Source organism: Deinococcus actinosclerus, from assembly GCF_001507665.1.
Classification (GTDB): domain Bacteria; phylum Deinococcota; class Deinococci; order Deinococcales; family Deinococcaceae; genus Deinococcus; species Deinococcus actinosclerus.
The window spans coordinates 3,087,501-3,264,334 of the sequence record NZ_CP013910.1; the positions used below are offsets into that span (position 1 = coordinate 3,087,501).

The 176,834-nt window shown below is 71.3% G+C and carries 180 protein-coding genes, 4 tRNA genes and 2 pseudogenes (1 of these 186 only partly in view); 105 read left to right on the forward strand and 81 right to left on the reverse strand.

Features of this window, described 5'->3' with window-relative positions; genetic code table 11:
• The 5 genes from AUC44_RS17335 to AUC44_RS15125 form a co-directional block, all read left to right on the forward strand.
• On the forward strand, positions 1 to 35 hold the 3' portion of the coding sequence (locus tag AUC44_RS17335) for a hypothetical protein (RefSeq protein ID WP_335338674.1). Its footprint begins 280 nt before the window's first position; only the last 35 of its 315 coding nucleotides appear in the window; its start codon lies beyond the left edge, outside the window; the stop codon is at positions 33 to 35.
• A complete protein-coding gene (locus AUC44_RS17340; protein ID WP_335338675.1) occupies positions 26 to 448 on the forward strand; it encodes a phosphodiester glycosidase family protein in 423 nt (140 codons plus the stop codon). Before AUC44_RS17335 ends, AUC44_RS17340 begins: the two co-directional genes overlap by 10 nt.
• Before the next feature lie 55 nt (positions 449 to 503).
• Entirely contained in the window at positions 504 to 1,286 is a 783-nt protein-coding gene (locus AUC44_RS15115) for an AIM24 family protein (RefSeq protein WP_062159453.1), read from the forward strand.
• Positions 1,287 to 1,338: 52 nt separating this feature from the next.
• Positions 1,339 to 2,265: an AEC family transporter gene (locus AUC44_RS15120; protein WP_231724473.1), complete on the forward strand. Its 927-nt coding sequence runs from the start codon at positions 1,339 to 1,341 to the stop codon at positions 2,263 to 2,265.
• A 282-nt stretch (positions 2,266 to 2,547) separates the two neighbouring features.
• A complete protein-coding gene (locus AUC44_RS15125; protein WP_062159454.1) occupies positions 2,548 to 2,940 on the forward strand; it encodes a bleomycin resistance protein in 393 nt (130 codons plus the stop codon).
• Between the two features lie 187 nt (positions 2,941 to 3,127).
• Here AUC44_RS15125 and AUC44_RS15130 read toward each other — a convergent pair whose 3' ends face one another.
• Together AUC44_RS15130 and AUC44_RS15135 are read right to left on the reverse strand one after the other, a co-directional pair.
• Positions 3,128 to 3,733 (reverse strand): hypothetical protein, encoded by a 606-nt coding sequence (locus AUC44_RS15130; RefSeq protein WP_157445403.1) that lies wholly within the window; start codon positions 3,731 to 3,733, stop codon positions 3,128 to 3,130.
• 65 nt (positions 3,734 to 3,798) lie between these two features.
• A complete protein-coding gene (locus AUC44_RS15135) occupies positions 3,799 to 4,260 on the reverse strand; it encodes a hypothetical protein (RefSeq protein WP_062159456.1) in 462 nt (153 codons plus the stop codon).
• Between the two features lie 61 nt (positions 4,261 to 4,321).
• On the opposite strand from AUC44_RS15135, the gene AUC44_RS15140 reads away from it, so the two are divergent.
• Entirely contained in the window at positions 4,322 to 4,810 is a 489-nt protein-coding gene (locus AUC44_RS15140) for a hypothetical protein (protein ID WP_062159457.1), read from the forward strand.
• A 170-nt stretch (positions 4,811 to 4,980) separates the two neighbouring features.
• Here AUC44_RS15140 and AUC44_RS15145 read toward each other — a convergent pair whose 3' ends face one another.
• Complete coding sequence (locus tag AUC44_RS15145; RefSeq protein ID WP_062159458.1) at positions 4,981 to 5,481, reverse strand: PaaI family thioesterase; 501 nt, start codon at positions 5,479 to 5,481, stop codon at positions 4,981 to 4,983.
• A 118-nt stretch (positions 5,482 to 5,599) separates the two neighbouring features.
• Here AUC44_RS15145 and hemW point away from each other — a divergent pair, with 118 nt between their 5' ends.
• A complete protein-coding gene (gene hemW, locus AUC44_RS15150; protein ID WP_062159459.1) occupies positions 5,600 to 6,754 on the forward strand; it encodes a radical SAM family heme chaperone HemW in 1,155 nt (384 codons plus the stop codon).
• 122 nt (positions 6,755 to 6,876) lie between these two features.
• On the forward strand, positions 6,877 to 8,280 hold the full coding sequence (gene lpdA / locus AUC44_RS15155) for a dihydrolipoyl dehydrogenase (RefSeq protein WP_058974594.1): 1,404 nt from the start codon (positions 6,877 to 6,879) through the stop codon (positions 8,278 to 8,280).
• Positions 8,281 to 8,393: 113 nt separating this feature from the next.
• Here the strand turns inward: lpdA and AUC44_RS15160 are convergent, their stop codons facing one another.
• The gene (locus AUC44_RS15160; RefSeq protein ID WP_062159460.1) at positions 8,394 to 11,030 is read right to left on the reverse strand and encodes an ATP-binding protein; all 2,637 of its coding nucleotides are present in this window, start codon (positions 11,028 to 11,030) and stop codon (positions 8,394 to 8,396) included.
• A gap of 100 nt (positions 11,031 to 11,130) precedes the next feature.
• On the opposite strand from AUC44_RS15160, the gene AUC44_RS15165 reads away from it, so the two are divergent.
• The 5 genes from AUC44_RS15165 (at position 11,131) to AUC44_RS15185 (ending at position 15,533) form a co-directional block, all read left to right on the forward strand.
• A complete protein-coding gene (locus tag AUC44_RS15165) occupies positions 11,131 to 12,318 on the forward strand; it encodes a BioF/Kbl family PLP-dependent acyltransferase (protein WP_062159461.1) in 1,188 nt (395 codons plus the stop codon).
• A gap of 452 nt (positions 12,319 to 12,770) precedes the next feature.
• Positions 12,771 to 13,202: a hypothetical protein gene (locus AUC44_RS15170; RefSeq protein ID WP_062159462.1), complete on the forward strand. Its 432-nt coding sequence runs from the start codon at positions 12,771 to 12,773 to the stop codon at positions 13,200 to 13,202.
• A gap of 101 nt (positions 13,203 to 13,303) precedes the next feature.
• Entirely contained in the window at positions 13,304 to 14,011 is a 708-nt protein-coding gene (gmk, locus tag AUC44_RS15175) for a guanylate kinase (protein WP_062159463.1), read from the forward strand.
• A 50-nt stretch (positions 14,012 to 14,061) separates the two neighbouring features.
• Entirely contained in the window at positions 14,062 to 14,580 is a 519-nt protein-coding gene (locus AUC44_RS15180) for a macro domain-containing protein (RefSeq protein ID WP_062159464.1), read from the forward strand.
• A gap of 86 nt (positions 14,581 to 14,666) precedes the next feature.
• Complete coding sequence (locus AUC44_RS15185) at positions 14,667 to 15,533, forward strand: sulfurtransferase (protein WP_082689095.1); 867 nt, start codon at positions 14,667 to 14,669, stop codon at positions 15,531 to 15,533.
• A gap of 3 nt (positions 15,534 to 15,536) precedes the next feature.
• Here AUC44_RS15185 and xseA read toward each other — a convergent pair whose 3' ends face one another.
• Positions 15,537 to 16,760 (reverse strand): exodeoxyribonuclease VII large subunit, encoded by a 1,224-nt coding sequence (gene xseA, locus AUC44_RS15190; protein WP_062159465.1) that lies wholly within the window; start codon positions 16,758 to 16,760, stop codon positions 15,537 to 15,539.
• Positions 16,757 to 17,131: a fluoride efflux transporter CrcB gene (gene crcB / locus AUC44_RS15195; protein WP_062159466.1), complete on the reverse strand. Its 375-nt coding sequence runs from the start codon at positions 17,129 to 17,131 to the stop codon at positions 16,757 to 16,759. Before crcB ends, xseA begins: the two co-directional genes overlap by 4 nt.
• A 44-nt stretch (positions 17,132 to 17,175) precedes the next feature.
• Between crcB and AUC44_RS15200 the strand changes: the two genes are divergently transcribed.
• On the forward strand, positions 17,176 to 18,093 hold the full coding sequence (locus tag AUC44_RS15200; protein ID WP_062159467.1) for a magnesium transporter CorA family protein: 918 nt from the start codon (positions 17,176 to 17,178) through the stop codon (positions 18,091 to 18,093).
• Between the two features lie 31 nt (positions 18,094 to 18,124).
• On the opposite strand, the gene AUC44_RS15205 is transcribed toward AUC44_RS15200, so the two are convergent.
• Positions 18,125 to 18,201: transfer RNA gene (locus tag AUC44_RS15205), tRNA-Arg, on the reverse strand.
• 134 nt (positions 18,202 to 18,335) lie between these two features.
• Here AUC44_RS15205 and AUC44_RS15210 point away from each other — a divergent pair.
• The 6 genes from AUC44_RS15210 to AUC44_RS15235 all read left to right on the forward strand — a co-directional run bounded on the left by AUC44_RS15210 (position 18,336) and on the right by AUC44_RS15235 (position 27,028).
• Positions 18,336 to 19,055: a roadblock/LC7 domain-containing protein gene (locus tag AUC44_RS15210; protein WP_062159468.1), complete on the forward strand. Its 720-nt coding sequence runs from the start codon at positions 18,336 to 18,338 to the stop codon at positions 19,053 to 19,055.
• Entirely contained in the window at positions 19,052 to 20,695 is a 1,644-nt protein-coding gene (locus AUC44_RS15215; protein WP_062159469.1) for a hypothetical protein, read from the forward strand. Before AUC44_RS15210 ends, AUC44_RS15215 begins: the two co-directional genes overlap by 4 nt.
• On the forward strand, positions 20,695 to 22,773 hold the full coding sequence (locus AUC44_RS15220) for a coiled-coil domain-containing protein (protein ID WP_062159470.1): 2,079 nt from the start codon (positions 20,695 to 20,697) through the stop codon (positions 22,771 to 22,773). The genes AUC44_RS15215 and AUC44_RS15220 overlap by 1 nt, the downstream gene beginning before the upstream one ends.
• Positions 22,774 to 22,864: 91 nt before the next feature.
• Positions 22,865 to 24,064 (forward strand): acetate kinase, encoded by a 1,200-nt coding sequence (locus AUC44_RS15225; RefSeq protein ID WP_062159471.1) that lies wholly within the window; start codon positions 22,865 to 22,867, stop codon positions 24,062 to 24,064.
• Complete coding sequence (pta, locus tag AUC44_RS15230; RefSeq protein WP_062159472.1) at positions 24,061 to 26,169, forward strand: phosphate acetyltransferase; 2,109 nt, start codon at positions 24,061 to 24,063, stop codon at positions 26,167 to 26,169. Before AUC44_RS15225 ends, pta begins: the two co-directional genes overlap by 4 nt.
• A gap of 61 nt (positions 26,170 to 26,230) precedes the next feature.
• Positions 26,231 to 27,028 carry a hypothetical protein gene (locus AUC44_RS15235; RefSeq protein WP_197408554.1) on the forward strand — a complete coding sequence of 266 codons (798 nt, stop codon included), beginning with the start codon at positions 26,231 to 26,233 and terminating at the stop codon, positions 27,026 to 27,028.
• Positions 27,029 to 27,085: 57 nt separating this feature from the next.
• Here AUC44_RS15235 and AUC44_RS15240 read toward each other — a convergent pair whose 3' ends face one another.
• From AUC44_RS15240 to ddrC, 3 genes are all read right to left on the reverse strand, one after another.
• Positions 27,086 to 28,174 (reverse strand): LptF/LptG family permease, encoded by a 1,089-nt coding sequence (locus AUC44_RS15240; protein ID WP_062159894.1) that lies wholly within the window; start codon positions 28,172 to 28,174, stop codon positions 27,086 to 27,088.
• Between the two features lie 44 nt (positions 28,175 to 28,218).
• Positions 28,219 to 29,265 carry an LptF/LptG family permease gene (locus AUC44_RS15245; protein ID WP_062159474.1) on the reverse strand — a complete coding sequence of 349 codons (1,047 nt, stop codon included), beginning with the start codon at positions 29,263 to 29,265 and terminating at the stop codon, positions 28,219 to 28,221.
• Between the two features lie 72 nt (positions 29,266 to 29,337).
• Positions 29,338 to 30,033: a DNA damage response protein DdrC gene (gene ddrC / locus AUC44_RS15250; RefSeq protein ID WP_062159475.1), complete on the reverse strand. Its 696-nt coding sequence runs from the start codon at positions 30,031 to 30,033 to the stop codon at positions 29,338 to 29,340.
• Positions 30,034 to 30,243: 210 nt separating this feature from the next.
• Between ddrC and AUC44_RS15255 the strand changes: the two genes are divergently transcribed.
• Entirely contained in the window at positions 30,244 to 32,133 is a 1,890-nt protein-coding gene (locus AUC44_RS15255) for an acetate--CoA ligase (RefSeq protein ID WP_062159476.1), read from the forward strand.
• Positions 32,134 to 32,242: 109 nt separating this feature from the next.
• Here AUC44_RS15255 and AUC44_RS15260 read toward each other — a convergent pair whose 3' ends face one another.
• A complete protein-coding gene (locus AUC44_RS15260) occupies positions 32,243 to 32,572 on the reverse strand; it encodes a hypothetical protein (RefSeq protein ID WP_062159477.1) in 330 nt (109 codons plus the stop codon).
• 485 nt (positions 32,573 to 33,057) lie between these two features.
• On the opposite strand from AUC44_RS15260, the gene der reads away from it, so the two are divergent.
• Together der and AUC44_RS16710 are read left to right on the forward strand one after the other, a co-directional pair.
• A complete protein-coding gene (gene der / locus AUC44_RS15265; protein ID WP_062159478.1) occupies positions 33,058 to 34,383 on the forward strand; it encodes a ribosome biogenesis GTPase Der in 1,326 nt (441 codons plus the stop codon).
• 166 nt (positions 34,384 to 34,549) lie between these two features.
• On the forward strand, positions 34,550 to 34,840 hold the full coding sequence (locus AUC44_RS16710; RefSeq protein WP_157445406.1) for a hypothetical protein: 291 nt from the start codon (positions 34,550 to 34,552) through the stop codon (positions 34,838 to 34,840).
• Positions 34,841 to 34,847: 7 nt separating this feature from the next.
• Here AUC44_RS16710 and AUC44_RS15270 read toward each other — a convergent pair whose 3' ends face one another.
• The 3 genes from AUC44_RS15270 to AUC44_RS15280 form a co-directional block, all read right to left on the reverse strand.
• Entirely contained in the window at positions 34,848 to 35,528 is a 681-nt protein-coding gene (locus AUC44_RS15270) for a winged helix-turn-helix domain-containing protein (RefSeq protein ID WP_062159479.1), read from the reverse strand.
• Between the two features lie 25 nt (positions 35,529 to 35,553).
• Positions 35,554 to 36,264, reverse strand: coding sequence for a GIY-YIG domain-containing protein (locus AUC44_RS15275; RefSeq protein WP_157445407.1), 711 nt, complete (start codon positions 36,262 to 36,264; stop codon positions 35,554 to 35,556).
• A 24-nt stretch (positions 36,265 to 36,288) separates the two neighbouring features.
• Positions 36,289 to 36,364 (reverse strand) — tRNA-Ala (locus AUC44_RS15280).
• Positions 36,365 to 36,473: 109 nt separating this feature from the next.
• Here AUC44_RS15280 and AUC44_RS15285 point away from each other — a divergent pair.
• Both AUC44_RS15285 and AUC44_RS15290 read left to right on the forward strand, forming a co-directional pair.
• Complete coding sequence (locus tag AUC44_RS15285; protein WP_062159481.1) at positions 36,474 to 37,706, forward strand: class I SAM-dependent RNA methyltransferase; 1,233 nt, start codon at positions 36,474 to 36,476, stop codon at positions 37,704 to 37,706.
• Positions 37,707 to 37,828: 122 nt separating this feature from the next.
• The gene (locus AUC44_RS15290; RefSeq protein WP_082689096.1) at positions 37,829 to 38,254 is read left to right on the forward strand and encodes a hypothetical protein; all 426 of its coding nucleotides are present in this window, start codon (positions 37,829 to 37,831) and stop codon (positions 38,252 to 38,254) included.
• On the opposite strand, the gene AUC44_RS15295 is transcribed toward AUC44_RS15290, so the two are convergent.
• Together AUC44_RS15295 and AUC44_RS15300 are read right to left on the reverse strand one after the other, a co-directional pair.
• A complete protein-coding gene (locus tag AUC44_RS15295; RefSeq protein WP_062159483.1) occupies positions 38,226 to 38,765 on the reverse strand; it encodes a hypothetical protein in 540 nt (179 codons plus the stop codon). The genes AUC44_RS15290 and AUC44_RS15295 overlap by 29 nt on opposite strands.
• 81 nt (positions 38,766 to 38,846) lie before the next feature.
• The gene (locus AUC44_RS15300; protein ID WP_062159484.1) at positions 38,847 to 39,242 is read right to left on the reverse strand and encodes a 4'-phosphopantetheinyl transferase superfamily protein; all 396 of its coding nucleotides are present in this window, start codon (positions 39,240 to 39,242) and stop codon (positions 38,847 to 38,849) included.
• Positions 39,243 to 39,292: 50 nt separating this feature from the next.
• On the opposite strand from AUC44_RS15300, the gene AUC44_RS15305 reads away from it, so the two are divergent.
• Positions 39,293 to 40,000: a HepT-like ribonuclease domain-containing protein gene (locus AUC44_RS15305; protein ID WP_062159485.1), complete on the forward strand. Its 708-nt coding sequence runs from the start codon at positions 39,293 to 39,295 to the stop codon at positions 39,998 to 40,000.
• A gap of 153 nt (positions 40,001 to 40,153) precedes the next feature.
• Here AUC44_RS15305 and cax read toward each other — a convergent pair whose 3' ends face one another.
• From cax to AUC44_RS15330, 5 genes are all read right to left on the reverse strand, one after another.
• Positions 40,154 to 41,296, reverse strand: a complete 1,143-nt coding sequence (gene cax, locus AUC44_RS15310) for a calcium/proton exchanger (RefSeq protein WP_062159486.1) — start codon at positions 41,294 to 41,296, stop codon at positions 40,154 to 40,156.
• Between the two features lie 72 nt (positions 41,297 to 41,368).
• Positions 41,369 to 42,337: an aldo/keto reductase gene (locus AUC44_RS15315; RefSeq protein WP_062159487.1), complete on the reverse strand. Its 969-nt coding sequence runs from the start codon at positions 42,335 to 42,337 to the stop codon at positions 41,369 to 41,371.
• Between the two features lie 23 nt (positions 42,338 to 42,360).
• Positions 42,361 to 42,546, reverse strand: coding sequence for a hypothetical protein (locus AUC44_RS15320; protein ID WP_062159488.1), 186 nt, complete (start codon positions 42,544 to 42,546; stop codon positions 42,361 to 42,363).
• A 49-nt stretch (positions 42,547 to 42,595) separates the two neighbouring features.
• Positions 42,596 to 42,976 (reverse strand): RidA family protein, encoded by a 381-nt coding sequence (locus AUC44_RS15325; protein ID WP_062159489.1) that lies wholly within the window; start codon positions 42,974 to 42,976, stop codon positions 42,596 to 42,598.
• Positions 42,977 to 43,068: 92 nt separating this feature from the next.
• A complete protein-coding gene (locus AUC44_RS15330; protein ID WP_062159490.1) occupies positions 43,069 to 44,763 on the reverse strand; it encodes a dynamin family protein in 1,695 nt (564 codons plus the stop codon).
• A gap of 166 nt (positions 44,764 to 44,929) precedes the next feature.
• On the opposite strand from AUC44_RS15330, the gene AUC44_RS16330 reads away from it, so the two are divergent.
• The 6 genes and pseudogenes from AUC44_RS16330 to AUC44_RS15340 all read left to right on the forward strand — a co-directional run bounded on the left by AUC44_RS16330 (position 44,930) and on the right by AUC44_RS15340 (position 50,035).
• Positions 44,930 to 45,436 carry a pilus assembly FimT family protein gene (locus AUC44_RS16330; RefSeq protein WP_157445408.1) on the forward strand — a complete coding sequence of 169 codons (507 nt, stop codon included), beginning with the start codon at positions 44,930 to 44,932 and terminating at the stop codon, positions 45,434 to 45,436.
• A pseudogene (locus AUC44_RS17385) lies at positions 45,426 to 45,479 on the forward strand (prepilin-type N-terminal cleavage/methylation domain-containing protein); the annotation flags it as partial. The gene AUC44_RS16330 and the pseudogene AUC44_RS17385, both read left to right, overlap by 11 nt.
• Positions 45,480 to 45,509: 30 nt before the next feature.
• The gene (locus AUC44_RS15335; RefSeq protein WP_231724474.1) at positions 45,510 to 45,836 is read left to right on the forward strand and encodes a hypothetical protein; all 327 of its coding nucleotides are present in this window, start codon (positions 45,510 to 45,512) and stop codon (positions 45,834 to 45,836) included.
• Entirely contained in the window at positions 45,829 to 46,806 is a 978-nt protein-coding gene (locus AUC44_RS16335; RefSeq protein WP_197408555.1) for a PilW family protein, read from the forward strand. Before AUC44_RS15335 ends, AUC44_RS16335 begins: the two co-directional genes overlap by 8 nt.
• Positions 46,806 to 49,031 (forward strand): hypothetical protein, encoded by a 2,226-nt coding sequence (locus tag AUC44_RS16715; protein ID WP_157445409.1) that lies wholly within the window; start codon positions 46,806 to 46,808, stop codon positions 49,029 to 49,031. The genes AUC44_RS16335 and AUC44_RS16715 overlap by 1 nt, the downstream gene beginning before the upstream one ends.
• 101 nt (positions 49,032 to 49,132) lie before the next feature.
• Positions 49,133 to 50,035, forward strand: a complete 903-nt coding sequence (locus tag AUC44_RS15340; RefSeq protein ID WP_062159492.1) for an acyltransferase — start codon at positions 49,133 to 49,135, stop codon at positions 50,033 to 50,035.
• A gap of 63 nt (positions 50,036 to 50,098) precedes the next feature.
• Here AUC44_RS15340 and AUC44_RS15345 read toward each other — a convergent pair whose 3' ends face one another.
• Complete coding sequence (locus AUC44_RS15345; RefSeq protein ID WP_062159493.1) at positions 50,099 to 50,779, reverse strand: metal-dependent hydrolase; 681 nt, start codon at positions 50,777 to 50,779, stop codon at positions 50,099 to 50,101.
• Positions 50,780 to 50,984: 205 nt separating this feature from the next.
• Here AUC44_RS15345 and cdaA point away from each other — a divergent pair, with 205 nt between their 5' ends.
• The 5 genes from cdaA (at position 50,985) to rsfS (ending at position 55,266) form a co-directional block, all read left to right on the forward strand.
• On the forward strand, positions 50,985 to 51,773 hold the full coding sequence (gene cdaA, locus AUC44_RS15350) for a diadenylate cyclase CdaA (protein WP_062159494.1): 789 nt from the start codon (positions 50,985 to 50,987) through the stop codon (positions 51,771 to 51,773).
• Entirely contained in the window at positions 51,770 to 52,741 is a 972-nt protein-coding gene (locus AUC44_RS15355) for a CdaR family protein (protein WP_231724475.1), read from the forward strand. The genes cdaA and AUC44_RS15355 overlap by 4 nt, the downstream gene beginning before the upstream one ends.
• 223 nt (positions 52,742 to 52,964) lie before the next feature.
• Positions 52,965 to 53,489 carry a bis(5'-nucleosyl)-tetraphosphatase (symmetrical) YqeK gene (gene yqeK / locus AUC44_RS15360; protein WP_082689215.1) on the forward strand — a complete coding sequence of 175 codons (525 nt, stop codon included), beginning with the start codon at positions 52,965 to 52,967 and terminating at the stop codon, positions 53,487 to 53,489.
• 2 nt (positions 53,490 to 53,491) lie between these two features.
• Entirely contained in the window at positions 53,492 to 54,730 is a 1,239-nt protein-coding gene (locus tag AUC44_RS15365; protein ID WP_335338676.1) for an LCP family protein, read from the forward strand.
• 170 nt (positions 54,731 to 54,900) lie between these two features.
• Positions 54,901 to 55,266 carry a ribosome silencing factor gene (rsfS, locus tag AUC44_RS15370; protein WP_062159495.1) on the forward strand — a complete coding sequence of 122 codons (366 nt, stop codon included), beginning with the start codon at positions 54,901 to 54,903 and terminating at the stop codon, positions 55,264 to 55,266.
• 54 nt (positions 55,267 to 55,320) lie between these two features.
• Here the strand turns inward: rsfS and AUC44_RS15375 are convergent, their stop codons facing one another.
• Together AUC44_RS15375 and AUC44_RS15380 are read right to left on the reverse strand one after the other, a co-directional pair.
• On the reverse strand, positions 55,321 to 55,788 hold the full coding sequence (locus AUC44_RS15375; RefSeq protein WP_062159496.1) for a DUF3809 domain-containing protein: 468 nt from the start codon (positions 55,786 to 55,788) through the stop codon (positions 55,321 to 55,323).
• Between the two features lie 13 nt (positions 55,789 to 55,801).
• Positions 55,802 to 56,074, reverse strand: a complete 273-nt coding sequence (locus AUC44_RS15380) for a DUF3248 domain-containing protein (RefSeq protein WP_046843642.1) — start codon at positions 56,072 to 56,074, stop codon at positions 55,802 to 55,804.
• A 45-nt stretch (positions 56,075 to 56,119) separates the two neighbouring features.
• Here AUC44_RS15380 and AUC44_RS15385 point away from each other — a divergent pair, with 45 nt between their 5' ends.
• From AUC44_RS15385 to coaD, 3 genes are all read left to right on the forward strand, one after another.
• Positions 56,120 to 56,374, forward strand: a complete 255-nt coding sequence (locus tag AUC44_RS15385; protein WP_062159497.1) for a hypothetical protein — start codon at positions 56,120 to 56,122, stop codon at positions 56,372 to 56,374.
• Positions 56,375 to 56,450: 76 nt separating this feature from the next.
• The gene (locus AUC44_RS15390; RefSeq protein ID WP_062159498.1) at positions 56,451 to 57,029 is read left to right on the forward strand and encodes an RsmD family RNA methyltransferase; all 579 of its coding nucleotides are present in this window, start codon (positions 56,451 to 56,453) and stop codon (positions 57,027 to 57,029) included.
• Positions 57,030 to 57,041: 12 nt separating this feature from the next.
• Entirely contained in the window at positions 57,042 to 57,572 is a 531-nt protein-coding gene (gene coaD / locus AUC44_RS15395) for a pantetheine-phosphate adenylyltransferase (RefSeq protein ID WP_062159499.1), read from the forward strand.
• A gap of 58 nt (positions 57,573 to 57,630) precedes the next feature.
• Here coaD and metK read toward each other — a convergent pair whose 3' ends face one another.
• Positions 57,631 to 58,845: a methionine adenosyltransferase gene (gene metK, locus AUC44_RS15400; RefSeq protein WP_062159500.1), complete on the reverse strand. Its 1,215-nt coding sequence runs from the start codon at positions 58,843 to 58,845 to the stop codon at positions 57,631 to 57,633.
• A gap of 263 nt (positions 58,846 to 59,108) precedes the next feature.
• Here metK and AUC44_RS15405 point away from each other — a divergent pair, with 263 nt between their 5' ends.
• The 6 genes from AUC44_RS15405 to AUC44_RS15430 all read left to right on the forward strand — a co-directional run bounded on the left by AUC44_RS15405 (position 59,109) and on the right by AUC44_RS15430 (position 64,164).
• Positions 59,109 to 59,798, forward strand: coding sequence for a winged helix-turn-helix domain-containing protein (locus AUC44_RS15405; protein ID WP_046843647.1), 690 nt, complete (start codon positions 59,109 to 59,111; stop codon positions 59,796 to 59,798).
• On the forward strand, positions 59,795 to 60,763 hold the full coding sequence (locus tag AUC44_RS15410; protein WP_231724477.1) for a sensor histidine kinase: 969 nt from the start codon (positions 59,795 to 59,797) through the stop codon (positions 60,761 to 60,763). Before AUC44_RS15405 ends, AUC44_RS15410 begins: the two co-directional genes overlap by 4 nt.
• 207 nt (positions 60,764 to 60,970) lie before the next feature.
• Positions 60,971 to 61,615, forward strand: a complete 645-nt coding sequence (phoU, locus tag AUC44_RS15415) for a phosphate signaling complex protein PhoU (protein ID WP_046843648.1) — start codon at positions 60,971 to 60,973, stop codon at positions 61,613 to 61,615.
• Between the two features lie 117 nt (positions 61,616 to 61,732).
• Entirely contained in the window at positions 61,733 to 62,914 is a 1,182-nt protein-coding gene (coaBC, locus tag AUC44_RS15420; protein WP_062159899.1) for a bifunctional phosphopantothenoylcysteine decarboxylase/phosphopantothenate--cysteine ligase CoaBC, read from the forward strand.
• A gap of 66 nt (positions 62,915 to 62,980) precedes the next feature.
• Positions 62,981 to 63,451, forward strand: a complete 471-nt coding sequence (argR, locus tag AUC44_RS15425) for an arginine repressor (protein ID WP_062159501.1) — start codon at positions 62,981 to 62,983, stop codon at positions 63,449 to 63,451.
• Positions 63,452 to 63,597: 146 nt separating this feature from the next.
• On the forward strand, positions 63,598 to 64,164 hold the full coding sequence (locus tag AUC44_RS15430; protein WP_062159900.1) for an HD domain-containing protein: 567 nt from the start codon (positions 63,598 to 63,600) through the stop codon (positions 64,162 to 64,164).
• Here AUC44_RS15430 and AUC44_RS15435 read toward each other — a convergent pair.
• Positions 64,130 to 65,335, reverse strand: coding sequence for a CaiB/BaiF CoA transferase family protein (locus tag AUC44_RS15435; RefSeq protein WP_062159502.1), 1,206 nt, complete (start codon positions 65,333 to 65,335; stop codon positions 64,130 to 64,132). The genes AUC44_RS15430 and AUC44_RS15435 overlap by 35 nt on opposite strands.
• Positions 65,336 to 65,414: 79 nt before the next feature.
• On the opposite strand from AUC44_RS15435, the gene AUC44_RS15440 reads away from it, so the two are divergent.
• Together AUC44_RS15440 and AUC44_RS15445 are read left to right on the forward strand one after the other, a co-directional pair.
• The gene (locus AUC44_RS15440; protein WP_062159503.1) at positions 65,415 to 67,691 is read left to right on the forward strand and encodes a xanthine dehydrogenase family protein molybdopterin-binding subunit; all 2,277 of its coding nucleotides are present in this window, start codon (positions 65,415 to 65,417) and stop codon (positions 67,689 to 67,691) included.
• Positions 67,692 to 67,832: 141 nt separating this feature from the next.
• A complete protein-coding gene (locus AUC44_RS15445) occupies positions 67,833 to 69,053 on the forward strand; it encodes an MFS transporter (protein ID WP_062159504.1) in 1,221 nt (406 codons plus the stop codon).
• Positions 69,054 to 69,110: 57 nt separating this feature from the next.
• Here AUC44_RS15445 and AUC44_RS15450 read toward each other — a convergent pair whose 3' ends face one another.
• From AUC44_RS15450 to AUC44_RS15530, 17 genes are all read right to left on the reverse strand, one after another.
• Positions 69,111 to 69,785: a V-type ATP synthase subunit D gene (locus AUC44_RS15450; protein ID WP_046843652.1), complete on the reverse strand. Its 675-nt coding sequence runs from the start codon at positions 69,783 to 69,785 to the stop codon at positions 69,111 to 69,113.
• A gap of 92 nt (positions 69,786 to 69,877) precedes the next feature.
• Positions 69,878 to 71,293, reverse strand: a complete 1,416-nt coding sequence (locus tag AUC44_RS15455) for a V-type ATP synthase subunit B (RefSeq protein WP_062159505.1) — start codon at positions 71,291 to 71,293, stop codon at positions 69,878 to 69,880.
• A complete protein-coding gene (locus AUC44_RS15460; protein WP_062159506.1) occupies positions 71,290 to 73,038 on the reverse strand; it encodes a V-type ATP synthase subunit A in 1,749 nt (582 codons plus the stop codon). The genes AUC44_RS15455 and AUC44_RS15460 overlap by 4 nt, the downstream gene beginning before the upstream one ends.
• A 122-nt stretch (positions 73,039 to 73,160) precedes the next feature.
• Positions 73,161 to 73,502 carry a V-type ATP synthase subunit F gene (locus tag AUC44_RS15465; protein ID WP_062159507.1) on the reverse strand — a complete coding sequence of 114 codons (342 nt, stop codon included), beginning with the start codon at positions 73,500 to 73,502 and terminating at the stop codon, positions 73,161 to 73,163.
• Positions 73,499 to 74,476 carry a V0D/AC39 family V-type ATPase subunit gene (locus tag AUC44_RS15470; RefSeq protein WP_062159508.1) on the reverse strand — a complete coding sequence of 326 codons (978 nt, stop codon included), beginning with the start codon at positions 74,474 to 74,476 and terminating at the stop codon, positions 73,499 to 73,501. Before AUC44_RS15470 ends, AUC44_RS15465 begins: the two co-directional genes overlap by 4 nt.
• An 8-nt stretch (positions 74,477 to 74,484) precedes the next feature.
• Entirely contained in the window at positions 74,485 to 75,054 is a 570-nt protein-coding gene (locus AUC44_RS15475; RefSeq protein WP_062159509.1) for a V-type ATP synthase subunit E, read from the reverse strand.
• A gap of 1 nt (position 75,055) precedes the next feature.
• The gene (locus AUC44_RS15480; protein ID WP_062159901.1) at positions 75,056 to 75,358 is read right to left on the reverse strand and encodes an ATP synthase subunit K; all 303 of its coding nucleotides are present in this window, start codon (positions 75,356 to 75,358) and stop codon (positions 75,056 to 75,058) included.
• A gap of 16 nt (positions 75,359 to 75,374) precedes the next feature.
• Positions 75,375 to 77,432 carry a V-type ATP synthase subunit I gene (locus AUC44_RS15485; protein ID WP_062159510.1) on the reverse strand — a complete coding sequence of 686 codons (2,058 nt, stop codon included), beginning with the start codon at positions 77,430 to 77,432 and terminating at the stop codon, positions 75,375 to 75,377.
• A complete protein-coding gene (locus AUC44_RS15490; protein ID WP_062159511.1) occupies positions 77,429 to 77,746 on the reverse strand; it encodes a V-type ATPase subunit subunit G family protein in 318 nt (105 codons plus the stop codon). The genes AUC44_RS15485 and AUC44_RS15490 overlap by 4 nt, the downstream gene beginning before the upstream one ends.
• A 255-nt stretch (positions 77,747 to 78,001) precedes the next feature.
• Positions 78,002 to 79,318: an ammonium transporter gene (locus AUC44_RS15495; protein ID WP_231724596.1), complete on the reverse strand. Its 1,317-nt coding sequence runs from the start codon at positions 79,316 to 79,318 to the stop codon at positions 78,002 to 78,004.
• A gap of 5 nt (positions 79,319 to 79,323) precedes the next feature.
• Positions 79,324 to 79,701 (reverse strand): P-II family nitrogen regulator, encoded by a 378-nt coding sequence (locus AUC44_RS15500; protein ID WP_062159512.1) that lies wholly within the window; start codon positions 79,699 to 79,701, stop codon positions 79,324 to 79,326.
• A 242-nt stretch (positions 79,702 to 79,943) separates the two neighbouring features.
• Complete coding sequence (locus tag AUC44_RS15505; protein WP_062159513.1) at positions 79,944 to 81,251, reverse strand: ammonium transporter; 1,308 nt, start codon at positions 81,249 to 81,251, stop codon at positions 79,944 to 79,946.
• A 24-nt stretch (positions 81,252 to 81,275) separates the two neighbouring features.
• The gene (locus tag AUC44_RS15510) at positions 81,276 to 81,647 is read right to left on the reverse strand and encodes a P-II family nitrogen regulator (RefSeq protein WP_062159514.1); all 372 of its coding nucleotides are present in this window, start codon (positions 81,645 to 81,647) and stop codon (positions 81,276 to 81,278) included.
• A gap of 278 nt (positions 81,648 to 81,925) precedes the next feature.
• Positions 81,926 to 82,483, reverse strand: a complete 558-nt coding sequence (locus tag AUC44_RS15515; protein ID WP_062159515.1) for a DUF4126 domain-containing protein — start codon at positions 82,481 to 82,483, stop codon at positions 81,926 to 81,928.
• A gap of 139 nt (positions 82,484 to 82,622) precedes the next feature.
• Positions 82,623 to 83,717, reverse strand: a complete 1,095-nt coding sequence (locus AUC44_RS15520) for a M42 family metallopeptidase (protein ID WP_231724478.1) — start codon at positions 83,715 to 83,717, stop codon at positions 82,623 to 82,625.
• On the reverse strand, positions 83,692 to 84,408 hold the full coding sequence (pth, locus tag AUC44_RS15525; protein ID WP_082689217.1) for an aminoacyl-tRNA hydrolase: 717 nt from the start codon (positions 84,406 to 84,408) through the stop codon (positions 83,692 to 83,694). The genes AUC44_RS15520 and pth overlap by 26 nt, the downstream gene beginning before the upstream one ends.
• Before the next feature lie 14 nt (positions 84,409 to 84,422).
• The gene (locus AUC44_RS15530; protein WP_062159516.1) at positions 84,423 to 84,836 is read right to left on the reverse strand and encodes a hypothetical protein; all 414 of its coding nucleotides are present in this window, start codon (positions 84,834 to 84,836) and stop codon (positions 84,423 to 84,425) included.
• Positions 84,837 to 85,003: 167 nt separating this feature from the next.
• Here AUC44_RS15530 and AUC44_RS15535 point away from each other — a divergent pair, with 167 nt between their 5' ends.
• Positions 85,004 to 85,579: a hypothetical protein gene (locus AUC44_RS15535; protein WP_062159517.1), complete on the forward strand. Its 576-nt coding sequence runs from the start codon at positions 85,004 to 85,006 to the stop codon at positions 85,577 to 85,579.
• Positions 85,580 to 85,630: 51 nt separating this feature from the next.
• Here AUC44_RS15535 and AUC44_RS15540 read toward each other — a convergent pair whose 3' ends face one another.
• Complete coding sequence (locus AUC44_RS15540) at positions 85,631 to 87,796, reverse strand: putative bifunctional diguanylate cyclase/phosphodiesterase (protein WP_062159518.1); 2,166 nt, start codon at positions 87,794 to 87,796, stop codon at positions 85,631 to 85,633.
• Between the two features lie 61 nt (positions 87,797 to 87,857).
• Positions 87,858 to 88,298 carry a DoxX family protein gene (locus tag AUC44_RS15545; protein ID WP_062159519.1) on the reverse strand — a complete coding sequence of 147 codons (441 nt, stop codon included), beginning with the start codon at positions 88,296 to 88,298 and terminating at the stop codon, positions 87,858 to 87,860.
• Between the two features lie 104 nt (positions 88,299 to 88,402).
• Here AUC44_RS15545 and AUC44_RS15550 point away from each other — a divergent pair, with 104 nt between their 5' ends.
• Both AUC44_RS15550 and AUC44_RS15555 read left to right on the forward strand, forming a co-directional pair.
• Positions 88,403 to 88,633: an indolepyruvate ferredoxin oxidoreductase subunit alpha gene (locus tag AUC44_RS15550; RefSeq protein WP_062159520.1), complete on the forward strand. Its 231-nt coding sequence runs from the start codon at positions 88,403 to 88,405 to the stop codon at positions 88,631 to 88,633.
• 30 nt (positions 88,634 to 88,663) lie between these two features.
• Positions 88,664 to 89,314 carry a Crp/Fnr family transcriptional regulator gene (locus AUC44_RS15555; protein ID WP_062159521.1) on the forward strand — a complete coding sequence of 217 codons (651 nt, stop codon included), beginning with the start codon at positions 88,664 to 88,666 and terminating at the stop codon, positions 89,312 to 89,314.
• A 60-nt stretch (positions 89,315 to 89,374) separates the two neighbouring features.
• On the opposite strand, the gene AUC44_RS15560 is transcribed toward AUC44_RS15555, so the two are convergent.
• Together AUC44_RS15560 and AUC44_RS15565 are read right to left on the reverse strand one after the other, a co-directional pair.
• On the reverse strand, positions 89,375 to 89,734 hold the full coding sequence (locus AUC44_RS15560; protein ID WP_062159522.1) for an HU family DNA-binding protein: 360 nt from the start codon (positions 89,732 to 89,734) through the stop codon (positions 89,375 to 89,377).
• 211 nt (positions 89,735 to 89,945) lie between these two features.
• Positions 89,946 to 90,683, reverse strand: coding sequence for a HesA/MoeB/ThiF family protein (locus tag AUC44_RS15565; protein WP_062159523.1), 738 nt, complete (start codon positions 90,681 to 90,683; stop codon positions 89,946 to 89,948).
• Between the two features lie 92 nt (positions 90,684 to 90,775).
• Between AUC44_RS15565 and AUC44_RS15570 the strand changes: the two genes are divergently transcribed.
• The 16 genes from AUC44_RS15570 (at position 90,776) to queC (ending at position 103,536) form a co-directional block, all read left to right on the forward strand.
• Complete coding sequence (locus tag AUC44_RS15570) at positions 90,776 to 91,381, forward strand: glycerol-3-phosphate acyltransferase (protein WP_062159524.1); 606 nt, start codon at positions 90,776 to 90,778, stop codon at positions 91,379 to 91,381.
• The gene (locus AUC44_RS15575) at positions 91,378 to 93,474 is read left to right on the forward strand and encodes a tetratricopeptide repeat protein (RefSeq protein ID WP_062159525.1); all 2,097 of its coding nucleotides are present in this window, start codon (positions 91,378 to 91,380) and stop codon (positions 93,472 to 93,474) included. Before AUC44_RS15570 ends, AUC44_RS15575 begins: the two co-directional genes overlap by 4 nt.
• 85 nt (positions 93,475 to 93,559) lie before the next feature.
• Positions 93,560 to 94,126: a UbiX family flavin prenyltransferase gene (locus tag AUC44_RS15580; RefSeq protein WP_062159526.1), complete on the forward strand. Its 567-nt coding sequence runs from the start codon at positions 93,560 to 93,562 to the stop codon at positions 94,124 to 94,126.
• A 10-nt stretch (positions 94,127 to 94,136) separates the two neighbouring features.
• Positions 94,137 to 94,793, forward strand: a complete 657-nt coding sequence (ispD, locus tag AUC44_RS15585) for a 2-C-methyl-D-erythritol 4-phosphate cytidylyltransferase (RefSeq protein WP_062159527.1) — start codon at positions 94,137 to 94,139, stop codon at positions 94,791 to 94,793.
• 14 nt (positions 94,794 to 94,807) lie between these two features.
• The gene (locus AUC44_RS15590; protein WP_062159528.1) at positions 94,808 to 95,659 is read left to right on the forward strand and encodes a 4-(cytidine 5'-diphospho)-2-C-methyl-D-erythritol kinase; all 852 of its coding nucleotides are present in this window, start codon (positions 94,808 to 94,810) and stop codon (positions 95,657 to 95,659) included.
• A 106-nt stretch (positions 95,660 to 95,765) separates the two neighbouring features.
• Complete coding sequence (locus tag AUC44_RS15595) at positions 95,766 to 96,143, forward strand: hypothetical protein (protein ID WP_062159529.1); 378 nt, start codon at positions 95,766 to 95,768, stop codon at positions 96,141 to 96,143.
• A gap of 115 nt (positions 96,144 to 96,258) precedes the next feature.
• Positions 96,259 to 98,667 carry a penicillin acylase family protein gene (locus AUC44_RS15600; RefSeq protein WP_062159530.1) on the forward strand — a complete coding sequence of 803 codons (2,409 nt, stop codon included), beginning with the start codon at positions 96,259 to 96,261 and terminating at the stop codon, positions 98,665 to 98,667.
• A 12-nt stretch (positions 98,668 to 98,679) separates the two neighbouring features.
• Positions 98,680 to 99,279: a hypothetical protein gene (locus tag AUC44_RS15605; RefSeq protein ID WP_062159531.1), complete on the forward strand. Its 600-nt coding sequence runs from the start codon at positions 98,680 to 98,682 to the stop codon at positions 99,277 to 99,279.
• Between the two features lie 4 nt (positions 99,280 to 99,283).
• Positions 99,284 to 100,045, forward strand: coding sequence for a metallophosphoesterase (locus AUC44_RS15610; RefSeq protein ID WP_062159532.1), 762 nt, complete (start codon positions 99,284 to 99,286; stop codon positions 100,043 to 100,045).
• Between the two features lie 94 nt (positions 100,046 to 100,139).
• Positions 100,140 to 100,215: transfer RNA gene (locus AUC44_RS15615), tRNA-Asp, on the forward strand.
• Positions 100,216 to 100,220: 5 nt separating this feature from the next.
• Positions 100,221 to 100,296: transfer RNA gene (locus tag AUC44_RS15620), tRNA-Phe, on the forward strand.
• Between the two features lie 72 nt (positions 100,297 to 100,368).
• Entirely contained in the window at positions 100,369 to 100,818 is a 450-nt protein-coding gene (locus AUC44_RS15625) for a DUF6508 domain-containing protein (protein ID WP_062159904.1), read from the forward strand.
• Between the two features lie 187 nt (positions 100,819 to 101,005).
• Positions 101,006 to 101,479: a preQ(1) synthase gene (gene queF / locus AUC44_RS15630; RefSeq protein ID WP_046843676.1), complete on the forward strand. Its 474-nt coding sequence runs from the start codon at positions 101,006 to 101,008 to the stop codon at positions 101,477 to 101,479.
• 4 nt (positions 101,480 to 101,483) lie between these two features.
• Positions 101,484 to 101,894, forward strand: coding sequence for a 6-pyruvoyl trahydropterin synthase family protein (locus AUC44_RS15635; RefSeq protein WP_062159533.1), 411 nt, complete (start codon positions 101,484 to 101,486; stop codon positions 101,892 to 101,894).
• Between the two features lie 141 nt (positions 101,895 to 102,035).
• A complete protein-coding gene (locus AUC44_RS15640; RefSeq protein WP_062159534.1) occupies positions 102,036 to 102,728 on the forward strand; it encodes a 7-carboxy-7-deazaguanine synthase QueE in 693 nt (230 codons plus the stop codon).
• Between the two features lie 115 nt (positions 102,729 to 102,843).
• Positions 102,844 to 103,536 (forward strand): 7-cyano-7-deazaguanine synthase QueC, encoded by a 693-nt coding sequence (gene queC, locus AUC44_RS15645; protein ID WP_062159535.1) that lies wholly within the window; start codon positions 102,844 to 102,846, stop codon positions 103,534 to 103,536.
• A gap of 69 nt (positions 103,537 to 103,605) precedes the next feature.
• Here queC and tkt read toward each other — a convergent pair whose 3' ends face one another.
• A complete protein-coding gene (tkt, locus tag AUC44_RS15650) occupies positions 103,606 to 105,573 on the reverse strand; it encodes a transketolase (RefSeq protein WP_062159536.1) in 1,968 nt (655 codons plus the stop codon).
• Positions 105,574 to 105,934: 361 nt separating this feature from the next.
• Between tkt and AUC44_RS15655 the strand changes: the two genes are divergently transcribed.
• Together AUC44_RS15655 and AUC44_RS15660 are read left to right on the forward strand one after the other, a co-directional pair.
• Positions 105,935 to 106,825 (forward strand): GNAT family N-acetyltransferase, encoded by an 891-nt coding sequence (locus AUC44_RS15655; RefSeq protein WP_062159537.1) that lies wholly within the window; start codon positions 105,935 to 105,937, stop codon positions 106,823 to 106,825.
• Positions 106,819 to 107,727: a GNAT family N-acetyltransferase gene (locus AUC44_RS15660; RefSeq protein WP_062159538.1), complete on the forward strand. Its 909-nt coding sequence runs from the start codon at positions 106,819 to 106,821 to the stop codon at positions 107,725 to 107,727. The genes AUC44_RS15655 and AUC44_RS15660 overlap by 7 nt, the downstream gene beginning before the upstream one ends.
• A gap of 19 nt (positions 107,728 to 107,746) precedes the next feature.
• On the opposite strand, the gene AUC44_RS15665 is transcribed toward AUC44_RS15660, so the two are convergent.
• Both AUC44_RS15665 and AUC44_RS15670 read right to left on the reverse strand, forming a co-directional pair.
• Entirely contained in the window at positions 107,747 to 108,919 is a 1,173-nt protein-coding gene (locus AUC44_RS15665) for a YbfB/YjiJ family MFS transporter (protein WP_231724479.1), read from the reverse strand.
• A gap of 146 nt (positions 108,920 to 109,065) precedes the next feature.
• On the reverse strand, positions 109,066 to 110,490 hold the full coding sequence (locus tag AUC44_RS15670) for a tetratricopeptide repeat protein (RefSeq protein ID WP_062159540.1): 1,425 nt from the start codon (positions 110,488 to 110,490) through the stop codon (positions 109,066 to 109,068).
• Between the two features lie 121 nt (positions 110,491 to 110,611).
• Between AUC44_RS15670 and AUC44_RS15675 the strand changes: the two genes are divergently transcribed.
• Together AUC44_RS15675 and ftsH are read left to right on the forward strand one after the other, a co-directional pair.
• Positions 110,612 to 111,091 (forward strand): ATP-dependent metallopeptidase FtsH/Yme1/Tma family protein, encoded by a 480-nt coding sequence (locus tag AUC44_RS15675; RefSeq protein ID WP_157445411.1) that lies wholly within the window; start codon positions 110,612 to 110,614, stop codon positions 111,089 to 111,091.
• Positions 111,092 to 111,211: 120 nt separating this feature from the next.
• Positions 111,212 to 113,077: an ATP-dependent zinc metalloprotease FtsH gene (gene ftsH, locus AUC44_RS15680; protein ID WP_062159542.1), complete on the forward strand. Its 1,866-nt coding sequence runs from the start codon at positions 111,212 to 111,214 to the stop codon at positions 113,075 to 113,077.
• A gap of 292 nt (positions 113,078 to 113,369) precedes the next feature.
• On the opposite strand, the gene AUC44_RS15685 is transcribed toward ftsH, so the two are convergent.
• From AUC44_RS15685 to AUC44_RS15695, 3 genes are read right to left on the reverse strand one after another with little or no spacing between them, the layout of a single operon-like run.
• Positions 113,370 to 114,032 carry an SHOCT-like domain-containing protein gene (locus AUC44_RS15685; RefSeq protein WP_062159543.1) on the reverse strand — a complete coding sequence of 221 codons (663 nt, stop codon included), beginning with the start codon at positions 114,030 to 114,032 and terminating at the stop codon, positions 113,370 to 113,372.
• Complete coding sequence (locus tag AUC44_RS15690) at positions 114,029 to 114,220, reverse strand: hypothetical protein (RefSeq protein WP_062159544.1); 192 nt, start codon at positions 114,218 to 114,220, stop codon at positions 114,029 to 114,031. The genes AUC44_RS15685 and AUC44_RS15690 overlap by 4 nt, the downstream gene beginning before the upstream one ends.
• Entirely contained in the window at positions 114,217 to 115,092 is an 876-nt protein-coding gene (locus AUC44_RS15695; protein WP_062159545.1) for a DUF4097 family beta strand repeat-containing protein, read from the reverse strand. The genes AUC44_RS15690 and AUC44_RS15695 overlap by 4 nt, the downstream gene beginning before the upstream one ends.
• Before the next feature lie 249 nt (positions 115,093 to 115,341).
• Here AUC44_RS15695 and AUC44_RS15700 point away from each other — a divergent pair, with 249 nt between their 5' ends.
• The 4 genes from AUC44_RS15700 to AUC44_RS15715 all read left to right on the forward strand — a co-directional run bounded on the left by AUC44_RS15700 (position 115,342) and on the right by AUC44_RS15715 (position 119,490).
• Entirely contained in the window at positions 115,342 to 116,730 is a 1,389-nt protein-coding gene (locus tag AUC44_RS15700) for an RNB domain-containing ribonuclease (protein ID WP_062159546.1), read from the forward strand.
• A gap of 183 nt (positions 116,731 to 116,913) precedes the next feature.
• Complete coding sequence (locus AUC44_RS15705) at positions 116,914 to 117,183, forward strand: hypothetical protein (protein WP_062159547.1); 270 nt, start codon at positions 116,914 to 116,916, stop codon at positions 117,181 to 117,183.
• A 94-nt stretch (positions 117,184 to 117,277) separates the two neighbouring features.
• A complete protein-coding gene (locus tag AUC44_RS15710; RefSeq protein WP_062159548.1) occupies positions 117,278 to 117,631 on the forward strand; it encodes a hypothetical protein in 354 nt (117 codons plus the stop codon).
• Between the two features lie 71 nt (positions 117,632 to 117,702).
• A complete protein-coding gene (locus AUC44_RS15715) occupies positions 117,703 to 119,490 on the forward strand; it encodes a WD40 repeat domain-containing protein (protein ID WP_062159549.1) in 1,788 nt (595 codons plus the stop codon).
• Positions 119,491 to 119,630: 140 nt separating this feature from the next.
• On the opposite strand, the gene AUC44_RS15720 is transcribed toward AUC44_RS15715, so the two are convergent.
• Genes AUC44_RS15720 through AUC44_RS15745 form a run of 6 tightly spaced genes read right to left on the reverse strand, consistent with a single transcriptional unit; the run spans position 119,631 to position 124,253 of the window.
• Positions 119,631 to 120,143 carry a hypothetical protein gene (locus tag AUC44_RS15720; RefSeq protein WP_231724480.1) on the reverse strand — a complete coding sequence of 171 codons (513 nt, stop codon included), beginning with the start codon at positions 120,141 to 120,143 and terminating at the stop codon, positions 119,631 to 119,633.
• Entirely contained in the window at positions 120,140 to 121,312 is a 1,173-nt protein-coding gene (locus AUC44_RS15725; protein WP_062159550.1) for a DUF1501 domain-containing protein, read from the reverse strand. The genes AUC44_RS15720 and AUC44_RS15725 overlap by 4 nt, the downstream gene beginning before the upstream one ends.
• A gap of 30 nt (positions 121,313 to 121,342) precedes the next feature.
• A complete protein-coding gene (locus tag AUC44_RS15730) occupies positions 121,343 to 122,608 on the reverse strand; it encodes a DUF1800 domain-containing protein (RefSeq protein ID WP_062159551.1) in 1,266 nt (421 codons plus the stop codon).
• Between the two features lie 45 nt (positions 122,609 to 122,653).
• A complete protein-coding gene (locus AUC44_RS15735) occupies positions 122,654 to 123,421 on the reverse strand; it encodes a sigma-E factor regulatory protein RseB domain-containing protein (protein ID WP_231724481.1) in 768 nt (255 codons plus the stop codon).
• On the reverse strand, positions 123,418 to 123,708 hold the full coding sequence (locus AUC44_RS15740; protein ID WP_062159552.1) for a hypothetical protein: 291 nt from the start codon (positions 123,706 to 123,708) through the stop codon (positions 123,418 to 123,420). Before AUC44_RS15740 ends, AUC44_RS15735 begins: the two co-directional genes overlap by 4 nt.
• Positions 123,705 to 124,253, reverse strand: coding sequence for an RNA polymerase sigma factor (locus AUC44_RS15745; protein WP_231724482.1), 549 nt, complete (start codon positions 124,251 to 124,253; stop codon positions 123,705 to 123,707). The genes AUC44_RS15740 and AUC44_RS15745 overlap by 4 nt, the downstream gene beginning before the upstream one ends.
• Before the next feature lie 71 nt (positions 124,254 to 124,324).
• On the opposite strand from AUC44_RS15745, the gene AUC44_RS15750 reads away from it, so the two are divergent.
• The 5 genes from AUC44_RS15750 to AUC44_RS15770 all read left to right on the forward strand — a co-directional run bounded on the left by AUC44_RS15750 (position 124,325) and on the right by AUC44_RS15770 (position 129,582).
• Positions 124,325 to 124,987: a metal-dependent transcriptional regulator gene (locus AUC44_RS15750; RefSeq protein WP_058974392.1), complete on the forward strand. Its 663-nt coding sequence runs from the start codon at positions 124,325 to 124,327 to the stop codon at positions 124,985 to 124,987.
• A gap of 136 nt (positions 124,988 to 125,123) precedes the next feature.
• Positions 125,124 to 125,840, forward strand: a complete 717-nt coding sequence (locus tag AUC44_RS15755) for an adenosylcobinamide-GDP ribazoletransferase (protein ID WP_062159910.1) — start codon at positions 125,124 to 125,126, stop codon at positions 125,838 to 125,840.
• Positions 125,841 to 126,025: 185 nt separating this feature from the next.
• A complete protein-coding gene (locus tag AUC44_RS15760) occupies positions 126,026 to 126,571 on the forward strand; it encodes a histidine phosphatase family protein (RefSeq protein WP_231724483.1) in 546 nt (181 codons plus the stop codon).
• 19 nt (positions 126,572 to 126,590) lie between these two features.
• Positions 126,591 to 127,658 (forward strand): nicotinate-nucleotide--dimethylbenzimidazole phosphoribosyltransferase, encoded by a 1,068-nt coding sequence (cobT, locus tag AUC44_RS15765; protein ID WP_062159554.1) that lies wholly within the window; start codon positions 126,591 to 126,593, stop codon positions 127,656 to 127,658.
• 52 nt (positions 127,659 to 127,710) lie between these two features.
• Positions 127,711 to 129,582, forward strand: coding sequence for a S1 family peptidase (locus tag AUC44_RS15770; RefSeq protein ID WP_062159555.1), 1,872 nt, complete (start codon positions 127,711 to 127,713; stop codon positions 129,580 to 129,582).
• On the opposite strand, the gene AUC44_RS15775 is transcribed toward AUC44_RS15770, so the two are convergent.
• Positions 129,569 to 130,822: an aminoglycoside phosphotransferase family protein gene (locus AUC44_RS15775; RefSeq protein ID WP_062159556.1), complete on the reverse strand. Its 1,254-nt coding sequence runs from the start codon at positions 130,820 to 130,822 to the stop codon at positions 129,569 to 129,571. The two genes, AUC44_RS15770 and AUC44_RS15775, sit on opposite strands and share 14 nt — an antisense overlap.
• A 224-nt stretch (positions 130,823 to 131,046) precedes the next feature.
• On the opposite strand from AUC44_RS15775, the gene AUC44_RS15780 reads away from it, so the two are divergent.
• The gene (locus AUC44_RS15780) at positions 131,047 to 131,292 is read left to right on the forward strand and encodes a hypothetical protein (RefSeq protein ID WP_062159557.1); all 246 of its coding nucleotides are present in this window, start codon (positions 131,047 to 131,049) and stop codon (positions 131,290 to 131,292) included.
• Between the two features lie 2 nt (positions 131,293 to 131,294).
• Positions 131,295 to 131,915 (forward strand): phosphoribosylanthranilate isomerase, encoded by a 621-nt coding sequence (locus AUC44_RS15785; protein ID WP_062159912.1) that lies wholly within the window; start codon positions 131,295 to 131,297, stop codon positions 131,913 to 131,915.
• 262 nt (positions 131,916 to 132,177) lie between these two features.
• On the opposite strand, the gene AUC44_RS15790 is transcribed toward AUC44_RS15785, so the two are convergent.
• The gene (locus tag AUC44_RS15790; protein ID WP_062159558.1) at positions 132,178 to 133,059 is read right to left on the reverse strand and encodes a hypothetical protein; all 882 of its coding nucleotides are present in this window, start codon (positions 133,057 to 133,059) and stop codon (positions 132,178 to 132,180) included.
• A gap of 164 nt (positions 133,060 to 133,223) precedes the next feature.
• Here AUC44_RS15790 and AUC44_RS15795 point away from each other — a divergent pair, with 164 nt between their 5' ends.
• The 4 genes from AUC44_RS15795 to AUC44_RS15810 all read left to right on the forward strand — a co-directional run bounded on the left by AUC44_RS15795 (position 133,224) and on the right by AUC44_RS15810 (position 136,893).
• Entirely contained in the window at positions 133,224 to 134,099 is an 876-nt protein-coding gene (locus AUC44_RS15795; protein WP_062159559.1) for a nucleotidyltransferase domain-containing protein, read from the forward strand.
• Positions 134,100 to 134,288: 189 nt separating this feature from the next.
• Positions 134,289 to 134,831: an RNA ligase family protein gene (locus AUC44_RS15800; RefSeq protein ID WP_231724484.1), complete on the forward strand. Its 543-nt coding sequence runs from the start codon at positions 134,289 to 134,291 to the stop codon at positions 134,829 to 134,831.
• 14 nt (positions 134,832 to 134,845) lie between these two features.
• Positions 134,846 to 136,129 carry an AAA family ATPase gene (locus AUC44_RS15805; RefSeq protein WP_062159561.1) on the forward strand — a complete coding sequence of 428 codons (1,284 nt, stop codon included), beginning with the start codon at positions 134,846 to 134,848 and terminating at the stop codon, positions 136,127 to 136,129.
• Positions 136,096 to 136,893, forward strand: coding sequence for a nucleotidyltransferase domain-containing protein (locus AUC44_RS15810; protein WP_062159562.1), 798 nt, complete (start codon positions 136,096 to 136,098; stop codon positions 136,891 to 136,893). The genes AUC44_RS15805 and AUC44_RS15810 overlap by 34 nt, the downstream gene beginning before the upstream one ends.
• Here AUC44_RS15810 and AUC44_RS15815 read toward each other — a convergent pair.
• Positions 136,880 to 138,454, reverse strand: coding sequence for a glycoside hydrolase family 26 protein (locus AUC44_RS15815; protein ID WP_062159563.1), 1,575 nt, complete (start codon positions 138,452 to 138,454; stop codon positions 136,880 to 136,882). The genes AUC44_RS15810 and AUC44_RS15815 overlap by 14 nt on opposite strands.
• A gap of 146 nt (positions 138,455 to 138,600) precedes the next feature.
• Here AUC44_RS15815 and AUC44_RS15820 point away from each other — a divergent pair, with 146 nt between their 5' ends.
• Positions 138,601 to 139,839, forward strand: coding sequence for a metallophosphoesterase (locus AUC44_RS15820; RefSeq protein ID WP_231724485.1), 1,239 nt, complete (start codon positions 138,601 to 138,603; stop codon positions 139,837 to 139,839).
• Here AUC44_RS15820 and AUC44_RS15825 read toward each other — a convergent pair.
• Positions 139,769 to 140,701: a DMT family transporter gene (locus AUC44_RS15825; protein ID WP_082689102.1), complete on the reverse strand. Its 933-nt coding sequence runs from the start codon at positions 140,699 to 140,701 to the stop codon at positions 139,769 to 139,771. The two genes, AUC44_RS15820 and AUC44_RS15825, sit on opposite strands and share 71 nt — an antisense overlap.
• 58 nt (positions 140,702 to 140,759) lie before the next feature.
• On the opposite strand from AUC44_RS15825, the gene priA reads away from it, so the two are divergent.
• Entirely contained in the window at positions 140,760 to 143,276 is a 2,517-nt protein-coding gene (gene priA / locus AUC44_RS15830; RefSeq protein ID WP_062159565.1) for a replication restart helicase PriA, read from the forward strand.
• Positions 143,277 to 143,279: 3 nt separating this feature from the next.
• Here the strand turns inward: priA and AUC44_RS15835 are convergent, their stop codons facing one another.
• Positions 143,280 to 145,019, reverse strand: coding sequence for an ABC transporter ATP-binding protein (locus tag AUC44_RS15835; RefSeq protein ID WP_231724486.1), 1,740 nt, complete (start codon positions 145,017 to 145,019; stop codon positions 143,280 to 143,282).
• 117 nt (positions 145,020 to 145,136) lie between these two features.
• On the opposite strand from AUC44_RS15835, the gene AUC44_RS15840 reads away from it, so the two are divergent.
• The gene (locus AUC44_RS15840; protein ID WP_082689104.1) at positions 145,137 to 146,102 is read left to right on the forward strand and encodes a CobW family GTP-binding protein; all 966 of its coding nucleotides are present in this window, start codon (positions 145,137 to 145,139) and stop codon (positions 146,100 to 146,102) included.
• Between the two features lie 46 nt (positions 146,103 to 146,148).
• Here AUC44_RS15840 and AUC44_RS15845 read toward each other — a convergent pair whose 3' ends face one another.
• Positions 146,149 to 147,303, reverse strand: a complete 1,155-nt coding sequence (locus AUC44_RS15845; protein WP_062159568.1) for a tetratricopeptide repeat protein — start codon at positions 147,301 to 147,303, stop codon at positions 146,149 to 146,151.
• 215 nt (positions 147,304 to 147,518) lie between these two features.
• Between AUC44_RS15845 and def the strand changes: the two genes are divergently transcribed.
• From def to AUC44_RS15865, 4 genes are read left to right on the forward strand one after another with little or no spacing between them, the layout of a single operon-like run.
• Positions 147,519 to 148,139, forward strand: a complete 621-nt coding sequence (def, locus tag AUC44_RS15850; RefSeq protein ID WP_062159569.1) for a peptide deformylase — start codon at positions 147,519 to 147,521, stop codon at positions 148,137 to 148,139.
• Complete coding sequence (fmt, locus tag AUC44_RS15855) at positions 148,136 to 149,089, forward strand: methionyl-tRNA formyltransferase (protein WP_062159570.1); 954 nt, start codon at positions 148,136 to 148,138, stop codon at positions 149,087 to 149,089. Before def ends, fmt begins: the two co-directional genes overlap by 4 nt.
• 16 nt (positions 149,090 to 149,105) lie before the next feature.
• Entirely contained in the window at positions 149,106 to 149,720 is a 615-nt protein-coding gene (locus tag AUC44_RS15860) for an LURP-one-related/scramblase family protein (RefSeq protein WP_062159571.1), read from the forward strand.
• Between the two features lie 2 nt (positions 149,721 to 149,722).
• On the forward strand, positions 149,723 to 149,917 hold the full coding sequence (locus AUC44_RS15865; protein ID WP_062159572.1) for a hypothetical protein: 195 nt from the start codon (positions 149,723 to 149,725) through the stop codon (positions 149,915 to 149,917).
• A 13-nt stretch (positions 149,918 to 149,930) separates the two neighbouring features.
• Here the strand turns inward: AUC44_RS15865 and AUC44_RS15870 are convergent, their stop codons facing one another.
• The 8 genes from AUC44_RS15870 to AUC44_RS15905 all read right to left on the reverse strand — a co-directional run bounded on the left by AUC44_RS15870 (position 149,931) and on the right by AUC44_RS15905 (position 157,522).
• Positions 149,931 to 150,704, reverse strand: a complete 774-nt coding sequence (locus AUC44_RS15870; protein ID WP_062159573.1) for an SMI1/KNR4 family protein — start codon at positions 150,702 to 150,704, stop codon at positions 149,931 to 149,933.
• Between the two features lie 37 nt (positions 150,705 to 150,741).
• Positions 150,742 to 151,467, reverse strand: a complete 726-nt coding sequence (locus AUC44_RS15875; protein WP_062159574.1) for a monofunctional DNA glycosylase — start codon at positions 151,465 to 151,467, stop codon at positions 150,742 to 150,744.
• Positions 151,468 to 151,471: 4 nt separating this feature from the next.
• Positions 151,472 to 151,654: a hypothetical protein gene (locus AUC44_RS15880; RefSeq protein ID WP_058974351.1), complete on the reverse strand. Its 183-nt coding sequence runs from the start codon at positions 151,652 to 151,654 to the stop codon at positions 151,472 to 151,474.
• A gap of 113 nt (positions 151,655 to 151,767) precedes the next feature.
• Positions 151,768 to 153,273: a dihydrolipoamide acetyltransferase family protein gene (locus AUC44_RS15885; RefSeq protein ID WP_062159575.1), complete on the reverse strand. Its 1,506-nt coding sequence runs from the start codon at positions 153,271 to 153,273 to the stop codon at positions 151,768 to 151,770.
• Positions 153,274 to 153,306: 33 nt separating this feature from the next.
• A complete protein-coding gene (locus AUC44_RS15890; protein ID WP_062159576.1) occupies positions 153,307 to 153,540 on the reverse strand; it encodes a hypothetical protein in 234 nt (77 codons plus the stop codon).
• A 29-nt stretch (positions 153,541 to 153,569) separates the two neighbouring features.
• The gene (locus AUC44_RS15895) at positions 153,570 to 154,589 is read right to left on the reverse strand and encodes an alpha-ketoacid dehydrogenase subunit beta (RefSeq protein ID WP_058974344.1); all 1,020 of its coding nucleotides are present in this window, start codon (positions 154,587 to 154,589) and stop codon (positions 153,570 to 153,572) included.
• On the reverse strand, positions 154,586 to 155,695 hold the full coding sequence (locus AUC44_RS15900) for a thiamine pyrophosphate-dependent dehydrogenase E1 component subunit alpha (protein ID WP_058974342.1): 1,110 nt from the start codon (positions 155,693 to 155,695) through the stop codon (positions 154,586 to 154,588). The genes AUC44_RS15895 and AUC44_RS15900 overlap by 4 nt, the downstream gene beginning before the upstream one ends.
• Positions 155,696 to 155,920: 225 nt before the next feature.
• A complete protein-coding gene (locus tag AUC44_RS15905) occupies positions 155,921 to 157,522 on the reverse strand; it encodes an aminotransferase class V-fold PLP-dependent enzyme (protein WP_062159577.1) in 1,602 nt (533 codons plus the stop codon).
• Between the two features lie 146 nt (positions 157,523 to 157,668).
• On the opposite strand from AUC44_RS15905, the pseudogene mnmG reads away from it, so the two are divergent.
• The 5 genes and pseudogenes from mnmG (at position 157,669) to parB (ending at position 162,270) form a co-directional block, all read left to right on the forward strand.
• Positions 157,669 to 159,479, forward strand: a pseudogene (gene mnmG, locus AUC44_RS15910) (tRNA uridine-5-carboxymethylaminomethyl(34) synthesis enzyme MnmG).
• Positions 159,480 to 159,584: 105 nt separating this feature from the next.
• Positions 159,585 to 159,929 carry a hypothetical protein gene (locus tag AUC44_RS15915; RefSeq protein ID WP_062159578.1) on the forward strand — a complete coding sequence of 115 codons (345 nt, stop codon included), beginning with the start codon at positions 159,585 to 159,587 and terminating at the stop codon, positions 159,927 to 159,929.
• A complete protein-coding gene (rsmG, locus tag AUC44_RS15920; protein ID WP_062159579.1) occupies positions 159,926 to 160,663 on the forward strand; it encodes a 16S rRNA (guanine(527)-N(7))-methyltransferase RsmG in 738 nt (245 codons plus the stop codon). Before AUC44_RS15915 ends, rsmG begins: the two co-directional genes overlap by 4 nt.
• A 34-nt stretch (positions 160,664 to 160,697) precedes the next feature.
• Complete coding sequence (locus tag AUC44_RS15925; protein WP_062159580.1) at positions 160,698 to 161,447, forward strand: ParA family protein; 750 nt, start codon at positions 160,698 to 160,700, stop codon at positions 161,445 to 161,447.
• On the forward strand, positions 161,431 to 162,270 hold the full coding sequence (gene parB / locus AUC44_RS15930; protein WP_062159581.1) for a ParB/RepB/Spo0J family partition protein ParB: 840 nt from the start codon (positions 161,431 to 161,433) through the stop codon (positions 162,268 to 162,270). Before AUC44_RS15925 ends, parB begins: the two co-directional genes overlap by 17 nt.
• Positions 162,271 to 162,336: 66 nt before the next feature.
• Here parB and AUC44_RS15935 read toward each other — a convergent pair whose 3' ends face one another.
• The 7 genes from AUC44_RS15935 to AUC44_RS15965 all read right to left on the reverse strand — a co-directional run bounded on the left by AUC44_RS15935 (position 162,337) and on the right by AUC44_RS15965 (position 168,763).
• Positions 162,337 to 163,722, reverse strand: coding sequence for a VanW family protein (locus AUC44_RS15935; protein ID WP_062159582.1), 1,386 nt, complete (start codon positions 163,720 to 163,722; stop codon positions 162,337 to 162,339).
• 99 nt (positions 163,723 to 163,821) lie between these two features.
• Positions 163,822 to 164,820, reverse strand: coding sequence for a YpdA family putative bacillithiol disulfide reductase (locus AUC44_RS15940; protein ID WP_062159583.1), 999 nt, complete (start codon positions 164,818 to 164,820; stop codon positions 163,822 to 163,824).
• A 59-nt stretch (positions 164,821 to 164,879) separates the two neighbouring features.
• A complete protein-coding gene (locus tag AUC44_RS15945) occupies positions 164,880 to 165,380 on the reverse strand; it encodes a dihydrofolate reductase (RefSeq protein ID WP_062159584.1) in 501 nt (166 codons plus the stop codon).
• Positions 165,364 to 165,798, reverse strand: coding sequence for a deaminase (locus AUC44_RS15950; RefSeq protein ID WP_062159585.1), 435 nt, complete (start codon positions 165,796 to 165,798; stop codon positions 165,364 to 165,366). Before AUC44_RS15950 ends, AUC44_RS15945 begins: the two co-directional genes overlap by 17 nt.
• Positions 165,795 to 166,589, reverse strand: coding sequence for a thymidylate synthase (locus AUC44_RS15955; protein WP_062159586.1), 795 nt, complete (start codon positions 166,587 to 166,589; stop codon positions 165,795 to 165,797). Before AUC44_RS15955 ends, AUC44_RS15950 begins: the two co-directional genes overlap by 4 nt.
• Positions 166,590 to 166,643: 54 nt before the next feature.
• Entirely contained in the window at positions 166,644 to 167,867 is a 1,224-nt protein-coding gene (locus tag AUC44_RS15960; RefSeq protein ID WP_062159587.1) for an MFS transporter, read from the reverse strand.
• 53 nt (positions 167,868 to 167,920) lie between these two features.
• Entirely contained in the window at positions 167,921 to 168,763 is an 843-nt protein-coding gene (locus tag AUC44_RS15965) for an AraC family transcriptional regulator (protein WP_082689107.1), read from the reverse strand.
• Between the two features lie 138 nt (positions 168,764 to 168,901).
• Between AUC44_RS15965 and AUC44_RS15970 the strand changes: the two genes are divergently transcribed.
• From AUC44_RS15970 to dprA, 6 genes are all read left to right on the forward strand, one after another.
• Positions 168,902 to 170,014, forward strand: a complete 1,113-nt coding sequence (locus tag AUC44_RS15970; RefSeq protein WP_062159588.1) for a GGDEF domain-containing protein — start codon at positions 168,902 to 168,904, stop codon at positions 170,012 to 170,014.
• Between the two features lie 29 nt (positions 170,015 to 170,043).
• On the forward strand, positions 170,044 to 171,438 hold the full coding sequence (gene fumC, locus AUC44_RS15975; RefSeq protein ID WP_062159589.1) for a class II fumarate hydratase: 1,395 nt from the start codon (positions 170,044 to 170,046) through the stop codon (positions 171,436 to 171,438).
• Positions 171,439 to 171,694: 256 nt separating this feature from the next.
• On the forward strand, positions 171,695 to 172,105 hold the full coding sequence (locus AUC44_RS15980; protein ID WP_062159590.1) for a hypothetical protein: 411 nt from the start codon (positions 171,695 to 171,697) through the stop codon (positions 172,103 to 172,105).
• Between the two features lie 129 nt (positions 172,106 to 172,234).
• The gene (locus AUC44_RS15985; RefSeq protein WP_062159591.1) at positions 172,235 to 172,894 is read left to right on the forward strand and encodes a response regulator transcription factor; all 660 of its coding nucleotides are present in this window, start codon (positions 172,235 to 172,237) and stop codon (positions 172,892 to 172,894) included.
• Positions 172,894 to 174,327 carry a sensor histidine kinase gene (locus AUC44_RS15990; RefSeq protein ID WP_062159592.1) on the forward strand — a complete coding sequence of 478 codons (1,434 nt, stop codon included), beginning with the start codon at positions 172,894 to 172,896 and terminating at the stop codon, positions 174,325 to 174,327. The genes AUC44_RS15985 and AUC44_RS15990 overlap by 1 nt, the downstream gene beginning before the upstream one ends.
• Before the next feature lie 101 nt (positions 174,328 to 174,428).
• Entirely contained in the window at positions 174,429 to 175,469 is a 1,041-nt protein-coding gene (gene dprA / locus AUC44_RS15995; RefSeq protein WP_062159593.1) for a DNA-processing protein DprA, read from the forward strand.
• 6 nt (positions 175,470 to 175,475) lie between these two features.
• On the opposite strand, the gene AUC44_RS16000 is transcribed toward dprA, so the two are convergent.
• Entirely contained in the window at positions 175,476 to 175,763 is a 288-nt protein-coding gene (locus AUC44_RS16000; RefSeq protein WP_062159594.1) for a hypothetical protein, read from the reverse strand.
• Between the two features lie 18 nt (positions 175,764 to 175,781).
• Here AUC44_RS16000 and AUC44_RS16005 point away from each other — a divergent pair, with 18 nt between their 5' ends.
• Positions 175,782 to 176,738, forward strand: a complete 957-nt coding sequence (locus AUC44_RS16005) for an NAD-dependent epimerase/dehydratase family protein (RefSeq protein ID WP_062159595.1) — start codon at positions 175,782 to 175,784, stop codon at positions 176,736 to 176,738.
• Positions 176,739 to 176,834 lie beyond the last annotated feature (96 nt).

A 176,834-nucleotide genomic window follows, 5' to 3' on the forward strand; every position in this document is an offset into this window, starting at 1 on the left:
TCCATATAGAGGGGGGCGGACACTGGTGCCCCTGAACCTCGCGCGGTCCGGCGGGAACTTCGCGCTGCGGCCCAACGGCGTGTTCTGGATCAGCGGCAGCCGGGCCGGCGTGCTGGAGACCGGCGCGTTCCGCCGCGCCGGCCTGAGCCCCACGTACGCCACCCAGTCTGGGCCGCTGCTCGTGCAGCGCGGGCAGCTGCATCCCGCCTTCAACAAGGGGGGCACCTCGTTCAAGCTGCGCAGCGGCGTCGGCGTCTGCAAAGGCGGACAGGTGCGCTTCGCGGTCAGTGCTGGCCCCGTCAACTTCCATACCTTCGCCACCTTCTTCCGCGACACGCTGAAGTGCCCTGACGCCCTGTATCTGGACGGCAGTATCAGCGCGTACGCCACCCCTGACCGCAACACCCAGCTGGCAGGCTTCGCCGGGATCTGGAGCGTGAGCCGCTGAACACCGCTCGACCCGACCCGGGAACCCCGCCGCGCCGCCCCCCGTACTGCTCTGCATGGACTTCACCTGGAAAGGCACGACCGAACGCGACCTGAGCAGCGCCTCTCACCGCCTGGAAGTCATCGAATACAGCGCCGAACCCATGGAGGCCGCGCTGAGCGGCTACCACCAGAGCGTCAGCCGCCCCGCCCGCTGGCGGCAGCTGGCCGTGCACGTCGCCGGGGACGGCAGCGCCGGGAACGCCGTGCTGGAAACCGGCGCGCTCCAGTACCTGCGCGGCAGTCTGGAGATGCAGGCCGTGAACGCCGCCGGGGGCAGCGGTCTGGGCGGCTTCCTGCGTGGCGCCGTCACCGCCGCTGCCAGCGGCGAGGGCCTGTACAAGACCGCCTTCCGGGGCAGCGGCACCCTGTACACCGAACCCACCCGCCTGCACCTGCTGCTGGGCGAACTGCGCGGCGAGAGCCTGATCGTGGACGACGGCGCGTTCGTGGCATGCGTGGGCGACATCACGGTGGGCCGCCACGTGAACCACGGCTTCGCGCAGGCGGTCGGCAGCGGCGAGGGCCGCGTGCAGCCCAAACTGACCGGCAGCGGCCTGTTCGCCCTCCAGAGCCCCGTGCCGCCCGAGGAATTCCAGGTGCTCGACCTGCGCGGCGACACCCTGAAAGTCGACGGGAACCTGGTCGTGGCGTACACCGACGGGCTGGAGTTCAAGGTGGAGAAGAGCGCGCGCGGCCTGCTCGGCAGCGGCAAGACCGGCGAGGGCTTCGTGCAGGCCTACCGGGGCACCGGCCGCGTGTGGCTGGCCCCGACCCTCCCCCTGCACCTCACCCACTGACCCGTCTGCACCTGCGCGCCGCCCACCCCGCCACGCGTGACAGCATGGCGGGGTGCTTCAGGCCCTGAGTAACGTCATGCTGCCCGTCATGCTCGTCGCGGGGCTGGGCGCGCTCGTCTCAGCGCGCTTCCCCATTGATCAGGCGACCATCGCGCGGGTCACGCTGTACCTGCTGTCCCCGGCACTCGTGCTGAACGTCCTGCTGACCACCCGCGTGCAGGCGGGCGAGGTCCTGACGCTGGGCGCCGCGTACGCCCTGACCGTCGCGGGCAGCCTGCTGCTGGGCTGGCTGACTGGCCTGCGCGCCCCGCAGGCGCAGCGGCGCAGCCTCACCGCGAGCGTCGGCATCTGGAACAGCGGCAACATGGGCCTCCCGATTGCGCTGTTCGCCTTCGGACAGGCGGGCTTCACGCACGCCACGCTGCTGTTCCTGATGTCCTTCGTGGGCATGTACGTCATCGCACCCGTCGTGTACACCGCCCGCGTGCGCCGCCCCGACCAGCCGCCCCCCAGCGCGGGCCGGATGCTGCTGAACATGGTGCGCCTGCCCGCCGTGTGGATGGTCGCGCTGGGCGTCACCCTCCGCGCCCTGCACCTCCAGCCCCCGGAGGGCCTGATGCGCGGCGTGGACCTGCTCGCGCAGGCGACCCTGCCGATGGTGCTGCTCTCACTGGGCCTGCAACTCGGCTCGGGCGGCTGGCCCCGCCTGGACACCCGCGTGTGGCTCGCGACCGCCGCGCGCCTGATCGGCGGTCCCCTGCTGGGCCTCGCCGCCGGACTCGCCTGCGGGCTGCGGGGCGAGGTGCTGGCCCTCCTCGTGCTGTCCGCCAGCATGCCCACCGCCGTGAACGCCCTGCTGATCGCCCGCGAGTACGGCGGGGACGCCGACACCGTCGCCCGCACCGCGTTCCTGAGCACCGTGCTGAGCGTCCCGACCATCGCGGCGGTCGTGGCGCTGCTGCCCCGCCTGACCGGCTGACGCGACCGCATACGCCGCATACGGCCCCACCGGAAGACACGTCCAGCACGCGGTTGCCGGAATCCATGCACCAGGGTTGACACGTGCTGCATACCACGCTATCTTTTCCTTATCACCGTCCGCGAAGGACGGATTTTTCGTTTTAGACCTCCGGACGCGGCAACGGAGACTGCACCGAACGCATCAGGATCAGGATTCCTGAACCCACCCGCGGAGAGCACTGCGGAGAGCATAGGCCACCACACCGATCCGCACGCTGCCGGAGGCTGCTCCGCTGCGCCCATGACCGAGAACCTCTCGCTGGTGCCTGAGTTGACGGTCAGCGACCTGCCGCGCAGCCTTGAGGTCTACACCCGCGTGTTCGGCTTCACGCTGCACGATACCCGCCCCGGGTTCGCGTACCTGAGCCTGGGCCGGGCGCAGTGGATGCTGGAGCAGGCGCAGCCGGCGGGGGTGTGGCCGACCGGGCCACTGGAGGTGCCGTTCGGGCGTGGGATCAACTTCCAGATCGTGCACCCGGAGCTGGACGCCCTGCACGCGCGGCTGGTCGCGGAAGGCTACCCGCTGTTCCAGCCGCTGCGCACCGAAAGGTACACGGAGGGCGAGGTGGCGCACACGCAGCGGCAGCTGGTCGTGCAGGACCCCGACGGGTACCTGCTGCGCTTCACGACTTGATTCCAGCTGGGGTCAGAACGACTTGCGGAACGTGGAGACCCAGCGGTCCTGGAAGCTCTGGATATTCAGCCGCGACTCCAGCTGATAATGCCCTGGCGGCAGGTGCGCGATCTCTGGCCTCACAGGATCGACAGCGAGGGCCTCTCCCGGTCGCAGGACCAGCTCGGTCTCGCCCGTACAGACGACGTTATCGGGAATGGGCGCGACCTCCCTCCCGTCCCGTCATGTCCAGCACCCTGAGGATCACGGTAAAACAGTGTCCGGGCACGCGGACGGGCCAGCGCCCGACGTTCGCGACCCTCACGTCCAGCGCAAGGTGCGAGCCTACCGGCGTCCTGACGCGCGTGAGGACGCCCAGACGGCTCTCACGGCGCACCGTCTGTTCAGACACGACCAGCCCGGTCGGTCCGCTGAGCGGCGCGTCCCCTGGGATCACAACACGGTTCAATGCGGGGTCATACGCGGCCCGGTCACCCCGGGCAGCCAGCGCCTGCGCAACCTGGCGCAGCGAGAACCGTGCGGGGAGCACGCGCACAGCCCCTTGCCGAGCCGCAGTCTGCTCTTCCTCATTCAGCAGGGAGCGGGGAACCGGAGTACTCCCAGGGCTGACCAGCAGGTTGAGGCGGGGCTGACGGTCCTTCACGTCGATATATGCCCCTGCGAAACCGGGGACCTGCCGGGCGATCGCCAGCCAGTGAGGCGGGAGCCTGGTGAACCCTGCGAACTGCGCCTGGGCAGACAGCATGACGCCGGTAAGGAGCAGACACAGCGTGAGGCGGCGAGATGAGGTCACGGTTCACTCCTCCGAGGTTCGGGCAGCTTTCTGGCCCTCTGCACCGACAAGGCTGATGACGGGGCTCAGTTCCCCACGCGCTCCTCAGCGATGAAGCCGTCCAGGCGGGCGAGGCGGCCCCGCAGCGCCAGGATGTACACCGCCGGGGGGACCTCCTCGCCCATCGTCCAGGCGCGCAGGTCGTGCGTCTCTCCGACGGTCAGGAGCCGGTCGAGGACGCGCAGGAGCATACGGCGGCCCTCGGCGTGCTCGGCGAGCAGCTCCGGGAGGGTCATGTCCGCCAGCGGCGCGGTGCGGCGCAGCGGCAGGCCGTCCAGGTGGCCTTCGAGCCCGATGCGCATCTCCATCTGGATCTTGCGTTCCATGCCGGTGCAGTCTCGCAGGGTTTCCTCGGCGGCGGCCGTCCACTCCCCGGGTTCCAGCGTGGGGAGGGGGCGGGCGTTCAGTTCGCGCTGCACGGCGCGTGGGTCGGCGTGGCGGGCCTCCTCGCGCAGCAGGTTCAGCGGGTGGGGATCGCGGGTGGTCATGCCGGACAGTCTGCCGCACGCGACCGGGACCGGGTGCCGCACCTCGCCTATGCTGGCAGGCATGCAACACACCCGCACCTGGTCTGACGTGTATGGCAGTGCCCGCGCCCTGTTCGAGGGTCGCGCCGGGGGGCACGCGTGGCTGATCGCCGCGCCGCCGGAACTGGCAGGCGAACTCGCGGCGGCCCTCTCGGACGTGGACGGAAAGGGCCGCGCCGCGCTGGTCGTGCACGAGGGACTGACGCCGCTGCTGGCCGCCGTGCAGGAGGAGCGTCCGCGCGGGGTGATCGTGATCGCGGACACCGCGCTGGCGGGCGGCCCGGCGGTGAGCGTGCCCGACACGCTGGTCGAGGATGCGGGCGGCCTTCCCTACCGCGAGGGCGGCGAGTTCCCCGCCTGGACGGGTGAGGACGCCGGTGCGGGCGCGCAGGGCGAGTGCCCGGCCGCCTCCGCCGTGGCGGGGCTGGGCGTGCCCGTGACCGTCACCACGCCCGCCGCACTGGCCGCCACCCTGACCGCCTGGATGGACCGCACCCCGCACGGCCGCTGACAGGGTCGGAGTCAGGGTTCGGCGCGGGGCGCACGCAACCTCCGCATGGCGGGTCTGAGTGTCCAAGGGTCTGAGAGGTCAAGAGGAAAAGGCGTGTCACACGCTGTTCTTAGCCTCTTAGACCCTCTGGCGTTTCGATCCGAACGCGCCTGTCGTCGCCCGCCCGGAGTTCAGCGCAGCAGGAGGCAGGTCGTCGTGGCGTGCGCGTACAGCTTCCCGGCGTCGTCCACGATGCGGCCCTCGGCGATGGCCGTCTGACGGGTCACGGCGACGACCTGCCCGATGGCCTGCACCTCCGGGCCACCCGCGAACAGGGGGCGGATGCAGTTGAATTTCAGTTCCAGCGTGGTGTAGCCCACCCCGGCGGGCAGCGTGGAGTGCACGGCGCAGCCCACGGCGGAATCGAGCAGCGTGGCAAACACGCCGCCATGCACGCTGCCGATGGGGTTGTGGTGGAATTCCTGCGGTTTCAGGCGGAAGACGGCGCGGCCTTCGGTGAAGTCCTCGGCGCGCAGGGGTTCCATGCCGAGCGTCATGCCGATGGGCGCGGGGGGCAGCTCGCCGCGGGCGATGGCGTGCAGGTACTCCAGGCCGCTCAGGCGGCGGGCTGTTTCCAGGGTGGGGGTCATGTCGGCCCAGGTGTAGGTGCGCTGTCGGGGCTGGTCGGTCATGCGCGGAGGATACGCGCGGGCCGCAGCAGGTTGCTGGACTGCCCCCCTCGGACTTCCCCTCGCCGGGCGTGGAAGGCGGGTCACGGTTCGCGCGGGGGTGGGCGGTACACTGCCGCGCGTGAGCCTGCCTGCCCCCTCCCCCGCGCTGGATCCGGTGGTGCGGCACCTGTACGTGCACGTGCCGTTCTGCCCGACGATCTGTCCGTACTGCGATTTTCACGTCCTGACGCGCCGCGCGGGACTGGTGGAACGTTACCTGGAGCAGATAGAGGTCGAGGCGGCGGCGCTGGCGGCCAGCTATCAGGTCGAGCTGGACACCGTGTACCTGGGGGGCGGCACGCCCAGTTTCCTGCGGGACGAGGAACTCGCGGCGCTGGTGGGCAGCGTGCGGCGGCACCTGGGCTGGGGCCGCGTGGAGAACACGCTGGAGGTCAACCCGGGCACGGTAAGTGGGGCGCGCGCGGCGCACTGGCGGGCGCTGGGCTTCGACCGGGCCAGCGTGGGCGTGCAGAGCCTCGACGACGCCACCTTGAGATTCCTGGGCCGTCAGCATGACGCGGCGCAGGCGCGCGACGCCGTGACGATCCTGATCGGCGAGGGGTTCCGCGTGAGTGGTGACCTGATCACGGCCGTGCCGGGGCAGCCGCTCCTGAGTGACATCCAGGGGCTGGTGGATCTGGGGGTGGGGCACGTCAGTGCGTACACGCTGACGATCGAGCCCGGCACCGAGTTCGCCCGGCGCGGCGTGACCGTGCAGGAGGACGACGAGCGGCGCGGCTTCGAGGACACCGAGGCGGCCCTGGGGGCGCTGGGCTTCACGCGGTACGAGGTGAGCAACTACGCGCGGCCCGGGCAGGAATCCCGGCACAACCTCGCGTACTGGCAGGGCCGCACGTACCTGGGCCTGGGACCGGGCGCGGCAGGACACTACCCGGCGGAAGGCGGAGTGCAGGGAACAGAGGCCGTCCTGACGGTGCGCCGGACGAATCCGCACCTGCACGAGTGGCTGACGGGTGAGGCGGGCGAGACGGAGGCGATTGACGCGCGGGAGTTCGTGACGGACGCGCTGTTTATGGGCCTGCGCCTGCGCGCGGGGGTGGATCTGGCGGACCTGTCGCGCCGCAGCGGCCTGGACGTGGCGGGGGTGTACGCCGCTCCCATCGCGCAGAACGTCGCGCGCGGCCTCCTGAGCCTGGACGGCGACCGGCTGCGCGCCACGCCGGACGGCTGGTGGGTCCTCAACCGCGTGGTGACTGACTTCCTTGAGATCTGAGTCTTTTCTCCATCACCGATCAACCATCACCCGTGTTTGACCAGTGGGAGTTGTGAATGGCGCCTGTCCAGCTATGGCGGCAGGTCAGTGACGGCTCACGGGGGGCGCGTTAGACTGCCAGCATGACGAAATCCTATGACTACGACGTGCTCGTGATCGGCGCGGGACCCGGCGGGTATCACGCGGCGATCCGCGCGGCGCAGCTGGGCCTGAAGGTTGCGTGCGCCGAGCGGGAGAAGGTGGGCGGCGTGTGCCTGAACGTGGGCTGCATTCCCACCAAGGCGCTGCTGCACGCCGGCGAGCAGATCGCCGCGGCGCGGCACGCGGCGGACTTCGGCCTGACCTTCGGCGAGCAGCGGATGGACATCGCCAAGCTGAACGGCTGGAAGGACGGCATCGTGAAGAAGCTGACGGGCGGCGTGGGCGCGCTGTTCAAGGCGAACAAGGTCACGCACCTGACCGGGCAGGCCAGCTTCGTGGACGACCACACCGTCAAGGTCGGCGAGCAGACGGTCACGGCGGCCAGCATCATCATCGCGACGGGCAGCGAGCCCGCCAAACTGCCGGGCCTGGACGTGGATCAGGAGAGCATCGTGGACTCCACGGGCGCGCTGGTCATGCCTGATCCGGTGCCCGCCCGGATGCTGTGCATCGGCGGCGGCGTGATCGGCTTCGAGTTCGCGCACGTGTACAACAACATGGGCAGCAAGGTCAAGGTCATCGAGTTCATGCCGAACGTGGTGCCCGGCGCGGACGCCGACGCCGTCAAGGAATTCACGAAGGCCATGAAGAAGCAGGGCATCGAGATCGCCGTGCAGACCAAGGCCAACAAGGCCGAGAAGAAAGCCGACGGCGTCCACGTGGAACTGGAGGACGTGAAGACCGGCGCCAAGACCGTGGAGGTCTTCGACCGCGTGCTGGTGGCCGTGGGCCGCCGCCCCCGCACCGACGGCCTGAACGCCCAGGCGGCGGGCGTGACCGTCACGGACCGGGGCTTCATCCCGGCGGACAAGCAGCAGCGCACGAACGTCCCGCACATCTACTCCATCGGGGACGTCGCCAGTAACCCCATGCTGGCCCACAAGGCCATGAAGGAAGGTCTGGTCGCGGCCGAGGTCATCGCCGGGAAACCCGCCGAGCAGGACGCCGTCGCCATTCCCGGCGTGGTGTACACCAGCCCCGAACTGGCCTGGGTGGGCCTGACCGAGCAGGAGGCCAAGGACAAGGGCTACAGCGTCAAGACCGGCGTGTTCCCCCTGTCCGCCTCGGGCCGCGCCATGACCCTCCAGCAGACCGACGGCTTCGTGAAGATGGTCGTCGAGAAGGACACCGACCTGCTGCTGGGCGTACACATCGTCGGCCCCCACGCCAGCGACCTGCTCGGCGAGGCCGGACTGGCGCTGGAGATGGCCGCGACTGCCAGCGACATCGCCCTGACCATCCACGCGCACCCCACCCTGGGCGAGAGCGTGCTCGAAGCCGCCGAGGCGGTGCACAAGCAGGCGATTCACATCATGAACAGGTAATCGCCTCGCCGCCCGAAGGGCCGAGCAGAGCGAGGAGCGATAGACCCCCCAGGCCGCCCTGGGGGGTTTGCTCTGCCAGCAGGGCGGGCAGACTGGACGGGGACGGTCGGTGTTCAGTCCCCTGGGGTGGGATCGGTCGGTGCGGCGGGGAGGGTGAACCAGAAGGCGGTGCCTTGACCGGGGGCGGAGGTGAGGCCCATGCGGCCGCCGTGGCCTTCGACGATGCGGCGGGCGACGGACAGGCCGATGCCGGTGCCGGGGTATTCGTCGCGGCCGTGGAGGCGCTGGAAGACCGTGAAGATCCGCTCGTGGTATTCGGGGGCGATGCCGATGCCGTTGTCCTGCACGGTGAAGCGGACCTGTTCTCCTTCGTGCTGCGCGCTGATGTGCACGTGGGGGGGCACGCCGGGGGCGTGGAATTTCAGGGCGTTCCCGATGAGGTTCTGCAGGAGGCGGCGCAGCTGCGTGCCGGACGCCAGCACGTGGGGCAGGGGGTCGGCGCTGAGCGTGGCCCCGGCCTGCGTCAGCGGCGCGGCCAGATCGGCCCGCAGCTGGGAGAGGACCTGATCGGGGTCGGTGGGCCGCAGGGGTTCACGCTGGGAGGTGACGCGCGCGAAGCTCAGGAGGTCCTGGATGAGCTGCTGCATGCGGGCGGTGCCGCTGCTGATGTGCGTGACGTACTGCGCCACGCGGGGGTCCTGATGGTCGTCGAAGCGCCGGGCGAGCAGTTCGGTGAAGCTGGTGATGGTCCGCAGGGGTTCTTGCAGGTCGTGGCTGGCGACGTACGCGAACTGTTCGAGTTCGGCGTTGCTGCGTTCGAGTTCCTGGGTGCGGCGGTGCAGGGCCTGGGCGTGCTCGGCGCGTTCGATGGCGAGTTGCAGGCTGGAGAGGACCGTGTCGAGGAGGCGGCGGTTCACGCTCGTCCAGGGTTCGGGCGTGTGGCGGCCCACGACGAGCACGCCGCGCACGCGCTGGCCGCTCTGGACGGGGAAGGACGCGGTGGCCTGGATGTCAGTGATGTCCTCGCGGGCGGCGGCGACGGTGCCTGGGTCGAAGCGGTCCTGGTAGTGGGGGGCGCGGGTGGCGTAGGGCCGGTCGACGTTGACGGTCTGGCCGCGGGGCAGGCCGCGCTGGAGGACAGGCAGCAGGTTGGGGTTGCGGAAGTGCCCGCGGTGGCTGCGCAGCTGCCAGCGGTCGCCCTGCGGTTCGTAGTAGGTGGTGACGGCGTGCGGCAGGAGGTTCACGATGATCTCCTGGGCGCGCCCGACGAGGCTGACCGGGTCGGGTTCCAGTGTGAGGTCGCGCGAGAGTTCCGCGAAGGCTTCCAGGGCGCGGGTGCGGATCTCGAGTTCGGCGGCGTGTTCGCGCAGCGTGCGGGCCTGTTCGGCGCGTTCGATGGCCAGCCCGAGACTCTGGGCGACGCTTTCCAGGACGGCCTTGTCGGCGCGGCGCCAGGGCTGGGCGTGGTTCAGGCCGAACGCGAAGATGCCGCGCGGCGCGCCGTTCACGCTGACGGGCAGCGTGGCGGTCGTCCGGAGCTGCGCGGTGACGGCGGCCAGGCCGTCGGCGGCGTGGTCGTAGTGCTCCTGGTAGTGGGGCTGGCGGGTGCGCCAGGGAATCAGAAGGTTCGGTGTGCCCTCGAAGGAGATCCCGGCGTCCAGCGTGGCCTGCAACTCCGGGTTGCCCAGGTCGCCCACCTGGGATTTCAGGCGCCACAGGTCCCCTTCGGGTTCGTAGTACACGGCGAAACCGCTGGGCAGGAGCTGCTGGGCGAACTGCTGGGCGCGGCGGATCAGGGCGTACAGGTCGCCTTCCACGGTGAGGTCGCGCGTGAGGCCCGCGAAGCCTTCGAGGACGGCGGTGCGGCCCTCGAGTTCGGTGTTCTGGCCGTGCAGCTGCGCAGCCAGCCGCGCCAGGTCGGATTCGGTGCGGCCGAGCTGCGCCTGGGTGTCGGCGGCGCGGGCCTGCCGCTCGAGTTCCAGGGCGCGGCGTTCGCGCAGGTCGCGGACGTACCCGATGACCAGATCGTCCGTCTGGTCGTGGTAGCGCAGGAGCTGCACCTCGACCGGGATGGCCTGACCGTGGCGGTCGAGCATGGTCTTCTCGTACCAGCCGCTGGCGCCGTGCGTGAACGCGCGGACGAAGGCGGCCTCGTCCCCGGCGCGTTCGCTGTCGGGCGTGAGGGCCACCCAGTTGATGCGCCCGGCGTCGAAGTCGGCGCGGGTGTAGCCCAGCAGGTGCAGGTACGCGTCGTTGACCTCGACAAGCCGGCCGTCCAGGGTGCCCGCCGCGATCCCGATGGGGCTGAGGGTGGCGAAGGTCTGCGCGCGGCTCAGGGCGACCTGCCCGGCCTGGGCTGACCCGAGCAGCGCGGCGTGCCGCAGGGCCAGCGCGGCGACCCGCAGCGCACAGAGCAGTTCGCCGCGCTCCTGCGCGCCGGGCAGGGGCCCGGTCAGCAGGGCCGCGTCGTCCGGCGTAACCCGCAGCAGCAGCCCGTGCGGGGTGACGCTCACGGTGGGGAGCGGCTCGTCGCCACTGCCTGCGGGGGCGGGCGCCCCGGTGGGCGCGGCCCCGCAGGCAGTGGCGACCGTCCAGGGCTGCCCCGCGCGGCGGGTCCAGCGCAGCCACGCCACGTCCAGCAGGGTTTCCAGTGGGCGCAGCAGGTGACTGTCCAGGTCGGCGGGGGCCGCGATGGCCGTGGCCGCGCCGGTCAGGGCGGGCAGGTGGTCACGCAGGCGCGAAGGGGTCACGCCGGCACGATAGTGCACCCGGGGGCACCTCACGGTGCGCCGGGCGGGGGTGTCTGGCGTGGCGGGTCGGCCGCTGGGGGGGTGATCTAGACTCGGAGGTATGGCCACTTCCCTGTCCGACCGTCTGACTGCCGAGCTGTCCGGCCTGCGTGAAAGCGGGCTGCTGATTCACCCGCGCGTGCTGGACAGCGCCAACCGCGCCCGGACGCGCGTGGATGGGCGCGAGGTGGTGAACCTCGCCAGCAACAACTACCTGGGCTTCGCGGACCACCCGGCCCTGAAGGCCCGCGCCGCCGAGTACCTGGACCGCTGGGGGGTGGGCGCGGGCGCGGTGCGCACGATCGCCGGGACGCTGCGCATCCACGAGGAGTTCGAGGCGCAGCTCGCGGCGTTCAAGCACACCGGGAGCGCGCTGGTGCTGCACAGCGGCTTCACCACGAACCAGGGCGTGCTGGGGGCCCTGCTGCGCGAGGGCGATCTGGTCGTCAGCGACGAGCTGAACCACGCGAGCATCATCGACGGGCTGCGCCTGACGAAGGCCACGAAGAAGGTGTTCAGGCATGCCGACCCGGACGACCTGGAGCGCCTGCTGAAGGAGCACGACACGGACGGCCTGAAACTGGTCGTGACGGACGGGGTGTTCAGCATGGACGGCGACGTGGCGCCGCTGGACCGGCTGGTGGCCGTCGCCCGGAAGTACGGCGCGGTGACGTACGTGGACGACGCGCACGGCAGCGGCGTGATGGGCGAGGCGGGGCGCGGCACCGTGCATCACTTCGGATTCGAGTACGCCGACGACGTGATCCAGGTCGGCACGCTCAGCAAGGCGTGGGGCGGCGTGGGCGGGTACGCCGCCGGGCACGGGGACCTGCGGCAGCTGCTCATCAACCGCGCCCGCCCGTACCTGTTCAGCACCGCGCAGGCGCCCGCCACGGTGGGCGCGCTGGCCGCCGCGCTGATTGAAGTGCAGCGCGATCCCACTCTGATGGAGCGCCTGTGGGCGAACACCCGCTACTTCAAGGCGGAGTTGCAGGGCCTGGGCTTCGACATCTTCGGTAGCACCACGCCCATCACGCCGGTCATCTTCGGCGAGGCGCCCGCCGCGTTCGAGGCGAGCCGCCTGCTGTTCGACCGGGGCGTGTTCGCCGTGGGCCTGGGCTTCCCGACCGTGCCGCGCGGGCTGGCGCGCATCCGCAACATCGTGACCGCCGAACACACCCGCGACGACCTGGATCACGCCCTGCAGGCCTACGCCGAGGTGGGCCGCGCGCTGGGCATCATCTCCTGATCCTCCGCCCAGGCCGTCTGTAACCGGACCGGCCCACGCCGGGTAAGGTCCGGCGCACCGGGAAGTGTCGCCGGGTCGAACTGGGCGAGGGGCCACCTGAGCTCTCAGTGGATGCATGGGCCGCAGACCTCTGCGGCCCTCCATCTGAACCGCCCCGGGCCACCGAAGCCCGGGGTCTACCTGTGGAACCCCGGGCGCCGACCAGAAAAGCGGCACTCGTCCTCTGCCCACGCTGTTTTGTCCGGCTGTTGAGCTTTGCGACTCATGGATCACAGGCTGTGACCCCTTCAAGCGCTTCATCCATGAAACGTTCACATGACCTGGGGTCTGTTTCCTGCGAACTGCATGATTGCTCGCCGTTGCCGAAACGGTTCGCCGTCCAACGAATGAACCGGCCTCTTTACTTCACTTCCCCGCGTCATTCATACTCTGAATTCAGGAGGACTCTATTTATGGCTTACAAGAAACTCAGTGAACAGGTGATGGAACTCAGCAACCCACAGCGCAGCGATACCTTCGTGAAACTGTTCCAGGAAGCGGTGCGTTCCGGCAAGATCGAAGGCGCGTATCTCCCGGAGCGGTTCACGATGCCCAAGCAGTTCACGCGCCGTGGCAGCACCGACACCTACCAGCGCGACACCCGCGAGATGATCTTCGACCACACGCCGGACTTCGACGCGTGGTTTGAAGAGACCAACCGTGAACTGGCCGCCGCGCGCCGCGGTGGGAACATCAAACCCAGCCTCGAGGCCGTCGAGTCGGGTCTGGTGGACTTCCAGAGCATGGTGGAAGAAACCCGCCGCAAGATGCAGGCCAGCTTCGAGAAGGGGCAGGCGCTCGGCAAGGGCCGTGCGAAGGCCACCTCCACCAAGAAGAAGAAGTAAGCCGGCTTCCGGCGGGCGCGCGGTCTGTTCCCCGATGGAGCGGGCCGCGCGCCTGCCGGCGCGGGTTTCCAGTCCTGGGGGGCCCCAGGTATGGTGGGGGGATGACGGTTTCCGAGACTCCACTTTCCACCTCCGCGCGGCGCGGGCTGCTGCTGGTCATGACCGGCGCGTCCGGCGTGGGCAAGGGCACGCTGCGTGAACGCTGGCTGGCCGGGCAGGACGTGTTCTTCAGTACCTCCTGGACCACCCGCGAGGCCCGCCCGGGCGAGCAGGACGGCGTGCACTACGTGTTCGTGACCCCCGAGGCGTTCGAGGAGAAGGCGCAGGCGAACGGCTTCCTGGAACACGCGGCGTTCGTGGGCAACCGCTACGGCACGCCGATCGAGCCGATCGAGGCGGCGCTGAGTCGCGGGCAGGACGTGGTGCTGGAGATCGAGGTGGAGGGCGCCATGCAGGTCAAGGCGCGCGTGGGCGAGGAGGCCATCCTGATCTTCATCATGCCGCCCAGCCTGACGGAGCTGCGCCGCCGCCTGGAGGGCCGCGCGACCGAGACACCCGAACGGATCGAGAAGCGCCTCGCGCGCGCCCGTGAGGAGATCCGCGAGGCGCACGAGTTCCGGTACGTGGTCGTGAACGACGACCTGGACCGCGCGGTGGAGGAACTCCTAGCGATCCAGCGGGCCGAGCGGGCGCGGCAGCTGCCGGAACCCGAGTGGACCGAAGCCGACCGGGAGGCGCGGGTGCGGGCCGATCACCTGCGCAGCTACACGTTCACGGACGCGCGGCTGGCCCAGGTCACCGGGCAGTAAGGCGCAGGCAGGGGGCAGTCAGGCGGGATGACTCGCCCGGAGGAGGGGATATGCCACTGGAACTCGTGCAGGGCGATATCGCCGCGCAGCAGGTCTGTGCGGTGGTCACGGCGGCGAACAAGGAACTGGCGGGTGGGGGTGGCGTGGACGGCGTCATCCACCGCGCGGCGGGCCCGGATCTGCTTCGCGCCATCCGCGCCATCGGCGGGACGCCCACGGGCACGGCGGTGATCACCCCCGCGTTCGGGCTGTCGGCGCGGGGCGTGCAACACGTGATTCACGCGGTCGGGCCGATCTGGCGCGGCGGGACCCAGGGCGAGCCGGAGCTGCTGGCCGGGGCGTACCGGCGCAGCCTGGAACTGGCGGTGCAGGCCGGGTGCCGCAGCGTGGCGTTCCCGGCGATCAGCACCGGCGTGTACGGCTACCCGCTGGAACAGGCGGCGGAGGTGACGCTGCGGACGATCACCGCGTTCCTGGCCGATCACCCGGACCTGCACGTGCGGGTGGTGCTGCTGGGCGGGGGCACGCTGAACGTGTTCCGCCGGGCGTGGCAGCGGCTGGAGGCCTGACAGGGGTTGTCAGTTCCAGTGAGGGGCCAACAGCCCCCCTCGGCAGCCCTGAAAACCACTGCGAGCGGCGGGTGTAGCCTGCGGACATGGCTGCCCCGACCCTGCCGACCCCGCTGGTTTCCGTGTCCTGGCTGCGCGCGCACCTGCGTGACCCGCGCGTACGGGTGCTGGACGCCCGCTACGCCCTGAATGACCCGCTGACCGGGCGGATCGCGTACCTGGGCGGGCACGTGCCGGGGGCCGTCTACGCCGATCTGGAGACGGACCTGAGCGGCCCGGTACAACCGGATGGGTCGGGGGGGCGTCACCCGCTGCCGGATCCGGCGGCGCTGGCCGCGTGGCTGGGAAGCGTGGGGGTCGGGAACGACAGTCTGGTCGTGTGCTACGACGACCCGGGGACCGGGCAGGGCTTCTACGCGGCGCGGGCGTGGTGGCTGCTGCGCTGGCTGGGGCACGCGGGGGTGGCGGTGCTCGACGGCGGCTGGCCCGCCTGGGTCGCGGCAGGCGGGGACGTCAGCACGGAGGACCCCTCCCCCACCCCGGTCACGTTCGTGCCGGACGTGCAGGCGGACCTCGTGGCTACTGCCGCCGATGTGCAGGCACGCGGGGCGGGAACCCTCCTGATCGATTCGCGCGCGCCGGGCCGCTACCGGGGCGAGGTGGAACCCATCGACCGCAGGGCCGGGCACATCCCGGGCGCCGTGAACCGCGACTGGACGGGCGCGCTGGACGGATCGGGCCACTGGCGGGACGCGGGGGCGCAGGCGGCGCGGCTGGACGCGGGCGGCGCCCCCACGGTCACGTACTGCGGCAGTGGCGTGAGTGCCACGCCGAACCTGCTGGCACGCGAACTGGCGGGCGTGCCGCTGGGCCCGGACAACCGCCTGTACGCCGGGTCGTGGAGCGACTGGATCAGCGACGACGCGCGCCCCGTGGCAACCGGCGAGGAATGAGGGTCACTCCTCGGCCTGCACGGGCACGCTCCCGTCGGTCCATTCCAGCGTGAGGGGCTGGCCGGGCGTGACCTGCGCGGCGCGGGTGACGGGTTGCCCGTTCGCGCCGCGCACGAGGGCGTAGCCGCGCGCCAGGGTGCGCTGCGGGGTGAGACCCAGCGCCTGCCGCATCAGGGCGTCCACGTCCTGTGCGGCGCGGTCCACGTGCCGTCCGGCCGCGCTGCGGGCGCGGTCCAGCGCCCAGTCCGCGCCCGCCTGTGCGTCCACGAGGAGCTGCGTGGCGTGCGCGCGGATCGTGCGGGCGTCCTCCTGCGCCTGCGCGGCGGCCCCTGCGACGGTGCGGACGATCAGCGTGGCGGCCTTGCTGGGCGTGTCCACGCGGGTGTGCGCCACCTCGTCCGGGAGGGTGTCGTCCCGCGCGTGCCCCAGGCCGGTGATGACCGGCGCGGGGAAGGTCGCCAGCGCGCGCGCGAACGCGAGGTCGTTCAGCCACGCGAGGTCCGTGACGGCCCCGCCACCGCGCAGGACGACCAGCGCGTCCAGCGGCTCCTGCTCGTGCAGCGCGCGGGCCTCCTCGGCGGCGCGCAGGAGGCTGGGCGCGGCGTCGCGGCCCTGGAAGGTCGCCTCCAGGTACACCGGGCGAAGCACCCCGGCGGCCTCCAGCGGGTCGATCTCGCGGCGGAAGTCGCCGAGGCCCGCCGCCTCGCGCGGGGCGATCACGGCGAAACGCCCGAAGTCCTCGGGGGCCGCCAGCAGGCGGTTCAGGCCGTATGCGCCCTCGCGGACCAGGGTCTCGCGGTGCTCGGCCAGGCGCAGCGCGGCGTCCCCCAGCGTGAATTCCGGCGCGACATCCAGCACGTTCAGCGAGAACCCGTACTGCTCGTGGAAGGTCGCCTCCGCGAACAGCAGCACCTTCAGGCCCGCCGTGAGGGTCCCGCCGGTCGCGCGGCGGAACTTGCCTTCCAGACTGAAGCGTTCGCGGGCCCACACGGTCGCGCGGCACTTGGCGACCTCGCCGTCCTCGCCGGCCTGCACGAGATCCAGGTAGAGGTGACGGCGGTCCGTGACGCTGGCGATCTCGGCGCGGACCCACACCGCGCCCGGCAGGCCCCGCGCGACGACCTGCCCCACGTACGCGAGGAGTTCCGACAGTTCCAGGAACTGCTCCGGGGGGCGGGTCGCCCCGCCGCTCCCCCCCTCCCCGGTCTTCTTCCTGCGGCGGGTCACAGGCGACCCCCCAGCGTGCGGCCCGCCACGGCGGCCAGGACGCCCAGCGTGACGCTCAGGCCCGCGTACAGCAGCGCCGCGCCGCCCCGCCCGTGCGCGAGCAGGTCGTCGAGTTCCACACTGAAGGTGGAAAACGTGGTGAAGGCGCCCAGCACCCCGGTGCCGAACGCCAGTCGCGCCGCGTCGGGCCACACGCCCCGGCCCACCAGCGTCAGCGTCAGGCCCAGCAGGAACGAACCCAGCACGTTGATCAGCAGCACCGGCACGGGAAACGCGGCGCGCAGCGCCAGCGGCGCCAGCAGCAGCTGCGCGCCGTACCGCGTGGCCGCACCCACGGCGCCGCCCGCCATCACCCACAGCCACGCGTTCATGCAGACAGCATAGAGGCCGGGCGGGAGTCTGCCATCCTGCGGGCATGATCAGGGCGCGGCGACTCAGCGACGGGCAGGACTTTCCCTGGAACGGGGAGCACGAGAACGTCTGGGTGGACACCCAGGACCCCACTCCGGACGAACTGGCCGCGCTGCGCGCCGCGTTTCCCCTGAACCGCCTCGCGCTGGAGGACGCCCTGGAACGCGGGCACTGGAGCCGCGCGGAGGTGTACCCCGAGCACGCGTTCATCACAGTGCGCTCGTACGTGAATCCGGATCAGGTGGATGAGTTCACGGAGCGGCTGAGTATCTTCACCTTCGATCACGCCGTACTGACCCACAGCCCCGGCGGCACCCGCGCGCTGGGCAGCGTGTGGCCGCTGACCGGGCGGGACAGCGTGAACACCGCGCAGGAGGTCACGTACGAGCTGCTGGACCACACCGCCGACACCTTCTTCACGGCCGCCGACGCACTGGAAGCCCGCGTGGACGACCTGGAGGAACGCGTGTTCCAGCGGGTGCGGGAGAACCCGGTGCCGCACGTGTTCGAACTCAAGCACCTCGTGTCGCAGGCGCGGCGGCTGGCGACCGATGCGCGTGAGGCGACCGCACTGATGGGCCGCCACGCCAACTGCACCCCAGCCGATCTGGTGCGCTACCGCGACGTGCAGGACTCCTTCACGCGCGCCGCCGGTCGCTTCGACACCCTGCGCGACCTCCTGACCAACCTGCTTGACCTGCACCTGAACCTCCAGAGCCAGCGCATGAACGAGGTCATGCGCACCCTGACCGCCGTGAGCGTGATCTTCCTGCCCCTGACCTTCCTGGCGGGCGTGTGGGGCATGAATTTCGAGTTCATGCCCGAGCTCAGGAGTCCGCACGGGTACGCGCTGGCCTGGGGCACCTTCCTGCTGATCGGCGCGGCCCTGAGCGTGTACTTCAAACGGCGCGGCTGGTGGTGACGAAAGCGCCCCGCCACAGGGGCGGGGCGGGTGGTGCACTCGCCGCGATTCGAACGCGGGGCCTGCCCCTTAGGAGGGGGCCGCTCTATCCAGCTGAGCTACGAGTGCGGGGCTGAGGTCAGGCCCCGCGTGGAACGCAGCGGGCCGCCGGGAGTATAGCAGGGGCCGCTTGCGGCGTTCACACGCGCGCGGATGAGATAATCATGTAAGTCCGGTGTACCTATACTGCCTTGAGGTCCCTCATGACGAACGCTGTGTACACCATGACCGTCCGCGCCCTGGCAGGCGTGGTCTCCGAGCGGGCGGCTGAAACAATGGTGCGGTCGGTGCTGCGCGAGCAGAACCTGCTGCCGGAAACCGTGAGTGCCCAGGACATGCAGCGGCTGCTGTCCGGGCCGCTGCTCTCACGCCTGAGCGCCGTGATGCCCGCCGCCCGCGCCCGTCAGGAACTGCGGACGCTGTCCGGGCAGATGGCGGAACGCTACCCCAAGGCCCCCACCCTGTTCGTCGAGAGCGGGCCGCAGGCCACCTGGGACGACCCCCAGGAGACCGACCTGTGGACCGACCTGGGGCTGGGCGCCGACGATTTCGAGTTCGATGATCCGGAGTACGCGGCGGGCCTGTCGGGCCGCTCGTACGACCTGAACTCCACGCTGGACCAGGACACCCTCATTCAGACGCTGGGGCGCCTCACCGGCGTGCAGGGCGTGATGGTCTGCCGCGCCAGTGGCGAGGTGCTGCGCGTACGCGCCGTGCGCGACGCCAACGGGCTGGCGGGCGTGGTGGCGGCCAGCGCGATGCTGTTCCAGAAGCGGTCGCTGCGGCTGCTCTCGGCCGACCTGGGGGGGCAGACGGTCTGCGTGTGCCCGCTGGGTGAGCACTGCGTGGCGGTCATCGCCAACTCGCAGGCGAACGTGGGCCGACTACTTGTGGAACTCCAGCAGATCCGGGTGGCCGCGTGACGGCGCGCCGCACAGGACTGGCGTGGCTCCTCACCGCTGGCCTGAGCGTCGCGGGCGCGCAGAACCTCTCGGCGTACGGGGCGCTGGCCACCCAGCTCGACGGGGCCGTGCAGGCCCGGGCGCAGTCGGCCGAGGCGGCGCTCAACCGCCTGGACGCCGCGGGGGCGGCCCTCGATCAGCTCGCGCCCACGCTGCGCAACCAGCAGATCGTCAGTGGCCTGCGCGACGCGCTGGACCGCAGCCGGGGCGCCCTGGCCCGCACCCCGGCGGAACTGCAGGCGCAGGTGCTGCTGGCGCGCGGCCTGATGCGCAAGGCGCTGTACGACCAGAGCCTCGCCGCGCTGGGCGGGCAGCCGGCCGACGAGGACGCGCAGCTGCGGGTCCTGGCGCGGGAATTCGGCCTGACGGGCGCGGCCGCGCAGGCCCTCTCGGCGGACGTGAAGGCCGGGCAGCTCGAACGCGCCGCGTGGCGCCTGCAACGCTCGGCGGTGCAGAAGGTCAGCGCGGCCCTGCAGGCCACCCAGGCGCAGCAGACCACCGCGGCCTACGTGAATCTGGCCCGCGCCACCGGCTGGTTCACGGTGGTGCAGGATTCCAGCAGTGCGGGCAGCCTGAAGCTCTCGCAGTTCGGTGACGCGCTGCGGCAGCTCACGGGTGGGGACACCGCGGCGCTGACGACCTCGCTGACGACGCTGCGGCAGGGCGCGCAGGCCTTCTCCCGGGCGCTGGCCACGCCGCCCGCGCCGTCCGGTACGGCGGGCGCGGCCCCCACGCCCAGGCCGGGCCCGGCCACCGACGCGGCCGGATCGGCCAGCGGGCAGACCGGTGCGGAGACCGGGTCGGCCCAGACCGGCGGGGCGAAGACCGGCGCGCAGGAAGCCGCGGGCGCGGCCCCGGTGACCCCGTCGCCCGCCACACCGGCCACGGGCGGCGCGGACGCGGCGTACGCCGCGCTCGGGCGCGCGCTGGGCGCCAGCAGCCACGGCGACCCCCAGACGACCCGCGCGGCACTCCAGGAGGCCGCCACGCAGCTCGGCCGCGCGACGACCCCGCTGCGCGACACCGCCGAGTACGCCGCGCTCCAGCGGGCCCTGGACGCCGCGCAGACCCGCGCGGCCCCGCGTCCCAGCGACGTGCAGGCCCTGATCGGGGGGCTGGCGAACGCCGAGCAGGCCGCGCGCGGCGAGGGAAGCAGCGCCCTGAACCGGGCGGCCCTGGGCACCGCCGGCTGGTTCAGCGGCTGGCTGCGGGCGCTGGTGTTCCTGCTGCTGGGCCTGGGTGCCCTGGCGCCGCTGTACCTGCTGAATCTGGCCTTCGGCGGACGGAACATGTACTGGCGGGCCATCACGGCCGGGCTGGTGCTGCTGCTGCTCCCCCTGTTCCTGGAAGGAATCTTCGGCTTCCTGGGCGCGCTGGGAGACACGCTGGGCGGCGGCGCCCTGGCGGCCCTGAGCAACGTCACGCTCTCCCAGGGGGCGTACGCCCTGCCGATCTGGGCACTGGTGGCCCTGGCGGCCCTGGGCCTGCTCACGTACGGGTTCCGCGGACTGTGCGTGCAGTTCGGCTTGATGGGTGATCAGGGCGGCGCAGCCCAGGCCACCGTGCACCACACTGCGATCGATTGGGATGAGGACGTCTGATGGCGAGTCTGCACCGTTTACCCGTTCAGATGCTGGGCGATCTGGTATCGCCCCGCGCCCTGGAACGCATTCTTCAGGAGGCGGCGCAGTCGCGCGGCTCCACCCTCGAACTGCTGGACATCGCCACGCTGGAGGACATCCTGAAAAGGGAGGTCTTCAAGCGGCTGCAGCTCAGCGTGCCCGCCCCGCTGGCCAAGAAACGCGTGTCCGAGGTGCTGGCTGAGCTGCTCAAGGCCACCCAGGAGCGCCTGCTGCCGGCCCAGGGCAGCCAGCTGCCGGCGCTGGAGGAGGCCGCGCGGCGCTTCTCGCTGTACTTCGACTGGCCGGAAACGCAGCGCCTGCGTGGCGTGCTGACCGTCGCCCGCCAGGAGGAGAAAGACGGCCGGGACATCGAGGATCTGGTCCGCGAGGCCCAGAACCTGATCGACGCGATGGACCGCCGACTGCAGGAGGGCCTGATCGAACAGGGCCAGGACCTGGCCGAACTCAAGGCCGCCTTCGAGCGCGTGCAGGGCATGGGCGGCAAGGACGTCCGGCGTCTGGACACCCTGATCGGTCAGATCGACGAGGCGCAGAAGCAGGGCACGCTGCTGCCCGGCGAGGTCGAGCGCGCCCGCACCATCACCTTCAACCTCCGCAAGCTGCTCGAATCGTCGGTGGTGCAGTCGGTCACGCCCGATCAGGCGGTCATTCCGACGTCCGCGACGATCCTGGACCCGCAGGCGCAGGCGCGCGTGCTGGCGCTGGAGCAGGAACACGCCGCGCAGCAGCTGAGCCTCGCCGAGCGCGAGTTCGCGCCGCTGCTCCAGGGCCGCCCCGACCTGCGCGAGGCGTACGACCGCCTGCGTGCCCTGCAGGGCGGGGGGCAGCTCACGGCCGATCTGGTCGAGGGCTGGCGCTCGGACCTGAAGGTGGAGCGCGAGCGGACCCTCAGCGAGCAGCGCGCCCAGCTGGCCCGCCTGGAGGGCGCGCTGGTGCAGGCCACCGCCACCGCCGACATGCGCATCGCGCTGGACTCCGCGCGGCACCTGCTCGACAGCGGCAGTCTCGCCACCGACGAGCTCCAGGAACTGATGGACATGCAGGCGGCGCTCGCCTCCGGCGTGAACGCCAGCGCGCAGCTCGAAACGCAGCGTGAACTGCTGGAGATCGAGCGCTCGGCGCGCAACGTGGCCGGCGCCAGCGAGGAACTCGCCCCGCTGCTGGCCCAGGCCCGCGCGGGCCTGGGGCAGGGCCAGCCGGTGAACGTCACGGAGCTGTGGACCCTGCTGGAACGCCGCATGGGCGCCGCCGCGCAGGAACGCGCGGACTTCGACACCCGCGCCGACCGCGTGATCCGCGAGTACGACATGGTGCGCCAGCTGGCCGGCGAGACCACGCAGCGCCTGGGCCGCCTGGCCGACACGCTGCGCGCCCAGCGCCGCCTGGGCCGCATGAGCGCGCAGGCCCGCGAACGCTACGAGCAGACCCTGCACGACGCCGAGGCGCTCCTCGCCGAGGCGCACGCCGAGTACCGCGCCGCGCAGGAGGTCACCTCCACCTTCGGTCAGGACGCCCTGAGCGGCCTGCTGGACGTGTTCGACTTCCAGGAGAGCACCATCCTGGACCCCGATCCGGGCGTGCCGCCCGCCGCGGCCCCGGCGTCCTCCGGCTTCAGCGCGGCAGTCCCTGCCGCCGCACCGGCCGCGAGCGCCGCGTCCCTGTTCGACACGCTGCTGTCTGGCGCGTCCGTCACGCCCTCACCCGTCCCGGCGACACCGGCACCGGCGGCGGCTGCACCGGCGGCGGCTGCGCCCTTCTCCTTCAGTTCGGCTGCGGCCCCCACCGAACCGGCAGAGACGTGGCTGTTCGTGCAGGGACAGATCCAGCACGGCGCGCACACCCTCGCCGCGCAGGGCATGGGCACGCTGCTGCACCAGGCCAGCGCCCTGGGCCTGCAACGCCTGGACATGGGGGACAGCACGCACGTCTGGTCGGCGCGCAGCACCACGCCCGGCGAGTGGCGCCTGGGGCGCGCCCTGAACTGGACGGATCTGGACGAGCAGGTCGGCCCCTGGCTGGATACCGGCCAGAGCTGAGCCGCCCCCGCTTCCTGGCCTTCACTCGACGTGAAGGCCAGTCTTCATGAGCGGGGCCGCGCGTCCCCGCGCCCACTGTCAGAATGGGGGCATGTGGACTCTGGTGCTGAATTGCGGGTCGAGCAGCGTGAAGTTCGCGCTGCTGGACGTGCAGGGTGGGCAGGTGCGGCTGTCGGGGCTGGCGGAGCGGCTGGGGTCGGCGGGCGCGTCGGCGCGCGTGGAGGTGGACGGCGCGCGGCGCGCGGTGGATCTGGCAGGCGGAAGTTACGCCGAGGCCTTCGCGGTAATCGCGGGCGCGCTGGACGAGCTGGGGGTGCGCGCCCAGGTGGGCGCGGTGGGGCACCGGGTGGTGCACGGCGGGGAGCGCTTCAGTGCGCCGGCACTGATCACGCCGGAGGTGCTCGCGGGCATCCGGGCGTGCGTGCCGCTGGCGCCGCTGCACAACCCGGCGAACATCGCGGGGATCGAGGCGGCGCAGGCGGCGTTCCCGGAGGCGGCGCACGTGGCGGTGTTCGACACGGCGTTCCATCAGAGCATGCCGGAGGTCGCATTCCGGTACGCGGTGCCGGGGGACTGGTACCGGCAGCATGGGGTGCGGCGCTACGGGTTTCACGGGACGAGTCACGCCTTCGTGGCGGCGCGCGCCGCCGACGCGCTGGGGCGGCCGCTGTCGGAGCTGAATCTGGTGACGGCGCACCTGGGCAACGGGTGCAGCGTGTGCGCGGTGCAGGGGGGGCGCAGCGTGGATACCAGCATGGGCCTGACGCCGCTGGAGGGGCTGGTCATGGGCACCCGCAGCGGCGACGTGGACCCTGGGCTGCATGATTACATCGCGCGGCAGGCGGGCCTGAGCCTGTCGGAGGTGACGGCCGCGCTGAACCGCGAGAGCGGCCTGCTGGGCCTGTCGGGGCTGAGCAACGACATGCGCGAGCTGGAGGAAGCCGCCGGGCGTGGGCATCCGGGGGCGCGGCTGGCGCTGGACGTGTTCGTGCACCGCCTCGCCAAGCAGATGGCGGGGATGGCGGCGGCGATGGGCCGGGTGGACGGGCTGGTGTTCACGGGCGGCATCGGGGAGAACAGCGCCTTCGTGCGCGGCGCGGTGCTCTCAAAGCTGGCGGTGCTGGGGGCGCAAGTGGACGAGGCGGCCAACGCGGCGGCGGTGCGTGGGCAGTCGGGCGTGATCAGCGCGCCGGGCGCCCTGGCGGCGCTGGTCGTGAACACGAACGAGGAACTCATGATCGCGCAGCAGACCCAGGCGTTGCTGGCCGAGCAGCAGGGAGTCCAGGCATGAAGACCCTCTTCGTCGCCCCGACCCGCAACGGCGTGGGCCTGAGCAGCACCGCGCTGGGCCTCACCCGGGCGCTGGAACGGCAGGGCCTGAAGGTCGCGTTCCTGAAACCCATCGCGCAGACGCACGAGCTGAGCACCGACGACAGCGTGCACTTCGCGCGGGCGCTGGCGCACCTGAGCGTCCCCGACCCCATCCCGCTGGCGCTGGCCGAGGAGCAGCTCAGCCACGGCGGCGAGGAGGACCTGATGGAGAGCGTCGTGGCGCTCGCGCAGGAGGTCACGCAGGGCGGCGCGGACGTCCTGATCGCCGAGGGGCTGGCGCTGAACGAACGGAACACCTACGCCGGGGCGCTGAACGCCAGCCTCGCGCGGAACCTCCAGGCGGACACCGTCCTGGTGTCCAGTCTGGCGGGCGTCACGCCGGGCGAACTGGCCGACGAGCTGGAGATCGCCGCGCAGGCGTACCGGCGCAGCGACGGCTCGGGCCTTAGCGGGTACGTGCTGAACTTCGCCCCGCCGGGCCTGGACTACGGCACGCTGATGGCCGAACTGCGCTCGCGCAGCCGCGTGCTCGCCAGCGGGGAACTGCCGCTTCTGGGCGTGGTGTCGCAGTCGGCGGGCCTGAACGCGCCGCGCACGCTGGACATCGCGCGGCACCTGCGCGCCGACGTGGTGAACGAGGGCGAGGCCGCCGTGCGCCGCGTGACGAGCACCGTCGTGACGGCCCGGACCGTGCCGCGCATGGCGCACCTGTTCGTGCCGGGCGCGCTGGTCGTCACGCCCGGCGACCGCGAGGACGTCATCATGGCGGCCGCGCTGTCGCACCTCAGCGGCGTGCCGCTGGCGGGGCTGATGTTCACGTCCGGCAGCGGCCCCGAGGAGAGCATCGAGCGGCTGTGCCGCGCCGCGCTGGGCAGCACCCTGCCCGTGCTGCGGGTGAACACGAACTCCTTCGAGACCGCCTCGCGCCTCTCGCGGCTGGACGCGCGCGTACCGCACGACGACCCGCAGCGGATGGACCGCATGCTGGACTTCATCGCCGACCGCCTGGACACCGTGCCGCTCGGCACGCGCCTGCGCGCCCCGCTGGACGGCGAGCGCCGCCTGCCGCCCAGCGCGTTCCGCTACGAGCTGATCCAGAAGGCCCGCGCGGCCGCCAAACGCATCGTGCTGCCCGAGGGGGACGAGCCGCGCACCGTGAAGGCTGCGATCCGCTGCGTCGAGAAGGGCATCGCGCGCCCCGTGCTGCTCGCCAGGCCCGAGCGGGTGCGGCAGGTCGCCGAGGGGCAGGGCCTCACGCTGCCCGAGGGGCTGGAAGTCCTCGATCCGGACACCATCCGCGCGCTGTACGTCGCGCCGATGGTCGAGCTGCGCAGGAGTAAGGGCCTGACCGCCCCGCAGGCCGAGGCGCAGCTGGAGGACACCGTCGTGCTGGGCACCATGATGCTCGCGCTGGGCGAGGTGGACGGCCTCGTGTCGGGCGCCATCCACACGACCGCGAACACCGTGCGGCCCGCGCTGCAGCTCATCAAGACCGCGCCCGGCTCGAAACTGGTCAGTTCCGTGTTCTTCATGCTGATGCCCGAACAGGTGCTCGTGTACGGCGACGCCGCCATCAACCCCAACCCGAACGCCGAGGAACTCGCCGACATCGCCATCCAGAGTGCCGACAGCGCCCGCGCGTTCGGCATCACCCCCAGGGTCGCCATGCTGTCCTACTCCACCGGGGAGTCCGGCAGCGGCGAGGACGTCGAGAAGGTCAAGGCCGCCACCGCCCTGGTGCGCGAACGCCGCCCGGACCTGCTGGTCGACGGCCCCATGCAGTACGACGCCGCCAGCGTCCTCTCGGTCGGGCAGCAGAAAGCCCCCGGCAGTCCCGTCGCGGGCCGCGCCACCGTGTTCATCTTCCCCGACCTGAACACCGGCAACACCACCTACAAGGCCGTGCAGCGCGCTGCCGGGGTGGTCGCCGTGGGGCCCATGCTCCAGGGCCTGCGCAAACCCGTCAACGACCTCTCCCGCGGCGCGCTCGTGGACGACATCGTGTACACCATCGCCCTGACCGCCATCCAGGCCACGCAGGTGGAAGCCACCCCCTCGCCTTGACGGGGTCGCTCACTCGCCGACGCTCTACCCGCCCCCGGGCTGATCAGGCTGGGGGGCGACCGTGGTGAGCCCTGCACCGGCGCGGCATCAGCGGGCCTCGCTGCTCCTCGCGCCCGGTGGGCTGCCTGGGTACGTGCTGGACGGCGTGCCGTATGGCCTGCCCCGCTCTCGTGACGTGGCGGCGCTGGCCGCGCGGCATGCCGGGGCGCTGGGGTTCCTGGAGTGGCATGACGTCGACGATTCAGCCGCCCGGGCTGTGCAGGCGGGCCGTGCGGTGCGGGCGGCGCTGGTGGCCCGCGCGCTGACCGATCTGGCCGCCGGGGTGCAGCCCGACGCGCATGGGCTGGCGGCACTGCGTGCCGATCTGCCGGGGGCGGGGGTGGTGCGCGTCCGAACAGACGGCAGCGCCGACAAGACCGACGGGCACCTGAGCCTGGGGTACCTGCTGGGTGACCGCCCGTACGCGCTGAACCTGCCGGGCGCGGCGGGGCACGAGGGACTGGCGGAACGCGAGGCCATCCGGGTGGCGCTCTCGCACGCGCGGGCGCTGGGCTTCACGGGGTTTCACGTGCAGAGTGACCACAAGTTCCACGTGCGGCGGTACGGCGAGGACCTGATCCACCGGGGCCGCCGCAAGTCCGATTCGCTGGAACGGCTGGACGCGCTGGTGGACGATCTGGGGGGCGCGGTGACGTTCGAGTACGTGGGCACGCTGGATACCGACGCGCCGCACCGCATGGCGCTGCATGCGCGGGCCCTCTGGCGGCTGGACGGCGGGGTGCCGCTGTCGCGCGCGCAGGGGGTGGCGCTGCGCCGCGTGCACTTCGCGCTGAAGGCGGGCGGATCGGTGCTGTACTGATCCCGACTGGCAGAGGGGCGCGTGATCTGCACGCACGCGCCCCTCTCCGCTGTCCGGTTACCGCCGGGCGCTGAGCCAGAGCAGCAGGCTGCCGGCGAGGACGGCGACGAGGTCGGGGGCGTACGCGGCGACCGCGCCGGGCAGGGCGCCCTTCTCGCCCATGACGTTGAAGACGCTGTACGTGGCGTAGTACGCGAAGGTCAGCATGAGCGCCCAGACGAAGCCGACGTTGCGGCCACTGCGGAAGCTGAACACGGCGAGGCTGACCCCGAAGAACGCCAGGGCCAGCGCGGCGAGGGGCGCAGCGAATTTCTGGTGCAGCGCGGTGAACTCGGCGGGCGCCTGGATGCCCTGCGCGCGGTAGGTGCTCAGGCGCGCCCACAGGACGGGCAGGGGATCGTTGACGGGCCGGACCTGCGCGGCGCTGCTGAGGTCCGTGCCGGTGTCCTGGAGGGGCAGGGTGCCGGTCTCGAAGCTGAGGATGGTGACGGGCCGGGCGTCCTGGTACGTGACGCGCTGCCCGCCTTTCAGGGTGAGGGTGGCGCTGCCGGGGATGAGGCGGCCCTGGCGGGCGGTGATGACCTCGCGGGGGGGCAGGCCGTCTTGCATGGTGACGATGCGCAGGTCGCGCAGTTCCCCGCCGGGGAGGATCTGCCCGATGCTGATGGCGCGGCCCAGCGCGTCGCGCAGGACGACGTTCTGCTCGCCGAGGCCCAGGACGCGGGGGTTGGCGAGCACGATCTGCTGCTGCACTTCCCTGATCTGGGTCTGCGCGCGGGGGACGAGGCCCTCGCCGAGCGCGAAGGCGAGGGCGGTGACGACCGCCCCGAGGATCAGCACGGGCCGGTAGAGGCGCGTGGCGGGAATCCCGGCGGCCAGGGCGCTCTTGATCTCGCTGTCGGCCGCGAGACGCGACAGGCCCAGCAGCACGGCGAACATCAGCGCGATGGGCAGGGCGCGGGCGGTGGCTTCCGGGACGTACAGCGCCAGGAGCCGCGCGACGAGCAGCGGGGGCGCGCCCTTGGCGAGCAGCGGCGCCAGGATCTTTTCCAGGCTGGCGACGACCAGCAGGGCGATCACGGCGGCCAGCGCGCCGAACAGCAGCGGCGCGATCTCGGACAGCACGTAGCGTTCGAAGGTCTTCAGGCGGGGCGCCGGGCGCGGGGTCGTGGGTTGAGCGAGGGAGCGGGTCACCGGAGCCTCCAGGCGAGCGCGGCCGCCAGGATCAGGAACACGAGGTTGGGGGTCCAGGCGGCCAGATCGGGCTGCACCGCCCCGGCGCGGGCCAGGCCGGGCATGGTCGTCCACACGGCGTAGAAGCCCACCAGGAACACCAGGACCGCGCCGAACGCGGCGGCGCGGTTACGCAGCAGCAGGCCCAGCGCCCCGGCCGCCAGCGCGAACACGATGGGCGTGACGGGGTCGGCGGTGCGCTGCGCGACGGTGAAGGTGGCCTCGCGGCGGTCGGTGTCGGGCAGGCCGGGGTCGGCGGCGCGCGCCTTCAGGACGGTCGTGGTCGCCTGCTCCACCTCGACGATGGCGGGGCGCAGCCGGTCGGTCTGCGGCACAGTGACCGGTCCGGTCAGGGCGCGCGGGGCCTGGCCGGGCCGGGTCTCCCAGGGGTTCAGGAGCGTCCAGGTGCGCCGCTGGGTGTTCCAGGTGCCGGTGCTGGCGGTCAGGGTGGTCTGCCCGCGCTGCACCATGACGCCCTGGAGCTGGGCCTCGGCGCTGCCCCTGGGCGTGACGACCTTGCCGGCGTAGTACAGCGCGCCGGGGGGGGCGTAGGTGTATCGCAGCTGTTCGGGGGGCGGGGGGGTCATGTTGTAGATGCCGTACCAGGTGTTCCACCAGCGGGCCATGCCCTGCGGCGCGAACTGGTTGGCGTTGCCGTACGTGAAGGCCGCGACGAGCAGGAAGGGCAGCGCGATGGGCCACACCAGCCGCAGCGGCGGGACGCCCCCGGCGCTGATGGCCTTGAGTTCGTTGTCGCTCTGCATGCGCGAGAGCGCCAAGAGGATCGCGAACGGAACGGCCAGCACGAGGCTGCGGTTCAGGAAGCTGGGCGCGAGGCTCAGGAAGGCTCCGGCGGCGGTGCTCAGGGCGGGTTTGTACGTGATGAGGTTGGCGACGGTGCTGCTCAGGGCGTCCGTGAGTTGCAGCGCGAGGAACAGCGCGACGCCCGCCGCGTACCAGCGCGTGACCTCGGCCAGAACGAGGCGGATCAGGAGTGACGGCACGTGCCGGATTCTAGCGGCCCAGCATGAGGGCGGCGGGGGACTGGCGTGCCCACCCGCCGCCCCCGGATGAAATCAGCCTGCCTGGGGGGGCTGCGCGCCGTGCCAGCCCTGCCGCTCATGCCGCGCGAGGTGCTCGTGCACCCGGAGGATGGCGGCGTTGCCGTGCGCGCCGCGGTCCTGGATGGCGCGGGCGGTGGCGGCGTCGAGGTACGCGAGGCGCAGCAGTTCGGTGCTGCTCAGGCCGTCGCGGGTGTGTTTCACGCCGCGTTCGCGGCGGATGGTGGCGCTGTCGGTGCCCAGGACGCTGCGGTTGCTGATGCTGCCCAGCTGCCCGTAGACGTTCCCGGCGCCGCCATGCCGCGCGACGGTGCTCATGAGTTCGCGGCGGGCGTGGGTGCTGTCCAGGCGCGCGGCCAGCCAGCGCCGCGCTTCGGGGTCGGGGTTGCGTTCGGCGATGCTGGCGGCGAGGCGCACGTCGCCCTGCAGCGCGCCGGTCAGCAGGTCCTGGGCGCGCTTGCGCCAGCGGCGGGCCTGGGTGGTGTCCAGCGCGAAGCACAGCGCGGTGAACGCGGGGACGCTCAGGGCGCCTTCCGGGCCGGCGCCGAAGTCGGCGGTGTCGGTGGTCAGGTCGTGGGCGGCGAGGGTGGCCGTGTGCGCGTCCTCGGAGACGCCCAGCTGCGTCAGGGCCGCCGCCGCGTGGAGGAGGCCGTCCGCGCTGACAGGCAGCCGGACGGTGCCGAAATCGAGGGTCAGGGGCACGTTCTTCACAAGAAAAGTATAGCATAAATTATGCTAAAAGCATAATGACCGGCGGGTGATCAGGCCCATCGCCGGGACTGATCCTGCGGGCTCCATCACCCTCCGGGAGCAGGAATTCTGCCTAATACCGGTCCGGTACACCCCTCAGCCCACCACCCCCGCTACACTGAGCGGCACGCACAACCCGAACCCCGCTTCCCGACCCCGGAGGTTTCACCCATGACGGATGCCCATCGCCCTGACCGCTGGTCTGTTCCCGAGTCCGTGCTGCGCCGCCTGAACAGCGACCCCGAGGGCGACATCGAGGCCGCCCGCCGCGACCCGGACGCGTTCTGGCTGGCGCAGGCCCGCGCCTTCGAGTGGACGAAGGCGCCCACGACGGGGCTGACCTGGGACCGCCCGCACATGCAGTGGTTCGCGGACGGAGAGACAAACATCACCCTCAGCGCGCTGGACCGCCACGCGCGGGGTGAGGCGAGGACCCGCGCGGCGCTGATCTGGTTCTCGGAGACCGAGGAGGCGCAGGTCATCACGTACGGCATGCTGCACGAACGGGTCGAGCGGGCCGCCGCCGGGCTGCGCGCGCTGGGCGTGAATACGGGCGACCGCGTGGTGATCTACATGCCCCTGACGCCCGAGGGCGTGATCGCCATGCTGGCCTGCGCCCGTCTGGGCGCGGTGCACTCGGTCGTATACGCGGGCCTGGGGGTGGGTGCGCTGCGCGACCGTATCACGGATGCCGGGGCGCGCGTGGTCATCACGGCCGATGTCGGGTACCGGCGCGGGAAACTCGTGGACCTGTACGCCATCGCCTCCGAGGCCATCGCGGATCTGGGCGGCGTGGAGCACCTCGTGCTGTGGGAACGCATCAAGACCTACCAGCGCGAACACGACGCCCGCACCGTCCCCTGGGAGAGCCTCTTCACGCACGGCCGCGCCGGGGCGGTGCCCGTGAACGCCGAGCACCCCCTGTACGTGCTGTACACGTCCGGCAGCACCGGGAAACCCAAGGGCGTCATTCACACGCACGGCGGGTACATGGTCGCCAGCACCTACCACCTCGGGCAGCTGTTCGACGTGCGGGCGGGCGACGTGTTCTTCTGCACCAGCGACATCGGCTGGATCGTGGGCCACAGCTACATCGTGTACTCGCCGCTGGCCGCCGGGGCGACCGTCCTCTTCCGCGAGGGCGCCCCGGACTTCCCGGATCCTGGCGTGTTCTGGCGCACCGTCGAACGCTACGGCGTGAACGTGCTGTTCACCGCGCCCACCGCGCTGCGCCTGTTCATGAAGCTCGGCCCGGACGTGCTGAAAGGGCACGACCTGAGCAGCCTGCGCGTGATCGCCTGCGCGGGCGAGGCCCTGAACCCGGGGGCGTGGCGCTGGGCGCAGGAGCACCTCGCCGGGGGGCTGGAGGAGGGGGCGCACGCCGTCGTCATCGACCACTGGTGGCAGACGGAACTGGGCGCGCCCATCCTGGGGACCCACCCGCGCTGGCCCGCCCGGCCCGGCTTCGTGGGCCGCCCCCTGGCGGGCGTGGACGCCGACGTGGTCGACGAGCAGGGCCGCAGCCTCCCGGACGGCGTGCAGGGGCACCTCGTGCTGCGCCGCCCCACGCCCGGCATGATGCGCGGCATTCACGGCAACCCCGAGAAGTACGCGCAGGTCTGGACCGAGAACCCCGCCGGGTACCTGTCCGGCGACCTGGCCGTGCGCGACGAGCACGGGTACATCAGCATCCTGGGCCGCGCGGACGACGTGCTGAACGTCGCCGGGTACCGCATCGGCAGCGCCGACGTGGAAGACGCCCTGGTCGCCCACCCCGCCGTCGCAGAGGCCGCCGTGATCGGCGTGCCCGACGACCTGAAAGGCGAGAGCATCGTCGCGCACGTGATCCTGCGCCAGGGCTTCGAGGATCAGGTGGGCCAGGGCCTGCGCGCCAGCATCAGCGAACACGTCCGGCGCGAACTGGGCCCGATCGCCACGCCCGGCGAGATCCGCGTGGTGACTGCGCTGCCCAAGACCCGCAGTGGGAAGATCATGCGCCGCGTCCTGCGCGCACAGGCGCTCGGGCAGGATCCCGGCGACCTCACTACCCTGGAAGGCTGACCGGCCACAGGCAATAAAAAAGCCGCCTCGTGGGCGGTGATGTCCAAAACTATAGCGCGGTATGCAGGGGTGGTCAAGGGTATCCACTCGGAACCGCCCCTGCCCCGGTTCAGGTGCGCGGCCCGTCGAGGCGCAGGATCTCCAGCCAGTTCCCGGCGACCAGCCACGGCAGGAACGCGACAAGCACCCCGACGATGTTCACGATGGTGAGGAGAAGCAGGCTGGTGAGGCTACGGGAATCGGAGCTGAACAGCACGGGGGCGAACTGGATCAGCAGGAACGGCAGCACGCCGCCCAGCACCACGGCGGCCAGGACGCCCCGCGCGGCCCGCCAGCCAGTGTCACGGCGGCCCAGCCACACGCCGTACAGGAAGATCAGGCCTGCCGCGAGAATGCCACTGCTGACCGCCAGACTGCCCAGACTCAGGGTGGTATTCATACCTGCACGCTACGCGCCCCGAATCGCCTCAGGTGCCTCACTTGCCGCAGGCCAATCGAGATCAAAACGAAAAATCCGCCCTTCTCGGACGGTGATAGAAGTAGGATAACGCAGTATGCGGCCTGTGTCAACTCATGCGTATAGGCCTGAAAAATGCGTGCAGCACGACCTCTGCCAATCCGCTGTCCAGCGGTATGCAGCCTCATCTCCCCTCTCCCGGCTGGAACCGTTCCTTGCGCACGGACGCGCACACGGCCCCATGCGGTAGACTCGCCTGTCGCAGGCCCCCTCACCGTGAGGCGCAGGCCGTTTCGGCGGAACCCCCCAGACGCCCGGGGTGGAACCGACACCGTACAAGGAGCGTCACCATGCACCCAGACTGCACTCCTCCGGCCCGAGCCTGCCGGCCGTGCCTCCGGACTTCCGTCCGGGCGCAATAACTCCCACTCGCTTCGCTCGTCGCCCAGACGGGCGCGGAGGACACCATGCATAAAGTCGCCATCGTCGGCCGACCCAACGTCGGCAAGTCCAGCCTGTTCAACCGCCTCATCGGCCGCCGCGAGGCCGTCGTCGCCGACTTCCCCGGCGTGACCCGCGACGCGAAAGAAGGCCTGATGCTGTACCACAACCACCGCATCACCCTGATCGACACCGGGGGCCTCTGGAGCGGGGACGAGTGGGAAGACGCCATCCGCCAGAAGGCCGAGTGGGCCATGGAAGGCGCGCAGGCCATCATCTTCGTCCTCGACCCCCGCGAGGGCCTGTCCGCTGCCGACTACGAGGTTACCGACTGGCTGCGCCGCCTGAACAAGCCCGTGATCATCGCCGCGAACAAGATCGACAGCCCCAAGCACGAGGTCTACATGGCCGAGCTGTGGGGCCTGGGCTTCGGCGAACCCGTCGCCATCAGCGCCGAGCACGCCCGTGGCCTTGACGACCTCATGGACCGCGTCCTGACGCACATGCCCGAGGACACCGAGGACGTCCCGGAAGTCGCGCCCATCCGCATCAGCCTGATCGGCCGCCCCAACGTCGGCAAGAGTAGCCTCCTGAACGCCATCACCCAGACCGACCGCGCCATCGTCGCCGACCAGCCCGGCACCACCCGCGACAGCCTGGACGTCGAATGGGACTACGGCGGGCAGCGCTTCGTGCTCGTGGACACCGCCGGGATCCGCAAGAAACCCGACACCGCCATCGAGGACTACGCCATCCAGCGCTCCCAGGCCGCCATCGAACGCAGCGACCTGATCTGGCTGGTGCTGAACGCCGGGGAACTCGGCGATCACGAACTGAAACTCGCGAACCTCGCGTACGACAGCGGCAAACCCGTCATCGTCGTCGTGAACAAGTGGGACCTCGTGCCCGACGAGGACCTCAAACGCGTCGAGAAGGAACTCAACCAGAAACTCAACCACATCTCCTACGCGCCGCGCGTGTACACCAGCGCCATCAACGAGTACGGCATTCACGACATGCTCGCCGAGGCCATGAAACTCCACGAGAAATGGCAGAGCCGCATCCCCACCAGCGAACTCAACCGCTGGCTGGAAGTCTGGCAGATGCGTCAGGCCGTCCCGAACTTCCACGGGAAGAAACTCAAGATGTACTTCATGACCCAGGTGGAAACCGCGCCCCCGACGTTTGCGATCTTCTGCAACCGCGCCGACTTCGTCACCCGCGCGTACGAAGGCTTCCTGCAAAACCGCATCCGCGAGGACCTGCAACTCGCCGGGATTCCCGTCCGCCTGAAATGGAAGGAAAAAGGCCCCTACAAGAAAGGCAAGAAGGGCGAAACCGACGAGGAGTGACCCCAGGAGAACAAGCCCCCGCCACGCGCGGGGGTTTCTGCTGACCTGCGGTGTCAGCCACACAGGGCAGGCGGTAGGCTCGGCGGGTGCGTTCCGTGTCCTCCTGGCTGCGGCTGGCCTGCGTCCTGTGTCTCGCGGGCGCGGCCCTCAACCACGCGGCGGACGTGTGGCGCGGCGGCTGGCTGCCGTACGGTACGGGTACGCGCCACTGTGGCTGAACACCTTCTGGACGTCCCTGACCCTCCTTGACCCATTGGCCGCCGCGATGCTGTGGCGACGATCCTCCGGTGGCGTGTGGCTGCCGCTGGGCATCATGCTGACCGACGTGACCGTGAATCTGAAGTTCAGCCTGCATCTGGGCAGCACGATCGAGGATTCGGCGGCGCTTCTGGCCCAGATCCTGTTTCTGGGGTTCGTGCTGGGAGCCGCGCCCACGCTGCTGCGCGACCGGACGTGACGGGTGCTCAGACCGGGTTCGGGCCCAGGAAGCTGTTGAGGTTGCGAGACAGGGCGCGGGGGTCCGCGCTGGGGTCGGTGAAGGTCAAGACGGCCAGCGTGCAGGGCTCGCCGCTGTCGCTGTGACCTTCCGCGAACGCGTGGGTCAGCACGTCACTCAGGGCGCGGGCCAGCCGCGCGTAGCGTTCCGGGGTGAGGCGCAGCGTCAGGTGGTCGAGGTGTGCGGGGAAGGGCGCCCCCAGCGGTTCCGTGATCTCCTCCAGTGGCTCGGCAGGATGCTCTTCGTTCCCGAAACTGCACACGTCTTCCTCGCCGTTGCGCATGAACGCCCAGCAGCGCTCGTACGCCGCCAGGAACCGGTCCGTGAGGTCACGCAGGTCGCCCCGCCCGTTGCCGTCCGGGTCCTGCGGCGGCAGCAGGTCGCTGGGCACGCGGAAGGTGCGGGCGCGCAGTTGGTAGTACACGCGTCCGGCTTCGCGCCGCTGCTCGAACAGCAGGCCCAGGCCCGCCAGTCGCCGCGCGTGGTGATGCGCGAGATTTGCGGGCATCCCGGCGCGGGCCGCCACGTCGCTGGGCGAGGCGGGACTCAGGAACAGGCCGAGCAGGTGGGTGTCCTGCCGCAGGGCGCGGGCGGCGGGTTCGTCGGTGACGCGCAGGCTCTCCAGCTGGGCGGGGGTCGGGTCAGGCATGGGCGCAGCATGCCCCGAGAGGCTTTCAGTGCGCGACGGGCCCGGCTGAAACGAGGCGTTCCAGTGTGTCCAGCAGGTTCGGGGGCGGGGTGGTGTGGACGTGTCGGACGTTCCACAGACCGCTGCGGGCAATTTCGGGTGTGGAGGCGTGACGACCCAGCCAGTCGCCGGAGGCCGGCTCGCCGTGCTGACTGAGCAGGCCAATGACGCCACGTTCGATCAGAGCGCGTTCGCTGTCCGGGCCGGGCGGGTCGGGGATGGGCAGCAGGAGCACCTGCATGGCCCCGACCCGGCGGCTGACTTCCTCTTCCAGCGGGCGTTCGTGAGCGCGGCCTTCGGGAGTGCCGCGTGGGCTGCCCCAGCTGGGGACCGAGAAGTCCCCCCGGGCGATCAGGGCCTCGCCCACGTGGCGGCGCAGGATGGACGCGCGGTGGTTACCGCTGCCTGCGCGGCTGCCCCGGTGCTGCGCGAGCCGCGTCCAGAGGCTGGCGCGTGAGCCCCGGCTGACGGCGTGCGTGCCGATCCGCACGACGCGCGGTCCGCTGCCCGTGATGGTGCGGTCCTCGCCGGATTCGTACATGAAATACACGCCGCGCGGCGGGCAGTCCTCGCGCCGCAGGTCACTCAGCACCCGCAGCCCGCCCTGGCGCCGGGCAAGATCGTCCAGAAGGGCGTAGACACCCAGTACATCGGTGGCCTGGGCAGAAAGAGCATCAAGTGAAGAGGGACACTGCATCGCTACAGTGTCCCTCTTCGTTTCTGGTGGAGCTGAGGGGATTCGAACCCCTGACCTTCTGAATGCCATTCAGACGCGCTCCCAACTGCGCCACAGCCCCTGATGCCTCAGGGCTCAGGGAATGTATCACTCCGTGCGGCGCGTGTCCAGTGGGGGCGTGTGTGGGGCCGGTCCTGCGCGGTGGGGGCTGTCCGCGCTACGCTGTGGGGATGTCGGACGCACTGCTTACGCTGGAAATCGAGAAACTTGTAGCCGGGGGGCTGGGGCTGGCCCGGGACGAGTCCGGCGTGGTGCTGGTCCGGGGGGCGCTGCCGGGCGAGCAGGTCACGGCGCGGGTGCGCAGCGGGAAGGGCGTGCGCCAGGGCGTGACGGTGGAGGTGCTGCGCCGCAGCCCGGACCGCGTGGACGGCCCGGACCTGCCCACGGCGGATCTGGCGCACGCGAGTTACGAGGCGCAGCTGGGCTTCAAGCGGGCGTTCGTGGAGGAGGCCCTGAGCCGCATCGCGAAGGTGCGGCATGGGGTGGCGGCGACGGTGCCCAGCCCGCAGGAGTGGGGCTACCGGAACACCGCGCAGTACCTCGTGACCCCGCAGGGCCTCGCGTACCGCGAGCGGCGCGGCAGTGATCCGCTGGTGGTGCGCGCAGACCCGCTGGTGATGCCGGAGATTCAGGCGGTGCTGGACCGCATCGATCCCGAGCGGCTGGACCCGGCGACCGAGGTGGCGTTCCGTGCGAGTCGCCTGACCGGGGAGGTCGTGGCGGCCGTGATCGGTGCGGGGGAACCGAAGGCGTTCCTGCGGGCCAGTGATCACCTGATGGAGGCCGGGGTGGTGGGCGTGAGTCTGGCGCAGCCGGCGGGTCGGCGGTTCAGTGCGGGCGTGCGGTTGATCGCGGGTGAGGGGGAGATCACCGAGCAGTTCGGGGAGGTGCAGGTGCGGGTGTCCGCGACGGGCTTCGCGCAGGTGAACCCGGAGGCGGCGGGTCTCGCATACCGCCGGGCGACGCAGCTGGCCGGTGAGGGCGAGCACGCGGTGGACCTGTACGGGGGCGCGGGGGCGATTGGTCGTCACCTCGCCAAGCACTTCCGGCGGGTGACGGTGCTGGACTCGTCCGCCGAGGCGCTGGCGCGCGGGCGGCAGGACGTGGCGAACACCGGTGAGGGGAACGTGACGTTCCGCAACGGGGACGCGGCGCGCTTCAGCGAGCTGGGCACGGACGTGATCGTGGTGGACCCGCCGCGCGCGGGGCTGGAGGAGGCGGCGCGGGATCACATTCACGCGAGCACCGCCGACCGGCTGGTGTACGTGTCGTGCGACCCGGCGACCTGGGCGCGGGACGTCGGCGATCTGGTGCGGCGCGGCTGGAAGCTGGGCGAGGTGGTCCCGCATGACTTCTACCCGCAGACGAGTCACGTGGAGATCGTGAGCGTCCTGAACCGCTGACGCGCCCTTACCTGTGCGCCCTGCCCAGCTGCTCCGGTGGCCTGGACGGAGCGACCTTCATGAAGGTGTCCGTGAGGGGGTTCTGACCCCTGGCGGGGCGGGCAGGCGCTAGGCTGCCGCGCGTGAAGGCGCTTCCCCTCCTGCTGTGTTCCGTCCTGCTGTGCGGCTGCCAGGACCGCGAGGCCCGCGCCGAGAACGCGGCGCTCCAGGCGCGCGTGACCGAGCTGGAGGCGCAGGTCAGGGCCATGCAGGGTGAGCAGGCGACCGCCCTGCCGGCCGACGCGCAGAACGTCACCGAGCGGGCGGCGGGGCAGAACTGCGCGAACGCCCTGACGCGCACGCTGGAGGTCTTCCGGGAGGACAGCCTGGATGACCGCTACCCGTCGGCGGCGCAGACGCAGCTGCCGGCAGAGTGCGTGGACTTCCGCGTGAACTGGGTGGCGCGCAGCGAGCGGGCCTACACCTTCACGGTGACGGACGGCTCGGGGCGTGAACTGGCCCGCCAGAGCGGCGGCGCGCCTACGGCCGCTCCGGCCAGCGGGGGCTGAGGCCCGCGACCGGGTCGTTGCCGGTCTCTCCTTCCCGCAGGATCACGAAGGTACTGACGCGGGGGCCGGTGAAACCGATGACAATTGCCCAGACGGTCGTCGGGTCGCGCTGGAAGATGGCGCTGCGGACGTAGAAGGTCTCGCCGTCCCGGGTCAGGGTGCGTTCGCCGATCTGCTGCCGCTGCGCGCCGAAGGTCTGCACGCCCGCCTCGCGGTACGCGCGGAAGTCGGCCAGGGTGCCCCACTGGGCGCGCACCTCGGGCGTGAAGGCCTGCCACAGGGCGTCGAGTTTCACGGCGTAGAACTCCGCGAGCAGGGCGCGGCCTCGGGTCAGGGCGGTCTGCTCGGCGGCGGCCTGCGTCGTCGGCCCGGCGGGGCGGGTCTGCGCTGCGGAGTTCTGGGTCTGCGCCACCCCGGTCTGCGCCGCGGCGGTCGGCGCGGCGAGCAGGCAGAGACTCAGGCCGACTCCCCGGCCCACGGTGCGGCGCACGTCCCGGATGCTGGCGTCCATGAGCCAGCGTACGCCCGCTCCGTCGGGGGCGCTGTCAGCGGGCGGACAGTTCCGGCCGCGTGCCGCCCAGCTCGGTAGCGCTCAGGCGGGACCTCGACGCGCCTCCAGGATCACGACCGCCGAGGCGTGTTCCTTGGTGTGCGTCAGGGTCAGGTGCGCCACCCAGCCGCGTTCGCTCAGTTCGTCGGCGATGTCGGGCGCGAAGCCCAGCACGGGCGGCGCGAACGGGAAGGGGCCGCCCGGGGTGCGGTCGCGCTGCACCCACACGTCCCGCCAGCCGTGCGGGCGCGGCCAGACCTTCTGGAAGGCTTCCTTGGCGGCGAAGCGCGCGGCGAGGCTGGGGGCGGGGTCCGTCAGGCGCGCGCAGTACTCGAGTTCGGTGGGCGCGAAGAGCTTCTCGGCGCGTCTGCCCTCGCGCTCGAGCATGCGCCGGATGCGGCTGATCTCGATCAGGTCATGCCCCACGGCGACGATCATGAGGGTCAGCATAGCGGCTGGCCCGCCCCGCGCCCCCTATCCTGGGGCGCATGCCCGCCGCCGAGCCGCTGTTCCCGGACCTCCGCCTGCCGACCATCGCGGGGGCGCTGCGGGAGGCGCGGCCGCTGTGGGAGGCGCTGGGCGTGGCGCAGGTGCGGGTGTTCGGGTCCGTCGCGCGCGGCGAGGCCGGGCCGAACAGCGACATCGACGTGCTGATCGAGTTCCAGCCCGGTCCGGCGCGGGGCCTGCTGGACCTGATGCGGGTGCGGGACGTGTTCGAGGGGGTGCTGAACCGCCGGGTGGACGTCATGACCCCCGGGGCGCTGCGCCCACCGCTGCGTGGGGAGATCCTCGCGGACGCGGTGGACGTCATGGCGGTGCCGGAGCCCGCGCCGCGCTCGCACCGGCCCAAACGCTGGCGCTGGCGGGTGTTCGACCTGCTGGCGGCCATAGACCGGATCGTGGCGTTCACGGACCGGCACTCGCTGACGACCTTCGAGCGGGACGAGGTGGTGCGCGACGCCGTGCTGCACAATCTGGCGCGGCTGGGCGAGACCACGAAGTTCATTCCCCAGAGCGTGCAGGACCGCCATCCGGAGGTGCCGTGGGTGCTGCTGCGCGACATCCGGAACACGGTCGCGCACGACTACTTCGGGATCGAGCCGGGCCTGATCTGGCACACGGCGCGCGTGGACCTCCCGGCGCTGCGGCCCGCGCTCCAGGCCCTGGCGGACGGCCACGATACGGACTCCGGTTGAACGGTTCGCAAAGCCGTTCAACCCGAGCAGGAGCGAAACGGGTTCCGGGCGTGGAGTGGGCAACCCGGTGTTCTTCCGGGTTGTCAACGGAACAGACGGAATCCGTATGAGGAAACGCCCGGCGCTTGACCGGGCGTGTGACGGCGGAGGCGGTTACGCGCCCAGGGCCCGCAGGATCAGTCCGGCCTCCTCCGCGCCGCGCGGCGTGACGAAGTAGAACGCCAGCGCCAGGGCGATGTACACCGCGATGAGCAGCACGCCCTCGAACCAGGTGGTCTCCCCGTCCTTGGTCACGCTCGTGACGATCAGGGCCACGGCGATGATCGCGATGAGTTCCAGCGGGGAGCTGAACACGAGGTTCATGGGGTGCCCGAGCAGCGCGCCGATGATGACCAGCAGCGGCGCGGTGAGCAGCGCGACCTGGATGGTGGCGCCCAGGCCGATGTTCACGGCGAGGTCCATCTGGCCCTTGCGGGCAAAGTACACGGCGGCGAGGTATTCGGCGAAGTTCCCGACGATGGCCAGCACGATGATCCCCAGGAAGAACTCGCTGAGGCCCAGGGTGCTCGCGGTGGCTTCCAGCGCGCCGGAGAGCATCTCGGATTCCAGGGCGATCAGGGCGGTGCCGCCCAACAGGACGCCCAGCGCGACCGGCAGCGACCAGGGGTTCTCCGGGCCGTGCCCATGCCCGGCCTCGCCCTCGGGGGCGGCGAACACGTCCTTGTGGGTGACCAGGGTGTACACGAGGTTCAGGAGGTACACGACGATGAGCAGGATGGCCACGCCGATGCTCAGGCGCTCGTCGAGGTTCGCCCGGGTGCCCGCCTCGGCGGCGAAGGCGGGCAGCTGCTCGGTGTAGTCGAAGATTGCCGGGAGGGTCAGGGTGATGACCGTCAGGAACAGCATGGCGGACAGCTGCCCGGCGTTCGCGGCGTTGAACTTCTGCCGCCCGCCGCCCTTGACGAAGCCCGCCGCGACGATCGCGAGGCCCAGCCCCAGCAGCGCGTTCCCGATGATCGACCCGGTGATCTGCGCCTTCACGACCTGCGTGTTCCCGCTGATCAGGATGAAGATCGCGATGATCAGTTCCGCCATGTTCCCGAAGGTGACGTTCAGCAGCCCGCCGATGGTGGGTCCGGCGTGCACGGCGACGTGCTCGGTGGCCTTGCGCAGCCAGTCGGCCAGCGGCACGATCGCCAGCACGGCCGTGAAGAAGATCCACATGGGCGGGGCGTGCACGCCGTACTTCAGCACGAGGCTGATCGGGATGAACGCCAGCAGGGCTTTCATGAACATGAGCGCAGTGTAAGCGGGCGCCGCGGGGCCGGGCACCCACGCAACCTTGAGGTCCCGGGCTGAGGTTCGGTCCTACTGCCAGGGCAGCGCGGCGCGGGCCGCCCAGTACCCGGCCGGCGGCTGGGCCAGTGCCCGCAGCGTGTCTGCCGGGAGGGTCAGGCGCAGCGCGGCGAGGTTCTGCGCCAGCTGCCCGGTCGTGCTGGCCCCGCTGAGCACCACGTCCGCCCAGGGTTGCGCCAGCACCGCCGCCAGGGCGATGGCGTCCGGTGTGACGCCGTGCTCGTGGGCCAGCCGGGCCAGGGGCGCGGGCACGTCCCCCCGACCGGTCAGGCCGTGGGCGGTCAGGCGGCCATTCGCCACGCCCTCCTTCACCACGACCGTCCAGCCGGCCGCGTGCGCCTCGGCCAGCGCCGCGCCCGCCGAGGGGTCCAGCACGTTCCAGGTGGCCTGCACCACGCTGAAGGGGCTCACGCCGTCCACCCCCACCGCCAGCGCGCAGTGCAGCGTGTCGGCCTGCGCAGGGCCACTGGTGGACAGGCCCACCCGCACGCCCGACGCGGCCAGTTCCGCCAGTCGCCCCAGCACCCTCCGGTTCTCCAGCACGCCGGAGTCCAGCGTCGCCGAGTGGATCAGGTACGCGTCCGGGGTGCGCCCCAGTGCCGCCAGGGTCTCCGGCCACTGCCGCGTCAGCGTGGGCAGATCGTGGGTCTTCACCTCGTGCGTCAGCGCGTCCGGGCGCCAGTCCGCGACGTACGTGTACCCCCACTTGCTGCCCACCCGCACGCCCGACCCCGGCCCGAGCCCGCGCGCGGCCAGCCAGCCACCCAGGAACGCCTCGCCCAGCCCGTAACTGCGCGCCGCGTCGAAGTACCGCACGCCCGCCGCCCACGCGGCGTCCAGCACTGCCCACGCCTGCGCACGCAGCCCGTCCACGCTGCGGTCCGCGAGGTCCGCGCCGTGGCCGAGATTGATGTACCCGGGGCGCCCCAGCGCCGCCAGTCCCAGCCCCAGTCGGGGCGCCTCAGCAGGAAGGAAGGTCATGACTCCAGTCTGCCGCGCGGTGGTCAGCGGCGGACGTGACTCAGGGCCAGCCACAGGCCGAGCAGCAGCAGGAGGCACCCGAGGCCGCTGAGCAGGAACAGGGCAACCGGACGGTGGCCTACCCCGCCCAGCGCGAAGCCCATGACGTTCAGGGCGCAGCCCAGGGCGAATAATCCGCCCATCCGGGCGCGGGGGGAGACGGTGGTCATGCGTCCCAGCCTGCCACGCGCCACGCTGCCTGCCAAGCGGGGATGCCCTTCAGGGAAGGATCGCCTCGGCCTCGATTTCCACGAGGTGCAGCGGGTCGATCAGCGCGGCGACCTGCACCATGGTGGTGGCGGGGCGGATGTCGCCGAAGACCTCGCCGTGCGCGAGGCCGATCTCCTCCCACTGGCGGATGTCGGTCACGTAGATGCGGGTGCGCACCACGTCTTCCAGACGCGCCCCGGCGGTTTCCAGGGCGCGGCGGATGATGCCGAGGACCGCGCGGGTCTGCTCGGCGGGGTCGCCCTCGCCGACGACCTCGCCGTTCACGGTGGCGGTCGTGCCGCTGACGTGCACCACGTTCCCGACCTTGACGGCGCGGGCGTATCCGATCTTCGCTTCCCAGGGGCTGCCGCTGCTGATGTTCTGCCGCATGCCCCAGCCTAGGCGGCCCCCGCCGGCGGGGGCGGGGGCGTCGTCTGCACGGGCGCTGTCACCCCGCGCGGCACAGCCGGGGGCCGGGGCAGTTACCCCAGCGCCTTGACCTCGGCCTGCAGGGCGTCCAGTTCGGCCCGCAGCTCACCGGAGCGGGTGCGGGCGGCGTCCAGCCGCGCCTGCTCCTGCCGGGTGAAGCGCGTGAAGGGACTGATCGCGTCGTGCAGGCGCGTGTCGGCGCGGTCCTGCTCGCGTTCGAACTCGCGCCGCACGATGCGCTCCAGCGCCTCGCGCAGTTCCGCCACGCGGGCGCGCAGCTGCCGGTGCGCCTGGATGCGCTTGTTCGGCAGGACGAACAGGCCCAGGCTGCCCAGTGTCAGGCCCGCCAGAATACCCCCGGTGAAGTCCAGCGCGCTGGCCCCCACGAGCGCGCCGATGCCCGCGCCGATCCCGACGCCGCCCGCCAGACCGCCGATCACGCCCTTCATGGCGTCCTCCGCGTCCCGCGAGAGGTTCCGCGCGAGTTCCTGCTCAGTCGTCGTCGCGAGGTGCTCGCGGGCCGACCCGGCGATGCCGTCCAGCAGCGCGGCGCGGTCGTACGAGAAGCGGGTGCGGGCCACCTCCTGGCTGGGCTGGCGGCGGATGAGGAACGCCTGCACGTCCTCCCAGAAGTGCAGGTTCGCCTCCACGAAGCGGTCGATCATCGTGCCGAACTGCCGGTCGATCGCCTCGGGCAGGTCCGCGACCGCCTCACGCCGGAAGTCCTCCTCCAGCTCGCGGCTGTTCAGCAGACCCCGCAGGTTCGAGAAGCGCAGCCGCGCGTCGATGAAGCGGTCCGCGCGGACCTCAAACTCGCTCAGGAGGCGCGCGACACGGTTCAGTTGCCCGTCCAGTTCGCCCAGCATCGTCTCGCCGTGCGTGGCCCGCTGCGCTTCCAGGTCGCCCAGCACGCGCAGGTCGTCGCCCAGCGTGGCGCGGGCCGCGTCGGCGCGGGTGACCTCACCACTCAGGAGCTGCGAGGCGGTATTCAGCGGACTCAGGAGTTTCAGGCGGGTGCGTTCCGTCTCCGACAGGCGCGCCTGCAACAGCGACCGCAGCGCCGCGAAGCCCGCGTCCCCGCCGCGCTGCTCGCCGCGCGCACTGATCAGCAGCACTGGCGGGGTCAGGCCCAGCACGCCCCGCGCGCCCGTCTCCACGAATGCGCGCACCTGCTCGCGCTGCTCGGCGGTTTCCAGCAGGTCGGCCTTGTTCACGACCATGATCACGCCGCGCCCCCAGCGGGCCGCGAGCTCGAGGAACTGCCGTTCGGACTCCGTGAACGGCCGGTCCGCCGACGTCAGGAACAGCACGAGGTCCGCGCGCGGCAGGAACCCCTCCGTCAGCGTCTGATGCTGCCGCACGATCGCGTTCGTGCCCGGCGTGTCTACCAGCGCCACGCCCTCCAGACTGGGTAAGGGATAGGTCAGACGACTGACGAACGGATCGGCAGTGGGTTCCATCTGCCCCGGCTGCTCGCCATGCACCAGCACGTAGATACGGTCCGTGGTGGGCGTCACACCCTCCGGCAGCACCGCCGCGCCCAGCAAAGCGTTCACGAACGAACTCTTGCCCGCATTGAACTCACCCACCACGACCAGCAGGAAGGCCTCATCCAGATTGCGCAGCGCCTGCCGGGCGTGGCCGATCACCTCGGGCGGCGCACCCTGGGCCTCCAGAAACGCCTGTACGTCCCCCAGCAGCCCCCGCTCACGCGACAGCAGCCCCTGCACCCGATCCGATACCAACATAAAAGACAGCCTACGCGGCCCACCCTGATCACACCTTCAGGAAATCTGGACCCCGCCCCCCGCACATGAGCCCCCCTGAACAGGGGCGCCCCATACACCATCCGGAGCCTTCACTGTGCCTCATTTGTCAGACCCTGAACAGCAGACTGAGTACAGAGAGGTCACGATGATCAGCCCGAAGACTTCAAACTGGAAAATCAACCAGGGGTTCACCCTCTTGGAAGTACTGCTAATTCTGTCCATATTCGGCATTCTGTCCAGTGTTGGCGTGTACAGCCTGCTGAACCTGCGTAGCCCTGCCCGTGATACAGCCCGCACCGTCCACTCTGCACTGATGCAGTTGCGCTCCAGCGCGGCCACCAACACCCAGGCGCGCCGCATGGTCCTGAACAGCGATCAGACTCTTAGTCTGCAAAGCTCCCTTTCTTGCAGCGAAGCCGATCAATCGAAATGGACCACTTACGAGACAGCCGTGCAGTTACCAGACAGGATCAGGGGGCGCCCTGTGACGTTCACCAACAATGCAGTGCCTCTTTCTGGTCCTAACGTCATCGTATGTTTCACGCCGCGCGGGCAGGCCAATTCGGCCGCCAACCTGACAGTCGCCGATTCACGCTCCAGCTACACCGTGCAGGTCGCGTTGGCGGGGGGTGTGAAGACCAGTGCACCGTGATGGCACCCAGGCGTTCACACTCATCGAGGTACTGGTCGCCTTGGCAATCCTGGGCATTGTCATGAGTACTGTCATGAGTGCTCTGTTGGCCAATACCAGCGCGAATGCTCGAGTGAATCGCAAGGCCGAGGCTGTGCGCATCTCCGAGGAGTACATGGAACGCTACCGGCAGCAGAGCGACTACAAGACACTCCAGGCCACAGATCTGGAGAACACCGTGGTGCGCGGCGGGCAGACATACAAGGTCATGACAGATTTCTGTCCTTTGGATTTGGCGAACGACATTAAGACCGCAATGCCCTGTACAGCCAGCTCGGTTTACATCCGCGTCGAGGTAAGTAATGACGGCAAACTCCTCCAACGTACGGAAACGTACTACACCGCCTTCGGCAGTGAATAAATCCGGCTTCACCCTGGTCGAACTGCTGGTTGGCATGGCGCTGCTGGCTGCCGTGCTTCTGGTTGCTTCCACAGTCCTAAGCAGCTCCAATCAAATCACAGAAGATGACACGGCGCGTATCATGGCCAGCCAGAACGTACAGGCCGCCGCAGACATGATTGCGAACGATCTGCGTCAGGCTGGGGAGAACCTGGAACTAGACCTGGGCATCTCCGGAGTGGAGTTTGACAATGCCAGCCAGCGCCTGACCATTCGGCGCAGCATCCCGCCCTTTACCGCCTCTCAAGTCGGCAGTGCCACCAGTTACATAGGTCAGAAACCTGCTCGTCTCCCCGTGTGTGCGGTTTCCGGCACCAGTATTCAAGTGGTGGGCCCACCCCCTGGAAGCACGACATCTACTGCCAATTGCGCTTACAACACTGTATCGAGCAGCGACCCGGACGACGCGCGTGTCAAGACGTGGCGACTGTATTTCGCCTCTCAGGGCCCGCAGACCGCCTTGCTGTACACGCCGCAGAGCGGCTCGGCGCCACGGCTGGCCACCGTCTTCGTCCGGAGTGTGGGGGCTATACCCTCAAGTAGTACGCCCTCTGCTGAACGCCGCATCTCCGTGACGATTGATGGTGGCGTGCCGTCCGGCTATACCGTCAGCAGCAACACACTGCTGATCTTGATTGACGAGAGGCGCTACATGCGCACTGCCAACGAACTGAGACTGGCTGGCAACGGTCAGACGGATGCCGAAGCTCAGCCGGTGGCTTTCGACGTATCGCAGTTCGATATCAGCGCCAACCTGGTGAAACCCGACGAGACCGTGACTGCCGTGAGCAGCACTGGCCCCTGGAGTCGCCTGAAGTCCATTCGGCTCACGCTGAGCGGTGCGACGGGGGGACTCACTCGCAATAAGACGCGTACGTTCCAGGCCACTGTGTTTCCCCGCAACGTCGAAACGGCCCGAGGAGGCAATTGATGTTCCATTCCCGTTCACATCAGCAGGGGTTTTCCATGGTGCTCGTGCTGAGCCTAGTCGCCCTGATGAGCTTCATGCTGATCACCTACTCGATCATCACAGTCAACAATGCCCGCACAGCGGGAAACACGTCGGCATCCAGCAGCGGCTTCTACGTGGCCGAAGCCGTCTTGAACGCCCGTGCAGACCGTATTCGCCGGCAATTCAAGGGTTTTCTCACGCCGTCCGGCACATCGCCATCAAGCAGCCAGCCCTGCACCGGCAGTGACGTTGGCTCCGGTGACATGGCCTGCGAAAACCTGACTGTCAACGGACGCGCGGCCCGCAGCTACGTTACGAGAAGCGGCACGCCAGCCTCGATCACCATTCCAGTCGGTGAGCGGTTTGCGAACCTGACAGCTCAGGAAACGCCATTTACCGTGTACGGTCAGGCACTGAATAGCAGTGGCAATCCGGAGGCAATCGCCAATCTGGTCTTCCGCAGCCGCGTGGTACCGCTGTTTCAGTTCGCCGTGTTCTTCGACAAGGACATGGAGTTCGACAACACGGCGCAGCTGAGCTTTACCGGCCCGATTCACAGCAACGGCAACATCTTTCTGGACGCTGGGTCGGACGTGTCCCTGAGTATCAGTGGACAGCTGACGGGCGCACACGACATCTACCGCCGTCAGAAGCGTTCCAACGTCTGCACCGGCACCGTCAATATTGCTGACAATGCCGGCACCATGAAGAGCCTTGCTTGCAATAGTGGCACGGCGTTGACGAACACCAATCTGAAAACTCAGTACGGCGGCACGGTCGAAAGTCAGATCGGGGAACTGGAGGTGCCCAGTATTGCGGCCCTGCAACCGAGTGCGAGCGCCGAGTACTGGCAGAAAGCGGATCTCCGCGTCGTGCTCAAGAGGCGTGGTGGACTCCTGGGTACAACGTGGGAAGCTCAGATGGTCACGGTCAATGGAACGGTGATCACTGTTCCATCCAGCAGCGCCTGTAACTACAGCAAGGCGGCGTCAGGAAGCTACACGTTCCGCGACAACCGCGAGGCGCAGTACTGGGAAGATATTGCAAATCAACCAGAGCGGGCTACCAAACGCCTGCTGGAAATTGACGTGCGGGAGCTCCTCACCTGCATTCAGAAGGCCACAAACATCGGGGTCTCTGGTGGCCTCAGCAACTCCACGGACGGTGGCTTGGTGATCTTCCTCACAGTTGATGATTCAGCCAGCGACACTGTCACGAGCGGCCTGCTGGGCGTCCTGGGCAGCGGCAGTAACGGAGCTATCTCTCAGACAGATCCAGCGTTGCCGAACAACTATGGGGTGCGCCTTCGTAACGGCGCGGTACTTCGTAGCAACGATGGGACCAAACCCATGGGCGTGACCTTCGTGACCGATCAAGCGGCCTACATTGTCGGAGACTTCAACAAGGCGTCCTCCGGCAGCAGTGACTGGGTCCCCAGTGCAATTCTGGCTGACAGCATGAATATCCTCTCGAACTCCTGGGATGATGCAACTCCTGATCCTTCTACTTGTGCAGCACGGGATGGCAGCTTCCCGTCGCCCAATTCTTGGGTTAGATTAACTTATTATCCCAGCTACAAATACAACACTCTTATTCAAACACCGCCAGCAGGCTATCAGATTACTAATATGTACCGAATGAAGAGCGCAACCGAGCCCCTTAGAACCCGAATTCTGAATAGAGACTATTTCACCTACGCCAATAAGTCAGATGCACAATACTTGCCCTCGGGGGGGCTGGATTGGAAAATCCCATTGCCGAGCATAGCTGAGACTCCTTTTCCAAGTGGCGACATGCGCTCTCATTACAATTTGAACTGTCGTTACGTGAATGGCGAGACTATTGTCAACACCGCGATTCTAGCTGGTACTGCAACCACCGGCGACGAAGGCGCCCTCTACAGTGGCATCGGCAAGACAAGCGGGGGCGTCCATAACATGATGCGTTTCCACGAAGACTGGGGGGCCAACGGCGGGAACCCCAACGGCGCTCAAAGATATAGCTACCGTGGTTCGCTGGTCAGTCTGGATAAACCTCAGCACGCGGTCGGGGACTTTGTGTTGGGCAATCCCATCTATAACCCTCCTGTACGTAACTGGGCCTTCGAGACTAATTTCCGGGATTCCGCAAATCTGCCTCCGCTCACTCCACGCTTCGTGTACATCAAGCAGGACAACTTCGTACGCAACTTCAGTCAGCAGTAACCGTACCTGCATTTGGCGAGGAGAGCTGCGGCATGGAGCAATGAGGACGCGGCTCTCCTCAAGTCCACTTTGTTTTTCACTGTAGGTGGTAGCCTGTGGGCGTGACGTGGCTCAAGCCGGTGGAGATTGGTCAGGACGCGCAGGCGACCTACAACGAGTTCCTGCGTGATCTGGACGCGCGCCTGTCGGATCCGGGCACGGACCGGTTCGAGCTGGCGGCCGGGGTGCTCTCGGAGATCATGTATGGGCGCTCCGTGGCGCAGCTCCGGGCGGACGCGCCGCTGGCGGCGCTGAATGTGGACGCGCGGAACGTGACGTTCGAGGCGGAGTACTACATGGCGACGGACACGGAGGCGTTCACGCGGGTCAAGCCGCTGCTGTGGCTGTGGAAGAACGCGGATCTGACGCCGGTGGGGCAGAATCCGGTGCTGGGCATTCCGCTGCGGCGGGTGCTGGCGGGGCACGTGTTCCGGCGGGTGGGGCGGGACTTCAAGTGCTGGCAGAACGTGGAGTTCAGCGTCGGGTACAACATGGAAGTCGGGGACGACGTGGTCGTGCACCGGCACGTGCTGCTGGACGATATCGGCGGGATCGAACTGCACGACAACGCCAGCATCAGCGATTACGTGAACGTGTACAGTCATACGCACAGCGTGCTGGACGGCCCGGACGTGACGCTGCGGCGCACGGTGATCGGCCGGGGCGCGCGGGTCACGTACCACTCGACGGTGCTGGCGGGCAGCGTGATCAGTGACGACGCGATGCTCGCGACGCACGCGCTGCTGCGCGGGGATATCCCGCCGCATGGGATCGCGATGGGCGTTCCGGCGCGAACCACACGCTTCAAGGTGCGTGAGCCGCAGGAGGTGCACGTGGATTCCCGGTCGTTCGTGCGGGCGGCGGACCGCAAGGCCAACCCGGAGTTCCCGGACCCCACGCCGAACCAGACGCGACTGCCGGAGGAGCAGGAGCAGCCGCGCCCACTGGTAACCGGGCAGGGCTGACGCCGATCAGGAGAGGGGGCGACCGGGCATCAACCCCGGTCGCCCCCTCTCCCCTGTCCGGCGTTACAGCGTGGTGTGCTCGCCGGGCTTCAGGATGCGCACGTCCACGCCCCGCGCCTCGCCCTCACGCCGGAAGACGGCGGGGTCGCCGGTCAGCGGGGGGAAGGTGCCGTAGTGCATGGGGATCGCCACCTTCGGCTTCAGGAGGTCGAGGGTGCGGGCCGCTTCCTCGGGGCCCATGGTGTAGTGGTCGCCGATGGGCAGCAGGGCGGCGTCCAGGCCGCGCTGGCCGATCAGGCTCATGTCGCTGAAGAGGTTGGTGTCGCCCGCGAAGTACACGCGTTTTTCCCCCAGTTCAATGATCAGGCCGGTGGGCATGCCGCCGTAGGTGCCGTCCGGGAAGGACGACGAATGCCACGCGGGCGTGAGCGTGACGCTGCCCCACTCGGCGCGGTAGGTGCCGCCGATGTTCATGCCGACCGGCTGGGTCGCGCCGTTCTTCCCGGCGTACCCGGCGATCTCGGCGGTGGCGATCAGGGGCACGCCGGCCCGGGCGAAGTCCAGGGCGTTGCCCCAGTGGTCGCCGTGCGCGTGACTGATCAGCACGGCGCTGAGCTTCCACTCGCGCGCCTCTGCCAGCGTGACGGTGGCCTGCGGGTTGCCCTCGATGAACGGATCGATGAGCAGGCGGTGCTCGCCGCTCTCGAGGAGGAAGGTGCTGTGGCCGATGAAGTGAATGTTCATGTGGAACCTCCGGTCGGGTCAGCTTCACGCGCGGGGCCGGCGCGCGACTGTGGGCGTTCCCGCGTTCCCGCCCACGTGTCCATCTTCCGGTGGACGCGCGGGCCGTGAGGCTGCCGTTCTCATAGGGCGCAGACCGTATAGTGGGCGCGACTTCGCTTGCCCCGCCCCTCCGCCCCCGCGCCCGTGAAAGGAGTACGCCGCCCTGATGCCCCCGCTTGGACAGGTCAGTGTCCGGGACGTTCTGGACATCCTGCTGGTCGCGTTTCTGGTGTACCAGGGCTACCTGCTGGTCGCGGGCACGCGGGCCGTGAACGTGGTGCGCGGCATCCTGGTGTTCGCGGGGGTGTGGGTGGCCGCGCAGCTGCTGAACCTCACCACCCTGTCGTACCTGCTTGGCCGGGCGGGGACGGTGGGGATCTTCGCGCTGATCGTGCTGTTCCAGCCGGAACTGCGGGCTGTCCTGGAGCGGGTGGGTCGCCCGCGCGGGCGGGACACCGGCGCCAGCGGCGCGGCGCTGCAGGACCTGGCGCGCGCCATGGAACGCCTCGCGGAACGCAAGACGGGCGCGCTGATTGCCATCGAGCGCCGCACGCCGCTGGGCGAGTACGCCGCGACCGGCGTGTCGCTGGACGCGCTGGTCAGCGTGCCGTTCCTGGAGGCCCTGTTCGCCCGCAACGCGCCGCTGCATGACGGCGGCGTGATCATCCAGGGCTCGCGGGTCATCGCGGCCGGGTGTCTGTTTCCGCTGCAGTCCAGTGACGGCACGTACCGCCGCTACGGCACGCGGCACCGCGCGGCGATCGGCCTGTCGGAACTGACCGACGCGGTGGTACTGGTCGTCAGCGAGGAGCGCGGCAGCATGCGCGTGGCGCTGGGCGGGCGGCTGGGGCCGGATCTGACGGGCGCGGAGCTGCGCGAGCACCTGCGGACGCTGGTGTACGACCCGGCCGGGTACAGCCCCCTGCCGGACCCGGCGCCGGAGGTGAAGGCGTGAGTGTGGGTGACCGCATGCAGGGGCGGCTGCACTGGCTGCGGCGCTGGCTGAGTCCCCGCTACGCCTGGGCGCGCACGACGCACAACCTGCTGCCGAAGCTGCTGGCCCTGGCGGTGTCGGTCACGCTGTGGTTCGTGGCCACCGCCGACCGGCGCGCGAACGTGGAGCAGGGCTTCGACGTGCCGGTCACCGTGCGCGACACCACCGGCAACGGCCAGGAGAAGCGCGCCACGAGCAGCCTGAACCCGGCCTCCGTGCGGGTGATTCTCGCCGGGCGCCCCGAGCGGCTGCGCGACCTGCAACCTGACAGTATCGAGGCGGTCGTGGACGTCACCGACGCGCCGGAGGGCAGTTTCACGCGCACGGTGACCGTCACCGCGCCGGGCGGCACGACCCTGCAGCGCGTGACCCCCACCCGGGTCCAGGGCTTCGTGGATACCCAGGTGGCCCGCACCCTGCCCGTGACGCTCAGCGTGACCAGCCCGCCGGAGTCGAGCCTGCCGCGCTACCAGGTCACGCCTGCCGAGGCGACCGTCTCCGGCGCGGGCCGGGTGGTGGTGAACGTGGCCCGGCTGGTGACCAGCCCCGTGGGCCTGGGGGCGAACGCCGAGCGGGAGGTGCCGCTGGTCGCGCTGGACTCGGCGGGCCTGCCGGTCACCGGGGTCACCATGCGGCCCAGCACGGTCACGGTGCGCCGCGTGGATACCGGGGAGCTGCCGGTGAAGACCCTGCGCGTGACCCTGAACGACCCGCCCGCCACGCTGCAGGTGACGGCGGTCAGCGTGCAGCCGGGCACGGTGCGCGTGGTGGCCGCACCTGAACTGCTCTCACGCCTGCGGGAGATCTCGGGGGAAGTCACCTACCGGGAGGGGACCTACACCGCGCCGGTGCGCCTGAATGTTCCCGCAGGCGCCCAGGCGCTGGAGTCGGTCAGCGTCCGCCTGACCGTGACCCGCCGCACCCCCTGATCCGGCCGGACCCCGGCACCCCCGCAGGCCGCGCCCTGGACGGCCCAGACGCCCGTCAGCCGGGCGTCAGAAAGTGACCCGGGTGTCAGCTGACAGCGGGCGAGGGGCGTATAGTCGGAGGTATGATGTGGAGAAACGGCCACATACTCGCGTGATCGCCCAGGTGCTGCCCCCGCCCCCCGGCGTGGCCGCCTGGACCGGCTGGGAGGAACGGGTGCGGCTGATGGTCAAGCCGCGCCGCTACGAGCATGTGCTGCGCGTGGCTGAACTCGCCGCGCAGATCGCCCGCGCCAACGGCCTGGACGACATGCGCGCCTACGCGGCCGGCGTCCTGCACGACATCGCCCGGGACCTGCCGGACCACGAACTGCTGCGCCTCGCGCCGCCCGAGTGTGAGATCGACGCCGCGCACCCGCTGGCCCTGCACGGCCGCGCCGCCCGCACCCTGCTCGAACGGTGGGGCTATCAGGATCAGGTCGTGCTCGACGCCGTCGAGGATCACACCACCGGTCCGCGCGGCGGGAACCCCGTCTCGTCGTGCGTATACATCGCCGACGTGTCCGAACCCGGCCGTGGCGTGAACGCCGACATCCGCGAACTGGCCCTGACCGACCTGACCGCCGCCCTGGAACGCGCCATCGTCTCCAAGGTCACGTACCTTCAGGGCCGCGGCATTCAGGTGCACCCCCGCACCCTGAAGGCCTACCACGCCCTGCCCTGCAACGCCCACCTCCCCTGCCCCAAGTGAACGTGACCAACCCCCCTCCCCCCCGCATCGCCGGGCTGCGCGCCCTGCAGGCGTTCGGCCTGTCCCTCTCCGCCCTGTCCCTGGGGGGGTTTGCGCTGCTCAGCGGCGCGGGCCCCACCGCTGCCGCCGCCACCGTCCCCGGGCAGGCGCCCAGCTTCACGGTGCTGATCGCCGGGCGGGACATCGTGTACTGCTACTACCAGCAGCCCTGCAAGAACCAGGATCAGCGCACCGGGCTGGCCCAGCCGCCCAACACGGACACGGTCATGCTCGTCAAGATCCAGGGCACGACCGCGCACGTCCTGAACATCCCGCGCGACACGAACGTCGGGCCCTTCGACCGCTACAGGTCCGTGGCCCTGCAGAAGATCAACAGCCAGTACTTCTCGGGGGGCGGCCCGCAGTCGCTGGTGAAGGCGGCCGAGACCATCACGGGCGAACATATCGACTCGTACGTCGTGGTCCGCACCGACTACGTCGAGCGGGTCATTGACGCGCTGGGCGGCCTGGACGTCACGGTGCCCGAACCCGGCATCGAGTGGGTGGACAACGCGGCGGGCGTCAACCTGAAACTCGCGCCCGGCGCGCACCACCTCGAAGGCAAGGAGGGCGTGCTGTTCCTGCGGGTCCGTAAGGGCTTCGGGGACGACTACGGCCGCATCGACCACCAGAAACAGGCCCTGACGCAGCTCGCCGGCAAGCTCCGGACCCCGCAGGGTCTCGCGGCGCTGCCCACCATCCTGGGCGGCATCGGCAACGGCGTGGAGACCGACGTGAACCCCGCCACCATCGCCGCCCTGCGCCCCTACCTGGGGCAGCTGAAACTCAGCTTCGCCACCCTGCCCACCGACCCGATCCCCGGCACCTTCAACCTCGCCGTGAACCGCGAGCGGCTCGCGCAGGTGTGGGGCGACGTGCCCGCCACCCCACCCAACCCGGAACTGAAGATCACGGTCGTGGACGCCAGCGGCGAGAACCTCGGCCCGGCCCTGACCCGCGCCCTGACCGCCCTGGGCTACCGCAACGTGCAGGTCACCCCGGCCCCGCGCAGCGGCGAGGCCAGTCAGGTGTTCACGCAGCAGGACGTCTCGGACGCCGCGCAGCTGGCCGACACCCTGAACCTCCCGAGGCTCCAGGGCGAACGCTTCCCGGTCAGCGCGGGCGAGGTCGGCATCCTGCTCAGCGCGGACGCCGCCGACAGCCTCGCGGCCCTCAAAGGCCCGGGCACCGCTGCACCCTGACCCCACACGGCCGCTCCCCTGAAATGAATTCACGGTAGGGGCGTGTCCCGCCCCGCGCCCTGTAGACTGATCCATTGCAGCGCGCCCCGGCCCGCTCAGGCCACCACAGGCCCCCGCGCCGCGCGCCGATCCCGCACCCCACCCGCCCCCACTCAACACCCGGAGCCCCCATGACCCCCGACACCACCACCATGAACCAGCTGCGCGCCATCGTGGACGCCGCCCGCGAACGCCGCGCCGAAGACGTCACCGTCCTCGACCTGACCGACGTCAGCAGCACCCTCGAATACTTCGTGATCTGCACCGCCACCGCCGGCCTCCAGCTGAACGCCGTGCAGGAGAACATCCGCGAGAAGGCCCAGGCGACCGGCCTGCCCCGCCCCAGCGTGGAGGGCCCCAGCGAACGCTGGCTGCTCCTCGCGTTCGGCGGCAGCGTCGTCGTGCACATCATGACCAAGGACGCCCGCGAGTACTACGACCTCGAGGGCCTCTGGAGCGACGCGCGCGTCCTCGACTTCCCCGAAGTCAAAGCCTGAGCGAACCAGCGCAGCGTCCCAGCCCCAAGTGAGCTGGGACGCTCCCGTTTTGCGTTACTCCTGCGCGGCCTGCGCGATCCCGGCGGGCAGTTCGCGCGCCACGCGCTCCAGGGTGCGGGCAGCGGCGGCGCGGATCATCTTCTCGAACGCCGCGCCGCCCCAGCCCTGCGCGTCCGGCGTGGCGAGGTGCGCGCGGAACTGGAACGCGAAGTGCAGCGCACCCCCGTCCAGGCGGGCCTGACCGGCGACCTCCACCCAGGCGCGCTCGCCGCTGATGGCCTGCGGGGTGAGCGCCCCCCCGTCCGGCGTGGCGGTCAGGGCGCTGTGGAAGGGCAGGTCCACCTCGCCCAGGCCGGGGAGCGGCACGAGCAGTTCGCCGCGCACGCCCTCACCATCGGCACGCAGGTCCCGCAGGAAGCGCACGCGGGCCAGTGCGCGGGCCGGGTCGCGCACGAACGCCAGCGCCGCCGCGTCGTCCCCCGTCCAGGGCAGCGTGAAGTCCTGCGTCGCCTCGACGATCACGCGAGCACCGGACTCAATCGACCCACTCGATCACGACTCGCTTCTCGGCCAGCGCCGCCTGCAACTCGGCGTCCCCGGCGCTGCGCAGCCGGGGCAGGTGCGCGAAGCGGGGCGTGGCGGACGCGAATCCCAGCCGCACCACGACGTCGTCGCTGGCCTCGTCCTTCCCGATGCGCCACACGAGCTGCCCGCCCAGTGCGTCCAGGGCGCGCGCCAGTTCCGGCGAGGCGGCCTCCAGGGCGCTGGAGTCCGGCAGCTCGGCAGGGTCGCCCGGCAGATCGGTCATGCCCGCCATTGTACGCGGCCCGCCGCGCGGCGTAGAACGGGTGGCATGACGAGCATCAGCTGGCGCGCCCTGGAAACCCACGTGGGCCTGAATGACCTGCCCGCCTTTCACCGCGCGTTTCTCACGTGGCGAGGGGTGGAGGGTGCGGACGACATGCCGCTGCGGCGCGTGCAGCAGCGGGTGGAGGCCGAACTGAACCGCCTCGTGCAGGCGGGGCAGGCCACGCGCGACGGCGAGGACTGGCAGCTCCAGCCCGGCGCGCTGGACGGCTTCGACGCTGCCGCGCCCCACCTGGGCTGAGCCGGGCCAAGTGCACCGTGCTCTATCCTGAAGGGATGACGTTCCCCTCCCCCACCCACACTCCCAGGAGCCTGAAATGAGTCTCCGAATTCTGGGCGGTACGGCGAAGGGCCGTAGCCTGCAGGTGCCCGACAGTGCCCGGCCCAGCGGCGCGCGCGTCCGCAAGAGCCTGTTCGACCTGCTGGCCGCCCGCGCGCCCGCCGGGCGATACCCGGAGTTCATCGACCTGCACGGCGGGAGCGGCGCGATCGGGCTGGAGGCCGCGAGTCGCGGGTACCGCGTGACGCTGGTTGAGAAGGACGCGCGGGCCGTGCGGGCGCTAGAAACGAACGCCCGCGCCCTGGACCTGCGGGTGCGGATCGTCAAGGGGGACGCCGGGGCGCTGCTGAAACGCCTGGGGCAGTTCGACGTGGTGTTCAGCGACCCGCCGTACGAGGCGGACATCCCGAAGCTGACTGCGCAGATTCTCGCCAGCGGCGTCCTCGCGCCCGGCGGGCTGCTGGTGTGCCAGCACCCGGACCGGCTGCACCTGCCCGGGCACGCGGGCTTCACGCGCGAGGAACGCGAGTACGGCAGCAACACCCTCACGCTGTACTGGCACCCGGACGCCCCGGAGCCGGACGCGGACGGCGCCGACGAGGACGAAATCGGGTAAGGTGGCGGGGTTATGAACGCCGTTTTCCCGGGCTCGTTCGACCCGATCACCAGCGGGCACATGGACGTACTGACGCGCGCCGCGCGGATCTTCGACCACGTGACCGTGACGGTCATGCACAACGCCCGCAAGCAGGGCCGCCACCTCTTCACGCTGGACGAGCGCCTGGAGATCCTGCGCGAGGCGACGGCGCACTTCCCCAACGTCAGCGTGGACTCCTTCGGCGGGCTGCTGGTGGACTACATGGCCCGCCAGGAGACCGGCAGCGTGATCGTGCGCGGCCTGCGCGCCGTGTCCGACTACGAGTACGAGTTGCAGATCGCGCACCTGAACCGCCAGATCGGCGACGCGGAGACGGTGTTCATCATGGCCGCCACCCGCTGGAGCTTCGTGAGCAGTTCCATGGTGCGCGAGATCGCCAGTTACGGCGGGAACGTCAGCGAGATGGTCCCCCGCGCCAGCGCCAGCGCCCTGCGCCGCAAGCACGCGGACGTGTACGAGGAACGCGAGGCGGAATTGCAGGCCCAGACCGCAGGCAGCTGAAGCCAGAAAACGCGCCGCCCCCGGTTCAGGCTGGGGGCGGCGCGTTCCTGATTGGGGCTCAGTCCTGCTGGGCGGCGGCCTTAAGGGCCCCGGCCTTGTGGGTCTGCTCCCAGGGGAATTCGGGGCGGCCGAAGTGGCCGTACGCGGCGGTCTGCGCGTAGATGGGGCGGCGCAGGTCGAGTTCCGCGATGATCGCCTGGGGGCGCGCGTCGAAGTGCTCGGCCACAATCTGCGCGAGGCGGTCGTCGCTGACGGTGCCGGTGCCGTACGTGTCGACGCGCAGGCTGACGGGCTGGGCGCGGCCGATGGCGTACGCGACCTCGACCAGCGCGCGCCGGGCCAGGCCCGCAGCGACGATGTTCTTGGCGATGAAGCGGGCGTAGTACGCCGCGCTGCGGTCCACCTTGGTGGGGTCCTTGCCGCTGAACGCGCCGCCGCCGTGGGGCACGGCGCCGCCGTAGGTGTCCACGATGATCTTGCGCCCGGTCAGGCCGGTGTCGCCGTGGGGGCCGCCGATGACGAAGCGCCCCGACGGGTTGATGAAGTACTTCGTGTCAGCGGTGAGGTACTCGGCGGGGATCACGGCCCTGATCACGTGCTCGATCATGTCGGCGCGGATCTGTTCCTGGCTCACGTCCTCGCTGTGCTGGGTGCTGATGACGACGGTGTCCACCAGGGTCTCGGTGGCCTCGTGGGGTTCGCCGTCGCGGACGACCGTGACCTGCGCCTTCGCGTCGGGGCGCAGGTAGGGCAGCGTGCCGTCCTTGCGCAGCGCCGCGATGCGCCGCGTGAGCTTGTGCGCGAGGCTGATGGGCAGCGGCATGAGTTCCGGGGTCTCGTCGGTGGCGTAGCCGAACATCAGGCCCTGGTCGCCCGCGCCGACCATGGAGTGCGCGTTCTGCGCAAGTTCACGCTGCTCGCCCGACATGCCGCGCCACTCCTCGCTGTGGTTCACGCCGCCCGCGATCTCGGGGCTCTGCTCGTGCAGGCTGACCAGCACGGCGCTGTATTCGGCGTCGAAGCCGTAGTTCGCGCGGGTGTAGCCGACCTGCTTGACGGCGTCACGGACGGTCTTCTGGACGTCCACGTGGGCGGTCTCGGCGGTGACCTCGCCCGCCACGACGGCCATGCCGGTGGTGAGCAGCGTCTCCACCGCGACGCGACTGCCGGGTTCCTGGCGCAGGAACTCGTCGAGAATGCTGTCCGAGATGAAGTCGGCCAGCTTGTCGGGGTGCCCTTCGGACACCGATTCCGAGGTGTAGTACTTCCGCATGTTCGCTCCTTGCGTGCGGGGGGGCGTCTCACAGAACCACCTGGAGAGGGATGTCGCTGCGGTCCCTGCACGGCTCCCAGCGCCGGGACTGGCGCGCGGTTGCACCCAGCAGCGTACCGCAGGGCACAGGAGGGCGACAGGGGCGAACGCCACCGATGTCCAGCTCTGCCACCCATTGGCTGTGGTCGAGAGAATCTGCGGGTCGGGTCAACTGTGGGCGCGGGCTGACACTCGCCTGACCTGAGCCTCAAGAATGAAGGGACATGAGCCACGTCGTTGTCATCGAGGATGAGGGGACCGTCCGGGACGTCCTGCGCTTTCACCTGGAGCGGGCGGGGCTGCGGGTCACCGCCCTGGAGTCCGTGACCGGCGCGTTCGACGTGCTGCCCGGCGCGGACGCGCTGGTGCTGGACTGGATGCTGCCCGGCGAGAGCGGCCTGAGCTTCCTGCGCCGCCTGCGGGCCGACGCGGAACTGCGCCGCATGCCGGTGCTGATGCTGACCGCCCGCGCCGCCGAGGCCGAGCGGGTCGAGGGTCTGGAGTCCGGCGCGGACGACTACCTGACCAAGCCGTTCAGTGCAGCGGAACTCGTGGCGCGGGTGCGGGCGCTGCTGCGCCGCACGCAGCCGGACGTGCCCGCCGTCCTGAGCAACGGCCCCCTGAGCGTGGACGTGAGTGCCGCCGAGGCGCGGGTGGGGAGCCGCCGCATGAACCTCACGCGGCGCGAGTTCGACCTGCTGGCGTTCATGACGCAGCACGTGGGGCGCGTGTATTCCCGCACGGAACTGCTCGACCGGGTGTGGGGCGCGGACTTCCTGGGGGGCGAGCGGACCGTGGATCAGCACGTCACGCAGTTGCGCGCGCATCTGGGCGACGACCCGGGTAAACCCGGTTTCCTGGAAACGGTGCGCGGCAAGGGCTACCGCATGCGCCCCTGGACGGACGGCGCGTGACGGCCCCGGACGCCACCGGCCGCGCGGTGGGCACGCCCGATCACTGGATCGACGCGCTGCCGCAGGCGGTCCTGCTGACGGACGCTGGGCTGGTCACGCGCGTGAACGCGGCCGCCGCGCGGCTGTGGGGCGTGCCGCAGGAGCGCGCCGCGGGCCGCCCGGTGCTGGAGGTCGTGCGCCGCCACACCCTGGAGACCCTGCTCGAACGCGGCGGGGAGCTGGAACTGGAGGTCACGGGCCGCACGCTGCGCTGCACCGCCACCCGCGACGGCACGCTGGGCGCGTTGATCGTGGAGGACGTCACCGAGCACCGCCGCCGCGAGGCGGAACTGCGCGAGGCGACCGCAGTGCTCTCGCACGAGTTCCGCACGCCGGTCGCGGCGCTGCGCGGCGTGCTGGAGGCGCTGGAGTACGACATGCCCCGCGACCTCGCGCAGAACTTCGTGCGGCAGGGCCTCCAGGAGACCGAGCGCCTCGCGCGGCTGGCCGAGGACCTCGCCGTGGGCTTCCGGCCCACCCGCGCCCGCACCCTGCCGCTGGCCGAGGCCTTCGCCCGCGCCGAGCGCCTCCTCTCGGGCGACCTGAACGCCCGCCGCGCCAGCGTCACGTTCGGGCAGGATCACCTCGTGCGGGCCGATCCGGACAAGCTGCTGCAGGTACTGCTGAACCTCATCGAGAACGCCCTGAAGTACGGCCCGCCTGCCGGGCAGGTCGAGGTGCAGACCCATGAACGCGGCACCTGGATCGAGGTGAGCGTCCTCGACCGGGGTACGCCCATTCCCGACACCGAGAGCCTGTTCAAGGCGCACACGCGGGGCCGCGCCGCGACCGGGCAGGGCAGCGGCATGGGCCTGTACATCGTCCGCAGCATCGTGCACGGCTGGGGCGGGCAGGCCTGGGCCGAGCGGCGCGGCGACGCGAACGCCTTCTGCTTCACCCTGCCCGGCGTGGGCGGCATCGGCTGACGGTGGTCCGGGGGCGTGAAGGTGCCGTACCTGAAAGCCCCCCGGACCCGAGCGGAGCGAGAAACCGACCAGAACAGGCGCGTGAAGTGGAGGTGATGGGCGTGCCGTCCGCCCGTCACCGCAGCGCAGAGCGCCTGCCCCCGCCAGCTGACCATTTCCTGACACTCCCCCGCCGTGCGGGGTGCTACGTTCAACACAGGAGTCCCCATGCGTGAAGCCCTCGAAAACGACCTGCGTGCCGTCCTGAACGGCGCACTGAACATGCTCGGCACCGTCGAGCGCATGCTCCCCGTCGCCGGGGACGTCCTGCTGCGCGAGAACGTCGAACGCCTCGCGGAGGTCAAGGCCCTCGACCGCGAGGTGGACGCCCAGGAAGCGCAGATCGAGGCCGAGTGCCTGCGGATCATCGCGCTGCACCAGCCGGTCGCGCGGGACCTGCGGATGGTCGCCCTGATCCTCAAGAGCCTCAGCGACATCGAGCGCATGGGCGACTACGTCGTGCACGTCGCGGAGGACGGCGCGGAGCTCGCGCAGGCCCCGGCCCTGAAACGCTACGTGAACCTCGCGCGGATGCTCGACCGGCTGGGCGAGATGAGCCAGAACCTCCGCACTGCCATCGCCGACCGCGACGTGGCGCGCGCCGAGGCGACCGTGCAGATGGACGACGAGGTGGACGACCTGTACGAGCAGATCCAGCGTGAACTCGTGACGTACATGCTCGAGGACCCCCGCAACATCAGCAAGGCGCTGATGCTCATGCGGGTGGGCCGCAGCCTGGAACGCGTCGGGGATCACATGGAGAACATTTCCGAACGCGTCCGCTACTGGGTGACCGGCCAGCGCGAAGGCTGACGCCGCACCCACGCACGCCGCCCCTTCCGGAACCGGGGGGCGGTGTTTTATGCCTATCCTGTACCCGTGAGAACGGCTGATGAGCGTCCGTGCGTGCTGGTGATCGTGGGGGGGAGCATGGCGGCGGTGAAGGCCCCGTCGGTGCTGCGCCGGTTGCGCGAGCGTGGGGCGGAGGTGCGGGTGATCGCGACCCGAGCGGCGCTGGCGTTCATCACGGAGCTGAGCCTGAGCACGGCGGCGGACGGGCCGGTGGGCACGGACGCGCACTGGTTCGAGGCGCGGCCGGACGCACTGCACCTGACGCTCGCGCGGGTGGACGCGGCGGTGGTGGTGGGCGCGTCGGCGGAGTTGCTGGCCGGGGCGGCGCACGGGCACGCGGGGGATCTGGCGCTGGCGACGCTCCTGAGCGTGCGCGGCCCCGTGCTGTGGGTGCCCGCGATGAACGAGCTGATGTGGACGCACCCGGCGGTGCAGGCGAACGCGGCTACGCTGCGCGGCTGGGGGCATGGGTTCCTGGGGCCGGAGGTGGGGGCGTTCGGCACACGCGGCGAGGGGCGCGGCGTGGGCCGCATGAGCGAACCGGATGACATCGCGGACGCGACGCTGGCCCTGTTGAAGGGGGACGCCTCCCCTGCCCCGGTGCGGGATCTGGCGGGCGTGCGTGTGGTCGTGTCGGCCGGGCCGACGCGGGAGTACCTGGACCCGGTGCGGTTCATCAGCAACCCGTCGAGCGGCAAGATGGGCTTCGCGGTCGCGGAGGCCGCGCGGGACCGGGGCGCGGACGTGACGCTGGTGACCGGCCCGGTGACGCTGCCGGACCCGGCGGGCGTGCGCGTGGTGCGGATCGAGTCGGCGCTGGAGTTGCGGGACGCCGTGGTGGACGCCGCGCGGGAGGCGGGCATCGTGGTGATGACGGCGGCGGTCGCGGACTACCGCGCGGCCACCCAGAGCGGCGAGAAGCAGGCAAAGGTGGCGGGCGACGTGACGATTCACCTGACGCCGAACCCGGACATCCTGGCGGAACTGGGCCGCGAGAAGGGGGACCGCGTGCTCGTGGGCTTCGCGATGGAGACGCACGCGGGCGTGGAACGCGCGGCGGGCAAGGCGCAACGGAAGAACGCGGATTTTATCCTCCTGAACTACCCGACGCGGGAGGGCACGGCGTTCGGCGGGGACGACAATCAGGTGACGCTGGTGCGCGCGGACGGCTCGCATGAGGACTGGCCGCGCGTGAGCAAGCGCGAGGTGGCCGAGCGGCTGCTGACCGAGGCGGCGCGGCTGCTGCCCCGTCAGGGCTGAGCGGGGTTCTGCCCGGCGGGACGCCCATCATTGAATTATGCAGTGCATATGCATATGCTGTGTGGAATGGCGGGTACGCTCAGCAAGGAACAACGTCAGAAACGCATTCAGGACATCATCGCCCGCGACAGTGTCAGCACCCAGGGAGAACTCGTCAAGCGCCTCCAGGCCGAGGGCATCCGGGTCACGCAGGCCACCGTCAGCCGCGACATCAACGAGTTGCGGCTGGTGCGCCTCCCGGTCGGGAAGGGCCGCCACCGCTACGCCCTGGCGCAGACCGCCGGGCACGTGGGCGCGCAGGAGGAACTCGCGCGGCTCTTCCAGAACTTCGTGCACGACATCGACCGGGGCGAGAACATGCTCGTGATCCGCACGACCGACGGACACGCGACCGGCGTGGCGCTCGTGCTCGACCGGGTGCGGCGGGACGACATCATCGGGACGCTGGCCGGCGAGGACACGATCTTCGTGGTGGCGCGCACCACGGCAGATGCGGAGAACATCATGGAGGAGTTCCACGCCATGATGCTGGGGTAAACATTGCGGTGAGTCGCAGACGAGGGGCGACCGGACCTGCAAGGCTGCGCAGCAGAGGGAGTGGCAATGAGGAACGGTATTCAGGAGATGGACGGTCATCCGGTGTGGTTCCGGGTGACCGGGAATCGGATGAAGCCGTGACGGGGATGGACACGTCGGCCCTGCTGGACGCCGCCGAGGCGTTCGCGGGGCCCTTCTACGCCGAAGCGGGCCGGGCATACCACACCGGGGCGCATGTGCGGGCGCTGCTGGACGCCCTGGCGGTGCGTGGGGTGCTGACGCCCGCGCTGGCGCTGGCCGCGTGGGGCCACGACCTGATCTACGATCCGCGCGCGGCGGACAACGAGGCGCGCAGCGCGGCCGTGTTCGGGGCGTGGCTGGCCGCGCAGGGAGCGCCCGCCGACCTTCAGGCGGAGGTGCGGGCGCTGATCCTCGCCACCCGGCACACCGTTCCCGTGACCACGCGGGCGGAGGCGCTGTTCGTGGACGCCGACCTGAGTGTCCTGGGGGCCGATGCCGCCACGTTCGACGCGTACGACCGGGCCATCCGGGTGGAGTACGCGCACGTGCCCGAGGACGTCTACCGCGCCGGGCGGGCGGCGGTGCTGCGGGGCTTCCTGAACCGCGAGCGGCTGTACCTCACGCCGGAGTTCGCGGGGCTGGAGCCTCAGGCGCGGGTCAATCTGGCCCGGGCGCTGGCTCGGCTGCGCTGATCTCGGGGCTCAGTCCCAGTTCGCTCAGGACCTCGCCGGTGTGCTGCCCGAGCGTGGGCGGCGCGCGGCGCACCGGCAGGGCCTGCCCACCGAAGCGCCAGGGGGGGCTGGTGACGGTCGTCTCGCCCAGGGTGGGGTGCGCGACGGGCACGGCGACCCCACGCGCCTGCACGTGCGGGTCGCGGAAGACGTCGGACAGGTCGTTCACGGGGCCGCAGGGGACGCCCGCGACCTCCAGGCGGATCATGAGGTCGGCGCGGGTGTGGCGGGCCAGCGCGGGCAGCAGGAGCGTGTCGAGGTCGGCGCGGTGAGTGACGCGGCCCTCGTTCGTGGCGAAGCGGGCATCCGCGCCCAGCTCCGGGTCGTCCAGCGCCGCGCAGAAGCGCCGCCACAGCGCGTCGTTCCCCACGGCGATGTTCACGAACCCGTCCGCGCAGGGAAAGGTGCCGTACGGGACGATGGAGCGGTGGTCGTTTCCGGTGGGGACCGGCACCTCCCCGGTGGCAAGGTAGCGGCCCACCTGCGAGGAGCCCAGCGCGATCACGCTTTCCAGCAGGTTCACCTCCACCCGCGCGCCGTGTCCGGTGCGTTCGCGGGCGTACAGCGCCGCCAGGATCGCCTGGGTGATCAGGGCGCCGCTGTACACGTCCGCGACCGCCACTCCGACCCGCAGGGGCTCGCCGCCTGCCTCGCCGTTGTAGCTCATGAGGCCGCCCATGCCCTGTGCGATCACGTCGTACCCGGCGCGGTCGCGGTACGGGCCGCTCAGCCCGAAACCGGTGATGCTGGCGTAGATCAGACGGGGGTGCGCGGCGTGCAGGTCGTCCCAGCCCAGCCCCAGGCGCTCCAGCGTGCCGGGCCGGAAGTTCTCGACGAGCACGTCGCTGCCCGCGATCAGGCGGCGGGCGGCCTCCAGCCCCTCCCCGGTCTTGAGGTCCAGGGTGACGCTGCGCTTGTTGCGGTTCACGCTCAGGAAGTAGCTGCTCTCACGCGCGCCGTCCGGCCCCGTCTGGAAGGGCGGCCCCCAGGCGCGGGTGTCGTCCCCGCCGGGCGGCTCGACCTTGATCACGTCCGCGCCGAGGTCGCCGAGGAGCATGGTGCACAGCGGGCCGGTCAGGACGCGGGTGAAGTCCGCGACGCGCACGCCACTCAGGGGCAGGTCTGGGGTCATGTGCCCGGATGCTAGCGCGGGCGTAGACTCCGGAGGTTCCAAGCTCGCCCCTCTCCCCCTTCTTCTGGAGGTTCCACCTGTGACCACGCCACAGTCCCCGGCCCGCACGCACCTGGGCCGTCCGCGCAAGATCATCGACGGCCTGGAGAAACTCGTGGGCCGCGCGCCCTACGTCGCCGACCAGTGGCTGCCGGGGCTGCTGCACGCCCGGCCCGTGCTGTCCCCGTACCCGCACGCGCGCATCCGGGGCATCGACCGGACGGCGGCGCTGGCCGTGCCGGGCGTGCACTCGGTGCTGCTGGGCACGGACCTGAACGTGAAGCCCATGCACTCGCGCCCCAGCCTGCTGCTCGCGGAGGACCTGGTGGTGTTCGCGGGCCAGCCGGTCGCGCTGATCCTGGCGGACACCGAGGCGCAGGCGGCGGACGCGGCGGCCCTGCTGGACGTGGACTACGATGTGCTGGACGCCGTGGAGGACGCCGAGGCGGCCCTGGCCGGCGGGACGCTGGTGTGGCCGCAGGGCGTCCCGAAGGCCGACGGCGGCATGGCCGGGCTGCACGGCGGCGAGGCGGGCGCGCAGGCGGCGCGCGAGCCGAGCAACGTGGACGAGGACCGCACCTTCGGGTGCGGGGACGTGGACGCGGCCCTGGCGGGGGCGGCCTTCACGGCGGGCGGGACGTTCCGGGTGGCGGGCGTGCATCAGGGGTACCTGGAGCCGCACGCGGTGGCGGCGCAGCCCGGCGCGCGGCCCGGCGAGGTCACGGTGTACACGAGCACCCAGGGACAGTACGTGGTGCGCTCGGAGGTCGCGGGCGCGCTGGGCCTGCGCGAGCGGGACGTGCACGTGGTGCCGCTGACGGTGGGTGGGGGCTTCGGCGCGAAGTACGGGATCATGGACGCGCTGGTGGCGGCGGCGGCGCTGCACGCGCGGCAGCCGGTGCGGCTGGTCCTGACCCGCAGCGAGGACATGCTGACGACCATGCCCGCCCCGGCCATCGACGTGACGCTGCGGCTGGGCGCCGACGCGGACGGCACCCTGACCGCCGTGGACGCGGACGTGAGGATCGAGAACGGCGCCTTCCGCTTCGGGCACGGGGGGATCATCGCCACGATGCTCGGCGGCCTGTACCGCTGCGAGAACGTGCGGGTCCGCACGCGCGAGCTGCTGCTGAACCGCGCGCCGGTCGGGGCGTACCGCGCGCCGGGCGTGCCGCAGGCGCTGTTCGCGCTGGAGTCCGCCGTGGACGACCTGACCCGCCAGCTGGGCGCCGACCCGCTGGACTGGCGGCTGCGCCACGCGGTGCAGGCAGGCGACCCGATGGGCACCGGGCGGCCCTGGCCGGACATCGGCCTGCGCGACTGCCTGGAGGCCGCCCGCGCCCACCCGCTGTGGCAGGGGCGGCGCGACCTGCCCGAGCACGAGGGGGTGGGGCTGGCGGTGGGCGGCTGGCCGGGCGCGTTCTCCCCGGCGGGCGCGGTGTGCCGCGTGGACACCGACGGCACGGTGCGCCTGCACGTGGGCAGCGTGGACATCAGCGGCGTGCACTCCAGCATGGTGCTGATCGCCGCCGAGACGCTGGGCGTGGACCCGGATCAGGTGGAGATCGTGCAGGGCACCACGGACAGCGGGCCGTACGCGCCGAACTCCGGGGGGTCGCAGGTGACGATCAGCCTGTCGGGCGCGGTGCTGGACGCCAGCACGCAGGTGCGTGACCAGCTGCTGGAACTGGCCGCGCGGCATTTTGAGGCGCACCGCGACGATCTGGAACTCGCGGGTGGGCAGGCGCTCGTGCGGGGCATCCCGGACCGCGCCATTCCGATCGGGAAGCTGGCGGCGCAGGCGCAGCGCGCGCCGGGCGGACCGGGCCCGGTGGTCGCCGAGGGCCGCGCGGCGCTGAAGGCGGGCGCGCCGGGGTTCATCGCGCATCTCGTGCACGTGCGGGTGGATCCGGACACCGGGGCGGTCACCCTGCGGCGCTCGGTGGCTGCGCAGGACGTGGGCTTCGCGCTGAACCCGCTGCTCGTCGAGGGGCAGATCCAGGGGGGCAGCGCGCAGGCGCTGGGGCTGGGGCTGCTGGAGGGCCTGGACTACGCGGGCGGCACGCTGGCGAACCCGAACTTCCTGGAGTACGCGTTCCCGACGAGTACGGACGTGCCGCCGCTGGAGGCCCTACTGGTCCAGCGGCCCAGCGAGCACGGGCCGTTCGGCGCGCGGATCGTGGGGGAGCCGCCGATCACGGCGGGCGCGGCGGCCCTGGCGAACGCGGTGCGCGAGGCGGCGGGCGTGCGCGTGACCGAGCTGCCCGTCACCCCCGAGGCGGTCTGGCGGCTGCGGCAGGCGCAGGCCGGGGACTGATACGGACTCCGGTGGAATGGCCTGCAAAGCCGTTCCATCCGGGCGGCGCGAGCAGGAGCAGAACGGGGTCCGGGCGGGCGGCTCACCCTAAAACTGGACACTTGAATAAATCAGTTTAAGTTTTAAAGCTAAGATGGGGTCATGACGACCCCCGCCTCCTCCCCCACCCGGTCCGGTCAGGCCCCCCCGGACCGGGTCACCCAGACCACGCTGCTGCTCCTCTCGGCGCTCACCATCATGTCCGGGGCCACCATCGCCCCGGCGCTGCCCGCCATGCAGGCGCACTTCGCCGACACCCCGAACGCCGCGCTGCTCGTGAAACTCGCCCTGACCATCCTGGGCATCGTGATTGCCATCACCGCGCCGCTGTTCGGGGTGCTGGCCGACCGCTACGGCCGCCGCCCGGTCCTGCTGGCCTCGCTGGCGCTGTACGTGGTGGGAGGCGGCAGCGGCCTGATCGCGCAGAGCCTCGGCGCCGTGTTGCTGGGCCGCGTGGTGCTGGGGCTGGCCGTGGCGGGCACCATGACGGCCGCCGGGGCGCTCGTGAACGACCTGTTCAGCGGCGCCGCGCGGGGCCGCTTCCTGAGCCAGCAGGCGGCCTTCAACAGCTTCGGCGGCGCGGTGCTCCTGCCGTTGGGCGGCGTCCTCGCCGCCGTGGGCTGGCGCGCACCCTTCGCGCTGTACCTCGCGGCCGCGCTGCTGCTGCCGCTGCTGCTGCGCCTCCCGCACGGCATTCCCGGGGACGCCCACGACCCGGCCGCGCCCGCGCAGGCGCCGCGCTGGGGTGCGATCACGCTGGTGTACGCCCTGGCACTGGGCTACATGATCGTGTTCTACCTGATGCCCGCCCAGGGGCCCTTCCTGCTGCGCGCCCTGCACGCCAACCCCGGCCTGACCGGGCTGATGCTGGGCAGTTCCACCCTGATGGCCGCCGTGACGTCCCTGGTGTTCTCCCGCTTCGCCGGGCGCTTCGATCCGCGCCGACTGGCGGGTCTGGGCATGCTCGTCGTGGCGGTGGGGTGGCTGCTGGTATTCCGCGCGCCGGGCCTGGGGGTCGTGGAGGCGGGTCTGCTCGTGGCGGGGCTGGGCGGCGGGCTGATCTTCCCGAACCTGTACGCCTGGCTGGCCGACCTGACGCCCCCCGCATGGCGGGGCCGCGTGACGGCGGGCATGAGCAGCGCGATCTTCCTGGGGCAGTTCCTCAGCCCGCTGGTGCTGGCCGCGCCTGCCGGGCACGAGGCGCAGGGCTTCGCGGCGGGCGCGGCGCTGGCCGCCGGGATGGGCGCGCTGCTGCTGATCCTCAGCGTCTGGGCCCGCCGCGTGCCTGACGCGCCCAGCGGAGCGGTCCCTCAGCGGGGTTGACCCGAATCCATGAAAAACCGCCCTCCGGCTGGGGGGCGGTTTCTGTGATACCTGGGTTCAGTCGGCGGCGCTGCCGTGGCTCTGCGCGTTCTGAGCGTCGCGGGCGGCCTCGGCTTTCGCCTCGATCTTCGCCTTGATCTTCTTCTGGGTGAATCCGGCTTCGCGTTCGCGCTGGTCGAGCACGCTGCGGATGAAGCGGATGTCGTCCTGAATGCCGGGAATCACGACCTGCTCGAGCGCGTTCACGCGGCGGCTGGTCTTCTTGATTTCCTCGCCGATGCGGCGCAGTTTCGTCTCGGTCGCGGCGACCTTGACGATCGCCTCGAGCACGCCGCCGAAGTCGGTGGCGGCCTGGATGGTGCGTGCGCCGACGTTGATCGGGCTGAAGTTCGCCTGCGCGGCGCGTTCGGGCACGCTGATGCGCGGCACCTTCACGCCGTACAGGTTGTCGATCTGCATGTCGATCTGGTAGTCACCGCTGCCAGCCAGCGAGAGGCTCTCGACCGCTTCGGGGCTGTCCCAGGCTTTCGCGCTGAAGAGGCTGGTGTAGGCGCCCTTGCTGACGCCGCTGAGCTGCTCGCGGGCGGCGAGGGCGTCCTTGACGAGCGCGAAGAATTCGCCGATGAGGGCGTCACGCTTGCGCTTGAGGAGGTCCGCGCCGCCGGAGGCGGTCTTCAGGCTGGCCTTGCTGGCCAGCAGGGCGCTGCGGGTGGGGCTGATCTGTTCTGCCATGTGTGTTCACCTCCTGACGTTCTGGCGTTCATGGTCGGGGGTCGAAGGGTGCGCCGACTAGCGGCGGGGTCACCCTTCGACCCCTCAGGGGCTTACTTCGTGGAGCGGCTGCCCTTCCACATCTCGTCCATCTTCGTACCGTAGTACTTGTCGATGGAGTCCTTGCCGATACGGGTCAGCTGGCTCTGGGGCAGCTTGCTCAGGATGCCCCACGCGACGGTCAGGCTGTCGTCGATGCTGCGGTCCTGGTCGCCCTGGCCGATGAAGTATTCCTCGAAGTCGTTGGCGAACTTCAGGTACAGCTTGTCGGTTTCGGTCAGCGCGTCTTCACCGGTGATGGCCACCAGTTTGCGCAGGTCCAGGCCGTTGGCGTACGCGGCGAACAGCTGGTCGGAGATGTTCTTGTGGTCGGCGCGGGTCTTGCCCTTGCCGATGCCGTTGCCCTGCAGGCGGGACAGCGAAGGCAGGGGGTTGATCGGGGGGAACACGCCCTTGGAGTTCAGGGTGCGGTCGACCACGATCTGACCTTCGGTGATGTAGCCGGTCAGGTCGGGGATGGGGTGGGTGATGTCGTCGTCGGGCATCGACAGGATCGGCACCTGGGTGACCGAGCCGGGCTTGCCGTCCACGACGCCCGCGCGCTCGTACAGGCTCGCGAGGTCGGTGTACATGTAGCCGGGGAAGCCGCGGCGACCGGGGATCTCCTCGCGCGCGCCGCCGATTTCACGGAGGGCCTCGCAGTAGTTCGTCAGGTCGGTCAGGATCACCAGCACGTGGTAACCGTGCTCGAAGGCCAGGTACTCGGCGGTGGTCAGGGCCATGCGGGGGGTGAGCAGACGCTCGACCGCGGGGTCGTCGGCCTTGTTCAGGAACAGGACGCTGCGGGCCAGGGCGCCGGTGCGTTCGAATTCCTGCGTGAAGAAGCTGACTTCGCGCTGGGTCAGGCCCATCGCGGCGAACACCACGGCGAAGTCACCCTCGTGGCCGGGCACCTTGGCCTGGCGGGCGATCTGCGCGGCGAGTTCGTTGTGCGGGAGGCCCGAGCCGCTGAAGATCGGCAGCTTCTGGCCGCGGATCAGGCTGGTCTGCACGTCGATGGTGCTGATGCCGGTCTGGATGAACTCCTCGGGCTTGGCGCGCGCGGCGGGGTTCATGGGCTGGCCGTTGATCGAGAGGCGCTTCTCGGCGACCACGGCGGGCAGCCCGTCGATGGGGCGGCCCAGGCCGTCGAAGCGGCGGCCGATCATTTCCTTGCTGACGCCCAGGCGGGCCACGTCTTCGACGAGGCTGACGCTGGCGGTCGCGAGGTCCAGACCACGGGTTTCTTCGAACACCTGAATGATGGCGTTCTGGTCGGTCACGGAGATGACCTGACCGCCGCGGAGCTTACCGCTCGCGTCCTTGATGTTCACGATGGCGCCGTACGCGAGGTCGCTGGCGGCATTCACGAACAGCAGAGGGCCGGAGATGTACGCGACGTCGTTGTATTCCTTCTGGAGGAGGGTCACGCTTTCACCGCCTTGAAGCTGCTGTCGAGCTCGCCGAGGACGCTGTCGGTGTACGCGGCGAAGTCACCTTCGGGCGTGTAGCGGGCGCGGGCGAGACGCTCGATGATGGGGCTCTGGATGATTTCGTCGATGGTGCTGCCGCTCTTGAGGGCCGCGTCGGCCTGGTCGTAGAACTTCAGGAACATGCGCATCAGGCCGTAGTTCTTGGGCATGCTGGCGCTGGCGTCGACGGGGTCGAAACCGTTCTGCTGCAGGAAGTCCTGGCGGAGCATGCGGCCGGTCTCGATGATCAGGCGCTCGTTGTCCTGCAGGGCGTCGGGGCCGACGAGCTGCACGACTTCCTGCAGCGCGGCCTCTTCCTGGAGAATCGTGCCGATGCGCTGGCGCAGTTCCGGGAAGTCCTCGCCGACGTTGGCGCGGTACCAGGAGTCCAGGATCGGGGTGAACAGGCTGTAGGAGCCGTTCCAGTTGATCGCGGGGAAGTGGCGGCGGCGGGCGAGGCCGGCGTCCAGACGCCAGAAGGCGCCGGTGATGCGCAGGGTGGCCTGCGTGACGGGCTCGGACATGTCGCCGCCGGCGGGGCTGACGGCGCCGATCACGGACACCGCGCCGTCTTCACCGGCGAGGGTCTTGACGGCCCCGGCGCGCTCGTAGAACGCGGCCAGCTTGGCGCCCAGGTAGGGCGGGTAGCCTTCTTCGGCGGGCATCTCTTCCAGGCGGGAGGAGATCTCGCGAAGGGCCTCGGCCCAGCGGCTGGTGCTGTCGGCCATCAGGGACACGCTGTAGCCCTGGTCGCGGAAGTACTCGGCCAGCGTGATGCCGGTGTAGACGCTCGCTTCGCGGGCGGCCACGGGCATGTTGGACGTGTTGGCGATCAGGATCGTGCGGTGCATGAGGGGCCCGCCGGTCTTGGGGTCTTCCAGTTCGGGGAATTCCACGAGCACGTCGGTCATCTCGTTGCCGCGTTCACCGCAGCCCACGTACACGACGATGTCGGCGTTGCCGTACTTCGCGACGGACTGCTGGGTCACGGTCTTGCCGGAGCCGAAGGGGCCGGGGATGGCGGCGGCGCCACCCATGACCAGGGGGAACAGGACGTCCAGGATGCGCATGCCCGTGAGGAACGGCAGGCTGGGGTCGAGTTTCTTGGTCACGGGACGCGGGGCGCGCACGGGCCAGTAGTGGGCCATGCGCAGCTCGGTGCCGTCTTCCAGGCGGGCGATGGTCTGGTCGATGTTGTACTGACCGGCCGGGGCGATCCACGCGATCTTGCCGCCCTTGTCGGGGGGCGTCAGGACCTTGTGCGTGAAGCTGAACTCGGGCACGGTGCCCAGGATGGCGCTGCCGCTGACGGTGTCGCCGACCTGCACGCTGGGCGTGAAGTCCCACAGCTGGGTGCGGTCCAGGGAGGAGACCTCGATGCCGCGCGCGATGAAGTCGCCGCTGGCCTCGCGGATCTTGCCCAGGGGGCGCTGGATGCCGTCGTAGATGCCGTTGAGCATGCCGGGGCCCAGTTCGACGCTCAGGGGGAGGCCCGTGGTCTCGACGGGTTCACCGACGGTCAGGCCGCTGGTGTCCTCGTACACCTGGACGAAGGCGGTGTTGCCGTCCAGTCGGATGATCTCGCCCACGAGGCGTTCCTGGCCCACGCGGACGATGTCGTACATTTTCGCGCCGTACATCCCGTCCGCGATGACGGCGGGTCCGGCGATGCTCTTCACGACGCCGCTCTTGTTCTGCGTCATTACGTTCTCCTTGGGAGGGGCAGAAGGCTGAAAGCCGATGGCTGAAGGCCGCGAGCGAGGACGCTCAGGTGTCTTCTCTGTTGTTGCCATCTGCCATATGCCATCTGCCTTCACCCTCCGTTTTACAGTTTGATATCGAAGCCGATGGTGTCGCGCACCAGTTTGCCCATGTAGGCCTTCGCGTCGACGGTGTCCGGGTTGAACGCGTCGCGCAGGCTGGGGATGGGCAGCAGGATCGGCAGGTCCCGGCCGCGCATGACGCGGGCGGTGGCGCTGGCTGGGTCCGGGATCAGGCCGGTGTCGACGGCGACGAGGCCGTACTGACCTTCGGTGATCAGGCGTTCCAGGGTGGCGAGGGCCGTGTCGGGGGTGGCCTCGATCACGGCGGCTCCGGCGAGGCGGTAGCCGGTGGCGGTCTCGGCGTCACTCAGCACCGCGACGCGTTGCGTGTTGGGCCGGGTCATGCCTGCACCTCGCGGCGGATCTGGTCGGTGGGCAGGTCGTAGAACTTGCCGCGCCCGATCAGGCGGAGTTTGGCGATCTCGATTTCCTTGCGGCGCAGGAAGTCCAGGATCACGCCGACACCTTCCGGGTCACCAGCCGCGACGTTGCGGGTGGCGGTGTCCAGGGCGGTGCGGGCGGCGACCTCGGCGTCTTCCAGGGTGGGGGCGTCGAGGATCGCGCTGACGTCACTCAGGCCGCTGGCGTCGCCGCCGCTCAGGCGGGCGTAGCCGGCCGCGTCGAGTTTCCCGCCGGCGACGAACAGGCTGGGGTCCAGGGGCTGTCCGGCGCCTGCGCGGGCGATCAGGGCGTTGGTGATATCGATCTCACGGCTGAGGTAGCGGCGCAGGCTGGTGTTGCGCGCCACGCTCAGGGCGTGCCGGTAGTAGCCCTGGTCGAGCGCGACTTCCAGGTCCAGCATGCGGTTGCTGCTGGCGTAGGCCTGCGTGGCGGCGCGCATCGCGGCGGCCAGCGGGTGGCCGCTCAGGGCGATGGCGGCGGCCGCGCCGGGCAGGTCGGTGCTCTGCGCGGCGGCCTGCAGCGCGGCCGGTTTCAGGGTCCCGCCGGGGATCAGGTTCGCCAGGATCGCGTCGGCGCCGCGGCCAGTGATGATGCCGCGGGCGACGGTTTTGAGGTTCACGAGATCCCATTTCATGAGCAGGGCCTGGATTTCGCGTTTGGCGTCGCCGTCGGCGAAGCCCAGGACCTTGCGGGCAGTGTCGAACAGGTTGCGGCTGAGCGCCTGGTCCAGTTCGGCGAGGCCCGCCTGCTCGGTGGTGGTGTCGCGCAGGTTCGCGGCGAGTTCGGTTTCGGTCAGGACTCGCAGGAACTCCTGGTAGCTGCCCGCCGCGAGCGCCGAGTCAAGCGAGCGTCCGTCGAGCAGTTTGGTCCGCATGATGCGGACGCGCGTGTTGATGTAAGCGTAGTCGTCGGGCATGTGAATCCTTACTCGGCCAGCAGTCGGCTGATCTGCGGGGCGAGGTCGCCGCGCACGCGGTTCAGGCGACCCACGAGCGTGTTCTGAATGCTGGCCTTGCCGCCCTTGCCGACCAGGCGCACGCCGGTCTTGACCTGCTCGTTAGGGCGCACGTCCAGGTGCCGGCCCAGCTGGCCCAGCGCCTGACGGACGGCGTCGTGCTCGGCCAGGGCCGCCTCGACCACCTCGGCGTCAGGCAGCACCTGCAGGGCTTCTTGCAGCAGCTTGGCGACGATCACGGGGTACTCGGGCGAGGTGGTCACGGAGTGCAGGTACTGCTCGGAGACCGTGAACGCCTGCGCCTGGAGGCTGTCGGCGGCGGCGAGACGCTGCGCGCTGCTGTCGAGGTCAGCGGCGCTGCGGGCGCGCACCAGTTCGGCCTGGCGGGCACCGTCCAGCTGGCGGGTGCGCGAGTCGATCAGGGCCTGGGCCTGTTCGTGGGCCTGGGCGACGATCTGCTCGGCGCGGCCCTGGGCCTCGGCGCGGATGCGCTCGATTTCCTGCTGGGCTTCGTTCTCGAGGAGCTTGTCGAGCGCCATATCAGTTCAGGATGAACAGCGCGAGGAAGCCGAAGATCACGAGGGTTTCGGGCAGCAGGAAGTACAGCAGCAGGCTGCCGGCCTTGCTGGGGTCCTCGGCGACGGCGCCGACCAGGCTGGAGCCGATGCGGGCCTGGGCGATACCGGTGCCGATGGCGCCGAGGCCGAGCGCGAGGCCGGCGCCGACGGCGCGCAGGCCCTGGTACAGGCCGTCGTTGTTGGCGGCGCCGGCTTCCTGGGCGAGACCGGTGCTGACGAGGGCGAAGGCGAGGGAGGCGAGGACGATCTTGTTGTACTTGGTCATGGTGAACACTCCTGGGTTATTTAACCTGCCCCTGGGCGGGGCTGAGGCGGCGAAGGGGGTTGTAGCGGGGGCTGGAGTCGGCGTTGAATCCGGTGGGGTTGAGGAACTCCACCATGTGAAGACGCAGCGGCTGCAGCACGTGGCCGATCAGGGTCAGGGCCAGCACCAGGAAGTGCAGGACCACGCCCAGCAGGATGCCGATGATGATGCCGATGAACCCGATGTTCTCGTACAGGCTCCAGCCTAGGTCGGTGCAGAGCTTGGCGAGAATGGCGGACACCAGACCCACGGCGAAGATACGGGCGTAGCTGACGACCGCGCCGCCCTGCGAGAGCAGTTCGATGGGCAGCAGCGGGTAGTGCTTGATGACGCGCAGCCAGCCGACCACGAAGGCGATGAAGCCGACGTACATCAGCAGGACGCGGGGGTCGCTGAAGTTCGTGAAGGCGCTGAAGTCCTTGCCCGCCTTGGTGGCGAAGGCCATCAGGATCAGGCCGGCGACGCCGCCGAACAGCGCGATACCTTCCCAGGTGTGCACGGGGTCTTTGTGCTTCATGCCCTGCTGCACGCGGATGGCCCAGCCCCACAGCACCTGCAGGATGCCGAAGCACAGCGCGAAGACGAGGGCGACGTTGCTGAAGTACCCGGTTTCCAGTCGCGGGAAGAGGATCGGGATCGCGCCGTAGTGCTTGACGCCTTCCTCGATCGGGTAGCGGACGCCGGTCCAGCTCCAGAGGCTGTTCAGCAGTTCCGGGTTGATGTAGAAGACGTGCAGGTGCTCCAGGAAGGTCCCGAAGAACTCGCCGGTCAGGAAGCCCCACAGGATGGTCCAGGCGGCCATGACGTTCGTCACGAAGCCCAGGTCCTTCAGGGTGATGGGCGGCACGTACGCGCCGAAGAAGCTGAGGTCCCAGCCCTCGTTGCGTTTGGCCTTGCCGAGCAGCCACATGCCGAACCACAGGAACAGCAGACCGTAGCCGATGTCGGCCATGATGATCCCGAAGAACAGCGGGAAGAACAGCGCCACGACCCAGGTGGGGTCGAAGGTGCCGTACTTGGGCGGCGTCATGAGGCCCATCACGGTCTGGAAGGGCTTGACGTAGCTGTTGTTCTTCAGTTCGACCGGCACGAGGTCGTCGTGGTGATCGTCGACGGGGTGCAGGTCGTAGCTGACGGCGCTGCCGAAGCGGTCTAGGGCGCCCTTGAGGGCCGCGAGGCGGTCCTCGGGGACGTACCCCTGCAGCGCGAGGCTGTACTTGCCGCGCGCGGAGACGGCCCGGACGTCGTGGATGGCCACGCGGTCTTTCAGGGCGTCGCGGATGGCGTACAGCGCGGGCGCGTGGGCCTGCGCCAGACGGTCGCGTTCGGCGTTCAGCTCGCCCAGGCGGGCGGTGCCGGTGCGGGAGACGCGGTCCATCTCGGCGGCGGCCTCGCCCAGCGGCAGGCCGTCGAAACGGCCGGGCAGGCGCAGTTCGCCCAGGCGGACCTTGCCCAGCGCGGCGCGCGCGAGGTCGCGTTCGCTGCGGCGGGTGGCGATCAGCCCGACGCGGTTGGCACCGACGGTTTCGGTGGCCAGGACGTAGCGGTCGGCCAGATCGGCCTTCAGCGCGGCGTCCAGTTCGCCGAGGTTGTCGGTGGCCTGCAGCACGAAGGGCAGCAGCGAGACGCGCGGGCTGCGGTCCAGGGTGCCGGCCATGCGGCCCAGGGCGCGCACGGCGTCACCGTAGGCGCTCTCGGCGTCCAGGTCGGCCTGGAGGTCCTGACGCTGACGGGCCAGGGCAGCGGTGGGCTGCGCGGCCTGCTCAATCAGGTCGGCCCAGCTGCCCGCGGCGGGAAGGGAGGCGGGCGCGGGCCGGTAACTGCCCAGTTCCGCGAGGGTGCTCTCCGCGCGGGCGAGCAGGCGCTCGTCCTCGCGGCGGCTCTGGGCGTCGGCCCCGGCGAGGCTGCCGGTGCTCAGCGGGCCGCCCGTGATGGGCTTGAGGTGCAGCACCCCGGCGTCCTGCAGCGCCGCAATGACCGCTTCACTGTCGCGTTTGCGCGTGGCGATCACGACCTGCTGCATGGGGTTGATCACGGAAGCACCGCCCTCATGATGGTGTCCACGGCCTCGCCCAGTTTGGCTTCCGCGCGCGCGCGGATGGCCTGTGCCTGGGACTGTGCACTGGCGCTGGATTCCTCGCGCACCTGCTGCACGTCGCGGGCCAGCTGCTGATCCTGCTCGGCCTGCATGGCCTTCACGCGGGCTTCCGCGTCGCGGAGGATGCTCGCGGCCTGCGCCTGGGCAGCGTCCACGGTCTCCTGCGCCTGCGCGCGGGCCGTTTCGATCTGCGCGTCCAGCGCTGCCTCGCGGCTGGCCAGTTCACTTAAGACTCGACTTGAGACGTCCAAAACTCACTCCTCCTTTCCCGTCGTGACTCAAGCACCCCGGTCAAGCGCCCCAGAAACGTCATGGGGTGTGGCGGGGGTGCGGTGAGTTTTTCGGTGGCCCGACCCTGGTAATGGTGATGTCAGACTCACCTTGCATCCTAACACACCATCTTTATGCTTCAGGCAGGGCATGCGTCCCTGCGCTTGACAACGCAAACCCCCCGGCGTAAGGGGGCCGGGGGGCCGGTCCGCCCCCCGGATGGGGGGCAGCGCGGGTCAGTCGTGACCGACAAACACCGGGGCCGCCAGCGGACTCTGGGCCTCCTGATACCCCTCTTCCTGGTGTTCGCTGAGGTCCACGCCGCGCACCTCCTGCTGCTGGGTCAGGCGCAGCGGAGTCAGCAGGGCCGTGAGTTTCAGCAGGGCCAGCGTGCCCACGCCCGCCAGCGCGGCGGCGGCCAGCACGCCGATCAGCTGCGTGCCCAGCTGCGCGGCGTGTCCGGCGAGCAGGCCCTTCCCGGCCGGATTGATGGCGGGACTGGCCAGGACGCCGGTCAGGAGCGTGCCGACCACCCCGGCGGTGCCGTGGCAGGCGAAGACGTCCAGCGCGTCGTCGGGCAGCAGGCGGTGCTTGTTGGCGACCAGGAACCACGAGACGGTGCTGGCGACCGCGCCGATCAGCAGCGCGCCGCCCGGCGTCACGAAGCCGCAGGCCGGCGTGATGGCGACCAGCCCCACGACCGCGCCGGTCGCGGCACCGATGGCGGTCGGGCGCCCGCCGCGCACCTGATCCCACACCAGCCAGGTGAGCAGCGCGGCGGCGGCGGCGGTGTTCGTGTTCAGCAGGGCGTACGCGGCGGTCTGCCCGGCGGCCAGGGCGCTGCCGGCGTTGAAGCCCATCCAGCCGAACCACAGCAGGCCGGTGCCCAGCAGCACCAGAGGCACGTTGTGCGGGACGCTCACCAGCCGGGGGAAGCCCAGGCGCGGCCCGAGCACCAGCGCAGCCACCAGCCCGCTGACGCCGGACGCGACCTCGACCACGGTGCCGCCCGCGAAGTCCAGCAGGCCCAGCTTGAACAGCCAGCCGTCCGGGCTCCAGACCCAGTGGGCCAGCGGAGCGTAGATACACAGCACCCACAGCGTCCCGAACAGCGCGAACGCCGGGAAACGCATGCGTTCCACGACGCTGCCGCTGACGACCGCCAGGGTGATGACCGCGAAGAGGATCTGGAAGACCGCGAACAGCGGCGTGGGAATGGTGCCGGTCAGGTCACCGGCCATGTTGCCCAGGCCCACCTGCGAGAGCCCGCCGATCAGGGCGTTCCCGCCGGGCCCGAAGGCCAGGGTGTAGCCCACGGCGACCCAGGCGACGCTGGCGATCCCCATGGCGGCGAAGCTCATCATCATGGTGTTCAGGACGCTGCCGGCGCGGACCAGCCCGCCGTAGAAGATGGCGAGGCCGGGGGTCATCAGCAGGACCAGTGCCGAGCACAGCAGGATGAAGGCGGTGTCTGCCCCGTTCATGCCCTGTGCCTGCGCGGCGGCCCCGCTTCCCAGCAGGGTCAGCAGCAGGGGCGCCGCGCGGCGGACCAGGAGACTCACAGGCTGTCCGGGGTGAGCTTGGTCTCGGTGACGGGCGTCAGGGCGGCCGTGTCCTCCTCACCGGTGCGGATGCGGATCACGCGCTCCATGGGCTGCACGAAGATCTTGCCGTCCCCGACCTCTCCGGTGCGGGCGCCCTTGCAGATCGCGTCGATGGCGGCCTGCACGAAGGGTTCGCTGACGGCCATGCGGAATTCGACCTTGTCGTGGAATTCCACCATGACGCGGGTGCCCCGGTAGTGCTCGACGACGGACTGCTCGCCGCCGTGCCCGCTGACGCGGGAGAGCGTGATGCCGCTGATGCCCGCCTGGAAGAGGGCCTCCTTGACCTGCTGCACCCGTTCCGGACGAACGACGGCCGTGATCAGTTTCATGACCCGAGCGTACCCAAGCGTCATCCCCAGAGTGACAATTTGTCCAACATCTTCTCGACAAACCGCACACGACTTGCGGATTTATTGCGATCTGTTCGGCAGAAAGTAGTCATTTCACCTCTTCGGGCAGACAGAAGACCGACCCCCGGGGATGCGGTCGAGGGTCGGCAGACGTGGAGGGTCGGATTCAGGGGTGGGCCGGGTCAGGCCCCAGGAAGGTCAGAGGAGTGTTCAGGTGGTGGTCAGTCGCCGCCGACGAAGACGGGGGCGCCCAGGCCGGTTTCGCTGTCGGAGTAGCCCTGCTCGCTGTGGGCGCTGACATCGATCCCGGCGATCTCCTGACCCACGGGGACGCGCAGCGGCATGACCAGCCCGACCAGTTTCAGCAGGATGAAGGAGCCCAGGCCGGTCCACAGGACGCTGGCCGCTACGCCAATGATCTGGATGAGCATCTGCTCGCCCCAGGGCTTGCCGCTGCCGGTGGTGAAGGCCAGCGCGCCGGTCAGCAGGGCGCCGACGATCCCGGCGACGCCGTGGCAGGCGAAGACATCCAGCGCGTCGTCGGCCTTCATGCGGGCCTTGAACTGCACGGCGGCGAAGCTCGCGGCGGCGCCCAGCGCGCCGACCAGCACCGAGGCGAGCGGGGAGACGAAGGCGCAGGCGGGGGTGATGGCGACCAGCCCGACAACCAGTCCGGTGGCGGCGCCCACGGCGGTGGGTTTGCCGGTGCGGACGCTTTCCAGACCCAGCCAGGTGAGCATCGCGGCGGCCGGGGCGATCAGGGTGGTCATGAAGGCCAGCGCGGCGGTCTGGTTGGCGGCCAGCGCGGAGCCCGCGTTGAAGCCCATCCAGCCGAACCACAGCAGGCCCGCGCCCAGCAGCACGAAGGGGACGTTGTGGGGCACGTGCGCGGTCTTGGGGAAGCCGATGCGGGCGCCCAGCACGGACGCGGCGACCAGCCCGCTGACCCCGGCGGCGATGTGGATGACGGTGCCACCCGCGAAGTCCAGCACGCCCAGCTTGAACAGCCAGCCGTCGGCGTTCCAGACCCAGTGGGCCAGCGGGGCGTAGATCAGCAGGCTCCAGAGGCCGCCGAACAGCACGAACGCCCCGAAGCGCATGCGCTCGATGACGGCGCCGCTGATCAGCGCGACGGCGATGATCGCGAACATCGCCTGGAAGGCCGCGAAGATGTAGCTGGGGATGGTGCCGGTCAGCTGCCCGGCCAGGCCGTTGAAGCCGAAGTTGCTCAGGCCGCTGAAGAAGGCGTTGCCGCCGGGCGCGAACGCGATCGAGTACCCGCCGAGCAGCCACAGCACGCCGACCAGACCGATGCAGACGACGCTCATCATCATGGTGTTCAGGACGCTCTGGGTGCGGCTCAGGCCGCCGTAGAAGAACGCGAGGCCCGGGGTCATCAGCAGCACCAGGGCGGAGGCGACGATCATCCAGGCGGTGTCGCCGGTGTCGAGTGTGGGCGCCTTGGTCTGCGCGAGGGCCGCGCCGCCCAGCAGCAGGGCCAGCGGGAGGGTCTTGCGGAGGTGGGTCATGGGTGCACTCCTGTGGATTCCGCCTCAGGCGGGGGTGAGGCGGGTCTCGGTGACGGGGGTCAGGGCGGCGGTGTCGCGCTCGCCGGTGCGGATCCGCACGACCTGTTCGAGCGGCTGGACGAAGATCTTGCCGTCGCCGACCTCGCCGGTGCGCGCGCCGAGGCAGATGGCGTCGATGGCGGCCTGCACGAAGGGGTCGCTGACCGCCATGCGGACCTCGACCTTGTCGCGGAACTCGACCATGACGCGGGTGCCGCGGTAGTGCTCGACGACTTCCTGCTCGCCGCCGTGGCCGCTGACGCGCCCGAGGGTGATCCCGCTGATGCCCGCCTGGAAGAGGGCTTCCTTGACCTGCTGGACCCGTTCGGGCCTGATGACAGCCGTGACCAGTTTCATGGCGTCTCCTTTTTTCCGCGCAATTTGCAGTGACCGCATCCCTGCATGCCCCCAGCTTAGGAAGATGAGTGCAGCTTGTCAAAAATTACTTTGACATTTGGCTAGATTTTTTCAGACAAGATGCAGTTATGGGTGACCGGGCGCACGCTGAAGCCCGCACACCACGCCGCGTGTGCCGGAAACCGCGCACAACCTGCACGCCCACCACAACGCAGCGGGGAGAGGCCACCCGCTCGCCTCTCCCCTCCCCTGTGTTCCTCCCTGTGTGTGCCGTCACGCTACGTCAGGCGCCGCACCCGCCGCGCCGACCAGAAGCGGTACACGCCCACCACGATCACGGCCAGCAGCAGCGCCGCCACCAGCGGTGCGAACACCGCCAGCGCACTGAGCATCAGGCTCGTGCCGTCCTCCACGGTGCTCACCACCGGGTTCCCCAGCCCGGCCGTCGTGGCGGTCGCGACCGGCCTCACCGCCGTGCGGGTCGCCTGCACGCCCCCCGCCACGATCAGGCCCAGCGCCATGCTCAGCGCCGGGGGCACGTCCGCCACGCCCGACTGCGCCGCGAACAGCACCGCGCCCGCCGCCGCGTTCACCACGCCGCCCGCCACGTGCAGCACGTGATCCACCCCGGGAATCTTGTCGCCCACGAAATCCAGCAGGCCGACCACCGCCACGCCCAGCAGCACCCACGGGTTGCCCAGCAGGTCAAACGGGGCGTTCAGGTGCACCACGTCCGCGCGGGAGAGCAGGCCCACCAGCAGCAGCGGAATGAACGCGTTCAGTCCCGCCGCACCCGACAGGCCCAGCGAGGACAGCAGACCGGACAGGAGTTCCATATCCCCCCATTACGACCCGCGCGGGCCCACCGTTGCTCCCGGGACCCTTGCGCGAATCTTGAGAGGCCCAGGTCCTGACGTCAGCCGGGGAAGGGGGGCCCGTCAGGCGGCGCGCCTCCCCCTCCCCCGGCGCGTCCGCTCAGCGCAGGTAGGCGACGAGCAGGTCCACGCCCGCGCGCAGGTCATCCACGTGCACGGCCTCCACGACCGTGTGGATGTAGCGGGTGGGCAGGCTGAGGGTCAGGGTGGGCACGCCTTCTCTGCTGCGCTGGATGGCCGCGCCGTCCGTGCCGCCGAGCGCCAGGACCTCCAGCTGCGCGGGAATGCCCCGCTCCTGCGCGAGGTCCCAGAAGCCGTCCACCAGCGGGCGGTGCGAGATCATGCTGGAGTCGAACACCTTGATCCCGATGCCCTGCCCCACGTGCGTGACCGCCTCGTCCGGCGCGACGCCCGGGGTGTCCACCGCCAGGGTCACGTCCAGGCCGATGCCCACCGTGGGCTGCACGCCGTACGCGGCGGTGATCGCGCCGCGCAGGCCGACCTCCTCCTGGGTGCTGAACACGGCGATCAGCTCGTGCCGCAGCGCCTGACCACGCAGGGCGCGCAGGGTCTCGAGCAGCAGGAACACGCTGGCGCGGTCGTCCATCGCCTTACCGCACACCAGCTTCCCGACCTGCCGGGCGGTCTGGTCCAGCGTGACCATGTCCCCGACGCGCACCTGCGCGCGGACCTCGTCGGCACTCAGGCCCAGGTCGATGAAGAACTCCTTGACCTCGGGGATCTTCTTGCGTTCCTCGGGGCTCGCGATGTGCACGGGCTTCCCGCCGGGCGTCATGATGCCCGGCAGCGCCCCACCGCGCGCGTGCACGGTGACGTCCCGCGCGAAGAGGTTGCGGGTATCGAAGCCGCCCAGCGCCTGCACGCGCAGGAAGCCCCGGTCGTCGATGAAGCGCACCAGGAAGCCGATCTCGTCCATGTGCGCGCTGATCATCACGCGCTCGGCCACCTCGCCCTTCTTCACGCGGGGCGCGCGGCGGGCGATGACGTTGCCCATGGCGTCCACGCGCACCTCGTCGACCAGCCCGTCCAGCTCGGCCAGCACGAGGTCGCGCACGGCGTCCTCCTGCCCGGGCACGCCCGGCAGGTCCGACAGGCGCATCAGGAGATCCAGCCGCAGGTCCGCCGCCGTCGGGGCGGCCGGAGCCGCGTCAGCCTTCTTCTGTTTTTTCGACACGCCCGCCAGTATGCGCCGCCGTCCCCGGGGTGTCCTGCGGGGTTCGCCCAGCCGGGACAGCGTCACCGTCCGGTGCAGGTTTCGGAGGTTTCGGCGGGGCGGGCGGTTGCGGGCGCAGGTCCGTGCCGTTGAACTGCCCCTGCGCCTCCGCCAGCCCGCTCGCGGCCCAGACCTCGGCGGCGCTGGCGCCCAGCCGCACGAGTTCCGCCAGATCGGCCTTCTCCTCCTCACGCCAGCGGCTCAGGACCCAGTCCGGCACCGCCCAGCCCGCCGGCGGGCGCGAGATCCCGATCTTCACGCGCACGAAGGCCTCGTGCCCCAGCAGGCGGATGATGTCCCGCACGCCGTTCTGCCCGCCGTGCCGCCCACCCATGCGCAGGCGCAGCAACCCGAACGGACTGTCCAGGTCGTCCTGGAGCACCAGCAGCGACTCGCCGCCCAGCTTGTAGAACGACACCAGCGGCGCGACCGCCTTTCCGGACGCGTTCATGAACGTCAGCGGCCGCACGAGCAGCACCTTCACGCCCACCCCTGAGCCCAGGCGCACCTCGGCGACCTCGGCGTCCTTGCCTTCCTTGCGCCACGACGCCCCGGCGCGGCGGGCCAGTTCGTCCAGCACCAGCCAGCCCACGTTGTGCCGCGTCTGCGCGTACTGCGCCCCCGGATTGCCCAGACCCACGATGATCTTCACGGACATCACCCGGCTTACGCCTGGATGCCCCCCAGCAGCTCGCGCCACTTCGCCTCGGTCTCGCGTACGCGGGCGTCCCCCTTAGCCCGGTTGTACCCGCCCCGGAACTCCGCGAAGCGCGTGTCGGTCTCGGCGAACAGCAGGCCCAGCGCCTGGCGCACGTCCGTCAGGTTGCGCTCGGTCAGGGTGGTGTCCTTCGCGTCGAGCACCTCGTCCAGCGTCGCCATCAGGCCCGACAGGGGCCGCAGCCACTGGAACTGCGGGTGGTTCATCACCAGCGAGTACAGCTCGAAGGGGCCCTTGACCGGGCCGTGCATGAACTCGTACTCGCCCTTGGCGACGTCCAGCAGGGCTGAGTGGAAGTGCCGCAGGGCCGGCACGAGCGCCGTGAGTTTGGCGCGCACGTCCGCGTCAGTGGGAGCAGTCATACCCGCCAGGGTAGCAAGCAGGGCCTGGGCCCCGCATGCCCCCCGGCCTTCATGCGGCCTCGGGCGTCCCGGCGCGCCGGCCCGGGCGGCACCCGCCGCTCCGCGTGCACCGGCGCCCGCCACGTGTCACGCTGAAGGCCCCTCAAACCCAGCCTCCCGGGAGACCCATGACGGACGACCCACCCCGCGCCCCGCGCGCCCCTGCCCCCCAGGCGGTCACCCCGCCCACCCTGACGGTCGCCTTCCACCCGCCGCAGTACGCCCAGACCCTTCCCCCCAGCGCCCTGGCCCGCCTGGACACGCGGCTGGCGCACCTGCACGCCCGCACCCCGGACGACGTTCTGCACGCCACGCTGCGCGACGCGGCCCGCCTGCTGGGCGCCCACCTGACCTTCCGCGCCGCCGGACGCTGCGCCCACGCTCACCCCTGGCAGGCCGACGCGGCCCTGCTGGGCGTCAGCGTGCGCCGCGCCGCGCACCTGCTCCACCTGCGGGGCGGCGCGCGCTGCGACCCGGCCGAACTGCACGCCGCCGTGGGCCGCTGGCCCACCGGGACGCTGCTGGTCGCCCGGCGCGGCGTGATCTGCGCGCAGCTCAACCTCGCGTGCGACCTCGACCGCCTGTCTCTCGACGACCTGGAGCTGGAGGGGCCGCCCGGCCCTGGCGTGGCCCTGTACGCCCACCGCCTGCGCCCCGGGGGTCAGCTCGCGGCGTGGCACACGCCCCGCTGGCCCCGTCCCTAGCCGGCCGGTGGGCCATCAATCTGCGGACCGCACCCTGCGGGGTCGCCCGCGTCAGTTCAGCAGGGCCTCGCCGCCCTCGGCCCCGCCGCGCTCGGGCAGCTCCAGCGGCAGTGGCCCGCCCAGCTGCGGTGTCCACATGCTCGCCGGCCCCGGGCGGCCCACCAGATACCCCTGCACCGCCCCGCACCCCAGTTCACGCAGCGCCTGAAGCTGGCCCGGGGTTTCGACACCCTCGACGATCACGGTCAGGTTCAGGCTGCGGCCCAGGCCGATCAGGGCCCCCACCACCCGCTGCTCGATCGGCGACTCGGCCACCCCCGTGATCAGGGAACGGTCCAGTTTCAGCTCGTTCAGCGGCAGCTGCAGCAGGGTGCTCACCGACGACTGCCCGGTCCCGAAATCATCCAGGGACAGCTGCACCCCCAGCGCCTGCACCTGCGCCAGCTGCCGCGCCACGCGCTGCAGATCCTGCACGGTCAGCCGCTCGGTGATCTCCAGTTTCAGCTGCCCGCCGTCCAGCCCGTGGCGGCGCAGCGTGTCGTGCACCCGCTGCGTGAAGTCCTCCTGCGCGACCTCCAGCGCGGAGACATTCACCGCGATCGGCACCCGCAGGTCCCACGCGGCCGCCTGCCGGCACGCCTCGTCCAGCACCCACGCGCCCAGCTGGCCGATCAGACCGGCCTCCTCCGCCAGCGGCACGAACCGGGCCGGGGCCACCAGCCCCAGCCGCGCGTCCGTCCAGCGCACCAGCGCCTCGAAGCCCAGCAGGTCCCCCGTGCCGGCGTCCACCTGAGGCTGGTAGTGCAGGTGCAGCCCACCGGAGTCCAGCGCGTGACGCAGCCGCGTTTCGAGGTGCAGCTGACCGTGCACCGCCGCGTCCATGGACTTGTGGAAGACCTGCACGCTGCCCCTGCCCCCGCGCTTGGCCTGCGTCATCGCCAGGTCGGCCTGCCGCAGCAGGTTCGCCGGCAGGCTGCTGTCCGGCGGGCTGAGCGCCACCCCGACGCTGGCGCGCACGTTCACCGGCTGTCCCTCGACCAGCAGCGGCTGCGCCAGCGCGTCCCGCAGGCGCCGCGCCACACCCGCCGCCTCGGGAGGCCCGGCCACGTCCGGGATCAGGACCACGAATTCGTCGCTGCCCAGGCGCGCCACCGTGTCCACCGGGCGCACCTCCTCCTGCAGGCGGCGGGCCACCCCGCGCAGCACCTCGTCGCCCACCGCGTGCCCCAGCGTGTCGTTCACGCGCCGGAAGCCGTCCAGGTTCAGCTGCACGACCGCCAGCGCCCGGCCGTTGCGGGCCACGCGGCGCAGCTCCACCTGCAGGCGGTCGAGCAGCAGCGTGCGGTTCGGCAGGCCGGTCAGCGCGTCGTGCTGCGACTCGTGCGCCAGCTGTGCCGCCAGCCGGCGCAGCTGCTCCTCGGTGCGCCGCCGCTCACGGATGTCCCGGTCCTGACCCAGGATCAGCTCCCGGCCCCCCACGGTCACGACGCTGCTGGCACTCTCGACCGGGAAGACCGTCCCGTCGCGGTGCAGGTGCGAACCCTCCCCCTGCACCTGCCCCTCCTCGCGGATCCAGGCGAACAGCTCGGCGCCCTCCTCGGCCATCATCGGGTAGGGGTGCAGCCGGTCGATGGACTGCCCGATCAGTTCGTGGCGTTCGTACCCGTTCATGCGGCAGAAGGCCTCGTTGCAGTCCACGATCCGCCACGCGACCTCCGGGTCGTGCGGGTCGATGAGCACCACGCCGTCCGCCGACTGCTCGAAGAGCGTCCGGAAGCGCTCCTCGCTCTCCTGACGCGCTCGGCGCTCCTCGCGTTCCTGCGTGACGTCCACGCCGGTCGCCACGATCAGCGCCACCCGGCCCCGGGCGTCGAGCAGGGCGGTGTTCGACCACAGGACGTAGCGCAGCTCGCCGCTGCGGGTGCGCCAGTAGTTCTCGTGCCGGTTGGGGTAGTCCCCGGCCGTCAGCGCCCCGAAGGCCGCCATGACGCCCGCCACGTCCGCTTCGGGCAGCACGAAGGGCCACAGGACCTGGCCGCGCAGTTCCTCGCAGCTGAAGCCCGAGAGCCGCTCGGCCGCCGGGTTGAAGCGCAGCACGCGGCCCTGGGGGTCGAGGACCACGACCAGCGTGTCAGTCACGTTCAGCACCGCCTCGGCCAGTCCAGCGCCGCCGGGCTGGGCGGCGGACGCGATCGCGGCAGTCAGGCGGCTGAGCATGCCCCGAGCGTAGAGGGCCGGGCCTCACAGAACCTTGAATGGGACGGCGCGTGAACAGGCCTTAATGCGCGCGCCCGCGCCGGGCGCCCCGCTCCCCGGTCAGGGCGCCGGTACTCCACAGCGCCCAGGCCACGAGGACCGGCTGGAAGAACAGCCGGATCAGGCGCTTGCGGTCGGTGTCCAGCCCGAAGGCACTCTGGCGGGACACGTACTGCGACACGTTCCCCGGGAAGATCGCCACGAAGAACGCCGCCAGCGCCAGTCCCACCTGCCGCCGCCGCGCGCCGGAAAGCATCGCCAGCCCGAACGCGATCTCGACCGCGCCGGAGCCCAGCACCACCGCGTCCTTGTTCACGGGCAGCCAGGTCGGCACCTGCGCCTGGAAGGCCCGGCGCTGGAAGGTCAGGTGCCCCACGCCCGCCAGGGTCATGAACGCCCCGAGCAGCGCGCGCGCCGCCGAGCGGGGAAGGGAGGTGGAGCCGGCAGCAGGCGGGGTCGTCATGTGCCCACGGTACGCAGCGCCGCCGGGGTCCGCATGACAGCCGCCCAGCGGAAGCCTTGACCAAAGTCATGGGCGCGCCCCGGGGAGGCCCTCACCCTGGGGGCATGAGTTACGCGATCACTTCCCGCTGCGCGGGCGTCCGTGACGGCGCCTGCCTGGACGTCTGCCCCATCGCCTGCATTCACGACGCCGGGGATCAGTTCGTGATTCACCCGGACGAGTGCATCGACTGCGGCGCCTGCGCGGTCGCCTGCCCCGCGCAGGCCATCGTGGAGGGCCACGAGGCGCCCGGCGCCCTGGCCTACGCCCGCGCCGCGCTGCACCTGACGCCCTGAGTGACGTGCGCCCATGGCAGCATCCGGAGCGTGACGCTCCCTGAGAACCTGCGGGTCTCGCCGCTGCTGCGCGGCGCCGCGCCCGACACGCTGCGGCAGCTGGCCGCGCAGGCGGCCTCCCGGACACTGCCCCGGACCGCCGCGCTGTGGCGCAGCGGGGACCCGGTCGTCTGCGCGTTCATCCTGCTGCGCGGCGAGGTGCGCCTGACCCGCCCCCAGGCCGGTGGTCGCAGCCTGACCCGTCCGGTCAGCGGCGCGGGGGAGGTGCTGGGCCTGCGGGACGTGCTGGGCGCCGCCGACACCTTCGCTGAGGACGCCGTCGTCAGCGCGCCGCACACGGACCTGCTCGCCCTGCCCGGCGCGGCCCTGCGGGAACTGGTCCGGCGCGACCCGGCCCTGGCGGGCGCGGCCCTGACGCTGCTGGCCGAGCAGACCCGCAGCGCCGAGGCCCGCCTGGACCTGCTGAGCGCGCCGGTGCCCGTCCGGCTGATCGGCTACCTGCTGGAACGCGGCCCGCACGCCCTGCCCACCAACTCGGCGCTGGCCGCGCAACTCGGCACCGTGCCGGAACTCGTCAGCCGCCACCTGGGCGACCTGTACCCTCAGGGAATGATCGGGCTGCGCCGCCGGGAGATCGTGACGCTGGATGAGGCCGGGCTGCGCCGCCGCCTGCCGGGCTGAGGGCGGCACGTGAACGCGGCCCCACACCGGACGGCGGGGGCCGCGCGGACCACTGTGGACTTAGAGCGTGCCCTTGAGGGTCGTGGCGACCTTGAAGCGCACCTTCTTCCCGGCGGGAATGGTGATGCGTTCGCTGGTGCCGGGCTTGACGCCGGTGCGGGCGGCGGTCTGGGTGACGCTCAGCGTGCCCAGTCCGGGCAGGCCCACGCTGCTGCCGCCGCGCAGGGCGTCCACGATGCAGTCGATGACGGTGGCGACGGCGTCCCCGGCCTGCTTCTTGTTCAGGGTTGTCTTGTCGGCCACCATGTCGATGATCTGCGTCTTGGCGATCTTGCCGGCCTCGGCCTTCGGGGCGGGTGTGGCCGCGCCTTTCCTGGCGGGGGCGGGTTTCTTCGCGGCGGGCTTGGTGCTCTTGGCCATACGTGCAACCTCCGGGGGTGGACTGCGAGCGGCACAGGGCAAACGCAATTGAATTGTGGGCTCAGTCGCACAGTAACACAGCTGCGCTGAGCGTCAAGAGGGGCTGGAGGTGCGCCCAGTGGGGGTGCAGCGTCACGCGGGCCATCCCGGGCGGCGCCGGGCGCCTCAGTCCGGCCGGGCGGATCGGGCGCAGCGCCGTCCCGGAGGGCCGTTACAGGACGCCCGGTCCGCCCGGCGGGCGCAGCGTGAGCGTCCGGGCGCGGCCGCTCAGGGCGTCGAACGTCCACAGCCGCCCACGCAGCGGTTCGCCCACGCCGCCCAGCACCTTCAGGGCCTCGAGCGCCATGAGCTGCCCGGTCAGGGCAGGCACCGGGCCCAGCACCCCGGCCTCGTCGCAGCTCAGGTCGTCGCCGGGCTCCGGGAACACGTCGCGCAGGCCCGCGTGGGGGCCGAACACGCTGACCATGCCGCTCGTGCCGCTGGCCGCGCCCCAGATCCACTCGCGGCCCTGCGCGGCGCAGGTGTCAGCGATCAGGTAGCGCGCCGCGAAGTTGTCGGTGGCGTCCACGACGAGCGTCACCCCGGTCAGCAGCCCCGGGAGGGTCCCAGGCGTGACGCGCGGCGCGACCCGCACCTGCACGTGGGGGTTGATGGCCTGGGCGCGGGCGGCGGCCACCTCGGCCTTGGGCCGCCCCACGTCGGGCGTGGCGTACAGCGTCTGGCGATGCAGGTTACTGAGGTCCACCCGGTCGTCGTCCGCGACGGTCAGGGTGCCCACACCCGCCCCGGCGAGGCTGGCGACGACGGGGCTGCCCAGCCCCCCAGCGCCCACCACGAGCACGTGCGCCGAGCGCACGCGTTCCTGCGCGCCGGCGTCCAGCCACTCGGGCACCAGCAGGGCGCGCGAGTAGCGGCGCAGTTCGGGGCGGGACAGGGGCCGGGCAGACATGCGGGCAGTCTAGCGGGCCCCGGCGGCGCCCCTGATCCGGGTGGGGGCGCCCCCGCCGGCGCCCCGGACGGCCGCTCTAGAATGCCCGGCGTATGCCTGACCTGCCTGCCCCGCTGCCGCCCGTGCCCACGCTGCTCGTGACGGCAGCGGCGTTCCTGCTGGGATCGCTGGTGAGCGGCGTGCTGTACTCGCGCGCGCGCGGCGCGGACATCCGTGACCGCGACCTGCCGGGCGGCAGCGGCACGTGGCGGCAGTTCGGGCGCGGCGCAGGCATCCTGGTCTCGGCGGGAGACATCGGCAAGGGCGTCCTGGCGGCCCTGCTGGCCCGCGCGCTCGTGCCGCAGGGCGGCGAGGCGCTGGCGGCGCTCGTGACGGGCGCCGTCGTGGCCGGCCACTGCTACCCGGTGTTCTTCGGCTTCCGGGGCGGCGGGGGCATCGCGCCGCTGCTGGGCGCGCTGCTGGTCTTAGCGCCGGGCGTGCTGCTGGCGCTGCTGCTCACGGCGGCCGTCGTGATTCCCACCTACAAGGCCACCCTGCAGGCCCGGCTGAAACTGAACGCGGTGCCGTTCACGACCGCCGTCGCCGTGCCGGTGGGGCTGCTGGCGGGCGCCCTGAGCGGCGGCTTCTGGCCGCTGCTGGCCGGCGGGACCGTCATGGCCGTGCGGGCCGCGCACCTGCTGCGCCTGGAGCGGGCGTGAGGCGCGCGGCCCTGCTCGCGGGGCTGCTGGGCGCCCTGCTGGACAGCGCGGCGGGCGCCACGACCGCGCTGGACGGCCGCACCCTGCGGCACGAGGGCGCGGGCGGCGCGTGGCAGCGCACCCTGCCGGACGCGCTGGGCCCCCTCAGCGGTCCCCTGGAACTGGGCAGCACCGTACTGGTGGGGGCCGGACCGGTCGTGTACGCGCTCGGCCCCGGGGGCGTGGCGACCGGCCGGGCCGACCTGCCGGGCGTGGTGAACAGCCTGGACGCCAGCGGCGACGTGGTCACGGCCAGCACCCTGCTGGGCGGCGTGACCGAACGGTTCACGCTGAACGTGCAGGGCGGCGCGCTGCGCGTGCAGGAGCGGGTGGTGTTCCCGCCGGATCCGGTCGTGACCGGCTGGCTGGCCAGCGTGGCCGATCAGGTGCCGGCCGCGCAGCTGCGCGCGGCGGCGCAGCAGGACCCCCTCAACCCGTTCCTGACGCTGCGGCTGGCGCAGACCGAGGGCGAACCCGCCGGGGCGCTCAGCCGGGTGCGGCAGGCGCTGAGCGGGCCGCTGCCCTTCCCAGCGTGGGTGCAGCTGGCCGAGCGGCTGGACGGAGCGGGCTTCCCGGCGGCGGCGGACCTGGCCCTGGCGCAGGCGCAGGAGGACGCGGCGGCGCGCGGCGTGGACCCGGCGCTGCCGGTGAGCCGCGCGGCGCTGGGGGCGTACGGGAATCCCAGCGGGTACGTGGGAACGCTGCTGGCGCAGGGCCGCGTCGACCGGGCCGGCGCGTGGATGACCTACCTGCGGGACCTGCACCCCCGGTTCGAGGGGGGCGGCGCGCTGTACGAACGCTACGCGCGGACGCTGGACGCGCAGGGCCGCGAGGGCGAGGCCGACGAGTGGCGGCAGTTCGCCCGGACGCTGCGCACCGGCACGCTGTACAACCTGGGGCTGGAGGGCCTGGGCGCGGTGCGCGACGCGGCGCGGCTGGCGAGCCTGGCGCTGGGCCTGAGCCTGCTGGCGGCGCTGCTGACGCTCGCGGTGCGGGCCTTTGCGGCGCAGGGGGAGGACACGCGCGCGCTGGGCGGCCGGTACCGTTCGTGGCTGCGGCGGCCGCTGGCGCGGGCGCGGCGGGTGTTCATCGCGTACGCCTCGCTCAGCGAGCGCCTGACGGTGACGCTGCTGGCGGCCGCGCTGCTGGGCACGCTGGGCGGCGTGCAGTGGGCGAACCTGACCGGCGCGGCGCTGCGCTCGCCGGCGCTGTCGAGCGGCACCTTCGGGGGCGGCTGGTGGAACGCGCAGCTCGAGCGCCTGACCCTGCGGCCGGGGGCCGACGCGGCGCTGCTCACGGCGCTGGGCGCGCAGCTCGACGGCGACGATACCCGCGCCCGCACGCTGTACACGGCGGCGCTGCCGGACGCCTGCGCGCGCAACAACCTGGGCGTGATCGCGCAGCTGCGCGGCGACCTGCCGCAGGCGCGCGACCTCTTCCGCTCGGCGCTGGGCACGCAGCCGGACCTGCTGGCCCCGGCGTTCAACCTGGGCCTGCAACCCGCCGCCCCCGAGGCGGCCTTCCAGCGCACCCTGCGGCCCGAGCAGCCCCGGCTCTGCTACCCGGATCAGCGGCGGCTCACGCGCGCCGCGACCGGCGACCTGAGCGTCACCCTGCGCGGCGCGCTGAGCGACCCGCTGGCGCTGCTTGATCCCTCGGCGGGGGGCTCGGCGCGACTGGGCCTGGCCCTGCTGGGCGTCACGGGACTGGGGGCGCTGCTGCTGCTGTCGCTGCTGCTGCCGCGCACGCCCCTGCCCCCCGAGCGCTCCCGCCCGGCCGGGTTCCGGCTGCTGGGCCTGCTGCTGCCGGGCGCGGCGCTGCTGGATTCCCCGTGGGGCGGGGTGCTGCTGGTCGCGTGGGGCGTGACCCTGGCGGCGCTGGCGCCCCTGTCGGGCCTGGTGGCGTTCGCGGGGCTGCCGCTGGCGGCGGGTCAGGCGGCGCTGCTGGCGGCGCTGGGGGGCATCTACGGGGTAAACACGCTGGCGTTCGTGCTGGCCGAACTCCGGCACGCGCGCCGGGCCGGGCGCGGGCGGCTGGACGACCCGCTGGCCTGACGCGTGTGCCGGGCTTCAGGGGCGGCTGCGGGCTCCGGGGGCGGGCGTACCGTGTGGGCGCCGCGCGCCTGTTAGCCTGCCGGGCATGAGGCTGGTGGTGGGGGTGTCGGGCGGCAGCGGCATGCCGTACGCGGAGGCGATCCTGCGGGCGCTGCGCGAGCTGGACGTGGAGTCGCATCTGGTGGTCAGCAGCGGCGCCAAGCGGGTCATGACCGCCGAGGGGTCCGGGCCGCAGCTCTCTGACCTGACGGCGCTGGCGTCTGTCGTGCATGACGACCGGGATCTGGCGGCGGGCGTGGCGAGCGGGTCGTTCCGCACGGACGGGATGCTGGTGGTGCCGTGCAGCGCGGGCACGCTGGCGAAGATCGCGCAGGGCTTCGCGGACAATCTGGTGGCGCGCGCGGCGCACGTGACCCTGAAGGAGCGGCGGCGGCTGGTGCTGGTGCTGCGCGAGGACCCGCTGCCGCGCCCGATGCTGCTGAACATGCTCGCCGCGCACGACGCCGGGGCGACCGTGATGACGGCCAGCGCGGGGTTCTATCACGCGCCGGGCAGCGTGGACGAGCTGCTGCATTTCGTGACGGCGCGGGTGCTCGATCAGTTCGGGCTGGACGTGCCGGGCTTCCGCCGCTGGAGAGAGGACGGCGCGTGAGGGGCCGGGCGTGAGGGTCGCCGCGCTGATCCCGGCGGCCGGGTCGGGCACGCGGCTGGGGCTGGGCCCGAAGGCGTTTGTGGAGGTCGCGGGCCGCAGCCTGCTGGGCCGCAGCGCCGCAGCCCTGGTCCCGCACGTGGACGAGGTGCTCGTGGCGCTCCCGGCTGGACTGACGCTGCCCCGGGACGTGCCCGCGCGCGCCGTGACGGGCGGCGACACCCGGCAGGCGAGCGTACTGGCGCTGCTGCGCGCCACGGACGCCGAGGTGGTCCTCGTGCACGACGCGGCGCGGCCCTTCCTGCCGGGCGCGGTGGCCGGCGCGGTGATCGCCGCGGCGCGCGAGGTGGGCGCGGCGACGGCGGCGCTCCCGGTGGCGGACACCCTGGTGCGGGCCGGTCCGGGCGGCGACTGGGGCAACCTCATTCCGCGCGAGGGGCTGTGGGCGGTGCAGACGCCGCAAGGCTTCCGGCGTGACCTGCTGCTCGCCGCGCACGGGGCGGCGCTGGCCGACGGGTTCGCCGCCACGGACGACGCGGGGCTGATCGCCCGGACGGGCGGCGCGGTGCGGCTGGTGCCGGGCGACGCGCGGCTGTTCAAGGTGACCACGCCCGGCGACCTGGCCCTGGCGCAGGCGCTGGCCCCGGTGTGGGACGCCGCCCCGGTGTGAGATGCTGGGGGGGCATGAGCGACCTCGCCGCGCCCGTCACGTACTTCGCGCCCGCCAAGGTGAACCTGGGCCTCAGCGTCCGGGACCTGCGTTCGGACGGGTACCACGAACTGCACTCGCTGATGGTGCCCCTGAGCGTCGGGGACGACCTGGAGATCGCCCCGGCCGCCGCCCTGACCCTGCGGGTGGAGGGCGCCGACCTGCCCGAGGACGGGGGCAACCTGGTGTTCCGCGCGGCGCGGGCGTACCTGGACGCCGCCGGCGTGGCGGGCGGCGCGGCGATCACGCTGCACAAGCGGCTGCCGCTCGCGTCGGGCCTGGGGGGCGGCAGCAGCGACGCGGCGACCACGCTGATGGCGCTGGCGCGGCTGTACCCGGCGGGCGTGGACCTCAGCGCGCTGGCGCTGCGCCTCGGCGCGGACGTGCCGTTCTTCCTGCTGGGCCGCGCGGCGGTTGCCTCGGGCGTGGGCGAGGTCCTCGCCCCCACCCCGGTGCCGCGCGTGGCGCTGGTGCTGCTCAACCCCGGCGTGGAGGTCAGTGCCCGCGACGCGTACGTGTGGCTCGACGCCGAGGAGGGCTTCACCCCGGCTCTGGAGATCGAGGCGATTCTGGCGGCCCTGTCGAACGGGCGGCCCACGCCGTACCTGAACGCCCTGCAGGGCCCGGTCGCGGCGCGGCACGCTCCCATCCGCGAGGCGCTGGCGGCCCTGACGGCGGCGGGGCTGCACTCGCCGCTGATGAGCGGGTCGGGCAGCACCTGCTTTGCGCTGGCCCGCGACGACGCGCACGCGCACGACGCCGCGCAGGTCCTGGCGGCGCGGCACCCGGACTGGTGGGTGCAGGCGGCGCACAGCCTGGGCAGCTGAGCGGGGGCCCCTTCAGCTCACCTCAGGTAAGTCGCGGGTAAGGCCGGCGGGTCTACGCTGCCGGGCAGACGGCCCCCTTCACGCTGCCCCTGCCCGGAGTGACCACTTGACCCTGCACGATCCCCCCACCCTGATCACGACTCCTGTCCTGCTGGTGCCCACGGCGCCGTTCGAGCGGGTCGGTGCGCTGCCGCAGCGGCACACCGTGCCGGGCGCGGAACTGCTGGTCTTTCAGTTCGCCAACGGGTACGGCGCGGCCGTGACCCGCCAGCTGTCCCGACCCGAGGAGAGCGCCTTCGAGTTCTGCGTGCTCGACTGCATGCAGCCCACGCCTCAGCCCTGCTTCTCGACCACGGTGGCGACCTCGTTCGTGTCGGGCCTGTCGCGTGAGGGCACCGAGGGCCTGCTGATGCTCACCGAGCGGCTGGGGCTGCATCCGCTGCGCGTGCGGGCGAACAGCAGTCTGCTGGACGAGGACTTCTGATCCACCCGCCCGGGGGGCACTGACCGGAGCAGCTGACCGGGCGGCGGGGGAAGGCCTACCCCCACCGCCCGGTTCTGCGCGCGTGGACCGCCGGGGGCTATGCTGCGCGGGTCACATGAACACGAAAACGGTGGGGCCGCTGCGGCGGAAGAGGTCGTGGGGTCGCCGGGTGGCGACCGGCGTGCTGGGGACGCTGCTGCTGCTGGGCGCGGCGGGCGGCGGGGCCTACGCGTGGCTGCGCGCGACCAGCGAGCCGCAGCGCGCGGGCAACGTGAATCTGGCCGGGCTGGGCGGGAACGTGCAGGTCACGCGCGACGCGTGGGGCGTGCCGCACATCCGCGCGCAGACCGACGAGGACGCGGTGTTCGCGCTGGGCTTCGTGCACTGGCAGGACCGCGCGTGGCAGATGGACTTCCAGCGGCGCGTGGCGCAGGGTCGCCTCTCGGAGGTGCTGGGCGAGGCGGCGCTGCCGCAGGACAGGTTCCTGCGCACCTGGGGTTTCCAGCGGGCCGCGCAGAGTGCCCTGCCCGCCCTGGACGCGCGCTCGCGCCGCCTGATCGCGGCGTACACGGCGGGCGTGAACGCCGCGCAGGGCCGGGGCAAGAAGGCGCTGGAATTCCGGATCCTGGGGTACACGCCGGAGCCCTGGCAGGACGTGGACACGGTGTCGTGGAGCAAGCTGATGGCCTTCGACCTGGGCGGCAACTACGACCGGGAGGTCCTGAACGCCCACGTCGCACGCCAGCTGGGAGCGGGGGGGCTGGATCAGGTCACTGCGCCGTACCCGGCGGATGGGCCGACGATCCTCAGCGCGGACGAGGTCGGGGCCGAGAACGCCGCGCCGCAGACCGGCACGACCTCCGATGCGCCCCGCCTGCCGGAGGCGACGGTCGCGGCTCTGCGGGCGCACCTGCGGGCCGCCGAGGCGCTGGGCATGCAGCAGGTGCCCGGCAAGGGCAGCAACGACTGGGTGATCGCCGGGTCGCGCACGGCCAGCGGCAAACCCATCCTGGCGGACGACCCGCACCTCGCGCTGACCGCGCCGATGCTGTGGTACCTCGCGGACGTGCAGGGTGGGGACCTGAAGGCGATCGGGGCCAGCATCCCGGGCCTGCCGGCCATCGTGATCGGGCGCAACGAGCGGGTCGCGTGGGGCGTGACGAACGTGAACCCCGACGTGCAGGACCTGTACGTGGAACCCGAGGGCGCGCGGCTCACCAGTCGCCAGGAGGTGATCAAGGTCAAGGGCAAAGAGGACGTGACGCTCACCGTCCGCGAGAGCGCGCACGGCCCGGTCATCAGCGACAACGGCGGCGGCGGCCTGAACTTCGCGGACGCGGGCCCGCGCGTGGCCCTGAAGTGGACGGCGCTGCAACCCGGCGACACCACCATGGACGCCTTCCTGGGCCTGAACTACGCGCAGAACTGGGCCGAGTTCACGCAGGCGCTCTCGCGCTACGTGGCCCCCAGCCAGAACTTCGTGTACGCGGACGTGGACGGCAACACCGGCTACTACGCGCCGGGCCGCGTGCCCATCCGCGAGGGCTGGGACGGCAGCCTCCCCGTGCCGGGCGACGGCAGCCGCGAGTGGCGCGGCTTCATTCCCTTCGGGGAACTGCCGCACACCCTGAACCCGGCCGACGGACTGGTCGTCACCGCGAACAACCGGGTCGTGCCCGACGGGTACCCCTACCTGCTCGGGAACACCCGCAACTGGGCCGAACCGTACCGCGCCCGGCGCATCACGGACCTGCTGACCGCCACCCCGAAACTGAGCGTGGCGGACGTGCAGCGCACCCAGCTCGACACCCACAGTCTCGTGTGGGACGACTTCCGCCCCGTTCTGCTGGCCACGAAGCCCGGCAGTGACCGCGCCCGGCAGGCCCTGAGGACCCTGCAGGGCTGGGACGGCAGCATGACCACCGGCAGCCAGGGCGCCCTGCTGTTCGAGGCGTGGCTGCTGCAGCTTCAGGAGATGGCCCGCGACGAACTGAACGACGCGACCGTCATGAACAGCCTGTCCGTCCTGAACCAGCTGCGCGCCGGCGGCGAACTGTGCGCGCAGGGCGGCCAGGGCGACTGCGCGGCCCTGCTGACCCGCACGCTGGACGCCGCCATCACCGACCTCCAGGCCCGCCTGGGGGACGACATGACCGGCTGGACGTACGGGAAGCTCCATCAGGTCGCCAGCAACCACCGCGCGTTCGGGAAGGTCAGCGCCCTGGCGTGGCTGTTCAACCACCACGCCCCCACCCCCGGCGGCACGAACACCGTGAACGTCGCCCGGCCCGAGCACGACACCTTCGCGCAGACGCACGGCCCCAGCTACCGCCAGATCGTGGACCTCAGTGATCCCGACCGCAGCGTGTACATCGGCAGCCTGGGGCAGGCGGGCAGCCCCCTGGCGCCCCACGCCACCGACCAGATGACCCGCTGGATCGGCGGGCAGTACCTCCCCATGAGCACGAAACCCGCCGACTGGGGAAACACGCAGACCCTCACCCTTCACCCGGCGGGCAAGTAGGTAGACTGCCGTATGGCCGAACCTCACCGCGTGCGCGACGCCCTGCGCGCCAGCATGACCGCCTGGGCCACCCTGACCGTCCGGGACGACCAGGCCCGCGTGACCCTCGCCCCCGACCTCGACGTGCTTGCCCCGCAGCTCGACGCGATCGACCCCGGCTGGAGCCTCACCTGGGCGTGCGACCACCCGGCGCCGCCCATCGTGCGCGCCCGCCTCAGCGTCCTGGGTGCGGCCCGCGAGGGCCTCGCCACCGCGCATACCCTTCAGGACGCCAAACTGGCCGCGCTGGCCGACCTCGCCCGCTCGTACGGCGTCACGCCCACCAGCGACCCCGTCTGGGTCGAGTACGACCCGGAGGACGGCGCGAACACCAGCGAACTGGAAACCGACACCCCCACCCCCCGCCCCGCCGCCGAGCGCCCCCTGCCCCCACAACCACCCCGCGACCCGCAGATGGAAAAGGCGCGTCGGCACATCGAGGACCTGCTGGAGCAGCTGAAAGTCGCTGGGCGCGGCGGGGAAGCCGCCCGCATCCTCATGCGCGGCTACGGCGAGACCCTGGAAGAAAGCCGCGCCATCTACAAGGACCTCCACGCCCTCCTGAAAGGCTGACCCCATGCGTAAATTCCTCGCCTTCGGCGACGTGCACGCCGACTTCGACCTCCTCTGGGCCGCCCTGCGCGCCGCCAGCTGCGCCGACGGTGCGGGGATGCCCACCCCGCCCGTCCAGGCCGGACTGTTCCAGGTCATCCTGATCGGCGACCTCGTCCACCCGAAGAACGAGCGCGATTACGCCCGCCTGACCGGCCTGCCCCGCTTCGACCACAAGAACCCCGACCACCTGTTCCTCGCCGCGCGCGAACAGATCCGCCACCTGGAGAAACTGAAGGCGTACCAGGAAGCCGCGCCGCACGCCGTGCACATCATCCTGGGCAACCACGACGACGCCGTCCTGAACACCAGCTACGTGCTGGGCACCAGCGGCGGCATGGTCCACGTGGAATTCGACCCGGACCACGGCGGCCTGATCCTCCCCGACCACCTCGCCGCGTGGATGCGCAGCTTCCCGCGCGAACTGCGCGTCGGCACCGTGCAGTTCGCGCACGTCTCACCCCTGCCCGCCCACGCGCACTATGACGACCTGTTCTACGCCGACCACAGCCCCAAACGCTGGTTCCGCGACTCGCCCGAGTACGTCCGCATGGCCGGACTCGACTACGGCGTGTACGGCCACACCCAGATCGACGGCGGCATCCACCTCGACGAGGACCACCACCTCGCCATGATCGACGCGCTGCACGCCCGCGAGTACCTCGAACTGCTGCTCGATCCCGGGCAGGACGAACCGGTCCAGAACGTCCGCGCTGTTCCCTTCTGACCCCGCCCGCCCCGGCCCGCGCGCCCACACATTGACAACCGTGAAGTGCGCCGCTATCCTTAACCCCGCTGCTTTTGCAGCCCCTTCAAGGCACGGTCCGGTAGTGTAGCGGTTAGCATATCTGCCTGTCACGCAGAAGGTCGCGGGTTCAAATCCCGTCCGGACCGCCAAGGAAGGCTAGGTAGCTCAGCTGGTAGAGCAAACGACTGAAAATCGTTGGGTCGCCGGTTCAAGTCCGGCCCTGGCCACCACCAAAGGAAACGCCCCCACCCCAGCGGTGGGGGTTTTTCATGCCCTCATGCGTGCGGGCCATGCTGGGCGTCATGCGCCCACAGTTCACGCCTGAAGCCCTGCGCGCCGTCGCGGCGTTCCTGCCCGTCATGGCGGACCCGGCGTTCCGCTTCACGGACGGCCAGCCGCCCGCCGTGGTCCTGCCGGACGGCGGCGTGCAGATGCGCGGGTACGCGTACGACCCGCAGGTGGCGCGGCTGCTGCGCACGCTGGACGAGTTCGGGTGGGTGCATGCCGACGAGCGGTTCCAGTGGCCGCGGTGGGCGCAGTCGCCCGAGGCGCGCGCCCTGCGGGACGACCCGGCGGTACTGGCCCGCGCGACCCCGGTTCAGCTGGCGCGGCTGCTGACGGTCTTCGCGCGGCAGGAGCGGTTCAGTGACGGCGCGCGCCTGGGCTTCTGGGAGTCCGGGCTGCTGCTGGGCATCCTGCGCCGCGCGGCGGCACTGGCGGATACAGCGGGACGGGCGGGTGCGGCGGGCTGATCCTCCCTCTCCCCTGCCGGGTGCCCGGGCGCCTGTGTTCCCCGCCCCCTGGCAGGAATGCATGGACTTGTGGATAATGCGCGGTTGAGGTCGCGCCTGCGGGTGCGGACTCCCACAACCGGGTGACCTGTACTGTCACCCCAGGCCCGCGCCGTTCAGGGTGCGGACCTGCCGGGAGGAAAGACATATGACGAACGTGACTGCCGGGGCCGACTGCGGACCCCAGAACCCTGGTTTTGACCGCCGCTACGACGTGCAGGGCCTTGACGCCATCGACGTGGCCGTGCTGGGCACCTTCCCGCACGTGCGCGAGGACGACCCGGTGCGCTATCCGGGCGAGCCGATGCAGATCGAGATCGTGACGGACGAGTTCAGCCCGGTGTGCCCCTGGAGTGGCCTGCCGGACTTCGGCCGCCTGGAGATCCGGTACCTGCCGCGCGAGGCGTGCGTGGAACTCAAGAGCCTGAAGTACTACCTGACCAGCTACCGGTTCGTGGGCATCTACCACGAGCACGCGACGCGGCGGGTACTGGCGGATCTGGTGAACCTGCTCAAGCCCCTGAGCATGGAGATCCGCTGCGATTACGGCATGCGTGGCGGGCTGAACACGATCTGCACCGTGAAGTACGTGGCGCCCGACCATCAGCCCCAGGGGGCGTAAGCGGATGCCGTGGAAACTGAGTTCGGAGTTCACGTTCGATTCGGCGCACGTGATCACCGGCTACGACGGGCCGTGCGGGCGGCTCCACGGGCACACGTACCGCGTGCGCATGGAGCTCAGCAGTGAGAAGCTGCGGCCCAGCGCGCACGTGAAGCGCGCCATCATGGTCGCGGACTTCAAGACCCTCAAATGGGCCAAGAAGGACGTGGACGCGGGCGGCCTGGACCACGCGTACCTGAACGACCTCCCGGACCTGGGCGACGACACGACCGCCGAGGTCATCGCCGCGTACCTCCACCGCAGGACGATGGACCGCGTCCGCGCCGACCTGCCCGAGGGGGACGACGGCGCGGACCTGCGGCTGCACGTGACGCTGTGGGAGACGCCGGAGAGCAGCTGCGAGTACTGGGAGTGAGGCTGTGAACCGGATTCCGTCTGTTCCATGTGCACCTCGGCACCCCACCGAGGTCCACATTCCACGCCCGGAATCCGCTGGGCTCCTTCTCGCGTCCGCTCGACTGGACCGGTTCTGGCGAACCATTCCAGCGGAGCAACCATGAAATACCCGGTGTACGAGCGGTTCTACACCTGGCAGGGCGAGGGGGTGCACCTGGGCCGCGCGGCGTACTTCATCCGCCTGTACGGCTGCCCCCAGGCCTGCCCCTGGTGCGACAGCGCCGGAACCTGGCACCGCGACTACCGCCCGGACGGCGTGACCCTGATGGATGCCGACGAGTTGGCCGAGGTGGTGCGCACCGAGAGTCCGGACGGCGCCGTCGTGGTCGTGACGGGGGGCGAGCCGATCCTGTTCGACCTCGCGCCCCTGACGGACGCCCTGCATGCCCAGGGCCGCCGGGTGCACATCGAAACGAGCGGGATCGCACCGTTGCGGGGGGCGCTGGACTGGGTGACCCTCTCACCTAAACCCTTCGGTCAGCCCCCGCTGCCGGAAGTGGTGGCGCGGGCAGATGAGGTGAAGATCATCGTCCACGACCCGGGCGACATTCAGGCCGGACTGGACACCCTGACCGGCCTGCCGGAGAAGGCGGTGATCTGGTTGCACCCCGAGTGGAGCAAAGCCCGCGAGCGGGACCTGACCGTGCTGAACGCGATCACGCAGGCCGTGAAGGACAACCCGCGCCTGCGGGCCGGGTACCAGATGCACAAGCTGTACCGCGCCGACGACCTCGACGCGCACAGTGACAAACGCCTGATCCCCCTCGGCGGCAACGTGGAACTCGGGTATTGACGGGGCGGTGGGGCGTCGAGGCTGGGCTGTAGGAGACGCAGCCTGAACCACGCTTTTTCTCCTCCCCCTTCATGGGGGAGGTCGGGTGGGGGTGAATCCCACCGGAGGATTGAACATGACGGAGGGCAAGAAGCGCGCGGTGGTGCTGCTGTCGGGCGGGCTGGATTCGAGCACGGTGCTGGGCATGGCGACCTGCGACGGGTACGCGTGCACGGCGCTGTCGTTCCGGTACGGGCAGCGGCACACGGTGGAGCTGGAGCGCGCGGCGAAAGTGGCGGCGCATTTCGGGGCCGCGCACCGGGTGATCGACATCAACATCGGGTCGTTCGGGGGGAGTGCGCTGACGGACGAGAACATCGTGGTGCCGACGGACGGCACGGCGGAGGGCGTAATCCCGCCGACGTACGTGCCGGGGCGCAACACGGTCTTTATTGCCGTGGGTCTGAGTCTGGCCGAGGCGATCGACGCGGAGCGGGTGTTCCTGGGTATCAACGCGGTGGATTACAGCGGGTACCCGGACTGCCGCCCGGAGTACCTCGCGGCGTATCAAACGCTGGCCGACCTGGCGACGAAGGCGGGGCTGGAGGGGCGCGGCGCGGTGCTGACGGCGCCGCTGGCGGAGCTGACGAAGGCGGACATCGTGCGTGAGGCGCTCGCGGTGGGCGTGCCGATCGACGTGACGTGGAGCTGCTACCAGGGGGGCGAGGAGCCGTGTGGGGTGTGTGATTCGTGCCGCATCCGGGACAAGGCGCTGATCGAGGCAGGCCGCCCCGACCTCGCCACCACCTACGCCCAGGCCCAGTTGTAATCCCAGCAGGAGAGGCGGGACGCGCCAGGGGTCTTCCCCACGCGTCCCGCCTCCCTCTTGCGAAATTCCTTAGAGGACGCTCTTGACGACCTTGCTGACGTTCTGGACGCTGAAGCCGAACTTCTCGAACAGGACGCTGGCGGGGGCGCTGGCGCCGAAGGTGTCCATGCCGATGACGGCGCCGTCGGTGCCGACCCACTCGTACCAGGGGCCCTTGGCAGCGGCCTCGATGGCGATGCGTTTGACGCCGGGGGTGAGGACGCTGTCGCGGTAGCTGCGGTCCTGGGTGCGGAAGACTTCCATGCAGGGCATGCTGACCACGCGCGCCTGGATCCCCTCGGCGGCCAGCGCCTCGGCGGAGTCCAGGGCGAGGCTGACCTCGCTGCCGGAGGCGATCAGGATGACCTGCGCGCCGTCAGCGTCGCGGACGACGTACGCGCCCTTCTTCACGCCCGCGTGGTTGCGGGGCAGGATCGGGAGGTCCTGGCGGGTGAGGGCCAGGGCGGTGGGGCCCTTGTCGTACTCGAGGGCCATCTGCCACGCGGCGGCCGTCTCGTTGGCGTCGGCGGGGCGGATGACGTGGGCGCCGGGGACGGCGCGGAGCATGGCGATCTGCTCGATGGGCTGGTGGGTGGGGCCGTCCTCGCCCAGGCCGATGCTGTCGTGCGTGAGGACGTAGGTGACGGGCTGCATCTGGATGGCGCTGAGGCGGAAGGCGGGCTTGAGGTAGTCCGCGAACACCAGGAACGTGCCGACCATGGGGTGCAGGCCGCCGTACAGGCTCAGGCCGTTCGCGGCGGCGGCCATCCCGAACTCGCGCACGCCGAACAGGACGTTGCGGCCGGCCATGCTGCCGCTCTGCATCTCGCCGCCGTCCTTGATGGTGGTCTTCGTGCTGCCCGAGAGGTCGGCGCTGCCGCCCATCAGGCCGGGGAGGACCTTGGCCAGGGCGTTGATGACCTCACCGCTGGCGTTGCGGGTGGCGACGCCCTTGCCGCCCACCTCGTAGCTGGGCAGGGCGTCGGCGAGGTTGGCGGGCAGTTCGCGCTTGAGCATCGCGTCGACTTCGGCGGCCAGTTCGGGGTGCGCGGCGCGGTAGCCGTCCATCAGGGCGTTCCAGTCGGCCTCGAATTTCGCGCCGCGTTCACGGGCGTCCATGTGCGCCTTGACTTCCTCGGGCACGGTGAAGGGCGGGTAGTCCCAGCCCAGCGCGGCCTTGGTCTCCGCCACACCCTCGGCGCCCAGGGGTTCGCCGTGGGCCTTGCTGGTGCCGGCGCGGGGGCTGGCGAAACCGATCACGGTGCGCACCTGGATCAGGGTGGGGCGGTCGCTGGTCTGCGCTTCCTTCACGGCGGCGCGGATGGCGTCCAGGTCGTTGCCGTCGGCGACCTTCTGGACGTTCCAGCCGTACGCGACGTAGCGGGCGGCGATGTCGTCGCTCTCGGCCTTGCTGGTGGGCGTGTCGAGCTGCACCTGGTTGTCGTCGTGCAGCCAGATCAGCTTGTTCAGGCGCAGGTGCCCGGCCAGGGCGGCGGCCTCGTGGTTCACGCCTTCCTGCAGGTCACCGTCGCCCAGGATGGCGTAGGTGTGGTTGTCGAAGATGGGGAACTCGGGGCGGTTGTAGCGCGCGGCGAGGTGCGCCTCGGCCATCGCCATGCCGACGGTCATCGCGGCGCCCTGGCCGAGGGGGCCGGTGGTGGCGTCGAGGCCGGGGGTGTGGAAGAACTCGGGGTGGCCCGGGGTCTTGCTGCCCCACTGGCGGAAGTTCTTCAGTTCGTCCAGCGAGAGGTCGTACCCGGTGAGGTGCAGCAGGCTGTAGATCAGCATGCTGGCGTGCCCGGCGGACAGCACGAAGCGGTCACGGCCGGGCCATTCCGGGTGCTGGGGGTTGAAGCGCAGGTAGTCCTGCCAGACGACGTACGCCATGGGCGCGGCGCCCAGGGGCGCGCCGGGGTGGCCGCTGTTGGCGGCCTGCACGCCGTCGATGCTCAGGGTGCGGATGGTGTTGACGCTCAGCTGTGGGATGTCGCTGGACATGCCGTCATCCTACCCCGAGAAGAGTATGTGTACCGTGTACACTTTTTGGCGCTTTCTAGACGCTCGGGTGAAGCGCTCCCACGACTGGCGCGGGGTCACAGGATAGAAGAAGCGCTCCCGACGACGCGGGAGCGGAGAGAATACCGATTCAGAGCACTCCGTCCTGGGGAGCAGGCGCACCAACGGCACCTCCATTCCGGTACAGACAGAATACGCCAGAGGCAGAATAGATGCAAGCTCTTCCGTGAATATCCACTGAGTCAACATGCACCGGGCCTTGAGTCCGCCTTCATCGCAGCTAGGCCAGATGGCGTACCTGCCCGATTCGCGCCGCGCCTACAGGGCAGCGCACAGTAAACGCATGCTCCTCCGCTCGCCTGAACCAGCAGACGCCTACGCGGCCGCCCTGCTTCTCAACAGCACCCAGGAACCCCACTTCCACACCACGTCTGCCCGGCTGTGCACCACCTGGGACCGCCACCCCACCCGCACGCTTGTTGTCGGCGAGCCCGGCCAGCCGCGCGGTCTGCTCACGCTGTGGGCACCGGAGTTCCAACCCACCCACCTGTGGATCGGTCTTCACCTGCACCCCGACCACCGTGCCGACGACACCGCCCCCACGCTGATGCACGCCGCCCGCGACGCCGCACGCGCCCAGGGCCGCACCCACCTGTGGCTGAGCGTCCGCGAGGACTATCTGAGTACCGCCCCCGATCTGCCCACCCTGGGCCTGCGAGAGGTTCACCGCACCTTCGGCGGCGGATTGCACCTGCGGGGCTGGACGGACCCCACACCCGACCTCCGCCAGGAGCTGGAGGCGCGGGGCTACCATTTCACGCCCGCCCAGCCACATGCCGACGATCCCAGACTGCACGATCTGTACGCCCGCACCCGCGACCATAAGGTCACAGCGGCGCCGACCATCCCTGAAGCGTCACCCACCCTGACGGGCGAGGACGGCCTCTGGGACGCCGCGTACCTCGCATGGCGCGGCGAGGCCCTTGTCGGCCTCTCCCTGCCAGAACGCTCTCGACTGAACGCCTGGAACGCCCTCCTGACGGTCACCCATGAGCACCGCCGCCAAGGGGTGGGCCGCACACTGCTGTCCCTGACCGCCCGTGCACTTCGGGAACAGAGCTTCACCTTCCTGAACGCCGCTGGCAGTGCCCGTGACGTGGCGTATCTGCGCGTCCTGCGACAGGTCGGCGCGAACATCGAACCCGACTGGATCGCCTGGGAGACGCCATGCTGAGCCCCGTACCCACCCTCCGCCCGTTCCGTGCCGCCGACGCTTCAGCGGTCGCCCACCTCGTGACCGAGGGCGGGCGCGGCCACTGGACGTACACCCCTGAGCACTTCCGGGAGGCGCAGCCCGGCACCCGCCCCACGCGCCTCGTCGCCGAGCAGGGCGGCGTGGTGGTCGCCACCGCGCGCCTCGCGCCGTTCGGCGAGGGCGTGCCGGACGCGCTGCGGCTGGACGTCGCCGGGGACGGGGCGTCGTTCACGCCGCTGCTGCTGGCGCAGCTGGCCGAGGCGCCGGGCGGGTTCCGGCGCGTGCTGGGCGTCACCCGCGAGGACTTCACCGAAGTGATGACCTTCTTCCATGCTGCGGGCTTCCGCAACGCGTGGCAGTCGTGGGGCGCGCACCTCGACCTGACCACCTTCGACCCCGCCCCCTTCGAGCCCCTGCAGGAACGGCTGTTTCTGGCCGGGTACGAACCCGAACGCCTCGGTCCGGACGCGCCGGATGCCGACTGGGACGCCCTCTCCGACCTGCACCGGACCGGCCTGCGCGACCAGCTACGCAACCCCACGACCACCCCCGATCCCCTCACACGTGATGGCCTGCGCGACGTGATCCGGCGGGAGGAGGCGGCGTTCGTCACGCGCTGGCGCGGGCAGATCGTGGCCCTGACCCGCCTCACCCCACGCGGGCCCGAGGTAGACAGCGTAGGCACCGTCACCCACCCGGATCACCGCGCGCGCGGCGTGATGACCGCCCTGAAAGCCCACGCGCTGACCTGGGCGCAGGGAGCGGGCCACACGCACGCCGGGACGGGCGGCACCGTCCTGAACCTCCCCATGCTGCGCGTGAACACCCGCCTGGGCTACCGTGTGGAACGCATGTGGATCACCTGGGAGAAGGAACTGTAAGGACCCCCGCGCTTGCGGTTCAGGTCGCCCGCCCCCTCCCCTGCCCCAACGCGAGGGCCGCGCCCAGCAGCAGTACGCCCGCGCTGACGCCCAGGCCCAGGCGCAGGCCGCCCGCGCGGTCGGCGAGCAGGCCGGTCAGGAGCGGCCCGGCGGCCTGCCCGGCAGCGAACAGCACCGTGAACGCCGCGATGCCGCGCGCCCAGGCGTGCTCGGGCAGAGTGCGGCGGGTGATCAGGGTGGTGAACGCCACGACCGCCAGGAAACTCCCGCCGAACAGCGCGCCGGACAGCAGCAGCGCGGGGGGACTGGTCCCCAGCAGGGGCAGGGCGGCCCCGGCGGCCAGAGTGAGCAGCTGCGCGGTCATGGCGCGCGCGCCGCGCAGGCGGGCGGTGACGGGCGCCCACACGAAGGGGTGCAGGACGACGCTGAGGCCCAGCAGCGCCCAGAACGGCGTGATCCACGCCTGCGCGCCCGCGCCCTTCAGGAACGCCACGATGAACGTCATGTACGCGATGTACCCGATGCCGAAGCAGGTGTACGCGGCGAGCGTCCACGCCAGCGGCCGCAGCGACACGGCAGGGCTGCGGGCGGGGGCACTGGCCGCGTGGGTGGGCAGGCGGCGCAGTGCAGGGGCGCTCAGCGGGATGCACGCCAGCGCGGCGAGGCCCAGCGCCAGCCACGCGCCGCGCCACCCGTGTGCCAGCAGCGGCGGGAGCAGCGCGGCGGACAGCAGCATCCCGATTCCGGCCCCGCCGTAGAACACGCCCAGCAGCAGTGGGCTGCGCTCCGGGTGCGCGCGCGTGGCGAGCGCCGCCAGCCCGCCGCCACTGACGAACACCAGCGCGCCCCCCACTCCGGAGAGGAAGCGCAGGCTCAGCAGCGGCGCGCTCAGGCCGGTCGCGGCACAGGCCAGCAGGGTCAATGCCGTCAGGAACATCGCGCCCGCGAACACGCGCCCCAACCCGGCGCGGCGGATCAGCGGCGCGGCGATCAGTGCGCCCAGCAGGTACCCCAGGGCGTTCGCGGCGTTCATCGCGCCGGACAGCGTGAAACTCCAGCCCAGGTCCTCACGCATGGTGGGCAGCAGCAGCGCGTACGCGAAGCGCGCGAAGCCCAGCGCGACCGCGCCCCCCAGCGACAGCCGCAGCATGTCCGCAAGCGCCCCCCGCAGGCTGGGCTCGGCGCGGGTCACAGGGCACACGGCGTCCGATTCCCTGGGCGTCCGGCACCACACCGGACCCCCGTTCCATCTCCCGCCGCGTGCCTCTGCTGCATCTCGCTCTGTTTCACAGCTTGATCAGTCCGTTCGGGTGGCCTCTGGCGCGGCCACCGCAGTGTTCAGTTCAGCATGCGGCCGCCGGTGCCGCCCTGCTGGGACAGGAGCGCCTCGGCCTTGCGCAGGTGCTCCAGCAGGGTCACGTGCCAGTCGTCGTTGTCGGGCGTGTGGGCCAGCGCCTGCTGCGCGTGCGCGTACGCGGCGGCCGGGTCGGGGAAGCCCTGCTGGGCCATGACGTCGGCGGCCATCTGGTGCGCGGTGACCCAGTCGCGGCTCTCGGGCGCGGCCTCGCGGATCACGCGGTCGTAGTGCTCCAGCGCCTCGTCCAGCTGGAAGTAGTCCAGCGCCACGCTGCCCAGCACGAGGCTGGCGGGGATCACGGCGCCCTGCGCGAGGGCCTGCTCGGCTTCCAGCTGCGCCTCCTGCAGGCGGCCCAGGCGGTAGTCGCACTCGGCGATGTCGGCCAGGACCTCCGGCTGGTACGGGTACTCCGGGTCGGCCAGCACAGCTTCCAGTTTCTCGCGGGCGTCCACCGGGCGGTCCAGGTCCAGCAGGGCCACGCCCAGCTCGTGGTTCGCGTAGGGCCGGTCGGCGTCCGTGGCGAGTTTCAGGGCGTCCTCGAAGGCGTCCAGGGCGTCCTGCTGGCGGCCCAGGTGGGTCAGCACCTGTCCGCGCACGAGGGCAACGCCGTAGCTGGGGTCGCCGTGCTGCGCTTCCAGGCGGGCGGCCTCGCGGATCATGTCGTGCGCGGCGTCCGGCTGGCCCAGGTTCAGCAGCGCCTGCGCCCGCAGGTAGTGCCACGTGGCGAGGTTCAGCCCGGCGTCCTCCGCGTCGTGCGTGCTGGGCCGCGTGGGGTACAGGGGCCGCGCCTGATCCAGCGTGTGCTTCGCGGCCTCCGCCTGCCCGAGCTGGAGTTGCAGCGCCGCCTGCTCCTGGAGCATCACGGCGCGGTTGAGCCCCCGGGCGAGGTGCGCGGCCTCGCCGTACAGGTTGGCGGCGTCGGCGGTCTGGCCCAGCCCCTCGTTCGCCTCGGCCTCCCAGGACCGCAGCCGCCAGCGCAGGTGCTCGGGCAGCTCGGACGCCGGGAGGTGGATGTCCAGCGCCGCCTGCCCCTCGTCCATCAGGACCAGGGCGCACAGCGCGTGGAAACGGGCCAGCGGGTCGGCGGCCTCGCGGGCGGCCGTGGGGGGCGGGCTGGCGTCGGGCCCGCGCGTGCGGGCGTCGAGTTCCGCCATGAGCGCCTGGTACAGCGGGTCCTCGCGCAGGCTGGGGTCGATGGTGCGGGCCTCGCGCAGCGCCGCGCCCAGGTCGGTGGTGGCGGCGTCGCCGTACAGGGCGTGCAGGCTGCCGAGCAGGAGGGTCAGGCGGGCGCGTTCGGGGCGGTGGGCTTCGCGCATGGCGGCGTCCAGCACGCCGAAGGCCTGCTCGTAGTCGCCGCCGGCGAGCGCCTCGCACACTTGCTGCCAGGTGGTGGCCACGTCAATCATTCCCCGTCAGGATACGGCACGCGCGCCCACCGGGGCGCAGTGGCTGCACCTTTGGCCCTGGCGGGCGGACCTGCACCTTTTGTCGCTTGCGTGCCGGGGCCATCCGCAGTGTCATGGGGGGATGAGACAACGTGGAGCGTGGGGGACCGTGGCGGGCGGCGTGCTGGCGCTGGCGCTGCTGGCGGCGCTGGGCGTGTGGGGCCTGTCGTGGTGGTCGGGCGCGCGGGCGCAGGCCGTGCCGTACCCGGAGTTCCGGTCTCTGCTGGAGGCTGGGCAGGTGGCGCGGGTGGTGGTGCGGGGTGAGACGGCGACCGTGACCCTGGAGCAGCCGGTCCTGACGCCGGGCGGCCCGGCGACGCGTGACGCGCGGGAGCTGCGGGTGCGCGTGCCGGGTGAGGTGATCACGTCGGACACCCACCTGAGGGCCCTCATTCAGCAGCAGCGCGTGGACCTGCGCTTCGAGGCCCCTCACCAGTGGCCGGGCATCCTGTTGAACGTCCTGCCGGTCATCCTGCTGCTGAGCTGGGTGGCGGCCCTGCTGGGTGTCCTCGTGTGGCTGGGGTGGTGGGCCATGCGGCGGGTAAAGGTTGCCAATCCCTAAAGCACAGGTGTGAGGTGGGACAATTTCATACACCTTGAGTCTGGTAGACTCAACTTCAGCGGGGGCTTGCCCCCCACCTCGCCCCATTCACCATCTTCTCTCCCTCCGGAGGACCTGTTCTTGAAACGGCTCAATCCCTGGCTGATCGTCCTGTTCGTCCTGGCCCTGTTCCTGATGTTCTCGCAGGCTCCACTGAGCGGGCGTTCCAGCGTGAACTACACCCAATTCAAAACCCTGCTGGAAGGCGGGCAGGTCGAGCGCGTCATCGTCCGCGAGAGCAACGCGAACGTGACTCTCAAGCAGCCCACCTCCGTCGAGGTGAACACCGCCGGCGGCCCACAGAAGCGGGACATCAAGGACTTCACCGTGCGCCTGCCCGGCAGCGTCGCCACGCCCGACGGCAACCTGATCCCGCTGATGCAGCAGCAGAACGTCGACCTGCGCTTCGAGCAGCCCAGCCAGTGGCTCGGCATCCTGCTGAACTTCCTGCCCATCATCCTGCTGTTCGCCATGATGTACTTCTTCTTCATGCGCGCCCAGGGCGGCCAGAACGGCGTCATGCAGTTCGGGCAGAGCAAGGCCAAGAAGTACGGCAAGGAAAACCGCGTGCCCACCAAGTTCACCGACGTGGCCGGGCACGAGGAAGCCAAGCGGGAACTCGTGGAGGTCGTGGACTTCCTGAAGAACCCCGGCAAGTACCACCAGATCGGCGCGGAGATTCCCAAGGGCGTGCTCCTCGTGGGCCCTCCCGGCACCGGTAAGACCCTGCTGGCCCGCGCGATTGCCGGCGAGGCGGACGTGCCGTTCTTCAGCGTGAGCGCCTCGGAGTTCATGGAGATGTTCGTGGGTGTCGGCGCCAGCCGCGTCCGCACGCTGTTCGAGGACGCCCGCAAGAGCGCGCCCGCCATCATGTTCATCGACGAGATCGATTCCATCGGCCGCAAGCGTGGCGCGGGGATCGGCGGCGGTCACGACGAGCGCGAGCAGACCCTCAACCAGATCCTGTCGGAAATGGACGGCTTCGACAAGAGCAGCAGTGTCATCGTGCTGGGTGCCACCAACCGCCCCGACGTGCTCGACCCGGCCCTGCTGCGCCCCGGCCGCTTCGACCGTCAGGTGACCATTGACCTGCCGAACCTCAAGGAGCGCGAGGCGATCCTGAAGGTGCACCTGCGCAACAAGCCGATGGCGACCGGCGTGGACGTGCCCGAGATCGCCAAGAGCACGCCTTACTTCAGCGGCGCCGACCTGAAGAACGTCACGAACGAGGCGGCCCTGGAAGCGGCCCGCGTGGGCAAGACCCAGATCGACATGAGCGACTTCTACCGCGCCCTGGACAAGATCACCCTGGGCCTGGAGAACGGCAGCCTGACGATCAGCGAGCAGGAGAAGAAGGCCATCGCCTACCACGAGGCCGGGCACGCCGTCACCGCCGCCGTCATCCCCGGCAGCGACAAGCTCCAGAAGGTCAGCATCATCCCGCGCGGCCGCGCGCTGGGCGCCGCGTTCTACCTGCCCGAAGAGCAGGTGCTGATGAGCAAGGAACGCCTGGAGAACCAGCTGATCGTCGCGCTGGGTGGCCGCGCCGCCGAGGAAGTCTTCATGGGCAGCGTGACGTCGGGCGCCGCGGACGACTTCCGCAAGGCCACGAACATCGCCCGCAAGATGGTCCTCGAGTGGGGCATGGGCGACAACTTCAAGAACATGGCCCTCACCACCGATTCGGGCCCCGTGTTCCTGGGCGAGGACATGGCCAAGCCCAAGGCGTTCAGCGAGCACACCAGCCAGCTGGTCGACGAGGACGTCAAGCGCATCCTGACCCGCGCGTTCGAGCGCGCCCGTGAACTCGTCACCGAGTACCAGCAGGCCATGCACGAGGTCGCGGACGCCCTGCTGACGCAGGAACTCATCACCGGGGACGTCGTGCGCGAAGCGGTCAGCCGCGTGGGCGGACAGGCCCAGCCCATGCCGCAGACGACCGCCTGAACCTACAGCCGCACGCCACGAACCGCCCCCAGATCATCGGGGGCGGTTTTTCATGGCCTGGACAGAGCTTGCGGCAGCGGTCACCCGACGACCTGAACCTGTTGACGTGCAGTACGCGGGACGCTCACGCCCTCTTCCGATGCGACAGAGTGAGCGGGAAGGCGAGGGGGACACCAGGGAACCGGCAAGCTCGCGCCAGCACCTGAACGCCGTCGGGCCTCTCCCCCGCCCTGTCCCGGCAGCAGGGCGCCGCCCCCGGTGGTCGTCGGGGGCGGCGTGGCTTCGGCTGCGGTCACTGGAGGCTGATGTGGACTTCGTTGCCGTGCTGGTCCTGCGCGTCGATCAGCGGGCCCGGGTAGGGGCTGGCCTCGATCAGCAGGCGCAGGGCGTCCAGGGTGAATCCGGCGCTCTCCAGGGCCGAGCGTCCGTGGGGGGGGATCAGGCGGTCGAGGTGCGGGGCGAGGCTGACGGGGATGTTCGCGTTGTACTCGTCGCCGTGCTGGCTTTCCACCTTGATCCGCAGGATGCGGGGGCCGGGGGGCATGTGGGGGTGGTGCATGTCGGGGTGCGGGCCGTGCAGTTCGCGTTCGACCTGACCGGTGATGTTCTCGACCATGCTGTCAATTCCTCCGGTGATGCGGTCCACGAGGCCGTCGAGGCCGCGGGGGCGCTGGCCGCCGATGACGACCTGGGGGCGGCGGGGCGGCTGTGGGGGCGGGGGCGGGGGTGGGGCGAAGCCGAATCCGGCGTCCCGGACGCCGCGCAGCAGCATGATGTGCTCGGCGACCTGACCCGCGTCGAGTTCGGGGCGGCCCAGCAGCGCGGAGACGAATTCGCGGTCCCCCTCGGTCAGGGCGAGTTTGGGGCTCAGGGCGGCCAGAAGCGGCGCGGCGTCGTCCAGGGTGAGTTTCCCGGCGCGGATCAGGTCGAGGATGCGGCGGATCTTCTCTTTCATGGCCGGGCTCCGGACAGGGCGCGCTGCAGGCGGGCGCGGTGCGCCTCGGCGTCCAGGGTGCGGCGCAGCTCCGTGCGGGCGTGGGCCCGGGCGGCGTCGGGAGTCAGGAGGCGCGTCAGGTGGGCGCGCAGGCTGGCGCGGAGTTCACGCAGGCTGGGCAGGTAGGGGGTGGGGTGCAGGATGGTCATGCGCTCACGACCTTCAGGTTCCCGGCGGTGATCTGGCAGTGCAGGCGGGCGTCGCCGCCGCCGAGCTGGCCGGTGTGGTGGGTGTTCAGGAAGCCGCCGCTCTTGCCGGTGGGGAAGTCGGCCCTGAAAGAACCGAGGGTGACGCGGGCGTCGATGTGGACGCTGCTGCCGGGCTGGAGGTGCAGTTTCACGTTCCCGGCGTTCACCTCGACGCGGTGGTCGCCGCTGCTGAGCGTGCCGGCCCAGGTGAGGTTGCCGCCGTTCACGCTGGCGTTCAGGGTGGCGGCGCCGGTCAGGGTGAGGTTGCCGCCGTTGACGGTGACGGTACTGGGACCGCTCATCTGGGCGCCGGTCAGGTTGCCGCCGTTCACGTCGGCGTGGAGGCTGTGGGCGCGGCCCATCCGGACGTTCCCGCCGTTCACCTCGGCGCGCAGGCCCCCGGCGAGGTCGGGCAGCGTGAGGTTGCCGCCGCTGATCTCGGCGCGTGTGTGGCCGGGCGTGAAGGGCAGCGTGAGGATCGCCTTGAGGCTGCTGCCGGTGTGCGGCTGGCCGGGAATGCGGGCAACGCGCCAGCCCTGTGGGGTCTGCTCGAGGCTGAGGCGGCCGTCCTCGTTCGCGGCGAGGTGCGGGGTGCTCAGGGCCGCGTCGGTCAGGACGGTGAGGGTGTAACCCCGGACGAGCAGGTGCAGGTCGCGGGTGGCGTCGGCGGGGTGGTCACCCGGCGCCAGGGTGCTGGTCGGCTGGGTCTGGGTAGCGGGGGGGTCCTGGGTGTCGTCCAGGAGGCCCTGGGCTTCCTCGGGGGTGAGTTTGCCTTCGGCCACCAGACGCTGAACGTGGGCGTGGAACTCGCTTGCGGGGTGCTGGTCATTCATGCTGCCCTCCTGAGCACCATAGAAACACCAATCTCCTAATCTGTCAAGTCTAGTTTTACAGATGATGAAGTCGGCCTTTCCCCTGCCAGCATCGGATGCCGAGGGAGTCCCACCCGCACAGCCTTTCCGCCCACAGCCCCTCCCAGGCGTGCAACCGACACACCGTCGCCTCGGGCAGCCGGATTGACGAATAGCAAGTCCGGCTTTCCATGTCGGCCCCCGGGCCACCCTCGCCCTATCCTCTGAGGCATGACCCTGCCCGACCTCACGCCCGCGCAGCGCACCGAGCTGGAACTGCTCGCCCGTGGCAAACAGGACAAGAGCCGCACCATGCGCGACCTGAACCAGCCCGAGACGCCCGAGGCCGCGCACGCGCTGCTGCTGCGCGCCGGCCTGTGGACCGACGCCCGCACGCCCTACGCCGACCGCCTGGGGGCCGCCCTGACGCCCGTGGCGCTGGACGTGCCGGCCTTCGCACCGGAAGGGCGGCTGGACCTGACGCACCTGGAGACCTTCGCCATCGACGACGAGGGCAACCGCGACCCGGACGACGCCGTGGGCATCGAGGCGCTGCCCGGCGGCCTGACGCGCCTGTGGGTGCACGTGGCCGACGTGGCGGCGCTGGCGCCCGCCGACAGCCCGCTGGATCTGGAGGCCCGCGCGCGCGGCGCGACCCTGTACCTGCCCGACCGCACCATCGGCATGCTGCCCGACGCGCTGGTCGAGCAGGCGGGCCTGGGCCTGCACGACACCAGCCCGGCGCTGAGCATCAGCCTGGACCTGGACGAGGACGGCAACGCCGAGGCCGTGGACGTGCAGCTGACCACCGTGCGCGTGCAGCGCCTGACGTACACCCAGGCGCAGGAACGGCTGGACGCGGGCGAGGAGCCGTTCGCGACGCTGGCGCGCCTGGCCGCCGCGAGCCGCGAGCTGCGCGTGCAGGAGGGCGCCCTGAGTATTGACCTGCCCGAGGTCCGCGTGAAGGCGGACGAGGCGGGCGCGACCGTCACGCCGCTACCCAAGCCGGAAATGCGGGTGGTGGTGCAGGAGTGCATGACGCTGGCCGGGTGGGCCGCCGCGATCTACGCGGACGACCACGCGATCGCCCTGCCGTTCGCCACGCAGGATCCGCCCCACCGCGAGGTGCGCGGCGACACCCTGCCCGCGCAGTGGGCGCGGCGGCGCACGCTGGCCCGCACCCGCTTCCAGCCCGCGCCGGGGCCGCACGCGGGCATGGGCCTGGACCTGTACACCCAGGCGACCAGCCCGATGCGCCGCTACCTGGATCTGGTCGTGCACCAGCAGCTGCGCGCGCATCTGGCCGGACAGGACGGGCTGAGCGGCAAGGAGGTCGCGGCGCGCGTGGCGCAGGCGCAGATGAACGCCGACGCCACCCGGCAGGCCGAGCGCCTGAGCCGTAAGCATCACACCCTGCGCTTCATCGCCGCGCAGCCGGAGCGCGAGTGGGAGGCGGTCGTGGTGGACCGCCGGGGGCCGCAGGCGACCCTGCTGATCCCGGATCTGGCCTTCGACCTGCCACTGAGCACGCCCGCCGCGCCCGGCACGGCGCTGCGCGTGCGGCTGGGCGACGTGAACCTGCCGAACCTGACCCTGCGCGCGCGGGTGGTCACGGACTGACGCGGACTCGCGCCGGGGCGCGGCAGGCCGGGTGGGCGAGCGGCAAACGCCCGCACCCTGCATAAAATCACGCAGGCAAAGTTAGCAAATAACGAAAAACAGCGTGATAGACGCACAATCTTCTGTCCGAATCCTGATTCATCTTTCATTCATCCACCCCCGCGCATGACTACACTGCCAGTCATGTCCGCCGCGAGCATCCTCCCCAGCGACATCGTGTCCCTCCGCATGAGCCACTGCCGGGCCGAGCACGCCGCGCGTGAAGCGCAGTACCACCTCGCCGTGCTGCACTACCGCACCTGCCTGGAGGCCGCCGAGCGCCGCGAGGACTGCCGCGCCGTGGAATTCTTCGCACTGAAACTCGCCGGGTGCTACGACCAGATGGGCCTGAATGCCAAGGCCGCCAGCTTCCGCGCCCTGGCGGGCAGCGGCGACGCCCCCCTGCTCGGCTGAGCCACCCCTCTGAACTGACCGCCGCGCCCCCCCCTCAAGCTTCACGGGGCGCGGCGGTCAGTTCCCCCTCAGCTTCGCGCGGCACACTCGGCACATGACCACCCTGCCCCTGACCCTGCTGCGCCGCGCCTTTCTGCCCCTGGCCCTGCTCGGGAGCGCCCACGCCGCCACCCTTGACCTGAAGGTCGGCCAGACCGGCAAACTGGGGGACGCGACCATCACGCTGCTGCGCACGCAGGACAGCCGCTGCCCCATGAACGCCCGCTGCATCCAGGCCGGGGACCTGATCACCAGCGTCCTGGTGCGCGAGGGCAGCCGCGTGCGCCTGCTGCGCCTGAAACTCTCGGACACGACCGCCCAGTCGAGCGGGCTGCACATCAGCGGCGCCACCGCCAACATGGCCGGGCAGCGCCTGCCACTGACCGTGACCTTCAGCGACGGCCGCTGACCGCACCCGCCCCGGAGGCCCGCGCCGGCATTCGGTCGCGGGCCTCCGGGAATTTCTCTACAGTGGGTCACATGAGAACCCCGGCCCTGATCCTGAGCGCCGCGCTGGCCCTGAGCGGCGCGGCGTCCGCCCTGACCCTCTCGAAACCCACCGTGTACACCGTGCCGGGCGCGGACTCGCACCTCGCGGCGTTCCTGCCGGGCGGGCAGGTGGCCGTGGACGCCGACAACGCCGTGCTGCTGCTCGACCAGAACCTGAAGACCGTGCGCGGCTGGTACAGCCTGCAGGGCAGCGTGCGCGCCCTGAGCGCCAGCCCGGACGGCGCCCGCGTGGCCGCCCTGAGCCGCGACCGCTGGGTCGTGTGGGACGCGCAGACCGGCCAGGAGGTCCGCAGCGGCAAGGCCGGGCCGGACACCACGCTGGGCTTCGCGGCGGACGGCGCGCTGCTGCTCTTGGAGGACGGAACGCTGGACCGCCTGGACCTGGGCAGCGGCGTGCGGACCGAGCTGCTCGGCGACGGCGAGGCGTACGGCGTCCGGGTCAGCCCGGACGGCACGCGCGCCGCCGTCATCTACGACAGCCGCGTGGATCTGGTCAGCCTCCCGGACGGCAAGGTCGTGACCAGCGGCGAGATCAGTGACGACTGGGACGGCCTGGAGGCGACCTTCAGCCCGGACGGGCAGGCCGCCGTCATCCGCACCGGCAGCGCCGCGCTGATCCTGCGCGCCGGGCAGGACACGGCCACCGAGGTCGAGGGCGGCGAGGACTTCAGCCTGGACGGCAGCGTGGTGTTCCTGAACCCCGCGCAGTTCCTGTACGCCGAGTACGGTGAGGGCCAGCTGTTCGACGCGCAGACCGGCGAGCCGGTCGGGGACGCCCTGGAACTCGACAGCCTCGATACGCTGGTGGGCGGCCCGGACGGTCAGGTCCTCAGCCTGGGCGGCAGCGTGGGCCGCCTGAACCTGAGCGCGCTGGACGCCCCGGCCCGCCCGCGCGTCACGCTGCCCAGCGCGAACGCCTGGAGCGGCGCGTTCATCGGCGGCGTGCCGCACGCGGGCCTGGGCGACTTCATCAACCTGAAGACCGGCAAGGCGCTGAACGTCGGCAACCGCGAGCGCCTGTACGCCACGGAAGCGCAGGGCGAGCAGGTCTGGACGCTGAACGCGAGCGGCACCGTGAACGTGTACCGCGCCGGGAAGATCGTGAAGGTCGCCGCGCTGGGCAGCAAGGTCGAGTACGAGACCCTGCACACCTCGCCCGACGGGCGCTACGCCGCCGTCAGCGGCTACGAGGGCCTGGCGCTGCTCGACGGTCAGACCGCCAAGGTCGTGAAGCAGTTCACGCCCGCGCAGCTGAAGGTCAAGGACATTCACGACGCGCTGCCCACCCCCGACGGGAAAGCCGTGCTCGTCATTCCGCACGAGGGCAACCCGCTGCGGGTGGACGTGGCGACCGGCAAAGTGCAGGCGGCCGTGAACCTGCCCGCCGACGCCTCGGCCGAGGAATTCCAGCAGAGCCGGGGCGGCACGCTGGCCGTCGCGTACTCCCTGGACGACACGTCCTTCGTGGCGCTGTTCAAACCCGGCGCCGCCACGCCGTTCAAGACGCTGAAGTTCGCCACGGCGGTGCGCACGCTGCGCTTCAGCCCGGACGGCAAGCTGCTGGCCCTGCTCACCGGCGACGCGCAGAACGCCCTGCAGGTGCTCGACACCGCCAGCGGCAGCGTCCTGGCCCGCGCCGGGCAGTTCAGTCTGCGCACCAGCCTGCTCACGTGGTCGGCCAGCGGCGCGCAGCTGATGGTGGGTGCCGGGCAGCAGGGCCAGCCGGGCAGCGTCAGCGTGTACGACGTCAAACGCTGACGCCCGTCACCGCCACGCATGAGCAGAGGCGCCCTCACTCGACTGGGGGCGCCTCTCGCTTCAGCTTCCGGGCGCATACCTTGACCGGCCCTGCATACCGCGCTATAGTTCTGGACATCACCGCCTGAGAGGCGGGTTTTTTATTTTCCCGCCTTCTTCTTCGGCGGAGCGAACTGCTCGGCGCCTCCGGCCGCCGTGAACGCCGCACGCAGCTCGTCCAGGGACTGCGTGGGGCGGCTGGCCGGGTCGCCGGGAAGGGTCTTCGCGTAGACCTCCAGCGCGTCCGGGTAGCTGTCGCCGTCCGCGTCGGTGTCAGCCTGCAGTAGGGTGTACAGCGCCTGCGGGAAGCTCAGGTGACGCCCCTCTTTGGCCTCGCTGGCGAAAGTCGCCTGGATAGCCTGCCCGAACGGGTTCCAGGGGGCGCCGCCGTCCGCGTTCACGTGGCAATACGTGCAGGGCATGACGCGGCGGTCCAGCTCCCACAGCTCATTCCCTTCGGTCAGGTGCAGCTGCGGCGCGGCCTGGAGGCGGTAACGGGGCAGCGCCCCGGCGGTGCTCAGCAGGGGCGAGAGCAGCACCAGCCCCGCCAGCGTCAGCCCGACGCCCTTCACGCTGGCCCTGCGCACCTGGGCCTTATGCACGCGGGCGTTCACGCGATCCAGCGCGGTCCGGTGAAGGTGCCGCCCAGGATGCCGCGCGCGTCCAGGTTCAGCCAGCGGGTCAGCGCCTCGGCGTACACGCCCCGGAAGTCCTGCCTGTACTTGATGTCCCCTTCGGACAGGTCTTCGAGGTCGGGGCTGCTGCCGTGCACGCCGCCCTTGACGCCCTGCCCGAACGCGAACATCACGCTGCCCTTGCCGTGGTCGGTGCCGGCGCTGCCGTTCTCCGCGACGCGCCGCCCGAACTCGGAGAAGCCCATCACGATCACGTCCCTGGCGAGGCCCTGACGTTCCAGGTCAGCCTGGAAGGCGCTCAGGCCTCCGGCCAGGGTGCCCAGCAGGCCGTCCTGCTCGGCGCGCTGCCCGGCGTGCGTGTCGAAGCCGCCCAGCGACACGTAGATCACGCGCTGCCCCACCCCGGCGGCGATCAGGCGCGCGGCGTCGCGCAGCTGCGAGGCGAACTTCGTGTCGGGGTAGGTGGCGCCCGCCTTGTACTTCTTGACGTTCTCCTGCACGCGGGCCGTGTTCTTCAGCATCTGGCGGGTGGCGCGGGTCAGGTACGCGGCCTCGCCGCTGCGCGGGGAGTTCAGCAGGGACTCGAACGGCGTGTTCATGCCCCCGGGCAGTTTGAGCTGGAAGTTGTCCACCGAGTCGATGCTGGGCAGGCTGAACTCGCTGGCCTGGAGGGCCTGCGGCGTGGCGGCCCCCAGGTTGCTCGCGCAGAACGGGTCGCCGATCTTCTCCGCGATCCGCCCGATCCAGCCGTCCGCCTCGGCCTGCGTGGGGTCGGCGGTGTGCCAGATCGCCATGCTGGCGAAGTGGCTGCGGTTCGGGTTGGGGTACCCAACGTTCTCCATCCAGGCGAGGTGCCCGTCATCCCAGAGTTTCATCAGAGGTCTCAGGGCGGGGTGCATGCCCAGGTCCGGCGTGACGGTCAGCACGTCCTTCTTCGGGATGGCGATGTTGGGCCGCGCGGCGTAGTACGCGCCGTTGCTATAGGGAATCAGGGTGTTCAGGCCGTCGTTCCCGCCGGTCAGCTGCACGACCACCAGGGTCTTCGTGCCGCCGGCCTGGGTGGCGGCGCGGGCCAGGAAGCCGGGCATGCCGCTCGTGGCGGCGACCGCCAGGGCGGACAGTTTCAGGAAATCACGTCGGTTGGTCACGGGGCACTCCTCCGGGGGGGTCAGGGCGGGTCAGGCGAGCTGGAATTCGGGGCTGATCAGGCTCAGGTACGTGCGCTGGCGGCCCTTGAGGCTACTCAGGAGCACCGCGCCCGCCGGGCGTTCCTGGCCGGTCAGGGCCAGCAGGCTGGGCGGGGTATCGAGGTTGGGGGCCTTGGAACCCATGGTCAGCGCGGCGGCGACCTGCATGCGCAGCAGCAGGGTGGTGTCGTTGATCCACTCGCGCCCGCCGTCCCAGCCCTTGACGGTGTCGGGTTCCAGCAGCACCTGCCCCATGCGCCCGGCGGTTCCGGCGAGGTTCAGCAGAGAGCGCGCGTCGATCTTCGGCTGGCCCAGCGTGCGGATGCCGCCCACCAGAAACTCGATGGGCGAGCGGATGATGCGCGAGCGGCTGGCGTAGAAGGCCTCGCTGGCGAGCAGTTCGGTCAGGACGGCCATCACGTCGCCCTTCGTGCGGGTCCAGGTGTCGGCGCTGCCCTGGACGGCCGCGTCGTCGGGGGTGTCGGCCAGGAACGCGCGGTGCAGTTTGCGGCTCACGAAGGTGGCCGTGGCGGGCTGCGAGGTGGCGATCCGGACGATGTCCTCACCCTTCAGGGCGCCGCTCTGGCCCAGGTACGTCTTCTTCCCGTCGTCGTGCTGCTGCGGCTGGTTCACGAAGCGCGGCTGCTCGAGGTACTGCTTGTTGCCGCGCCCGCCCTGGTAGGACCAGCCGGTCAGGGCGCGCGCGCCCTCGCGCACGTCGTTTTCCGTGTAGTGGCCGATGCCGGTGGTGAACAGTTCCAGCAGTTCCCGGCTGAAGTTCTCGTTCGGTTTACCCTTGCGGTTCTGATCGTTGTCGAGGTAGCGCAGCATGGCCGGGGACTGCGCGACCTCCAGCGTGAAGCGCTCGAAGGACCGCGTGGCGGCGTGGCGGCGCAGCAGGTTCAGGTAATCCACCACGGCGGGCACGTTGCGCACCTTGTCAGTGGCGATCACGAAGTGGTTGCTCCAGGTCAGGGCCAGTTTCTCGCGCAGCGGGTGCGGCCCGTAGGCGAGTTCGTACAGCCACGCGCCGCGCCCGAGTTGCAGGGCCGCGCCGGGCGTCGCGCCCTGCATGGGATCGAAGGGGTTGCCGGGCGCGACGCTCTGATCGAAGGCCAGGGCCGCGCGGGCCACGTCCTGGGCTTTCTGGCCGACCAGGGCGCGGATCTGCTCGTCGGTCGCGCCGAAGGCGGTGCGGCGCAGGAAGTGCGCGGCGTCCTCGGCGGTCAGGGGGCGGGACAGGGGGGTCAGGGGCATGCGGAACTCCTTGCGGCGGCGGTCAGGGACCGGATAGGGGGGGCGTTATGGATTGGAGTCGGCCGGCGCCGAAAAAGTTCCCAGGGGGTCAGGGGTCGCGCTGCGCACACGGGCCAGGGCCGCCTGGAGCGTGGGCTGCGGGAGGTTCCCGACCAGCCACACGAACACCTTCCCCACGCGGCGCGAGGCGACGCCCGGCGCGGCCTTCACGTCCTGCGGCGCGACGACCAGCGTCAGGCCGTTCAGGCCGTCGGTCAGGGCCACCTCCAGCCCCTGCCCGCGCGGTTGCACCGCCACGGGCGTGAACCCGGGCGGGAGCCCCAGGCCCGGCAGGGCGCGGGTGAGCGCGGCGCGCAGGCCCGCGGGCGCGGCGGGCGGGGCCGGGCGGGTCACGCGGGCCGGGGCAGGCTGCACGCGGGTCAGGGCGGCGCGGCGGGCCAGCGTGCCGTCCGCGCCGCGTTCCTCGAAGGCCAGCGGGAGGTTCCATGTCAGGTCCACCCACAGTGTCCAGCGCGCGGCGTCCCCGACCTTGGGGGTCAGGGTGAAGCGCGCCGCGTCGCGCCCGGCGACCCGCTCGGTGCCGGTGCGGGTCACGCTGAAGTTCTTCGCCAGCAGCGCGGGCCGCACCGTCAGGGCGGGCAGCTGCGCGGCGGCGCGGGTGGGGGTGGCGCGCGGCGGGAACAGCACGGTCACCTCGGCCTGCCCGCGTGCCACCTGGGCACGGGCCTGCTTCAGCGCGGCCTGCACGTCCTCCAGGTCGCCCGCGTGCGCGGTGCCCAGCGTCAGCAGCAGCAGGGTCAGGGGGCGCCTCACCAGTCGGCTCCCCAGGCGCTCTGGTAGGCGTCGTACGCGGCGCTGCTGGGCAGCGGGCCGGGCAACTGCGCGGCGGGGCGCAGCACGGTCAGGCCCGCCACCAGGGCCGCCGAGGCCAGCGCGCCGGTCAGCCACCCCGCGCGGTGGCGGGTGCGGGCGGCGCGGCGGCGGGTCAGGAAACGGTCGGCGGCGCCCAGGTCGGCGGGGGTCAGCTGGCGAGCCTGCGCCAGCAGGGTGTCGAGGTCGTCATGTTCATCGGTGTATTCACTCGGGTCGTGGTGGGTCATGGGGTCACTCCGGCGCGGGTGAGCAGGGCGCGCAGGGCCGCGCGGCCCCGGTTAATGCGGCTCTTCACGGTGCCGAGTTCCGCGCCGGTGAGCGCGGCGATCTCGGCGTAGTCCAGGCCCGACAGTTCGCGCAGGGCGACCGCCTCGCGCTGGTCGGGCGGCAGCTGCGCCAGCGCGCGGGCCAGCCGCTCGCGGACCTGCGCCCGCTCGCCCGCGCGGGCCGGGTCGTGCGGCGCGTGGGGTTCCGGGGTGTCCTCCAGCGGCACCGCCTGCCGCGCGCCCAGCGCCCTGTGGCAGGCGTTCAGGGTGATGCGGTGCAGCCAAGTGCTCAGGCTCGCCTCGCCCCGGAAGCCTTTCAGGGCCCTGTGCGCGGCGATGAACACCTCCTGCACGATGTCGTCCGCCGCGCCCGGCCCCACGAGGCTGGCGGCGAGGCGGTGCACTTGGGGCGCGTGCGTTCTCACGAGCGTCTCGAAGGCCCGCTCGTCCCGCGCGGCCAGTCGCGCGAGGTGCAGGTCGGACAGGGTGTCGTGCGGATCATTCAAGGGCACCTCATACCTTAGAGGAGCCCCGCCGCGAAAAAGTTCCCATCTGCGGTGCCGCTACACTGGGCGGCATGACCGGCCGTTCCCTGTCCCGCTCGGCGGAGGATTACCTGAAGCACCTGTACACGCTGGGGCAGGCGGGCAAGGTGAACACGCAGGCCCTCGCGGCGGCACTGGAGGTCGCGCCCGCCAGCGTGACCGGCATGCTCCGCAAGCTGACCGAGCAGGGCCTCGTGTCGCACGCGCCGTACCAGGGCGCGCAGCTGACCGCCGAGGGCGAGCGGGTGGCGCTGGAGGTCCTGCGGCACCACCGGCTGCTGGAACTGTTCCTGCACCGCGCGCTGGGCGTCCCGCTGGACGAGGTGCACGAGGAGGCCGAGCGCCTGGAGCACGCCCTGAGCGAGCGGCTGGAGGCCCGCATCGCGGCGTGGCTGGGCGACCCCACGCACGACCCGCACGGCGACCCGATCCCCACCCTGGACGGCGAACTGCCGCACCAGCCGCAGCGCCGCCTGTCGCAGCTGGCCCCCGGCGACACCGCGACCGTGGCGCGCGTCCCGGACGGCGACGCCGATCAGCTGCGGGCCATGATGGCCGCCGGGCTCACGCCGGGCGCGCCGCTGCGGCTGGACGCCGTGGACGCCGCGCTGGGCACCCTGACCGTCTGGGCGACCGACCACACCCTGACCCTCTCGCTGGGTGTCGCCGCGCAGATCCACGTGCAGACGACCTGATGCGGATGCCGTCTGTTCCGTCGACCACCCGGGACAGCGCCGGGTGGTCGACTCCACGCCCGGCATCCGCTTTCCTCCCCCTCGCCTCCGCTCGGATGAGACGGTTTGGACAAACCGTTCCATCGGAGTGGGCCTGATGCGCGATCAGCTGCGCGCGGCGCATCTGGCGCTGACGTTCCTGACGACCCTGCCCCTGCCGCATATCAAGGAGGTGCGGGACGGGGACTTCGCGCGGGCGAGTGCGTACTACCCGCTCGCCGGGTACGCGGTGGGCGGCGCCGTGGCGCTGTTCCTGTGGCTGGACGTGCCGCTGCCGGGCGGGGTGACGGCCGCGCTGGGCGTGGGCGCGTGGCTGCTGCTCACCGGGATGCTGCACTTCGACGGGCTGGTGGACAGCGCCGACGCCCTGTTCGCCATGAAGACCCCCGCCGAGCGGCTGGTGATCCTGCGCGACGTGCATGTGGGCGCGTTCGGACTGGCGACCGGTGGCCTGTCCCTGCTGCTGCTCTGGAGCCTGCTCTCGGCCCCGATTCCACCGCTGGCGCCGCTGGTGGCGGCGGTGGCCGCGCGGACGCTGCTGCTGATTCCCATGAACACCTACCCGGCGGCGCGCGCCGAGAGCCTGGGCGCCCGCTCACGCGAGGGCCGCGTGTGGGCCGCGCTGCTGATCGCCGCGCCGACCCTGCTGATCCCCGGCGCGTGGACGGCGTGGCTGGCGGCCCTGGTGGGCGCGCTGCTCGTCGCGGCGTTCGCGGCGCGGCGGCTGGGCGGCGGCCTGAACGGCGACACGTACGGGATGATCGTCGTGACGGCGGAACTGCTCGCGCTGGGCGCGTTCGCCTGGGGCCGCTGAGCATGTCATACGGAATGAAGGTGACTTGCTTCCAACGTGATCGCGTTCCGTTGTTCCCTCTTCCCGTGTGGGAGAGGGAGGGAGGAGCGAAGCGACGGAAGGGTGAGGGGGCCACCGGGCGACTCTGAATGAAGAGGAATCACTTGAATCCCGTAACAGAAGCAGAGGGCCTGACGCTGCATCTGGTGCGTCACGCTCCCACCCTCCCGAACGCGCAGCGCCGCTACCCGCGCCCGCACGAGGACGCGCCCCTGACAGACGCCGGGGCGGCGCTGGCCCGCCGCCTCGACCTGCCCCGGAGCGCGCGGGCGTTCACGTCCCCGCTGGGCCGCGCCCGGCAGACCGCGCGACTGGCCGGATTCCCCGGTGCCCTCCCCCACCCGGCGCTGGCCGAGGCAAGTTTTGGCGTGATGGCCGGGCACACCTGGGCCGAACTGGAAGCCGCGCACGGCGACGCGCCCCACGCCTGGATCGAGGCGCTGGCCGACCCCGCCAGTCCCCACGGTCCCCCCGGCGGCGACACCGGGCAGGGCTTTCACGCCCGCGTGCAGGGGTGGCTGGATACCCTCCCGGCGGGCGAGGTCGTGGCCTTCACGCACGCCGGGCCGCTGCTGGCCGCGCTGCGCCTGACCGTGAACCTCGCGGCGGTCGCCGCGCCGCCCGGTACGGTCGCCACCCTGCGCCGCGAAGCCGGACACTGGTGGCTGACCGCGCTGCGGCCGCCCGCCTGAACGGGCAGAATGCCCGCTGATGCTTCCTGACCTGACGGCCCTCCTGACCGCCATCCAGCCTGCCGACGCCGCCGCGATGGACCGGGCGCGGGCGCGGCAGGCGCAGCTGACGAAACCCGCCGGGGCGCTGGGGGATCTGGAGGACCTGTCGGTGCGGCTGGCGGGCGTGCTGGGCAGCGAGCGGCCCGACCCGCGCGGCGTGGCGGTGATCGTGGCGGCGGGCGATCATGGGGTAGCGCGCGTGGGCGTGAGTGCGTACCCGCCCGAGGTGACCCCGGCGATGGTCGCGAACTTCCTGGCGGACACCCCGGCGGGGCCGGGCGGCGCGGCGGTGAACGCGCTGGCGCGGGCGGTGGGCGCGCGGGTGTACGTGATGGACGCCGGGGTGAACGCGGAGCTGCCCGAGCATCCGGCGCTGGTCCGGGCGGCCCTGCGGCGGGGCACGCATGACCTGAGCGTGCAGGCGGCCATGAGCGTGGACGAGGCGCAGGCGCTGATCCTCTCAGGCGCGGCGCTGGCCCGCCGGGCGATCGAGGACGGCGCGGATGTCCTGATTCCCGGTGAGATGGGCATCGGGAACACCACCCCGGCGGCGGCCATCACGGCGCGGCTGCTGGGCCTGGACGCGGCACGGGTGACGGGGCGCGGCACGGGCGTGGACGACGCGCGGCTGGCGCACAAGGTCGCCGTGATCCGCACGGCGCTGGAGCGCACGCCCGCCACCGACCCGCTGGAGGTGCTCGCCGAGTTCGGCGGCTTCGAGATCGCGGCGATGCTGGGCGTGATGCTCCAGGCGGCGGCCAGCCACCGGGGGGTGATTCTCGACGGGTTCGTGGAGGGCAGCGCGGCGCTGGTGGGGGCCGCGCTGGCGCCGCACCTGCGCGACTTCCTGTTTCCCGCCGGGGAGTGCGCCGAGATCGGGCACGCGGCGCAACTGGCGCACCTGGGCCTGAAGCCCATGTTCCACCTGAACCTGCGCCTGGGCGAGGGCACGGGCGGCGTGCTGGCCGCGCCGATCCTGCTGGGCGCGGCCGCCACCCTGCGCGAGATGCGCACCTTCGCCGAGGCCGGGGTGCCGGGCGCCTGAGGGCCGCCGGCGGGGGCTAGGCAGCCGCACCTGACCTGCGGTTCAATGGTTCATGAAGACCTTGAAGACGTGGGCGTGCGCGGCGCTCCTGCTGGCCTCGGCGGCCGGGGCTCAGGCCCTGCCGAAGGCCGCGCGGGAGCGGATCATCCAGGCGACCGTGATGCTGCTGCCCACCGACGCGAACGGCGACCTGGACGGCTCGCGCGGGTCGGGCAGCGTCATCAGTCCGCAGGGGTACATCCTCACGAACTACCACGTGGTCGGGGACCCGGACACCCGGCAGCTCTCGCCGTGGATTCAGGTGCGCGTCGTGCAGTTCGCCGACCGGGAACCGGAATTCACGTACTGGGGCAAGGTGGTCGCCGCCGACCCGAACCTCGACCTGGCCATCGTGCAGATCGTGGAAGACCGCAACGAGAAACCGGTCGGGACGCTGAACCTGCCGTTCGTGGAGGTCGGGGATTCGAACGCGCTGAGCATCGGCGATGACGTGTTCGTGTTCGGCTTCCAGGGGACGGGTGGGATGACGCTGTCGTTCTCGCGCGGGTCGGTGGGCGGCTTCACCGGGGAGGACCTGAGCAGCAGCGGGCGGCAGTGGGTCAAGCACGACGCGCAGACCGGCCCGGGCAACTCGGGCGGCGGGGTGTTCGACGACAGTGGCGTGCTCGTCGGGGTGCACTCGGCGGGCGTGGCGGGGGATCACAACTCGCGCACGTCGTTCATGCGGCCGCTGGCGCTGGCGTGGGGGCTGATCACGCCGAACGTCACCGGGTTCGTGGTGCGCAAGGGGGGCGGCGCGGCCGTCACGCCGAGCACGAACGTCAGCGCCGGATCGGGCGGCGGCGCGTGGCCCCCGGCGCTGGCGACCGGGCGGGCAGGCGTGACCGGCACGGTGCGCGTCACGGGCGGCGTGGCGGCAGGCACCTGGACGACCGACTTCACGGAAGTCACCGACGACGGCGGTCTGAAAGGCCGCGCCCGCAGCGGCAGCCGGGACCAGACCGCCTTTTTCTATTACGACGAGGACAACAACGAGGTCTGGGTGGAGTGGACGCCCGACGGCAAGGCGTACAGCAGCTGCGTGGTGGAACCCGGCGGCGTGAAGGCCGGCAGCGCCGACTGGACGGGCAACCTGTACAGCTTCACGGGCCTGGACTCGAAGGGCACGCGCACCGGGGACTGCGTGGTCAGCCTCAGGGCCCGGGCGGCCGGGACGAGCAGCGGCCCCGTGGCCAGGACGCCGGCGGCCTCCGCCGGTCTGGGCCTGCCGGCACTGGCCGCCGGGCAGACCTGGACCGTCACGTTCTCCCAGGGTGGGGCGTACAGCGTGACGCTGGGCGCCAGGGACAGCGACGGCGACTATCCCGGCACGGCTGCCCAGAGTGGAAAGACAGGCGACGCGCTGTTCACGCTGGACGGCGACTCGCTGCTGATGATCGTGGGCCGGGCGGACAAGACCTTCCTGACCTGCACGGTGGACCGGACGCTGCGCGGGAGTGCCCGGGCCTACCAGAACAGCAAGGATGCCGGGGTGGCGGCCGGGACCTGCGCGCTGGGCAGTGGCGGGGCGGGCAGCGCCAGTCCCGGAGCGGCCCTGAAGTGGCCCCTGACCCTGAAGGTCGGGCAGCGCTGGGACGTGGTCTTCCCGGGCGTGGGGACCTTCACGGTCAACCTGACCGAACCGGACGAGGAGAGCGGCTTTGACGGCACCGCCACGCGCGGCAGCGAGAAGGGCAGCGTGCTGATGGACGCCGATGCGGACGGGCTGCTGCTGATCGTGCAGCGCGCCGACCAGACCTTCCTGATCTGCAGCACCGGGAAGAGTGGGTTGAGCGGCGCTGCGGTGCAGGGCGACGCGACCAGTCACCGCGACAGCAAGGACAAGGGCACCGGGCTGGGCCGCTGCACCGTCACGCCCCGCTGACCGGTTCAGGCAGCAGTCGGCGCAGGTGCCACAGGTGCGCGCCCGCCCACTCGCGCCGGTCCTCGACCGCGCCCTGGATCCCGTCGAAGTAGCCCAGGGCGCGGTACACCTCCCCGGCCAGCGTGGCGTCGGCGTGCAGGGCGCGCAGGTCGTCCAGCGGGGCAAGGTCCGTCCACTCGCGCAGGTACGCGTCGCGCGCAGCGTCCAGCACGGCCGGCTCAGTGCCGTCCGGGCAGAGGTAGGCGGGATTCGCGTCCAGGAACGGGTGGGTGAGGCTGGCGTCCGACCAGTCGAGCAGCGTCACCTGTTGCCCGCGCGTGGTGACGTTCCCCCCGTGCAGGTCCCCATGCCCGAGGGTGAGGGGGATCGGGCCGACGCGCAGCCGTTCCAGCGCAGCTTCCAGCGCGGGGCGGCGGGCGCGCAGCGCGGCGGCCTCGTCGGGGGTCAGGGCGTCCGCGTGCGGGCCGCGCTCGTCCGCGTGCAGGCTCGCGTCACTGAACAGGGCGTCCAGCTGGGCCAGCAGGTACGCCGGGCCACGGTCGCGCAGATTCAGCTCTGGCAGCAGGGGCCGGGCCGCGCGCTGCACCTGCGCCAGCTGCCGCAGGACCGCAGCGGGGTCGCCCCCGGCCTCGCCGCAGCCGTCCAGCAGCAGGAAACCGCGCCGCTCGTCGCCCGCCAGGACGGGCGGGGCCGCGCCGGGCACCTCGGCGGCCAGCCGGGCGGTGACGATCACCTCCCGCCCGAAGAACTCCGGGACGGCCTTGAAGTACACGTCCCCGCCGGACGTGGGAACGCGCCACAGCAGGCTGATCTGCCAGTGTTTCAGCACGACCGGCTCGCCCAGGCGCGGGCGGCCCTGCGCGGCGAGTTCCTCGTCCAGCCACGCCAGCGCCGCCGCGTGCCAGTGCGGCCCGAACCACGGCGTGCGGGTGGGGGCCCGCGCGGCGTCCGCCAGTTCGCGCAGCTCGTCCGGGACGGGCGCCGTGTCCGGCAGCTCCGGGGTGAACAGCTGCCACGCACAGGTGGTGCGGGTCACGCCGTCCTCACCCACGCCGCGCCGGGCGAAGGCCAGCCGCCGCCCCAGCCAGCCGTCCACGCCCGCCGCCCGGGCCGCCTCCAGCACGTGCTCGCCGTAGTACACAGGCGTATCCACGGTCAGGGTCCGGCAGGCCACCTCCGCGCCGCCGGGCCGCGTGAGCAGGAGGTGCAGGGTCGTCTCGCGCCGCACGGGGTCACTCATGGGCGCAGCCTCGCATGCTCAGGCCCGCGCCGGCATCCGCCAGGTGACGCAGCGGCCCGGGCCCGGCGCCGGTATCGCACCACGAGCCGCGTCCACGGTGCGCCTGCGCGGCCCATCGAGGCGGGAACTTATACCTTCGCCCCGTCAGGCGGCCCGTGACGCCGTACCCGGGATCGTGAGCGGGCGCGCCCCCCGGCGGCCACCGGTGCCCGAGAATGCGGCTCGTGAGTGACCGGGAACTGAATTTCGCGCGGGAGATCATGGGCAGCCGTTCCTACCGGGACGTGCCGGACGCCGAGGTGCTCGCGGAGGCCGAGCGCCTGCTGGACGGCTGGATGAGCGGCGAGCTGCGCATGGAACGCCCCAAGATCTACGACCATTACGCGCTGCTGCTGCTGGCCCTGACCCGGCAGGTGCGCGCGCTGGAGGCGCGCGTGAGCGAACTGGAAGCCGCGCGGGGGCCGCAGTGACCGTGCAGGTGAAGGTGTGCGGCACGACCAGCGTGCGCGACGCGGTCCTGAGTGCCGAGGCGGGCGCGGACGCCCTGGGCTTCATCTTCGCGCCGGTCAGCAAGCGGCTGGTGACCCCGCAGGTGGCGCGCGAGGCGGGCCTGAGCGTGGGGCCCAGCGTGGCCCGCGTGGGCGTCTTTCTGAACCAGGGCCTGGACGAGGTGCTGCGCACCGCCGAGGCCGCGCGGGTGAGTGCCGTGCAGCTGCACGGGCCCGCGTCAGGTCTTTACGTAACTGCGGTCGCCGCGTATTATCCCGTTCTGCGTGTCGTGCGCCCCGCCGATCTGGCGGCGGAAGCGGACATGTGGCACGGGCACCAGGGCGTCACGCTGATGCTGGACGCGCCCGAACCCGGCGGCGGGATTCCGCTCGACTGGGACGCGCTACGCTCCCTCTTCCCGCACGGGGCGTGGCTGGCCGGAGGTCTGGGCGCGGGGAACGTGGCGGCCGCCATGACGGCCCTGAACCCCGCCGGGGTGGACGCCGTGAGCCGCCTGGAATCAGGGCCCGGCGTGAAGGACCCGGCGGCCGTGCGGGCTTTCGTTCAGGAAGCGCGCCGCGCGGCCCAGAGTTATCCACAGTGAAACGGCGACCTGTGGATAACTCCGCCCACTGTGGAAGAGTTCCACACCGGGCCTGAAAAGCGTGTTTCACACGAACAAATAACCGACCCGGCCGGGTCGCGCCCGTTCCCTTATCCACAGGCTGTCCACAGCGCCTGTGGATAAACCTGTGGATAACCTGAGCCCACGGGGTGGCGATCCTCTCCTGCACGCGCCCGCAGCGGGCCGCCTCTCACATTGAACGGTTGCAGGGGGCACTCTAGCAGCGACGGCCCCCACCCGGTCAAGCGCCCGGCAGGGGGGCAGGTAACCCGAACCAGCCCGAAAGGACCTGACCGGCCTGCACCACGTTGCCCGGCTGCCCCAGGTCCACCCCGGCCCCCGCGAACGGCACGCGCGCCAGCGTATGCCCCTTCGTGCGCAGGTCCTCCAGGTTCCCGTGATCGCTGCTGACCACCACCCGCGCCCCCGCGCCCAGCAGGCCCAACAGCAGCGCGTCCACCCGCCGCAGGTACGACCGCCCGGCGGCCAGGGCGTCCCCCGGCACGTCCGGCGCGCCCGCGTGACCCAGCAAGTCACTGAACCACAGGTCCAGCGCCAGCAGGTCGACTTCAGTCGCCGTGCGGGCCAGCGCCGCCCCGTGCCGGGCCAGGGCGTCCAGCGCCGCCCCCTCCTCCATCCCAGCCCAGGGCCGCGCGTACGGCAGGCCCAGCGTCGCGCCCAGCAGCGGCACCCCCGGCGGATTCAGCGGCAGCCCCGCCGCGCGGAACGCGAACGGAAAGCAGCCCATGCGGTTGCGGCGCCCCGCCCCCGATTCCAGCGCGTGAAAGTACGCGGGAACGTACTCGTTCCCCAGCGCCACGCGCGCCCCCGCCCGCGCCAGCCGCACCGGCAGCGCCTCGGCCTGAAGCAGCCGCTGCAGGGTCGGGCCCGGATGCGGCCCGAAATGCTCCCCCATCACGCGCACCGCGTCCCGCCCCGTCAGCCAGCACGCCTGCCCCGTCCCTGACTGCGGCAGGCCCGGCACGCCCAGCGTCGCGTCCAGGCAGCGGCCCGCGTCCACCAGCGGGCGCAGGGTGCCCAGCGGCTGATCCCAGACACTCCCGTCCGGCGCGTCCTGCGGGTGCCCCACGCCGTCCAGCGCCAGCCACACGATCCCGCTCAAAGCGTCCTCACGGGCCCAGGATACGCCCGCATACCCTTGACCGATCCTGCATACCGCGCTATATTTGTTGACATCACCGCCCGAGAGGCGGCTTTTTTATTGTCTGCCTCGCCTGCGCCGGATGGCGGATGCCGCAGTCCCCGGCGACCCGCTAGCGTACGGGCATGACCCGTGACCTGCTCCCCGGAACGCGCGTGGCGCTGCATGTGCCCCTGCCCGGGCTGGCACAGGGCACGTGGGGCGTCGTGACCGGTGGCGCAGGGAGCGTGTACGACGTGGATTTTGCCGGGGTGGTGCACGCCGTGAACCGCGTGCACCTGAAGGTCGCCCGCGCGGACGCCGAGGCCCTTCCGGCCTCGCAGGAGGACCTACGCCCCTTCGTGCAGTACGCGTGCGTGATGGGCAGCCGCGCCTTCGGGCTGGAGACGGACGCGTCGGACACGGACGTGCGGGGCTTCTACCTGCCGCCCGCGCGGCGGCACTGGAGCCTCGCAGGTGTGCCCGAGCAGCTGGAGTTCGAGTCGCCGGGCCGCGAGGAGGTGTACTGGGAGGCCGGGAAGTTCGCGCGGCTGGCCCTGCGGGCGAACCCAAACGTGCTGGAGGTGCTGGCCTCGCCGCTGCCGCTGACGGTCACGCCGGTCGCGGCGGCGCTGCTGGACATCCGGCACGCGTTCCTGAGTCGCCTGATCGTCACGACGTACGGGGAGTACGTCCGGGCGCAGCTGCGCCGCCTGGAGAACGAGCGGCGCACGCACGGCGAGGTGCGCCTGAAGCACCTCGTGCACCTGCTGCGCCTCCTGATCAGCGGCGCGCACGCCCTGCGGACCGGGGAGGTCCTCGTGGACGTCACCCCGCACCGCGACGCCCTGCTGGCCATCAAGCGCGGCGAGACGACCTGGGCCGAGGCGGACGCGTGGCGACAGGCACTCCAGGCCGACTTCGAGCACGCCGCCGCCCATACCCGCCTGCCCGAACGGCCCGATGCGGCGCGGGTCGAGGCGTGGCTGCTGGACGCCCGCCGCGCCGCGCTCGACTGGTAGGCCGCCGCCCGGTGGCTCCGCCATCCGGCTCAGCGGGTGGTGCGCAGCTGGCCGATGCGGGGACGTTCAGGGGGCGGCTAGGCTGCCGGGCGGTGATGCTGCGTGAGAGTCAAGTACCCGTCCACCCCCCACCTGCCCTGGTCGCCCGGGCTTCAGAACGATGACCGACGCATTCCGTCCCTGAGGGGCTTGGAGGGACAGGAGGTGGTCGTCACCGAGAAGCTCGACGGCGAGAACACCAGCCTGTACCGCGCGGACCTGCATGCGCGCAGCCTGGACACGCGGCCTCACCCGTCGCGCACGTGGGTGAAAGCCGAGCGGGGCCGCTTCGGGCATGAGATTCCGCCCGGCTGGCGCCTGTGCGGAGAGAACGTGTTCGCGGTGCACAGCCTGCGGTACGAGGCGCTGGCCGGGTACTTCTACCTGTTCAGTGTCTGGGATGACCGGAACGTGTCGCGCCCGTGGGATGAGGTGAGGGACTGGGCGGCGCGGCTGGGGGTGCCCACCCCGCGTGAACTGTACCGGGGCGTGTGGGACGAGGCGGCCCTGCGGGCGCTGACGGTAGACACGGCGCGGATGGAAGGTTACGTGGTACGCGTGACGGGCGAGATTGGGTACGCGCAGTTCGGGCGGCGCGTAGCGAAGTGGGTGCGGGCCGGACACGTGCAGACTGATGAGCACTGGCTGAGCCGCCCGGTGGAACGCAACGGGCTGCGGGACGACCCGGCATGAGGGGGCCAGGTGGGGTGGGTGCGCTCCTCGCACAGCTGAAGGCCGGAGAGGACGTCTCGTTCGAGGCGATCAGCGGCGAGCTGACGTCGTTCGTGCCGCTGCTGGCCCAGCTGCCGGAGACGCGGCAGGACGCGCAGTGGCACGCGGAGGGCAGTGTCGCGGCGCACTCGGCGCTGGTCGTTCGCTGGGCGCATGAACTGGCGGACGGGGCGGGCCTGCGGGGTGAGCAGCGGGCGGCGCTGATCCTGGCGGCGGCGCTGCATGACGTGGGGAAGGCCCTGACGACCCGGGACGTGCCGGACGAGGAAGGCGTGGTGCGGGTGCGTTCGCCGCAGCACGCGCGGCGCGGGCGGGACGCCCTGTCGTTCCGGCTGCTGGATTCTGGACTGCCGCCCAGCCTGATCCGGACCGTACTGGCGCTGGTCGCGGCGCATCACAGCCTGCACCGCGCGCTCGACGGGAACCTGGACCGCGGGGTGACCGCGCTGGCGCGCCGCGCGCCGCTGCCCCTGCTGACGCTGCTGGCCCGCGCAGACGCCCGGGGGCGGGTGGTGCGCGGCGCGGACGCCCGGGTGGGCGAGGACACCGCCGACCTGCTGGAACTCGCCGCGCATGAACTGGACGTCTGGGACGCGCCGGAGCCACTGGCGGACTTCCGGGCGCAGGTGCGCTCCCTGCTGCCCGGCGCGGAGGACGACCTGCTGGCCCTGGCGCTGGGGCGCGGCGTGGCCGACTGGGAAGCGGGCGTGATCCACACGCCGCACGAGGCGGCGCAGCGCGTCCAGGCTGCCGCCCGGCAGGGATTTCCGCGCCTGACGGTGCTGTGCGGCCCGTCCGGCAGCGGCAAGAGCACCCTGGCCGCCCAGCTGAGCGGGGCGCGGGTGATCAGCCTGGACGCGCTGCGCGCGCAACTGGGGCGCGGCCCGGCCGATCAGCGGGCGGCGGACCAGCGGGTGAACGGGCAGGTCCTGCAGGCGGCCCGGGAAGCGCTGCGGGAAGGACTGCGGCGCCGCGAGCATGTCGTGTGGGATGCCACCAGCCTGCGGCGGGATCAGCGGGCGCAGGTGCTCGGGCTGGGACATGATTACGGAGCGCTGACGCGCCTGTGGGTGGCGTGGACGCCGCCGGGCGTCGCCGCTCAGCGCAATGCCGCGCGGGCGCGCGTGGTGCCGGGCGCGGTCCTGGCCGACCAGCTGCGGATGCTGGAATTCCCGGATCTCGGCGAGGCGCACGAGGTCACGCTGCATCCCCCTGGAGGTGACGTATGGACGCTGGACTCTCCTTTCCCCCTCAGCTGACCCAGTACGTGCGGGGGCACGCCTTCCCGCTGGTGTTCGCGACGGTCAGTGGGGCGCACCTGTACGGCTTTCCGAGTGCGGACAGCGACTGGGACCTGCGGGGCGTGCATGTGCTGCCGCTGGCGCAGGTGCTGGGGCTCAGGGAGGGGCCGGGCACGTGGTCCCTGGAGCGGGATGACGGGGTGGTCGAGCTCGATCTGGTGACGCATGACGCCCACAAGTTCGCGGGGCTGCTGCTGAAGCGGAACGGGTACGTGCTGGAGCAGCTGCTGTCGCCGCTGGTGGTGCACTCGTCGGCGGCGCACGCGGCGCTGGTGGCCCTGGCGCCGGGGGTGCTGACTCGGCATCACGCTGGGCATTACCTGGGGTTCACGGTGAACCAGTGGCGGCTGCTGGAGAAGGAGGCTGCCACGCCACAGGGCCCGCGCGTGAAGCCGCTGCTGTACGCGTTCCGCACGGTGCTGACCGGGCTGCACCTGCTGCGCACCGGTCAGATGGAGGCGAACCTGGGCGTGCTGAACACTGGGGCGCGGCTGCCGTTTCTGGAGGATCTGATGGCCCTCAAGCGGTCGGGGCGTGAGGCGGAGCCCCTGCCGGAGCCGCTGGAGGTGTACCGCGCGGCGCACCGGCAGCTGCTCGCGGCGCTGGAGGCCGCGCCCCTCTCGACCCGGCTGCCGGACGCCGTGCCGGACGCGGCGCAGCGGGCGGTGAGCGACTGGGTGGTGCAGGTGCGGCTGGGTGCCCTTCCGCTCACTGCGCGCTGAAGGGGGTGGTGCGGGTCAGGATCACCTCGCCCTGCCGGTTGTGCACGGACAGGGTCAGGGCGTGCGGGCCGGGGGTGAGGTCGGCGGGCAGCGTGAAGGCGTGCGGCAGGGTCTGCCCGACCGGGACGGGCTGCCCGTCGAGGGTGAGGGTCACGCGGGCGGGCGTGTCCACCGTCCTGATCCAGAGGTTCCCGCTGTGGGGCGCGCCGTTGCTGACCGTGGTGGGGAGCGCGCGTGGGGTGAGGGTGGCGCCTGCGCCGGGCCGCGTGAGGAACGCCGGGTACGTGAGGAGTTCGCGGAACGCGGCGAGTTTCTCGGGGCTGCCGAGCAGGCGGTAGTCGTTGCGGCGCGTGACGGGGCGGGGCTGCACGTAGGGGCTGGTGAGCATGTTCAGGTCCAGCCAGTTGATGTTCTTCACGCGGGGGTACTTCAGCGCGGCGCCCCAGTAGGCTTCGCGGAGTTTCGCGGCGGCGAACGCGGCGTACCCGGTGGCGGGCTGCGCGCCGCTGCGGCTGGAGGACGCGAATTCGCTGATCTGGATGGGGTGCGCGCAGGCGTAGCGGCGGTAGATGACGTCCAGCGCGTCCAGCGGGCTGTCGGTCAGGGCGCTGTCGCGGACGTTGCCGTTGCGGAAGGGCGCGGCGTAGACGCTCAGGCCCACCCAGTCCGCGGCGTCCGCGCCGGGGTAGTAGCGGTCAATGACGTCCAGGCGCGATCCCATCGGCATCCAGACCAGCGCGACGTTCGGCGCCAGCCTCGCCATCACGTCGTGCACGAGGCGGAATGTGGCGCGGTACAGCGCGGGGTCGCGGCTCCACTCGTTGGCGGGGTCGTTGAACTCTCCGGCGAAGCGCAGGTAGATGGGCGCCCCGGAGGCGCGGGCGGCCTTCGCGAAGGGCGTCAGGGTCTGCTCGGTGATCTGCCGCAGCGGCAGGCCCGGTTCCAGCGCGATGTGCACGGCCATCCCCGCCTGCCGCGCCGCGCGCACCCAGCGGGCCGGGAAGGTCTCGCCGCGGCCGGGGGCGCGCAGCGTGAAGTACCGGAAACTCACGGCCAGCGGGCCGCCCAGTCCGGGCTCGGCGCGCAGCTGTCCGGTGGGGGTCAGGGCCTGCTCGTCGGCGTAGCGGCCCAGCAGGATGCCGGCGGTGGGTTCCAGCCGGGCGGGCCGGGGGGCGCAGCCGGGCGCGGGTTCGGGGCTGAAGGGGGTGGGGGCCAGCAGGAACGCCTGCCCCTCCTGCCGGTAGCGGGCGGCGATCAGGTCGGTGGCGCGGGCGGTGTTCAGGTCGCCGCGCGCGCGGGCGAGGTTCGCGGCCTGGGTGTAGGCCTGCACCGCGCCGTCGTAGTCGCGCAACTGCACGCGGGTGTCGGCCAGGGCGCGCCAGTTCGCGGCGGTGGGGTTCAGGGTGGTCGCCTGGAGGTACGCGGCGTGCGCGGCCGTCCACTGTCCCGCGCGGGCCTGCGCGCGGGCCTGGGTGTACCACTGGTCGGCGCTGCGGGGCGAGGTGGTGGCCGTGCTCAGCGAGCCGATCAGGAGGGGAAGCAGGAGGGCGGCGCGGCGCATCGCGCGCATGGTACGGGCCGGGGGGCAGATGAAGCTGCGGTGAAGCTCGCACGATCAGCTGCCGGTCAGCTTGCCGGCGCGGGCCACGTCCCTGGAACGGCCGGAAGCGGCTGTGCGAGGTTTCAGGCTGTGCGAGGATACGGGGCGTGACCCTGACCGCCGCTCCCGACGTGATCGAGCTGCCCGCACTGGCGCTGGTGCTCCTCGCGGGCGTGCCGGGCGCAGGCCGGGGGGCGTTCGCGGCGCGGCACTTCACGCCGGACGAGGTGTTCGACGCGCGGGCGTTCCCGGACGCGGACGCCCTGCGCGTGGCGGTCGCGGCGCGGCTGGCGGCGGGGGAACTGGCGGTGGTGATCGCCCCGGCAATCCGGCCCCTGGAGCGGGCGCGCTGGTCGGCCCTGGCCCGCGAGCACGACGTGAAGGCGGTCGCGGTGCTGCTCGACGAGGACCGCGCCGTGCTGGAGGCCCACGCCGGGTGCACCCTGAGCCGCGAGGAGCTGATCGCGCAGGTCTCGGAACTGCGGCGCACGGCGGGTGGCCTGCGCGCCGAGGGGTTCCGGCAGGCGTGGCACCTGCGTGGCGCGCAGATCGGGCGGGTGGGCGTGCGGCGCGTGCCGCTGCGGGTGGACCGCCGGGACCTGAGCGGGCCGTTCGACCTGATCGGGGACGTGCACGGCTGCCTGGAGGAACTGCGCGACCTGCTGACCCGCCTGGGCTACCGGATGACTGGCGATTCGGTGACGCCCCCGGCGGGCCGCACGGCGGTGTTCCTGGGGGACCTGACCGACCGGGGGCCGGACAGCGCGGGTGTGCTGCGGCTGGTGATGGGCATGGTGGCGTCGGGCGCGGCGCTGTGCGTGACCGGCAACCACGACGAGAAACTCCTGCGGGCGCTGAGCGGCAAGGCGGTGAAGGCGCTGCACGGGCTGGACGTGACCCTCGCGCAGCTGGAGGCCGCCGGGCCCGCGTTCCAGGCGCAGGTGCAGGCGTTCCTGGAGGGGCTCCCGGCGCACCTCGTGCTCGACGGTGGGCGGCTGATCGCGGCGCACGGGGGTCTCCCGGCGCACCTGCACGGACGCGGGAGTGGCCGCGCGCGGAGTTTCGCGCTGTACGGCGACACGACTGGCGAACGCGACGAGCTGGGCATGCCGGTCCGGCGCGACTGGGCGGCCGGGTACGCGGGCGCGCCGCTGGTCGCGTACGGGCACACGCCGCACGCCGCGCCGCGCTGGGTGGGGAACACCGTGAACCTCGACACCGGCTGCGCGTTCGGCGGGGCCCTGACTGCGCTGCGCTACCCCGAGCGGGAGACGCTCAGCGTTCCGGCCCGCGCCGCATACGCGCCGCCGCCGCGTCCGCTCCCGCCAGGGCGGCCGCAGGAGTAGGTTTCGCGGGCCACTGGGCCAGCAGCGCCCCGGCGAGGATCAGTACGCCGCCCAGCGCCGCCCCGGGGCCGGGTTGCTCGCGCAGGATGACGGCCGCCAGCGCCACCGTGACCAGGGGCTCCAGGGTGCCCAGCAGGCTGGCGCGCGTGGCGCCCAGCGCCCGGATCGCGCCGTACAGGGCGGGCACCGCGACGATGGTGGGCAGCAGCGCCAGCGCCAGGATCGGCCCCCACTGCGCCGCGCCGACCGGGACGTGCAGCGTGCCCTGCGCGGCGGCCAGCGCGGCGAACACCACCCCGCTGACGAGCGCCATGTGGGCCGTGGCGGCCAGGGCGCTCACGCCGCCCAGCAGCCGCTCGCTGGCGACCAGATACCCGGCGTACAGCGCGCCTGCGCCCGCCGCGAAGCCCAGGCCGGCGGCGTCCCGGTCGGCGGCGGACGGCAGGCCCACCACCAGCGCCAGCCCCGCGCCCGCCAGCGCCACCGCGCCCAGCTGCGTGCGGCGCGGCGCGCGGCCCAGGCCCCAGGACAGCAGGATCACGAATGCCGGGGCGAGGTACAGCAGCAGCGACGTCGCGCCCGCCGACACCCGCTCTAGCGCCCCGAAGTAACAGGTGGTCGCCAGGGTGTACAGCAGGCCCACGCCCAGCATCCGCGCCCGCTGCGCGCCCGTGATCCCGCGCGAACTGACCGGCAGCAGCAGCGCCGCCACGATCAGGAACCGCCAGCCCAGCGTCGTGAAGGACGCCAGCCCCGCCTGCCCGGCCAGTTTTCCCCAGATGCCCAGCGTCCCGAACGCCACGGCGGACGTCACGCCCAGCAACACGCCCCTGCGCACCTCTCCACCCGCCGCCCCGGTCATCCGCCTGAGGGTACTGCCTCACCGTTGCCCGGGCACGGGTCGCGCTAGCCTGAGGCACGTGACGCCACCCGCCGCCCCCTCTCTGGAATCCTGGCTGGTGGTCGTGAATCTGCCCATCGGACCGTGCGATTTCGCTCCGCCGCACGGCTGGGCGGGCGCCGCGCCGCTGGGCTGCCGGGTGCTCGTGCCGTGGCGCGGCGCGCTGGAGGTCGGACTGGTCGTGGGCGGCGGCGACGGGCGCGGCGGGCACCGCCTGCGGGAGGCCGTGCACGTCCTGGACGAGCCGGGGCGGCCCTGGGTGACCCCGGCGACCGTGACGGGCGTGCAGGGCTGGGCGGCGGACGCCCGCATTCCCGCCGGGCTGATCTGGGGCGACCTGCTGGGCGTGGGCTGGCAGGCCGAGGTGACCCACATGGTGCGCGCGGTGGAGGGCGCGGACCTGAGCATGTTCGCGCGCCGCCCGCCCACCGAACGCTGGACGGACGCGGGCGCGTTCCCGGACGCACTGCTGGACGCCATCCGCGAGCAGGGCCTGCTGGAGGAACGCTTCACGCCCCGCCCCCGGATGCGCGGCGCGGTCGCCGCCCGCCCGCTCGACGAGGTGCCGTCCGCCAGCCGCACCGCGACGGTCCTGAGGGCCGTGACCCCGGCGCCGGCGGGCCTGACGGCCAAGCAGGCGCAGGCCGCCGCGTGGCTCTCAGCGCACGGTCCCTGCGACACGCTGAGTGCCTGGGCGAAGGGCGCGGGTGTCAGCAGCGGCGTGGTGACCGCGGCGCTGAACGCGGGCGGCGCCCAGTACACCCTGGTCGCTGCCCCCCCACCGCCCGCCTGGACATGGCTGCACGAGCACGGCCCGGTGGACACGTACGCCGCGTGGGCGAACAGCGCCTCGGCGGACGGGGTGCCGCTGACGCCCACGCAGGCGGGCACGCTGGCCCTACGCGGCTGGGCCGACACCATCGAGGTGCCCCAGCCCCCACCCCCCCTGCCGGAACCCTGGCCGCAACCCGACCCTGCCGGTGCGCCCGACCCGCTGCCGGAGGCGCCAGTGTGGCGGCTGCACGGGGGCCGCGCCCGCGCGCGCTTCGCGCTGCTCGCCCCGCGCGTCACGCGGCTGCTCACGCAGGGGCGGGGCGTGCTGGTCCTCGCGCCGGACCACGCGACGCTGCGCCGCGCCTGGGAGGGCCTCTCCGGCCTCGCTGCGCACGCGGGGACGGGGGCGGCGCAGCTGACCGGCACCCTGAATGAGGCGCAGCGAGCCCACACCTGGCAGCTCATCCGCACGGGCGAGGCCCGGCTCGTCATCGGCAGCGGGCACGCGCTGGCCGCCCCGCTGGACGACCTCGCGCTGATCATCGTGCTGGAGGAGGCCAGCGACGCGCACAAGCTCCTGAGTGGCAGCCGCGCCTTCCTGCCCGACCTCGCCACGCGCATCGCCGCCGCGCACGACGCCGCCCTGGCCCTGGTGGGCACCACGCCCGCCGCCGAGAGCGTGCCCCACCCCGGCGCTGTTCTCCCGCCACCACGCGCCCGCGTACACGTCGTGGACTACGCCAACCCTCCCGAGCAGCCCGAACTGGGGCCGCTGTCCAGCGTGCACCTGCGCCTCGGGGACCAGGGCTACCCCCTCAGCCACGACCTCGCCCGGGTGCTGCGGCAGGTGCAGGAACGCGGCCGTCAGGCGGCCCTGCTCGCGCCCCGGCGCGGGTACAGCGCCCTGCTGCGCTGCCCGGGCTGCGACCACACCCCGCAGTGCCGCAACTGCGACGTGCCGCTGCGCTTCCACCGCGAGGGCAGGCAGCTCACCTGCCACCAGTGCGGGTACCACCAGCCCATCCCCGAACGCTGCGACCAGTGCGGCGACCCCATGTGGCAGGCGCGCGGGCCCGGCACCGAATGGATCGCGCAGGAAGTGCAGAAACTCCTCCCCGGCTTCCCCGTCTACCGCCTCGACAAAGACCGCCAGGACGACCTGACGCCCCTGATGCGCGGCGAGAGTGGCGTGGTCATCGGCACGCAACTCCTGCTCTCGCACGAACCGCCACCCGACTTGGCCCTGATCGGCGTCACCCTGGCCGACACGTGGCTGAACGTCAGCGACTTCCGCGCCTCGGAGCGCTACCACCGCCTGCTGCGGCAGCTCGCCGAGTGGCACCCCACCCGCGCGCCCATGCTCCTCGTGCAGACCTTCCAGGCGGACCACCCCGCCCTGAAGGTCATGGTCGAAGGCCGCGACACCCTCGCGTACCCCGCCGCCGAGGAACGCGCCCGCGCCGCCCTGAACTACCCCCCCCACGCCCGCCTCGCGCAGATCGAGATCAGCGCCCGCGACCAGCACAAGGCCCAGGCCGCCGCGCAGGACCTCGCTGACGCCCTCCACGGCGCCGGCGCCACCGCCCACGAGGTCCTCGGCCCCGCGCCCAGCCCGGTCGCCCGCGTGCGCGGCGTGTACCCCTACCACCTCTTCCTGCGCGCCCGGAACGACACCCGCCTCGGCGAACTCCTGCGCATCCTCGACACCCGCACCTGGAAAGCGAAAATCAGAGTGGACGTGAACCCGAGGGGCGGGCTGTAAGGCTCAGCCCGTCACCTCGGGCATAATTTCGCCGCCCATCTGGCGTTCCAGCGTGGCGTACGCGCCGCCGCGTCGGCGGAGGGTGTCGGGGTGGCCGTCCTCGACGACCCTACCGCCCGCGAGGACGATGACGCGGTCGGCGGTGCGGGCGAGGCTGGGGCGGTGCGTGACGATCAGCGCGGTGCGGCCGCGCGTGAGTTCGTCCAGCGCGGCGACGACCTGGGTTTCGCTTTCGGCGTCGACGGCGCTGGTGGGTTCGTCGAGCAGCAGGAGGCTGGGCTGGGCCAGCAGCGTACGGGCGATGGAGAGCCGCTGGCGTTGCCCGCCGCTGAGGCGCACGCCGCGTTCCCCCACCACGGTCTGGAGGCCCTCGGGGAGGGCGTGGGCGAAGGTGTGGGCGTGCGCGGCGCGCAGAGCAGCGTCCACCTCGGCGTCGGTGGCGTCGGGGCGGGCGTAGCGGACGTTGTTCAGCACCGTGTCGTGGAACAGGAAGGTGTCCTGCGCCATGACGGCGGCGTTCTCGCGCAGGCTGCGCAGCGTGAGGTCGCGCAGGTCGTGCCCGTCGAGCGTCACGCGGCCCTGCTGCGGGTCGAAGGTGCGGGTGACGAGGGCGAGGAGGGTGCTCTTGCCCGCGCCGCTTTCCCCGAGGAGGGCGACGCGCTGCCCGGCCGGGATGTGCAGCGTGACGTCCCGCAGGATGGGCCGGGCGGGGTCGTATCCGAAGGTGACGCCCTCGAAGCGCAGCTCTCCGCGCACGGGCTGCGGCAGGGGCCGCGCGCCGGGCCGGTCCTGCACGGGTACGGGCGCGTCGAGTACCTCGAACACCCGCCGCCCGCTCGCCTCGGCCCGCTGGAGCAGGTCGCCGATGTTCACGAGGTCGTCGATCGGGCCGTAGAAGTACCGCCCGTACCCGCGGTACGCGAGCAGGCCGCCGAGCGTGAACTGCCCGGCCATGATCAGCCACGCGCCGCCGCCCAGCATGATCACGTTCCCCAGGTTCCCCACGAAGCGCGCGCGGGGGAAGGCGCGGTTGCGGATGGTCACGGCCTTCACACCCTCGGCGTACAGCTCATCCCCAAGCGCGCGGATGCGCGCAGCCTCGGCGTCCTCCCGCGCGAAGCCCTGCACCACGCGGATGCCGCTCAGGCGGTCCGTGATCAGCGCACTCAGGTCCCCCAGGCGGGCGCGCGCCGCGCGGTACGCGGGCCGCACCGTGCGCGCGTAGCGGCGCAGCATCAGCGCCACGGCGATCATCGGGAGGGTCGTGACAACGCCCAGCAGCGGTTGCAGCGCAATGAAGATCCCGATCACGCCGATCAGGCGCAGGGCGTTCGCCAGCACGGCGTCCGTGCCGCGCACCAGCACGTCCTGCAGCGCGTCCACGTCCCCGGTCACGCGGGCGATCAGGTCCCCGGTGCGCTGCCCCTCGAAGTACGCCGCCGACTGCCCCTGCAACTTCCGGTACAGCGTCAGGCGCAGGTCGCGCGTGAACGCCTGCCCCGCCCGCTCCAGCAGTAGCCCCCGCCACGCGGACAGCGCCTGCTGCACGCCGAACACCGCCACCAGCAGGGCCAGCTGCCACCCGATGAACGTCCAGTCGCGGTTCGGAATGCCGTGATCCACCACGCGGATCCACACGAGCGGCGGGTACAGTTCCGCCGCCACGCTTCCCAGCAGCAGCAGTAGCCCCACGGTCACCGTGCGGCGGTACGGACTGAGCAGCCCGTACAGGCGGCGCAACACGGACGGACTCCTCACAGGCATGGGCCCGAGGCTACGCCACCCGCGCGCCCATGCCTGTGAGGAGTCCCGCCTTCCCCGTTCCATTTCCTGCGCCGGTCAGCCCGTATGCTGCGCGGCATGACGAGTGCGCGGCCGGATGACCGGATTCCTGTGGTGGTGGTGGGCGGCTTTCTGGGGGCCGGGAAGACGACGCTGGTGAATCACCTGATCCAGTCGCTGCCGCACCGGCTGGGTGTGATCGTGAACGAGTTCGGCGCGCAAGGCGTGGACGGCAGCCTGATCGAGCGGCTTCAGGACGACGTGACGGAACTGACCGCTGGGTGCCTGTGCTGCACGGGCCGCGACGACCTGCTGCGGGCGCTGGTGACGATCGCCATGCGGGAGAGAAGGCCCGACGCGGTGATCGTGGAACTGTCCGGGGTGGCGGACCCGACGCCGGTGCTGACGACCCTGCTGGAACGTTCGGTGCGCGCGGCGTTCCGCGTGACGACGCTCGTGGCGGTCGTGGACGCCCGGCACGCCCTCCAGACGCTGCGGGAGCATCCGGAGGCGGCGCGGCAGCTGGCGTACGCGAATGTGGTCGTGCTGAACAAGACCGACCTCGCCGACCCGGCCCTGCTGGACCACGCGCAGGGCGTGCTGCGCGGCGTGAACCCCTTGGCCGACATCAAGCGGGTCGAGCAGGGCCAGATTGACGCGGAAGCCCTGCTGGCCCGCGACGACTTCGACCCGCGCGTGCTGGACGGCGTGGATACCCGCGCGGCGCACACGCCGGGCCTGAAGTCCTTCACGCTGCGCGCCGACCGCCCCCTGGACCCGTACGCGTGGCAGCGCTTCATGACCGACTACCTGCTGTCCCGCCCGGCGGAGGTCCTGCGCGCCAAAGGCTTCCTCGACCTGTTCGGGTACCCGCAGCGCATCCTGTTCCAGGCGGTGCGGGACCTGTTCACCGCCGACGCGTGGGAACCGGGAGACGGCACCTCCGAACTCGTGGTGATCGGCCGGGGCCTGGACCGCGCGGAGTTCGAGGCCGCGTGGGCCGCATGCCTGACGCCGGACCCCCACGACCTCATCCCGGACTGAATCAGAAAGAGGCCCCTCGTCGCAGGGGCCTTCACTCTTTCCGACGTTACTTGCCCTGCTGGGCCAGTTTCAGGTAGTAGGCGCTGCTCTTGTCGGTGGGGTCCAGCGCGACGGCCTGGGTGTACGCGGCGGTCGCGCCGGGGTAGTCCTTGCGTTCATAGCGGGCGCGGCCCAGCCAAGCCCAGGCCTTAGCGTATCTGGGGTTCTGGGTGGTGGCGGCCTGGAAGCCCTCTTCAGCGGCCGCCTTGTTCCCGGCGGCGTATTTGGCGTAGGCGTCGCGGTAGGTGCGGACCGCCTGGAGGCCGTACGTCTGCGCTTCCTGGGCCAGGGCGAGGTTATATCTGTCACTGGCGGTCGCGCCGGGCAGGGCGACCAGGGCCGCATACGCGTCCAGGGCGGCCTGGGTGTTGTTCAGATCCAGGGCGAGGCGGCCGGCTTCGCGCTGCGCGTCGGCGAAGTTGGGGGCGCTGCGGGCGGCCTCCTGGAAGCCGGCGAGGGCCTGCGCCTTGCGCCCGGCGTCCAAGTCGCCGTACGCGCGGCTGAAGGCGCGGGTGGCAGCGGGGCCGTACTGCGCGGCCTTGTCGGTCAGCGAGCGGAAGTAGGTCAGGGTCTTGTCGCCGGGGTTCAGGGTCAGCGCGCGGTCGTACAGGGTGCGGGCCTGGGTGTACTGCCCGGCTTCCAGCGCGGTGCGGGCGGCCCAGGTGGCGCAGGGGGCGCTGGCGGGGTCGAAGGTCAGGCAGGTGTCGAAGAATTTCGCGGCCTGATCCGGCTGGTTGCGGGTGTACGCGGCGTACCCGAGGTTGTACTGCACGGTGGCGGCGCTCTTCGCTTCGGGGGTGTTCCGCGCGGCGTTCGGGGCCGCCTGGAAGTAGGCGGTCCAGGCGAGTTCCGCCTGTTTCCAGAAACCGACCTCGGTGTAGATGTTCGCGCGGAGTTTCAGGTACTCGGGGTTGCCGGGCGCGGCGGCCACGGCGGCCTCGGCGGCGGCGGCGGCCTGTTTCCAGAGGGTCTGGTCGATGTTCGCGCTGCCCCTGGGGTAGGTGGCGCGGGCCCGGTCGGCCAGGGCGCGGGCGTCGGCGGCGAGCGCGGCGGGCGTCTGCGTCGGCGTGGGGGTCTGGGTGGTGTCGGTCTGTGCGGCGGCCAGTTGCAGGGGCGCGGTCAGGGCCAGCGTGGCGGTCAGGGTCAGCAGGTTGAGTCGCATGAGGGGCTCCTTGAATGCAGGACGGGGCTTGAGGGTCGTCCGGTCATGTGAGCAGCTCAGCCTGACCCCGGGGGGCCGGATTCCCTAAGGCTCACTTCACGCTCCCCCCACCCGCCGCCCGCCCTGATCTGGAAGGCAGGGCAGGGTCGCTTCTGGGGGTGTTCTGGTAAAACAGGAGCATTGTGAGCGACCCTGCCTCCCCCCGCGTGTACCCCATGCGCCTGTACGGTGACCCCGTCCTGCGCCGCAAGGCTAAACCCCTCCAGGCGACCGACACCCTGACCGTGCCGGGCTTCGATCCGCAGACGGTGCGTCAGGTGGCGGACACCATGCTCGAAACGATGTTCGAGGCGCACGGCGTGGGGCTGGCCGCCCCGCAGATCGGCCTGCCGGTCCGGATGTTCGTGGCGGTCGAGTACGAGGATGACGAGGAGGAGAACGAGGGTCAGGAGAAGCCGCTGAAGTCCCGCGTGCTGCGTGACTTCGTGATGCTCAACCCCGTACTGAAGGTCATCGACAAGAAGAAGGACCGCTCGTACCAGGAGGGGTGCCTGAGCATTCCCGGCATCTACGAGGAGGGCGTGCCGCGCGCCCGCGCCGTGCAGGTGAGCTACACCGACCTGGACGGTGTGAGCCGCGTGATCGAGGCGGACGACTTCCTGGCCCGGGTGTTCCAGCACGAGGCCGATCACCTGGACGGCGTGCTGTTCCTGGACCGTCTGCCCGCCGAGGTGACCGAGGACTACCGCAAGGAGCTGCTGGCGATCCAGCAGAAGTCCCGCACGTTCCTGAACGATCTGGCCGCGCACGAGCGGCAGCGCAAGGCGGGCCTTTGACCGGCGGCGGGCCGCGCGTGGCGTTCTTCGGGTCGCCCGCGTTCGCGCTGCCGGTGCTCGACGCGATCCGCGAGCACTTTGAGGTGGTGCTCGTCGTGGCGCAGCCGGACAAGCCGGTGGGGCGCGGCCTGAAGCTGACCCCGCCGCCCGTCGCGGCCCGCGCGGCCGAGCTGGGCCTGCCCCTCGCGCAGCCTAGGAAACTGCGGGGCAACGCGGCGTTCGAGGCGACCCTGCGTGAGTCCGGCGCGGACGTGGCGGTCACCTGCGCGTACGGGAAGATCCTGCCCCTCAGCGTGCTGAACATTCCCCGCTACGGGTTCCTGAACACCCACACCAGCCTGCTGCCCGCGTACCGGGGCTCCGCGCCGATCCAGTGGGCGCTGATCAACGGCGAGGCGGTGACGGGCACGACGATCATGCAGACCGACGAGGGCATGGACACCGGCCCGGTCCTGCTGCAGGAGGCGCTGCCGGTCGCGCCCGAGTGGACCAGCCTCGAACTGGCCGACGCCCTGAGTGCGCAGGCATCGCGGCTGATCGTGCAGGCCCTGTCGAACCTGGAAGGCCTCTCCCCCACCCCGCAGGACGAGACACTCGCCACGCACGCGCCCATGCTGGTCAAGGAGGACGGCTTCGTCCGCTGGGGCGACACCGCCGCGCAGATCGTGAACCGCTCCCGGGGTGTAGCCGCGTGGCCTCAGACGACCGCGTTCCTGGGCGGCGCGCGCCTGAAACTCGGTGGCCTGAGCGTCACCGCCGGGTCCGGCCAGCCGGGCGAGGTGCTGGGCGTCAGCGAGGGCGGCCTGACCGTCGCCGCGCAGGAGGGCGCCGTGCTGATTTGCACCGTGCAGCCCGAGGCGCGCAAGGCGCAGGCCGCGCACACCTGGGCGCAGGGGGCCGGAATCAAACCCGGCACCCGCCTCGACCTGTGGGAACCCACCCACCACTGAGCCCGTACCCGGGGGCATGAGCCTCGCCTTCCCCCTGACGCTGGAATTCAAATTCAGTCTCTTCACCGAACTGCGCGTCACCGACGCGCGCGGCCAGCTCGTCGCGGTCGTGAAGGAGAAGACCTTCAGTGTCCGCGACGAGGTCCGCATCTACCGTGACGAGCAGAAACAGGTGCAGACCCACCGCATGAAAGCCAAGGGCTTCCTCGCGGGCGCACTCGACTGGAAGGCGTCGCGCCTGATCGAGCGCCTGGACGGCACGCCCGTCGGCGCCCTCCAGGCGCAGGGCATGCGGACCCTGTGGGCCGCCGGGTACGACCTGCTCGGCCCGAATGGCGAACCCCGCTTCGCCATCCGCGACGACCACCCCTGGCTGGGCCTCATCGAGGGCGCGCTGGACGCCATTCCCTTCGTCGGGGACTTCATCGCCATGGGCTTCGACTACCTCGTGAACCCCACGTACACCGTCACCGACACGGGCGGGCAGGCCGCGTACCGCGTGCACAAGAAACGCAGCTTCATGGCCCGCCGCTTCACCGTCGAGGAGTTGCAGCCGCGCGCCGGACAGGACGACGAACTGGTCCTGATGGGCCTCATCCAGCTGATCCTGCGCGAACGCGAACGCGGCTAAGCATGCACCGCGAAGACCAGCAGACCGCCTCGGCGCTGCTGGCCTTCCTGGCCGCGTACCACCAGACCCTCGGGGCCAGATCACTCGGCGCCCGGCGGGTCGGTGTACCCCCGGAAGGCCACCGGCAGCCCTCCTGCCCCCTCACCCACGCCGCCCACCACGAAGGCGAGGCACTGGCCCGCGCGCACCTGAGCTGACGCGGCGTCAGTGTCAGCGGGTCTCCATGTGTTCGGGGGCCGCGCCGAACCCGGGGAAGAGGTCAGCCAGCACCCCGTACCCGTCCGGAGCGCGTCCGCCGGGTTCCTGAAGGCGCACCTCCCAGGTCTCGTCGCTGAACCCGCTCAGGCGGCGCACCGTCACCTGGCCCGTTTCCAGGCGGCGCAGGTACTCGCGCAGGAAGGTGTCGAGATTGGGCGCCAGCACGTACCGGTGCTCCTCGTCGCGGCCGGTCGTGATGACCTGCCCAACCAGCCCGGCGGGACCAGGATTCAGGTCGATCGCCACGTGGTTCCCGCCCCCGTCGTGCAGGAACGGCAGCCAGTTACCCGTGGCGTACAGGGGGCGGATCGCGCCGGGTGGGTGCGACACGATGTCCTCATCCAGGTCGGTCAGGCGGTCGGCAGCGAGTTCCGCCCATGCCACTCGGTTGAATTCCAGGTGCTCCAGGCTCAGGAACTCCAGGCCGAACAGGTCGCCGCCGTCATGCCAGCGGTACAGGGCGCGCAGGGCCGGAGGGAGAGTCACGCCCTGCCGCGCCTCGACAGCGTCCAGCGAGGCGTCTGTCACGCCGGGGCGCAGCGTGGCGTGGTGCAGCGGCACCTCACGCGCCACCCAGGCGTCTAGGCGGGCGAGCACTTCGGGAAGGGGCAGGTTCACGGGCGTCACGCGGCGCACCTCCAACGGCGGCGGGTGGACCGCCCAGACACCCGTCGCAGCGTACAGGACTGCCGGGACGATCAGCAGGGGCAGCAGCCAGCGCCACATGCCCCCAGCGTGACACGGCAGGTCGCAGCACGCCGCCTCAACCCTTCCAGGCAGGCACCCCATCCCCGTACTGCGCGTGGGCGTCGCAGCGGGAACGCAGGACGCACGCGCCGCACTTCGGGTCGTACCACGAGCAGACCCGCTGGCCGTGCCGGAGAAGGTTCACGTGCAGTTCGTACAGGAACACCGGGTCGGGCGGCAGGAGCTTCAGGAGGGCGCGGTGCGCGGCCTGTTCACCCATCTTCGGGATGGCGCCCACGCGGGTCGTGACGCGGTGCACGTGTGTGTCCACCGGGAAGACCGGGCGGGCGAAATTGAACAGCAGCACCAGACTGGCGGTCTTGATGCCCACGCCGGGCAGGTCGGTCAGGAACTTCAGGGCGTCCTTCACCGGCAGGTCGCGCAGGAAGTTCAGGTCGTACCCGCCGGGCGAGTCGCGCAGCGCGGCCAGGGTCGCCTGGATGCGGGGGGCCTTGCTCTCGGGGTAGTTGCTGCGGCGGATGGCGTGCGCCACGGTCTCCACAGGCGCGGCGATGATGGCGTCCCAGTCGCCCAGCGTCCGCAGTTCCCGGTACGCGGCTTCCTCGTCGGCGTGCGTGGTGCGCTGCGAGAGGATGGTGCTGATCAGCTCGTGCAGCGGTTCCCGCCGGGGCTTCAGGGGCCGCTCGCCGTACTCGGGGCGCAGCGTGTCCTTGATCCACACGAGCAGCGCGGCCCGCTCGTCATCCGGGCGGGCCACGTTCAGGGGGGTCGGGTCGGTCACAGCCTCAGGACTGGCCGGGCGTGCTGTCGCTCTCCACCTCGTCCCGGCCACCCTCGGCAGGTTCGGGTTTCGCGGCCGGGTCAATGTTCGGGTCCTTGCCCTTCGCCTCGTCGGGAATGGCGTGGCTCTGGCCCTCGGCGGGGCTGCTGTTGGCGGGGTCGTACCCGGTCTTCTGCTCGTCGGTCATGCCCTCAGCTTGCGCCGTTCCGGCCGGCGGGAAGATGCGAGGCGCCTCAGGAGCCCTTCATGCGAGAGGAGGCGACCCCGACTGGCCGGCCGCCTCCCCTCCCCCAAGCAGATTTACATCGCTTCGAGCATGAGCCGGTCGGGATTTTCGAGCAGGCGGATGACTTCCTTGCAGAAGCGCGCGGCTTCCGCGCCGTCCACGAGGCGGTGGTCGAAGGACAGGCTGAGGTACATCATGTGCGCCACGACGATGTTGTCGTACTCGTCCACGATGGGCCGCTTCTGGATGGAGTGGATGCCGAGGATGGCGGCGTCGGGCACGTTGATGATCGGGAAGGAGAACAGCGCGCCGATCGAGCCGATGTTCGTGACGCTGAAGGTGCTGCCCGCCAGTTCGTCCGCCTGGAGTTTGCCGCCCTGGGCGCGCACGGCGAGGTCGCTGACTTCCCGGGCGAGGTCGAAGACGCTCTTGTGGTTCACGTCCTTCAGGACGGGCACGGTCAGGCCCGCGTCGGTGGCGACGGCCATGCCGATGTTGTAGTAGCGCTTCTGGACGATCTCCTGGGTGGCCTCGTCGAAGCTGGTGTTCAGGCTGGGGAACTTCCGCAGCGCGACGGCGACGGCCTTGAAGATGAACGGCAGGTACGACAGTTTCACGCCGGCAGCGGCGGCGTCGTCCTTGACGCGCGCGCGGAACTCGACGAGCTTGCTGAGGTTCACCTCGTCCACGGTCAGGGTGCGCACCGTGTACAGGTGGCTGGCCTGCATCTGGTTGCTGATGGCGCGGCGCATGCCCCGCAGCGGCACGCGGTCCTCGAGGTGCTCGTAGCCCTTGGGCGTGCGGTACTGCACGGGCGCGACGGGCATCCCGCCCGCAGCGGGGGCCTTCGCGGCGGGGGCGGGCTGGGCCGCCTGTGCGGGCGCCTGGGCCGGGGCGGCGGTCTGGGCGGGGGCCGTCTGCATGGGGGCCGCCTGACCCTGGTTGATGCCCTGGTGGGCCAGCACGTCGCTCACGCGGATGCGGCCGTTGGGGCCACTGCCACGCACCTGGGTCAGGTCGAGGTTCAGTTCACGCGCCAGCTGCCGCGCGGCGGGCACGGCCAGCACCCGGCCATCCGCGCGGGTCGGCTGGGTGGGTGCGGCAGGGGCGACGGGCTGGCGGGCGCCGAGGCCCTGCACCTGCACCTTCTCGTCGCTGGAGAACGCCTTGAAGAGGCTGGTGGAGTCGTCGTCGGCCCCCTTCTGGAGGTGTCCGGCCTCGACGATGCTGCCACCGATCTGTTCGCGTTCTTCCTGCGCCTGCGCGGGCAGCTGCGGCTCGGCGGCGCCCGGGTTCGCCGCGTTGTCCTGAATGGCCTGCGTGGCCGGGACCGTGCCCGCACCGCCGGTCTCGTCGATCAGGGCGATGGCGGCGTGCACGGCCACCACGTCCCCCTCGCCCGCGAGGCGCTTACTGAGCACCCCGGCGACCGGGCTGGGGAGTTCCACGGTGACCTTGTCGGTCATGACCTCGCACAGGGGCTGTTCCAGGGCGATGGTATCGCCCTCCTGCACCAGCCACTTCAGGATTTCGCCCTCGACGACGCTCTCGGCCAGTTCGGGCAGCAGCACTTCTTTCATAGCGACCTCTCTTGATCTTTCTTGTGTGTCGGTTCAGCGCAGCACGGTGGCGCGCAGCAGTCCGTAGATGAGCAGCAGGACGCCCAGCCCCTGGATCCAGCGTTCCCCGCGCGCGTACACCCAGGCGCTGACGCCCAGCAGGACGAACATGCCGCCGATGGCGACGCTCTGCCAGGGTTCGGCGAGTTTTCCCGCGAGGGCGTACAGCGTGAAGCCGATCAGCAGGCCCAGGGTGCCCAGCAGGGGGCGCAGCAGGTCAGGTCGCATGGAGACAGCTTAGGGGCCAGGGGACGGGGTCAGTAGTTGAGGGCCTGGACGCAGGCGGCCACGATGCGGTTCGCGCCGGGCAGGTACACCTTGTCCTGCACGTACGGGTACGGCGTGTCGAAGCCCGCCACCTGACCGACGGGGGCGGTCAGATAATCGAAGGCCTGCTCCTGGATGACGTACGCGACCTCGCCCATGAAGTTGCTGATGCGCGGCGCCTCGCTGACGAGGACGGCCCGGCCGGTCTTCTGGACGCTGGTCAGGACGCGGTCGCGGTCCCAGGGCACCAGGGAACGCAGGTCAATGACCTCGACGCTGACGCCCTCGGCGGCCAGGGCGTCGGCGGCCTTCTCCAGGTCGGGCATCACGCCGCCGTAACCGATGAGGCTCAGGTCGCTGCCCTCGCGGCGCACGGCGGCCTCGCCCAGTTTCACGACATAGTCGTGGTCGGGCACCTCGCCCTTGGCGGCGCGGTAGAGGCGTTTGGGTTCGAAGTAGATGACCGGGTCCTCGCCGCGCAGCGCGGCCTTCAGCAGGCCCTTGGCGTCGTAGGGGGTGCTGGGCATGACGACCTTCAGGCCCGGGGTGTGGGTGTAGTAGCTCTCAGGGCTCTGGCTGTGGTGGTGCCCGCCCTTCACGCCGCCGCCCGAGGGCGTGCGGATGACCATGGGCGCCGTGAACTGCCCCGCCGACCGGTAGCGGATCTTGGCGGCCTGCGAGATGATCTGGTCGAAGCCGGGGCCCATGTAGTCCGCGAACTGGATTTCCGCGATGGGGCGCAGGCCGCGCACGGCCATGCCGACGGCGGCGCCAACAATGCTGGCCTCGCTCAGCGGCGTGTCGAAGACGCGGTGCTTGCCGAAGCGTTCCTGCAGGCCGGCGGTGGCCATGAACACGCCGCCGCGCGCGCCGACGTCCTCGCCGAACAGCACGACCCGTTGGTCGCGTTCCATCTCCTCGGCGATGGCCTCGGTGACGGCCTGGATGAGGTTGATGGTGCGGCCGGTCGTCATGGGGGCAGCCTCCGGGCGGGTCTGGGTGGCGGTCATGCGCGGCCTCCGGTCTGCTCGGCGCGCAGGAAGGCTTCCTGCTGGCGCAGGTGGTCGGGCAGGTCGGCGTACACGTCCTCGAACATGATGCGCCAGTCGGGCTGCCCGGTCGCCTCGGCGGCGAGCACCTGCTCGTCCACCTCGCGGTGCGTCTGCGCGATCAGCGCGGCGCGTTCCTCGGCGGTCACGGGGTGCCCCAGGTGCGCCAGGAGGTTCTCCAGGCGGGTGATGGGGTCACGGGCCAGCCACGCGTCGACTTCCTCGCGGGTGCGGTAGTGCTTCTCGGCGTCCGCGTCCGCGTTGCTGTGCGAGCCCACGCGGTAGGTGAGGCACTCGACCAGGGCGGGGCCCTGACCGCTGCGGACCTGCTCGGCGGCAAATGAGCAGACTTCCATGACGGCGATGATGTCGTTGCCGTCCACGTAGTAGCCGGGCATGCCGTACGCTTTCGCCTTGATGTGGATGGTCTCGCTGGCGGTCTGCTCGCGGATGCTGGTGCTGATTGCCCACTGGTTGTTCTCGCAGACGAATAGCGCGGGGGCCTGCGCGGCGCCCGCCATGTTCATCCCGGCGTGCCAGTCGCCTTCACTCGTGGCGCCGTCCCCGAAGGTGCAGACGGTGATCTCGTCCACGCCGAGGTACTTCTGTGCCATGGCGTTCCCGGCGGCGGGCGGCACCTGCGACGCGATGGAGGAACTGATGGACACGAAGTTCTGGCGCTGCGCGGCGAAGTGGTGCGGCATCTGGCGGCCCCGGCAGGAGTCGCTGTTCGTGCCCAGGCACTGGCTGATCAGTTCCGCCATGGGCACACCCATCGCGAGGCCCAGGGTGTGGTCGCGGTAGTACGGCCAGACCCAGTCGTGCCCGACGCGGATCGAGCGGGCGAGGCCCACCTGGGTGGCCTCCATACCGCTGGACTGCGCGTAGAAGGTGGTGCGGCCCTGCCGGAGCAGCGTGATGAGCTTGCGGTCGAATTCGCGCGCCTGGAGCATCAGGCGGTGCAGGTCGCGCAGCACCTCGGGCGTGTAGCGCTCCGGGAGGGGCTGCACCGGCGTCCCGTCTTCCGCGACGAAGCGGATGGGTTCGGGGGTGAAGGGTTGAATCATGGGCTGGGGCCTCCTGACCGGGTGCGCGCCGCCGCCGCTGGGGCCTGGGCACGTCCGGAAGTTCATCTGTCTAGCAAACGCTCGTTAGGCATTTTAGACGCTTTGTCCATGAGGCGCGAATCCTGCCCCGGAAGGCGAACCGGTTCCAGCCCTGCGGCCTCCTCACAGAAGCTCCCTGGCGTCCAGACCAGCCGGACGCCAGGGAGCCAGAACCGCCACTCCGGATCAGTGGGCGAAGAACACCAGATCCTCCGGCACGTGCGGCGGCACCGCCCTCCCCTCCCCTGCCGGACTCAGGTCTGCCGCCAGGGCGCGCGCCTCGCGCAGGTAGCTGGCGTACGGGACCGCGCCCGCCGCCGTCCGGGGCCGCGCGTCCCCGAACAGCTCCATCGAGGCGGCGTCCGCCGGGTGCGTCCACGCGCCGGACTCCCAGTCGAAGGCGTACAGCGCCACAAAGCGCTCGCCGAACTCCGCGACGAACTCGATGGCGTCCAGCAGGAACTCCACCTCCTCGTCGGTGGCCCACGGGGCCAAGTTGAGCCTCGTCCAGCCGGGCTTCACGCCGTCCACGTGATTGAGCGCGCACTGCAGGTACCGCTCGCTGGTCTGGTCATCCACGTTCAGCAGCACGTGCCCGTACGGTCCGGCGCAGGCGCAGCCGCCACGCGCCTGGATGCCGAACAGGTCGTTCAGCAGCCGCACGACCAGCCGGGGGTGCAGCTGCCGCCCGCCGGGCGTGAAGGTCAGGAACGACAGGAAGGCCAGCCGGGGCGCCTCCAGGTTCCCCAGCAGTCTGATCTGGGCATTCGCGCCCAGGCGGGTCAGGGCGCGGGCGAACAGTTCGTGCTCCCGCGCCGTGATCTGCGCGGCGCCCAGCTCGGCCTTGACGCGGAAGGCCAGCGCCGTGCGGATCTTCCCGAGGATCGCGGGCGTCCCGGCGTCCTCGCGGGCCTCGATGTCCTCCACGTACACCTGCCGCTCGCGGTTCACGAAGCGCACCGTACCGCCCCCCGGCGTGCTGGGCACCGCCAGCCGGTACAGGTCCTCGCGGAAGCACAGCAGGCCCGGCGTGCCGGGGCCACCCACGAACTTGTGCGGGCTGAGGAACACCGCGTCGTACCCGTCGGGACGGCCCGGTTTCATGTCGATGGTCACGTACGGCCCACTGGCGGCGAAGTCGAAGAACGCGTACGCGCCGTGCGCATGCAGGATGCGCGCCACCGAGCGGGTATCGGTCAGCAGGCCGGTCACGTTGCTCGCGGCGCTGAACGACCCGATCTTGGGCCGCCCCGCGTAGCGCGGGTCCTTCAGCGCGGCGACCAGGGCGTCCAGATCCAGGTTCCCGCGTTCGCACAGGGGGATCTCCACGACCTCGGCCAGCGTCTCGCGCCAGCTGATCTCGTTGCTGTGATGCTCGTACGGGCCGACGAACACGACCGGCCTCTCCCCCACCGGCATCCCGGCCAGGATCGCGGCGCGGTGGTGGGCGCCCACCGTCAGGCCCAGGATGTCCTGCATGCGCCGCACCGCCGCCGTGCTACCCGACCCGCAGAACACCAGCTTGCAGGTGGCGTCGCCGCCCAGCTGCTCCTTGACATACTCGGCCGCCTGATGGGTCAGGTGCGTCGAGTGCGCGCCGGTCGCGCTGTCCTCGGTGTGGGTGTTCGCGTACAGCGGCAACGCCAGGGTCGCCACGCGCTCCTCGACGCTGCGCAGCGCGCGGCCCGACGCGACGTAATCGGCGTACGTGACGCGCCGCTCCCCGAAGGGCGTGCGGATCACGGTGTCGGTCCCGATCAGGTCGGCGCGCAGCTGCTCGAAGTTCATTCCCCCATGGTAGGCGGGCGGTCAGCGCGGCTCAACGGCCCTGATCGGCTGGGCCGGTCACCCCCATCAGGCAGCCCCCCTGAAGGCGTGCCGGCCTGCATGGGATCACCGTTGCCCACGCGCGGGGCGGGTACACTGGTGGGCTGATGAGCGGCTGGAATGTCTTGGTCATAGGTGGTGGGCACGCGGGGCTGGAAGCGGCGTGGGCCGCCGCGAAGTTCTCCCGCGTGGCCCTGCTGATCGGGAACCCCGCCACCGTGGGCCGCATGCCGTGCAACCCGGCGGTGGGCGGCCCCGGCAAGAGCCAGCTGGTGTTCGAGTTGCAGGCGCTGGGCGGCCTGATGGGCCGACTCGCCGACGAGACCGCCATCCACACCCGCACCCTGAACGCCAGCAAGGGCCCCGCCGTGCAGTCCCTGCGCGTGCAGAACGAACGCGACGCCTACGCCGAACGCGCCCAGGACGTGATCTTCGGGCATCCGAACATCGACATCCTGCGCGGCGAGGCTGCCGATCTGGAAAGCGACGGCCAGGGCGGCTGGCTGGTCGTCACGACCGACGGGCGCCGGCTGGCGGCCCGCAGCGTCGTGGTCGCGGCGGGGACTTTCATGCGCGGCGTGACGTGGTACGGCCGGCAGTCCCGCGCCGAGGGCCGCCAGGGCGAACCGCCTGCGCGCTTCCTGTCCGCGCCGCTCGCGCGCGCCGGGCACGTCCTGAAGCGCTACAAGACCGGCACGCCGCCGCGCGTGCGGGCCGACGCGGTGAACTTCGCCGAGCTGCTGGAAATCCCGGCCGACCCGAATCCGCGTGGCTTCACGGGCACGCCCGGCCCGCGTGCCGCCGAATCCCCCACCTGGCAGACGCACACGACCTCCGAAACGCACCGCCTGATCAACGAGAACCTGCACGAATCCCCAATGTTCGCGGGGATATCGAGGGCCTGGGGCCGCGCTACTGCCCCAGCATCGAGGACAAGGTCGTGCGCTTCGCGCATCACGACCGGCACCTGCTATTCGTGGAGCCGGACGGCGTGCAGACCAGCGAGGTGTACCTGCAGGGCTTCAGCTCGTCGCTGCCGCCGCACCTGCAGGACGCGCTCGTGCGGTCGCTGCCGGGATTTGAGCAGGCGGTCATCCAGCGCTACGCGTACGCCGTGGAGTACGACGTGGTGGATTCGCTGGAACTGTCCCTGAACCTCGAATCGAAGCTGATGCCAGGCGTGTTCACGGCCGGGCAGATCAACGGCACGAGCGGCTACGAGGAGGCCGCCGCGCAGGGCCTGATCGCCGGGACGGCCGCGGCCCGCCGCGCGCTGGGTGAAGCCGAGCAGGTCATCGGGCGGGAGACCGGGTACATCGGCGTGCTGCTGGACGAACTGGTGTTCAAGGGCAGCAACGAGCCGTACCGCATGATGACCAGCCGCGTGGAGCACCGCCTGCTGGTGCGCCAGGACAACGCCGACGAGCGCATGACACCCATCGGGCACGCACTGGGGCTGGTGGACGACGCGGAACTGGCGCGGGTGCAGGTCAAGTACGCGCGGGTGCAGGGTGGTATCGCGGCGCTGGAGGCGCAGCGGGCGCAGGGCCAGACCGGGGACGCGTGGCTGCGCCGCCCGGAGTTCAGCCTGCCGGACGTGGAGGCGCTGGGCGTCACGCTGCCCGAGCTGTCGCCCGCCGAGCGCGAGGCGGTGGAGATCCGCGTGAAGTACGCCGGCTACATTCGCCGGGCCGAGGTGCAGCTGCGCGCCGAGGACCGCTCGCGCGGCCTGAGTCTGGAGGGCATCGATTTCGGCAGCATCGCGGCGCTGTCGAACGAGGCACGCGAGAAGCTGGGCCGCGCCCAGCCCCGGACTGTGGAACAGGCCAGCCGGATTCCCGGCGTGCGACACGCGGATATCAGCGCGCTGCTGGTGCACCTCAAGCAGCGGAGCGGGGACGTTTCACGGGAAATCTGACGGTGAAACAACACGGGTCGGAGAGCACATCCCTCTCCGACCTTTTCTGCGCTTGACCCCGCCTGCGTTTCACGGGAAACTTGACGGTGAAACAACGGAGGTTCGATGACGGGAACAGTCAATACCCTGGACGCCACCTTTGAGCAGGGCCTGCTACTGGGCATCCTGATCGGCGAGGGCCACTTCGGCGGGGACGGCAAGCAGCCGCAGATCACGCTGCGCATGCACACCCGCCACCAGAAACTCTTCGAGACGCTGCTGCGCCTGTGCCCCGGCTCGAAACTGTACGGACCGTACAACCACGGCGGCAGGCGCTATTTTCAGTGGATGGCGCGCGGCGAGGTGCTGCGCGAGACGCTGCTGCCCCTGCTGGATCGGCTGCCGCTGGAGGACATCGATGAACACGTCTACGAGAGGTATCAGGATATGAAAGTCAGGTACGGCCTGTGACCCCCGAAGGGCAGGCGCTGCTCCGTCAGGGGGCAACGGAACTCGGGCTGGATGTCGAGGACCAGCTGCCCCAGTTCGAGCAGTTGCTGGACCTGCTGGTCGAGGCCAACAGCCGCGTGAACCTCACGGCGCTGAAGACGGAATCGGACATCGTCCTGAAGCACTTCGTGGATTCCCTGAGCTGCCTGCGCGGCGGGCACCTGGACGGCGCGGGCCTGCGGGTGCTGGACATCGGCACCGGGGCGGGCTTCCCGACGCTGCCGCTGGCGATCGTGCGGCCGGAGGTGGCCTTCACGCCGCTCGACTCGATCCGCAAGAAGATCGATTTCGTGCGCACGGCGGCCGAGGCGCTGAACCTGACAGGCGTCACCCCGCTGGTGGGCCGCGCCGAGACGCTGGGGCGCGACCCCGAACACCGCGACACGTACGACCGGGTGGTGTGCCGCGCCGTGGCGGCCCTGCCGATCCTGGCGGAACTGGGCCTGCCGCTGCTGAAACCCGGCGGGCTGCTCGTGGCGCAGAAGGGCCCGATCAGCGAGGAGGAACTGCACGCTGGTCGCCGCGCGGCAGGCGAGGTCGGGGGCCGCGTGACCGAGGTGGACGCCTTTACGCTGCCCGTGCTGGGCGACGCCCGCACCCTGGTCGTGATCGAGAAGGTGGGCCCCACCCCGAAGAAGTACCCCCGGCGCGAGGGTGTGCCCAACCAGCAGCCGCTATTCTGGACGGCACGGTGAACGGCTTGCGACACAACGACATGCGGAGGACGCCGTGAAGGTACTCGGCGTCGTGAATCAGAAAGGCGGGGTGGGCAAGACCACCACCGCCGTGAACCTCGGCGCGTACCTCGCGGCGGGCGGCAAGCGCGTCCTGCTACTGGACATGGACCCGCAGGCGAACGCCACGAGCGGCCTGGGGCAACGCGGCGCCACGCAGGGCCTGTACGAGGCGCTGGGCGAACCCGCCCGCGCCGCCGAGTACACCGTGGAAACGGTGCAGGCGAACCTCTTCCTGCTGCCCGCCACGCCGGATCTGGCCGGGGCGGGCGTGGAGCTCGCCGAGGATCCGGACGCCCTGACGCGCCTGCTGGCGTCCATCCAGGGGTACGACGTGGTGCTGATCGACGCGCCGCCCAGCCTGGGGCCGCTGACCGTGAACGTGCTGGCCGCCGCCGACGCGCTGCTGATTCCCCTGCAGGCCGAGTACTACGCCCTGGAGGGTCTCGCGGGCCTGATGGAGACCGTCGAGCGCGTGCAGGGCGGCCTGAACCCGCGCCTGAAGGTGCTGGGCGTCGTGCTGACCATGTTCGACGGGCGCACGAACCTCTCGCAGGACGTCGAGAGCATGGTCCGGCAGCACTTCGGGGAGCTGGTGTTCTGGTCGGTCGTGCCGCGCAACGTGCGCCTGTCCGAGGCGCCCAGCTTCGCCAAGCCCATCAACGCGTTCGCACCGCTCTCGGCGGGCGCGGCGGCGTACAAGCGCCTGAGCGAGGAGGTGATGCAGCGTGTCGAAAAAATCTAGCCTGGGCCGTGGCCTGGACGCGCTGCTCGGCAAACCCGCCGAGAGCGCGCCGGGCGCGCAGGTACAGTCCCTGAAGATCGAGAAGATCGTGCAGGCCGCCTACCAGCCGCGTCAGGTGTTCACGCCGGAATCCCTGGCGGAACTCGCGCAGAGCATCCGCGACAAGGGCGTGCTGCAACCCCTGCTGGTCCGCCCGCGTGACGATCACTTCGAGATCGTGGCCGGGGAGCGCCGCTGGCGGGCCAGTCAGCTCGCCGGGCTGACCGAACTGCCCGTGATCATCCGCGACCTCGGGGACCGCGAGGCGCTGGAGATCGCGATCGTGGAGAACCTCCAGCGCGAGGACCTGGGGGCGCTGGAAGAGGCCCGCGCGTACCAGGCGCTCATGGAGCAGGGCCTGAATCAGGAGGGCGTGGCGCAGGCGGTCGGCAAGAGCCGCAGCGCCGTGTCGAACGCCCTGCGCCTGCTGACGCTGCCTGCCCCGGCCCTGCGTGCACTGGACGACGGGCAGATCAGCGCCGGGCACGCCCGCGCGATCCTGGCGCAGCCTGACGGAGACCGCGCCTGGGCGCTGGAGCAGATCACGGCCCGCAGCCTCAGCGTCCGCGAGGCCGAAGCCCTCAAGCGTGAGAAGCGCGAGCCCACGCCCATCAAGGTGAACCCGCCGCGCGCGTTCCGGCAGGTGGAGCTCGACCTGAGCCGCCGCACCGGCACCCGCGTGCGCATCACGGGTGAGGACAAGGGCCGCGTGGAACTGAACTACGCGTCCCGCGAGGAACTCGACCGGATTCTGGAGATCCTGGGCTACGCCGCAGAGGAATAACGGCACAGGTCAGGACAACGGACGAGAGGCGGCCCCAGTCACCAGGGCCGCCTCTCGGTCACGCGGTCAGCGGGTGCCGACGAGGTAGATGTTCGGCCAGGGCCGGTAGGTGCTCTTGAGGGTGTCCTGCTTGAAGGCCTTGCCGTCCCGCATGAACCGGCGGGTGACCTCGATCACGGCGCCGGGTGCGGCCCAGTCCACCTGCTTGCGCTGCCCCCGGGCCAGCGTCGCGTCCGGGATCAGCCGGTCGGCGGGGGAGGGGGTGGTGCTCAGGGTGCGGGGCGCGCCGATCTCCACGGTGAAATCGCGGGCCTTGCCGAACACGTTCACGGTCAGGGTGGAGGACTCGTCGTCCCAGTCGCTCTGGAACCACAGGGAACCGCCGGTGTCGTTGGCGAACTTCAGGTCCAGGCTGGGCTGGTAGATGGTCGCGTCGAGGCCCTGCGGGTCGTAGTAGTGCACCTGATAGGAGTGGTTCTGGCGTTGCAGGATCGGCAGGCCCGCCGCGTACAGCGCGCGGAACACGGTCGTGCTGACCTGACAGATGCCGCCGCCCACGCCGTTCGCGGTGCGTTCCCCCGCGATGACCAGCCCGGTCACGAAGCCCGTGCCGGTGGTGATCGGGCCGACCATCTGGTTGAACGACACGCTCTTCCCGTCCAGCAGGCGATCCTGGAAGCGGCTGGTGCCCACGTGGATGTTCGTGATGCGGGCGGCGCTGCTGCCGTAGTAGTTCGTCTGCCCGGTGCCCAGGTGCGCGGTGATGCCGCGAGACGCGAAGTAATCCAGCGTGCGTTTCGGCGCCACCTGACCTGTGACGGGGACGGTCACCTTGATGCCTGTGGGGTCCTTGATGGCCGCCAGCAGGTTCGCGCGGGCCTTCGCAGCGTCAACCTTCAACCCGTTGCGCTGCACGACCGCCCAGCCGTCCCAGAGCTCCTCGAAGCGGGCGTCCTGCGCGGTGGGGGGCAGGGCCTTCAAGAAGGCAGTCAGTTCCTGATCCAGACTCTCGGTGATCACGCCGCGCGCCCGGATGACCTCCACACGCTTGCCAGGAATGGTCAGGGTGCGGCTGAACGGCACGGTCGTCTTCTTGCCGTTCACGAGCGCAGGCCACTGGGCCTCCACCGTGATCAGCAGCGGGGCCGTGATCCTCGCCGGGACCGGGGTGACCTGCGGCGTGGGGGTCGGCGGCGCGGGCTGAGGCGCCGGGGTGGGTGTGGGTTCCGGGGTCGGCTGAGGGACTGGACTCGGCTGGGGCTCCGGCGCAGGCGTCGGTGCGGGACTCGGTTCCGGCTGGGGGGCGGGCGGCGTGGGCGGCAGTGCCGGGATGGTCTGCGCCGGCGGGGGAGGGGAGGGCTCCGTGCCCGTCTGGGCCAGGGCAGCGGTCACGAGGGAGCCACTGAGCAGCAGGGCGCCCAGGGTCAGGGCGCGCCGGGAGGCGGGGGTCATGTGGCGAGTATTCCACGCGCCCAGGCCCACTCCATGAAAAGACCATCCATGAAACGGGCCGCCCGGCAGCGTTCACCGGACGGCCCGCACGCGGCCGGCTTACGCGGGCTGCACGCCTCGCTCGGCCAGCTGCCGCGCGATCTCGGCGACGGCATGATCGGCGTGGAAGCGGCCGTTCTCGATGAACACCTGATTCGTGCGTCCGGCGAAGCCCGCGCTGCCTACCACGAACAGGCCCGGCACGCTGCTCTGGTAGTGCTCGTCCAGCACGAGGCACTCGTCCGGCTGCGTGGCAAGACTCAGACCGTCCAGGAACGAGAGGTCGGGGCGGTAGCCGGTCAGGGCGAACGTGAAGTCGGTCGGCAGCTCCCAGGTGGTACCGTCCTCGCGCTGCACGACCACGTGCTCGGGGTGGATCTCGACCACGCGGGAGCTGAAGTGCGCGGCGATGCTGCCTTCCTTGATGCGGTTTTCCAGGTCGGGGCGCACCCAGTACTTGATGGTGCTCTTCAGTTCGGGCGCGCGGACGACCATGGTCACGTTCACGCCGCTGCGCCACAGGTCCAGCGCGGCGTCGGCGGCGCTGTTCCCCGCGCCGATCACGGTGACGTTCAGGCCCATGAACGGGTGCGCCTCGGTGTAGTAGTGGCTGACGTTCTCGCCGTCCTCACCGGCGATGCCCAGCGCCAGGGGGTTGTCGTAGTACCCGGTGGCGACCACCACGCGCCGCGCCTCCACCACGCCGGGCGTGCCGTCGCGCTTCTCTACTTCCAGCGTGAAGCCCGCCGGGGCGGCGTGCACGCGCGTCACCTCGGTGTACTGCTCGACGTTCAGGCTCTCGCGCTGCGCGACCAGCCGGTAGTACATCAGCGCGTCGCGCCGGTCGGGCTTGTCGTGCCCGGTCACCATGGGGTGATTCCCGATCTCCAGTTCCGGCGCGGTCGTGAAGAACGACATGTACGTGGGGTACTCGAAGATCGCGTTCACCACGCAGCCCTTCTCCAGCACCACGTAACTCAGGCCCGCACGCTTGCAGGCGATGGCGGCGGCGAGGCCCACCGGGCCCGCTCCGACGATGGCGACATCCACCAGACTCATGAGCGGCATTCTGCCAGCCGCGCCCCGCCCGAGTCTGCGGGCGAGGCACGGTGCCGGGATCAGGCGCGGCGGATCAGCGTTCGGAAGGTCAGGTCAAAGGGGTTGGCGTCGTCCGCCGCGCGCGTCCGCTCCTGCGTGACGACCCACCCGTCCCCCAGGTCCGGCATGACCGTATCCCCCTCCAGCCGCGCGTGAATCAACGTGAGTTCCACCCGGGTCAGCTGCGGCAGGTACAGGGCGTACACCTCGGCCCCGCCGATGATCGCCACCTCCGGCGCGTCCCCGGCCAGGGCCAGAGCCTCCTGCGGCGAGTGGGCCACCTGCGCGCCGGGCGCGCTGAACGCCCGGTTGCGGGTCAGGACGATATTCGCGCGGCCCGGCAGTGGCCGCCCGCCCAGCGAATCCCACACCTTGCGGCCCATGACGTTCGGCTTCCCGCGACTGTGCGAGCGGAAGTGCGCCAGATCCGCCGGGAGGTGCCACGGCATCCCCCCGTCCCGCCCGATCACGCCGCTCTCGGTCACCGCGACGATGCCGACCAGTTCAGGGGGCCGGGACATGCCGCACCTCAATCCCCGCGTCCCGCAGGATCTGCTCCCCACTCGGCAGGCCCGACTCCACGCGGTTCGTCTCGCGGTACGCCGTCTCGAAGATCACGCGCCCCACCCGCCGCGAATTCACGATCAGGCGCGCGCACGCCGCGCACGGCTCGTGCGTCACGTACAGCGTGTGCCCCTCGCCGTTCCAGTTCGCGGCCAGCAGGGCGTTCACCTCCGCGTGAATGAACCCGCTGTGCCCCTGCGACAGGCTCTCGCGTTCGTTCGGTTCGCCCGCCGCGCGCCCGTTGTACCCCACGCCCACCACCCGGTGATGCCGGTCCAGGATGCACGCCCCCACCCGCACCTTGCTGTCCGCGCTGCGCGTCGCCCACAGCCGCGCCGTCGCCAGCCCCAGCTCATCGAACGACGGGCGGGTCACACGGCCACCGGGGCCTTGATGCCGGGGTGCGGGTCGTAGCCTTCCAGGCGGAAGTCCTCGTACCTGAACTCGAAGATGTCCTTCACCGCAGGGTTGAGGTGCATGACCGGCAGTGAACGCGGCTCCCGTGCCAGTTGCCGCCTCACCTGCTCCATGTGGTTGCTGTACAGGTGCACGTCCCCGCCCGTCCAGATGAACTCGCCGGGTTCCAGGCCGCAGACCTGCGCGACCATCAGGGTCAGCAGCGCGTAGGACGCGATGTTGAACGGCACGCCCAGGAACAGGTCGGCTGAGCGCTGGTACAGCTGGCAGCTCAGCCGTCCGTCGGCGACGTAGAACTGGAACATCGCGTGGCAGGGCGGCAGGGCCATGTCGTCGATCTGCGCGACGTTCCAGGCGTTCACGATCAGGCGGCGGCTGTCCGGCGTGCGTTTGATCTGCTCGATGACCTGCGCGATCTGGTCGATGCTCCCGCCGTCCGGGGTGGGCCAGCTGCGCCACTGGGCGCTGTACACGGGGCCCAGGTCGCCGTGCTCGTCGGCCCATTCGTCCCAGATGCTCACGCCGCGCTCCTGGAGCCACCTGACGTTGGTGTCGCCGCGCAGGAACCACAGGAGCTCGTAGATCACGCTTTTCAGGTGCACTTTCTTGGTGGTGACCAGGGGAAAGCCGTCCCGGAGGTCGAAGCGCAGCTGCGCGCCGAACACCGAGCGGGTGCCGGTGCCCGTCCGGTCGGTCTTGTCGGTGCCGTTCTCCAGCACGTGGCGCATCAGGTCGAGGTACTGCCGCATGGGGACAGTCTAGAGCGGCCCGCTGGGGGCCACCTGTTGCTGGCTGGCGTGGGGTTAGGCTGTCTGCGGTTCACCGCGTGGTTCTTGCCGCTGGGTGGTCAGGACGCCCAGGGCGACGAGGATGAGGGCGGCGCTGGCGCCGAAGGTGCCGGGGGCGGCGGTGCGGGCGTAGAGAGGGCCGGCCAGGAGGGGACCGGCGACCTGCGCGAGGGAGCCGAAGCTCTGCGCGCCGCCCTGCACGCGGCCCTGGGCGTCGGCGGGGGCGGCGGTGGACAGCAGCGCGCCGAGACTGGCGGTGAAGATGCCCTCGCCGATGGCCATGAGGATCACAGCGGCGTACAGCAGGGCGGGGCTGGGCAGGAGGGGCAGCACGGCGAGGCCGAGGGTGCCCAGGGCGCCCAGGCTCAGGCCGAGGCGGGCGACGCCGCGTTCACCCAGCCGGTTCAGCAGCAGGGGCAGCAGGCCGCCCTGGGCGATGATGTCGCACACGCCGACGATCATGAACACGGTGCCCATCTGCGCGGCGTTCCAGTGCATGACGTCCCGTCCGACGAGCGCGAGGATGGTCTGCATCATGGTGAAGGGCAGCAGGAACAGGACGCTGACAGTGATCAGGCGCCGCGCGGCGGGGTAGGCCAGGGCGGCGCGCAGGCCGGTCACGGGGTTGAGGTGCGCGGCGTCGAAGTGCCGCTGGCGGCGTTCCGGGGCGAGGCTCTCGGGGAGGATGAATGCGCCCCAGAGCATGTTCAGGGCGCAGATGGCGGCGGCGGCGAACATGGGGGCCGCGAGGCTGAGGTGGGACAGCGCGCCGCCGATGGCGGGCCCGATGATGAAACCCGCGCCGAAGACCGCGCCCACCTGCCCGAACACCCTGCCGCGGTCCTCTTCGGGGGTGACGTCCGCGAGGAAGCCGTACAGGGCGCTGATGCCCCCGGCAGTCAGGCCGTCGATGGCGCGGCCCAGGAACAGCAGGCCCAGGCTGCCGCCGATGCCGAACAGCACGTACCCGATGGCCGAGCCGAGCAGGCTGAGGATCAGGACGGGCCGGCGGCCGTAGGCGTCACTCAGGGCGCCCATGACGGGGGCGGACAGGAAGGTCAGCAGGGCGTACGTGGCGCTCAGCCAGCCGATCACGCTGGCCTGCCGGGTGACGTCCGGGACGTACTGCGTGACGATGAACGGCAGCACGGGAAACACCAGGGTCAGGCCGATGGAGAACAGGAACGCGGTGGCGAGCAGGAACAGCAGTGGGGGGCGGCGGGACGGGGCAGGGGTCATGAGGCGCAGCGTAGGGGGCGGCGGGGCCGCCTCTCTTGAACAAAACCGGCAGGTCAGGGCCGCGCCGGGGCAGCGGAGCGGGCGTACAGCCCCGTGTCCTGCAGGGCGTCGTGGCGGTGCGCCATCTGGCGGGCGTACTCGCGGAAGGTGCGGGGGGTCATGTGGGCCAACGCGCGGAATTCCCGGGTCAGGTGCGCCTGATCGGCGAAGCCCAGGTCGTACGCGAGGCCCGCGAGGGATTCGTCCGGGTTGAGGTGCAGGCGGTTGTGCGCTTCCTCGAAGCGGATCAGGCGGGCGAGGGTCTTGGCGTTCACGCCGACCTCCTGACTGAAGGCGCGTTCCAGGGCGCGGGGGCTGACGTTCAGTGCCTCCGCGAGCGGGCCGATCCGGGCGCTGCCGAGGGTGTCGTACAGCTGCGTGGCGGCTAGGACACCCACGCCGGGTTCGCGTCCATTCGCGCGCAGGCGTTCGAGCAGCCAGTCGTCCACGACCTCGCGCGCCTCGTTCCACGCGCCGGCACGCAGCAGGGCAGGTACGGCGCGGGCGACCGGGGCGGACACGGCGGTCAGGTCCAGGGTGTCCAGGCCCATGCGCCAGCCGAACAGTTGCGCGGCGCCCCAGGGGTACAGTTCGATGCCCAGCGCGCGGGTCAGGCCGTAGGACAGCAGGCGCCGTGGCGTGAGGGTCAGGCCGCTGAGGTGCGCGCCGCTCAGCCGTTCGGGCGTGGCCGTGCGGGTGGGGGCCAGCCAGGACTCGCCGCTGAAGAACAGCAGGCGGACCGTGCGTTCGGGCATGAAATGGTGGTCTTCCTCGCCGGGCGCGTGGTGTTCCTCCAGCAGCCAGTACCGCCGCACCAGGGCGCGCAGGGGTGGGCTGGGGAGGACTTCGCGGTACATGCGTTCATGGTGGCAGATGCCGCGCCAGAACGCCTCCGCCGGATGACCGGGGCGCCCTGACGGAAAACGTCAAGACAGGGCCGCCGGTGGGCCCACCGGGGGTCTGCGCCGTTCCCGCCCGGCGCAGTAGGCTGGTTCATGTCGCCACTCTCGCCCCGCCCGGCCGGGCCGCCCACCTGGCGTCCTCCGGAGGAGTTGCGGCGGACGCTGTACATCCTGGCGATCGCGCTGGGGCTGGTGGTGGTGCTGTTCCTGAATGTCCTGACGTACCGCTCGGGGGACGTGAACCTGTACGTGCAGGTGGTGCTGCCGGTCACGATGATCCCGGCGCTGATCAGCCTGGGCTGGCTGCTGCGGGACGGGCCGCTGGATGTCCCGGAGCGGCTGATGTTCTTCACGGTGAACGTGCAGGTGTTCGCGCAGGCGCTGCTGGAGGAGATGCAGCGTACGGCCCCGGCGGGCGAGACGGATCTGCTGTACTGGTCGGTGGTGGTGAACGTCATGCTGGGTTACCTGATCTTCCCGAACCGCGTGGCCGGCTGGTACAGCGCGGGGCTCTTCGGGTTCAGCGCGGGGCTGCCCTGGCTGGGCGTGGCGCTGCGGGGGGGCGTGGTGTCGCCGGATCTGCCCCGGCTCCAGCTGACGGTGGGGATCGTGCTGCTGTTCGTGCACGCGCTGTCGTGGTACCGGGGACAGTTCGAGGCGCAGCGCAGCGCCGTGCGGGTCATGGAGCAGCTGGCACATACCGATCTGCTCACGAACCTGCCGAACCGGCGGGGCATGTACCCGGCCGTGGAGGCGCTGCTCGCGTCGGGCGGCGGGGCGCTGCTGCTGGATCTCGATCATTTCAAGCGGGTGAACGACACCTTCGGGCATCAGGTGGGGGACGAGGTGCTGGCGCGGGCGGCCCGGCTGCTGGAAGCGCAGCTGCCCCCGGGGGGCCGGGTGGGCCGCTGGGGGGGCGAGGAGTTCCTGATGACCCTGCCCGGGCTGGACGCCCCGGCGGCGGGGGCGCTGGCCGAGGCGGTGTGCCGCGCGTTCCGCACGCAGACGATGGTGGACGTGGGGGTGGTCACGATCAGTGCGGGGCTGACGCTGACCCGGCCGGGCGATACCCTGCCCAGCCTGGTGGCGCGGGCGGACGAGCACCTGTACGCCGCCAAGCGCGCGGGGCGGGACGGCTGGGCCGATCGGTTGGCGGCGGACGGGCCGGGGGCGGCCGGGTCGGGGCCCGCGTTCCCGGACGTGTGACACCCGGCGGCGTTTAGACTTGCCGCTGTATGACGACCTACCGCAAAGAGTCGGACACGATGGGCACCCTGGACGTGGATGCCAGCCGTTACTGGGGCGCGCAGACGGAGCGCAGCATCCACAACTTCCCGATCGGCCGCGACACGTTCGTGTGGGGCCGGCCCGTGATCCGCGCGCTGGGCATCCTGAAGAAGGGCGCGGCGCAGGCGAACGCGGACCTGGGTGAACTGCCGCGCGACGTGGCGGACCTGATCGTGCAGGCGGCGGACGAGGTGATCGCCGGAACGCTCGACGAGCATTTCCCGCTGGTGGTGTTCCAGACCGGGTCGGGCACGCAGAGCAACATGAACGCGAACGAGGTCATCAGCAACCGCGCCATCGAGATCGCGGGCGGCGAGCTGGGCAGCAAGAAGCCGGTGCACCCGAACGATCACGTCAACCGCGGTCAGAGCAGCAACGACACCTTCCCGACCGCCATGCACATCGCGGTGGTGCTGGAACTGAACGAACGCCTGTACGGCAGCGTGGGCAAGCTGCGCGACACCCTGCACGCCAAGGCGCAGGAGCACGCGGGTCTGGTGAAGGTGGGGCGCACGCACCTGCAGGACGCCACGCCCATCACGCTGGGTCAGGAGATCGGCGGCTGGGTCGCGCAGCTGGACTACGCGCTGGCCGAGGTGCGGCACGCGGGTGAGGGCCTGCTGGAGCTGGCGATCGGCGGCACGGCGGTGGGCACCGGCCTGAACGCGCACCCGCAGTTCGGTGATCTGGCCGCGAAGAAGTACGCCGAGGAGACCGGTTTCGCGTTCCGCAGCGCGGAGAACAAGTTCGCGGCCCTCAGCGCGCACGACGCCCTGGTGCAGACCAGCGCGGCCCTGCGGACCCTGGCGGGCGCGCTGATGAAGATGGCGAACGACGTGCGCTGGCTCGCCAGCGGGCCCCGCAACGGCATCGGGGAGATCACCATTCCCGAGAACGAACCCGGCAGCTCCATCATGCCCGGCAAGGTGAACCCCACCCAGAGTGAAGCGATGACGATGGTCGCCACGCGCGTGTTCGGCAACGACGCGACCGTGGCGTTCGCGGGCAGCCAGGGGAACTTCCAGCTGAACGTGTTCAAGCCGGTGATGGTGCACGCCGTGCTGGAAAGCATCCGTCTGATCTCGGACGCCTGCCTCGCCTTCAACGACAACTGCGCGGTCGGCATCGAGCCGAACGTGGAGAAGATCGAGCACAACCTCAGCATCAACCTGATGCAGGTCACGGCGCTGAACAAGCACATCGGCTACGACAAGGCCGCCGCGATCGCCAAGAAGGCCCACAAGGAGGGCAGCAGCCTGAAGGAGGCCGCGCTCGCCCTGGGCTACGTCACGGAAGACGAGTTCGCGCAGTGGGTCGTGCCGCTGGACATGACGCATAGCTGAACCACAGCTGAACCCCGCACCAGTACGCAGAGAGGAGCGCCCAGCCGGGCCGCTCCTTCTTGCTGTACCGGGGTGCGCCGCCGGGTAGCCGTCAGGAAGACGCGAGGGCGTCACGTCTACGCTGGGCGTCACCTGGGCGGGTCTTCAGTCCGGCGTCAGGTGCCGTTGTTACGCTGGGCAATCACAGGTTCCGTGTAACCTGAATGTCCGCCCTGCCCTCCACCCCTGCCCCGACCTCCGGAGTTCACCTGATCCCATGCGCCGTTTCCTGATTACCCTGCTGGCCACCCTGTCCGCTTCAGCTCCCGCTGCGGCCCTGCAACTGATCGTGTGGGACCGCGACCTGTCCACCAAACTGGGGGACGGCGAGAGCAGCGGCGGGAAGGTCACGGTGCGGCTGGCCGGGGATTACAGCGGCCCGGTGGTGGTGCTGTTCGCTCCCAGTGACGAGGAACGCGCCCGGAACGCCTTCCCGGGCCTGAAGAGCCGCTACGTGGGCAGTCTGGTGAACGGACAGCTGAACATCATGGCCGAGGAGCGGAGCGCCGCGCAGTCCATCACGAAGTTCCTGAGCGGCTACAGACTCACGGCCACGGTGCAGGTGGCGTCGGCGGCCCTGAGCCTGCCGGGCCTGCGCAAGGCGCCCCCCTCAGCACCCAACCGCTGACGGCGGCCCGACCGAATCTGGAGATTACCGTCAGAAATCTCGCAGATTTCATCAAGGCGCTGTGCATGGGTGAAGCGTAGGATCACGTCACTGCGTTCGCCCGAATCGGACGCCTGCTCAAGGAGAACCATGCTGGCTCAGATCCTCGTTGTTGAAGACGACCCCCACCTCGGCCCACTGCTCAAGGATTACCTGTCAGCGGACTATCAGGTGCATCACGCCGCCACCCTGCGCGACGCCCAGGCGTGGCTGGGAACGCACACCGCGCAGCTGATCCTGCTCGACCTGAACCTCCCGGACGGCGACGGCCTAGATCTGGTGCAGGCGCTGCGGCAGTATTCCTCCACGCCGGTGCTGGTGCTCTCAGCACGCAGCGGCGTGCAGGAGCGGGTGGCGGGCCTGAACGCCGGGGCGGACGACTACCTGACCAAGCCGTTCGCGATGCCGGAACTCGACGCGCGCATCTCGGCGCTGCTGCGCCGCACGGCTGCCGGGACCGGCGTGAACCTGGGCAACACCAGCCTGTCCACCAGCAGCCTGCTGCTGACCGTGAACGACAAGAACATCAACCTCACCGAGCACGAGGCGCGGATTCTGGAACTCATGATGCGCACGCCCGAGCGGGTGTTCTCACGGGCGGACATCGAATCGCACCTGTACGGCTGGGAGACCCCGAACAGCAACAGTGTGGAGGTCCGGATCTCGCAGCTGCGCAAGAAGCTGGAGCAGGCGGGCAGTGACCTGCGCATCCGCACGATCCGCAACGTCGGGTACGTGCTCCAGGCCTGATGATCCCCGGGGCGCGGCCCGTCACGACCCCGGCCGGGGCGCGGCGGGCCGCGCTGCTCACGCCCGGCGCGGGCCTGTACTCGGCGCGGGTAGCGTGGCGCCACAGCCTGCGTTTCCGGCTGGCCCTGACCTACAGCGCCCTGAGCGCCGCGCTGCTGATGCTGATCACGCTGGGCGTCGTGTCGCTGCTGCTGTCGCGCATGGAGCAGCAGTTCGTGGACCGCCTGAACGACCGCGCCGACACGCTGGCCGCCGCGTTCACGAACCTGGGGGGCGGCTTCGGGAAGTCGGCCACGGGGGCTGGGGCATATACGCTGGTCATCGACCTGGACGGGCAGGTCATCGCGGCCAGTCCGGCCCTGCGCGAGTTCCAGAACTCCCCGTATCCCTTTGGAACGCTCTCGCGGGTACCGGTGCAGGGCACCACCGTGCGGGCCGTGAAACGCAAGGCCGGGAATTTCGGCACCTTGTGGGTGGGCCTGCCGGAAGACGACCTCATCGCCGCGCGCCAGAGCGCCCTGAGTGCGCTGCTGCTCGCCCTGCTGACCGCGCCGCTGATCCTGCTGCTGACCGGCTGGTGGGTGGGCCGCCGCGCGCTGGCGGGCCTGGAGGGCGCCGCGAATCTGGCCGACCGGCTGGACCCGGCCGTGAGCCTCGCGCCGCTGCCCCTCCCGGCCCGCGAGGACGAGGTGCAGCGCCTGCTTGTGGCGATCAACAGCCTGCTGGGCCGCATCGAGGCGCAGCAGGCGCGGGAAAAGCAGCTGCTGGGCCAGATCGTGCATGAGCTGGGCGCGCCGCTGACCGTCCTGAAGGCCAGCCTGAGCCGCGCCGAGGCCCGCCTGGGCGACCCGGAGGTGGCCCGCGCGGCGCTGGTGGCGGACGAACTGACCTTCACCACGCAGGACCTGATGCAGCTCGCCCGCGGTCAGCTGGAACTGAAGTTGGCGTGGCACTACATCCCGGCCCGGACCCTGCGCGAGCGGCTGGACCGCCTCGTGCCGGGCACGACCTTCACCGGGGACTGGGACATCGGGATCCTGTGCGACCCGGACCGGCTGACGCAGGCGCTGCGCAACCTCCTGGCGAACGGGCGGCGGCACGCGGGCGCTGACGGCACGGTCACGCTGGACCTGCGCGAGACGCCCGAGCAGCTGTGCTTCCGGGTCCGGGACTCCGGACCGGGCCTGCCGCCGGAGCTGGGCGAGCAGATCTTCGAGCCGTTCGTGAGTGGCGCGGGCAGCAGTGGCCTGGGCCTGAGCGTGGCGCGGCAGATCGCGCGGATGCACGGGGGGGACCTGAGCGGCACGAACCACCCGGACGGCGGGGCGCTGTTCACCCTGACGCTGCCCGGCGCGGCGCTGGGTGACGATGGGGACGATCTGGACGACGCGGACGTGCTCGACGAGCCGCCCCTTACCCGATCGGGGGCATAGGCACCTGAGGCGTGGGGAGCCGGGCAGCGCCCCTATGCTGACCGGGTGACCAGTCCGCTGTTCGGCCCGCCCGCCCCCGTCCCCCCGACGAACGGCGCGCCCTGCTGGCCCTGCGCTTCTGTGCGCAGCTCGGCCCGCGCCGGATCGAGGCGCTGCGGACGTATTTCGGGTCGGCGGCCGGCGCGTGGCAGGCGCCGCTGCGGGACCTGCGCGAGGTGCCGGGCCTGGACGCCCGCGCCGCGCAGGCCGTCGGGACCCCGGCCGCCCTCACCCGCGCCGATCAGGAACTGGCCCGGGTGGCGCAGGAGGACGTGACGCTGCTGCTGCGCGGCCTGCCCGGGTACCCGGCGGCGCTGGACGCGCTGGGCGACCCGCCCGCCGCCCTGTGGGTGCGCGGCCCGCTGCCGGAGCTGCCGACCGTGCCCCGCGCCATCGGGATCGTGGGCACCCGCGCCGCCAGTCCGCACGCGCAGGCGTTCACGCGGATGCTCGCGGCGGACCTCGCCCGCGCCGGGGTGGTCGTCGTGAGCGGACTGGCACGCGGGATCGACACGGCCGCCCACGGCGCGGCCGTCGAGGCCGGTGGGGTCAGTATCGGCGTGCTGGGCAGCGCCGTGAACCGCGTGTACCCCGGCGAGAACGCCCGGCTGGCCGCGCAGCTCACGCTGATCAGCGAGTACCCGCTGGATACTGGACCCGCGCAGCACCACTTCCCGACCCGCAACCGCCTGATCGCCGCGCTGAGCGCCGGGACGGTCGTCGTGGAGGGCGAACGGAAATCCGGGTCGCTGATCACCGCCACGCACGCCCTGGAATGCGGGCGGACGGTGTTCGCGGTGCCGGGCCGCGCCGGGGACCCGCGCGCCGCCGGACCGCACGCCCTGCTCCGCGACGGCGCGGTGCTCACCGAGGGGGCCGCCGACCTCCTGACCGAACTGGGCTGGGGCAGCGTTCCGGCCGCCCCGCTGCCGGACCTGCCGCCCGAGCAGACGCGGGTACTGGCGGCCCTGACGGGACCCGTCACGCTGGACGACCTCGTGACCGCCACGGGTCTGCCGCTGCCGGACGTGCAGACGGCGCTGGTCATGCTGAACCTGCTGGGCCTCGCCGAGGAGGTCGGGGGCCGCTGGGTGCGGCGCTGAGGGCGGCTACGCGTGTTGCGGGCCGAAGTCCTTTTCCACCGTGACGCGCGGCTCGCCGCTGATCGTCACGCCCTCCTGCGCGGGGTCGCTCAGCTGTCCCAGCAGCGGTGCGAGGCCCACCGCGAGCGTCCCCCCCTCGCCGGCCACATCGTGCCCAAGCGGGTCGAGGGTCAGGGTCCAGCCGCCGCCGGGCCAGCCCACGTGGGTGTGCAGCGGCTCGCCGCGCTGCAGGGCGGCCAGTTCCAGGTCGTCGATGCGGACGCGGACGCGTCCCGGCGTGAACCTCACCTTCATGGGTGACAGGATAGGCGCATGGACATCCTGGTTCTGGGCGGCACGCAGTTCGTGGGCCGGCACATCGTGCTGGCGTTCCTGGCGGCGGGGCACCGCGTGAGCATCCTGACGCGCGGCCGTACGCCCGACGAGCTGCCCGCAGAGGTCGAGCGGCTGCGCGGCGACCGGGGCGAGGCGGAGGGCCTGGACGCCCTCGCGGGCCGGTCCTGGGACGCCTGCGTGGACGTCAGCGGGTACCTGCCGTCCGCCGTGCGCGCCAGCAGCGAGGCCCTGCGGGGCCGGGTGGGGCGGTACGTGTTCATCAGCACCGCCAGTGTGTACGCCGAGCCGGACCGGCACCCCGTGCGCGAGGAGGATCCTCTGCTCCCCGCCGCCGCCGAGGACACCACTGACGTGACGGGCGAGACGTACGGCCCGCTGAAGGTCACCTGTGAACAGATCGTGCAGGGCCTCTACGGCCCGGACGCGACGATCCTGCGGCCCCAGATCGTGGCCGGGCCGTTCGATCACACCGCCCGGTACCCGTACTGGGTTGACCGGGCGAGCAGGGGAGGGGAGACCCTGCTGCCCGGGAACGGGGCAGATCACGTGCAGGTGATCGACGCGCGGGACCTGGCGCGCTTCACGGTGCAGGTCGTCGAGGGGAACGTGGGCGGCGTGTTCAATCTGGCCGGGCCGCGCCTGAGCTGGGCGCAGTTCGCGGAGGTCCTGGGAATTCAGGAGCCGGTCTGGGTGGACGCGGCGCAGCTGGAGGCGCTGGGCCTGGGCTTCCGGGAACTGCCGCTGTTCATCCCGGAGAACGGGGCGCAGGCGGGCCTGATGGATATCAACGCCGACCGGGCCCGGCAGGCCGGCCTGACCCTGACGGCCCCCGAGGTGACCGCGCGGGACACCCAGGCCTGGAGTGAACAGGCCGGGCTCACCTACGCCCTGACCCCAGCGCGCGAGGCCGAGGCCCTGGCCGCAGCGCCATAACTGAACCGAGAGAGAAACCTCTTCTCTCCGGCAGGGGAGAGAGGGGCGGTGGTATGCTGGCTCCCGCTCAAGAGTGCCTTAAGGGAGGTGCGCCTT

Coding starts and splice junctions, on each gene's coding strand:
- AUC44_RS15815 (WP_062159563.1), bottom strand. CDS start 138,454: ATGCGCCGCGCCGCCCTCCTGCTTCCCCTCCTGATCGGCTCGCTGAGC.
- crcB (WP_062159466.1), bottom strand. CDS start 17,131: ATGAACGCGTGGCTGTGGGTGATGGCGGGCGGCGCCGTGGGTGCGGCC.
- AUC44_RS15770 (WP_062159555.1), top strand. CDS start 127,711: ATGAAGACCTTGAAGACGTGGGCGTGCGCGGCGCTCCTGCTGGCCTCG.
- AUC44_RS15445 (WP_062159504.1), top strand. CDS start 67,833: ATGACGACCCCCGCCTCCTCCCCCACCCGGTCCGGTCAGGCCCCCCCG.
- cdaA (WP_062159494.1), top strand. CDS start 50,985: ATGCCCCCGCTTGGACAGGTCAGTGTCCGGGACGTTCTGGACATCCTG.
- AUC44_RS15305 (WP_062159485.1), top strand. CDS start 39,293: ATGCCCGCCGCCGAGCCGCTGTTCCCGGACCTCCGCCTGCCGACCATC.
- AUC44_RS15435 (WP_062159502.1), bottom strand. CDS start 65,335: ATGACCCCAGACCTGCCCCTGAGTGGCGTGCGCGTCGCGGACTTCACC.
- AUC44_RS15285 (WP_062159481.1), top strand. CDS start 36,474: ATGTCGGACGCACTGCTTACGCTGGAAATCGAGAAACTTGTAGCCGGG.
- AUC44_RS15125 (WP_062159454.1), top strand. CDS start 2,548: ATGACCGAGAACCTCTCGCTGGTGCCTGAGTTGACGGTCAGCGACCTG.
- AUC44_RS15390 (WP_062159498.1), top strand. CDS start 56,451: ATGAGTCTCCGAATTCTGGGCGGTACGGCGAAGGGCCGTAGCCTGCAG.
- AUC44_RS15960 (WP_062159587.1), bottom strand. CDS start 167,867: ATGACCCCTGCCCCGTCCCGCCGCCCCCCACTGCTGTTCCTGCTCGCC.
- AUC44_RS15475 (WP_062159509.1), bottom strand. CDS start 75,054: ATGGCGCTCGACAAGCTCCTCGAGAACGAAGCCCAGCAGGAAATCGAG.
- queC (WP_062159535.1), top strand. CDS start 102,844: ATGACGGAGGGCAAGAAGCGCGCGGTGGTGCTGCTGTCGGGCGGGCTG.
- AUC44_RS15500 (WP_062159512.1), bottom strand. CDS start 79,701: ATGAAACTGATCACGGCCGTCGTTCGTCCGGAACGGGTGCAGCAGGTC.
- AUC44_RS15810 (WP_062159562.1), top strand. CDS start 136,096: ATGGACGCTGGACTCTCCTTTCCCCCTCAGCTGACCCAGTACGTGCGG.
- AUC44_RS15905 (WP_062159577.1), bottom strand. CDS start 157,522: ATGAACTTCGAGCAGCTGCGCGCCGACCTGATCGGGACCGACACCGTG.
- AUC44_RS15940 (WP_062159583.1), bottom strand. CDS start 164,820: ATGAGTCTGGTGGATGTCGCCATCGTCGGAGCGGGCCCGGTGGGCCTC.
- AUC44_RS15295 (WP_062159483.1), bottom strand. CDS start 38,765: ATGGACGCCAGCATCCGGGACGTGCGCCGCACCGTGGGCCGGGGAGTC.
- AUC44_RS15635 (WP_062159533.1), top strand. CDS start 101,484: ATGCCGTGGAAACTGAGTTCGGAGTTCACGTTCGATTCGGCGCACGTG.
- AUC44_RS15935 (WP_062159582.1), bottom strand. CDS start 163,722: ATGACCCCCGCCTCCCGGCGCGCCCTGACCCTGGGCGCCCTGCTGCTC.
- AUC44_RS15870 (WP_062159573.1), bottom strand. CDS start 150,704: ATGTGGCGCTGGCTGCTGCCCCTGCTGATCGTCCCGGCAGTCCTGTAC.
- AUC44_RS15685 (WP_062159543.1), bottom strand. CDS start 114,032: ATGAAAGAGAAGATCCGCCGCATCCTCGACCTGATCCGCGCCGGGAAA.
- AUC44_RS15180 (WP_062159464.1), top strand. CDS start 14,062: ATGCCACTGGAACTCGTGCAGGGCGATATCGCCGCGCAGCAGGTCTGT.
- AUC44_RS15570 (WP_062159524.1), top strand. CDS start 90,776: ATGCCTGACCTGCCTGCCCCGCTGCCGCCCGTGCCCACGCTGCTCGTG.
- AUC44_RS15385 (WP_062159497.1), top strand. CDS start 56,120: ATGACGAGCATCAGCTGGCGCGCCCTGGAAACCCACGTGGGCCTGAAT.
- AUC44_RS15710 (WP_062159548.1), top strand. CDS start 117,278: ATGACCACCCTGCCCCTGACCCTGCTGCGCCGCGCCTTTCTGCCCCTG.
- AUC44_RS15140 (WP_062159457.1), top strand. CDS start 4,322: ATGCAACACACCCGCACCTGGTCTGACGTGTATGGCAGTGCCCGCGCC.
- AUC44_RS15600 (WP_062159530.1), top strand. CDS start 96,259: ATGAACACGAAAACGGTGGGGCCGCTGCGGCGGAAGAGGTCGTGGGGT.
- AUC44_RS16330 (WP_157445408.1), top strand. CDS start 44,930: ATGATCAGCCCGAAGACTTCAAACTGGAAAATCAACCAGGGGTTCACC.
- AUC44_RS15480 (WP_062159901.1), bottom strand. CDS start 75,358: ATGACCAAGTACAACAAGATCGTCCTCGCCTCCCTCGCCTTCGCCCTC.
- tkt (WP_062159536.1), bottom strand. CDS start 105,573: ATGTCCAGCGACATCCCACAGCTGAGCGTCAACACCATCCGCACCCTG.
- AUC44_RS15505 (WP_062159513.1), bottom strand. CDS start 81,251: ATGACCCACCTCCGCAAGACCCTCCCGCTGGCCCTGCTGCTGGGCGGC.
- AUC44_RS15540 (WP_062159518.1), bottom strand. CDS start 87,796: ATGCTCAGCCGCCTGACTGCCGCGATCGCGTCCGCCGCCCAGCCCGGC.
- AUC44_RS15660 (WP_062159538.1), top strand. CDS start 106,819: ATGCTGAGCCCCGTACCCACCCTCCGCCCGTTCCGTGCCGCCGACGCT.
- AUC44_RS15705 (WP_062159547.1), top strand. CDS start 116,914: ATGTCCGCCGCGAGCATCCTCCCCAGCGACATCGTGTCCCTCCGCATG.
- AUC44_RS15185 (WP_082689095.1), top strand. CDS start 14,667: ATGGCTGCCCCGACCCTGCCGACCCCGCTGGTTTCCGTGTCCTGGCTG.
- AUC44_RS15550 (WP_062159520.1), top strand. CDS start 88,403: ATGAGTTACGCGATCACTTCCCGCTGCGCGGGCGTCCGTGACGGCGCC.
- yqeK (WP_082689215.1), top strand. CDS start 52,965: ATGGTCAAGCCGCGCCGCTACGAGCATGTGCTGCGCGTGGCTGAACTC.
- AUC44_RS16715 (WP_157445409.1), top strand. CDS start 46,806: ATGTTCCATTCCCGTTCACATCAGCAGGGGTTTTCCATGGTGCTCGTG.
- AUC44_RS15345 (WP_062159493.1), bottom strand. CDS start 50,779: ATGAACATTCACTTCATCGGCCACAGCACCTTCCTCCTCGAGAGCGGC.
- AUC44_RS15655 (WP_062159537.1), top strand. CDS start 105,935: ATGCTCCTCCGCTCGCCTGAACCAGCAGACGCCTACGCGGCCGCCCTG.
- AUC44_RS15330 (WP_062159490.1), bottom strand. CDS start 44,763: ATGTTGGTATCGGATCGGGTGCAGGGGCTGCTGTCGCGTGAGCGGGGG.
- AUC44_RS15825 (WP_082689102.1), bottom strand. CDS start 140,701: ATGACCGGGGCGGCGGGTGGAGAGGTGCGCAGGGGCGTGTTGCTGGGC.
- AUC44_RS15795 (WP_062159559.1), top strand. CDS start 133,224: ATGACCCGTGACCTGCTCCCCGGAACGCGCGTGGCGCTGCATGTGCCC.
- AUC44_RS15165 (WP_062159461.1), top strand. CDS start 11,131: ATGGCCACTTCCCTGTCCGACCGTCTGACTGCCGAGCTGTCCGGCCTG.
- AUC44_RS15845 (WP_062159568.1), bottom strand. CDS start 147,303: ATGCGACTCAACCTGCTGACCCTGACCGCCACGCTGGCCCTGACCGCG.
- AUC44_RS15740 (WP_062159552.1), bottom strand. CDS start 123,708: ATGACCCACCACGACCCGAGTGAATACACCGATGAACATGACGACCTC.
- AUC44_RS15135 (WP_062159456.1), bottom strand. CDS start 4,260: ATGACCACCCGCGATCCCCACCCGCTGAACCTGCTGCGCGAGGAGGCC.
- AUC44_RS15510 (WP_062159514.1), bottom strand. CDS start 81,647: ATGAAACTGGTCACGGCTGTCATCAGGCCCGAACGGGTCCAGCAGGTC.
- AUC44_RS15715 (WP_062159549.1), top strand. CDS start 117,703: ATGAGAACCCCGGCCCTGATCCTGAGCGCCGCGCTGGCCCTGAGCGGC.
- AUC44_RS15430 (WP_062159900.1), top strand. CDS start 63,598: ATGGACACGTCGGCCCTGCTGGACGCCGCCGAGGCGTTCGCGGGGCCC.
- AUC44_RS15955 (WP_062159586.1), bottom strand. CDS start 166,589: ATGCGGCAGTACCTCGACCTGATGCGCCACGTGCTGGAGAACGGCACC.
- AUC44_RS15590 (WP_062159528.1), top strand. CDS start 94,808: ATGAGCGACCTCGCCGCGCCCGTCACGTACTTCGCGCCCGCCAAGGTG.
- AUC44_RS15300 (WP_062159484.1), bottom strand. CDS start 39,242: ATGATCGTCGCCGTGGGGCATGACCTGATCGAGATCAGCCGCATCCGG.
- AUC44_RS15260 (WP_062159477.1), bottom strand. CDS start 32,572: ATGAATACCACCCTGAGTCTGGGCAGTCTGGCGGTCAGCAGTGGCATT.
- def (WP_062159569.1), top strand. CDS start 147,519: ATGCGCCTGTACGGTGACCCCGTCCTGCGCCGCAAGGCTAAACCCCTC.
- AUC44_RS16000 (WP_062159594.1), bottom strand. CDS start 175,763: ATGAAGGTGAGGTTCACGCCGGGACGCGTCCGCGTCCGCATCGACGAC.
- AUC44_RS15115 (WP_062159453.1), top strand. CDS start 504: ATGGACTTCACCTGGAAAGGCACGACCGAACGCGACCTGAGCAGCGCC.
- coaBC (WP_062159899.1), top strand. CDS start 61,733: ATGGCGGCGGTGAAGGCCCCGTCGGTGCTGCGCCGGTTGCGCGAGCGT.
- AUC44_RS15640 (WP_062159534.1), top strand. CDS start 102,036: ATGAAATACCCGGTGTACGAGCGGTTCTACACCTGGCAGGGCGAGGGG.
- AUC44_RS15545 (WP_062159519.1), bottom strand. CDS start 88,298: ATGACGACCCCGCCTGCTGCCGGCTCCACCTCCCTTCCCCGCTCGGCG.
- metK (WP_062159500.1), bottom strand. CDS start 58,845: ATGCGGAAGTACTACACCTCGGAATCGGTGTCCGAAGGGCACCCCGAC.
- AUC44_RS15945 (WP_062159584.1), bottom strand. CDS start 165,380: ATGTCCCGGCCCCCTGAACTGGTCGGCATCGTCGCGGTGACCGAGAGC.
- AUC44_RS15460 (WP_062159506.1), bottom strand. CDS start 73,038: ATGACGCAGAACAAGAGCGGCGTCGTGAAGAGCATCGCCGGACCCGCC.
- AUC44_RS15450 (WP_046843652.1), bottom strand. CDS start 69,785: ATGGCAGAACAGATCAGCCCCACCCGCAGCGCCCTGCTGGCCAGCAAG.
- AUC44_RS15965 (WP_082689107.1), bottom strand. CDS start 168,763: ATGTACCGCGAAGTCCTCCCCAGCCCACCCCTGCGCGCCCTGGTGCGG.
- AUC44_RS15335 (WP_231724474.1), top strand. CDS start 45,510: ATGAGTGCTCTGTTGGCCAATACCAGCGCGAATGCTCGAGTGAATCGC.
- AUC44_RS15900 (WP_058974342.1), bottom strand. CDS start 155,695: ATGATTCAACCCTTCACCCCCGAACCCATCCGCTTCGTCGCGGAAGAC.
- AUC44_RS15690 (WP_062159544.1), bottom strand. CDS start 114,220: ATGACCATCCTGCACCCCACCCCCTACCTGCCCAGCCTGCGTGAACTC.
- AUC44_RS15860 (WP_062159571.1), top strand. CDS start 149,106: ATGAGCCTCGCCTTCCCCCTGACGCTGGAATTCAAATTCAGTCTCTTC.
- AUC44_RS15275 (WP_157445407.1), bottom strand. CDS start 36,264: ATGCAGTGTCCCTCTTCACTTGATGCTCTTTCTGCCCAGGCCACCGAT.
- AUC44_RS15320 (WP_062159488.1), bottom strand. CDS start 42,546: ATGACCACCGTCTCCCCCCGCGCCCGGATGGGCGGATTATTCGCCCTG.
- AUC44_RS15880 (WP_058974351.1), bottom strand. CDS start 151,654: ATGACCGACGAGCAGAAGACCGGGTACGACCCCGCCAACAGCAGCCCC.
- AUC44_RS15210 (WP_062159468.1), top strand. CDS start 18,336: ATGACGAACGCTGTGTACACCATGACCGTCCGCGCCCTGGCAGGCGTG.
- phoU (WP_046843648.1), top strand. CDS start 60,971: ATGCGTGAAGCCCTCGAAAACGACCTGCGTGCCGTCCTGAACGGCGCA.
- AUC44_RS15470 (WP_062159508.1), bottom strand. CDS start 74,476: ATGCCCGACGACTACGCTTACATCAACACGCGCGTCCGCATCATGCGG.
- AUC44_RS15840 (WP_082689104.1), top strand. CDS start 145,137: ATGACGAGTGCGCGGCCGGATGACCGGATTCCTGTGGTGGTGGTGGGC.
- gmk (WP_062159463.1), top strand. CDS start 13,304: ATGACGGTTTCCGAGACTCCACTTTCCACCTCCGCGCGGCGCGGGCTG.
- AUC44_RS15565 (WP_062159523.1), bottom strand. CDS start 90,683: ATGTCTGCCCGGCCCCTGTCCCGCCCCGAACTGCGCCGCTACTCGCGC.
- AUC44_RS15315 (WP_062159487.1), bottom strand. CDS start 42,337: ATGACCTTCCTTCCTGCTGAGGCGCCCCGACTGGGGCTGGGACTGGCG.
- AUC44_RS15580 (WP_062159526.1), top strand. CDS start 93,560: ATGAGGCTGGTGGTGGGGGTGTCGGGCGGCAGCGGCATGCCGTACGCG.
- coaD (WP_062159499.1), top strand. CDS start 57,042: ATGAACGCCGTTTTCCCGGGCTCGTTCGACCCGATCACCAGCGGGCAC.
- AUC44_RS15535 (WP_062159517.1), top strand. CDS start 85,004: ATGACGGACGACCCACCCCGCGCCCCGCGCGCCCCTGCCCCCCAGGCG.
- AUC44_RS15990 (WP_062159592.1), top strand. CDS start 172,894: ATGATCCCCGGGGCGCGGCCCGTCACGACCCCGGCCGGGGCGCGGCGG.
- AUC44_RS15730 (WP_062159551.1), bottom strand. CDS start 122,608: ATGCCCCTGACCCCCCTGTCCCGCCCCCTGACCGCCGAGGACGCCGCG.
- queF (WP_046843676.1), top strand. CDS start 101,006: ATGACGAACGTGACTGCCGGGGCCGACTGCGGACCCCAGAACCCTGGT.
- cobT (WP_062159554.1), top strand. CDS start 126,591: ATGCTTCCTGACCTGACGGCCCTCCTGACCGCCATCCAGCCTGCCGAC.
- AUC44_RS15625 (WP_062159904.1), top strand. CDS start 100,369: ATGCGCCCACAGTTCACGCCTGAAGCCCTGCGCGCCGTCGCGGCGTTC.
- AUC44_RS15530 (WP_062159516.1), bottom strand. CDS start 84,836: ATGACTGCTCCCACTGACGCGGACGTGCGCGCCAAACTCACGGCGCTC.
- AUC44_RS15220 (WP_062159470.1), top strand. CDS start 20,695: ATGGCGAGTCTGCACCGTTTACCCGTTCAGATGCTGGGCGATCTGGTA.
- fumC (WP_062159589.1), top strand. CDS start 170,044: ATGACGACCTACCGCAAAGAGTCGGACACGATGGGCACCCTGGACGTG.
- der (WP_062159478.1), top strand. CDS start 33,058: ATGCATAAAGTCGCCATCGTCGGCCGACCCAACGTCGGCAAGTCCAGC.
- AUC44_RS15465 (WP_062159507.1), bottom strand. CDS start 73,502: ATGACCCGGCCCAACACGCAACGCGTCGCGGTGCTGAGTGACGCCGAG.
- AUC44_RS15380 (WP_046843642.1), bottom strand. CDS start 56,074: ATGACCGATCTGCCGGGCGACCCTGCCGAGCTGCCGGACTCCAGCGCC.
- AUC44_RS15915 (WP_062159578.1), top strand. CDS start 159,585: ATGACGGGAACAGTCAATACCCTGGACGCCACCTTTGAGCAGGGCCTG.
- AUC44_RS15980 (WP_062159590.1), top strand. CDS start 171,695: ATGCGCCGTTTCCTGATTACCCTGCTGGCCACCCTGTCCGCTTCAGCT.
- AUC44_RS15890 (WP_062159576.1), bottom strand. CDS start 153,540: ATGCGACCTGACCTGCTGCGCCCCCTGCTGGGCACCCTGGGCCTGCTG.
- AUC44_RS15675 (WP_157445411.1), top strand. CDS start 110,612: ATGAGACAACGTGGAGCGTGGGGGACCGTGGCGGGCGGCGTGCTGGCG.
- AUC44_RS15895 (WP_058974344.1), bottom strand. CDS start 154,589: ATGACCGCCACCCAGACCCGCCCGGAGGCTGCCCCCATGACGACCGGC.
- AUC44_RS15885 (WP_062159575.1), bottom strand. CDS start 153,273: ATGAAAGAAGTGCTGCTGCCCGAACTGGCCGAGAGCGTCGTCGAGGGC.
- AUC44_RS16005 (WP_062159595.1), top strand. CDS start 175,782: ATGGACATCCTGGTTCTGGGCGGCACGCAGTTCGTGGGCCGGCACATC.
- AUC44_RS15970 (WP_062159588.1), top strand. CDS start 168,902: ATGTCGCCACTCTCGCCCCGCCCGGCCGGGCCGCCCACCTGGCGTCCT.
- AUC44_RS15670 (WP_062159540.1), bottom strand. CDS start 110,490: ATGATTGACGTGGCCACCACCTGGCAGCAAGTGTGCGAGGCGCTCGCC.
- pta (WP_062159472.1), top strand. CDS start 24,061: ATGAAGACCCTCTTCGTCGCCCCGACCCGCAACGGCGTGGGCCTGAGC.
- AUC44_RS15865 (WP_062159572.1), top strand. CDS start 149,723: ATGCACCGCGAAGACCAGCAGACCGCCTCGGCGCTGCTGGCCTTCCTG.
- AUC44_RS15405 (WP_046843647.1), top strand. CDS start 59,109: ATGAGCCACGTCGTTGTCATCGAGGATGAGGGGACCGTCCGGGACGTC.
- AUC44_RS15750 (WP_058974392.1), top strand. CDS start 124,325: ATGACCGGCCGTTCCCTGTCCCGCTCGGCGGAGGATTACCTGAAGCAC.
- AUC44_RS15775 (WP_062159556.1), bottom strand. CDS start 130,822: ATGAGTGACCCCGTGCGGCGCGAGACGACCCTGCACCTCCTGCTCACG.
- lpdA (WP_058974594.1), top strand. CDS start 6,877: ATGACGAAATCCTATGACTACGACGTGCTCGTGATCGGCGCGGGACCC.
- AUC44_RS15560 (WP_062159522.1), bottom strand. CDS start 89,734: ATGGCCAAGAGCACCAAGCCCGCCGCGAAGAAACCCGCCCCCGCCAGG.
- AUC44_RS15755 (WP_062159910.1), top strand. CDS start 125,124: ATGCGCGATCAGCTGCGCGCGGCGCATCTGGCGCTGACGTTCCTGACG.
- cax (WP_062159486.1), bottom strand. CDS start 41,296: ATGTTCATGAAAGCCCTGCTGGCGTTCATCCCGATCAGCCTCGTGCTG.
- AUC44_RS15515 (WP_062159515.1), bottom strand. CDS start 82,483: ATGGAACTCCTGTCCGGTCTGCTGTCCTCGCTGGGCCTGTCGGGTGCG.
- AUC44_RS15605 (WP_062159531.1), top strand. CDS start 98,680: ATGGCCGAACCTCACCGCGTGCGCGACGCCCTGCGCGCCAGCATGACC.
- AUC44_RS15255 (WP_062159476.1), top strand. CDS start 30,244: ATGACGGATGCCCATCGCCCTGACCGCTGGTCTGTTCCCGAGTCCGTG.
- AUC44_RS15985 (WP_062159591.1), top strand. CDS start 172,235: ATGCTGGCTCAGATCCTCGTTGTTGAAGACGACCCCCACCTCGGCCCA.
- argR (WP_062159501.1), top strand. CDS start 62,981: ATGGCGGGTACGCTCAGCAAGGAACAACGTCAGAAACGCATTCAGGAC.
- AUC44_RS15270 (WP_062159479.1), bottom strand. CDS start 35,528: ATGCCTGACCCGACCCCCGCCCAGCTGGAGAGCCTGCGCGTCACCGAC.
- rsfS (WP_062159495.1), top strand. CDS start 54,901: ATGACCCCCGACACCACCACCATGAACCAGCTGCGCGCCATCGTGGAC.
- AUC44_RS15200 (WP_062159467.1), top strand. CDS start 17,176: ATGATCAGGGCGCGGCGACTCAGCGACGGGCAGGACTTTCCCTGGAAC.
- AUC44_RS15145 (WP_062159458.1), bottom strand. CDS start 5,481: ATGACCGACCAGCCCCGACAGCGCACCTACACCTGGGCCGACATGACC.
- AUC44_RS15170 (WP_062159462.1), top strand. CDS start 12,771: ATGGCTTACAAGAAACTCAGTGAACAGGTGATGGAACTCAGCAACCCA.
- AUC44_RS15610 (WP_062159532.1), top strand. CDS start 99,284: ATGCGTAAATTCCTCGCCTTCGGCGACGTGCACGCCGACTTCGACCTC.
- AUC44_RS15700 (WP_062159546.1), top strand. CDS start 115,342: ATGACCCTGCCCGACCTCACGCCCGCGCAGCGCACCGAGCTGGAACTG.
- AUC44_RS15325 (WP_062159489.1), bottom strand. CDS start 42,976: ATGCGGCAGAACATCAGCAGCGGCAGCCCCTGGGAAGCGAAGATCGGA.
- AUC44_RS15695 (WP_062159545.1), bottom strand. CDS start 115,092: ATGAATGACCAGCACCCCGCAAGCGAGTTCCACGCCCACGTTCAGCGT.
- AUC44_RS15225 (WP_062159471.1), top strand. CDS start 22,865: ATGTGGACTCTGGTGCTGAATTGCGGGTCGAGCAGCGTGAAGTTCGCG.